This is a genomic window from Salipiger sp. CCB-MM3 (assembly GCF_001687105.1).
Lineage (GTDB): Bacteria > Pseudomonadota > Alphaproteobacteria > Rhodobacterales > Rhodobacteraceae > Salipiger.
Map to the genome: position 1 here is coordinate 2357384 of NZ_CP014595.1, position 227433 is coordinate 2584816.

The following is a 227433-nucleotide window of genomic DNA, read 5'->3' on the forward strand; positions in this document are numbered from 1 at the left end:
GCCGCCGCCATGGTGCGCAGCATGGAAAAGGACGAGCCGCCGCCGGTGTCGGTGGCGAGCCCGACGCGCATCCCGGCCTTGGTCAGCCCGTCCATGTCGAATAGCCCCGAGCCGATGAAGGTGTTCGAGGTCGGGCAATGCACCAGCGCCGCGTTCACCTCTTGCAGCCGCGCATGTTCGCGCGGCTCCAGATGGATGGCGTGGCCGTAAAGACCGCGCTCCCCCAGCAGCCCGTAGGCCTCGTAGGTGTCGAGATAATCGCGCGCCTGCGGATAGAGCGATTTGACCCAGGCGATCTCATCGGTCTGCTCGGACAGATGGGTCTGCATCAGCACCTCGGGGTGTTCCGCCCAGAGCGCGCCGAGCGCCTGCAGCTGCTCGGGCGTGGAAGTGGGCGAGAAGCGCGGGGTGATCACATATTCGGCGCGTCCCTTGCCGTGCCAGCGCTCCAGCAGCGCCTTGCTGTCGTCATAGGCCGATTGCGCGCTGTCGCGCAGGAACTCGGGGGCGGTGTCGCGGTCCATGCAGGTCTTGCCTGCGAAGACCCGCATGCCGCGCGCCTCGGCGGCGGCGAACAGCGCCTCGACCGAGGCGGGATGGATCGTGCAGTAGGAGCAGACCGAGGTGGTGCCATGCGCGAGCAGAAGGTCGAGATAGCGCCCGGCGATCTCATCGGCATAGGCGCGGTCGGCAAAGCGCGCCTCGGTGGGGAAGGTGTAATGGTTCAGCCAGTCGATCAGCCGCTTGCCCCAGCTGGCGATCATCGGGGTCTGCGGGTAATGCGCGTGGGCATCGACAAATCCCGGCACGATCAGCGCCTTGCCATGATCTACCACCTGCGCCGCCGGATGCGCCGCGCGCAGCGCCTCGGCGCTGCCGATCTCGCGAATCACGCCGCCCTCGATCAGCAGCGCCCCGGCGCTGTCATGGCGGGCCGCAGCGGGGCCTTCGCTGAAAGGCGAGGCGGTGAAGCTCAGGGTTTGACCAAGATGAAGCGTGCTTGCCATGCGGATCCTCGTGGATAGGGCCGCCCTAGGATGCGGAGGGCCGGGGTCAAGCGCAATGCGCCTCTGTTGCTCGTTCCCGCAATCCCCTAGAGTCTGCGCGAACGGCATTCAATGGGGCAGGGCATGACCGAAGAGACCGGAAACCCGGCGGCGGAAGAGACCCAGGACGACGACACCAACCCGCTTGAGCGCAAGGTGGTGTCCTCGATCCTCTACGCGGTGGACGTGGGCGACCGCGCGCAGCTCGTCGAGCTGATGGAGCCCTTGCACCCGGCTGACATCGCCGACCTTCTCGAACAGATCAACGCCTTCGACCGGCTGCGGCTGATCAAGCTCTACGACAAGGAGTTCGACGGCGACATCCTGTCGGAGCTTGACGAGTCGATCCGCGAAGAGGTGATCCGCGCGCTGAAGCCGGAGGTTCTGGCCGAGGCCGTGCGCGAGCTGGACAGCGACGATGTGGTCGACCTGCTCGAGGATCTCGAGGAAGACCAGCAGGCGGCGATCCTTGACGTGCTCGAGGACAGCGACCGGATCGCGGTCGAGAAATCGCTGACCTACCCGGAGTATTCCGCGGGCCGCCTGATGCAGCGCGAAGTGGTCATGGCGCCCGAATACTGGAACGTCGGCGAGGCCATCGATTACCTGCGCAGCACCGAGGATCTGCCCGAGCAGTTCTATCACATCATCTTGGTCGATCCGAAGCTGCGCCCGGTGGGCAATGTCACCTTGGGCAAGCTGATGGCCTCGCGCCGCGAGGTGCTGCTGAAGTCGCTGGTGGAAGAGACCTTCAACGTGATCCCGGTGACCCGCCCCGAGGCCGAGGTCGCCTATATGTTCAACCAGTACCACCTGATCTCGGCGCCGGTGGTCGACGAGAACGAGCGGCTGGTGGGTGTCATCACCATCGACGACGCGATGACCGTGCTCGACGAAGAGCACGAAGAAGACATCCTGCGCCTCGCCGGTGTCGGTGACGACAGCCATATCTCCGACAGCGTGCTGGAAACCACGCGCCAGCGCCTGCCGTGGCTTGGGGTGAACCTGCTGACCGCGGTTCTGGCCTCGCTGGTGATCGCGCAGTTCGAAGAGACGATCGGCGCGCTGGTGGCGCTGGCGGTGCTGATGCCCATCGTGGCCTCCATGGGCGGCAACGCGGGCACCCAGTCGCTGACCGTTGCGGTGCGGGCGCTGGCGACGCGCGATCTGACCAGTTCCAACGTCTGGCGGGTTATCCGCCGGGAACTGATGGTCGGGCTGATCAATGGCGCGAGCTTTGCCGTGGTCATGGGGCTGCTGGAATACGTCTGGTTCGGCAGTCACATGCTGGCGCTGGTGATCGCCGCGGCGATGGTGATCAACCTCGTGGTGGCGGGGCTCGCGGGCATCGCGGTGCCGGTGGTGCTCGATAAATTCAAGATCGACCCGGCGCTGGCCTCGGGCACATTCGTCACCACGGTGACCGATGTGGTGGGCTTCTTCGCCTTCCTCGGACTGGCGCAGGCGGTGCTGCTGTGAGCACGGCGGGCTCTCTTGCCGAGGCCAAACGCGCGGCGCGGGCCGCCGCCAGCGCCCGCCGCAAGGCCGCCCATGCCGCCGACAGCGGCGCCGGGGCAGGGCAACTGAGCTCGGTTCTGGCGGGCTACCGCGGCGTGCCGCTGGCAGGCTACATGCCGATCCGCTCCGAGATCGACCCGATCCCGGCGATGGCCGAGGCGGCGGCGCATGGGCCCGTGGCGATCCCGGTGATCGACGATCTGCACCAGCCGCTGCGCTTTGCCCGCTGGGAACCCGAGATGGCGCTGGTCGAGGGTCGTTTCGGCGCCGCGATCCCCGAGAGCCCCGAGTTCATCACGCCCGAGATCCTCATCGTGCCGCTGCTGGCCTTCACCCGCGCGGGCCACCGGCTGGGCTATGGCGGCGGCTTTTATGACCGCACGCTGGCGCTGCTGCGCGCCGCGCGCCCGACCTTCGCGCTTGGCTTTGCCTATGCCGAGCAGGAGGCCGAGGACATCCCGCTCGAGCCCACCGACGCGCCGCTCGACATGATCGTCACCCCGATGGAGGTGATCACGCCGCGATCAGCCTGAGCGCGGAGTGGCGACCTCGAGTTCACGGCTGCGCCGTGAGCGCCTGCGGCGCGCGTATTTTTAAAGAGAAGAAGGTAGGACGGTTGCGCCCTGCCTTCTTCTCTTTCCAAATACGCCGGGGGTGAGCCCGAAGGGCGAGGGGGCAGCGCCCCCTCTTGCGCCTGTTCAGAGCGCGCGCCAGCCGATATCGCGGCGGCAGAAGCCCTCGGGCCAGTTGACCGCATCCACCAGCGCATAGGCGCGGGCCTGCGCCTCGGCCAGCGTCGTACCACGCGCGGTGGCGTTGAGCACACGCCCGCCGGTGGCGACAATCGCGCCCTCCTTCTCGGCGGTGCCCGCGTGGAACATCTGGGTAAAGCTGTCCTCGGTGAGCCCTTCGAGCCCGCCGATCACCGTGCCCTTCTTGTAGCTGCCGGGATAGCCCTCGGCGGCCATCACCACGGTCATCGCGTGGTCTTGGGCCCAGGTCACCTGCGCGTCGGCCAGACGGCCCTCGGCGCAGGCATGGATCAGGTCGAGCGCCTGCGCGCCAAGCCGCATCATCAGCACCTGACATTCGGGATCGCCAAAGCGCACGTTGTATTCCACCAGCCGCGGCTGACCGTTCTCGATCATCAGCCCGACGTAGAGCACGCCTTGATACGGCGTGCCGCGGCGGGCCATCTCGGCCATGGTCGGCTTGACGATCTCGTCGAGCGCCTTTTGCGCCACCGCGTCGGACAGCACCGGAGCGGGGGAATAAGCCCCCATGCCGCCGGTGTTGGGGCCGGTGTCGCCTTCGCCGACGCGCTTGTGATCCTGCGCAGTGCCGATGGGCAGCACGTCGGTGCCATCGACCAGCACGAAGTAAGACGCTTCCTCGCCGGTCATGAACTCTTCGATCACCACCTCGGCGCCCGCACCTCCAAAGGCGCCGCCGAACATGTCGTCGATGGCCTCTTCGGCTTGCGCGACGGTCTCGGCGATGATCACGCCTTTACCTGCGGCCAGCCCGTCAGCCTTGACCACGATCGGCGCGCCCTCGGCCCGCACATGCGCCTTGGCGCTTTCCGCGTCGGTGAAGTGACCATAGCCCGCGGTGGGCGCTTTAGCGGCGTCGCAGATCTCCTTGGTGAAGCTCTTCGACGCCTCGAGCCGTGCGGCGGCCTGACTGGGGCCGAAAACCAGCAGACCGGCGTCGCGCAGCCGGTCGGCGACGCCAGCGGCCAGCGGTGCTTCGGGGCCGATGATCACCAGATCGATGGCATTGTCGCCCGCAAACTCGGCCACCGCGCCGCCGTCCTCGATGTCGAGCGTGGCGCATTCGGCGATCTGCGCGATCCCGGCGTTGCCCGGCGCGACGATCAGCTTGTCGCACTTGGGGTTCTGCATGACCGCCCAGGCCAGGGCATGTTCGCGACCGCCGCCGCCGAGGATGAGGATATTCATGAGCACCGCTCTGCTGTTTGAGGATCGCGGCTGTCCTAGCGGGGGCTGGGGGTTCTGGCAAGACGTGAGGGCAGGCTCGCGCGGTGATCCCCCTTGCGATGATCCCCCTACGTTGATCCCCGTCACTCCGGTGGCACTCCGCAGGTGCTAGCTTGCCTTTCCATCACGGCAGTCGGAGGTGGCGATCATGCGCAGGCTGGCAAAACATCGGTGGATCGTGGCGCTTGCGCTCGGGGTGTCCGCGCTGCTGCCCATCACGCTCTGGGCCGAGCCCATGCCCTGCCCAGATGCCGGTTTCAGGGTTGAGGCCGAAACTGCGGCCACGCGCGCGCTGCTCTGCGAGGCCGCCGTCGCGGCGCGAGAGCAGCTTGGTATTTGCGGACTGAGGCAGTCCCGGCCCATCGATCTCGTCACGGCCCCCACGCTCGAGCATGAGATCGGGCGCTGCCTTGCCTCCTACGATTGCACGCTGGAGCGCATTCGGATCATCGAGCCGGACCTCTTGCGCGCGAACCTGCTGCCGGATGATCCCTATGCCGGGCTGCCCGACGATGTGATCTTCCGCTCACTGCTGACCCATGAGCTGGCCCATGCGCTGGTCGAGCAGCACACCTCAGGGCGCAAGATCGCGCTGGTCGATCACGAATATATCGCCAATGCGCTGGAGCTGATGGCGCTGCCGCCGGAGCATCGCGCAACGCTGCTGAACGCTGCGGGGCTCACGCCGCCGGTGTCTGCGGGCGTCATCGACATCCTGATCTACGGGCTGGCGCCCCGCCGCTTCGCCGCCGCTGCGTACCTCTATCTTGAAGAGCACGGCTGCGAGACCGTCCGAGCGATCCTCGATGGCAGCGCCTCCTTCGACCGTGGTGAGCCCTAGTCCCTCGCGCGCCGCCCCGCCTCGCACCGTGCTTCGGGCAGCGGCTTTCCCTCGGCGGCGCGCGCCGTTACTCTGCGCCCAAGACGAGCAGGACGAGCAGCATGGATCTTTTCGAGGACGACAGCCCCGCGGGCACCCCGGGGGGTGACGGCGAGGGCAATACGCCGGAATTCACCGTTTCCGAGCTTTCGGGGGCGGTCAAACGGGTGATCGAGGGCGAGTTCGGCTTCGTCCGGGTGCGCGGCGAGCTGGGGCGAATCTCGCGCCCGCGCTCGGGGCATCTCTACCTCGATCTCAAGGACGACAAGTCGGTGATCTCGGGGATCGTCTGGCGCGGCGTCGCGAGCAAGCTCGACATGCAGCCCGAGGAAGGCATGGAGGTCATCGCCACTGGGCGGCTGACCACTTACCCCGGGCAGTCGCGCTATCAGATCATCATCGAGGACATGCGGCCTGCCGGGCTCGGCGCGCTGATGGCCATGCTGGAAAAGCGCAAGGCGCAGCTGCAAGCCGAAGGGCTCTTTGCCCCCGAGCGCAAGCGCCCGCTGCCCTTCCTGCCCGAGATCATCGGTGTGGTGACCTCGCCCTCCGGGGCGGTGATCCGCGACATCCTGCACCGCCTGCGCGAGCGTTTCCCGCGCAAGGTGCTGATCTGGCCGGTCGCGGTGCAGGGCAAAAACTGCGCGCCGGAGGTGGCCCGCGCCATCGAGGGCTTCAACAAGCTTACCCCCGGCGGCGCGCTGCCGCGGCCCGACCTGCTGATCGTGGCGCGTGGGGGCGGCTCGGTCGAGGACCTTTGGGGCTTCAACGAAGAGATCGTGGCCCGCGCCGCCGCCGCCTCGCAGATCCCGCTGATCTCCGCCGTGGGGCATGAGACCGACACCACGCTGATCGATTTCGTCTCGGACAAGCGCGCACCCACCCCCACCGCCGCCGCCGAGATCGCCGTGCCGGTGCGGATGGACCTGCTGGCCCGTGCCGCCGAGGCGCAGCTGCGGCTGACCCGGGCGCAAACCCACCGGCTCGAGGTGCGCGGCCAGCGGCTGCGCGATCTGGCGCGCGGCCTGCCACGCCCCGAGATGCTGCTCGATCAGCCGCGCCAGAGGCTCGATCTGCTGGCCGACCGGCTGCCGCAGGCGCTGATCCGCGGCGTCGACCGGCGCCGTCTGGCGCTGTCGCAACCAGCCGGGGCGCTGCGCCCCGGGCTGCTCACGCGGATGATGGCGACACGGGCCGAGGCGCTGGGGCGCCGCGCCGACCGGCTGTCGCTCCGTCCCATCCAGCGCGAGATCGCCCTCGGTGGCGACCGGCTGAAGGCTCTGGGCAAGCGGCTCGAAGATGCCGGTGCGCGCCGGGTCGAGGAGCCGCGGGCCAAGCTCGACGGGCTGGAGCGGCTGCTGCAGACCCTGAGCTACAAGGGCACGCTGGCGCGCGGCTACGCGGTGGTGCGCGGCGAGGGCGGGCAGGTTCTGACAACCTCCGCCGCCGCCAAAGAAGCCGCCGGGCTGGAGATCGAATTTGCCGACGGGCGAATGAAGATCGGCGGCGGCGCGGCGACGCCAACCAAGGCCAAGAAAGCCGCGCAGAAGAAACCGGAGCAGGGCAGCCTGTTCTGAGGGCGTCAGGGGGCGCTGCCCCCTCGCCCTTCGGGCTCACCCCCGGCGTATTTTCAAAGAGAAGAAGCGGCGGAGGTCAGGCGCCGACTTCGGGGCCGAGGCAGAGCATCGGCTCGTCGTTCTGCTGCGCCTCGTAGAGCACCGTGTTCCCGGGGTCGTTCTCGAACACCGCGCGCAGCCCGCTGCCTTCTCGGTAGAAGCTCCAGCATTGCGGCATGGGCGCGTCCTCATAGACGAAGCAGATCATCTGCCCCTCTTGATACCAGCTGCCGTCCTTGCACTGACCGTCGATAAAGGACCAGCGCACCTGCCTGTCCGGCAGATATTCCTCGACCCCATAGGCCGTTCCGCCGCGCCCGAAGTAGAGCGTCTTGCCGGTGACATAGGCTTCGAACTCGGCGCCGGTCATCGGTTGGGCGGCGGCGAGCGGGCTGGCCAGTAGGGCGAGGAGGCATGCGAGGCGGATCATGTCAGCAGCCTGCCAGAGCGCGGCGGGCGGGGGAAGGGCGGGCGGCCGGTTCGGCTGTCCGCTGCCGAGGGTCGCGTGGGCGGCGGATTGCGAGGATGCGGCGTTGAAAGTTGGGAATGTGTCAGGTATTGGCCGTTTTGGTGGAGAAATTTCGCCACGGTGATCGCTTTAGGCCAAGTCATCGGCGGGCCTAGCGGTTCTTGTAGACCGCGCAGATACATCCCGATTGCCTCAGTTTTGCGCAAAGCTGCTGCGCCTCACCGCGTCCGTTGCGCCCAAGGCGGGCCATCCAATAGCCGCCGCGGGGGCTGGCGCGGCTTTTCTGCCAGATCATTTCCGGTGTCTCTCCGCCCACCGCTGCGGCGCAGGATTTGGCGCGGCGGTTGAACTGCGAGAGCGCGCGGTCCTGCGTGGTGCCGAAGGCCATCTGCACGCCCCAAGGATGCAGCAGGGGTTTCGCCTCGGGGTATTTGGTCAGCTTGCGATGGCGGGCCAGCTCGAAGCAGGCCTGCTGGAAGGGCATGTCGCCCTGCAGGCGGAAGTCGTGATCCTCGGGCGGCGTGTCGCGCCATGTCTCGGCTGCGAGCCCGGTGATGATGGCGACATAGTTGATCGTCTCGAGCGCCAGCCCGCCGGTGCGGGCGATCAGCCCGTCGGCCCGCGCCTCGCCGCCATTATAGGCCACCGCCGCGAGCCCCTGATTGCCGTAGTGCCGGGCCAGCTCGCCAAGGTATTGCGCGGAATATTCCAGCGCTTCGGCGGGGTTATAGGGGTCCTTGAGGCCGCGCAGCTTGGCAGTGGAGGGGATGAACTGTGCGATGCCCTGCGCGTTCGCCGGGCTGAGCGCATGCGGGTCGAACCGGCTTTCCTGCCACAGCAGCCGCGCGAAGAACCCCGGCGACAGGCCGTTGCGGCGGGCGAAATGCTCGATCGCCTGGCAGGTGTCATAGGCCGTGTGCGAGGGCCTTATGCATTGCACCGGCCCGAAGGCCCCAGCCGAGCAGAGCGTGCCGGGTTCGGGCTGCCCGCGTTCGGCCCGCAGCGGCGCTGCGGCAAGGCAAAGCAGGAGAAGAAGCAGGGCGCGCCACATGGCCCCATCAACGCTGCGGGCGCGGCAAAGGTCAACTCACACTTTTATCCCGGCGCGGCGCGTATTAGGTGAAGGAAAAGGCAGCGAGAGGTCCAGCCATGTCCTTCTTCGGCAAGCTCAAGAACAAGCTTTTCAAATCCTCCTCGAAACTCGAGGAAGGGCTGGACGCGATCGTCCAAGAGGGGGGCTCGGAAGACGCCCCCGAAACGCCCGAAACCCCGGAAACGCCGGTCGTCCCCGAGACGCCCGCGCCGACCCCGCCATCGCCGGGCCCGGATGTGCCGCCGCCGGTGCCCGAGACGCCGCCCGCGCCCGCGCCGGAAACCCCGCCCGCACCGCAGGAGGTGCCGCCCGCGCCCGAGCCCGAGGCGCCGCCGCCCGCCGATCCGCAGCCGGAGCCGCTGCCGGAACCTGCGCCGGAACCCACGCCTGCGCCGACACCTGTGCCCGAGACCCCCAAGGCGCCGCCGCCTGCCGACCCGCAGCCCGCGCCGCAAGAGGCCCCCGTTGTGCCGCCCGCCGACCCAGCTCCGGGGCCGGTGCCGCTGGAGGTGCCCGCGCCGCTGCAGGACCCCGAGGTGCCGCAGGCGCGCGGCGGTGGCCTGATCGGGCGGCTCTTCGGCAAGGGCACACCGGCGCAGCCGGTGGTGCGCCGGGCGCTTGATGATGAGATGCTCGAAAGCCTCGAGGAACTGCTCATCGCGTCTGACATGGGTGTGGACACCGCGCTGCGGGTGACCGCGAATATCGCCGAGGGGCGCTATGGCAAACGTGTCTCGACGCAGGAGATCAAGGAGCTGCTCTCTGCCGAGGTCGCGCGGATCATGGAGCCGGTGGCCAAGCCGCTGCCGCTTTACGCAAAGACGCCGCAGGTGGTGCTGGTGGTGGGCGTCAACGGCTCGGGCAAGACCACGACCATCGGCAAGCTCGCCAGCCAGTTCCGCGCCGCCGGCAAATCGGTGGTGATCGCTGCGGGCGATACCTTCCGTGCTGCGGCGGTCGAGCAGCTGCAGGTCTGGGGTGATCGCGCCGGGGTGCCGGTGCTGACCGCGCCCGAGGGCTCGGACCCGGCCAGCCTTGCCTTCGATGCGATGACCAAGGCGCAGGCCGAGGGGGCCGATTTGCTGATGATCGACACCGCGGGCCGCCTGCAGAACCGCGCGGACCTGATGGAGGAACTGGCCAAGATCGTCCGGGTGATCCGCAAGAAAGACCCCGATGCGCCGCACAACACGCTGCTGGTGCTGGATGCCACCACCGGGCAGAACGCGCTGCGGCAGGTGGAGATCTTCCAGCAGGTGGCGGATGTGTCGGGTCTGGTGATGACCAAGCTCGACGGCACCGCGCGCGGCGGTGTGCTGGTGGCGCTGGCCGACAAATTCGGCCTGCCGATCCACGCCATCGGCGTCGGCGAGCAGATCGATGACCTGCAGCCCTTCGATCCCGAGGAGTTCGCCGCGGCGCTCACCGGGCTCGCGAGGGACTAAGCGTCAGGCGCGGGCGGGGATCACTCCTCGCCCCAGCCCATGCGGTTTTCGACCAGCCGCAGCAGCGTCAGCACCGTCACCACGATCACTGTCGTCATCGCGGCGAGCGGCATCTGACCGGCACCGCAGCCCAGCCCGACCGCACCCGCCAGCCACAGCGAAGCGCCGGTGGTGATGTTGCGCACCTTGCCGCCCGAGGTGAAGATCAGCCCGGCGGCGAGAAAGGCAACGCCCGCGGTCACCGCCTCGATCATCCGCAGCGGATCGTTGCGCTGCTCGGAGGAGCCGCCGAAATCCATCGCTGCCAGCTCGCGCCCCAGCAGTACGAAAAGGCAGGCGGCCACCGACACGAGGATATGGGTGCGCAGCCCCGCCGGTTTCTCGCGCCGCTCGCGTTCTAGCCCGATGCAGCCCGCCAGAACCACCGCCGCCATCAGCCGCGCAAAGGCTGCCGGGGCAGGGACCGCCGAGAAGGTGTGCCGGAATTCATTCAGGATTTCTTCGATCATGACGCCTCCTCCGCAGGTGGGGGATCAACGTCCTGTGCATCGGGGCGGTTCCGCCATTGAGAAGGCGGCACAGGGGCGCTATCTCTGCTGACGCACAAGGAGACCCGCATGGCCACCAAACAGATCAATCCCTTCCTCAAGACGGTGCTCGAGTTCGGGCCGGTGCTGGCCTTTTTCGTGGCCTACCTGCTGCTGAAGGACAACAGCTACCTCATCGGCGGGCGCGAGTATCAGGGCTTTGTGGTGGTCACCGCAGGGTTCATTCCGCTGATGCTGATCTGCACCGGGCTGCTGTGGAAGCTCACCGGGCATCTGTCGGCGATGCAGGTGGTTACGGCGGTGCTGATCGTGGTCTTTGGCGGCCTGTCGGTCTGGCTCAATGATGAGCGCTTCTTCAAGATGAAGCCGACGCTGATCTATCTGCTCTTCGGCTCTGCGCTGCTGATCGGCATCCTGCGCGGCGAGAGCTATCTGCGCAAGGTGATGGAGGGGCTGATGCCGCTGCAGGAAGAGGGCTGGATGATCCTCACCAAACGCATCTGCGCGTTCTTCTTCGGCCTCGCGCTGCTCAACGAGATCGTCTGGCGCACGATGAGCACCGAGAACTGGGTCTACTTCAAGACGTTCGGACTGACGGCGGCGGTCTTTGCCTTCTTCATGACCCAAGGCGGGCTGTTCAAGCGCTACGCGCTGGAGGCAGACAAGGACTGAGCGCGCTTCGTAGGCTGCGCAACGGATAGAGTGCCCGGAACCTCTGGTTCCGGGTATTTTTATTGCGCGGCCAAAAGGGCCCGCGGCAACTGGCTGACCTTGGGGCATAATTCGGGGCGGGTTTCCTTGAAAACAGGGGTTTTGCGCTCGGGGGTGTGGCGCGGTATGCGCTAAACGCATAGCGGGGCTGACAAAATCACTCAGGGACTCGGGTTACACCCGCGGTCTGATTGCGTTAACCGATCCCATCCCGGAACAAAGCTGTTCCAGACGCAATGAAAGACGAAATAAAATGTCCCTCTCAGACGCAGCCTATGATGCGCCGCGCGCCGGGGCCACGCCGGCGCTGAACTCCCCGGCCAAGGTCCTGACGGCGAGCCTCGTCGGCACCACCATCGAATTCTTTGACTTCTACGTCTATGCGACCGCCGCCGTGCTGGTCTTCCCGACGCTGTTCTTCCCCAACAGCGATCCGATGACCGCGCTGCTGGCAAGCTTCGCCACCTTCTCCATCGCCTTCTTCGCACGTCCCTTCGGCGCGCTGGTCTTCGGCCACTTCGGCGATCGCATCGGCCGCAAGGCGACGCTGGTTGCGGCGCTGCTGACCATGGGCATCTCGACCGTGGTGATCGGCTTCCTGCCGAGCTACGAGAGCATCGGCGTGATCGCGCCCCTGCTGCTGGCGCTCTGCCGCTTCGGTCAGGGCTTCGGCCTTGGCGGCGAATGGGGCGGCGCGGTGCTGATGGCCACCGAGAACGCGCCCGAGGGCAAGAAGAACTGGTACGGCATGTTCCCGCAGCTTGGCGCGCCGCTGGGCCTGTTCCTGTCGTCGGGCCTGTTTTGGATCCTGCTGCACTTCATGAGCGAAGAGGCGCTGCTGAGCTGGGGCTGGCGGATTCCCTTCATCTCGTCGCTGCTGCTGATCGCCGTCGGCCTGTGGGTGCGCCTGTCGATCACCGAGACGCCGGACTTCCAGAAGGCCATCGACAATGAAGAGCGCGTTGCCGTGCCCGCGGTCGAGCTGTTCAAGAACCACAAGGTCTCGATCCTGCTCGGCACTTTCGTGGCGCTGGCGACCTTCGTGCTGTTCTACATCTGCACGGCGTATCTGCTGAGCTACAACGTCAAGGTTGTGAAGATCCCCTTCACCGACGCGCTGGCGATCCAGATCTGGGGCTCGGTTGTCTTCGGTGCCTTCATCCCGCTGGCCGGCAAGCTGGCCGAGCGCTTTGGCCGCCGTCAGATCCTGACGCTGACCACCGTGCTGATCGGCGTGTTCAGCTTCCTCGTGCCGGTGCTGATGGTCGAGAACGAGATGCGCATCATGGGCTTTGTGACGCTGGGCATGGCGCTGATGGGGATGACCTACGGCCTGATCGGCACCGCGCTGGCGGCCCCGTTCCCGACCCGCGTGCGCTACACCGGCTCGTCGATCACCTTCAACTTCGCGGGTATCTTTGGCGCCTCGCTCGCGCCCTATATCGCGACTTGGCTGCAGAGCAACTACGGCCTCGCCTACGTGGGCTACTATGTGCTCTTCGCCGCCGCCGTGACGCTGCTGTGCATCTTCGCCAGCGGCAAGGGCAAGGTCTGAGCCAGATCGCCTTACGGATTGGAAAAGGGCGCCGGTCTTCCGGCGCCCTTTTTCGTTGGGAGGCCACCCGCCCGGTTCGAGTCGCGTGCCGTGGAACTAAAAAGGGGCGCAGCCTGACCGGCCGCGCCCCTTCATTGTTCTTCAAATACGCCCCTTCTGGCGCAGCCTCAGTCCTCGCGCGGCGGCTCCGCCTCCGGGTCTTCCTTGCCGACGCCCTTGAAGACGAACTTGAAGGGCAGCATCCACAGGAACCCGAGGAAGACGTAGACCAGAAACTCCACCCAGATCGGCGGGCGGCCAAGCGCGTTGACCACGCTCACCGCCGCGACGATGTAGAGCGGCAGGCCCACCAGCAGGATCACCAGCGACCAGCGGCGGCGGGATTTGTAGCTGAGGGCCATGCCGCGCTCAGTCCGCGAAAGGGTCGGTGACGAGGATGGTGTCGTCGCGCTCGGGCGAGGTCGACAGCAGCGCCACCGGGCAGCCGATCAGCTCTTCGATGCGGCGCACGTATTTCACCGCCGCGCCGGGCAGATCGTTCCAGCTGCGCGCGCCTTCGGTCGACTCGGACCAGCCTTCCATCTCTTCGTAGATCGGCTTGCAGCGCAGCTGTTCTTCGGTCGCGATGGGCAGGTGGTCGAGCACTTCGCCGTCAAGCTCGTAGCCGGTGCAGATCTTGATGTTCTCGAAACCATCGAGCACGTCGAGCTTGGTCAGCGAGATGCCGTTGACGCCCGAGGTTACGCAGGTTTGGCGCACCAGCACCGCGTCGAACCAGCCACAGCGACGCTTGCGGCCGGTCACCGTGCCGAACTCGCGACCACGGGTGCCGAGACGGTTGCCGTCCTCGTCATCAAGTTCGGTCGGGAAGGGGCCTTCGCCGACGCGGGTGGTGTAGGCCTTCACGATGCCCAGCACGAAGTCGATCGAGCCCGGCCCGATGCCGGTGCCGGTGGCGGCCTGCCCGGCGATCACATTCGAGGAGGTCACGAAGGGGTAGGTGCCGAAGTCGATGTCCAGCAGCGCGCCCTGTGCGCCTTCGAAGAGGATGCGCTTGCCCGAGCGGCGCTGCTCGTTGAGCACTTTCCAAACGGGGCCCGCATATTCGAGGATCTGCGGCGCGATCTCTTTCAGCTGAGCGATCAGACCGTCGCGGTCCACCGGCTCGAGGCCGAGGCCCCGGCGCAGCGCATCATGGTGCTGCAGCGCGCGGTCGACGCGGTGTTCCAGCGTCGCGGGATCGGCGAGATCGGCGACGCGCACCGAGCGGCGGCCCACCTTGTCTTCATAGGCCGGGCCGATGCCGCGACCGGTGGTGCCGATCTTGGTGCCCTTCGTGGCCGCTTCCTCGCGGGCACGGTCGAGCTCGCCGTGGATCGGCAGGATCAGCGGCGTGTTCTCGGCGATCATCAGCGTCTCGGGGCTGATCTCGACGCCCTGCTCGCGGATCGTCGCGATCTCTTTCACCAGGTGCCACGGGTCGAGCACCACGCCATTGCCGATCACCGACAGCTTGCCGCCGCGCACCACACCGGAGGGCAGGGCGTTCAGCTTGAACACCTTGCCGTCGATGACGAGCGTATGGCCTGCATTGTGGCCCCCTTGGAAGCGCGCGACCACGTCGGCCCGCTCCGAGAGCCAGTCCACGATCTTGCCCTTGCCTTCGTCGCCCCACTGGGCGCCCACGACGACCACGTTAGCCATTGCTCACCTGTCCTTTTGCCGGCGGTTCAAACGGGCTCCGTATAGATCCACGGGGCCGCGGGGGGAACCATCAAATTGGCGGTTGCGGCGGGTGGCGGAAAGAATCCGTGGGGAACTTTGATTGTGAGGGCGCGAGAGGGGGCGCTGCCCCCTCTTGGCCTGCGGCCAATTCACCCCCGGCGTATTTTGAAAGAGAAGAAGCGGGGGGTGGTTTTTGGGGGTTAGTAGGGGGGCGGCTCTTCGCGGTCTGCCTCGGCGTTCTCGGCGGCCCAAGCGCCGGCAGCCTCGACCGCCACGGGCGAACTGGTCGGCAGCACGTTGAGATAGCTCTCGGCCTCTTCTATTGGCAGAGGCGCGCGCTGTGTCATGCGATAAAGCGCGTAGAGGGCCATCGCCACGAAGGTCGCGCTGAGCACCAGCCAGAAGGCGGCGGGGCCCGCCGCCTGCATCGCCCAGCCGGTGACCAGAGGGCCCGCGATGGCGCCGAGCCCGAAGGTGAAGACCAGCCCGCCCGAGGCGGCGGGCATGTCTTCGGCCGACAGCGCGTCATTGGTGAAGGCAAGCAGCAGCGCATAGAGCGGCGTGGTGACGCCGCCCGCGAGGAAGGCCGCAGCGAGCAGCGCGCGAAGGTCGCCGCCGGTGACCCATCCCAGCGCGCAGGCCGCAGCGCCGAGTACGGAGGTGCCGAAGATCAGCTTGCGCCGGTCCATCAGGTCCGACAGCCAGCCGATCGGATATTGCAGCACCAGCGCGCCGGCAAAGAGCATGGCCACGAAGAGCGCGATCTGCCCGGCGCCGAGCCCGATCTGCGTGCCGAAGACCGCGCCCATGCCCGATTGCGTCGCATAGACGCTGCCGAGCAGGAATATCCCCACCGTGCCGAGCGGCGAGCCTTTGAAGAGCGCGCGCAGCGGCATGGGCCGGGCGACCTCGACCGCGGGCACCGGGGTGACCGACAGCAGAATCGGCGCGAAAGAGACCGACACGAGGATCGAGGCTCCGATGAACAGCGCCGAGGTGCCCGCATCGCCCAGCGACAGCAGCCCCTGCGCGCCGATAATGCCGAGGGTCTGCGCGATCATATAGGCCGAGAGCACCTTGCCGCGGGTCTCGTTGGTTGCGGCGTGGTTGAGCCAGCTTTCGGCGGTGACATAGACGCCGGACATGCAAAAGCCGATGAGCACCCGCAGCAGCGTCCAAGCCCAGGGCTCGGCGATCAGCGGGAGGGCAATAAGCCCCGCCGACATGAAGCTGCCAAGCGCGGCGAAGACCCGCACATGGCCGACCCGCCGAATGAGATCCGGCGTCACCCGCGCGCCGGACAGGAAGCCGATGAAATAGCCGGATGTGACGACCGCAAGCTCGGTGGCCGAAAACCCCTCGATCCCGCCGCGCAGGCCGATGAGGGTGAAATGCATGCCATTGCCCAACATGATGAGCACGATCCCGAGCAGAAGTGCCCAGACGCTGGCCAAGACGTTAATCATGTAGTCTGCTCCGGACCCGGGGCGCCTAGGCCTCCGGGATCCGAGTGTTGCGCATCCTTAGGCGGCGCGTCACGCCTGCCGCGTCATGTCATGGACGATTTGCGACAGGTGTGCGGCGCCGCGCATGGCAGCATTCAGGGCAGCAGGTGCAGCCAGGCCCAGGTGGTGATGATGCACATACCAGTGGCGAGCAGCACCGAGGAGGCGGCGACGCGTTTGGCCCGTCCGTAGAGATTGGCGAAGACATAGGCATTGACGCCCGGTGCCACGGAGGCGGTGACCACAGCCGAACGGAAGGCGTCGGTGGGCAGCGCGAAGGCGGTGCCGAGGCTGTAGGTGATCAGCGGGTGCAGCCCGAGCGAGAGCGCGCAGACAAAGAGAATGGTGCGCAGATCGCCTTCGGGGCGGTAGCGGAAGAGCACGCCGCCAAGCGCGAAGAGCGCGCAGGGCAGGGCGGTGCGGGTGAGCAGTGCCAGCGCCTCGGTCACCGGATGCGGCAGCTCGACGTTCAGCAGGTTGAAGAGAATGCCGATGGTGATGCCGATGACCATCGGCGTGCGAAACAGCGAGCGGGTGATGGTGATCGGCAGCCGCCGCAGTTCGGTGCCGCGGGCGCGGGCGATCTCCATCGCGGTGATGCCGATGGCGTAGCAGAGCGGCGAGTGCATGGCGATGATCGCATAGTTGCCGTTCAGCGCGTCCTCGCCATAGGCCTGCTCGGTGATCGGCAGGCCGATCAGCAGCGAATTCGAGAAGAGCCCGCAGAAGCCGATGACCACGCTGTCCTCCCAGTCGCGCCCGAAGATGAAGCGCGCGCCGAGGAGCGCCACGAAAAAGCAGGTGATTGCCCCGGCGTAGAAGGAAAACAGCAGATCGAAGCGGAAATATTCGCCAAGGTCGAGCTGCCACATGGCGCGGAACAGCAGGCAGGGCACGGCGATGGTCTGGGTGAAGCCCATGAGCCCGTCGATGGCATTGTCGGTCAGCAGCTTGCGCCAACTGGCGAGATAGCCCGCGCCGATGACGATGAAGACGGGGAGGATGACGTCGAGAAGGGCCTGCATGGGAGAGGAGCTTTCAGGGCATGCGCCGGGCGGCGCATGGCCTCCGGCGGGCGTATTTGGGGAACAATGAAAGGGCTTTGGGGGGCGTGCCGCTCGGCAGGTCTGCGCAGCGCTTCTCCTCAGAGCGCATAGCGCAGCACCATGCCGTCATAGGCGGGGTTGATGTGGTCCGGGGTCTCGGCCTTGAGCGTGGCATAGTCGAGATCGATGTGCATATTGGTCAGCACCGCCGCGCGCGGCTGTGCGCGGGCGATCCATTCCAGCGCCAAATCGAGATGGGCGTGGGTCGGATGCGGCTTGCGGCGCAGCGCGTCGATGATGAAGCATTCAAGATCGGACAGATGCGCCCAGGCCTCTTCGGGGAGGCGCACCACATCCGGCACATAGGCCAGATCGGCGATGCGGAAGCCGAGCGCGTCGATGCTGCCGTGGTCCACTTCAATCGGGGTCAGCTCGATCGGCCCGCCAGCGCCGTCGATGGCGAAGGGGCCGGTGATCGTGTGCAGATCGAAGATCGGCGGGTAGGGGCTGCCTTCGGGTTGCACGAAGGCATAACCGAAGCGCGAGATCAGCTCGTTCTGCGTGGCGCCATCGGCCCAGACCGGCAGCCGGTCGCCGCGGTTGAAGACGATCTGCCGCAGATCGTCGAGCCCATTGGTGTGATCGGCGTGGGAATGCGTCCAGACCGCCGCGTCGAGATGACCGATGCCCGCGTCGAGCAATTGCGCGCGCATGTCGGGCGAAGTGTCGATCAGCACGCGGGTCGTGCCCTCGGGCCCGTCGCGCTCGACCAGCAGCGAGCAGCGGCGGCGGGTGTTCTTGGGGTTTGTGGGGTCGCAGTCGCCCCAATTGCCGCCAAGCCGCGGCACGCCGCCCGACGAGCCGCAGCCGAGAATGGTGAAACGCAGCTCGCCGCTCATGCAGCGCTCCAGCTTGCGGCCTTGGCGAAGAGGCGCTCGAAGTTGGCCTCGGTCGCGGCGGCGAACTCGTCATAGCTGAGCCCGAAGGTTTCGGCGCCGATCTTGGCGGTGTGCACGCTGTAGCCCGGCTCGTTGCGCTTGCCGCGGTAGGGCGGCGGCGCGAGATAGGGGCTGTCGGTCTCGACGAGGATGCGCTCGAGCGGGGCGCTGGCGAAAATCTCGCGCAGGTCCTTGGACTTGGGGAAGGCGGCGATGCCGGACATCGACAGGTAAAAGCCGCAGTCCAGCGCCGCGCGCGCCAGATCCGCCGAGGAGCTGAAGCAATGCATCACGCAGGCGTAGGGCTTGGCGCGGTAGGCTTCGGTGAGGATGCGGGCCATGTCGTCATCGGCGGCGCGGGCGTGGATGATCAGCGGCAGGCCGGTTTCCTGCGCCGCGTCGATATGCACCTTGAGCGAGGTCTTCTGCACCTCTGCGCTGTCGGCGGTGTAGTGATAGTCGAGCCCGGTCTCGCCGATGCCCACGAACTTCGGATGCTGCGCCAGCGCCACCAGCTCGTCGACGGTGGCCATGGGCTCTTCGGCGGCGCTCATCGGGTGGGTGCCCGCGGCGTAGAACACCGGATCATTGGCCTCTGCGATCGCGCGCACCTGCGGCTCGTTGCGCAGGCGGGTGCAGATGGTGACCATGCGATGCACGCCTGCCTCGAGCGCGCGGGCGATGATCTCGGGGCGTTCCTCGTCGAAGTCGGGGAAGTCGAGATGGCAGTGGCTGTCGGTAATACGGGGGGTTGTCATACGTCACGTCCTTTGCGCGCAGGTATCAGCCATGCGCCGGGCCGGGTCAAGGCGGGGCGGCGGCCTCGCGCCCGCGCATGCGGCACGCGGCGAGGGAGCGGGCAATTGCGCTGCAAAGCGCGGCACTTCGTGGGGTGGACTGACGGGCCGCTTATCGGCTGCGCAGCAGGCCCCGGCGCGCCAGAAGGCTGCGCAGCGCCATCGCCAGCGCCGCGGCGGTCAGCACCCCAATAGCGTCCGCGGCCCAGTCGCCAAGCTCTGCGTCGCGCCCGACATAGGCCTGCACCACTTCGATCAGGCCGCCAAAGGCGATCGTGGCGGGGGCGAGCCACCACAGCCAGCGCGGGCGCAGCAGCGCGACCGGGGCGACGATGGCGCCAAAGCCGAGCGCGTGCTGCATCTTGTCGCCAAGCAGCGCATCCCCCGGCACCAGCTGCGGGCCGACGGTCAGAGCGGTGACGGTGAGGGCAAGCAGCGCGAAGAGCGCCGCGGTGGCGAGAGATGTGCGGTCCATGAGATCCCAAGATCACGTTCCGGGGCGAAATTCCAGAATGCGGCAGGGGGTGGCGGCACACGTTTGCGTCACGTGCTGCGCCAGAGGCAGATGCCGCGCGGGATGGCATGGGACGGGATGGGATGGGCGGCATGGGAAACCATGGGACGGGGTGTGGGTCAAACTGGGATCGCGAGTCACGTGACCTGTGGTCCTGGGGGCTCAATCGCCGATTCATGGGGAAAGCGGCGCCGATTCAGGGCTTGATGCGATCACGTGGACATGGGAAATGCTCACGAGATCGCGATTCCGGCCATGGTTGGGAAATTTTTTTTGGGATTTTGTGGGGAATTTTTACTCACAGCCGCGTGACTATATTTAGCGTTGAGCTGGTTCCCGCTTACCACATGTTCGTGAAAACTGACCTAACGTCGCCCAAGATGTAGTTTTGCACAGGCTGTGTGGACAACATGAAGGGGGTGTAGGCCGTAAATTCCTATTGCTTCCCATGCTTTCCCATGACATACCTTTAACCACGACGAAGGGACGGGATTAAGGGGCACCAAACGACCCCAGCAGAACATCCCAGAATAATAAAACGAGCAGGTTCATACAGGCACCCGCCCTTCGTCCACATGAAGAATCCAGCGCGTGAGCGAGCAGACATCCCCCCAGGTGGCACGCGCAGCTGGACTAGCCCGGAAAACGGGTCAAGGCGGCGGGTTGATCAGTGGCAGCAGATCAGCCCGCCGTATTTCGTTTCGGGGATTTGAGAGTAGGGACAGTGGGCCGCAGGCTTAGGTTCAGAGGCGAGAGCCGCAACAAGGTGGATGGCAAGGGTCGCGTGTCGATTCCGGCCTCTTTCCGCCGTGTGCTCGAAGCCGGTGATCCGGACTGGACCGAAGGACTCAACCCGAACTTCGTGATCGTCTACGGCGATCACCGCCGCAAATACCTTGAATGCTACACGATCGAGGAGATGGAGGCCGTCGAGGACCGCATCTCGGACATGAAGCGCGGCTCGCAGAAGCGCCGCCTTCTGGAGCGTCTCTTCTCGACCCAATCCGTCACCACCAGCGTTGATGAAACCGGGCGCATCGTGCTTCCGGCCAAACTGCGTGCTAAGATCGGTCTCGAAGACTGGGCCTATTTCGCCTCCAACGTCGACACCTTCCAGATTTGGAAGCCCGAGACCTTCGAAGAGGATGAACTGGCCGGAACCGAGGAATTCCTCGACGAGATGCCTGCGGACTTCGATCCGCTGCAGCTGCTCGACGAAGACGACGAAGCCGAGGAGGCCTGACCCATGGCGGCGCCCAAAGACCCCAACGCCGCTCCGCATGTACCCGTCCTGCTGCGGCCCCTGATCGAGGCGGTTGCGCCGGTGCGGGGCACTTGGGTTGACGGCACCTTCGGGGCAGGGGGCTATGCGCGGGGCCTGCTCGAAGCGGGCGCCGACAAGGTGATCGGCATCGACCGCGATCCGCTGGCGCATCAGATGGCCGCCGAATGGATCGGCCAGTACGAGGGCCGGCTGGAGCTGGTCGAAGACAATTTCGCCAATATGGATGCCCATGCGCAGAACGTCGATGGCGTGGTGCTGGACCTGGGCGTGTCGTCCATGCAGCTGGACCGTGCCGAGCGCGGCTTTTCCTTCCAGAAGGACGGGCCGCTCGACATGCGTATGGAGCAGGCGGGAGAGACCGCAGCCGATCTGGTGAAGCGGCTCGACGAGACCACGCTGGCGGACGTGCTTTACACCTTCGGCGAAGAGCGCGCGTCGCGCCGCATCGCCAAGGCCATCGTGCGCGAGCGCGCGGTCGAGCCGATCGAGACCACCGCGCGCCTGTCGTCCATCGTCGAGGCCTGCCTGCCGCGCCCCAAGCCCGGCCAGTCGCATCCTGCGACCCGCTCGTTTCAGGCGCTGCGCATTGCGGTCAACGATGAGTATGGCGCGCTGTGGCGCGGGCTGATGGCCGCCGAGCGCGCGCTGAAGCCCGGCGGCTTTCTGGCCGTCGTCACCTTCCATTCCGTCGAAGACCGCATGGTCAAACGCTTCCTGCAGGCACGCGCGGGCCGTCTCAATTCGGTCAGCCGCTACGAGCCGCAGGTCGAGGCCGAGGCGCCGCGCTTCGAACTGGTGACCCGCAAGGCCGTGGGGCCGGACGACGAAGAGCTTGCGGTCAACCCGCGCTCGCGTTCGGCGCGGCTGCGGGTGGGGCGGCGGACCGAGGCCGCGGCCGGAGATATCGAGTCTGGGGTGCTCTCCATGCCCCAGTTGAGAGGAAAGAGCTGATGCGCACGCTTCTCTATGTGACCACCTTTATGGCGGTGATCGGTCTGGCCTTCTGGGCCTATCACGAGAACTACAAGACGCAGGCCTCGCTGGACAACGTGCGCCAGCTGCAGCGCGACATTGGCGACGCCCGCGCGCGGCTGTCGATCCTGCGCGCCGAATGGGCCTATCTCAACCGTCCCGACCGGCTGCGCGACCTTGCCGATCTGAACTTCGAGCGGCTGGGCCTGCTGCCGATGCGCCCCGAGCAGTTCGGGCGCATTGATCAGGTGAATTACCCCGATAATCGCGCGCTGGTGTTCAACGACCTTGTGGACGTGACCAGCGCAGGTGCTGCCTCGGGGGCCTCGCGATGAACGGGCGCATCCCGCTTCGGCCTCTGGCCCGCGTTCTGGATGCGCGGCGTCGCGGTGAGAACCCGGATGCGATCGAGCGCGAGAACCTGCGGATCCGCCACGAGCAGATGCGCGACAAGGCGCGCGTGCGCGCCGAGGGCCGTCTTCTGGTGCTCGGGCTGGTGTTCTTCTGCGCCTTCGTGGTGATCGGCTTGCGCATGGGCATGCTGGCGCAATCCGAAGCCGAGGAGCCGCGGGCGCAGCTTCCGGGGTCCTCGATCATTGCCTCGCGCGCCGATATCGTCGACCGGCAGGGCCGGGTGCTGGCGACCAATATGGAAACCCATTCGCTCTACGCCCACCCGCATCAGATGATCGAGCCGCTGCGCGCCGCCGATGAGTTGATGAAGATCTTCCCCGATCTGAACCACGAGCGGCTGGTGAAGGATTTCACCAACGGCAAGCGCAAGTTCATGTGGGTGAAGAAGAAAATCAGCCCCGAGCAGATGCAGGCGGTGCATGACATCGGCGAGCCGGGCCTGCTGTTCGGCCCGCGCGAGATGCGGCTTTATCCCAATGGCAAGCTGGCCTCGCACATTCTAGGCGGTGCCAGCTTTGGCCGTGAGGGCGTGGCTTCGGCAGAGGTGATCGGCACCGCCGGGATCGAGCGCTTCTTTGATGACGAGCTGCGCGATCCGGCCCGCGGCGGCGCACCGCTGGAGCTGTCGATTGATCTGACCGTGCAGGCAGCGACCGAGCGGGTGCTGTCCTCGGGCATGAAGCTGATGAACGCCAAGGGCGCGGCCTCGGTGCTGCTCGACGTGCACACCGGCGAGATCATCGCCATGGCCTCGCTGCCCGATTTCGATCCCAACGACCGTCCGCGCCCGCCGGTGTCGGGCAGCCCCGCCGACAGCCCGCTGTTCAACCACGCGGTTCAGGGCGTCTACGAGCTTGGCTCGACCTTCAAAATCTTTGCCGCCGCGCAGGCGCTTGATCTGGGGCTGGTGAAGCCCGACACGGTGATCGACACCTCGCCGCCGATGAAGGTCAGCGGTTTCCGCATCGGCGAGTTCGAGGGCCACAACTACGGCAAGCAGACCGTCGAAGGCATCATTCAGCACAGTTCCAACCGCGGCACCGGCAAGATCGCGCTGGCGATCGGCCCCGAGCGGCAGCAGGACTTCCTGAAGCGTATGGGGTTCTTCGAACCCACCGGCGTTGAACTGACCGAAGCGTCGGGCGGCAAACCGCTGCTGCCGGCGCGTTGGACCGAACTGAGCACGGTGACGATCTCTTATGGTCACGGTCTCTCGGCCTCGCCGCTGCACCTTGCGGCGGGTTATGCCGCCATCGCCAACGGCGGTCATAAGATCAGCCCGACGCTGCTCAAGCAGGACGGGCCGCATTATGGCCCGCAGGTGATGTCCGAGAAGGTGGCCAATGAGGCCGCGCATATGCTGCGCCTCGTGGTGACCGACGGCACCGCCAGCTTTGCCGATGTGCCGGGCTACAAGGTCGCGGGCAAGACCGGCACCGCCGACAAGCCCAAGGAACGCGGCGGCGGCTATTACAAGGACAAGGTGATCGCCACCTTCAGCTCGATCTTCCCCGCCGACGATCCCAAATACGCGCTGGTGGTGACGCTCGACGAGCCGGTCGAGACCTCGGGCAGCCGTCCGCGCCGTTCGGCGGGCTGGACCGCTGTGCCGGTGGCCGCCGAGATGATCGGCAGGATCGCGCCGCTTCTGGGCTTGCGTCCGGAATACGATGTGCCAGAAGAGGAGGAGGTGACGCTGGTTCGGAACTGACCGGGCCGCGCGCCTCTGGCCGGGTTCTGGCCATGCGTATTTTAAGAACGATGAAAGGGCCGTCATGAGCACCGTCTCTGAGGGAGGCAAGAGCCTCGGCGAGCTGGGGCTGACCGCACGCGGCGGTCGCGATGCAGAGGTGACGGGGGTCTCGGTCGACAGCCGGGACGTGCAGCCGGGGCATCTGTTTGCCGCATTGCCGGGCACCAAGGTGCACGGCGCGACGTTCATTCCCACCGCTCTGGCGCAGGGCGCCGCCGCCATTCTCACCGATGCCGAAGGCGCGGCGCTGGCCGCCGCGGCGCTGGCCGAAAGCGATGCCGCGCTGGTGATCGCCGCCGATCCGCGGCAGGCGCTCTCCTACGCTGCGGCGCTGTGGTTCGGCGCGCAGCCGCAGGTGATGGCCGCTGTCACCGGCACCAATGGCAAGACCTCGGTCGCGACCTTCCTGCGCCACATCTGGCAGGATCTCGGCTATCGCGCCATCAACCTCGGCACCACCGGCGTCGAGGGCGACTGGCAGGCGCCGCTCAAGCACACCACGCCCGAGCCGATCACCCTGCACCGCGCCCTGTCCGAAGCGGCGGCGGCGGGGGTCGATCATTGCGCCATGGAGGCCTCGAGCCACGGGCTCGATCAGCGCCGCCTCGACGGTGTGCAACTGGCGGCGGCGGGGTTCACCAATTTCACGCAGGATCACCTCGATTACCACGCGGATTTCGAAGAGTATTTCGCCGCCAAAGCGGGGCTTTTCGCGCGGGTTCTGCCGGATGACGGCATCGCGGTGATCAATATCGACGACCCGCGCGGCGTCGACATGATGGCCATCGCCCGCGCGCGGGGGCAAGAGGTCATTTCGGTTGGCGCGGCGGAAGGCTGCGATCTGCGCATCCTCGGCCAGCGGTTCCATGCCACCGGGCAGGACCTGCGGCTCGACTGGCGCGGCGCGGTGCAGCAGCTGCGGCTGGGGCTCATCGGCGGTTTTCAGGGGCAGAACGCGGCGCTGGCCGCCGGTCTGGCGCTGGCCTGCGGTGCCGAGGCCGAACGGGTCTTTCCGGCGCTGGAACGGCTGGAGACCGTGCGCGGGCGCATGCAGCTTGCCGCGACGCGTGACAATGGCGCGGCGGTCTATGTGGATTTCGCCCATACGCCCGATGCGGTCTCGACCGCGCTGCAGGCGCTGCGTCCGCATGTGATGGGGCGGCTGGTCGCCATCGTCGGCGCGGGCGGCGACCGCGATCCGGGCAAACGCCCGCTGATGGGCGCCGCGGCGCATGAGTTTGCCGACATGGTGATCGTTTCGGACGACAACCCGCGCAGCGAGGACCCGGCGGCGATCCGCGCCGAGGTGCTGGACGGCGCGCCGGGCGCGCTGGAGGTCGGCGACCGCGCCGAGGCGATCCTGCGCGGCGTCGATGCGCTGGGGCCGGGGGACGCGCTGATGATCCTCGGCAAGGGCCATGAGACCGGGCAGATCGTCGGCGACACGATCTATCCTTTCGACGACGTGGAACAGGCAAGCGTGGCGGTGAACGCGCTGGACGGGAGAGGGCTGTGACGCTTTGGACGGCTGAAGAGGCCGCCGCCGCAACCGGCGGGCGGGCCATTGGCAACTGGAGCGTCAACGGCGTTTCGATCGACACCCGCACGCTGGAGAAGGGCGATCTCTTTGTCGCCCTGACCGCGGCGCGTGACGCGCATGACTTCGTGGCGCAGGCGCTGGAGAAAGGCGCGGGGGCCGCGCTCGTCAGCCGCATCCCCGAGGGCGTGCCCGCGGATGCGCCGTTGTTGATCGTCGATGACGTGCTGCCGGGGCTCGAGGCTTTGGGGCGCGCCGCGCGGGCCCGGACACGGGCGCAGGTGGTGGCGGTGACCGGCTCGGTGGGCAAGACCTCGACAAAGGAGATGCTGCGCACCGTGCTGGGCGCGCAGGGCACGGTCCATGCCGCCGAGAAAAGCTACAACAACCATTGGGGCGTGCCGCTGACGCTGGCGCGGATGCCCAAGGACGTGGATTTTGCCGTGATCGAGATCGGCATGAACCACCCCGGCGAGATCGCGCCGCTGAGCCGCATGGCGCGGCCGCATGTGGCGATGATCACCATCGTTGCGCCCGCGCATCTGGCTGCCTTCGAGAACCTCGAGGGCATCGCGCGCGAGAAGGCGGCGATCTTCGAGGGGCTGGAGCCCGGCGGCAGCGCCGTGGTCAACGGCGATCTCGAGGTCTCGCCGCTGCTGGTGAAACTGGCCGAGGCCAGGGCGGCGCATGTGATCACCTTCGGCGAGGCGGCGGGCAATCACCACCGCGTCGAAGAGGTCACCGTGGGCGATGCCACCACCGTGGCGCAGGGTCGCGCGTGGCGCACGCATGTGCTCTATAAGGTCGGGGTGCCGGGGCGGCATTTCGCGGTCAACGGCATGGGCGTTCTGGCCGTGGTGCATGCCATGGGGCTCGACCGGGCGCTGGCGGTCACCGCGCTGGGGCAGTGGGAGGCTGGCGCGGGACGGGGCCTGCGCGAGGTGATCACCCTCGATCCGGTGGAGACGCAGCTGACGCTGGAACTGATCGACGACGCCTATAACGCCAACCCCGCCTCGCTGGGCGCCTCGCTGGAGGTTCTGGCGGGCGCAAAGCCCAAGGACGGCGTGGGGCGCGTCGCGCATGGGCGGCGCATCGCCTATCTCGGCGATATGAAAGAGCTGGGCGCGCAGGAGCATGAGTTGCACCGCGCTCTGGCGGAACATCCTTCGATGGGCTGCATCGACCTCGTGCATTGCGTCGGGCCGCTGATGCGCGATCTTTGGCTGGCGCTGCCCGAGCACAAGCGCGGCCATTGGGCCGAGACCAGCACCGCCATGGCCGAGCGGGTGCGCCATGATCTCGACGCCGGCGATGTTGTGCTGGTGAAGGGCTCGCTCTCCATGGCGCTGGCGCGCGTGGTTGACGCGATCCGCAAAATGGGTCATGCGCCCGCCACTAGCTGACAAGAAGGACCGGGGCTCATGCTCTATTGGCTGACTGGATTGAGTGACGGCGGCGATGTCTTCAACCTCTTCCGCTACATCACTTTCCGGGCGGGCGGGGCGTTTCTGACCGCGCTGATCTTCGGGTTCCTCTTCGGTCGGCCGCTGATCGACGTGCTGCGCAAGCGGCAGGGCAAGGGCCAGCCGATCCGCACCGACGGGCCCGAGGGGCATTTCGTCAAGGCGGGCACGCCGACCATGGGCGGGCTGCTGATCGTCGGCGCGCTGCTGACCTCGACGCTGCTTTGGGCGCGGCTCGACAATGGCTTTGTCTGGATGGTGCTCTTTGTCACCATGGGCTACGCCGCGATCGGCTTTGCCGACGATTATGCCAAGGTGAAAAAGCAGAACACCGATGGCGTGTCGGGCAAGGTGCGGTTGGCCATCGGCTTTGGCATTGCGGCGGTGGCGGCGGCCTGGGCGGCATGGCTGCATCCGGCCGATTTGACAGGCCAGTTGGCCTTCCCGGTGTTCAAGAACGCGCTGCTCGATCTTGGCTGGCTGTTCGTGCCCTTCGCGATGATCGTCATTGTCGGGGCCGCCAATGCGGTGAACCTGACCGACGGTCTTGACGGGCTTGCCATCATGCCGGTGATGATTGCCGGCGGCACGCTGGGCATCATCGCCTATGCGGTGGGCCGGACCGACTTCACCGAATATCTCGACGTGCACTATGTGCCCGGCACCGGCGAGATCCTGATCTTCACCGCCGCGCTGATCGGCGGCGGGCTCGGCTTTTTGTGGTACAATGCGCCGCCCGCAGCGGTCTTCATGGGCGACACCGGCTCGCTGGCTCTGGGCGGCGGGCTTGGTGCCATTGCCGTGGCCACCAAGCACGAGATCGTGCTGGCCATCGTCGGCGGTCTTTTCGTGGTCGAGGCGCTCTCGGTGATCATCCAGGTGCTCTACTTCAAGCGCACCGGCAAGCGGGTGTTCCTGATGGCGCCAATCCACCACCACTACGAGAAGAAGGGCTGGGCCGAGCCGCAGATCGTCATCCGCTTCTGGATCATCTCGCTCATACTCGCGCTGATCGGGCTGGCGACGCTGAAGCTGCGCTGAGGCGGGGCAGGGGGCAACGTCCTTCCAAGGACGTTGCAAATCTCTTGCAAGAGATTTGTCCCGCACCGCCTGCTCTGGTGCGCGCCGCGCCGATGCGCTAGCCGTGAGGCATGAGCATTTGCAGGCATGGGGACAATGGCATGATTCCGGTATCTGGCTTCGAGGAGCGCTGCGTTGCGGTGCTGGGTCTGGGGCGTTCGGGCCTGTCGGCGGCGCGCGCCCTGCGCGAAGGCGGCGCCTCGGTGCTGGTCTGGGACGACAATGCCACCGCGCGCGAAACCGCCGAGGCGGAAGGTTTCGAGAGCCGCGATCTGGCAAAGCAGGGCGGGTTCGACGGTGTCGACTGGCTGGTGGTCTCGCCCGGCATTCCGCATCTCTACCCCGAGCCTAACGCGGTGATCGCCGCCGCATGGGCAGCAGGCGTGCCGGTCGACAATGACATCGGGCTGTTCTTCCGCTCGCTCTCGGCCGCGGGCTCGGACTGGGACATGTACGACAGCCCGCCGCGGGTGATCGCGGTCACCGGCTCGAACGGCAAGTCCACCACCTCGGCGCTGATCCACCACATCCTGCAAAGCGCCGGGCGCGAGAGCCAGCTGGCGGGCAACATCGGGCGCGGCGTTCTGGACATCGACCCGCCGGGCGATGGCGGCGTGGTGGTGCTGGAGCTGTCGAGCTATCAGACCGACCTTGCGCGCGCACTGACGCCGGATGTGGCGGTGTTCACCAATCTCTCGCCCGACCACCTCGACCGCCACGGCGGCATGGGCGGCTATTTCGCCGCCAAGCGCCGGCTCTTCGCCGAAGGTGGCCCGGATCGCTGCGTGATCGGCGTCGACGAGGCCGAGGGGCAGTATCTGGCCAACCAGCTTTCCGAGGGGCCGACCGACGACCGGGTGATCCGGGTCTCGTCTGGGTCCAAGCTCTCGGGGCCGGGCTGGGTGGTCTATGCCCGCAAAGGCTTCCTCACCGAGTGGCGTAAGGGCCGTCAGGTGGCCTCGATCGATTTGCGTGCGGTGAAGGGGCTGCCGGGGGCGCACAACCACCAGAACGCCTGCGCGGCCTATGCCGCCGTGCGCGCGCTCGGCGTGGCGCCGCGGCAGGTCGAGGCGGCCTTCCACAGCTTCGAGGGGCTGCCGCATCGCAGCCAGATCATCGCCGAGGCGGGCGGGGTCACCTATGTCAACGACAGCAAGGCGACCAACGTCGACGCAGCGGTCAAGGCGCTGCTGGCGTTCCAGAACATCCGCTGGATCTGCGGCGGGCTGATGAAGGAGGGCGGTCTTTCGGGGCTGGCGCCGGGGCTGGCCCATGTGACCAAAGCCTATGTTATCGGTCGCGAGGCGGCGAATTTCGCGCTGGGTCTGCCGGGGATCGAGGCCGAGATCTGCACCGATATGGCGACCGCCGTGGCCCGCGCCCGTGCCGAGGCGCAGCCCGGCGAGGTGGTGCTGCTGGCGCCTGCGGCAGCCAGTTTCGACCAATACGACAGTTTCGAAAAGCGCGGCGAGGATTTCGCCGCGCGGGTGCGCGCCGCGCTCTGAGGCTTTGCCTGAGTCTGAGCCTTCGCCCTGACGACCCGCCCGGCGCGGGCCGCTCAGGGCTGGCGCATCTCGCGCAGCAGCCCGTCAGCCAGCGCCTGCGGGTGCACCACGCCAAGCTGCGCGGGGATCTTCGGCAGGCGAAGGATACGCGAGATGGCAAAACGGTGCGCGCCGCCGCTGGCGCGCAGCAGCGTGCCGTCGCGCCCCACGTGCACCAGGATGCCGCCATGTTCGCGCCGGAAGTATTCGGGCAGTTCGGTGCGCGCCAGCAGGCGGCCTCGGCGGCGGGTTTCCTCGAACACCTGATCGAGCCGCTCGTAGCGCGCCACGAGGTCCTCTTCGGTGGCGCATTCATCCGGCACGCCGCCCTGATTGATCTCGTCGAGCAGCTTCTGGAACAGCGGCGTGTCGCGCCACGGCGTGCCGCCCTCGAAATGCATGCGGCAGCTGATCAGCTTGATGTGATCCTCGACCGGGCGGCGCTTGAGATCCCAGTCGCCGGGGACGACCATGCCGCTCTGGCGGCGGCGCATCTTCGGCGAGCCGGTGTAGAGGTGGTTGACGGTCATCGGATCGACGTGGATCAGCTCGTCCGACATCGGTGCCTCGGCGCCATAGCGCCAGCGGTTCATCAGGTCGCGGACAAACTTGCGCGGCACCTGCGCGTGCAGGTCACGCAGCCAGTTTGTGGGATAGAGCGTGGGATGGTCCGCGAAAGCCATGGTGTCGTCCAATGTGAAGATCGGATGACAAAATGTAACGGCGCGATGACGAATTCAAGGCCCGGCGTCAGCCAGCGGCGATGGATTGCCCGGCGGCTGCGCCCGAGGCCCAGGCCCATTGGAAGTTGTACCCGCCGAGCCAGCCGGTGACATCCACCGCCTCGCCGATGAAATAGAGGCCCGCTTGGGTTTTCGAGCCCATGCTGCGGCTGTCGAGCCCATCGGTATCGACCCCGCCCAGCGTGACCTCGGCGGTGCGCCAGCCTTCCGAACCGGAGGGGCGCAGAACCCATGCCTGTAGCGCCTCGGCCAGCGCCGCGGCACGCTTATCGGAGAGGTCGGCGAGATTGCCGGAAAGGTCGAGGTGATCCGCAAGATGGCCGACCAGCCGTTCGGGCAGGATTTGCCGCATCTCGGTGGTCAGCGCGCGCTTGCCCGCGCCCTTGCGCGCGGCGCGCAGATGCGCGGCGGGATCGAGGGCAGGGGAGAGATTGACGGTGATCTCCTCACCCTCGTGCCAATAGCTCGACGCTTGCAGGATCGACGGCCCCGACAGGCCGCGATGGGTAAAGAGCAGCGCCTCGTCGAAGCTGGTGCCGCCCGCCGTGACCCGCGCGGGCAGCGCGACGCCGGCAAGATCGGCAAAGCGTCCTTCGGGGAAGGTCAGCGGCACGAGGCCGGGGCGGGGCGCGATCAGCGCGTGGCCGAACTGGCGGGCAATGTCATAGGCGAGCCCCGTCGCGCCCATCTTGGGGATCGACCGCCCGCCGGTGGCCACCACGAGGTTCCTTGCCCGGATCACCGTCTCACGCCCCTCGCGCTCGACCCGGGCGGTGTAGAGGCCATCGGCATGGGTCAGATCCCGCAGCGAAGTCTGCAGCCACAGCTCGGCGCCCGCGGCCTCCATCTCGCGCAGCAGCATGGCGACGATCTGCGTCCCCTTGCCGTCGCAGAAAAGCTGCCCGAGGGTCTTTTCATGCCATGCGATGCCGTGGCGCGAGACCAGTTCGATGAAATCCCACTGGCTGTAGCGTGCCAGTGCGGATTTGCAGAAATGCGGGTTCTGCGACAGGAAGCGCGAGGGCTCGGTGCCGAGGTTGGTGAAATTGCAGCGCCCGCCGCCTGAAATGCGGATCTTCTCGCCAGGCGCGCGCGCGTGATCAATGACCAGCGTGCCCGGCCCCGCGTGGGCGGCACACATCATGCCAGCCGCGCCGGCGCCGAGAATGAGCGTGTTGATCTCCATGCCGCCCTGAAACACCGGATCGCGCCGCGCTGCAAGAGCGGGCAGGGGGCCGATGCAGAGCACAGGAGGGCCGCCGCGTACTTCCCAAACGGCACGGCAGGTGCTAGCCTCTCGCTCAAGATCCGGGAAAACCCGGACGATCAGGCAAATTGAGCGGTATTCCCATGACGGAAATGGTCTACGGCGCGGTCTCCGTGCGCGATGGCGAACCTGTCCTGCCCAAATGGTGGCGGACGGTGGACAGATGGTCGCTGTCCTGCATTCTTATGCTTTTCGGGGTCGGCATCCTGCTGGGCCTTGCGGCGTCGCCGCCGCTGGCCGAGCGCAACGGCTTTGCGCCCTTCCATTACGTGCAGCGGCAGGCGCTGTTCGGCGGGCTGGCGCTGACGGCGATGTTCCTCACGTCAATGATGACGCCGGTGATGGTGCGCCGCGCGGCGGTGATCGGCTTTCTTTTCGCCTTCGCCTCGCTGCTGGCGCTGCCGTTCCTCGGCACCGACTTCGGCAAGGGCGCGGTGCGCTGGTACTCGCTGGGCTTTGCCAGCGTGCAGCCGTCGGAATTCCTCAAGCCCGCCTTCGTGATCGTCGCCGCATGGCTGATGGCCGCAAGCCAGGAGATCGGCGGGCCTCCGGGCAAACTGTGGTCCTTCGGCCTGATGTGCGCGATCGTCATCACCTTGGCATTGCAGCCCGATTTCGGTCAGGCCTGCCTCATCCTCTTTTCCTGGGGCGTGATGTGGTTCGTCGGCGGCGCGCCGATGTTCCTGCTGGTCTGCCTTGCCGGGCTGGTGGTTCTGGGCGGCACCTTCGCCTATAACAACTCCGAGCACTTCGCGCGGCGCATCGACGGCTTCCTGACGCCGGATGTCGATCCCAACACCCAGCTTGGCTATGCCACCAACGCCATCCGCGAGGGCGGGTTTTTCGGCGTCGGCGTGGGCGAGGGGCAGGTGAAATGGTCGCTGCCCGATGCGCATACCGACTTCATCATCGCGGTTGCGGCCGAGGAATACGGGCTGGTGCTGGTGATGGTGATCATCGCGCTTTACGCCACTGTGGTGGTGCGCTCGATGACCCGGCTGATGCGTGAGCGCGACCCCTTCATCCGGCTCGCCGGGACCGGGCTTGCCGCCATCTTCGGCGTGCAGGCGATGATCAACATGGGCGTCGCGGTGCGCTTGCTGCCCGCCAAGGGCATGACGCTGCCCTTCGTCAGCTACGGCGGCTCGTCGCTGATCGCGGGCGGCATCGCCGTGGGCATGTTGCTGGCCTTCACCCGCTCGCGTCCGCAGGGCGAGATCGGCGAGATCCTGCGTGCGCGCATGCGCTGAGCCATAGCGCGGGCTGCGGTGCTTTCCCGCCGCGGCCCGCTGCGATAAACGGGCGCGAAATCGTGGTGCCGCGCCCGAGTCAGAGTATCGGTCAAGTGCGGTGGTGAAGCAGAGGCAGCGGGGCGTCAGACCCCGCAGAGAGGTCGAGTATATGGCGGAACAAAGCAGGCGCCCCCTTCTGGTCATCGCGGCCGGCGGCACGGGCGGGCATATGTTCCCCGCACAGGCGCTGGCCGAGATCATGCTGCGGCGTGGCTGGCGGGTGAAGCTCTCGACCGACGCGCGCGGCGCGCGCTACACCGGCGGCTTCCCCCATTCCACGGAAATCGAAGAGGTCAGTTCGGCCACTTTCGCGCGCGGCGGGATGATGTCGAAGATCACCGTGCCACTGAAGGTCGGCCGGGGCATCCTGTCGATGGCGCGCCGGTTCCGCCGTGACCGCCCCAATGTGGTGGTGGGCTTTGGCGGCTACCCGTCGATCCCGGCGCTTGGCGCGGCGCGGCTGCTGAAGCTGCCCTCGATGATCCATGAACAGAACGGCGTGCTCGGCCGGGTGAACGAGATCTTCGCCAAGAAGGTCAACGCGGTGGCCTGCGGCACATGGCCGACCAAGCTGCCCGAAGGGGTCGAGGGCATTCCCGTCGGCAACCCGGTGCGCAGCGCCGTGCGCGAGCGGGCGGCGGCGGGCTATATCCCGCCGGGCGATTACCCGATGTCGCTGCTGGTGATTGGCGGCTCGCAGGGCGCGCGCATCCTGTCGGATGTGGTGCCCCCGGCGATCGAGCGGCTGCCGATGGAGATCCTGCGGCACCTGCGGGTCAGCCATCAGGCGCGCGACGAAGATGGTGAGCGCGTCGCCAAATTCTACTACGAGCACGGCATCGACGCCGATGTGCAGCCCTTCTTCACCGATGTTCCGACGCGCATGTCCGAGGCGCAGCTGGTGATCTCGCGCTCGGGCGCCTCGTCGGTGGCGGATATCTCGGTGATCGGGCGGCCCTCGATCCTGATCCCCTACGCGGTGGCGGCGGGCGATCACCAGACAGTCAATGCGCAGGGGCTGGTGGATGCCGGTGCGGCGATCCGCATCCCGGAAAGCAAGCTCTCGGTCGAGGCGATGACCGAGGCGATGGCGGCGGTGCTGGCCAATGGCGAGGGCGCGGCGCAGATGGCCCGGGCGGCGCTGTCGGTCTCGCATCCTGATGCGGCGCTTGGTCTTGCGCAGATGGTTGAAGAACTTGCCGGTTTCGGAACAACCGACGAGTCCGAGCATTATGAAGAAGAACAATACCAAGAACAGGCGGGACAGCAGGAGGCCGGGCCAAGATGAAAGATGAAAGACTTCCCGAAGGAGGCGTGGCCATGAGCCCTGCAACCAAACTTCCGGGCGACGTTGGCCCGATCCATTTCGTCGGCATTGGCGGCATCGGCATGTCCGGCATCGCCGAGGTGCTGCTCAACCACGGCTACGCGGTGCAAGGCTCTGACCTCAAGTGCAGCAAGATCACCGAGCGGCTGGTCAATCTGGGTGCCGTGATCTTCGAGGGTCAGCGCGCCGAGAACCTCGAGAACGCCGAGGTGGTGGTGATCTCTTCGGCGATCAAGCCGGGCAACCCCGAGCTTGACGAGGCACGGCGCCGCGGTCTGCCGGTGGTGCGCCGGGCCGAGATGCTGGCCGAGCTGATGCGCCTCAAGTCCAACATCGCGGTCGCCGGCACGCACGGCAAGACCACGACCACGACCATGGTCGCCACGCTGCTTGATGCGGGCGGGCTCGACCCGACGGTGATCAACGGCGGCATCATCCACGCCTATGGCTCGAACGCGCGTGTGGGGCTGGGTGAGTGGATGGTGGTCGAGGCCGACGAGAGCGACGGCACCTTCAACCGTCTGCCCGCGACCATCGCCATCGTCACCAACATCGACCCCGAGCACATGGAGCACTGGGGCTCGATCGAGAAGCTGCGCGACGGCTTTTACCAGTTCGTGTCGAACATCCCCTTCTACGGTCTGGCGGTGTGCTGCACCGACCACCCCGAGGTGCAGGCACTGGTGGGCCGGGTGAGCGACCGCCGCGTGACCACCTACGGCTTCAACGCGCAGGCCGATGTGCGGGCGATCAACCTGCGCTATGAAAAGGGCGTGGCGCATTTCGATGTCGCCTTCCAGGTCGAAGACATGGTGATCGAGGGCTGCACCCTGCCGATGCCGGGTGATCACAACGTCTCGAACGCGCTGTCGGCTGTGGCCATCGCCCGCCATCTGGGCATGACCGCTGATGAGATCCGTGCCGCGCTGGCGGGCTTCGGCGGTGTGAACCGCCGCTTCACCCGTGTCGGCGAAGTGAATGGTGTGACGATCATCGACGATTACGGCCACCACCCGGTGGAGATCGCCGCGGTGCTGAAAGCCGCGCGGCAGGCCTCGGAGGGCCGGGTCATCGCCGTACACCAGCCGCACCGCTACTCGCGCCTGCATTCGCTGTTCGACGATTTCTGCACCTGCTTCAACGAGGCCGATGTGGTGGCCATTGCCGAGGTCTATGGCGCGGGCGAGGACCCGATCGAGGGTGCGACCCGCGACGATCTGGTCGCCGGGCTGATCCGCCACGGCCACCGTCATGCGCGCGCGATCATCAGCGAGGATGACCTCGAACGGCTGGTGCGCGAGCAGGCGCGTCCGGGCGACATGGTTGTCTGCCTCGGCGCGGGCACGATCTCGACGTGGGCCAACAACCTGCCGGCACGGCTGGAGAAATGAGCAGGGCGCGCCCGTGACGTTGCTCTGGGCCATCGCGGGCGTGATCGTCTTGCTGGCGGCGGTGGCGGTGCTGGGGATCCTGCGCCGCCTCGTCTTTTTCTTTGCGCTGGCGTTCTTCGGGCTGCTGGCGCTGCAGATCCACCATGACCCCTCGGGCAGCGCGGCGCTTATCGCCAGCACCGGCGGAGGGCTGCTGGTGGCATGGCCGGTGCGGCGGTTCCTGATGGGGATGCTGGTCTGAGGTGAGGCGGGCGAGCGCTGGCCCGTGGGGTGGCGCTGCTGCGTTTGTTGAGCGCGCTTTCTGCTGGCCAAGTCCGACGAATAGTGGAGCGCCGCGCCAGATGGCCAAAGCGCCAGCCCGCCGGGACGGGCCAGCGCTCGCCCGGCGGCTTCGCCTTGACTCCGGGCGGCCACCAACCTCGCGGGTGGCTTGCGACCCACCGGAACCTGCGCCACTCTGGTCCGAGCTGCCGGAGATGCCGCATGACCCCATCGCTCTTTCTTGCCTGCCTCTGGCTGGTGCTGGCCAATGTGCTGGCGATGATCCCCTCGCGCGACAACCACTGGACCCGCGCCTATGCGCTGATCGCGCTTGGGCTGCCTCTGCTCGGCTGGGTGTGGTGGCAGAACGGGGTGTGGGTGGCGCTGCTGGTGCTGCTTGCGGGGGCCAGCGTGCTGCGCTGGCCGGTGCTCTATCTCTGGCGCTGGCTGCGTGGGCGCATCGCCTGAGCCGCACGGGCTCTTTACCCTTGCGGCGGAACAGGTCAGAACGCTGCGCATGATTGATCAGCTTCCCCCCGTTCGCGGTCGCCTGACGACAGGCCGCCCGCTGTCCGAACTCACTTGGCTGCGCGTCGGCGGGCCTGCCGAGGTTCTGTTCCAGCCCGCCGATCTGGAGGACCTGCAGCAGTTCCTTGCGGCGCTGCCTGCGGATGTGCCGGTGTTCCCGATGGGCGTCGGCTCGAACCTCATCGTGCGCGATGGCGGCCTGCGCGGCGTGGTGATCCGGCTCGGACGCGGCTTCAACGGCACCGAGATCGAGGGCACGCGCGTCACCTCCGGCGCGGCCGCGCTGGATGCGCAGGTGGCCAAGCGTGCGGCGGCGGCGGGTGTCGATCTGACCTTCCTGCGCACCATCCCCGGCTCGATCGGCGGCGCGGTGCGGATGAACGCGGGCTGCTACGGCACCTATGTGGCCGACCATCTGGTGGAGATCAAAGCTGTGCTGCGCGACGGCACGCTGGTGACGATTCCCGCCGCCGATCTGCGGCTGGAGTACCGCCAGTCGCAGCTGCCCGAGGGCGCGGTTGTGGTCGAGGCGGTGTTCGAAGGCGTGGCCGGTGAGCCTGATGAGTTGATGGCGCGCATGGAGGCGCAGGTCAAAAAGCGCGACGAGACCCAGCCCACCAAGGATCGCACCGCCGGCTCAACCTTCCGCAATCCGGCGGGCTTCAGCTCCACCGGCAAGGCCGATGACACCCATGATCTCAAGGCGTGGAAGGTGATCGACGAGGCCGGGATGCGCGGGGCGACGCGGGGCGGGGCGCAGATGAGCCCCATGCATTCCAACTTCCTTGTGAACACCGGCGAGGCAAGCGCCGCGGATCTTGAGGGTCTGGGTGAGGAAGTTCGAAAAAGGGTTTTCCAACACAGTGGTTTGCAGCTACAGTGGGAAATCATGCGGGTCGGCGATCCGCTGGAAAACGAGGGCGGCTAACGCCCCGGCACCCGTTCCCGGATCGGCGCAAAGCCCATCCATATAAGGCAGGCGGGATGCATTGAACGAGGCGGCAGTCTTCCCCGGAAATACAGGGTCGCACGCCGTGGTGAATCCGACTCGCGGGCCGAATTGAGCGGTGCGCGAGATGCTCGACCGGGGCGAACCCCGGCGACACACATGACGGGGCGCAAAAGCCCCGCACAACGAGGCAGTTTTGGGGATGTCGAGCAGGGCAGCTCCCAAAGTGGCGGTATTGATGGGCGGACCCTCGGCTGAACGCGAGGTGTCGCTGAGTTCCGGTCAGGAATGCGCCGCCGCTTTGCGGGACGAGGGATTTGACGTGATCGAGATCGACGCGGGGCCTGATCTGGCCGCGCGGCTGAAGGATCTGTCTCCCGACGTCGTCTTCAACGCACTTCACGGTCGCTGGGGCGAGGATGGATGCGTGCAGGGCATGCTGGAGTGGCTCCGCATCCCCTATACGCACTCTGGTGTGCTGTCTTCCGCGCTGGCGATGGACAAGGACCGCTCCAAGCAGGTCTATCGCGCCGCCGGTCTGCCGGTGGTCGAAAGCGTGCTGGCGGATAAGGCCGAGGTTTGCGCCCGTCACGTGATGGCACCGCCCTATGTGGTGAAGCCCTACAACGAGGGCAGCTCGGTCGGCGTCTATCTGGTGATGGACGGGGCCAATACGCCGCCGCAGCTGTCCGAAGAGATGCCGCAGACGGTGATGGTCGAGACCTATGCGCCGGGCCGCGAGCTGACCACCACGGTGCTGGGCGATCAGGCGCTGACCGTCACCGACATCATCACTGACGGCTGGTACGACTACGACGCCAAGTACAAAGCGGGCGGCTCGCGCCACGAGGTGCCCGCCAACGTGCCGCAGGAGATCTTTGATGCCTGCCTCGATTATGCGGTGCGCGCGCATAAGGCGCTTGGCTGCCGCGGCCTCAGCCGCACCGATTTCCGCTGGGACGAGAGCCGCGGCCTTGATGGGCTGGTGCTGCTCGAGACCAACACCCAGCCGGGCATGACGCCCACCTCGCTGGCGCCCGAACAGGCGCAGGCGTCGGGCATGTCCTTCGGCGCGCTCTGCCGCTGGATGGTGGAGGACGCCTCATGCGACAGGTAGGGGCCGCCCCGGCGCGGATGCCGCGCCCGCAGAAGTCTCGCCCGCAGCAGGTGCATCGTTCGGACCCGGCGCCGTCGCGGCTGAAGTACCGGCTTGAGCGGTTGATGCTGACGCCGCTCTTTCGCTTCACGCTGCACATCGGCATGCCGTTCCTGATCGGCGTTGGCGGGGCGGCGGCGTATTTCTCTGTCGACAGCAACCGCGAGGCCTTTGTCGGTGCCATCATGTCGGTGCGCGACCAGATCGAGGCACGGCCCGAGTTCCGTGTGAACCTCATGGCGATCGACGGGGCCAGCGACGGCGTTGCGGCGGATGTGCGCGAAATTCTGTCGCTCGACTTCCCGCTCAGCTCCTTCGATCTCGACCTCGACCAGATGCGCGAGATCATCACCGGCCTCGATGCGGTGAAATCCGCGAGCCTGCGGATCACGCAGGGCGGGGTGCTCGAGGTGAATGTGGTCGAGCGTGTGCCGGTGGTGCTGTGGCGCGGGCTGCGCGGGCTGGAACTGCTCGACGAGGGCGGCGCGCTGGTGGGACCTGCCGGGCGCCGTGCGAGCCACGCCGATCTTCCGGTGATCGCTGGCACGGGCGCCGAAGCGCATGTGCCCGAGGCGCTGGACCTCTTTGCCGCCGCCGCACCGCTGGCCGGGCGGCTGCGCGGCCTCGAGCGGGTCGGGCTGCGGCGCTGGGATCTTGTTCTGGATAAGGGGCAGCGCGTTCTGCTGCCCGAAGAAGGCGCCGTTCAGGCGCTCGAAAGAGCCATGGCGATGGACGGCGCCGTGGACATGCTGTCGCGCGATATCGCGGCGGTCGATCTGCGCCTCGCGCAGCGTCCGACGCTGCGGCTGAACCATAGCGCGGCGGAAGAATACTGGCGGATCAAGTCCATCGAGACTGGGGAAAAACGATAATGTTCGAGCTATACGAGTCCCAGCGCGCGATGCGCAACATGCGCAAGGCAGCGATGCAGCGCGGCGTGGTGGCGGTTCTGGACGTGGGCAGCTCGAAGATCGCCTGCCTTGTGCTGCGGTTCGACGGCAGCGATCAGGGCGAAGACAGCGGCGTCGGCTCGCTGGCGGGGCAGGCCGGCTTCCGGGTGATCGGCGCAGCCACCACCCGCTCGCGCGGGGTGCGCTTCGGCGAGATCGCGGCGATGAACGAGACCGAGCGCGCGATCCGCACCGCGGTGCAGGCGGCGCAGAAGATGGCGGGCATCCGGGTCGATCACGTGATCGCCTGTTTCTCGGGCGCCGAGCCGCGCAGCTACGGTCTCGACGGGCATGTGAGCGTTGATGGCAACACGGTGACCGAGCAGGACGTGGCGCGGGTGCTCTCGGCCTGCGACGTGCCCGAGGTTGGGCATGGCCGCGAGGTGATGCACGCGCAGCCGGTGAACTTCGCGCTCGACCATCGCTCGGGGCTGAGCGATCCGCGCGGGCAGATCGGTCGCGAACTGACCTGCGACATGCACATGCTGACGGTCAACGCGCAGGCGATCCAGAACCTCGCGCATTGCGTCAAACGCTGCGACCTGGAACTCGCGGGCATCGCCAGCTCGGCCTATGTGTCGGGCGTGGCGGCGCTGGTGGAGGACGAGCAAGAGCTTGGTGCGGCCTGTATCGACATGGGGGGCGGCGCCACTGGCGTGTCGATCTTCATGAAGAAGCACATGATCTACGGCGATGCGGTGCCCATGGGCGGCGATCACGTCACCGGCGACATCTCCATGGGGCTGCAGATCCCCATGGCCATGGCCGAGCGGATCAAGACCTTCTACGGCGGCGTGCATGCCACCGGGATGGATGATCGCGAGATGATCGAGATCTCGGGCGATACCGGCGATTGGCACCATGACCGGCGGCAGGTGAGCCGCGCCGAACTGATCGGCATCATGCGCCCGCGCGTCGAGGAGATCCTCGAAGAAGTGCGCGCCTGTCTCGATGCGGCGGGCTTCGAGCATCTGCCCAGCCAGCAGATCGTGCTGACCGGCGCTGCGAGCCAGATCCCCGGCCTTGATGGGCTGGCGAGCCGCATCCTTGGCAGTCAGGTCCGGCTGGGCCGCCCGATGCGTGTGCACGGCCTGCCGCAGGCCGCCACCGGACCGGGCTTTGCCTCGGCGGTGGGGATGTGCCTCTTTGCTGCGCATCCGCAGGACGAATGGTGGGACTTCGAGATCCCGGTCGAGCGTTACCCGGCCCGTTCGCTGATGCGCGCGGTGAAGTGGTTCCGCGAGAACTGGTAAGAGAGCGGGGCAGGGCGGCTCGCGGGCCGCTCAAACCCTCGCGAGATTGCGGTTTTCTTGCGGTGTTCACGCAATATTCCCGGTGACGCCAATTCGGGCCGATGCTAATTTGAAGACATGATCCGCACGGAAGATGCGGGCAGGGGACGTCGAGCAGGCTTCCCAAGACACCGGAAAAGATTCGCCGTTACTGGCCCATGGGGCAGTGGCTCTTTTCTACGTGTTGTGTTGTTGCTGATGCTTTCTGCAAAATTTGGTGCGTTGGGCGAAATCTCGCGCGCATAGTCAATCCTATAGCCATATTTCGTGGTAGATCTGTGTTTTTTACGTGACCCAGCCCTAGGATCTCGGTAAGAATTATCCCCAAGGCGCAGGACAGGCGCGAACCAAGTCATAAAACGACAGGCGGAACATCACATGGCACTCAATCTCTCGATGCCCGGTCAGGAAGAGCTGAAGCCCCGGATCACCGTATTCGGCGTCGGCGGAGCCGGTGGCAACGCAGTCAACAACATGATCACCAAGCAACTCGAAGGCGTGGACTTCGTGGTTGCCAACACCGACGCTCAGGCGCTGCAGCAGAGCATGGCGACCGCCAAGGTCCAACTCGGTGTGAAAGTGACCGAAGGCCTCGGCGCGGGCGCACGCCCCTCGGTCGGCTCGGCCGCAGCCGAGGAGAGTATCGAGCAGATCGTCGATCACCTCGCAGGCGCGCATATGTGCTTCATCACCGCCGGCATGGGCGGCGGCACCGGCACCGGCGCAGCACCGATCATCGCGCAGGCCGCGCGTGAACTGGGTGTGCTGACCGTCGGCGTCGTGACCAAGCCCTTCCAGTTCGAAGGCGCAAAGCGCATGCGTCAGGCGGAAGAGGGCGTCGAAACGCTGCAGAAGATGGTCGACACGCTGATCATCATCCCCAACCAGAACCTGTTCCGCCTCGCCAACGAGAAGACCACCTTCACCGAGGCGTTCAGCCTTGCTGACGACGTGCTCTATCAGGGCGTGAAGGGTGTGACCGACCTGATGGTCCGTCCGGGCCTGATCAACCTCGACTTCGCCGACGTTCGCGCCGTGATGGACGAAATGGGCAAGGCGATGATGGGCACCGGCGAGGCCGACGGCGAAGATCGCTCGATCCAGGCGGCCGAGAAGGCAATCGCCAACCCGCTGCTCGACGAGATCAGCCTCAAGGGCGCCAAGGGCGTGCTCATCAACATCACCGGTGGCCACGACCTCACCCTGTTCGAACTCGACGAAGCGGCCAACCGCATCCGCGAGGAAGTGGACGCAGACGCCAACATCATCGTCGGCTCGACGCTGGATGACACGATGGAAGGCCGTATGCGCGTCTCCGTCGTCGCCACCGGCATCGACGCCTCGGCCGTGCAGCACGATATCCCGGTGCCGCGCCGCACCCTCGCGCAGCCGCTGGCCAACACCGAAGAGCAGGCCCCGGCAGCAGAGGCGGCACCGGCTTCGGTCCAGCCCGCAGCGCAGCAGCCCGCCGCAATGGTGGCACAGGCCGCTCCGACCGATCCGCAGGCACAGCAGTACGAAGAAGACGAGCCCTCGCTCTTCGGTGAGATGCCCGCCGCGCAGCAGACCTATCAGGAAGAGGATGTGGTCGAGACCGATGACGGTCTGCCGCCGCCCGCTTACCGTCCGCAGGCCGCGCAACCGCAGCCGCAGCCCAGCACGCTGGAAGCCGCGCCCGAGAGCTTTGTCGCGCCGCGCGCACCGCAGCCCGGTCAGCCTTCGGCGGACACGATGAAGCGCCTGCACGCTGCTGCCGCTCGCAACAACCGTCCGGGCCAGCCCGCCGCTCCGGCGCGTCCGCAGCAGCCCCAGCAGGCTCCGCAGCGCGCCGCCGAGCCCGAGCGTCCCCGCTTTGGGATCAACTCGCTGATCAACCGGATGACCGGCCACGGCCACGAGCAGCAGCCGCAGCAGGGCGCACCCAAAGCCGCCGCACCGGCTGCGCCCCAGCCGCAACCGCAGGCTCGCCGCCAGCCGCCGATGCAGGCGCAGCGTCCGGCCCCCGCTCCGGCGCCCGAAGAGGCCCCCGAGCAGGACCGGATTGAAATCCCGGCCTTCCTGCGGCGCCAGGCAAACTGATAAATTCAGCCCGCGCCCCCTCGCGCGGGCTGACATTTTAAGGCAAGGCACGTCGAAAATCCCTCTCGTAAGAGAGGGTTTTTTGATTTTAAATCAGTAGGTTGCCGAAACATATCCACAGCTGGGCGTGCATCCGCGCATTAGGAAACCCGCATGTTTCACTTCGTTGCAATACTTGATTTGAGAACGTGAGCGCTGGTGAGTATCTCCGTTTGCAACAAAGGCGCGCGCCAGTGGGGAGGGGCGCTCCAACCAAAGGTGACCAAAGTGCAAACGACGATCCGCAGTGCAGTGAGCTTCCAGGGCGTGGGCCTTCATTCCGGCGCGCCTGTCCGGATGACCATTCGCCCGGCTTCTGCCGAGCACGGCATCTGGTTCAAACGCACCGACATCCTTCTGGGCGACGCGCTCGTTCCGGCCCGCTATGACGCGGTCGAGATCTCGCCGCTCTGCACCCTGATCAAAAACCGCGCCGGTGTCTCTGTCTCGACCATCGAGCACGTGATGGCGGCGCTGGCTGGCTGCGGCATCCACAACGCGCTGATCGAGATCGACGGCCCCGAAGTGCCGATCCTCGACGGGTCCGCCGCGCCTTTCGTCCGCGAGATTCTTGCCCGCGGCGTGCGCGAACTGCGCGCCCCTGTGCGCGCCATCGAAATCCTGACCCCCGTCGAAGTGCAGACCGCTGCCGGCTGGGCCCGCCTGTCCCCGGCGCAGGGCACCACGATGGAGTTTCACATCGACTTCGCCGATGCGGCGATCGGCACGCAGGACAAGGTGATCAACCTGGCCAACGGCTCCTTCGTGCGCGAGCTCTGCGACAGCCGCACCTTCTGCCGTCAGTCCGACGTCGAGGCGATGCAGGCCAATGGCAAGGCGCTCGGCGGCACCTATGAGAACGCGGTCGTCGTCGATGGCGACAAGATCCTGTCGCCGGGTGGCCTGCGCCATGCCGACGAGGCGGTGCGCCACAAGATGCTGGACGCGCTTGGCGATCTTTATACCGCGGGCGTGCCGATTCTTGGCCATTACACCGGCTTCAAGGCGGGTCACGCGATCACCAACAAACTGCTGCACGCGCTCTTCGCCACGCCCGACGCATTCCGCATGACGGTCTGCGATTCGCGCATGGCCGCGCGGCTGCCCGGCGCCGGTGTCGAGCGCGACGAAATCCCCGCGGTTGCCTGACGGCGGCGCCGTGCTCAAATCGGCGTTAAGGCGTTTTGCCCCGGATTTTTCTGTGCTAGGACCGTGCCATGGCCCCGAAGCGGGCTCTGCAATGAATGTGAGGTAAGTCGGGCATGGCAGGCGGCAGATCGCGAAATGCGGTGATCGGAGCGGCTTTCTCCGCGATTCTCCTGGTCGGATGTTCGGCCCAGGAACAGCCCGGAATGGGTCCGGGCGGCGTCCCGATGGAGAACTTCACCGCCGAACAGATCTTCGAGCGTGGCGAATACGAAATGGACCGCAGCGACGCAGAGCGCGCGGCTTATTATTTCGGTGAAATCGAGCGTCTCTATCCTTATTCGGACTGGGCCAAGCGCGCCCTGATCATGCAGGCCTACGCCTATCACCGGGCCAAGGACTATGAGAACTCGCGCTCTTCGGCGCAGCGCTACATCGACTTCTATCCCAGCGACGAAGATGCCGCCTATGCGCAGTATCTGCTGGCGCTCTCCTATTACGACCAGATCGAGGAAGTGGGCCGCGACCAGGGGCTGACGTTCCAGGCGCTGCAGTCGCTGCGCACGGTGATCGAACGCTATCCCGATACGGAATACGCGCGCTCCTCGATCCTCAAGTTCGACCTCGCCTTCGACCACCTCGCGGCGAAGGAAATGGAAATCGGGCGCTACTATCTCAAGCGTGAGAACTATGGCGCCGCGATCAGCCGTTTCCGTGTCGTGGTCGAGGATTTCCAGACCACCACCCATACCGCCGAGGCGCTGCACCGGCTGGTCGAGGCCTATCTGTCGCTGGGGCTGACGCAAGAAGCCCAGAGCGCCGGCGCGATCCTTGGTTACAACTACCGTGGAACGCCGTGGTACGAGGACAGCTACAAGCTGCTCACCGGGCGCGGGCTGGAACTGGAAGCGGCGGGCGACAGCTGGCTGGCACAGGTCTATCGTCAGATGGTCAAAGGGCAGTGGCTCTGAGGCTGTGGCTTTGGGGCTGCTAGCCCCTAGGGAGGACGGCGCGCCCGTCTGAATGGATGCTCCGAGCGCTTGAAATCCGCGATCTGCTCATCATCGACCGGCTGGACCTGAGCTTCCAGCCAGGGCTCAACGTGCTGACCGGCGAGACCGGTGCGGGCAAGTCGATCCTGCTCGACAGCCTTGGCTTTGTGCTGGGCTGGCGCGGGCGGGCCGAACTTGTGCGGGCAGGGGCCCAGCAGGGCGAGGTGACGGCGGTTTTCGAGCTGGCCGAAGGCCATGCCGCGCGGGGCGTTCTGGAAGAGGCCGGGCTGCCGGTCTCGGGCGAGTTGATTCTGCGCCGGGTGAACACCGCCGACGGACGCAAGACCGGCTGGGTCAACGACCGCCGTGCCAGCGGCGAGGTGCTGCGGCGCCTGTCCGAGACGCTGGTCGAACTGCACGGCCAGCATGATGACCGCGGGCTGCTCAACCCGTCGGGTCATCGCGATATTCTCGACAGCTATGCCGGGATCGGCGCTGAACTGGGGGCCGCCCGCGCCGCGTGGATCGCGCAGCGGACCGCACGCAAGGCGCTGAGCGATGCCGAGACCGCGCTCGAGGCGGTGCGCGCCGAGGAGGATTTCCTGCGCCACGCCACCGAGGAGTTGGACAAGCTGGCCCCCGAGGTCGGCGAAGAGGCCGAGCTCGACAGCCGCCGCCGCATGATGCAGGGCGCCGAGCGGGTGCGGGCCGATATTTCCCGCGCCAGTCAGGCGCTTGGCTATGAGGGTGCCGAGGGCGCCATGTCCGATGCGCTGCGCTGGCTGGAGGGTGCCTCGGAAGGTGCCGAGGGGCGGCTCGACGGCGCGATCGCCGCGCTGACCCGCGCCATGGCCGAGCTTGACGAGGCCTCGGGCGAGGTGGCCAGCACGCTCGACGCGCTGGAATTCGACCCGCGCACGCTGGAGGACACCGAAGAGCGGCTCTTTGCCATCCGCGGGCTCGCGCGCAAGCATCAGGTGCTGCCGGACGAGCTTGCCGGTCTGCGCGAGACGCTCTCGGCGCGGCTCTCGGCGCTCGACCATTCCGCCGAGGAACTGGACGCGCTGAACGCCGAAGTTCGCCGGACGGAAAACGCCTATGACGCCGCCGCCACCGCGCTGAGCGAGGCGCGCAGCGCCGCCGCCGCGCGGCTCGACAAGGCCGTCGCCACGGAACTGGCACCGCTGAAGATGGAACGCGCGGTGTTCCGGACTGAGGTCACCCGCGCGCCCGAAGGCCCCGAGGGCCGCGACGCTGTCGCCTTCACTGTCGCCACCAACCCCGGCGCGCCCTCCGGCCCGCTGAACAAGATCGCCTCTGGCGGCGAGCTGTCGCGGTTCCTGCTGGCGCTGAAAGTCTGCCTGTCGCAAGAGCAGGGCGGCGACGTGACGATGATCTTTGACGAGATCGACCGCGGCGTCGGCGGCGCCACCGCCGACGCGGTGGGCCGCCGCCTCGCGTCGCTCGCCGCCGAGGGGCAGGTGCTCGTCGTCACCCATTCGCCGCAGGTCGCCGCGCTTGGCGCGCATCACTGGCGCGTGGCCAAGCGGGTGGAGAATGACATCACCCTGTCGTCGGTCACAGCTTTGGCGGCGGATGAGCGCGAGGATGAGATCGCCCGGATGCTTTCTGGCGACACGGTCACCCCAGAGGCGCGGGCGGCAGCGCGGGCGCTGCTGATCGGCTGAGGCGCGCGCGGCGCTGCCGGATTTTGCGTATTTTTGAAGAGAAGAAGCAGGGGCCCGGCGCCTTTGCCCGTCTCTTTGCGCGCAGCTAGGTCCTTCTTCTCTTTCCAAATACGCACGGCGGAGCGCTGCCACGCGCGATGCGCCGGGGCAGGGCGCCGTGCCAAAGGAAAGGCCCGCCCGGGGATACCGGACGGGCCTTCTTATTGTCGTGTCGCCTGAGCTCAGCCCAGCTCGGCGAGGCGCGCCATGGCTTCTTTCAGCTTGGCCTCTTCCTCTTCGCGGGCGGCGAGGTTGTCGCGGGTTTCCTGCACCACCTCTTCCGGCGCGCTTTCGGCGAACTTGGGGTTCTTCAGACGGCCGCGCAGGCCTCCAAGCTCCTTGCCGAGCTTCTGCAGCGCCTTCTCGAGGCGGGCCTTTTCTTCGGCCACGTCGATGATCCCCGCCAGAGGAAGACCAAAAGTGCCGCCGCTGAGCGCCAGTGCCGCCGTGCCCTTGGGCATCTCGTCCACTTCGGTCAGCCCTTCGATGCGCGCGTAGCGCTTCACGAAGGCCTCGTTGGTCTCATAGGCGGCCTTGGCGTCGGGCGTCATGCCCTTGACCACGCAGGGCACATAGAGGCCGGCGGGCACATGCATCTGCGCGCGCGCCGAGCGGATCGCCTCGATCATCCGGATCACCCAGTTGAGCTCGGCGTCGGCCTGCGCGTCCACCATCTCGGCGGCGCTATACGCGGGCCAGTCGGCGTGGATCAGCATTTTCGGCCGGTCGCGCTGCGCCCAGAGCTCTTCGGTGATGAAGGGCATGATCGGGTGCAGCAGGATCAGGCATTGGTCGAAGGCCCAGGCGTAGGTGGCGCGGGTCTCGGCCTTGGCGGCCTCGTCCTCGCCCTGGAACACCGGCTTGGTGAACTCGAGATACCAGTCGCAGAAGGTGCCCCAGACAAAGCCATAGAGCGCCTGCGCCGCGTCGTTGAACCGGTAGTCGGCCAGGGCCGCGTCCACCGTTTCGCGGGTCTTGGCGATCTCGCCCTTGATCCAGCGGTTGAGCGGCAGCGTGGTGTCGGGGATGGCGTCGGAATGCGCCAGGTCGAACACGCCGTTCATCTGCGCAAAGGAGGCGGCGTTCCACAGCTTGGTGCCGAAGTTGCGGTAGCCGGCGATGCGCTGCTTGTCGAGCTTCAGCACGCCGCCGAGCGAGGCCATCGCGGCATTGGTGAAGCGCAGCGCGTCGGCGCCGAACTCGTCGATGATCTCCAGCGGGTCGACGACATTGCCCAGCGACTTGGACATCTTCTTGCCCTTGGCGTCGCGCACCAGGCCGTGCAGGTAGACGTCGTGGAAGGGGATCTCGTCGACCACGGCGAGCTGCATCATCATCATCCGGGCGACCCAGAAGAACAGGATGTCCTGACCGGTGACCAGCACCGAGGTTGGGAAGTACTTGCCCAGCTCCGGCGTCTGCTCGGGCCAGCCGAGCGTGCCGATCGGCCACAGACCCGAGGAGAACCACGTATCCAGAACGTCGGGATCGCGGAACACCGGGATCGCCTGCGGGCGGCGGCGCTGGTCGACGCCGGTGAAATCGGTGCCCTGCTGCAGCAGCGCGGCGAGATGGTCCTCGGCGGCGGCGGCATCCTCGACGATCAGGAACTCGGCGTCCTCGCCGAAGACCGCCTTCATCTGCTCGATCGCCTCATCTTCCGAGGCGGCGCAGAACGAGCGCCATTCGTCGCCCATGCCCGGCGTGTGCCAGACCGGGATCTGGTGGCCCCACCACAGTTGGCGCGAGATGCACCAGGGCTCGATGTTTTCCAGCCAGTGGTAATAGGTCTTCTCGCCGCTCTCGGGCATGATCCGCACGCGGCCCTCGCGCACGGCGTCGAGCGCCGGGCCGACGATCTGCGCGGTGTCGACGAACCACTGGTCGGTGAGCATCGGCTCGATCACCACTTTCGAGCGGTCGCCGAAGGGCTGCATGATCGGCTTGGCCTCGACCAGCGGCACCCATTGCTCGGGCTCGTCCAGCGCCTCGCCGCCTTCCTCGGGGGCGGGCGGTGCCTTGGCCGCCGCCGCGCCGAGCCGCGGGTCGGTGGCCTCGGTCATCACCGCAAGACCTTCTTCGGTGATCTCGGCGATCACCGCCTCACGGGCGGCGAAACGGTCGAGGCCGCGCAGGTGATCGGGCACGAGGTTGAGCTTGTCGACCTCATGCTCGTCGAGCGTCAGCTCGCCGCGGGCGACCTGCTGGGCGATCTCGGCGGCTTCGGCGTAGGGGTGGCCGTCCTCGCGCATGGTCGCGCGGGTGTCCATCAGGCGATAGCAGGGGATGCCACCGCGCTTGGCCACGCCGTAGTCGTTGAAGTCATGCGCGCCAGTGATCTTCACCGCGCCCGAGCCGAAACTTGCATCGGGGTATTCGTCGGTGATGATCGGGATCAGGCGGCGGTGCTCTTTCGGCCCCACGGGGATTTCGCAGAGCTTGCCGACGATCGGCGCATAGCGCTCATCCGAAGGGTGCACCGCGACCGCGCCGTCGCCCAGCATGGTCTCGGGGCGGGTGGTGGCGATGGAGATATAGTCACGCTCTTCGGTGAAGAGCACGTTCCCGTCCTCATCCTTCTCGACGTAGGTGTAGGTCTCGCCGCCCGCCAGCGGGTATTTGAAGTGCCACATGTGGCCGGGCACTTCGATGTTCTCGACCTCGAGGTCGGAAATCGCGGTCTCGAAATGCGGGTCCCAGTTCACCAGCCGCTTGCCGCGGTAGATCAGGCCCTTTTCGTACATGTCGACGAAGACCTTGATCACCGCGTCATGGAAATTGCCGTCCTCGCCCGCCGGGGCGCCCTCGGCGCCGGACATGGTGAAGGCGTTGCGCGACCAGTCGCAGGAAGCGCCGAGGCGCTTGAGCTGATTGATGATCGTGCCGCCGGACTGCTGCTTCCACTGCCAGACCTTCTCGAGGAAGGCCTCGCGGCCCATCTCGCGGCGGGTGGCGTTGTTCTTGTCCTTGGCCAGTTCGCGCTCGACAACCATCTGCGTGGCGATGCCCGCGTGGTCCTGCCCCGGCTGCCAAAGCGTGTCGAAGCCGCGCATCCGGTGCCAGCGCACGAGGATGTCCTGCAGCGTGTTGTTGAACGCGTGGCCCATGTGCAGCGAGCCGGTCACATTGGGCGGCGGGATCATGATGCTGAAGCTCTCGTCGCGCGAGGCGTTGGCCCCGGCCTTGAAGGCTCCGCTGCTTTCCCATGCGTCGTAGATGCGCGCCTCGGCCTCGGCCGCGTTGAAGGTCTTTTCCATCGCCATGGCTGCGTTCCCATGCCTGCTTGTGCTGTTGTCCCGACCCTCCTACCCAAAGCCTTGGGAAAGGGAAAGCGCCCCGTGGCCTTGAGTGGCCCCGAGTGGCCTTGGACGTGCCTTCGCGGGGGAAGCGCAGGGTGTGCGGGCGCGCCCTCAGCCGGCGGCGGCGGCGACCTCGGGGGCCACATGCCACGCCGCCGCACCGGGGGTGCAGAAGTCAGGCAGCGCGCCGGCCCCGTCCTCACGCAGCAGCGCCTCGAGGAGCGGGTAGAGCTGTCCGCGGGCCTTGAGGGTCGCGGCGACGTTGTGGTTGTCCGACGGCACGGTGAAGCGGCGGATGTTCGGCGCTTTCGGGAAACGCTCGGCATGGGCCAGTTCGACCGGCAGGTCGGGGAAGATCAGCTCGTAGCGGCAAGCGCTGTCGAAGCTGCCCATCAAGGACGGTTGGCGCCACGTGCTGATCTGCTCGGAATAGCGAGTCCAGCGGGTGTCGAACGGCGCGATCTCGGGGTGGACCGAATATTGCGGTGCCAGGGCGATACAGCGCGCGGCCCCCAGCGGACGCGACATCTGCGCGGCCAAAAAGCCGCCCATGCTCAGCCCCAGCGTCGACACCTTGCGTCCTGCGCGATGCGGCGCGGTGAGCCGGGCCAGAAGCTCGGGGTCGAGCGCATTGCCCCAGCTGCGGGTCTTGTCGAAGACGAAAAGCTGCGAACCCCAACCACCGGAGGACAGCTTGCGGAACTCCTCGCTCTGCTGGTCGATGCCGCCAAGCCCATGGCCAACGCCCACGAAGGTCACAAGGCACTGCGGCCCGCTGCCTTCGATGCCACTGAGCTTCATCGTCGCGTCCTCGTAGAGCACGGGGATCGCCGGATGATCGAGGATCGAGCCAGTCACCGGCAGCGCGCTTTGCTTTGTCTCTGCGGCGGCTTCGGCGGCAGCGGGCTTGGCTGCGGGCACGGCTGCCTTAACGGCCACCCCTTCTTGCTGCGCCTCGCGCTGCAGGTCCTCGAACCAGCCCTGATCCTCTTCATACCCAAGCTGCTTCAGCACATCGTGCAGCACCGGAAAGCGGGTGAACTGGTCGATGATACGGGCGCGATGCTCGGGCTTGGCCCATTTGCGCTGGCGTTCGGTATCGACCTCGCGCACGCCGTTGAGCGCGCGCTGCAGGCGCTGGGGAATCTCGGCCTTGTGAAAATCGCTGAAGCGCCCCTCGAAGGTCAGCCCCAAACCCTCGGCCAGCATCTGCTGCACGGCCTCGGGATCGCGCACGAGATCTTCGTATTTCAAAAAGAAGATGCCCTGCGGGAAAAGGCCCGATCCGCTGACGCGCATAGAGGCCTCATGCACCGGCAGAAAGCCGGGCGCGGTGAAGGCGGGCACGCGTCCTTCGGGAACGAACCAGCAGTTGTCCGCAGCGACGAAGTAATCATCCGGGACCGAGCGGTGGCGGCTTGTCAGAATGTCGCGCGGATCGCGCAGCATGCAGATCAGGTCGATCCGCTTGCGGCCCTGATTGGCCTGAAACAGCTTTGGAAGATCGAAGATGTCGAAGGGGCGCTTGGTGCATTGATTGCCGGGCAGCTGGATCACGCTGGCGGCAGGCACCTCGCGGTCGAACATCCCATAGCCCTGCAGCGTATTGCGCAGCATGTTGTAGAACAGGGTGCTGCCCGAGCGTCCCTGTCCTGCGATCACAATATGCCTGTCCATGCTGCGCCCCCGTGTGCTGCGGTATCTGCCTGGCTCGATGGCCTCGGGTCTTTGGTCCCGTCTTGGGATCGAGATTGAAGCGGGGGGTTACAGCTTTGTTAAACCGGCTGCGAAATCCGCTGGGAGAGCGTGCAAGCCGTTCCGGATGCAGCGCAAAATTTACAGCTGAAAAAAGAAAAACGGCGGTCTCAGGGAGGAGGAGAGAGACCGCCGTTTCCGTGTCACGAAAGCCCGAGGAGGAGGAGAAGAAGGGCTTCCGATCTGAGCGGACCCGCTAGGGTCCTATGGGGTGCGACGATCTCAGGGAGGAGGAGAGAGATCGCCGCTGCATCAAAGTCCCAGGAAGGAGGAGAGGGACTCCGAAGCTTCTGGACCGCATGCGGCCCTTTATGAGGTGCGGCGGTCTCAGGGAGGAGGAGAGAGACCGCCGCTGTATCGTTGCCCCAGGGAGGAGGAGAGGGGCTCCGAATAGGGTGGGCGCTGAGGCCCGGAAACTGGTGCGGCGGTCTCAGGGAGGAGGAGAGAGACCGCCGCGGTATCGTTGCCCCAGGGAGGAGGAGAGGGGCTCCGAATAGGTTGGGCGCTGGGGCCCGGAAACTGGTGCGGCGATCTCAGGGAGGAGGAGAGAGATCGCCGCTGTATCGATGCCCCAGGGAGGAGGAGAGGGGCTGTCGATGTCTGGGGCCGGGCTTTCGTCCGGTATCCCGTATCTTTGTGGCGGTGACCTCAGGGAGGAGGAGAGAGGTCACCGCCGTAACGAACCGGCTCAGGGAGGAGGAGAGAGCCGGGACGTGTTCGAATTCTTACGCCTCGTAGGCGGCCTGATACGCGATCCGGCGGATCATCGAGCGGTGCAGCCCGAGATCGCTCAGTTCACGGTTGCTCAGCGAAGCCAGCTCGCTGAAGGTCTGCTTGTACAGGCGGCGGCGAGCGAGGGCGGTGCGGAGCGTGTCGAGGAGACCGCCGGTGCGGCCTTCGATGCGGGTGGTGTCGGTTGCGAATGCCATGTGCGTCTGTGCCCGTCTGGCTGAATGGTTGCGTCTGTCGTTTCTTGCCCCAATAGATGTGCCAATTGCTGCGGCTGCACAATCCCGCCCCGGTTCAATGCCGCTATGCGCAAAATGCATGGTGAAAACCACTTTGGAATGCGCATCTTCGCGGGGGAGTGCATAGAAATTAGGCGAGAAATGGACGCGCCTTGCGCGGAGCGCAAGATGACGAAAGGTCACCATGCGCTGAGGGAAAGGAAGTAACTATGACCCAATTGTCCGACGCTACCATGGCGTTGCTGAAAAGCTTCGATCTGCCCGGTGGCGGCAACCTCGTATCGCGGGACATGATTCGAGCGCTCAGCGTCGACGGCGGCCATGTGCGCTTTGTCATCGAAGCGCCAAGCGCCGAGATCGCCCGCCAGATGGAAGGCTTCCGCGCGGTGGTCGAGGCGCAGGTGGCGCAATTGCCGGGGGCGGTCTCGGCGGCGGTGGTGCTCTCAGCCCCGACGCAGGCGCCGAAAGCGCCCTCGCTGAAAATGGGTGGCCACGCCAAACCGCAGGAGGGGCGCATGGCGCCGCCGGGGGTGAAAAAGCTGATCGCCATCGGCTCGGGCAAGGGCGGCGTGGGCAAATCCACCGTCTCGTCGAACCTCGCCGTGGCGCTGGCGCGCGCGGGCAAGAAGGTCGGCCTGCTGGATGCCGACATCCACGGCCCGTCGCAGCCGCGCATGTTCGGTGTCAGCAAACGCCCGGCCTCGCCCGATGGCAAGACGATCATCCCGCTCGAGGCGCATGGCGTCACGCTCATGTCGATCGGCGTGATGCTGCCCGAAGACAAGGCGGTGGTCTGGCGCGGCCCGATGCTGATGGGCGCGCTGCAGCAGATGCTGATGCAGGTGGAGTGGGGCACGCTCGATGTGCTGCTCATCGACCTGCCGCCGGGCACCGGGGATGTGCAGCTCTCGCTGGGGCAGAAGTCGGAAGTGGATGGCGCCATCGTCGTCTCCACCCCGCAGGATGTGGCGCTGATCGACGCGAAGAAGGCGCTCGAAGCGTTCGCCACGCTCAATGTGCCGGTGCTGGGGATGATCGAGAATATGTCGGTTTTCGTCTGCCCTGACTGCGGGCGCGAGAGCCATATCTTCGGCCAGGGCGGCGTCGCCGCGGAAGCGGCGCGGCTCAATCTGCCGGTGCTGGCGCAGCTGCCCATCGACCTCGACACCCGCCTAGCGGGCGATAGCGGCGCGCCGGTGGCACTGGGCGAGGGCGTGATGGCGCGGGCCTATGCCAAACTGGCGCAGGATCTGATCGACGCGGGCCAAGTCTGAGCCCCGGTCCCGCTGCGGTCCCAAGCGCGGGGCGGCCCCAAACCGCGCCTTCTTCTCTTTGAAAATACGCCGGGGGAGTCGCGGCGCAGCCGCGGCGGGGGCAGCGCCCCCTCCTTACCGGCCTCTCAGCCTGCCTTGCGCATCTGCAGCAGCAGGTCAAGCACCAGCGCCGCGGGATCGACGTTCACCGCGCGGGCGTGGCGGGCGCGTTCTCCGGCGTCCTGCGCCAGCTGCGCCCAGGCTCGCCCGGCGCCCGGATGCGGGGCGAGGCGCCGCAGCACCTCGGCCTCATTCGGCGCCGCCTCGGCGCGCGGCGGCATCCCGGTGACACCCACACGGGCGAGCCGCGCCATCAGCCGGTCGGTCAGCGTCAGCATCAGATCGAGCCGCGCCTCGCGGCCCTTGCCCGCGGTGCTTTCACCAAGCGCGATGGCGCGCGGGCGGTCGAGCCGGGGCAGGGTGCCCGCCAGCGACACCAGATCGGAATAGAGCTTCAGCCCGTCGAGGTTCAGCAGCCGCAGCGCCTCGCCCACCGAGCCCGCTGACAGTTCCGCCAGCGCCTCGGCTTCCTGCGGTGCCACCTGCGCCCCGGCCTGTTCGAGCGCGCGGGCCATATCCTCGGGGCCCAGCGGCGCGAGCCGCAGCTCGCGGCAGCGCGAGCGGATCGTCGGCAGCAGGCGCGAGGGCTGGTGGCTGATCATCAGCAGCACCGTATTGGCCGGCGGCTCTTCCAGCAGCTTGAGGATCGCGTTGGCGGCGTTGGGGTTCATCTCGTCGGCGCTGTCGATGATCACCACCCGGCGCCCGCCATCGGCAGAGGAGAGCGAGAAGAAGCGCTTCAGCGCGCGCACCTCTTCGACGGTGATGATGCTGCGCAGCTTCTTGGTCTTGCTGTCCCAGCTGCGGCGCAGCAGGTGCAGGCGCGGCTCCGACAGCGCGTGGACGCGGTGCGCCACCGGGTGCTCTGGGTCGATCAGCAGATCACGCGGCGGTGGCGGCGCGCCGAAGAGCCCGTCCTCCTCCTGCTCGGGCGTCGCCAGCAGAAAGCGCGCGATGGTCCATGCCAGCGTCGCCTTGCCAAGCCCGCGCGGCCCGGTGATCAGCCAGCCATGGTGCAGCCGGCCCGAGGTGAATGCGGTCAGAAAATCCGCCTGCGCGCGATCCTGTCCGAACAGGCGGAAGGTCTCGCGCGGGTGCGGCGCGCCCTCGACGCGATCCGCCTCGGGGATATCCTCCTCGGCGCTCATGCGGAAGTGGAGAGATAGGGCTCGAGGCGCGCGCGGATGTCGGCGGCAACATTCTCCTGCGCCCGGTTGCCGTCGATGACGATGAAGCGCTCGGGAAACTCTTTGGCCAATGCCAGATAGCCTGCGCGCATACGCTCCTGCAGTTCGACGCCGAAATCCTCGAAGCGTTCCTCTTCGGTGGCGCGAGCCTTGGCGCGGGCGAGCCCGGCGGCGGGATCCATGTCGATCAGGAAGGTAAGATCGGGCTCGGTGCCGATCATCAACTCGTGCAGCGCGTCCACCTTGCTGCGCAGATCGCCGCGCGACAGGCCCTGATACATCCGGCTGCTGTCGGCGAAACGGTCGCAGATCACCAGCTTGCCCGCCGCTAGCGCGGGGCGGATCAGACGCTCCAGATGGTCGCGGCGCGCGGCGGTGAAAAGCAGCAGCTCGGTCTCTGCGGACCAGCGGTCGGGGTCGCCCTGCAGCACCAGCGCGCGGATCTCTTCGGCACCGGGCGAGCCGCCGGGCTCGCGGGTGAGAACCGCCTCGCGGCCAGCACCAAGAAGCGCGGCATGTAAAAGCCGCGCCTGCGTGGATTTGCCCGAGCCGTCGATGCCCTCGAAGCTGATGAAGAGGCCGGACCTTGCGGTCTCGGCACCATTGCTGCCGGTCACATCGCCTCCGCGGTGGTGGCGGGGGCCTGCAGACGCCCGATCAGATTGGTGCTGACCACCATCATGCGTTTGACGAAGCCGCCCGAGGGCACGTCTTCGGCAGCAAACAGCGGCACCCGGTGCTCGGGCAGACCTTCGGGCGTGATGATCAGCTCGGCCAGCTGCTGGCCCGCGGTGATCGGCGCCTGCAGCGGACCAGTATAGACCACCTCGGCGCCAAGCTCGGTGCCCGGGGTCACGGGGATCAGCATTTCGATGTCGTCACGCGCCACCAGCCCGACGCTTTCCTGCGCGCCAAGGAAGACGTCGGCGCGGGCCACTTCCTTGCCCTTCTCGATCAGTTTTCGCTCGGCGAACTGGCGAAAGGCCCAGTTGACGATCGACTCGCTCTCTTCGGCGCGGGCGCGCTCGCTGTCGAGCCCGGCAATGGCAAAGATCACCCGGCGGTCGCCCTGTTTGGCCGAGCCGACGAGGCCATAGCCCGCTTCTTGCGTGTGGCCGGTCTTGAGACCATCGGCGCCGATGTCGAGGCGCAGCAGCGGGTTGCGGTTGTGCACGTTCTGCGGCGCGCGGCCATCGAACTCGAAACGCCGCTCTGCGAAGATCGGGTAGAATTCGGGGAAGTCCTCGATGATGTGCCGCGCCAGCAGCACCAGATCGCGCATCGACATGACGTGACCGTCGGCGGGCCAGCCCGAGGCGTTGGCGAAATGCGAGCTGGTCATGCCCAGCTGTTGCGCGCGGCGGGTCATCAGATCGGCGAAACCGGCCTCGGTGCCATTGGGCGAGAGTGCCTCGGCGATCACCGCGCAGGCGTCATTGCCTGACAGCACGATGATGCCGCGCAGCAGGTCCTCGACCTTCACCCGGTCGGTGGTGTCGAGGAACATGGTCGAGCCGCCATAGGACATGGCATGCGACGATACCGGCAGGGTCTCGTCGAGCTTGAGCCGCCCGTCGCGGATCGCCTCGAAAGCCATATAGAGCGTCATGAGCTTGGACATCGAAGCCGGGGGCACCGATTTGTCCGCATCCTTGGCCATCAGCACGGTGCCGGTGGTGTAATCCAGCACAAAGGCGGTGCGGGCGCTGGTGTCAAACGCCTGCGCGCTGGTGGCGAGCAGCGCCGCCGTGGCGGCCCCGGCCAGCAGGCGACGCAGGGAAAGGCTCGAAAGGGGGCTCGTCGGGCGGCGCATGGGCGGCTCCTGTGCTTTGGCTCCGGTCTGGTCGTCGGATCGTCTGGTCAGTTCTTCACGGCGTAGGCATCCGAGAAACCGGTGCCCTTGATCTTGGTCAGCAGCGCCTCAAGCTCGGCCTTGTCCTGCGCCGGGCCAACCAGCACGCGCCAGAAGGTCTTGCCCGAGCTGCTCTGCTTCTTGACCGTCGGCACCATGCCCGCCTGACGCATCGCGGTGGCGGTGTTCTCGGCGTTTTGCTCGATGCTGAAGATGCCGATCTGCACATAGGGCCGCGACAGCGAGGAGGCGGGCTTTGGCGCGGGCGCGGGTGCCGGGCTCGCGGCCTCGGTCGGAGCGGCGGTGGCGGCAGGGGCGGCGGCAGGGGCTGCGGCTGGCGCGGAGGCGGGCGCCGCCTCGATGGCTGCAGCGGCACCTGCGGTCACCGGATCAAGCGTGGTTTCCTCGACCTCGGGCGTTTCCGACAGCGTGCTCGCTTCGACGCCGGCGGGGCCGGTGCCTTCCTCGGGCTGGGCGGGGCCTTCTTCGCGGCGCAGCGCCACGACGTTGAGGTTCACCGGCTCGCCCGCCAGCATGCCGATGGCGGCGGCGGCGTCGGACGACACCTGCAGGCGCGGGCCGGGGCTCATGCGTTCACGGCGGAACAGCGCCCCGATGACGAACTGGCCGTTGCTTTCGTTGCGAATGATCACCCGCTCGGGCTCGGTGACATCGGGATGCGCGACCCAGACACCGCCCAGCGAGGGGCGACCGTCCCAAAGGCCGGCCTCGGTGGTCTGAAAGACCTCGGGTGCCTCAATGTCACGCTCGACCGTGGCGGATGTGCCAGAGGCTTCGGCGCCGGTGCCGCCCTCGGACTTGAGGAAGCCGGGCATCTGCGCGTCGCTGCAGGCGCTCAGGGCGACCGTGCCGAGCAGGGCCGCAAGGCTTGCCCAGCCCGTGCCCCGGCTTGCACGCGATGTCGCGCCCGCTTTCGCCGGTTTCATGCTGCCACGATTTTTGATGCCGGTATTTATGCTGCCGGTGTTCCAACCCGCGGCCATCGGCCGCGCTGCATTGGCCTTACTCATAGGTGCCCCCTGTCGTCCCGCCTGTGTCGTCCGCCTGGCCGGTGGCGTCTGTCGCGCCTTGCCGGTGTCCCGTCGCCGGATGTCCCTTCGATATGCCGGAGGCCGTTCGATCACCGCCGCAAAGGCCCGGAGGGCGTCTGCCTTCGTGCCCGGAAAGGGCGGCTCGGGCGCAGCGGAGGCGAACCGGGCCATCCCGGTTTTCGCCGGATCGTAACGGGTGGCTGTGATCAAGAAAAGCCTTCAAAGCCGTGATCGGCGGATTTTCCCGGAAAGCCTGTTCTAGAATCGCGCAAGGCACGCTAGGTCGGTCGGACCGGAGGTTTGGCAGAGTGGTCGAATGCGGCGGTCTTGAAAACCGTTGGGCGTGAGAGCGTCCCCAGGGTTCGAATCCCTGAGCCTCCGCCATTTCATAATTTCGATCAGTTTAGCATGCTTACCCATGGTGGCGTTTTCTCTTTATTTTACTGGCGATTTTTGACGCGAAGCCTTGCTCTCGGTTTTCCTCGATGGCGCAGGTTTGCGTTCACTGTGTGGTATGAATCGTGGTACAAGTTCGCATGGCTCTGTCAGGCAAACTCACAAAGAAGCTGGTCGAGAATCTCGGACCTGGGCGTCACGGCGACGGCAACGGCCTCTACCTGGTTGTCGATCCTTCGGGCGCGCGGCGCTGGATCGTGCGCGTGGTCGTCAAAGGGCAGAAGAACAGGAAGGGCGGGCCCCTTCGCACCGATTTCGGCTTGGGCAGTGCTGAGCTCGTGCCGCTGCACCAGGCGCGAGAGCGTGCGCTCGAATATCGACGGATGGCGAAGCAGGGGGTGAACCCGCGCTTCAATGCGCGAAAGGAAGCGCCAACCTTTGAAGAGGTCGCGCAACAGGTTCATATCGAGCGCATGCCCACCTGGAAGAACGCCAAGCATGGCCAGCAATGGATCAACACCTTGCGCGTCTATGCCTTCCCCAAGATCGGGCGCATACCGATCGACCTTATAGGTCAGCCAGAAGTGATGATGTGTCTTGGACCGATCTGGACCGAGAAGCACGAGACCGCGACGCGACTGGCTCAGCGGATCAAGATCGTTCTGGACGTGGCACGCTCCAAGGGCTTCCGCACCGGCGAGAACCCGGTCACCGCGATCAAGGAGTCGCTTGCCCTCCCGAGGGTCAAGGCCAAACCCAAGCATCACGTTGCAATGCGATGGCAAGACGTCCCTAGCTTCTTTGCCGGACTGCGAGAACGTAACGCGATGGCGGCCAAGGCGCTGATGTTTACTTGCCTGTCCGCTGCACGAACCGGCGAAGTGCTGGGCATGCGCTGGGCGGAGGTCGATACTGAGAGCCAACTGTGGGTCTGCCCAGCCGAACGCATGAAGGGCGGTGAGGAGCATCGTGTCCCTCTGACAGACGAGATGCTTTCGATCATCGAACCTCTCCGAGCGATGCGGTCGGAATACGTGTTTGAAGGGCAGAAGCGGCACCGTCCGTTGTCGAACATGGCGATGCTGATGCTGCTCCGCCGCATGGGTGCGGAAGGCGTGACCGTACATGGCTTTCGGTCGACATTCCGGGACTGGGCAGCGGAAGTTGCCAATGTCCCTCGTGAAGTCGCCGAGAAGAGCCTGGCCCACACCGTTGGAAGTGATGTCGAGCGCGCCTACGCACGCTCTGACCTGCTTGAGAAGCGGCGCGCGCTGATGCGTGACTGGTCTCAATACGTGGCATCAAGTCGCGTGCAGGAGCCGGAATAGTGTTCAAAGTCTCTATCAACGAGGTGGACGGCCTCTACTTGGAGCTATTCCGAATAGCGTTGAGCGCCGAGGATAATGAGGCCAGGGTTGAAGCTCTGCGTTACGTCAAGCACGTGGTAGTCGCAGAGAGGTTGAAGGTCCTCGCGGAGAGCGAAGGACCTGGCTGGGCCAGTGAACCTGACAACCAGTCGCTCGTGACGTGGTCGGCTCAGACGGCGGCTGAACGAGATGACGCCATATATGAGTTTTCTCGCGTCTCCCGGACCTATGAGGATCGAAACGAACGACGCCTGAACATCGCGGAGCACGCCGGAAAACTGGTCTACCTTTCGATCCTGGAGGGAAAGCGACAGGGCGTTCAGACACCAACCGGCATTCTTCACCAAGTCACATTGGCGGGCAAGCAACACGGGATTAGGGGCGCGAAGGACAAGGACACGGTCCGCAGAAGTTGGGGGGCATACCGCGGCATCGTCCATCTCGGGATGGCGATGGATTTCTGTGCAGATCAGCCGGTCCAACCTGAAGAAGTGCTTTTCTTTGCAGAACGCATACGTCGCGTCCTCTCAGGGTCCTGTCCGAAAGGCACCTCTGAGCCCTATGTTCCGCCAGAGGCGCAAATTTCTTTTGCTTATGAATCAGGTATTTGGGGTCCCCGATTCAGAAATCGGGGACTGCCGTACTCCGTAGGAGATTGAGCACCTTCCGCTGCAATTCAATGCAGCGAAAGGTATGCAATCTTGCCCAAACTCTTCGAAGACGATCGCAACTACCTGCTCGGCGATCCCGAGCTCGAGATCATCGGCGATCGCGAGAAACTCGCCCAGTGGCGTCACAAGATGAAAGGCCCGGCGTTCTACCGGTTGGGCCGCAAGATCATCTACCGCGGCTCCGACCTGAACGCCTGGGTCGCGGCGAACCGCGTCGATCCGTCGAAGAACGCGTAGGGCCGAACGATGTCGAAAAAGACGCGCGAGCCCCGCGGGGCCCTCGACCTGTTTTCCGCCGCCGGACTGTCGGATCATGCCCTTCCCGCGGTCGGCAACCTGAAGTGCGCGGCTCCGGCCGCTAAGCCCGCTCGCAAGCCCAAGAAGAAAGCCATCTCTCCCATTTCCGTGGAGGGGGCGCAGAACGAGCGCTACTTGCGGGACTCGGCGGTGGCTCAGCGCTACGGAGTATCCCGCCAGACGGTGTGGCGCTGGGCGGCGCAGGGCGCGCTGCCGGAACCGATCAAGCTCTCGGAAGGTGTCACGCGCTGGCGCGTGTCCGACCTCCTCGCCCACGAGGCCTCTCTGCCGAAGAGCGCGAAGGCAAAGGTGGTTCGCTCGCGCCGCATGAAAACCACCAGGGAAGGGGGGCAGTCGTGAGCCGGTCCTACCGCAATATCCGACTGCACGAGGCGATGGTCTATTCCGTCGCAGATTCTCAGTCAGTCTTTGGCGTGCACCGCAATACCATTTCGAACTGGGTCCGCGACGGTCTGAAACCCTCGGATGACTCTCTTCCGCAACTTTTCCGGGGCGTCGAGCTCAAGCGCTTCCATGCTGAACGGGCGGCGCGCACCCGGCGCAACCTGCGGCTGGGCGAGTTCAAATGCGTCGCGTGCGGCAACGCGATCTTCCCTGAGCTCACCACGCTCGCGCTCACGCGCCAGGAAGGTCGTGCGACGCATGCGCATGCGACGTGCTGCGACTGCGGCGCAGTTCTGCTCAAGCTACTGGGTGCGACAGAGTGCGACAAAGTCCAGGAGTGCCTCGATACCAACACGCCGCTGGCGCTCATAGACGAAAGCAAAGTGACGCCTCCGGCTGGTATTGGGAAGGATGCGGGGTCTCAGGGAGTGGAATGGTTCACTGCCAACGACCGGGTGATCTACGACTGGCAAGCTTTCGCGGGAAAATACAGCCCGAAGACCGTACAGGCGCATCTGGTCAGCATCCGGGATTTCGAGGTGTTTCTGAAAGGCGTGCACTTCAGCAAGGTGAAGCCCAAGGATGCCGGGCAATATCGCGATCGCCTGGTTCGCTTGCTGAGCCAGTCGAAAGAACAGGGCGGCCTCAGCAGCTCCACAGTTCGTCACCGGGCTTCCCACCTCAAGGCCTTTTTCGAATGGCTTCGCGGGCAGGAAGGATACCGCCGCTTGAGCGCCAGCATCCCGGACTATTTCGCCCTGCCTCGCAGCGCTTCGACGACGCAGGCAAAGGAACGGCCCAAGGAATACCCGACGCTCGATGAGGCGTGGCGCATGGTCGATCTGATGCCGAAGAAGAGTGTCATCCAGCGCCGGGATCGCGCGATGGTAGCGTTTGCATTCATCTCGGGTTTCCGGGCCGCTACGCTCACCGCCCTCCGCATCAAGCACGTCGACTTTGACCGCCTGTCGGTTCTGCAGGATGCGAGGGAAGTTCCCGCCAAGAACGGCAAGACCTATCGCGCCAAGTGGTTCCCGCGGACCGAAGCATTTCAGGAGGTCTTCTTGTCTTGGGTTCAGGAGCTGAAAGACTTTAAGTTCCAAACGCAGGATGCCTTGTTCCCGGACGGCAAGAATCTCGTGGCGCGTACGCTAGGCGCTGTCCCGATAGAGCCCCTGGCTTCAAGCAAGCCCTTGCAGGACGCGTTTGGCAAAGCGTCCGAGCGTATCGGCAAAGCCTATACGCCACACTCGGCGCGGCACGCGCTGAAAGCGCTGGGCGCCCAGATGTGCCGGTCACACGAGCAGCGTAAAGCCTGGTCGATGAACCTTGGTCATTCGGACGAGCAGATCACGGAAAAGCACTACGCGAAAATGACCCAGTCTCGCAGCAGCGAGATCATCGAGGCCCTGAGTTCCGATCTGGTTTTCACTGAAGAGGAAAACGAGATGATCATCGACTATTATCAGCAGCGTTTCCATCGCGGCACACATGAGTATCTTGTCGCAAAAAGCCTCGCGGAAAAGCGCGATAAGGCGCGAGGGGACTTCGATGTTCTCGAATAGTGCGCAGGCCGTTCGCGGCCTGCGCTCCTGCCTAGTTCCCTAGTATTCGCCACCCGGCAGGAGATTCCCAGTTAGCCTCCTGCGCGCCTCGGTTGTTTGAGCGAAGGTCCGAGAGGCATCAATGCCGGGCCTTAATGCCGTTCGCTGCGGGTGCGGCAGGAGGTTCTGCGTATGTCGGCGATGCGCAGGGAGCGGACTTTGCCCCGCTCGGTATACGCCCCGAAAGCTGCCTTTGAAGCGGAACGCGTCGGTCGGTCTATCCGAGACCAAGGCTGACAGCGCCCCATCCCGCGCTCACCTGTCGGTCCTTGAATATGTCAGAACCTGCCGGGATACATTCCCATCATGCTCTGGACGTCAGCGTCACTGGAAAAAGCGTCTGGGTTACGGGACATCATTTCCCAAATGAATTCCCGCCGGGCCCGCGCGTCATCGGGCGACGTCCTCTCCACGCGGGTGCGGCGGGTGAAGCCGCGCCCGCGCTCGACGAGGCCGAGGGCCAATTGAAGCAACAGAACGGTGCGGTTGGTGGTCACGAATGCGCTCATCTCTCTGGTCTTTCCTGATCCCGCTAAGATGCTCCCAAGGTAGCGAATGCGCGATTTTCCCGGTATCGACTGCCGCGATGTGCTATTCTACAGTAATGAAGAGCCAATTCAGAAACTGGTCAGAAATCAGAGTGTTTCTTGCCGTCGTGCGCGCTGGCTCCACTCTGGCGGCTTCACGCCAGCTTGGTTTAGCCCAGCCAACCGTTGCGCGCCGCATTGAGGCGCTCGAGCATGAGCTTGGTCTGACCCTCTTCGAACGAGACACGCGCGGATTCCGTCCGACAGAAATGGCGCAAGCACTCCTGCTGACAGCCGAAGAGATCGAAGCGGCGACAACCCGCTTCGTCCAGATAGCCGAAGGGCTGCGCACCACTCGTCCGATTCGGATCACGGCCTACTCGGGCAATTTCTCGGCTAGGGTCGTGGCGATCTTCAGTGAATTCTCACTCCTCCGCCCCGATATCAGTTTCGAGTTCTTGCCCAGCGTCGAAGTCTTGGATCTTGCAGCTGGCGAAGCGGATATCGCATTGAGACTGACCAGAAGTCAGCCTGACCCCGAACTGATCTGCCGCAAGATTAGTACGGCATGGTTTGCCTTATACGGCTCACGCTCCTACGCTGAGAAATACGGGTTGCCCGCCTCGACTGAAGATCTGCTCAACCACACGTTCGTGAGTTTTCAGCGTGAAGGTGTGTCGTCAGCGTACAATGATTGGCTCATTGGGCATGTCGCACCAGATCGCATTAGGCAAATTTATTCCGAAATAGATTTGATGCATGCTGCAATCCGTTCTGGCAACGGCCTCGGCATCATGAACGTTAAACTTGCCGAAAGCGATGATACACTCATCCAATGCTTCGCGCCGCTGGAGGAGATGACGTCTGAGCATCTAATGCTGATCGCGCCCGTAGCGTATCGGCGCCCAGAAGTCAGGGCCTTCGCGAAGTACTTCGCGCCCCGCTATGCCTCCGTCTTCAGGTAGAGCCCCAATTGATTAAAATGGCGCATTCAGGCGGTCAATCGCGCCGATTGCATCTTCGTTTGCACGCCGGCCGTATGTGAATTTCTCCCGACTGATCGCTTTCCGCCCACACTGGCCGACCAAGCAGGTATCGACGGAGTTCTCACTTGCGCGTCCGTCCTTGAGCCGCCCGATGCTAAGCTCGCACCCGCCGCGAATGTTCGGAAGCCGCCCTTCGTGTTGGCGCCACGCATCATGCAGCGCTGTGTATGTCTAGCAACTGTCTGCTGACTTCGGTCATCCGGGTCGTGTCCAGAAAGCCGGCAGCGGCCGCTCAGCGCAGGAAGCGGACGAACAGCGCACTTCCCTAGTAGGGTAAGTGCGGCGCAGGAAGCGAACCGCTGGCGCACCACACTTATCAGGGCAGGTATGATACCCTGTTGACCAGCGATAGGGGATCAAGCAATCGGCACCATTAGCTCCTTCAGCTAATCCGGTTCCCGCGAAGATCGCTTCGCATGGATCATCTGGTGGCGGGCTCGATCACGAACGGGAGTATTTTGCGGAGGGCCAAACCAGGTCAGACCGATGGTGCTTCGCTGGACATTTGAACCTATTCAAACGGGAAACCCGTTTGCCTCAATTCTTTGCGCATTTCGTGTCTTAGCCGACTTGTGGCCCAATCACTACCCTTGTAAGGTGACCAATATAGGAACCCACTCACCCTTAGTTTCTCCATCCCTTCTTCGGACATTTCCTTTCGAGATATTTTATGTCTTCCAAATTGCCTCATTTCGTCTACGAGACAGGAGTACTCACTCTCTAGATCACTCCCAAGTTTCGTGTCCTTACTTCCTAATGTGGGAGTATACTGGTCATCCGTAGGGAGATAGTCTATCGCTGAAATATTCGCGCGCGCCATAGAGAGACCGCGGGTGCTATTGGCGAGAAAAATGGATAAATCTGATCCAGCCATCTGAGAAATCTCCGCACCATCAATCACAGCTCCAGTAAGGTCAGCACGGAGGAAGGAGCAGTAGTTTAATAGACTTCCGTGAAACCAAGAGCCAACAAGTTTTGCGTCTCTGAAGTTAGCACATTCTAGGCGGCTAAGGGAAAAAATAGCGCCAGTGAAGTCGCCATCACAGAAGCGAGCGCCGGACAGGTCAACGCTCTGAAGGTCAAGTCGATACTTCTTGGCGTGCTCGAGAGATATACGCCTAGAAGATCTCCGAGCGATAACGTCAATAGCGGCCTGGATGTCCGTGCGGACGAAAGGAAGTTTGCTTATTTTCTCGCTCGAAACAAGGTCTTTGACCGGTGCGTTCTCTCGGATGTAGGCGGTCAAGATCTCCATAATCTGTATGTGGTCGCGCTCGCTATCTTGGGAAATTCTCTCCAATGCATAGATAGCGCCAGTCCTAACCTCGATATTAGGCAGTGTTTCGGCAAAAACGGCCCAATCGCCAACGTCGGCGATTGCCTCATCGTCGCCAGGCTCGACCTCTCTTCCTTGCCACTCAATGACCGTCCGCACATTTTCCCAGGTCTTAACCTTGATGTGTAAACCATCGAAAACCTCGTCTTCATCTACATCATTTCCATGAAGCCAGGTTTCGTCGCGGTATCGCTTTATTTCACGGCTGCGGGGAGGCAGCTCGAATTCGGATGGTTTTTCGACCAGATGGACGACCTCGTGAGATTTCCCGGTGTAGATCTTCACCGGGCGACCGATCTTGTTGGTGGCTCGCTCGGAACCTAAGCCGGCCACGGCCTTGTTGATCTGATCCGTGATGTGGCTCTGTTCTGCTGTGTCGGCCTGCTTCTGCGCCACTGTGGCACGCCAGACGACGAAGGGCGCGCCGAATATGGCGACGAGGACAAGCCCAACATTCCTGATCGCTTCGGCATCAGCGCCGAACTTTAGCACAATAGCTAGAGATTGGGCCAAGATAGCAGCGACACCAACCGTTGCCGAGATGATCAGGAGGGCGAGGAAAACTCCTACTAGCGCTCCGAGCCAGGGTGCCTTGGAAAAATCCGGTTGGCGCCGAAGACCTACCCACTCTAGAAACTTTGCACCACTGCCGTTCTTCAAGACCGCACCCATCCCAGAATTTTGGTGAGACACTGCCATGAGGTTCTGGGAATGCCAACGTATCAAAGTTATAAGCGCTCTAGTGTTCGCCGCACGACAGAAGGTTCCCAGTCTGCCTCTGGTTCGCTCTCGGTCGTACGATCTAAAGTTCAATTTTCAGCCGTTGGCTGCGAAAGCAGCATAAACCGCCCTCATGGGCGGCGAAGCGCAGCAAACTTATAGACAACGTAGGGTCTCTGGCCGGGGGGAAAGCGCAGGCTGCCGCCGACCGGCTCGCTGCCAAGTGGATTAATGGTGAGGATTGTCGTCAATCGTCACACCAGCCCTTTGTGACATTATCTCGTAATACTAGCTCGAGGAGCATAGCCGATCACGCCTGATAAGCCAATGCAAAGAGACTTCGCCATCAGATCGCTGGAAAGGTATGATTTATCATATTCAGAGGAAGAAAATCAATTCTCTTTCCAATTAATTTCCACCAGTTTTCTTCACCTCACTCTTCAGTAATTCCCATTCGCGCTTTAAGATTCCCTGACACACAGTCACGAATTTGTCGCTTGCCGCATCCTTTTCCTCTGGATTGAGTTTTCTTAGGAATTCGTACATAGCCGACTTTAGGTCGTTGAAATCAGGATCTGCGGGATTCATTAGTAATTCGACCTTTGTTCCGGCCCTGTGCCAATTCTGCCTTTCTGTATCACTCATGTTGGGCATGCCAGCGTGCGACTGAAATACTGCCATCTCATCTCGAAGATTGTTAATCCAAGCCTGCCGCATTTCAGCAATCTTAAGTGAGTGAGATGAGCGAAGCTGCCGCTTAAAATTCCAAATCTGGACAGAAATGGTAACCCCAACCCCCAATAAGGCAACGCAAGAAACAATGAGCGGAATTGCCCATGACCAATTAGGTGATTCCATAAGGAATTAACTCCATATATATCCTGATCTCCCGGATTTACACTCAAGAAGGTCCGTAATTATTTACCCGGGGGTATTTTAATTATTAACGCCAGGCCTTGATCTTTATGCCGGATGGAACATCAGCAGCCCTGCGGAACACTTCAACCCTCGGTATGCATCTTTGGACTCTAAGTTTTCTGTTGTCTAGGAGCGGCCGAGCTCATTGGCATCATAAGACCCTGTGCTGCGGCTTGTTTGGCCGGCCGCAAAGGGCTGGGAGCTGATAAATGCTGTCGCAGCATGAGCGCGAGCAAGTCCGGACGCTCTGGGGTCCAGGCCATTTTACCGCGTCGCTGCGGGATGCGGGATCAGTGTCCGACACCAAGCGTCCATCAGGTATCTTCTGTCAGGTGGCGAACACTGGAGTGTGCTCCGCGCGCTGTCCGTTGAACTCTACTTTTGCGGACATCAGGCGTTTGGCTCTGATATGTGTCCGTTTGGGTTGGTATCTTCAAACGGACGGGCCTATAAAGAGACATAAGCTATTCGGACATTTTGGAGCGAAAGATGACGCCTACCACAAAGACAGTCCTTTATGTTCGGGTCTCGACCGCCGGGCAGACGAGCGCCCACCAGCTCACGCAGGCCCGCGCCGCAGGGTTTGATATCGAAGACGAGCACGTGATCACCGACCACGGCATCTCGGGTGTGAAGACGATCCTCAAAGAGCGAGATCAGGGGAGGCGTCTCTTCGACCTCCTCCAGGCGGGCGATACTCTTCTCGTCAGATGGGTGGACCGCCTTGGCCGCAACTATCGCGATGTGAAGCAGGTCATCGAACATTTCAATGCAAAGGGTGTGACCGTTAAAACGGTCATCAATAATATGATCTTCGAAGCCGACTACAAGCTGGCCGACCCCACCCTCAAGGCTGCGCGTGATGCCATTCTAGCCTTCATGGCCGCGCTGGCCGAAGCCGACAATAAGGCCAAGTCCGAAGCTCGGCAGGCGGGCATCGATCACGCCAAAGCGTCTCCAGAGGCCAAGCGGAAATACCGCGGCAAGCCACCCTCCTTCGATCGTGCGACTCTCGATGTTGTTCAAGCTATGCTGAGTCAAAACAAGACGATCAGCGAGATTGCCCGCGAGGCGGGCATTTCCCGCCAAACAGTTCACCGTATCCAAGACGAACCGCAGTGGGCCGACGCAGCCCTTGTCCGGTGGGACATGTGAGTTGCCTGCCTCAGCACTAGAAGCGAACTTCCCCCAGTTTAGAGCTGCGGGGGCCGGAGCCTAGCGGGCCCGAACGATGCGGCCTTTAAGTTTAGCGGTGAGCTCTTCCCGGTTTGCAGCCGAGTGCAGCGCTCGATGGCAGTTTGGACAAATCGCAGCGCAGTTATCGACGGTGTCCGGACCGCCATCGACCAAGGGAAGGATGTGGTGTGTTTCCAGATACGGCGTGCCATCGGCCCTCTGGAAGGGCGCATCAGATTCACAGAGTTCGCAGGCGCCATTTGCGCGCCTCTGGGTATAGGCGACCACCCGAGGATCGCGGACGAAGACTGTCGCGGCAGCGAGTTTCTTGGTCGGGGTGAGATTGCCTGCCGGTGGCGTGCTGAGCAGTTCGGGCTCTTCGAGGATGGCGGCGGCTTTCTTGGCAAGCTCGCCTCGATCCTCTGTAGGGGCGGCCAGCTCCAGTTTGGCAAGCCGGCTACGGGCGATTTCGACAACCTCTGGCGCAAAGCGTTCGGGGTAGTCGACAACTATCTGCTCATAGCTTTCAGCGTAGGGTGCAGAGGAGACTTCATCAAAGCCGCTTGCCTGACTCTTCACACGCTGCTCGATGACGTGGAGTGCACCGTGCTTTCGTATCTGCCCTGGCTCGCGACCGAGGCCTGCGAAGCGGCCACTGCCGCGCTTGACTTCCTGCCAATCGACAAGCGCGTTGGCCATCCTGTTTTTCACGGGGTCTTCGCTGGCGAGGAGCTCACGAAGAACCTCGGAATGGGGGGGCGGCCGCTTAACGACTGGCACTTCTCCACCAGAAGCGAGGAATTGAGCAATATTCTGGCGGATTGCCCGAGCCTGAACCATGAGGTCAACGTCAGGGAGCGTGAAGGCTTCGAGTTCGATGTCTCTAGACTTCGAACGGCCAAGTCCGACGCCAGCGTAGGCATCATCGTATTTCCGAAACTCCATGAGCTTCATGTAAACGCCGTTTGGGTTTCGGAACGTGCTGTTCCCTTCAAGCCCCTGCATGGTGGCTGCAGCGCGGATGTTGTTTGAGAGCTCAATCAGTGCGCGAGTAGCCTTCCCGGGAATCCGTGGAGCATGTTGGCGATAGAACTCGGCTGCAAGTATGAGTTCATCGCGGGTCCAATCAGGATTTCTAGTGGGCGGTGGGTCGACAACGACACTGAATCCCAAGTTCTCCAGAACATGCACGGTCTGTTTCAGTCCGCCGGAAAATGCGGCCGCGACGAGGGGCTCGAAGTCCTTTCCGAGGTGGCCGTGAGCTGCGCCTACGATTGCCTTTGAATCATAGGAGCGCCCATCTTTTAGTATGTGGTAAGTCCGCGAAGCCTGGAAACCATACTTATCAAGGAATCGGGTCTTTCCGAGCTGATCGTACTCGTCACATGCGAGCAGGACAGACTGCGCTGTGATGTCAGAGAGTGCCATTTCAGATGCCTTGGATAGATACTTCAGATGCCATTGGTAGTTTAAGTGAGCTTCGGGGCTGTTGTCAGTGGCGCGCCTATTCTTTTGCCGCTGCAGCGATCTTTTTGTTGGTACTCTTGTTCAGCTGGAAGGACGTTCCAGGTCCATCTGGACCGGCGGTCGCAAATGCGCTGGGGCCCAAGAGAGCGGCGAGCGCATTGCAGGTCTGGAAGCATGGAGGCTCGAGACGCCGTTTGTGGCGCAAGATTCACATTGGCGTCAATGAGCGGACGCTGGCGATTCGAGCTATCGAGATCACCGCCAGCAATGACGGAGACACGCCCATCCTTCCCGAGCCACTCAGCCAGGTCCCAACTGATGTGGAGATCGGCTCGGTCGCCGCAGACTTGGTTTATGACACGCGCGGCTGTGCAGCACGGCCAGGCGGTACCAGGCGGCTCATGAAGCACGGATCACAGAGTGGTAGCAAATGAGGTATGTTGATTCTCTTGCGAGAAGTTAGTTTTAAAAAACAAACAACTAAGTATATTTTTAGGATGACTGAGCCTCCGCCATCAAATGCATCAAGGCGCTATTTCGCGTGATTTTCGAGAAAATCGCGACCGGCGGCGCACTCAGCCTCATATGAATGCTCATGAAAACTGCGCGACAAGGTCGCTCGCAGATCGCCTGTATCCTGACGCGCTTGGGAGGATTTGGTGAACACCTGCGAAGGGCGTAGGTTTTCTATCCCAAAAAGCCGCGGCTCCCCGTGCAAGAGCTTTCCGAGCGACCCTTTGGCAGGGGAGGCGTGTGCCCTGTCACGGGTTTGTCCCACTCCTTTGACCTGCGGGCTGCCGCGAATGCAGGTATCCCCAGAAACGGAATGTTTCCGAAAAAACTGAAGGGATTTGCGAGGCCGTCGCCTTTTTGGTCTTCACCCCGACACAGTTCCGCCATGGGTGAGCCCTCTCATCCCTCAAGAGAAGTTGATTTGTCTTGATTTTTCGAGGGGGGACCAAATGGCCAGAAGCATTTCCTTTGTCGTCGAGGGTGACGTCGACACGCTGATCACAATCACCGAACAACCGGATGGCACGCTGAAATTTGAGCTGGAAGCGCTCGGGTCAGGCTTGCTGGGGGATCTCCGCGGCCTGTTCTTCGATCTCGCAGACCCGGTCGACGGCAGCCCGCTCGATTTGTCCACGCTGACCGTCGCGGAGGAGACCCTTCTTGAGGGCGAGATCCAAGACCCTGCCCAGCTGGTCTCGGCGACCGCTTTCTCGGAGGCAGGCGTCGATACGCTCGGCCGCGACGCCAACATTAAGGGCAAGGTTGCCAACGCCTATGGGCGCTATGATGCGGGGATCGCCTTCGGCACGCCCGGCAAGGGCAAGGATGACATCCAGTCTGTGAGCTTCACTCTGTCGAGCACGGATGGTCCGCTGTCGCTGGATATGCTCGACCTCACCGATTTCGGGCTCCGCTACACGTCGGTGGGCACGCCCGGCGGTCCGAGGAACGGATCGGCGAAGATCGGCGACATCTCCAGCGGCGTGGCACGCAATGATGCCTTCGAGGTTGACGAAAACAGCGACGGCAGTGTCGATTTGCTGGCCAATGACACCAACGGTGTGCAGGCCGACGGGACGCGCAAGACGGTGATCTCGGTCACCGACGCGCTTGGCGCGCTGACCGCGACGGCCTCTGGGTTTGCGCGCACTGTGGTGATCGATGGCCTTGAACTGGGCACGCTGTCGGTCAGTGGCGATGGCTTTGCCAGCTTCATCGCGGATGGGGCGGATGTGGACAAGCTTGGTCACGACGCGATCAAGACGCTGACCTTCACCTACGAGACCGAGGGAACCGACGGCAGTCTCGCCACGGCTGACGTGACGCTGACGGTAGATGGGCAGAACGACCAGCCGATCGCGCAGGACCTCTCGTTTATGGTGGGTGAGGATGATGCAAGCAGCCCGTTCATACCGTCGTTGAGCGGGGACGGTATCACCGAGGCCTTTGTCGCGAGCGACATCGATATCGGCGACACCCTTTCCTACGAAATCATCTCGGCCCCGGTAGATGCCCTTGGTCACCAGTACGGCGAGGTGATCAACAATGGCGACGGCACCTTCACCTTCAATCCGCTGGACAACTTCCAGTTCCTTGAGGAGGGGGAGACCCGCACGGTCACCTTCCAATATGTGGCGCGCGACGACAGCGGTGTCGGCACCGCACCCACGGGGACCGAGGAAAGCGACACCTCGGTGCCCAAGACCGTGAGCGTGACGGTCCTTGGTGCCTATGATGCGCCCACAGAGACGGCCGAAGACCTGCTCTTTGTCACCGAGAACCAGAGCATGTTCGGCACCGGATCGGCCATCGTCTTCGACGACCCGCTGCCGTTCCTGGGGTTCGACGAATACGCCAGCCTCAACGCGACGATCATAAATGGCGCGACCTTCTCGGGCGGTGTGCTCGAGGGCATTCTCGGCGGGATCGAGGCGGTGGCGCAGGTGTTTGCCGACATCGGCTGCGGCATCGTCAACTTCTTCGGCGGAGATTGCGACGTCGATGTCGAACTTCCCGATTCCATATCGACACCCAGCCTTGGCACCACCGGCTACATCGACGCTAAGGTCGGTCTGCAGCCCTACTTCGAGCTGACCACCGGCGATGTCGATGCTTCGGTGCCGGTCTCGGTGGTCTTCACAGCTCCCTATCAGGTTGAAGAGTCGGAGACCTTCACCATCGGCTCGGCCTATTCGGTGGATGGGGCAGAGTTCCAGACCATGAGCCCCAACGTCAGCTTCGGGCTCGACTTCGTCTTCGACATCGCGGCCAGTCTGGGCATCGAGATCGGCGCTTCGACCTTCGGCGCGGCGCAGTTGATCAACCTCTTCTCCTTCGACACGGCGGATATTGCGGGCTTCACGGGCAAGCTCGGCGAGCCCGGGTTCAACATCTTCGACTTCGACGCAGCCGATGATCTGGAGGCCACGATCCCGCTGCCCGCAGGCAGCGAGCTCAGCGTGAACTTCCCGGTGATCGAAACCGACAGCACCGACGCGCCCAATTCTTCCCAGGAGGTGCTGACCAGTTCGGGCGAGGATGACATTGCCGTGCTCGATATCGACGTCGACGGTCTGGTCTCCGCGCTGCCCTATGTGCCGCCCTTCGGCGATGAAGACTCCGTCGGCCTTACGATCGACATCGCCGGAGCCTCGGTGAACCTTCTGTCCTTCGAATGGGCTTGGGACATCATCGCGGTGAACCTGATCAACACGCTCAAGGTGGTGCAGGACTTCACCATGACCATCGACGAGCTGCCGCTTCTTGCCACCTTCGAGGATGGGTCGGTGATCGATGGCCTGAAGGTTGGAGACGATCTGACGGTCGTCGCGCCGGACGAGTTTGTCTTTGATCCCGAGGTGGACGGAGACGCTGACGGGCTCGTGGATTTCGACATCGACATTGATATGGGCGCGATCTTCGACAACCTCTCGACCCTCGGCTTCGATATGGAGCTGTTCGTCGGCCTGCTGCGGTTCACCGGCGGGATCACCTCGGACTTCTTCTCGGACTCCACCTTCAGCCTGTTCCCGGGCGGAGAGCCGGGCACCGACGACGACTTTGCCTGGAGCGAGACCTTCAACCTTGTCGAGGATTACACGCTGGCGACGCTCTTCGACGACGACTTCGCGCTTGAAGGCTTCGAAGGCAATGCAATGACCTCGGATACCGTGCAGGGCGCTTACGACATCGCGTAGCAGGAAGCGGCGTGAGCGCTCCGGCGCGCGCGGCCCGAGGCATCGGGCGGAGGGCTTTGAGATCGGGGCCTCCGGATTATCAGACCAACGAGGCGCGGGCCCACCCCGCGCCTCGTCGTCTTCCAGTCCGGCGACGGCAGCCAGGTCGGGAGTAGCACGACCCGAGCAGGTGGATGCAGGTCGGCGTGGCGCGGCGGGCTGGCGGCAGGGCGCAGGTCGCGGACCTATGAAACATTGATTAAGCGTGACGAGAACGGCCTTTGGCGTCGCGGTGTTTGGATCGCCTTAGACCCGTCGCGCATGTCGCAGGAAGCCAACCTGATGCTCATCCCAAAGGCGGGTTGTCCGCGTTGCTCTCGAAAATCTTACCAAATTGATCTGGAACAAGGTTGCTTTTTAATTCCGAGGAATTCTATCAGAAAGTAGCCACACCTTCGAGGTCACGCCATGGACTCCAGACTGCTTGATGCAACCGACCGATCCGTCTCGCTGGGCGAGGCGAGGCGGGGGTACAGGGGGCGCGTGGTCTGCCTGCTTCCGACAACCGGCACTGGTCGGCTCGCGCCCGACGAGATGGAGCGGCGTTTAATCGAGATGGGCTTTATCGAGGGTGTCGAAGTTTCGGTGATCCACGAAGGCCCGTTTGGCCGCGACCCGATCGCCGTTCGGGTCGGCGCGGCAACTGTGGCGCTGCGCCGTCGTGACGCCATGGCGATCCTCACGGAATAAAAAGACAATGTCCCAGCTTCCGACTTCGGCGGGTGAGCGGCTCACCCGCATCGCCCTCATTGGCGCGCCCAATTGCGGCAAAACCTCACTGTTCAACGCGATGACCGGCGCGAACCAGCGGGTGGGCAACTATTCGGGTGTCACCGTCGAGCGCAAGATCGGCATGGCGCAGACGCCGCAGGGCGAGACGCTGCGGATCACCGATCTGCCCGGTACCTACAGCCTGCGCGCCCGCAGCCCCGACGAGGCGGTGACGCGTGACATCGTTCTGGGCACGCGGGTGGATGCCGAGCCGATTGACCTGCTGCTCGTGGTGGTCGATGCGACCCATATGCGTCCGGGCCTGCGGCTGTCGCAGGAACTGCGCCACTGTGGCCTGCCGCTGCTGGTGGTGGTCAACATGATCGACATCGCCCGTCATCGCGGCATCGACATTGATCTCGAGCGCCTCTCTGCCGAACTTGATCTGCCGGTGGTGGCCTCCACCGCCGTGCGCCGGGCAGGGATGCAGGCGCTCTGGGGGAAGCTCGACGCGATGATCGGCAGCGGGTTGCCGGACCGCCAGACCGCGGTCTGGACCGAGCCCACGGCGGCCGATCTTCGCGCGGCGCTGCGCGAGGCTGACCGGATCATCGACCATAGCGTCACCACGCCCGAGCGCCACCGCAGCCTCTCCGAGCGGATCGATGCGGCGCTGCTGAACCCTCTGGCCGGGCCTCTGATCCTGCTGCTGATCATGTTCGCCATGTTTCAGGCGGTCTTTGCCGGTGCCGCGCCGCTGATGGACGGGATATCCGCGCTGATCGAGGGTGTCGCCGCTGCGGTCTCGGCACTTCTGCCGGAAGGGCTGCTGCGCGGGCTCATCGTCGACGGGGTGATCGCTGGCGTGGGCAGTGTGGTGGTGTTCCTGCCGCAGATCCTGATCCTCTTTGCCTTCATCCTGATCCTCGAGGATCTGGGCTATATGGCGCGCGCCGCCTTTCTGATGGACCGGATCATGGGCCATGCGGGCCTGCACGGGCGGGCCTTTATTCCGCTGCTGTCGAGCTTTGCCTGTGCCATTCCCGGCATCATGTCCGCGCGGGTGATCGATGACGAGAAGGACCGGCTGACCACCATCCTCATCGCGCCGCTAATGACCTGCTCTGCGCGTATCCCGGTCTATACGCTGCTGATCGGCGCCTTCGTGCCAGCACGCAGCATCGGGCCCGGGATCAACTTGCAGGGACTGGTGATGTTCGGGCTGTTCGCGGCAGGCGTGGTCAGCGCGTTGCTGGTGGCGCTGGTCGGACATCTGCTGTTCCGCCGCCATGAGATCGCCGCCCCGCTGATGCTGGATCTGCCCGACTACAAGGTGCCGCAGCTGCGCGGCGTGGTGTTGGGGCTCTGGCAGCGCGCGCGGGCATTCCTGCGCCGGGCGGGGACCATCATCTTCACCGCAAGCATCGTCGTCTGGGTGCTCTCGACCTTTCCCTATCCGCCGGAGGGCGCAGCCGAGCCCGCGATCAACTACAGTTTCGCGGCAATGATCGGCCATCTGCTGCACCCGGCGCTGGCACCTCTGGGCTTCACTTGGGAGATCTGCGTCGCCCTAGTGCCGGGGATGGCGGCGCGCGAAGTGGCCGTGGCGGGCCTCTCGACGGTCTACGCGGTATCGGGCGGAGAGGGGGCGCTGGCCTCGGCGCTGGCCGCGCAGTGGAGCCTTGCCACCGGGGTCTCGCTGATCGTGTGGTACATTTTCGCCCCGCAGTGTCTGTCCACGCTGGCGGTGATCCGGCGCGAGACCGGCAGCGCGCGCTGGATGTGGGTCTCCATCGGCTACATGTTCGGACTGGCCTATGCGGCCAGCTTCATCGCCTATCACGCGGTGGCGGCACTCACTGGCTGAGCATGGCCCGGCGGCGCGGATTGCAGGGCGCCGCGCCGCTGTCCAGCACCTCGCCGTCGGGCGCATCCTCGTACCACCAGCGGACGCCGTTGGTGCCGAGCTCCAGCCGCAGCAGCCCGATATGGCCGAAGATGGCCGCAGCGGTGGTCGGCTTCGGCGCCGAGGCCGCCGAGATCTCGCCGCCGGTGCCGATGGTGAAGCCGATCGTGCCGTTTTCGGGATCGGCGCCGCCGCCGGGGGCCAGCGGGACCGTGCGTTCGTAGAAATGATTGTGCCCGTTCAGCACCAGCGTGGCCCCGGCGGATGCCAGCCGGTCAAACAGCGCCACGGCGCTATCGCGGTCGTGGCGCCGCTTTAGGGAATAGGCGGGCTTGTGGAAGAAGGCCAGAATACAGGCCTCGGGCGCATCTTTGAGCGTGGTGTCGAGCCATTGCGCCTGCTCTGAGTTGGGCGCAGCGCTGACCTCGCTGTTGAGCGAGAGGATCAGCCAGTTGCCTTCGCGCGCGGCATAATATCCCCGGTCACCCGGTCCGGCGCGATCCCCCCAATACCGAAAGTACCCGAAGGCATCGGGAGAGTTGTACTCGTGGTTGCCCGGCGTCGGCAGCGTCCGCGCGTGCAAGCCTGACCAGAGCGGATCGAAACACTCCTCGAATTCCACCGGCTTGCCTGAACTGTAGACGAGATCGCCAAGCGCCAGGATCGGGGCATCGGGCGAGCGGCGTGCAAGCGCGACGGTGTCCGCCGCGAGAGATGCCGTCGGATCGAAGGGCGAGGCGAGCCCGATGAGATCGGCGGTCACCGGCACCGCCGAGGCAAGACCGGGGCGCTCGGGGCAATTGGCGATGTCGCCGAACGCCAGAAGCGTGAGGGCGCCGGTGTCGGGATCGACCGCTTTCTCGATCGTTTGCTGCTGCGGGCTTAGGGTCTGCAGGCTGGCCTGCTGCTGTGCCGGGGCGGCATTTGCGCCGCTCAGCAGAAACCCTGCGTAGCCAATCCAGTCGCCTTCGAGCGTCGCCACCAGCGCCATAGGAAGCAAGAGCGCCGCGACCCAGCCGATTTTTCTCATGTCATTCGTCCCATTCGATCACCCGCCCGGCTTCTCCGCGCGGGGATCACTTACGCGCGGATTTTGAGGGAAGCCAAATTACGGATAATCAATGTTTGGGTCAGGCCCCGGTCGGACATGTGCTTCAGTCAGAGAGCGCCGCCGCGTCGCGGGCACCACCCACCCGCCCGACGCCCTTGCGCGCAATGACGCCTGACAGCGCAGTTCGGGGGCGCTATGACGGATGCGAACCGCGACGGCCTGCCAAGGTGTAAAGGAAGGACGCGACATTCATGCATATCCTCGTAATAGAGGACGATCCGACCACCGGTGATTATGTGGCCACCGGGCTGCGCAGCGAAGGGCATGTGGTGGATCTGGTGCCCGACGGTCGCGACGGGCTGGTACAGGCCATGGCAGGCAGCTACGACGTGATGGTGCTCGACCGGATGGTGCCCGGGGTCGATGGGATGTCGATACTGCGCACGCTGCGGGCTTCGCGCAACCCGGTGCCGGTGCTGCTGCTGACCTCGCTCGACGGGGTCGAGGATCGGATCGGCGGGCTCAACGCCGGGGCTGACGACTATCTGGTGAAGCCCTTCGCGTTCGGCGAACTTTCGGCCCGGCTCAACGCGCTCAGCCGCAGGCCGCCACCCTCGGACGAACCGACGGTGCTGCGGGCGCGCGATCTCGAGATGAACCTGCTATCGCGGCGGGTCACCCGCGCTGGGCAGGAGATCGAACTGCAGCCCCGCGAGTTCGCGCTCCTCGAGCATCTTCTGCGTCGCAAGGGGCGGGTTCAGACCCGCACCATGCTGCTCGAGTCGGTCTGGGATATCCATTTCGATCCGCAGACGAATGTTGTCGAAAGCCACATGAGCCGCCTGCGCGGCAAGGTCGACAAACCCTTCGACTGTGCGCTGATCGAAACTCTGCGCGGCTCGGGCTACCGGATCGCCGAATGATCCGCCCGCGCTCAACGCCGCTGCGTCTCACCGCCGCGCTGATCGTGGTCTTTACCGGGTTCCTCGCCGTCGGTCTGGGCACCGCCTATCTTGTCATGCGCCAGACGCTCAGTGCTGATATCGCAGCGCGGGCGGATCAGATCATCGCCGAGCTTCGCAGCATTCCCGAGACCGAAGAACGCGCCGAGCGGGCGGCAGAGATCGCCGGGTCCGCCGATCCGCGTATGATGATGCTTCATGCCAGAATCGACGGCCAGCAGATCGGCCCGCTCTCTCTGACCGGCCTTGCCGATGGTGTGGTCTACGGCGATGAGATCGGTTTTCCGCCGGCCTCCGAGCATGGTTATCTCGCCCGATCCGCGGGTCTTGGCGCGGGCAGGGTGACGGTGCTTGTCGGGCGGCGCAGCCTTGGTGAGCTTAACGAGACCTTCCTCGCGATCCTTGGCTTCAGCTTTCTGCCGGCGCTGCTGCTGACCAGCGCCATCGGGTGGGTCGCGGTGCGGCGCACGGGCGCGCGGGTCGAGACGATCCGCGGCACGCTGCAGGCGCTCACTGAGGGCCATCTGAGCGCGCGGGTCGGCGCGCCGCATCCGGACACCGACCTTGGCGACATCTCGCGCGATCTCGATCGCATGGCCGCCGCGCAGGAGGCGGCGACCGAGGCGCTGCGGCAGATCGGCTCGGACATCGCGCATGACCTCAAGACCCCGATCCAACGCGTCGCGGTGCGGCTCGAGCGGCTGGCGCAGGCCGATCTGGACGAGGCGGTGCGCGACGAGTTGGGGGCCGTTCAGGCCGAAACCCGGCAGATCATCGGCACATTCCAGTCGCTGCTGCAAATCGCGCAGTTGGAAGGCGGGCAGGGGCGCGACAGTTTCGGCCCCGTCGACCTTGGGCAGTTGGCGCGCGACATGGCGGAGATCTACGAACCCGCTGTCGAAGAGAATGGCGGAACGCTTTTCTGCCGGGTGGAGGCGCCGCTGCCGGTCACCGGCGACCGGCATCTGCTGTCGCGGCTCATCGCCAATCTCGTCGAGAACGCACTGCGCCATGCGCCGGGCGGGCCGATCTGCTTGACGCTGAACGGGTCCACGCTCCGGGTTGCGGATGCCGGGCCCGGCATCCCCGCCGATCGGCGCGAGGATGTGCTGCGCCGGCTCGTGCGGCTGGAGGCGAGCCGCAGCACGCCGGGCTCGGGGCTTGGTCTTGCGATGGTCAAGGCGATTGCCGATCTGCATGGCGCGCTGCTCGATCTCGGCGACGCCGGGCCGGGGCTGATCGTCTCGGTCTCCTTTCCCGCCGGGGATGGGCAGCCTGCCGCGAAGATTGGGAAACCGTAATCTTTCGAACAGGTGGCGCGAAGCTTCACCCGCCACCCATGCTCTCAAGTGCTCAACCTCACACAGAGAGTCCCGCCATGCCCGAAACCACCCGCCACACCCGTCTGACCCGTCTGCTGCACGGGCTTCTCGCGCTTGCCGTCGTTGTGCAACTGGCCTCGTCGCTGGGGATGATCCCAGATCGCCCGGACCGCCCCGGCAACCTGCTCTTCGAGGTGCACGAGAGCATCGGCATCGCTTCCATGGCGCTGGTGCTGGCGTTCTGGCTGTGGTCGCTGTCGCGGCGCCACGGCACGCAGCTGGGTGCGTTGTTCCCGTGGCTATCTGCATTGCGGCTGCGCGCGCTCAAGGCCGACATTCTGCGCCACATCACCGCGCTGCGCCATCTGCGGATGCCTGCGCATCAGGCCGATGCGCCATTGGCCTCTGCGGTCCATGGGCTCGGGCTCTGCCTCGTGACCCTCATGGCGGGCACCGGTACGCTCTACCTGCTCTCGGGCGCGAGCAGCCCGCGCGAGGCCGGACTGACGATGGAAGTGCATGAGGCCCTCGGCTCCGTGGTGTGGGTCTATCTTGTCGGTCATGGCGGGATGGGGGTGCTCCAGCACCTCGGCACCGAATTCGATCTGCGCAGCATGTGGTCGCTGCGCCCCAAGACTCAAAAGGACTGACGCGGGGCAGGGCCGCCACAAGGCCGTGCCCTCACGCGATCGTGGTCGGTTTGAGGGCTGAACCCACCCGGATGGCTTTGGGACAGGCGGTTTCCGGGGTAGTCTGAGGGTCTGCGGCGCGCTGCGCCGCAGACCCTCAGCAAGACCCACAGCACGCCTGTCAGGAGGGCCTCTCATGACCAATGTTCTGTTCCACCGCCGCAGCCTGCTTGCCGCCGGAGTTGCCTTGCTTGCCACCGGAGCTTCGGGGCTGCGCGTTCCGGCGCGCGCGCAGAGTCTTGCGCCGACGCGCTCGATGCGCGGCGGGTCCAACAACTACCGACCCGGCGCGCCGCTGGTTGCGCGGATCGGCGGCGGTGGATTCTGGATGTCGGGAACGGTGCGCCGTTCCGGAGATGGGGCGCCGCTCGCCGGACAGAGGATCCAGATCTGGGCACATACCACCGAAGGGCACGAGCGCGACCCGCAGAGCCACGGCGCAACGCTGACCGATGACAACGGCGTCTTCCGGCTCGAGATGCCGCAGATCGTCCCGGCCTTCGGGCAGCCGCATGGCCATCTCGCCTATGATAGCGCTGCCTTTGAGACGGTCTTTCTGCGCCCGGTGATGGGAAGCTCCCGCGACAGCAGTCTCGAGGCGCACTTCGTTCTTCAGCCGGTCTGAGCGCGTGCATCTTGCAAGACGTCGACGCGCAGGCAGGGTTTTGATCTGGTCGTCGCTTGCGCTGGCGATCGGCATCCCTGTGGCCGCTGCGGCGGTGAGCCCGCTGCTGGCGTGGCGCCAGCCGGTCTATATCGCCAGCGGTTTTGCCGGGATCATCGCCTTGGGGCTGCTGCTGCTCCAGCCGCTGCTGGCCATCGGGGCGCTGCCCGGACTGCAGGGTGGACGCGGGCGGCGTGTGCATCGCTGGATCGGCGCCGCTCTGGTGATCTTCGTGGTCCTGCATGTGGCCGGGCTGTGGCTGACCAGCCCGCCGGATGTGATCGACGCGCTGCTCTTCGTCTCGCCAACGCCGTTCTCGGCGTGGGGCGTGATCGCCATGTGGGGGGTGATCCTGTCGGGGCTTCTCGCGCTGCGGCGTCGGCGTGGGCGGCGCTGGCGCCTCTTCCATCGGGGTCTTGGCGCAGTGGTCGTCGGTTGCAGTGTGATCCATGCGCTGCTGATCGAGGGAACGATGGAGCCGCTGTCGAAGGCGCTGCTGTGCGGGTTGGTCCTGTTGGCCACGCTCGCAGCGGTCCTGCGCCCGCGTCTTGTCCGCGCGGGGCGCCGCCGCGCCTCTGGTGCGGGTTAGGGCTGGGACAGGTTAGGGACGGGCGGCGGCGCCGATCCGGGCCATTTCCTCGGCCAGAGCCTGACGCACGCGGGCGATGCGCGGCACCTGCCGCAGCGCTTCGGGCACCACCAGCCAGACCGGCAGCGCGGGCAGGCGGAGGAACTCGGCGATCCGTTCGACTCTTGGATCAGCATCCGCGATCACGCGTTGAAAGCCGCCCACGCCGCAGCCTGCACAGACCAGCGCCCAATTGACCAGCTGATCCTCGCAGCGCAGCGGAAAGGTCTCGCGGCTGGCAGTCCAGCCGTTCTCGGCCATCAGTCTTTGCATGATGTCAGACCGTCCGTAGCCCACGAAATCCATCGCCTTCAGCGCCTCCAGAGTCTCGGGACGCCCGGCGCGGTCGAGGTAGCTGCGCGCCGCGTAGAGCCCCAAGGGCAGATCCGCCACCTTCTGCGCCGAGAGATCGCCGCGCTCCGGTCGGAACATGCGCAGCGCGATGTCGGCCTCGCGGTGCAACAGGTTTTCGGGCAGGTCAGAGGCGACGAGGTCGATGCGGATGCCCGGCTCTTCTCTGCGCAGCCGTGCAAGAAGTTGCGGCAGATGCCAATGCGCCACCACTCGCGCGGCGGTGAGGCGCACGGTGCCTTCGAGCCGCGCGCTCGCCCCGGCGGCGGTCAGCGAGATGCGGGCTGCGGCATCCTCCATCTGCTGTGCGTGCGCCAGCAACTGGTGGCCCATCGGTGTGAGGGTTTGCCCCTCGGGGCGGCGGGTGAAGAGGGGCTGCTCCAGAGCCTCTTCCAACGCGCGCATGTGCCGACCCAACGTGGGCTGGCTGATGCCGCTGCTTCGCGCGGCCGCCGACAGCGAACCGGAGCTGGCGACGCGGACGAAGCTTTGCAGAAGGGACCAGTCGAGTTGCCGAACATCCATTCATTCATGAATGGGCAGCTTGCAATTTTTCGCAATCCCCATGCGATAACTTCCGTGGGAGGATGGCCCCGCAAGCACAGGAGGCATCATGTCACGTAGCGTTCTCATCCTTGGTGCGTCGGGCCATTCCGGCAGCGCTTTCGCCTGCGCCTTTGCCGAAGACGGTTGGGACGTGCGGCGCTACCGCCGTGGCGACGACCCGGCCCGCGCGGCGCAGGGCGCAGATCTGATCGTCAATGCCATGAACCCGCCGGACTACCACGACTGGGCGCGGCAAATCCCCGCGATCACCGAGCTTACCATGACGGCGGCACGGGCCAGCGGCGCGCGGGTGCTCATTCCCGGAAACGTCTACGTCTTTGGCCAAGAACCCGCGCCTTGGTCCGCCGAGACCCCGCACCACCCCTGCAGCCGCAAGGGGCGGATACGCTCCGAAATGGAAGCGGCGTGGCGGGCCTCCGGGCTTCCGGTGACCATTCTGCGGGCGGGGGATTTCATCGACGGCGCAAAGCCGGGGCTGATGATGGGGCGGGTGATGCTGAAACATCTCGGGCAGGGAAAGATCACAGCCCTCGGGCCGCCCGACGTGCGGCGCGCCTACGCTTATCTTCCCGATGTCGCCCGCGCCGCGGTGGCGCTGTCACGCAAGGACGACCTGCCGCGTTTTGCCGACATCCCGTTTCCGGGGCACAGCTTCAGCCTGACCGAGATGGCCTCCGAGATCACCCGGCAGACTGGCCGGGACCTGCGCATCACCCGCTTTCCATGGTGGACGCTGCGCATGGCCTCCCCAGTCTGGGAGCTTGCGCGGGAGCTATATGAGATGCGCTATCTCTTCGCACATCCCCATTGGCTGGATGGCGCGGCGTTTGACGCGGCGGTGCCGGAGTTCGTCAAGACACCCTTCAGCGAGGTTGTCGCCTCCCATCTACCGGGCAGGTCCTGAGTAGGGCCGCGCCGCCGGGGGGATGGCGGCGCGCAGGGCGGGGTCAGGCCTTGCCGCGCAGCATCTCTTCGACCAGCCGCTGCACCTGCAGCGCTTCGCGCGGGGTGGCGAGCCGGTGCGGCTTGCCCGCGACGCAGAGCAGCAGATCGTCAAGCTGCGCCCGCAGCGCCACGGCGCGCGGATCGGCTGGGGCAGGCGCGACCGGGGTGAAGCCCGCGCCGGTGGAGACGGCTTCATCCGAGAAGTTCGAGACGCGATGGCTGGCCGCGCTGCCCTTCACGGTGAATTCCTGCCGGTCCTCCTGCGCGCCGCCGACGCTGGCGAGGATCGAGACGGGTAGCCCGGCGGCGTTTTCCAGACGCGCAAGCAGCGCGGTCTCGCAGAGCGCGGGATCGGCGGGGTAGGAGGGCCGCGCCCAGACCACCGACAGCGGGCCGAGGATGCGCTGGCTGAAGAACAGGAAATGCGACAGCACCTCGCGGGTCATGCCGCCCTCGTCGCGGAACCGCAGCCAGTCCGCCGCCGTCTGCCACGCGCGCGGCCAAGCGGCATAGGTGACCACCATGTCGACGCCCACCAGATCGCCGATCTTGCCCGCCTGCGCGGCGGCAGAGATATTGGCCAGAGCCTCGCCTGCGGCCTGCGTGAAGTTCACCGCGGCGGGCACCCCGCTGGCCTCGAGCTTGGCGACGAGAACCTCGCTGGTGGCCACATCGACACCCAGCGGCTTTTCAAGAAACACCGCCTGTCCCGCATCGGCGGCGGCCAGCGCGTAGGCCATGCGCGGCACCGGCGGGCATGCGAGATAGACCAGATCGGCGCCCGCCATGGCCTCTTCGGCGGTCGCTGCAACGGTGACATCGGGGGCCATCTGCCGCGCCGCGTTACTGGCCTCGGCGGAGGGATCCCACATGGCGCTGACGGTATAGCCCTCGTGCAGCTGCATATGCTCGAGCATGCGCCGCCCCATGATCCCGAGGCCGATGATCGCCGTTTTAACTGCCATGGTGCTGTCCTTCTTCTGCGCGTGGCTGCCGTGCCGGTCCACCTTGGGCGGCGGCGTCTCTACCTCGCACGGGGATGCGGGCATGGGTAGGGGAGATCGGCGCATGACCAAGCGTCCGCCGCTCTGGCGACAGGACACAAGTCATGGCCTCGGAACGAGATTTCAGGGCTGCGGGTCGTCCTCCGCCGCGTCGTCTGCATGGGTGTATTTGCGCCCGAAGGCGGTCAGCGCGCCGCGCAGACCGCGGCCCGCACGGGAGGTTTCCTGGAGGACGCCGCTGGTCTTGCCCTCGATGCGCAGGCGGTTGCGCTGGGTGTCGAGCGCCGGGCCGAGCAGGCTTTCGATGCGGGCGCGCAGCCGGTCGACGTTCCAGTCGGGTTCAGTGAGCACCACGGGGATGGTGTTGGCGGTGACGCGGGCGTCGGCGATGTCGGATTGCACCGCCATAACCACCTCTGTCACGCGCTCCATCGCCTGATCGTCCAGATGCCCCTCGGGCACGGGCCAGACGCTGAGCAGTTCATCGACGCAGGAGATCGCCACGACCACCGGGGGCATGCGCCGCCGCGGATCGCCGGAGACAAGCGCGCGCAACTCGGCGATGGTGGCGCGGTCGATCTCGCGCGCGGGGCGGTTGGCGCGCACGGTCCAGATGATCAGATCGGCGCGTGCCAGTTCCGCGGCGACCTTGCTGGCCAGCTTGGCGGACCCGTCGAGGCCGGGCATGTCGAGCAGCATGGTCTCGACCCCGTCGAATTCGGTGGGGTAGGTGCGGGCCTCGTCGGTGGTGGGGATCACATCGACCTCGGCCAGATCGCTGCCCATGAGCGCGTTGATCAGGCTCGACTTGCCCGCGCTGATCTGACCGGCGACGGCGACGCGCAGCGGCATGTCGCTGGCGGCGAGGCGGGCGCGGTCAAGCTCGCTGGAGGCAAGCCCCAGATCGAGCAGTTCGGAATCCGAGAACTTGAGCCGCCCGGAGTAGAGTTCCACCGCCGCCGCCGCGACTTCTTCGAGCAGCAAAGCCTGCAGGATCGCGGTGCCCTCGCTGGTGACAAAGGACGAATGCCCCTCTGCGATGACCCCCTCGATCTCGCGCAGGATGGCGGTGGGCAGGGATTTGACCGCGCGGATCACCCGCCACGCGTTCCAGCCGTGTTTCTTCACCTTCAGCGCCACATCGCGCCGGTCCCACAGCCAAAGCAGCGTGCCGACCGAGATGCTGTCGGAGAAGGGCACCTTGTCGCGGATGTCGGACCGCAACCGTACCGCCACCCGGTCGATCAGCAAAAGCGCCTCGGGGACGGTGAAATCGAGCACGCCGCGCTCGCCCTTGCCCGAGGCGGCGGCGACGCGCTCGACCACCTCCTGCGCGATCGGCTGCAGATCGGCCCATGGCAGGGCGGCAGAGGTCTTTTCGGCGATAAAGCCCTGCGCGGCTTTGAAGGCGGTGATCTCGCGCTCGCTCCATGACGGGTCGATCCTTGCATGCAGTTGATCGGGGCGGGGCGTGTCCTCGGCGCCCTTGGAGCGCAGCCAGATGCGGATCAGTCGGATCGCGGCCACCAGCCCGCCCAGAGAGATCGAGGCGACGATAAACTCGATCAGCCAGCCGTGCTCGATCATCCACGCAAAGCCCGCGATCATCGCGGCGACGAAGGGCAGGGCCAGCGCCGCGACGGCGAGGAACCGGTCCCAGCGCAGCAGGACAGGGCGCAGGCGCTCAGTCAGCTTCATCCGAAGACCTCTTGAACGCGCGCTGGTAGACCTTGCGCAGTTCTTCCTCGCTCGGCGGGCTGTCCTGCGCGGTGCGGTAGAGAAAATAGGCCGCCGCCCGGCCTAGCGCGTAGGTGGTGGCAAAGCTGATCGCCCCGGCGGTGGCGGCACCGACGGTCTGGCCGTAGACCGGGATCAGTTTCGCGAGTTCGCGCAGTCCGAAATTGGCGGCATAGCGCGCGCCAACGCTCAGTCCCATGGTGCTGAGGAAGGCGGCACCAATCTTGCGGTCCCATTTCACCCCATAGCGCAGGCCCAGCTCGTGCAGCATCTTCATCTGCGTGACCGGCACCGCCACCATGCCCACAACCGGCGCGATGTCGCTGGTCAGCGCGACGCCCGCGTAGGAGAGCACGCAGCGCTTGTGCTTCTGGAACTCCAACTGCTCAGCATCGCTGGCGCGGGTCTTTTCCAGCAGCAGTCCGGCGGCGGGCAGCGCGTCGAGCAGATGATGCCGCAGCGCGTCGAGCCCGACGGTGTCGGTGGTCTCATTGGGGGCCAGCGACAAGCTCACACGTGGCAACTCGCGCCGGGCGGCGCGGGTCATCTGTGCGGCGATGGTGCGCTCGGCGCGCTCGCACGCCTCTGGGTCGGGGATAAGGTCCTTGCCGGTCAGCACGAGGATGGCGCGCATGTCTTTGTCGTGCGCAGCGATGTCGCCCAGAGCATCGGCCACCACGCCCTGCACCGGATCATCGAGCCGGCACAGCACCAGCAGCACGTGGCTGCGATTGCGGCAGGCCGCCAGATCGTCGGCGGGATCATAGCCCGCCTCGCCAAGACCGCGGGTGTCCAGAAACCGCACCAGAGGCTCTTCGGGCGGGAAGTCATAGCTGTGCGCAGAGCGCGTACAGGGCTGGAAGCCATTGCCGATCTCGGCGTCCGATTGCTCGGTCAGGGCGCGCACCAGCGAGGATTTCCCGGCGGCGGTCTTGCCCAGCAGCCAGACCACGGGAAGCACGCGGTCTTTGCTCTGGTCTTTGGTCTGGCCTGTCGAGCGCCTGAGTATCTTGTTCAGCATCTTCCGTCCGTTCCGCGGCTCACCCGTTCCGCCTGCAAAAGCAGGTTCCGCCAAAACGCCGCGCGGTTCAACATGACGCTGCGGTGGCGGCCCCTTCTCCAAGGCGCACTGGGCGTGCGGCTTATGCCTTTGGCGGGGCGGGGCCCTTTCTCCCTCCCTCCAAGATAGGTCGCGCGCGGCGCAGGCAAATTCCGCGTCGCTGCCCGGCAGACAGGGCGGGCAGCCCCGTAACCCTGCGGCAGCCACGCGCAGGACCCCCAAGAAACTCTTGAGACGATTGGATTCGCGGGTAATTCTACTCATGGGAGAACGAGGGAGGAACTCTATGAAACTCAGAGCCGCGACGCTGGCGCTGCTGGCCAGTGCGTCCTATTGCTACGCCGATCAGACCGCCGAGGAGTGCAGCGCCCTGCGCGACACGGTATTTCCGGGCGGGTATGTCACCTCGGCGCGGGTGCAAAGCCCGGAGGGGCTGCCGCAATACTGCGAGGTGCGCGCCACCGCGCTGCCCGCGATCTCGATCGAGGTGCGGCTGCCGCTCTCGGGCTGGAACGGCAAGTTCTATCAGGCCGGCTGCGGCGGGTTCTGCGGCATCCTGGGCCGCGCCGATGGCGGCGAGTCCTGGGTCAACGCCATGCGTCCGGGGCTCGAGCGCGGCTATGCCACCGCCACCTCCGACAGCGGCCATTTCGCGCTGTCGGTCACCGAGGCGACATGGGCGCAGGACAACCCGAATGCCGAACGCGACTGGGGCTGGCGCTCGATCGGCGAGACCAACCGCGTGGCGCAGGTGATGATCGATGCCTTCTATGGCGCCCCTTCGACGCAGGCCATCTTCCAAGGGTGTTCCACCGGCGGTCGCATGGCGCATGTGGCGGCGCAGCGCTATCCCGAGATGTTCGACGGCATCATCTCGGGCGCTCCGGCGATGGATTACACTGGGCTGGTGGGCACGGCGATGTCATGGGTGCTGCAAGCCAATACCGCGGCGGGCGGCAGCCAGATCCTCGGGCCCGACGAGGCCGCGAAGATCGGCGAGGCGGTGCTGCAGCAATGCGACGAGACCGATGGTGCCGAGGATGGGCTGATCGCCGATCCGCGGGCCTGCGAGGTGGATTATTCCGGCCTTGGCCTTACCGAGCCGCAGCTTGAGACGCTGGCGAAATGGCGGCAGGGGCCGCGCGATGCGGCGGGTGAGCAGCTTTATCCCGGCGGCATTCCCGAAGGCTCCGAGCCGTTCTGGTGGCTCTGGCTCACCGGCAACGCAGAGGGGGCGGGCAAGCTGGTCTCTGGCTTTGCGGGCGGTTTCACCCGGCATATGGCCTTTGCCGACGATCCTGGCACGGAGTATTCGCCGCTCGAGTTCGATTTCGAGGCGGACCCGCTGCGCATGACCGACGCCGCGGCCGTCTACAATGGCGACAGCCCCGATCTGTCGGCCTTCCGCGAGGCAGGCGGCAAGATGATTGTGTATCACGGCTGGGCCGACGCCATCGTGACGCCTTACAAGACTGTCGAATGGTATGAGGCGGCTTCCAAAGCGGCGGGCGGCGAGGCGACGCTGGCCGAGAGCGTGAAGCTCTTCATGGTGCCGGGGCTCGACCATTGCGGCATTCTGCCGGGACCGGACGGGCTGAACTGGTCCTCGCTCGACCCGATGTCGCCGCTTGAGGCGTGGCTGAATGACGGCACTGCGCCCAATACGATCATGGCGCCGAAAGTCGAGTAAGCCCTTGTGCCGCTCGCCGTGGCCCTTTGGTCTTGGCGGGCGGGTTGTTTTCCCGGTACTGGCGCCATGATCGTATCGGGCGCCGGGTGGGGTCAGTCTGCGCAGCCTTGCGCCGGTGCGACGGGCAGGGCGCAGGCCTTGGTGTCGCCGCCACAGCAGTCTTCGAGCAGGAACTGCACCAGCGCATCCACCGCACCAAAGTTCGGCGCGTAGAGGATTTCCTTCTGCCGCCGCGTGGCGGTGACCAGCCCCGCCCGTTTCAGGATCGAGAGATGCCCTGAGAGGGTCGAGGGCTTGGCCTCCAGCCGCCGCGCGATCTCCAGCGCGGGCACGCCCTCTGGCCCTTCGCGAACCAGCAGCCGGAACACCGCGAGGCGGGTTTCATGGGCAAGTGCGGCAAATGCGTCGATGGCGGAGTCTTGTTTCATATTTCGTCAATGCCCGAAATGACGAAGCTTGACAAGCGGCAGACGGCTCCGTACCCCAAGAGTCAATTCGGATTTTCCCGAAATGACGATTGGCACCTTGGCTGGAGACCAACGAGACATGACCGACACCGCAGCCCCCGCCCATGAACCGATGGGCCGTTTCGAACGCCTGCTGACCCTTTGGGTGGCGCTGGCTATGGTGGCGGGCATCGTCATCGGGCTGCTCGCGCCGGGCCTGGTGCAGGCCATCGCCGCCGCCGAGGTCGCCTCGATCAACCTCGTCGTCGCGGTGCTGATCTGGGCGATGGTCTATCCGATGATGGTGGGCGTGGACTTCGGCGCCGTCGCGGGGGTGGCGCGCCAGCCGAAGGGGCTGCTGGTGACGCTGGTGGTGAACTGGCTGATCAAGCCTTTCACCATGGCGCTGCTGGCGGTGCTGTTCTTCGAGCATGTCTTCGCGCCGTGGATCGCCCCCGAGGACGCCGCGCAATATATCGCCGGGCTTATCCTGCTGGGGGCGGCCCCTTGCACGGCAATGGTCTTTGTCTGGTCGCAGCTGACGCGCGGCGATGCCACCTACACGCTGGTGCAGGTCTCGGTGAACGATCTGATCATGGTGGTGGCCTTTGCGCCCATCGTCGCCTTCCTGCTCGGTGTGACCGAGATCGCCGTGCCGTGGAGCACGCTGGTGCTGGCCACGGTGCTCTATGTGGTGCTGCCCTTGCTGGCCGGGCTCGCGACGCGGAAACTGCTGGGCTCGCAGGAGGCGATCGACGCGTTCAGCGCGAAGATCAAACCGCTGTCGATGATCGGCCTGATCGCCACGGTCGCGATCCTCTTTGGCCTGCAGGGCGAGGTGATCCTCGCCAAGCCGCTGGTGATCGCGCTCATCGCCGTACCGATCCTGATCCAGAGCTACGGCATCTTCGCACTGGCCTATGGCGCGGCCTATGCGTTGAAGGTGCCGCACCGCATCGCCGCGCCCTGCGCGATGATCGGCACCTCGAACTTCTTCGAACTCGCGGTGGCCGTGGCGATCAGCCTCTTCGGCCTCAACTCCGGCGCGGCGCTTGCCACCGTGGTCGGCGTGCTGGTCGAAGTGCCGGTGATGCTTTCGCTGGTGGCATTCGCCAACCGCACCCGCGCGCGTTTCCCGAGCGCGCAATGACGATGACCAAGGATTCAGACATGGCCGACATGCCCAATATTTCCCAAGAGTGCTTCCGCCCGGTCGACCCGGCGGCGCTGTTCCCCGCCACGCGCAGCACGCATAAGCCGCGCATCCTCATCCTCTACGGCTCGCTGCGCGAGCGCAGCTTCTCACGCTTCGCGGCGGAAGAGGCGGGGCGGCTGCTGGAGGCGTTCGGCGCCGAGGTGCGCATCTTCGATCCACGCGATCTGCCGCAGACCGACACTACCGGGCCCGATCACCCCAAGGTGGCCGAGCTGCGCGATCTGGTCACCTGGTGCGAGGGCATGGTCTGGTCCTCGCCCGAGCGGCACGGCTCGATGACCTCGATCATGAAGGCGCAGATCGACTGGATTCCGCTCTCGCTCGGCTCGGTGCGCCCGACGCAGGGCAAGACGCTGGCGGTGATGCAGGTCTGCGGCGGCTCGCAATCGTTCAACACCGTCAACCAGTTGCGCATCCTCGGGCGCTGGATGCGGCTGCTGACCATCCCCAACCAATCCTCGGTCGCCAAGGCATGGGACGAGTTCGATGAGGCGGGGCGGATGAAACCTGCGCCCTATTACAACCGCATCGTCGACGTGATGGAGGAGCTGGTGAAGTTCACCCTGCTGACCCGCGACATCAAGGAGCATCTCGTCGACCGCTATTCGGAACGGGTGGAGAGCCATGCCGAGCTGTCGGCGCGGGTGAACCAGTCCAAGGCCGCCTCGGAATGACCCGTCGCGCCGGGCGCTCTAGCCTATGACACATCCGCAGGGAGGGGCTTTCGCGGGTGGACGTCTCGCGGGCGGATTGGCCCGTGTCGGCGGCGGCATTGACCGGGCGTGGCGGGCCGTGGGGCTCGACCCCCACGGTTTCGCGCAGCGACAGCCGGAGCGGGCGGAACGGCTGGCGATCTGGCTTCTGGGGGTCGGCGCCACCGTGGGGTATGGCGCGCTCTATTACATCTTCGCCGCTCTGCTGCTCAGTTGGGAGAGCGTGCAGCCGTGGGGTACCGAGGTCGGCAAGGGCTGGCTCACGCTCGCCTTCATGTGCGCGACGCTGACCGGTGCCGCCGTCTCGCCCTTCGCCGGGCGGATGGTGGACCGGGGCCGGGGGCGCTGGCTGCTGAGCGTTGGCATGGCGCTGGGGGCGCTGTCGCTGCTGCTGCTGGCCTCGGCGCAAAGCTATTGGATGTTCCTGCTGGCATGGCTCGGCCTTGGCATCGCCGAGGGCTGCTGCCTTTACGAGCCGTGTTTTTCCTTCGTCACTCGCACCACCCATGACCGCGCGCGGGCCAACATCACCCGCATCACGCTGGTGGCGGGCTTTGCCTCGACGCTGGCCTATCCCTCGGGCGCCTTTCTGGCCGAAGCCTTGGGCTGGCGCGGCGCGGTGCTGTGCTTTGCCGGGGCGGTGGTTCTGATCGGGCTGCCCGCGATGTTCGCGGGTGCGACGATGCTGGAATGCTGCCCCGAGGACAGCCACACGCCCGAGCGCCGGGCCGAAGACCGCGCGGCCTTTGTCGCGGCCCGTGCGCGCCCGGAATTCTGGCTGATCCTTGTCGCCTTCTCGCTGATCGGGCTCGCCTATGCGCTGGTGCTGACCCATATCATGCCGATCCTCACAGACCGCGGGCTGAGCCTTGGTCAGGCGGTTCTCGCGGCGTCGATGTTCGGGCCGATGCAGGTTGCCGGGCGCTTGGCGATGATGCTGGCGGGCCACCGGGCGTCGGGGCTGAAGGTGGCGGCGACCTCCTTTGGCGGCATCCTCTGTGCCATCGCGGTGCTGCTGTTCATCGTGCCCGCGGCGCCCTTGGCGGGGTTTGCCTTCGCGCTGCTTTTTGGCGCCAGCTTTGGCCTTGTCAGCATTCTCAAGCCGGTGGTCATGGCCGAAGTGCTGGGCCGCCGCGCCTTCGGCATGATCGCGGGGTTCATGGCGGTGCCGTTCCTGATCGTCGCCTCGGTGGCACCGCAGGCGGGGGCGCTGCTGTGGCGTGTCGGCGGCTACGATCTGGCGCTTGGGGTGGCGCTGGTGGCGGCGCTGCTGGCGCTTTTGGTGCTGTTGGTCCTGATCCGGCGGTTGCGGCGCGGCTGGTGAGGCCTGTCAGGCCGCCAGTTCGCGCCCCAAAAAGTCCAGAAGCTCTTGCACCCGGCGCGCGCCATTGCCGCGCTGGGGCGAGACCGCGTAAAGGTTGGTCGCCTCGTCGGTGAACTCCTCCAATGCGGTCTCCAGCCGTCCGGCGGCCAGATCGTCGGCAATGTCAAAGCTGGATTTGTTGACCACCCCGGCACCTGCCACCGCCCATTCGCGTAGGGTCTGACCATCGTTCACCTGCCGGTTGCCCATGATCCGAACGCGGAACCGGCTGCCATTCTCGCGAAAGCCCCAATAGGCCTGCAGCCCGGTCGGCCCGCCCAGCACAAGGCAATTGTGCTGTGCCAATTCGCGCGGGTGGCTGGGTTTGCCGTGGCGGCGCCAGTACTCGGGCGCGGCGCAGACGCATTTGCGCCCGCGCAGCAGCAGCCTTGCGCGCAGGTCAGAGTCCTGCAGCGGGCCGGTGCGGATGCCGATGTCGAACCCGCCTTCGACAAGATCGACCACCTGATCGCTGAGCAGCATCTGGATCGTCAGCCCCGGATGCAGCCGCATGAACCGGTCGACCAGTGGCGCCACCCGCTGCCGGCCGAAGTCATTGGTGGCGGTGAGCCGTATCTCTCCCGAGAGCGGCCCCTTGTCGGAAAACCCGGTCATCACATCATCGACGTCCGACAGGATACGGCGGCATTCCCCCAAGAACCGCTCGCCCTCGGGGGTGAGCGAAAGCTGCCGCGTGGTGCGCAGCATCAGCTGGGTGCCGAACATATCCTCGAGCTGCTTGAGCCCATGGGTCACCGTCGACGGCGCGACCCCCCAGGCGCGCGCCACGGCAGAGAGGTTTCCGGCTTCGGCGATCGCCATGAAGAGCCGCATTTGGCGCAGCGTGTCCATTGTTCGATTTCCTCGAAAAGAGCTTTGGATGAAATGGCCATTTCATCCCTCAGTCGAATTCTATCTCTTGCAGAGCGGGTGACCAGACCCGCAAGCACAGAAGTTTCAGGAGGCTCCATGCCGCAACACCACGCGCTTGTCGCCGGCGGACTCGGCGTGATCGGACGCAATCTCGTGACCCATCTGGCCGACGAGCTTGGCTGGCAGGTCACCGCGATTTCGCGCCGGACGCCGGATTTCGACACCGCCGCCCGCTATGTCTCGACCGATCTGCGCGACGCCGAGGCAAGCCGCGCCGCGCTCGCCGAGGCGGGCCCGTTCACCCATGTCTTCTACGCCGCCTATCAAGAGCATGACGACCCCGCCGAGCAGGTGAGCGCCAACCTCGAGATGCTGCGCAACTGCGTCAGCGCGGCGGCGGAGGTCTCGCCCGAGTTGCAACGGGTGCTGCTCTTTGAGGGGGCGAAATACTATGGCGCGCATCTTGGCGCGTTTCCCACTCCGGCGCATGAGGACGACCCGCGCGTCATGCCGCCGATGTTCTACTACGATCAGGAGGACTGGCTCACCGCCTACGCCGAGGGCAAGCCTTGGGAGTATGTGGTGATGCGCCCCGACGTGGTCTGCGGCTTCGCGATCGGCAACCCGATGAACCTTGCGATGGTGATCGCGGTCTATGCCGCCATCTGCAAGGAGTTGGGGATGCCGCTGCGCTTTCCCGGCTCGACCACATGCTATGGCAAACTGGCGCAGCTCACCGATGCGGCGCAATTGGCCGAAGGCTCTGCATGGGCCGCGACCGAGGCACCGGCGGGCACGGCCTACAATCTCACCAACGGCGACATCTTCCGCTGGCGCCACCTGTGGAAGCGCGTCGCCGCGCATCTGGATATGGACCCCGCCGAGCCGATGCCGATCTCGCTCAGCGAGATGATGGCCGACAAGGGCCCGCTGTGGGAGGAAATGCAGGCCAAATACGGCCTCCTCGACGTGCCCTTCGAAAAGATCGCCGCATGGGGCTTTGGGGACTTCATCTTCAACTGCGATTGGGACGTGATCTCCTCCACCACACGCATTCGTCAGGCCGGTTTCGGAACCGTCGTGGACAGTGAGGAGATGGTTCTGAGACTGATTGACGAATTCAAAGAACGAAAGGTAATCCCATGACCGACAAGAAAAATTTCCGCGGTGTCGAGCACATTGGCATCACCGTTCCGGCCTATGAGAACGCCGTCGCTTTCTTCGAGAAGGTCTTTGGCGCCGAGGTGCTCTACTCGTTGGTGACCAAATCCGGTGATCCGCTCACCGCCGAAGAGATCGGGTCCAAGAACGGCTTGCTGAAAGGCACCGCGATCGTGGCCGTCTCGATGCTGCGCTTTCACAATGGCCCCAACCTCGAGATCTTCGAGATCGACCGCCCGCGCGGTGAGGGCAAGGCCAGCATCTCGGACCTCGGCATCAGCCACTTCAGCGTCACCGTCGAGGACGTCGAACAGGCCGCGCGTGATTTCGCCGCTGCCGGAGGCCAGATGCTGGAGGGGCCTTATGACCTTGGCGGTCAGGAAGAGGGGCCCGGCAATCGCGGCGTCTTCGGTCTCACGCCTTGGGGTCTGCTGATCGAGTTCGAACAGCTGCCCGCGCCGATGCACTATGATGGCTCGCCGGACGCCAAGCGCTGGCTGCCCGAGCCGCTGCACAGCAAAGAGGAGGCCTGAGATGAGCCTCAACGACAAAACCGTTCTGGTGCTCGGCGGCTCGTCGGGCATCGGGTTCGGCGTCGCGAAGGCGGCGCAGGAGGCGGGCGCCAAGGTGACCATCGCCTCGCGCAGCCAAGAGAAGATCGACGCGGCGCTGGACCGGCTCGCGGCAGGCGCGGCGGGTGTGACGCTCGACACCGGCGATGCCGAGGCGCTGGAGCGGTTCTTCGGCAAGAACGGGCCTTATGACCACATCTTCTGCTCTGCCTCCTCGACCAAGGTCGCGGCGGTGCGTGAGCTGCCGCTGGAGGACGCATATGCCTCGTTCAACTCGAAGTTCTGGGGCGCGTACCGGTTGGCGCGCGCGGCGAAGATCCGTGACGGCGGCTCACTGACCTTCACCTCGGGCTTTCTGTCGGTCCGGCCCAAACCCGGGGCCGCGATCCAAGGCGCGATCAACGCCGCGCTCGAAGGTTTGGCGCGCGGGCTGGCGCTGGAACTGGCACCGGTGCGGGTCAACTGCGTCTCGCCCGGCCTGATCAAGACCGAGATGTACGACACGCTCGAAGGCGACGGGCGCAAGGCGATGTTCGACGGCGCGGCCGAGAAGCTGCCGGTGGGGCAGGTGGGTCTGCCCGAGCATATCGCCGTGCAGGCGCTCGCCTTCATGCAGAACCCCTATATGACCGGCTCCACCGTCTTTGTCGAAGGCGGCGGCGCGCTGGTCTGACAGATCAAAGGAGACACGACATGCAAAAGAAATCCCTTGGCAGCACCGGCTTCGATATCTCGCCCATCGTCTTCGGCGGCAACGTGCTGGGCTGGACCACCGATGAGGCAGAGAGCTTTCGCGTGCTCGACGCTTTCATCGACCACGGCTTCGACACGATCGACACCGCCGACGTCTATTCGGCTTGGGTCGATGGTCACACCGGCGGCGAGTCCGAGACCGTGCTGGGCAAATGGTTCGCCGCGCGCCCCGGCATGCGCGACAAGGTGAAGATCTTCACCAAGGTCGGCTCCGATATGGGCGGCGAGGGCGAGAAGGGCCTTGGCGAGGCGTGGATCCTCAAGGCCGTGGACCGCTCTCTGGAGCGCATGCAGATCGAGACGATCGACCTTTACTTCTCGCATTGGCCCGACCCTGAAACGCCGCATGAGGTGACGCTGGGCGCCTATGACACGCTGCTGAAGTCCGGCAAGATCCGCGCCATTGGTGCCTCGAACTACGATGCCAAGCTGCTCGGCGATGCGCTGGCGGCCTCGAAGGACAAGGGGCTGCCCGCCTATCAGGTGATCCAGCCCGAATATAACCTCTTCGACCGCGGCGCCTTCGAGGGGCCATTGCAGACGCTCTGCACCGAGAACGACATCGGCGTGGTCACCTACTTCAGCCTCGCCGCCGGGTTCCTCAGCGGCAAATACCGCTCGGAGGCCGACCTCAAGGGCCGCCAGCGCGCCGGAATGGTCGAGAAATACCTCACCGAGCGCGGCATGAAGCTGCTGGACGTGCTCGAAGATGTGGCCAGCGCGCATGGCGCCAAGCCTGCCGAAGTGGCGCTGGCATGGCTCATCCACCGCGAGGGCGTCACCGCGCCGATCGCCAGCGCGACCAGCGTCACGCAGGTCGAAAGCTTCGCCAAGGCGGCCTCGCTGAAGCTGTCGGAGGAGGACATGGCGCGGCTCACCGCGGCCTGAGCTTCAGCAATCTGCGCTGCCCCCTGATGCCTTCGTCTAGACGAAAATATCCCGGGGGAGCCCGCCACAGGCGGTCGGGGGCAGCGCCCCCAAACGGCCTTCCGCCGCGGTCCGCTCAGCGGGCCGCGGCACAGACGTTTCAGCAATTCTCGCCGATGAGAATCTCGAACGGCAGCGAGGTCTGCACTTCCGCGCCCGACTTGCCGCCTTCGAGCAGGCGCACCATCGCGTGTACCGCCTCGCGGGCGATGGCCTCGCCGGGGTGCGACAGGATCATGTCGATCCGTCCCGAAACCAGCGCCGAGCGGGTGCGCTCGGTGAGTTCCGTGCCGATCAGCAGCGGCGGGCGATCATGGCTGCGCAGCGCCTCTGCCGCCCCTTCAAGCCCGCCCCCGGCCAGCATGATGGCGGCAAGATCGGGATGCTCGTGCAGCAGCGCCGTCACCACCTGCTGCGCGCGCGCATCGCTTTCGTCGGTGCTGGGCGCTTCGAGGATGCTCAGGCCCGAGCCGGTCGCGCCTTGGATGAAGGCGCGGAAACTGGCGGCATGGGATTGCTGGCACAGATAGCGCGGGTTGCCGGTCATCAGCGCGACCTTGCCGCCCTGCGGGCAGAAGCGCTGCACGAACCAGCCCGCCGAGCGCCCGAGTTGCCAGTCGTTGGACCCGACAAAGCCGCGGCGGTGCTTGGACGAGATATCCGACAGCATCGCCACCACGGGGATGCCGCGCGCGTGGAGTTCCTCGACGGCCATATTGACCTGTGGATGGTCGATGCAGACGGCGGCGATGGCGTCGCATTTCTCGCCGAGCGCCAGCAGCGCCTCGGCGGTGCGTTCAGGGCAGGGGCCCGAGATATGCGAGAAGATCGCGCGGCCCTGCACGCTGGTCAGCCCGGCGATCTCGCGGCTGATCTGCTGGCTCATCAACTCATAGTAAAGCCGCGAGCGGTCGTTGAGCAGAAAGCCGAAGCTGCGGGCGGGCGCTTCGATGCCACGGCGGCTGCGGATCGAGCCGACGGCGTGAAAGCCGATGCGCTCTGCGGTGGCCAGCACATGTTCGACGGTGGCGGGCTTTACCTTGCCGCGTCCGCTGAGGATGCGGTCGATGGTGGAGACGCTGACATGCGCCTCGCGGGCAAGGTCGGAAATGGTGAGTCGCATGGACGGGGCGGCCTTTTGCGCAAACGATAGCAGGATCCCCTCCCTCGCGTCACCTTCTAGGGCAGGCATGGTGGGCATTGCAATCCCGTCGTGCTGCTGAGGGAATGACCCTCATGGTGACGTGATCTTTCTTTCATTTCGACGCGCCATGAGGGAAAGCCGGATCCGCGGCACACCTTTGCATACGGCTCTCTTGTGGCGCGCGCCGCGACCACATACCGCAGGGGCAGCCCCCGGCGGCGGCGGATTCCTCCCATATCCGATGTGCGCCGCCGGGAGTTTCACCCCGCGCGTTCCGGCCCCGGCGCGCCCGGCGACCTCCCATGGGGCCACGGCCACCCTTGTGGCCGGTCCAAGCCAGATATGTTGCCGCCGTCCGATCCAGTCGTAGCGGGCCGCCTTGCCTCGCCTGCGCGTGGCGGGTCTTTCCGGCCTTCTTCGTCCGGCCCGGACATCGGTACACAGCCAAGAGGTGTTCCGTATGAACCGAAGAGAAGCGCTGTTCTCGCTCGGCTCGATGGCCGCCGCAGGGGGGCTCGCCTCCCGCGCCGGTGCTGTCGAACTGCGTGGCGTGCCCAAGCCCACCGAGATGTCCGCCGACCACCTGCCGACCCCCGCCCGCACCGGCGGCGGTTTCCGGGTGCTGACCGAAGAGACCGACCAGAAGACCGTCAAGGCCGTCTTCGATCGTCTGATCCCCGCGGATGACTTCGGTCCCTCCGCCTCCGAAGCGGGGTGCCTCGAGTTCCTCGACGACCAGCTTTCCGGCGACTACGGCGCGGGCAAAGCGCTCTACCTGCAGACGCCGCTGCGTCCCGAGATCGAAGAAGAGATCATGGGCTCGCCGCAGTTCCTCGCCACCCCGCGCGAGCGCTACGAGACCGGCCTCAAGGCGCTCGAAGCCTATGCGCAGGAGAACGACCAAGCGGCGTTCCACGCGCTCTCGCCTGACCGGATCGACGAGATCCTGACCGGGCTGGAAGCGGGCGAGATCAGCCTTGGCGACGATGTCGACGGGCAGGCCTTTTTCGAGCTGATGCTGCAGAACGCGCGTGAAGGCTATCTGGCCGACCCGCTCTATGGCGGCAACCGCGACATGGCGGGCTGGAAGATGATCGGCTTCCCGGGCGCGCGCTACGACTACCGGCCCTATGTGGATCGGCGCAACGAGGACCTGGGCCTGACGCCCGTCAGCCTCATCCCGAACGACTAAGGCCAAGGAGACACCAACAATGGCAAATGAACGTCCCAAGGCCGACGTGGTGATCGTCGGTCTCGGCTGGGCCGGATCGGTCATGGCCGAAGAGCTGACCCGCGCGGGCCTCAACGTGGTCGCCATCGAGCGCGGCGCATGGCGCGACACGTCGACCGACTTCCCCCCCGCCGTCGACCCCGACGAGCTGCGCTGGCACACCCGCCGCGAGCTGCTGCAGCCGATGAGCGTGGAAACCACCACCTTCCGCAACAAGACCGGCCAGCAGGCCGCCCCGGTGCGTAACTGGAACGCCTTCCAGTTCGGCTGGAACGTCGGCGGCGCTGGCACCCACTGGGCCGGCATGTCCTGGCGCTTCCTGCCCTGGGATTTCGAGGTCGCGACGCAGACCGCCGAACGCTACGGCCAAGAGCGCCTCGATGGGCTGATGGGCGAGGGGCTGCAGCTGCAGGACTGGGGGGTCACCTACGAAGAGATGGCGCCCTATTACGATCGCTTCGAGCGCATCGCCGGTACCTCGGGCAAGGCGGGCAACCTCAACGGTGAGAAGATCAAGGGCGGCAACGTCTTTGAGGGCCCGCGCGAGCGCGAGTACCCGACGCCGCAACTCAAGGACACCAACTGGATGTCCATGTACCGCGACACCACCGAGGGCATGGGCTACAACCCGTTCACCATCCCGGCGGGCAACATCAGCCAAGCCTATGTGAACCCGCTGGGCGTCACCATGGGGCCGTGCACCTATTGCGGCTTCTGCGACTTCCACGGCTGCGGCAACTTCTCCAAGTCGAGCCCGCAGGCCTGTATCCTGCCCGCTCTGATGCGCCGCCCGAACTTCACCGTGCTGACCGAGACCGAAGTGCTGCACGCGGTGAAGCACGAAGACGGCAAGACGGTGAAGGGCGTGAAGTTCATCACCCGCGAGGGCGAGGAAGGCTTCCAGCCCGCCGATGTGGTCTGCATCACCGCCTATCAGATGGACAACGTGCGCCTGATGCTGCTGTCGGGCATCGGCCAGCAATACGATCCGAGCACCGAGCGCGGCACCATCGGCCGTAACTACAGCTACCAGACCTGTTCGTCGGTCACCGGCTTCTTCTCGGGGGCCAAGATGAACCCGTTCATCGGCGGCGGCGCGCTCGGCGTGCAGATCGACGATTTCAACGGCGACAACTTCGACCACAGCGATCTCGACTTCATCGGCGGCGCTGGGATCATGGGCTATTCGACCAACGGTCGTCCGATCGCCAACATGAACGCCATCCGTCCGGGCAACAAGCGCTGGGGCTCGCAGTGGAAAGAGGCCTATGCCCGTGACTATCAGGAGGTGGCCAACATCTTCTGTCAGGGCACCTCGATGCCGACGCGCGACGCCTACCTGTCGCTCGATCCGACCTACAAGGACCGCCATGGCCAGCCGCTGCTGCGCCTGACCTTCGACTGGAACCGCAACGACAAGTCGATGATCGACTACACGACGCAGAAAGCCATCGAGATCATGCGCGAGGCGGGCGGCGAGGACATCATGGTCGACAATCAGACCGAAGCCTCGTGGAACCCCTACAAGCAGCACAGCTCGCACACGATCGGCGGTCTGGTGATGGGCTCGAACCCCGCCACCTCGGCGCTGAACCCGTATCTGCAGAGCTGGGATTGCCACAACGTGTTCTCGGTCGGCGCTTCTGCCTTCCCGAACAACGGCGGCTACAACCCGACGCTCACCGTGGGTGCGCTCGCGGTCCGCGCGGCGCGCGCGATCCACGAGACCTACATCAACAACCCCGGCCCGCTGGTGGAGGCATAACCCATGGCAAAATGGATCAAGATCGCAGGCGGCGTTGTCGTCGTCGCGGCCATCGGCGCCGGTGGTTGGGCCTGGAGCTCGCTGAACACCTCGCGCTCCAATGTGGCCGACGACAGCGTCACGCTGGCCGAGTTCACCTCTGACGATGCCGAGGCCATCGAGCGTGGCGAGTATGTCATGCGGATGGGCGACTGCGCGGCCTGCCACACCCGCGAAGACGGCGAGTTCGCAGGCGGCTATCAGATCGCGACGCCCTTCGGCACTCTGGTCTCTTCGAACATCACCCCCGATGCCGAGACCGGCATCGGCGGGATGACCGAGAAGGACTTCTTCAACGCGATCCGTCAGGGCATCGGCCAGCATGGCATGCTCTACCCGGCGATGCCCTACACGGCCTACGCCAAGTTCACCGACGAAGACATGCATGACCTTTGGGCCTATATGTCGACGGTGGAGCCGATCTCGAACGACATCGACGAGAACGGCGGCATGCCGTTCCCGTTCAACATCCGTCTCGCCATGGCGGGCTGGGACATGCTGTTCTTCGACAACGAGGGCTTCGAGCCGGTCGCGTCCGAGAGCGATGATTGGAACCGCGGCAAATACATCGTCGACGGCGGTGGCCACTGCGCCGCCTGCCACAGCCCGCGCAACGCGCTGGGTGCCGAGGTGGCCAGCGCCTATCTGCAAGGTGGCAACATCGGCGATTGGTACGCGCCCGACCTGACCCAGAACCCGCATGTGGGTCTGGGCGGCAGCTCGGCCGAGGACATCGCGTCCTATCTCAAGACCGGCTCGGACGGCGTTGCCGTGGCGGCTGGCCCGATGGCCGAGGCGGTGGAGCACTCGCTGCAGTATCTGACCGACGAGGACGCGCTGGCGGTGGGCACCTATCTCACCGCGCTTCCGGCCTCCGACACGCCGGCTCCGGCGGCGGCAAGCCTTGGCGACGCCGATACCGCGCGGCTGGCGGATGTCTATGAGGTGAACTGCTCGGCCTGCCACGGTCTGCAGGGTGAGGGCATCAAGGGCATGGTTCCGGCCTTCGATGGCAACCACGGCCTGCTGACCGACCCCACCAACATGATCCACGTGATGCTGAAGGGCGCCCGCGCGGCGCACAGCCACACGGCCGAGACGGCGGCGGGCATGCCCTCTTTCGCTTGGAAGATGGACGACGAGGACATCGCCGAAATCCTCACCTATGTGCGCAACAGCTGGGGCAACGCCGGCGAAGCGGTCTCCGCGGGCAAGGTCGGCGAAATGCGCGAGCAGCTTGGCGCGCGCGAGCCGCTGTCGAACCCCGGTTCGTAATCGGTTGATCGGTTGAGACGCGAAGGGCCGCCCTGATGGGGCGGCCCTTTTTCGTTGTGGACCTTAGGCCCGGACCCTCAGGCCGGGGCGAGGTGGCGCGCGGCCACTGACCTGCAACCCCACCAAAGATGCGCGAATAAGCCCAGATCGCCGGGTGTCTCAGAAACGGCGGCGCGGTTGGGGGTGCCCGGTCAGCGCCTCCCAGAAGGCATCGGCGCGCTTTTCGAAGGTGGCGGCATCGCGGGCGTCGCTCTGGTAGAAGGCGCCCTGCGCCACGCCCGGAGCGTATTCCTGTTCGACCCAGCCGCGTGGATCGTCATGCGGGAATTTATAGCCCACATGGCCAAGGCTCTCGGCGCCTTTGTAATGCGCGTCGCGCAGATAGAGCGGCACCGCAGCGGGCGGCGCGCTGGTGACATGGCCGAGCGCTGCGCCGATGCCGCGCGTCACTGAACCCGATTTCGGCGCGCGCGCCACATGCAGCGCAGCATGGGCGAGGATAAGCTGGCACTCGGGATAGCCGATTTTCTCGACCGCCTGCGCGGCGGCCACGGCGGTCTGTAGCGCGGTGTTGTCGGCAAGGCCTACGTCCTCAGAGGCGTGGATCATGATCCGCCGAGCGATGTAGCGCGGGTCTTCGCCGCCATGGATCAGCCGCGCCAGCCAATAGAGCGTCGCGTCGGGGTCCGAGCCGCGCATGGATTTCACGAATGCCGACACCACATCGTAATGCTGATCGCCCGAGCGGTCGTGGTTGATCGCCGCCGCCTCATAAGCCTCGGCGATCATCTCGTCGCTGATGGTGACCGCGCCGTCATGTCCGACAGCCAAGCTTTCGAGCGTGGTCAGCGCGCGCCGTGCGTCACCCCCCGAGCGCCCGGCGATGAGCCGCCGCTGCTCGGGCCGCAGACTGACCTTGATGCCCTGCGCCGCCAGATGGTCGACGCCGCGCTGTACGACCTTTTCCATCTCTTCGATGCTCAGCGGTTCGAGCTTGAGGATGGTCGAGCGCGAGACCAGCGCGGGCGGCAGCGCGTGGTAAGGATTGCCGGTGGTGGCACCGACGAAATCGGCGGTGCCTTCCTCGCAGATCGACAGCAGGTCGTCGGCCTGCGTGGCCGAGAAGCGGTGCACCTCATCGACGAAGATCAGCAGCGGGCGGATGCGTGCCTCATCGGCGATCTTGCGCAACTCTTTCACCCCGTCGCGGGTGGCGTGCAGCGGGCGGAATTCTTTGCCCAGCATATTGCCCACCGCGCGGGCGATGGTGGTCTTGCCGATGCCCGGCGGGCCGTAGAGGATCAGGCTGCCGAGCGCGTTCGCTGCGATCCGGCGGCGCAGGATCGAGCCCGGTTTGACCAGCTTGGGCTGGCCGATGATGTCGTCCAGCGTCTCGGGGCGCAGCGCAGCGGCCAGCGGGGTGCGGCCAAGCCGGGGGCCGGTGTCGAAAAGATCGCTCATGCTCAGGCCTCATCTGCGGGCATTGCTTGATGCGCTAGCAGATCGAGCCGGGGCGGGCAAATGCGGGCTGATCGGCATATCAATCTTGGTTGTAGCCTCTGTCCTTCGCGCGCCGACCTGCTAGACATTTCCGCAACTTGGCGTGCGCGCAGCGGTACGCCCTTTCTCGACGCCCATCCAAGGAGTGCCCGATGACCGATTATGTCTTTGCCCCGCAAGAAACCCCCAGTGTTGCCGTTGCAGGCAGCGAGGCGCGCTTTCCGCTGCGCCGCATCTTCTGTGTCGGGCGCAACTACGCCGAGCACGCGCGGGAAATGGGCCATGATCCCGACCGCGAGCCGCCGTTCTTCTTCGACAAGCCGATCGACACGATCGCCGAGGCGGGGGACGCCATTCCCTATCCGCCCGCGACCGCCGATCTGCACCACGAGGGCGAGTTGGTCGTCGCGCTGGGGCAGGGCGGTGTCGATATCCCCGAGGACAAGGCGCTGGAGTGTGTCTGGGGCTATGCCGCCGGCATCGACCTGACGCGCCGCGACGTGCAGGCCGAGGCCAAGAAGAAGGGCCGCCCGTGGACCATGGCCAAAGGGTTCGACTATGCCGCCGTCTGCGGTCCGGTGCACCCGGTGGCGCAGGTCGGCCATCTGGACAAGGGCAGGCTGCGGCTGGTGGTGAACGGCGAAGAGCGGCAGGACGGCGATATGGCGCAGATGATCTGGTCGGTGCCCGAGGTGATCTCTTACCTCTCGGGGCTGGTCGAACTGAAGGCGGGGGATCTCATCTACACCGGCACACCCGCCGGGGTCAGCGCGCTCGAGCGTGGCGATACCTGTGTGGTCGAGATCGAAGGCCTGGCGCCGCTGGAGATCAGCATCGGCTGAGCCGAGCCTCGCAGACCCGAAACGGCAAAGCGCCAGCCCGAAGGGCTGGCGCTTTTGTTTTGGTCTCTCTGCCCGCGGGCCGTGTCAGCGTCTGCGGAATTCCGTCCAGATGAACAGTGCCCAGGCGGCGATCATCATCAGGGCCAGCCCGGCCCATGTGAGCGCGTAGCTCAGATGCGCATTGCGGAAGCTGACGACCGTCTGCCCGCCGCGCGGCCATGCCTGCGCGTCATCGCCCATGTCCTGATCGACGAAATAGGGCGCGGCCTTCTCGAAGCCTTTGGCCGAGGTGATCGAGCCGATGTCGCGGCGGTACCATTGGCCGTTCTGCGGATCATTGTCGCGCGAGAAGAGCCAGCCCTCGCTTTCCGAGATGCGCAGCAGGCCGGTGACCGTCTGTTCGCCCTCGGGCGCGTCGCGCGTGGCGGGGTCTTTCAGCCGCTCCGGCACCAGCCCGCGGTTGACCATCACCACGGTGCCGTCGTCGCGGCGCAGCGGGGTCAGGATCCAATAGCCGGGGCCGAAGTCGGCGGGGGTGTAAATCTGTACTTCCTCGTCGTTGAGGAAGGTGCCGCTCAGAGAGACATGCCGGTATTCGGCGCTCTCGGCGGTGATCCCGGCCCAGTCGTCCGGGCCGGGGGCGGGGACGGGCGCGGCATGGACGCGCGCCTCGACCCTCTCGATAAGGGCGACCTTCCAGTGCAGGCGCTGAACCTGCCAGATCGCCAGTGAGGTGAAACCGACGAGAGCCGCCAGCGCCACCAGCGTGACCGCAATGATGAGCGGCCAGCGGCGGCGCTGCGCGCCGGGCTTATGCGCCGCCGCCGCGCCCATCAGTTGTGCTCCGCGCCGTGCTCGCCGGACATGCTTGCGCCCGGCGTGGCTTCGGAATCCATCACCATGTTGCCTTCGCTCATCGGCATCATGTTGGCGTTCATGTTGTGCATGACCCAGAGCGAGCCTGCCAGAACGATGCCCACGATCACCACCGCGAGGATGGTGGCCGACATGGTCCAGCCGCCTTCATTGTCGCTCTTGAGGTGCAGGAAATACACCAGGTGAACGATGATCTGGATCGCGCCCAGACCCATGATGATGCCGATCAGCCAGGTCCGCGACATGTCGCTTTCCATCATGACCAGCGCGAAGGGGATGACGCTGAGGATCACCGCGAGGGCGAAACCGGTCATCAGCGTGCCCATGGTGCCGTGCGATGCTTCGGAATGTGCGCTCATCAGATCAACCTCACCAGATAGACGAAGGAGAACACCCCGATCCAAACCAGATCGAGGAAGTGCCAGAACATGCTCAGCGTCGAGAGGCGCTGCATGTTGGCCGGGATCATGCCCTTCATGCGGATCTGGGCGATCAGCACGCAGAGCCAGATCAGGCCTGCGGTCACGTGCAGACCGTGGGTGCCGACCAGCAGGAAGAAGGCCGACAGGAAGCCCGAACGATCAGGACCCGCGCCGATGTGGATCAGGTGATGGAATTCGTAGACTTCCATCCCGATGAAGCCGAGGCCCAGCACGCCGGTGATCACCAGCCACAGGGTGGTGGCGTCCATGTCGTGCTTTTCCGCCTTCAGCATGGCAACGCCGAAGGTGACCGAGGAGAACAGCAGCAGCGCCGTCTCGATGGCCACGAAGCCCGGCTCGAACAGGTCTTTCGGACCCGGACCACCGGCAAAGTTGTTGCCCAGCACCGCATAGGTCGCGAAGAGCGATGCGAAGATGATGCAGTCGCTCATCAGGTAGATCCAGAACCCGATGGGCGTGGGGCTCTCGTGGTGATGATCGGGGTGGTGGTCGGGGCCCGCAGGCCCCTCCACTCGTCCGGTCAGCGGAGTGTCAAGCATGGTCATGCTGCACCTCCCTTCGCTTCTTTCTCAGCGACGGTTGCCGCCGGGATCCAGTGATCCTGATTGTAGTTGAAGGTATGCGCGATGGTGGTCGCGATCATGCCGATGAACGAGATCGCGGCGAGCCACCAGATGTACCAGATCATCGCGAAACCGAAGACCAGAGCCATGGCGGCGACGATGACGCCGGTGGCCGTGTTATTCGGCATGTGGATGTCGTGGTAGTTGGTGGACCACTTGAAGCCGTCCTGCTTCATCTTCCAGAAGGCGTCGCGGCCGGTGACCACCACGTCCTGCGGGAAGTTGTAGTTTGCGGGCGGCGACTGGGTTGCCCAGTCGAGGGTGCGCGCATCCCACGGGTCGTTGCCGCAGGCCAGTTCCTTGCGCCGCATGATCGACACGGCGAAGTTGATGAAGCCGCAGGCGATACCGATGGCGATCAGCACCGCGCCGAAGGCGGCGACGATGAAGTAGATCTGCCACGCCTGGTCCATGTAGCTCTGCAGACGGCGGGTCACGCCCATCAGGCCGAGCGCATAGAGCGGCATGAAGGCGAAGTAGAAGCCGATGCACCAGAACCAGAAGGTGCGGCGTCCCCATTTGTCGTCCAGCTTGAAGCCGAAGGCCTTGGGCCACCAGAAGGTGACGGCGGCATAGACCCCGAACACCACGCCGCCGATGATGACGTTGTGGAAGTGGGCGATGAGGAACAGCGTGTTGTGCAGCTGGAAGTCGACCGGCGGAACCGCCAGCAGAACACCGGTCATGCCGCCGATGGCGAAGGTCACGATGAAGCCAGTGGTCCAGAGCATCGGCACTTCGAAGCGCACGCGGCCCTTGTACATGGTGAACAGCCAGTTGAAGACCTTAACCCCGGTGGGCACCGCGATGATCATCGTGGTGATGCCGAAGAAGGTGTTCACATTGGCGCCGGAGCCCATGGTGAAGAAGTGGTGCAGCCACACGACGAAGGACAGCACCATGATGCAGGCGGTGGCCCAGACCATGGTCTTGTAGCCAAAGAGCGGCTTGCCCGAGAAGGTCTGCACGATTTCCGAGAACACGCCGAAGATCGGCAGGATCAGGATGTAAACCTCGGGGTGACCCCAGATCCAGATCAGGTTCACATACATCATGGCGTTGCCGCCAAGATCGTTGGTGAAGAAGTGGAAGCCAAGGTAACGGTCGAGGGTCAGCATGGTCAGCGTGGCGGTCAGCACGGGGAAGGCTGCCACGATGAGCACGTTGGTGCAGAGCGCGGTCCAGGTGAAGACCGGCATGTCGAAGAGCTTCATGCCCTTGGCGCGCATCTTGAAGATGGTTGCCAGCAGGTTCACGCCCGAAAGCGTCGTGCCCACACCGGCGATCTGCAGCGCCCAGAGGTAGTAGTCCACGCCCGGCCCTGTGGAGAAGGCCGATCCCGACAGCGGCGGGAAGGCCAGCCAGCCGACACGTGCGAACTCACCGATGAAGAGCGAGATGTTCACCAGCAGCGCGCCAGCCACTGTCATCCAGAACGAGAAGTTGTTCAGGAAGGGGAAGGCCACGTCGCGGGCACCGATCTGCGTCGGCATGACGTAGTTCATGATGCCGGTGATGAAGGCCATCGCCACGAAGAAGATCATGATCACGCCGTGGGCGGTGAAGACCTGATCGTAGTGGTGCGGGGGCAGGTAGCCCTCGGCGCCGCCAGCCGCCATGGCCTGCTGAGCGCGCATCATCAGCGCGTCGGCAAAGCCGCGGATGAACATGATGAAGCCAAGCACCATGTACATGATGCCGATCTTCTTGTGGTCGACGCTGGTGATCCAGTCACGCCAGAGCGGACCCCAGAGCTTGAAGTAGGTCATCAGGACCAGCGCGACGAGGCCGCCCAGAACGATGGCCGAGAAGGTGCCGACAAGGATCGGCTCGTGGTACGGAATCCAGTCGAGAGTCAGCCGGCCGAAAATCGGCGACCAGGTCTCGGGGGCTTGGACATGTGCTTCAGTTGCCATGCTGCGCCTCTCCCTCGTGGGTGTTCATCGACAGCTTGTCGCTGTCATCGTGAGTGTCGTGCGCCGGTGCGGCAGGCTCGGACGGCGTGCCGATCAGGTTGCCGAAACCATCGACTGCACGCTGATCGTCGTACTGATACTTGTGCTTGTCGCCGATGCCAGCGAGGCCGCCGCCACCCTGTTCGTCCTGCATCATCATCTGGTCCATGCAGACCTTGCCTTGCTCGACGCAGAGGCCGCGGATGCGGTCGAAGAGACCGTCGTCGACAGCGCTGTAGTACTGCACGTCAGCATCCATCGTCGGCTTTTCGAGCTCGAGGTAGGCGTTGCGGGTCAGCGCGTCATCCGATGCGCGGGCTTTCTCGACCCACTGGTCGAAGTCCGCATCGCTCATCGCCTCGGTGTCGAAGTGCATTTCGGCAAAGCCCGGGCCGTTGTAGTGCGCGGCCTGACCGAAGAAGGTGCCTTCTTCGTCTGCGATGAGGTGCAGCTTCGTCTCCATGCCGGCCATGGTGTAGATCATGCCGCCGAGCGCGGGGACCGAGAAGGTGGTCATCACGGTCGAGGAGGTCAGGCGCAGGTTCAGCGGACGACCGGCGGGAACCGCCAGTTCGTTCACCGAGGCGACGCCCAGCTCGGGGTAGATGAACAGCCATTTCCAGTCGAGGGACACGACCTCAACTTCGAGCGGCTCACCGATCTCGGTGCCGATCTCCGTCGCTTCGAGCGGACGGTACGGGTCGAGACGGTGGGTGTAGATGTAGGTGTAGACGCCAAGGATGGCGACGATGATGATCGGCACGCCCCACAGCACATACTCCAGACGGGTGGAGTGCGACCAGTTGGGGGCGTAGTCGGATTGATCGGGGCGGTCCGCGCGGTAGCGCAGCGGGAACCAGATGGCCATGAAAATGACCGGGATGATCACGATCAGCATGAGCAGGGTCGAAATGACCAGCAGATCACGCTGCTCGGCGGCCACCCAGCCCGACGGTGCAAGCACGTCGTACTGGCATGCCGACAGGCTCGCGACCGCTCCCAGCAGGATCGGAATTTTGAACGATAGTCTCAAGTCAGCCTCGCAAGTCTTTCCGGGCTGACGGAGTGAGAGGAGGAGGCCAGCCCGGGAGAAGAGTTCGGGCGCACTCAGCACGGGCGCGTCCGGTAAAGGTGGCACGCGCGTAGAATGCTGCGGGCGCGAACCGAATAGGTCATTCCGTCGCACATATTTGCCGATCAGCTATCCGTGACGGAACGTGCGGCGCGGCGACTCGTTCACCGCGCGCGCTGGAAATAGACCGGGAAAGTGCGTACTTTCTAGCGAAAACATGCGGAAAGCCGCACGATTTTCTCGCGGCTGCAGCATCGCAGAACCGGCAATTCCTTGCCGTGATCTGCAGCTTGCGAAGTTTCCGCCGGTAAAACTGACACAAAAAATTGAACAAGTCCCACCGCGACTTGCATGGTTTCGGCGGCGAAAGATGCGCAAATGGGCTGCGGGTTCCCGCAAGTGTCATGGCCGTACTGGCAAAGATTCGCCGGCGCTTGGCTGCCCTTTGGGAATGGTCTAAGCCAGCCTCAAGCGGACCGCAGCAGCAGGGCCGCATGACACAGACCCATGCCCACAGGAGCGCCTGCCTTGTCCGAAGCCCCCCAGATCACCGCCTTTGCCGCCGCACTGCAGCAATCTCACGCCTCCGGGCAGCGGTTCGTGCCCGAGACCGGCATGGCGCTGCCGCGTGACCGCGCCGAATGTCTTGCCGTGCAGCAGGCCGTCTCCGAAGCGCGCGGCGCGGTCGCGGGGTTCAAAGTCGGGGCTGGGAAGGGCGCGCTTGCGCCTACCGTGGCACCTATCGCGGCAGCCGATGTGGTGGCCAGCGGCGGGGTGGCGAAGACCCGTGATCAGCTGGGCATCGAGCTGGAAGTGGGCTTCGAGCTTCTCAAGCCGCTGCCCGCCGTAGGCCTGCCCGAGCCGGTGCAAGAGTATTTCGCGCCGCGCGTGGTGATCGAACTGGTGGACACCCGCCTTGAGGGCGACGCGGCCTCCGATCCGGCGCTGAAGTTGGCGGATATGCAGATCAACGCGGGCATGGTGCTCGGTCCGCGGGTCGCAGATTGGGACGGCAGCGATTTTGGCACCGTGGCGGCGTGGTGCGATGCGGGCGAGACGCGCCTGCTGGACGGCGAGGCGACGGTGCCCGGAGGCTCGGCGCTGGCCAACCTCGGGCTGCTCTGCGAGGTGCTGGGCGATCACTGCGGCGGCCTGCAGCCGGGGCAGGTGGTGATCACCGGCTCGCTCTGCGGGCTGCCCTATTTCCCCGCCGGGACCGAGGTGTCGGGCCGTATCGAGGGGCTGGGCGAGGTTTCCGTAACGCTGACCTGAACAGGCCACGCGCCCAAGGCGACACCGAAAAAGGCCCGGCGATTGCCGGGCCTTTTGCTTTGGGTGGGGCTGGGATCAGCGCAGGTAGGTCATCGGATCGACGCTGTCGAACCCCTTGCGAACCTCGAAGTGCAGGAAGGCCGGATCGGCGGCGCGGACCGAGCCGATGGTCTGGCCACGGCTCACCGCATCGCCTTTCTTGACCTGCAGCCCGTCGAGATGGGTGTAGATCGACAGCAGCTCGTCGGCGTGACGAATGACCACGATCTGAACGTTCTCGGTGTTGCGGGTGATCGCCGCGACGGTGCCGCTGGCCGCGGCCTTCACCGCGCTGCCTGCGGGGGCCGAGATGTCGATCCCCTCGTTCTTGCCCTTCGAATACTCGCGCACGATCGAGCCGTTCACCGGCATCGCCATCACCGCGTTGGAATTGGTTGCGGCGGCTTGCCCGATGTCGGCGACCGGCTTGGCGGGGGTGCTTGCGGCGCTGGCGGTCTGCACCGCGCGCGACGGCTCGTCCTGCGGCAGCGGCTGGCTGGCAGAGGGCGGCTGCGGCGTCGGCGAGCCGCTCCCCGGCGAGACGGTCACGCGCTCGGCGCGGGTGCCCTGTTCCTCGACCACGGGGATCAGCAGGTACTGGCCTTCGCGCAGAGTGAAATTGGCGTCGAGCCCGTTCCATTCGCCCAGCGACTTCGGCGTCACGCCGTAGAGACGGGCGATGGTATAGGCGGTCTCGCCGCGCTGCACCTTGTGGCGGATCGGCTCGGTGCCGGTGGCTGCGGTGCTGCCGGTGGGCGCGGGGGCCAGCGTCGAGGAGGTGACGGTGGCGGCGCGCGACGGCGTCGTGGTGGGGGCGCTGTCGATGGCGTTTCCGGCCAGAGTGGCGATATCGACGTTGCCGCCGGTGGGCTCGGCCACGCGGCGCGGCAGGGCGAGCACCTCACCGTCGCGCAGCACGTCGTCCGCCTGCATGCCGTTGTAGCGCGCAAGCTCGCCCGCGGGCAGGCCGACGCGGCTGGCGATGGCGGCGACACTGTCGCCGCGGCGGGCCACGGCCACCTGATAGTTGGGGTAGGAGATCACGCCGCGGGCGTCGGGCGCGGGGCGGTCGGCGGTGCTGGCGGCGAGCGCCGCCTGCGAGGTGTCCACCGTGCCACCCATGCGGCCGCGCATGTCATAGTCGAGCGGACCCGAGCAGGCCGCCAGCAGGGCGGCTGCGGCCAGCGGCCCGGCGATGCGGGCGGCGGAATTGCGGAGGCTGTCGTCCATCTGTCTCGATCCTCAACTGCGCCCCTTGTCCCGGGGCGTCTCGTAAATCTGCTTGGGGTGGCGGTCAGCTCTCTCTGGCCAGACCTTCCACCAGCGGCACGAAGCGCACGGGGCGCAGCTCGTCATAGTCAAAGCCCTGTTCCGTGCGCGTCACCCGGATGAGGTGTTGCACGGTGTCGGACTGCCCCACGGGCAAGACCATGATACCGCCAATCCGCAGCTGGGCCAAGAGCGGGCCGGGAGGGTCCTCGGCGGCGGCGGTCACCAGAATGCGATCAAAGGGCGCTTGGTCCTGCAGGCCAAAGCTGCCGTCGGCGGTGAAGGCGGTGATGTTCGACAGATCGAGCGCGTCAAAGACCTTGCGCGCCTCGACCACCAACCTGCGATGGCGGTCCACGGTATAGACGCGCCGGGCCAGCTGGCTGAGGATCGCGGCCTGATAGCCAGAGCCGGTCCCCACTTCGAGCACCTTGTCGCGGTTCGACACGTTCAGCGCCTGGGTCATCAGTCCGACGACCGAGGGCTGCGAGATGGTCTGCCCGCAAGGAATGGGCAGCGGCATGTCCTCATAGGCGCGGTCGGTGAAATAGCCCTTCACGAAGAGCCCGCGGTCGATCTTTTCCATCGCCTCGAGCACGAGGCTGTCGGTGACCCCGCGCGAGCGCAGGGCAAAGAGGAGCTGCATCTTGGCTTCTGCGTCGAAACTCATGCGAAGGCAGCCTCCAGCCCCGCAAGTGCGTCATGGGCGGTGAGGTCGGCGCGCATGGGCGTGACCGAGATATAGCTTTCGAGGTTGGCGGCTGCATCGGTGCCCGCGGGTGCGGGCTGGCGCTGGTCGCCGCCCCGTATCCACAGGAAGCGCCGCCCCGAAGGCGACATATGCGGCTCTACCGCGTAATTGGTGCCAGCCCGGCGGCCCTGCGGCACGACGCGGGTGCCCAGCACTTCACCGGCGGGGCAGGGCGGGAAGTTGACGTTCCAGAACAGCCGGTAGTCGCCATCGGATTTGGTGCCCGAGGCAAGGATGCGGCGGACCACCTCGGCGCCATGGGTGGCTGCGCCTTCGAAGGGATTTTCCAGCTCGCGGGTCCGCGGCCCGAGGTATTGCGACAGGGCGATCGACGGCAGCCCCTGCAGTGCGCCTTCCATGGCGCCACCCAGAGTGCCGGAATAGAGCGCGTTCTCTGCCGAGTTGTTGCCGCGGTTGACCCCCGAAAGCACCAGATCGGGCGGGCAGTCCTTCATCACGTCATGCAGACCGGCAAGCACGCAGTCGGCAGGGCTGCCCTCGGCGGCCCAGCTGCGCGGACCCATCTGCGCGATCATCATCGGATGGGTGTAGCTGATGCAATGGGCGACGCCCGACTGCTCGAAGGCCGGGGCGACGGTCCAGACCTCGCCCTCGGGCCCGGCAACCTCTTCGGCGATAGCTTGCAGAACGGCGAGGCCCGGAGCGTTGATGCCGTCGTCATTGGTGATGAGAATGCGCATGGATTGGGTCCCTGTTATGGGACTTGCATAGGGAATGGCCTGCGGCGGGGCAAGGCGCAGCGCAGCCGCAAAGCGGCGCTGATGCGATCCGGTCTCAGGTGTGTCTCAGAAGTAGCGACGCGCGCCTCTTGGCAAGGCAATGGGCGCAGGGCCGAGCGGCGCTGTGGAAGCGCCCGCTTAGGCCACTGGTCTCAGCTTTGGCGGCTTAAAGAATGCCCAGTTCCGACAGCAGCCGCGCCGCTTCGGCATAGGGAGAGGCTAGCGCGTCCTTGTCCTCGCCGGGGTGGAAGCGCATGCGGGTGGTGGTGTTCATCGGCAGTGGCTGCACGATATCCACCTTCGGGCCGATCTTGGCGCTTTCCGCCTGCCAGCTGCGGGCCAGCGCAATCTGCGCGCCTTTGGTGGTGCCGTAAGAGCCGTAGAACTTCTCGCCCGCGTGGTCGTCTGCGAAGAACACCGCGCGTCCCGCCTCGCCCAGCAGCGGCGCCACGAAGGGGATCAGCACGCCGGTCGCCGTGAGGTTGGTGGCGATGGATTTTTCCAGATCCTTGGCGTCGAGATGGCTGGCCGGGGTCAGCGGCGCCGCGTGAACGGCGGTGTGCAGCCAAAGCGCCGCGCCGCCCCAGCGGTCCCAGATCGAGCGACACAGCTGCGCCATGGCGTCGGTCTTGGTGATGTCCATCGGCGCCAGCGTGGCAGCGCCGCCGCGGGCCTTGATCCGGTCATCAAGATCTTCGAGCCCGCCGATCGTACGACCGACAGCGACCACGTGGTAGGCGGGTGCAAGGGCTTCGGCGAGGGCAAAACCCAGCCCGCGCGAGGCACCGGTGACAAGGGCGATCTGTTCACTCATGCCCGTTCTTTCTCCGCGCGGCGCGGGAATGTCAATTGCCGCGCGAGGTCATGCGGTTGCCCGCAAGCCGCCGCAAGCCCATGGCGGTCAGGGGATCTCGAGCCACTGCGCGGCACCGCCGCTGGAGAGGGCGATGCGGTCCGCGTCGATGGCGACCACTTTCTGGCGACCAATGCGCGAGCCGACACCTACGATCACCACCCGCCCGCTGGCGAGGCGCACCAAGGCACGGGGCGCACGTCCGGCGCTGCGCACGCCGAGAAGGGCAAGGCCACGTGGCAGCGGCGCCTTGGTCGTCGCGTTGGACGCGACATTGGCTGGGGTGGAATTTGCCATGGCCTTCTCTCCTCTTTGAACTGCGGGGGATGCAGCCAATTAAAGAAGCTCGGCGGGCATAAAAAGGGGGACGTGTGGTCACGTCCCCGTGGGGTGCTTGTCACGTCGCGTCATATGCGGAAAACGGCTGGCGCCCCGGCGAAAGGGCGCGCAGCCGGCGCGTCATTCCGCCGCGGTCTTGAGCTTGAAGCCCTTCTCGATCATGTCCGCGGGCTCGACCGGGTATTCGCCCGAGAAGCAAGCGTCGCAATACTGCGGGCACTTGTTGTTGCGGCCTTCCTCGCTGGCACCGACGGCGCGGTAAAGACCATCGAGCGAGATGAACTTGAGGCTGTCGACGCCCAGATGCTCGCGCATCTCTTCTTCCGACATGGTGGCGGCCAGCAGCTTTTCGCGCTGCGGCGTGTCCACGCCATAGAAGCAGGGCCACGCGGTGGGCGGCGAGGCGATGCGGAAGTGCACCTCGGCGGCGCCCGCATCAAGGATCATCTCCTTGATCTTGCGCGAGGTGGTGCCGCGCACCACCGAGTCGTCGACAAGGATCACCCGCTTGCCCTGAATGAGCGCGCGGTTGACGTTGAGCTTCAGGCGCACGCCCATGTTGCGGATCTGCTCGGTCGGTTCGATGAAGGTCCGGCCCATGTACTGGTTGCGGATGATCCCCATGCCGTAGGGGATGCCGCTCTCATGGGCAAAGCCGATCGCCGCCGGGGTGCCGCTGTCGGGCACCGGGCAGACGAGGTCCGCCTCGACCGGCGCTTCGCGGGCAAGCTCCACACCGATCTGGCGGCGGGTCTCATAGACCGAGCGGCCACCGATGATCGAGTCGGGGCGCGAGAAATACACATGCTCGAAGATGCAGAACTTCGAGGGCTGCGGGCGGAACGGACGGCGGCTTTCGACCTTGCCACCCGAGATCACGACCATCTCGCCGGGTTCGATCTCACGCACGTACTCGGCGCCGATGATGTCGAGCGCGCAGGTCTCGGAGCTGAGCACATAGCCATCGTCGCCGACCTTGCCGAGCACCAGCGGGCGCACGCCCAGCGGGTCGCGCACACCGATCAGCTTGGTGCGGGTCATGGCGACCACCGAGAAGGCACCCTCGACGCGGCGCAGCGCGTCTTCCATCCGGGCCGGGATGTCGCGTTGCAGCGAGCGCGCCATCAGGTGGATGATGCATTCGCTGTCCGACGAGCTTTGGAAGATCGAGCCGCGCTCGATCAACTCGCGGCGCAGCGCGTCGGCATTGGTGATGTTGCCGTTGTGGGCGATGGCGGCACCGCCCATCGAGAACTCACCAAAGAACGGCTGAACGTCGCGGATCGCTGCGCCTTTCGAGCCGGCGGTCGAGTAACGGACGTGGCCGATGGCAAGCTGACCGGGCAGCGTTTCCATCAGCGAGGCACGGGTGAAGTTGTCACGCACGTAGCCGAAGCGGCGGGCCGAGTTGAACCCGTGTTCGGGGGCGTAAGAGACGATCCCGCCGGCTTCCTGTCCCCGGTGCTGCAGCGCGTGCAGGCCGAGGGCGACGAAGTTCGCCGCGTCGGTGACCCCGTTGACCCCGAACACGCCGCACTCTTCGTGCAGCTTGTCGGCATCGACGGCGTCGAAATCAAAGGGATGAGCGGGGGGCATCTGGCGATCGGACAAGGGCAGCTCCGAATCCAATTAGGCTGGGGACAGCCCCCTCATACTGGCATGAAGGGCCTGTGTCACGGAAGCTTCGCATATGCACGCCGCGCCGCGGCAAGGCAAGGGCTGCGCTAACACTTGTGCGCGACTGCGTGATCGTAGCGTCAAGCGTGCCCCTTTCGCCACGCACGCCGTCAAGCAGGCGTCAGGGCGGGTGTCGGGGCAGGCCGCCGCGCAAGAAAAAGCCACGCCCGAAAGCGCGGCCATGTTCGTCATGTGGTCGTGTAGGCCTGATCCCAGCGCTGCCCCGCGAAGGGCCCGCGGCTCAGGCGTCGCTGCCTGCCGGTGCTTCGCAGATGCCCACCAGCTGCTCATACTGCAGGGTGATCCAACCAAGCGCCGCCTCGGGGTTCTGCTCTTCGATACGGTCGGTGAACTGCGAGAAGACCGCTGCCGAGCGCGAGTCGTCGACCATCGGGATGTCCTGCGAGGTGATCACCGTGTCGTAGACGAAGAAGGCGATCGCCACGAGCAGCACGCCGCGCGCCACGCCGAAGAGAAAGCCGAGCCCCTGATCCAGCCCGCCGAGCGCCGAGCGCTGCACGAGGCTCGAGAACACCGGGGTGAAGAGCGAGACGATCACCAGCGCCAGCGCAAAGACCGCCGCAAAGGCCGCGATGATCGAAAGCTCGCAGCTGTCTGCGAGGAAATCGCCCAGAACCGGGATTTCCTTGACCAGCGGCTGCACCTGCGGTGCGAAGATGAAGGCAAGGATCGCCGCGACGATCCAGCCGAGGATCGCCAGTGCCTCACGCACCAGCCCGCGCGAGTAGGCGAGCAGTGCCGACAGCACGATGACGAGCGCGACCACCCCGTCGATGATAGTGAATCCGTCCATGCGCCTCGCGCCCCTCGTCTTGTAATATCTGATCGGTGCCGCGCCTTATCCGGCGCCGAACACCTCTCCCACCAGCGTGACCAGATCGGGCATCTGACTGAGCGACATGCCGCTCTTGCCCGTGGCCTTTCCGCCTTTTGGCAGGATCGCGTTGGAAAAACCAAGTTTTTGCGCCTCTTTCAACCTGTTTTCGGTCTGGCCGACCGGGCGCAGCGCGCCAGAGAGGCTGATTTCCCCGAAAACAACGGTTTCCGGGGGCACCGCAATATCCTCGCGGGCGGAAAGCAGCGCGGCCGCAACGGCGAGATCCGCCGCCGGCTCGTTGATCTTCATGCCGCCCGCGACGTTGAGATAAACGTCGAGCCCGGCAAAGGGGATGCCGCAGCGCGCTTCGAGCACCGCTAGGATCATCGCCAGCCGCCCGCCGTCCCAGCCGACCACCGAGCGCCGCGGCTGCGATTGCGGGGTGGGGGCGACCAGTGCCTGAAACTCCACCAGCACCGGGCGGGTGCCTTCGATGCCGGAAAACACCACCGAGCCGGGGGCCGGGGTGCCGCGCTCCGAAAGGAACAGCGCCGAGGGGTTGAGCACCTCGGCAAGCCCGCCGCCGGTCATCTCGAAGACGCCGATCTCATCCGCCGGGCCGAAACGGTTCTTCACCGAGCGCAGGATGCGGAACTGGTGGCCACGCTCGCCTTCGAAATAGAGCACCGTGTCGACCATATGCTCGACCACCCGCGGCCCGGCGATCTGCCCGTCCTTGGTGACATGGCCGACCATGATCACCGAGGTGCCGTGGCGCTTGGCGAAGGTGGTCAGCTCATGGGCGGCGGCGCGCACCTGCGCCACCGAACCGGGCGCCGATGCGACATTGTCCACCCACATGGTCTGGATCGAGTCGACGATCACCAGCCCGGGCTTTTCCGCCTCCAGCGTGGTGAGAATGTCGCGCAGGTTGGTCTCGGCAGCCAATTGCACCGGCGCTTCGGCGAGCCCCAGACGCTGGGCGCGCATACGCACCTGCGCGCGCGCCTCTTCGCCCGAGGCGTAGATCACTTTTTGCCCGGCGCGCGAGAAGGCCGCGGCCGCTTGCAGCAGCAGGGTGGATTTGCCGATGCCCGGATCGCCGCCCACCAGAATGGCCGAGCCCGGCACCAGCCCGCCGCCCAGCACCCGGTCAAGCTCGTCGATCTTTGAGGCGGTGCGCGGCGGCGCGGCCTCGGTGGTGGCGAGATCCGAGAGGGCCACCTTGCGGCCCCGCGTTGCGCCAAGCGCCTTGCCCGAGGGGCCCTGCGACAGCGGCACCTCTTCGGTGATGGTGTTCCATTCTCCGCAGGCATCGCACCGCCCCGACCATTTCGAGGTGATGTTGCCGCAGGACTGACAGACGAAATTCGGGGATGCTTTGGCCATGCGCGGTTTCTGCCCGCTTGCCGCGCCCTGCGCAAGCGCTGGCATGTGGGGCCAAGATCTTCTTCTCTTTGAAAATAGGCCGGGGGTGAATGCGGCGCAGCCGCAGAGGGGGCAGCGCCCCCGTTTTTATTCGCGACTTTGAAGTGAGGGGTCATGGTCCGGCGGGGGCATCGCCCCCACCGCCACAGATCATTCCGCTGCGCGCGGCAGGGTCACGACGCGATCGGGCTGCGGCGCCTCGATCTCTTCGGGCGCAGGGCCGTCAAGGCTGACGGTCGCTTCAGGCAGGATCTCAGGCAGGATGTCCTCAAGCTCGTCCACCAGCCGCGCCAGCTGCGCCTGCGCGATCGACTCGTCCATCTCCAACCGGTCGTGCCAGCGCCGAATCTCGACGGCAGCGGCCTTGGCCTTCTCGATGCGCTGGTTGAAATCCTCGACCTCCTGCTGCCGCGCGATGAGAAAGTCCTTCGCGCGCTCGACGTTACGGTCGGAATAGGTGCGGGCAAGATCGCGCGAGACATGGCTCATCTGCGCCGCCACTTCGAGCACGGAAGGCTCGAGCTCAGCCAGATCGGGGTGATCGCGCAGATAGGCGATGCGCTCCCGCACCGAATCGAATTCGGATTGAAGCTTGAACGCCCCCTCGCGGTCGGCGCGATGCGACATCGTATAGGCGCGGGCGATATCGCGCATGCCGATCTGAAACGATCGGTGCGAACGCTCCAGCGCCATCACATGCGCCGCGTTGGGCAAAAAGGACATCAGGACGAGGGCAATACCAGCAAGAGTGCATTGGACCCAGAGCCCCGCGTTCTCAACCGGTTGACCGCCGAGACTGAGATCGATCTCAAGCCAGGGCGCGAGCCCGGCCAGAGCGGCACCTGTCCAGATGAGTAGAGCAAGACCGACAACACCTACAGTGATGAATGCCAGCCTTTGCAGGATGTAGTGCAGGGCAAGACCTGCGTCGCGAAGTTGGGACACCATGCGGGGACTCCCAAGAAAAAGCCAAAGAATGAACCGTTTGTGATTAGAATAGGTCGAGTGTACCGAAAGGAGAGAAAAAAGTTAACTTTAATGAGATGTCGGGGTTCAGGGCGAACAATCCAAGTGGCAGAATTGCAATTGTTCCCAAAAAACTTTGCTGTTCAGGCCTCTAAAAGGCATGTTTCATGCAGTTCTTGCGAAGAAATTTAGCCTGAGTTTTTTTCTCGGATTGAATGCGAAAAATTTTCAGATTTTCTCACTCGGCGGCGTGTGAAGGCGCTTCGAGGAGCCTTTTGCGGCTCTCGCAGAGCCCGACCAGCAGCGACGCGAGGACACAGAATGTGAAGAGATAGAGGCCCCAGCCGGTCTCGATCCGTCCCACGCCCATGCCCTTGATCAGCGTCACATAGACCGCCACCAGAAAGATGTCGGCCATCGCCAGCTTGCCCAAAGCGTTGATCAGCGGCAGATGCTTTCGGGGCAGGTGGCCGAATTGGATTAGCGCGAGGCCGCCCAGTTTCAGCATCGGCGCGACCAGCGCAAAGACCACCACCACCAGCGCAAGAAAGATGTCGCTGCGCCGGAGCACCGCGATGCCAGACAGCACGCTGATTTCCGACAGGCTGAAGAGCGGCAGCAGCCCGGCGCGCATCAGCGGCGCGGTCCAAGCGATGGGGTAAAGCACGAAGAGCGCGAGATTGGCGTATTTCAGCATGGGCAACCGAGGGCTACGGGAAGACAGGGAAGACAGGGGGGGCGCTGCCCCCTCTGCGGCTGCGCCGCATTCACCCCCGGCGTATTTGGAAAGAGAAGAAGGCGAGGAGGCGCGGCTCAGATGTAATGGGTGGCGAGCCAGAGGCCAAGGAGGGCGAGGACCAGCAGCAGGTGCAAAGCATCGATCCAGCGCCAGCGGCGGCCGCCGAGAAAGGCGCTGAGCGCGAGCGGGGCCGAGGCGATCAGCAGGGCGGGCAGCCCCTGACTGAGGGCCAGCGCGTGCGACAGCGGCGGGTAGAGCGGATTTTGCGTGAGTTGCAGCGCCGGCGCGAGACCGGCGTAAAGCACCAGCGCAGCCATCAGCAGCGAGGGCAGGGCCGCAAGCTGCGCCGGGCCGCGGGCCACCAGCGCGCGCAGCAGCGACAGAAGCGCCAGAACCGCAGGATAGCCAAAGCTCTTCAGCAGGATGAAAGAGAGCAGCAGCGGCGTGGGTTCGAAAAGGCTCATCGCACGGCCTCAATGGGGCCGTCGGCGCGGCCATGGATGAATTGCTGCAGGTAAGGGTCTGTGGCACCGTCCATCTCGCCGACCGGCCCGCTCCAGTGGATCGTGCCCGCATGCAGCATGGCGACCTGATCGGCGATGGCGCGCACCGAGCTCATGTCATGGGTGATGGTCAGCGCGGTGGCGCCCATCTCGGTGACGATCTCGCGGATCAACGCGTTGATCACCCCGGCCATGATCGGGTCGAGACCGGTGGTCGGCTCGTCGAAAAAGATGATCTCGGGGTCGGCGGCGATGGCGCGCGCGAGGCCGACGCGCTTTTGCATGCCGCCCGACAGTTCGGCGGGCAGGCGGTCGGCGACTTCGGGGCCGAGGCCGACCCGGGCGAGCTTGGCGATGGCGATCTCGCGCGCCTCACGGCGCGGGCGGCGCTGCGGGCCGCGGAGCAGGCGGAAGGCGACGTTCTGCCAGACCGGCAGCGAGTCGAAGAGCGCGGCGCCCTGAAACAGCATCCCGAAGCGCGGCATCAGCGCGTCGCGGGCACCGCGAGTTCCTTGGGTGACATCCTGCCCGTCCACCTCGATGCGCCCGCTGTCGGAGGTGGTGAGGCCGAGGATGCATTTGAGCAGCACGGACTTGCCGGTGCCCGAGCCGCCGATGATCACCATCGAGCTTCCCTTGGGCACAGCGAGGTCGACGCCGCGCAGCACGGGCGTTCCGTCAAAGCTCTTGTGCAGGTTCTGAAGACTGATCATGCCGAGAAGAACACCCCCGTGAGCAAAAAGTTCGCCGCGAGAATGAGGATTGCCGCCGCTTCGACCGAGGATTTGGTGGCGCGCCCGACGCCCTGCGCGCCGCGGCCCGAATGCATGCCGTAATAGCACCCCAGCAGCGCGGCGATGCCGCCAAAGGCCGCGCCCTTGGCAAGCGAGGAGAACACATCCAGCGGCTCGAGGAAATCGAGCGTGTTCTTGAGGTAGGCCACCGGGGTAAAGCCGAGCGAGCTTGTGGCCACCGCGTAGCCGCCGGCGATGCCGATGACATCGCCCACCGCGACCAGCAGCGGCACGGTCAGCAGCGCCGCCAGCAGGCGCGGCGCGACGAGGTATTTCATCGGATCGGTGGAGAGCGTGACCAGCGCGTCGATCTGCTCGGTGACTTTCATCGTGGCGATCTCGGCGGCGATCGAAGAGGTCACGCGGGCGGCGATCATCAGCCCGACCAGCACCGGGCCGAGTTCGCGCACCATGCCGATGGCGACGATCTGCGGCACCACCGCCTCGGCGTTGAAACGCGCACCGCCGGAGTAAATCTGTAGCGCCAGCGCGCCGCCGGTGAAGATCGCCGTCATGCCCACCACGGGCAGCGACAGCCAGCCGATGTGCAGCAGGGCCTGCAGAACCTCGCGGCCATAGAACGGCGGGCGCAGAATATGGCTGAGCGCCGATAGACCAAAGAGCGTCAGCCGCCCGGCAGAGGCCAGGCCGCGCAGCACCGCGCGCCCAAGCGCGCCGAGCGCAGCGATCACCGGCGCGGCGATGGCGGCGCCAAGGCTCATCCGCCGCGGTAGACCCGCGCGTAGCGGTTGCCGAGCGAGGTGAGGATCTCGTAGCCGATGGTGTCGATATGGCGCGCCAGATGGTCGACGGTCTGATGCGGGCCGAGCAGTTCCAGCGTTTCCGGCACCTGCTCGACGGCGGTCACATCGACGGTGATCAGGTCCATAGAGATGCGGCCCAGCAGCTTGCAGCGGGTCTCGCCAGCCCAGAGGTAGGTCTTGGGCGCAAGCGCGCGGATCAGGCCGTCGGCGTAACCGGCAGAGATCGTCGCGACCTTCATCGGCGAGCGCGCCACAAAGGCGTTGCCATAGCCCACCGACTCGCCGGTCTGCACCTCGCGGGTTTGGATCACCGGGATGTGCAGCGCGGCGACACGATGCGCCTCTTTGAAGGGCAGGCCGCCATAGAGCCCGATGCCGGGGCGGGTGACGTCGAAATGATAATCCTTGCCCAGCAGGATGCCGCCCGTGGCCGACAGCGAGCGCGGCGCGTCCAGCCCCTCGGTCATTTCACGGAAGTTGCGCAGCTGATGGGCGTTCATCCCGTGGTTCGGCTCGTCGGCGCAGGCCAGATGCGACATGATCAGCCGCGGCTTTTGCTTCATCGCCGTGTCACGCAGGGCCAGCCACTCGTCGGCCTCGAGCCCCAGCCGGTTCATGCCGCTGTCAAGCTGGACGCCGAAGGGATGGCCGGGAAGGCTTTCGGCGTGGCGCAGCATCTGCTCGATGGAGTTGATCATCGGGGTCAGCGCCGCGTCGCGGATGAGCGCCGCATCGCCCGCCATATGGCCGCCGAAGACGTTGATCTCGGGACCCTGGCCAAGTGCCTTGCGCAGGTCCGCGCCTTCCTCGCAGGTGGCGACGAAGAACCGCCGCGCGCCTTCGCGCGCCAGCATCGGCGCGACGCGATCAGCGCCGAGACCGTAGGAGTTTGCCTTGACCACGGCGCCGGTCTCGCAATCGGAGAGGGCGTCGAGGGTGCGCCAGTTGGCGCGGATCGCATCGAGATCGATGGTGAGCTGTGCCTGTGCCATGGCGCGTTGATTGCCGCGCGGGCAGGGGGCGTCAAGAGGGAAAGCGCCGAAGTCGGGCGCGAGGTGGTCCTGCTGTGGGGGCAGGGCCTCTGGCGCGGGCAGGCGGGGGGCTGGCGCGGGGGGCAGGCAGGCGGGGCGGGCCGGAGAGTGGGCGTGGCGAGCCAAGGCCCTGCGGGGGTTTCACACCCCCGCACCCCCGTGGGATATTTTTGCCAAGAGGAAGAGGCGGCCCTTAGAAGTTGTCGCCTTCGCCGTTCTGCCAAGGACGCACGAGGTTGCCGAAGCGGGTGAATCGGCCCTCGAAGCTCAGCTCGACGGTGCCAATCGGGCCGTGACGCTGCTTGCCGATGATCACCTCGGCCTTGCCGTGCAGGCGCTCCATGCGTTCCTGCCAGGCGGCCATTTCGTCGAGCCGGTCGTCCGAGGGTTTTTCGCGCTCCACGTAATATTCCTCGCGGAACACGAACATCACCACGTCGGCGTCCTGTTCGATCGAGCCCGATTCCCGCAGGTCCGACAGCTGCGGGCGTTTGTCGTCGCGGCTTTCCACCTGACGCGAGAGCTGTGACAGGGCGATCACCGGGATGTTGAGCTCCTTGGCGATGGCCTTGAGGCCCATCGAAATCTCGGCGATCTCGTTGACGCGGTTCTCGGCGGTGCCGCGCACCAGCTGCAGGTAGTCGACCATCAGCACGTCGAGACCATGGGTTCGCTTCAGGCGCCGCGCACGGGCGGCAAGCTGGGCGATCGGGATGGCCGGCGTGTCGTCGATGAACAGCGGGCAGGCCTCGAGGCTCTTTGCCGCGTCGACGAAGCGGCGGAACTCGGTCTCGGTCATGTCGCCGCGGCGGATCTGCTCGGAGGGCACTTCTGCGGCTTCCGAGAGGATACGCGCGGCCAGCTGCTCGGCGCTCATTTCGAGCGAGTAGAAGCCGACAACGCCGCCCTCTATCGCGCCTTCGGTGCCGTCGGGGCGGGTGCCCTTCTTGTAGGCCTTGGCGATGTTGAAGGCGATGTTGGTGGCCAGCGAGGTCTTACCCATCGAGGGGCGCCCGGCGAGGATCAGAAGGTCCGACGGGTGCAGGCCGCCGAGTTTTTTGTCCATGTCGATAAGACCGGTGGAGACGCCAGCCAGCCCGCCCTCGCGCTGATAGGCGGCGTTGGCGACGTTTACCGCATCGGTCACGGCGCGCAGGAACGACTGGAAGCCGCCCTCGGTCTGGCCCTGTTCGGCCAGCTTGTAGAGCGCCTGCTCGGCCTGCACGATCTGTTCGCGCGGCTCGGATTTCACGTCGACCTTGGTGGCGCGGGCCGAGATATCGCGGCCCAATCCGATGAGATCGCGGCGCACCGCCAGATCGTAGATCATCTGCGCGTAGTCGCGCACGGCAAAGCTCGAGACCGCGGCGCCAGCGAGGCGGGCCAGATAGGCCGGACCGCCCAGTTCCTTGAGGCCCTCGTCGTCTTCCATAAACGCCTTCAGCGTCACCGGGGACGCGAGGTTGTTCTTGGCGATCCGCGCTGCGGCGATCTCGAAGATACGGCGGTGCACCGGGTCGTAGAAATGCTGCGGGCCGAGGATGGCCGCGACCCGGTCGTAGACATCGTTGTTGGTCAGGATCGCGCCCAGCAGTTGCTGCTCGGCCTCGATCGAATGCGGCATCGTGTCAGCCTGCTCGACCTCGACGCCCGTGGCGTTGAATACGCTGTGATCGTTCATGCCTGTCCCCTTGGCCCATGTCGCCATGGTCCGACGTCTTTTTGTCCCTTTGATGTCCCGCTGGCTCCCCCGAGTCCCGCAGGTTCAAGCGTCATAGCGCGCCGCGGGTCGCGGACCAATCTGGAAATCTCTGTGGACTATTTCGGGATAACCGGAAATGGGCCCGGCGCCCGGTTCTGCTCGTGAAGATATCGTAGCAGGATCGCGGGGTTTCGCAACATTTGGTGCGATGTGCCGGGCGAAGAGGCTGGCCCTTCGCCCGAAGAAAATGCGCTTATGCGCCGTTTTCCGCCTGCCATTTGCGCGGGTCTTCGAGGAAGGCCTCGACCGCCGCCAGCGTCGCGGGCTCGAAGCCGCCGCGCTCCTTGGCCTCGGCCAGCACATCGTGCCAGGTGCAGAGGTAGTGCAGGTCGACCCCGTGATCGCCGAGCGTCTTCGTGGTCTCGGGGAAGATGCCGTAGTAGAAGATCACCGCGGTATGGGCGCAGGTGGCGCCGGTCTCGCGGATCGCGTCGACGAAGCTGAGCTTGGAGCCGCCGTCGGTGGTCAGATCCTCGACCAGCAGCACGCGCTGGCCCTCGGTCATCTTGCCTTCGATGCGGGCGTTGCGGCCATAGCCTTTGGGCTTCTTGCGCACATAGGTCATCGGCAGCGCCATGCGCTCGGCCACCAGTGCGGCGAAGGGGATGCCCGCGGTCTCGCCGCCGGCGATGTTGTCGAAGGCCTCGAAGCCGGCGTTGCGCATGACGGTGACGGTCAGGAAATCCATCAGCGTCGAGCGGATGCGCGGGTGCGAGATCGGCGTCCGGCAGTCGATGTAGACGGGCGAGGGCAGTCCCGAGGCCAGCTTGAAGGGCGCGTCGCCCATGAAATGCACCGCGCCAATCTCCCAGAGCATCCGGGCCGTCAGCCGGGCCATTTCTTCTTGCGAGGGATAGGACGAGGGGATCATGGGGCAGCTCCTTTGAAAACCGCGCCCGCCTTAGCGCGAAATTTCGGGGTCGGGAAGGGCGCAGAGCGCTCAACCCAGCGTTTTCATCTTTCCCGAATACTCCGGGGGTGCGGGGGCAGCGCCCCCCGTCGTGCACAGCACGACAAACCAGAAGTGAGTGCGGGGGCAGCGCCCCCGCTGGCCTTAGTCCTCGACCCGCCAGTGCAGCGGCATGCCGGGATCAAAGACGGTCACCGGCCCGGCACCGGTCTCGATCTTGCCGGGGTATGTGACGGGCGCGCCCTTGGTCAGGGTCACGACCTCTTCGCTCACCGGCAGGCGGTAGAAGGCCGGGCCATTGCGCGAGGCGAAGGCCTCGAGCTTGTCCAGCGCGCCGTCCTGTTCAAAGACCTCGGCGAGGATCGACAGCGTATTGGTGGCGGTGAAGCAACCCGCGCAGCCACAGGCGCTTTCCTTGGCCGGATCAGCATGGGGCGCGCTGTCGGTGCCGAGGAAGAAGCTGGCATCCCCGGAGGTCGCGGCGTCGCGCAGGGCCAGCCGGTGCTCTTCGCGCTTGGCGACGGGCAGGCAGTAGTAATGCGGCTTGATGCCACCAACGAGGATGTGGTTGCGGTTGATCACCAGATGGTGCGTGGTGATCGTCGCGCCCAGATCGTCGCCATCGGCGCGGGCGTAATCGACGCCCTGCTTGGTGGTGATATGCTCCATGACCACGCGCAGACCGGGCGTGCTGCGGCGGATCGGATCGAGCACGCGGTCGATGAACACCGCCTCGCGGTCAAAGATGTCGATGTCGTTGTCCACCACTTCGCCGTGCACGCAAAGCGGGATGCCGCGCTCGGCCATCAGCTCGAGCACCGGGCGGACCTTGTCGAAATCGCGCACGCCCGAGGCAGAGTTGGTGGTGGCGCCTGCGGGGTAGAGTTTCAGCGCGGTGATCAGCCCGCTCTCATGCGCCGCCGCCACATCCGCCGGATCGGTGGTCTCCGTGAGGTAAAGCGTCATCAGCGGGGTGAAATCGCTGCCTTCGGGCAGGGCCTTGAGGATGCGCTCGCGGTAGGCGGCGGCGTCATCTCCGGTCACCACCGGCGGCACGAGGTTGGGCATGATGATCGCCCGGCCGAAGTGGCGGGCGGATTCGGGGGCGATGCCGGCCAGCATCTCGCCATCGCGGAGGTGCAGGTGCCAGTCGTCGGGGCGGCGGATCGTGATCTGGGTCATGCGCGCGGAGTACCACGGCGCCGCGGTCTGGGCCAGATACCTTGCGCGGCCTTGCCAGTGCTTTGTGACACACCGAGTGCCTGAGAGAGTGCCTGGCGGAGCGGCAGGAGGGGGCGCTGCCCCCGTCCGCTGTCGCGGACTCCCCCGGCGTATTTTTAAAGAGAAGAAGCAGGGGTCAGTGCAGGGGCCTTCTTCTCTTTCCAAATACGCATGGCGCGCCATGGCGGCCGGGCGGGGCGGCACCGGGTGGGGCGCCGCGCCGGGTTTTCAAAGGTCTTCAGTTTTTTGTGGCGGTGAGTGCCACATCGACCGCGACCTCGAAGCTCAGCTGGTCGGGGTCGTTCATGCTGCCGCCGATCTCATAGTTGCGGCGGTCGAGCGTGGTGCTGCCCTGCATTGTGGCCGTGCCATTCTCCAGCGTCAGATCGAAGGGCAGGGTGACCGGCACCTCAGCGCCTTTGAGCGTCAGAGTGCCCTGGGCCTCATAGCCGCTGTCTGCGCGCAGGATATCGGCGGTGAAAGTGGCGGTGGGGTAGTCTTCGGCGTTGAAGAAATCCGCGCCCAGAGCCTGTTTGCTGACCGAGCCGAGGGTTAGCGTCGGGATGGCGATCTGCACGGTGACCTCGCCTGCCTTGCCCGGGGTCTCGCGCGGTTCGAAGGCGATCTCTGCGGTCCAATCGGCAAAGCTGCCCTCGATCTTCTTGCCCATCTGCACAAGGCTGATGGCAAGCGTGCCCTCGGTGACCTGCCAGTCGGACTGGGCCTCGGCCAGTTGCGGCGCGGCGGAGGTCTCTTCGGTGCTGAACATGCCAGCCGCCGCGCCGCCGCCGATCACCGCCACCCAAGCGGCGAGGGCGAGGGCCACCGGGCGCAGCACCACATGCGACGCGCCATGGCTGCCGCCCTCGGCGCCGCGCAGCATGCGCGCCAGCGTGCCGTCACGGTCGATCACCGCGTGTTTCAGCGCCCCGGCCACATGCAGCGCCAGCGCCGCGACCAGCAGCCATTGCGCCAGAAAGTGCACCGAGGCGGCGGTTTCGGCGACGCTGTCGGAGTTTGGCACGAAGGGCAGGTCCTGACCGAAGGGCCAGAGGATCGGTGCGAAGCCTTCGGTAGCGGCATGTTCGATCCAGCCCGACAGCGGCACGATCACCAGCGTCGAGTAAAGCAGCCAGTGCACGCTTTCTGCCGCCAGCACTTCGGCGCGGCGCTCGGGGTGCAGCGGCGCGGGTTTGGTCTGGGTCAGCGCCCAGAGGATGCGGAAGAGCGCGATGAAGAACAGCGCGACGCCGATGGTCTTATGCGCCGAGAAGAGCTGCGCTTTCACGGCGAGTTGCGCCTCAGTCTCCCACGGCGCGAAATGGGCGATCCAGCCCAGCGGGATCATGATCAGGATGCCGAGCGCGGTCAGCCAGTGCAGACTGCGCGTGACGGCGCCATAGGCGGTCTTGGTGTTGGCGAGGGACATCAGGGTCTCCGGGGCTCGGGAAGCGGGTTTGGGGCTCGGGAAGCGGCTTTCCGGAAGATCGGCGATGCCGCGGCGCAGCGCAATTTGCACGGATGCACAGATCCCGTGCGCGCCGTTCGTTCAAGCCTCGTAGCTGTAGCCGAGCGCCGCCTCCAGCGGCAGATCAAGGCGGCTGCGCAGGAAGGCGAGGTCCGCCTCGGACAGATGCGCCGGGGTCTGCGGTCGCGGCTCTTCCACGGCGGGCAGGAAGCGGCTGCCGAGGCGTTTGTGCACCGGGCGGAACGGCCCCTCGGGCGCGGGCAGGCCGAGGCTGCCCCGCAGCGCCGTCAGGAAATCTTCGGGCGCGGCCTGCACCGCCTCCAGACGGCAAAAGAGCAGCGCGCCGCCGCGGTTGAAGAAGCTCAGCAGCCCCTGCAGCTTTGCGCGGCGCAGGGCGAAAAGATCGGGGAAAGGGGCGCCGGTGAGCGGGTGGCGGTCATGTTGCAACGGCTGACCCACGCCCCCCAGCGCCGCGACTTGCGGGAAATAGCGGGGCCGGTCGGCGATGGTGGCCCATTCGGCGCGCAGAAAATCAGATAACGGCAGGCGCTGCATCTGCGCCGGGCAATGCCACGGGCGCGCATGCATCGAGCGCGCCCAATCGGCGGCATTGCGCGTCACGCACAGGATCAGCGTGTCCTGCGGGATGGCGGTCATCTGCGGGAAGCCGTGCTTCCAGCCCAGATCCTCTGTCGGGGTAAGAGGCGTGTTGCGACCGATCAGTCGTTTGAGGAAGTTGGTGCCGGAACTGCGCTCGCCAAACACCTGATAGCGGGTGATCGCGGGAGAGCGGGGGATGCCGGGCGTCTGCGGCGCGGGCAGATGGAACTGCCAGCCGGTGCTGCGGAACTCCTGCGTGATCATCTGGGCCTCGTGCTTTGCATGGCACGATAACGGCGGCGCGGTCGATTGGCGATTCTCTTTTTACCACAAGGCGCTATGCTCGGGCTTTACAGGGGCCGCCGGGGCGGCAAAGCGAGGAGACTGACATGCAGACCGTGGCCGCCGCTGTCACCATGGTGCGCGACGATAGCTTCTTTCTGGAGGCGTGGCTGCGCCATTACGGGCGTCTTTTGGGGCGTGAGAACTGCTATATCGTCAACCACGGGCGCAGCGCCGAACTGGCGGAGCTGGCGCAGGGCTGCAACCTCATCGGCATTCCCGGCGATCCGCATCCGAACTTTGACATGAAGCGCTGGCGGCTGCTCAACGGTCTGGTGAACGGGCTGCGCAGCTACTACCGGCATGTGATCGTCGGCGATGTGGACGAGTTGGTGGTGCTGGACCCGGCAGAGGGCAATCTGTTGGATTTCCTCGCGCAGCAGCCCATCCGCCGGGTGCTGACACCGGTCGGGCTGGAGGTGGTGCACCGGATCGACCGTGAACCGGCCGAGCTGACGGACAGCATCCTTGGCCCGCGCCGCCATGTGCGGCTAGCGCCGCATTATTCCAAGCCCTGCGTGCTGTCGCTGGGCACGAAGGTCGCGCGGGGCGGACACTACACGCAGGCGTCGAAACTGTTCACGCCGGAGCCGCTTTATCTTTTCCACCTAAAGTACTGCGATTTCGCGCAATATGTGGCGGCCATGGACCGGCGCAACGCGGTGACAGAGGCTGTCGGCGTCGGGGTCAAACAGGCGGCAATCGGGCGGCATTGGTTTGCCGAGGCGCGGGGCGAGGATCGGGCGCTGTTCGAAGGATTTGCCGAGCTGCCGATGCAAGAGGGGTTCGACTTAGCTCAGGTTCGGCGGCGCATGCATCGCAGTTGGGCGCCGCGCGGCGAGACTGGCTATTGGCAGTTCGACCGACCCGAGGACGCGCGGCAGTATTGTCTGCCCGACAGGTTCTTCGGCCTGTTCTGAGCCGCGCTCTGAGGGGTTCGTTAAATAGGGCGTGAGCGGTGGTCTTATCCGGCTGGTCTACTCCGGGTAGTATTCTTCGGGCCGGGGTCCCCCGGCGCGGTGGATCAGTTGCCCAGCGAGCTGAGGAACGTGGTGCCGCTGATCTCGAGGCCCGCCGGGCCGCGCACCGAGTTACCGGCGGCGAGCATCACATTGCGGGAGTTCTCATCAAGCAGGCCAAGGCCGGTTTCATAGACTTCGGCAGGCACTTGCGTCAGGACCACGGCGGCGACGATCCCGGTGACGAGGCTGAGCGAGTTGCCGCGCTCCCCGGCGCGACGACCGACGCAGCGCAGCAGGTGCATGACCGCGACCACGCCGGAGACGGCGAGCAGCGCTGCGAGCATTCCAAAGACGTAGACGTGATATTCCTGCGGCAGGCTGCCCTCGGCGAGGCTGGCTGCGATCTGGCCTTGGTTGCGGGCGACGGCGATGACGATCCCGGCCCAGACGAATCCGACGAGACCTGAAAGGATCGGGCGCTTGGCGGCGCGCGCGGTGCCGGCGGCGGTGGCCTGATGCCCGAGGCGGGCGAATTTCGGATCGACGCGCTTTACGCGGGCGTCGAAGTCGGCGTGGGTCATCTTGCGGATGGCGTAGGCTCTCATCAATTCCCAGCTCCTTCTGCCAGATTCGTGCCGGCTTTCTGCCGACCGGGGCGGTCGTGACGCTCCCGTTAGAATCGACGGTAGGAATGGATTGTGGCGAAATGTGGCGGCGAATATGGCTCGGGCTGGATATCTTCTTGGCGAAAATGGCGATCCGTTCGCGCCGCTCACCTATCCCTTCGGATGGGTGCGTCAGAGAGCCGTAAAAATAAGGGCTTTGAGATGTGTCGCCTGTCTGACAAGACGTCACTAAAATTCTTGCAAACACGGGGGTTGGCGGGGCGAAAATTCGTCGCCCCGCCGAAAATATTACCTAAATCTTAAGCAGCATTGGCCATCGCATCGAGGATCCGGGCCCAGCTGCGAATCCCTTTGTGGAAGGATTCGAGGTCGTATTTCTCGTTCGGCGAGTGCAGCTGGTCGTCGTCCTTGCCCCAGCCCACAAGCATCGCATCCATGTCGAGGATGTTCTGGAAGTAGCCAGCGATCGGGATCGAGCCGCCGCAGCCCGCATAGGCCGCCGGATCGTCCCATTCGTCGCCGAGCGCTTTGCGCGCCGCCTCAAACCCGGGGTGGGTGGTGTTCATCTCGGACGCGGGCGAGCAGCTGTGGTCCTTCCATTCGACCGAGCAGTCGGACGGCACCTGCGCCTCGACCCAGGCGCGGAAGTTCTTGCGGATCGCCTGCGGGTCCTGCGTGCCGACGAGGCGGAAGCTGATCTTGGCCGAGGCTTCGGCGGGCAGCACGGTCTTGAAACCAGCGCCGGTGTAGCCGCCCCAGATGCCGTTGATCTCGGCGGTGGGGCGCGACCAGATCATCTCGATCGGCAGGTGATCCTTCTCGCCCGCAGGCTGCGACAGGCCGACGCCGCCAAGGAAGGCCGCATCGTCGAAGTTCAGCGATTTCCACTGATCGAGGATCTCGGGCGGCAGGTCGGGCACGCCTTCATAGATCTCGGGCACCTGAATCGTGCCGTTCTCATCGAAGAGCCCGCCGAGGATCTTGGTCAGCACGCGGATCGGGTTCATCGCGACGCCGCCATACATGCCCGAGTGCAGATCCTTGTCGGCGGCCTTGATGGTCAGCTCTTCGCCCAGCAGCCCGCGCAGGCGGGTGATGATCGCCGGGGTCTTGGACTGGAACAGCCCGGTGTCGCAGATCAGCGCGATCTCGGCTTTCAGCTCTTCGGCGTTCTCCTTCATGAAGGGGATCAGCGAGGGCGAGCCGCTCTCTTCCTCGCCTTCAAAGAAGAAGGTGATCTTGCAGGGCAGGGTGCCATGCACCGTTTTCCATGCGCGGCAGGCCTCGATGAAGGTCATCAGCTGGCCCTTGTCGTCCGACGAGCCGCGGCCGCGGATGACTTTGCCCTTGGGCGTTTCCTCGATGGCCGGATCGAAGGGGTCGCGGTTCCAAAGGTTCAGCGGATCGACCGGCTGCACATCATAGTGGCCGTAGAACAGCACGTGCGGGCCCGGTCCGTCCACATGGCCCACAACCATCGGATGGCCGGGGGTGGGGCGCTTGCTGGCTTCGATGCCGATGCTGGCGAGATCGGCGACCAGCCAGTCCGCGGCCTTGTCGCAGGCGTCCTTATACTCGGGGTCGGTCGAGATCGAGGGGATTCGCAGCAGGTCCAGCAGACGATCGAGCGAGGCCGGAAGGTCGTTGTCGATTTTGCTGAGCACAGTGTCGAGAGACACGTTTTCTTGAGCCATGGGGCGCTCCTTCTTGAGAGTTGCGCGGAGCCTACCACCCGGCCCGGCACTGTCCAGAGCGCGCAGGCGGGAGGGTTTTCACGCCTCCGAGCGCAGAACGGGCGTTGAAAGCAGGGGGCAGTTGCGGGATTTCATGTGCCGCTGCGGGCGTTTCGCCGTGGGTGCGCTCGGGTCACAGGCTGCGCTGATGCGCGTCACGCGAACAGTATGGGAAACCCGACCTTGAAACATTACTCCGAAAGTCTTGATTCAAATCAAGGGCGCGACGCTTAGTCTCGTTCTAAAGCGTGGACATGGAACGCCGTGATCGGTATCCAATCCAAACCGTGAATGTGGCCCTGAGACCACATGGGCGCCGCGACAAACGCGGCCAACAATAGATGAAGGAAGGAGATACCGGTGGACTACACCGCGAAGCTCGACGAAGCCCTTGACCGCCTGCATGCCGAGGGCCGCTATCGCACCTTCATCGACATCGAACGCAAGAACGGCCGTTTCCCCCACGCGACGTGGCGCAAAGCGGACGGCAGCGAGATGCCGATCACCGTGTGGTGCGGGAATGATTACCTCGGGATGGGGCAGCACCCGGTTGTGCTGGCCGCGATGCACGAAGCCATCGACGCCACCGGCGCCGGGTCTGGCGGCACGCGCAACATCTCTGGCACCACGGTCTATCACAAGCGGCTCGAGGCTGAACTGGCCGACCTGCACCAGAAGGAGGCCGCGCTGGTCTTCTCCTCGGCCTATATCGCCAATGACGCGACGCTCTCGACGCTGCCGAAACTGTTCCCCGGCCTGATCATCTATTCGGACGAGTTGAACCACGCCTCGATGATCGAGGGCATCAAGCGCAACGGCGGTGCCAAGCGCATCTTCCGGCACAATGACGTGCAGCACCTGCGCGAGCTGATGGAAGCGGACGATCCCGCCGCGCCGAAGCTGATCGCCTTTGAATCGGTCTACTCGATGGACGGCGACTTTGGCCCGATCGAGGCGCTTTGCGATCTCGCCGACGAGTTCGGCGCGCTGACCTATCTCGACGAGGTGCACGCGGTGGGCATGTATGGCCCGCGCGGCGGCGGTGTCGCCGAGCGCGACAACCTGCTGCACCGGCTCGACATCATCAACGGCACGCTGGGCAAGGCCTTTGGCGTCTTCGGCGGCTATATCGCGGCCTCGGCGAAGATGTGTGACGCGGTGCGCTCCTACGCGCCGGGCTTTATCTTCACCACCTCGATCCCGCCTGCTGTGGCGGCAGGGGCGGCGGCGTCCATCGCGCATCTCAAGCAGGATCAGGAGTTGCGCGAGCGGCACCAGACCCAAGCGAAGATCCTCAAGCTGCGGCTCAAGGGACTTGGCATGCCGATCATCGATCACGGCTCGCACATCGTGCCGGTGATCGTCGGCAACCCGGTGCACACCAAGAAGCTGTCGGACATGCTGCTTGACGGTTTTGGCATCTATGTGCAGCCGATCAACTTCCCGACCGTGCCGCGCGGCACCGAGCGCCTGCGCTTCACCCCGTCGCCGGTGCATGGTCCCGACGAGATGGACAAGCTGGTGCGCGCCATGGACGAGCTTTGGTCGCATTGCGCGCTCAACCGTCAGGAACTCAGCGCCTGAGCGCGATCGCGTTCGGCACTAACTCAACCAATGCGGTCCCTGCGGTTTCCTAAATCGCGGGGACTTGTTTTGTTCCGGCGTTGCCACAAGTTGATTGTGGAAAACCCGCGCAGCCTGCGCAGATCAACGCCGATGTAACCCTGAAATTCTGTCATTTTAGTTGTTCTGTGCTAACCTACCATCAATAAAGGCCGCGACCCGAATCGCGAGCCCGTGATTTGGCAGGCGCAGTCTGGGACGGTGGAGCACAAGGCGGAACGCATGATAGGGCGTAATTCCCCTCGTATGTCTGATGAACAGCTCGACGCGGAGACAACTCCGCGGGGCTTCGATGATTTTACGTTGCAACTTGGTGATGTGATGCGCGGCGAACGCGCGACGATGGGCAAATCCCTGCTCGACGTGCAGCGGGAATTGCGCATCAAAGCCAGTTACATCGCCGCCATCGAGAACTGCGATCCCTCGGCATTTGACACGCCCGGCTTCATCGCTGGCTACGTGCGCTCCTACGCCCGTTACCTGAATATGGACCCGGACGAATGCTATCGCCTCTTCTGCGAAGAGAGCGGTTTTGCCGTCGCGCATGGCATGTCCGAAAAGGCCTCGACGATCCGCAAGGGGCAGGGCGATCTACCCGCGCCGATGGCCCGTGACATCTTTGAACAGCCGCGCATGCCCTTCGTGCCTGCGGGTGACAGCTTTTTCTCGCGGATCGAGCCGGGCGCCATCGGCTCGCTGCTGGTGCTTGTCGCCCTGCTGGGCGGGATCGGCTATGGCGGCTTTGCGGTGCTGCGCGAAGTGCAGCGCGTGCAGGTTGCGCCGGTGGATCAGACCCCGCTGGTGCTGAGCGATCTCGACCCGGTGCAGGGTGCCGAGGAAATCACCGAAGACGCGGGCGGCGAAGACGTCGCCAGCGCCGAGGGGGCAGGGCCTTTCTCGCCGCCGTCGAATGAGGCGCTGGACCGGCTCTACCGGCCCAAGGCGCTGGACGTTCCGGTTCTGGTGGCCCGCGATGCGCCGATCTCCTCGCTCGATCCGTCGACCGTGGGCGCCTTCGCGCAGGCCGCGCGCAACCAGTTGCCGCAGGTCGATACCAATCCCGCCGATGCGGCGCTGCAGGTGGCCGGTCTCGCTGGCCCGGCGGCGCAGCCCGGCGCCACTGCGCTGCCGCGCACCGTGCTGGACAGCAAGAGCGTGACGCTGCTTGCCGTGCGTCCCGCGTGGGTGCGCGTGCGTGGCGACAGCGGCAACGTTCTTTACGAGCGGGTGATGGAGCCCGGAGACACTTGGACCGTGCCCGAGGGCCAGCAGAGCGCCAAGCTCACCGTTGGCGAGTCGGGCGCGCTCTATCTGGCGACCAATGGTCAGACCCTCGGCCCACTTGGACCGAAGGGGCAGGTGACCCGCGATGTGGAACTGGTGCCCGAAGTGGTGAGCGCCGCCTATCAGCCTGCTGAACCGCAGCAGGATGGCGATCTGCAGCGCGTGCTTGCCAAGCTGAACGAAAGCATCATGCCCGCCGCCGCGCCGCAGGTTCAGCTTGCGCAGGCCGGTGCCGAGGTCGCAACGCAGCCCGGCGCTCCGAAGGTGCTTCAGGACAGCGCGCCCGGTGTGACGATGATCGCCGTGCGCCCGGCATGGGTGCGTGTGCGCGCCGCCGATGGCTCTGTGATCTTCGAGAAGACCATGCGCGCCGGGGACACTTGGACCGCGCCTGCCACGCAGGACCCTGCCAGCCTGCGCGTCGGCGAGTCGGGGGCTGTCTACTTCGCGGTCAACGGCCAGACCTACGGCCCGGTCGGCGCCAGCGGCACGGTCACCAAGAACCTGCAGCTTTCGGTCGATAACCTGACCCGCGCCTATAAGGTGGCCGACATCAGCCGCGACGCCGATCTCGAGCGGGTGGTGGCCGAGCTTTCCAGCGACGTGCGGGCCGACTGAGCGCATCCGGCCCGCCACACGCTCACGCCATCGCGATCCTTTCCCTTGCGGACGAGGCGGGGCCCCTCTGGTTTCATGACGCCGCGGGGGCTATGTTGCATGTGAGTATTAATGACTGCCCTCAGGAGGGTCCTTCCGCATGAGCCACAACCCGATCCGCCCATGGCGCAGCATCGAGCGTCGCAAATCCCGGCAGATCATGGTGGGCAACGTGCCGGTGGGCGGGGATGCCCCGATCTCGGTGCAGACCATGACCAACACCGTCACCACCGACGTCAAGGCGACTATTGAACAGGTGCAGCGCGCCGCAGAGGCGGGTGCCGACATCGTTCGCGTCTCGGTGCCCGATGAGGCCAGCTCGAAGGCGCTGAAAGAGATCGTACGCGAAAGCCCGGTGCCGATCGTCGCCGACATCCATTTCCACTACAAGCGCGGCATCGAAAGCGCCGAAGCTGGCGCCGCCTGCCTGCGCATCAACCCCGGCAACATCGGCAGCCCCGAGCGCGTGCGCGAAGTGATCGCTGCCGCGCGCGACCACGGCTGCTCTATGCGCATCGGGGTGAACGGCGGATCGCTCGAAAAGCATCTGCTCGAAAAATACGGCGAGCCGTGCCCCGAGGCGATGGTTGAATCCGCGCTCGATCACATCCGCATTCTGGAAGACAACGACTTCCACGAATTCAAGATCAGCGTGAAAGCCTCGGACGTGTTCCTGTCGTCCGCCGCCTACATGGGGCTGGCGGAAGCCACCGACAAACCCATCCACCTTGGTATCACCGAGGCGGGCGGGCTGACCTCGGGCACCATCAAAAGCGCCATCGGCCTTGGCCAGCTGCTGTGGATGGGCATCGGCGACACGGTCCGCGTCTCGCTCTCGGCCGATCCGGTCGAAGAGGTGAAGGTTGGCTATGAGATCCTCAAGTCCCTCGGCCTGCGCCACCGCGGCGTGAACATCATTTCCTGCCCGTCCTGCGCGCGTCAGGGCTTTGACGTGATCAAGACGGTGGAAACGCTCGAAGAGCGGCTGGAGCACATCAAGACCCCGATGAGCCTGTCGATCATCGGCTGCGTGGTGAACGGACCGGGCGAGGCGCTGATGACCGACGTCGGCTTTACCGGCGGCGGTGCGGGTTCAGGCATGGTCTATCTGGCGGGCAAGGCCAGCCACAAGATGTCCAACGAGCAGATGATCGACCACATCGTCGAAGAGGTCGAGAAGAAGGCCGCCCAGATCGAGGCCGACGAGGCCGCCAAAGCGCAGGCTGCGGAGTAGTCTCGTGCAGCGGGCGAGTGCACTCGAAGGGGTCATCCCGCCCGCCGGTCAGCTGTTGGATTTCACCGCGTTGCGCAGCCTCGAGGGGCTGCGGCGCGCGCAAGGGCTGCTCAGCGTCGCGCTGATCAGCCTCGCCTCTCTGGCGATCTGGGCCTTCATGGATGTGCCGATGATGCTGCCGTGGCTGGCGGGCATGATCCTGATCTTTGGCCTGCATTTCCTCGCCGTGACCACGCTTCCAGACACCGGCTATCGCCTGCGGCTGCTGCTGCCGGTGCTGACGCTGGTCCTTTCGGGGCTGAGCTATATCGCCGGGGGCATGATCCTGTGGATGCAGGGCGAGCCTGCGCTGTCGATCCTGTCGCTGATGTTCGTCTTCGTCGCGCTGCTGAACACGCTGTCTTACCGCGTGCACCTGCGGCTTTTGCTGGTGCTGGATCTGTCGCTGATGGCGGTGGGTATCCTTGCGCGGGCGGGCTGGCTTTGGCACGTCGATCCCGGCACCCCCGACACGGTGCTGATCAGCGCGGCCTTGGTGATCTGCTATGTCTACTTCTGCCGCGTCGCATGGAGCGCGCTGCGCACCCGAGAGGCGCTGGAGATTGCCGCAGGCGAGGCGCTGGCCAAGGCGCGGGGCCGGGCGCTGGAACAACTGACCGGCGGCGTTGCGCATGATTTCAACAACCTGCTGACCGCCGTTCTGGGCAATCTGGAGCTGGCGCGGCTGACCGGCAGCGCGGCAGAGCGTGATGAGTTGCTGGATGAGGCCGAGCGCGCGGCGCGGCGCGGGGCCGATCTGACCGGGCAGTTGCTGGCGACGGCCAGCCGTGCGCCGCTCAGCCCGCTGGCGGTGCTTCCGGCCAGTCAGGCGCGCGAGGTGCAGCGCCGCGCCCTTGCGGTGCTGGGGCCGGGCCACAGGCTGACGCTGAGCGTCGCGCCCGATCTGCCCGATGTGCATGTGGACGCGCCGCGGCTGCAGGCCTGCCTTCTGGAACTGGTCAAGAACGCCTGTGACGCGATGCCGACGGGTGGCACGCTCGAATTGGCGGTTCTGCGGCGCGGACGGTCCGTCTGCTTTGAACTGAGCGACAGTGGCCCCGGCATTGCCGCCGATCTGATGCCGCTGGTCTGCGAGCCGTATTTCACCACCAAGCCGGTGGGGCAGGGATCGGGTCTGGGTCTGGCGATGCTGCGCGGATTTGCAGAGCAGTCGGGCGGCAGCTTCGAGCTCGCGTCCGGGCGCGGTGGTCGCGGCACCTGCGCAAGGCTCTGTCTGCCGGTGCGGAGCGTGGAGGCTGACGCAGGTGCCGCGGCGGAAAGGACGCCGCAGGCCGAACGTGGGGTGCGGTCGGCGACCGGGGTCGCCGACGCGGCAGAGTAGGGCTCAGCCCTCGCTGCGGATCTGATCGACGATCTGGCGCATCCCGTCGATCGGCACATAGCCGCGCAGCATCTGGTCGCCAAACACGAAGGTCGGCGTGCCGCTGATCTGCAGGCGCTGCGCCAACTCGTGGGTTTCCTTGATGCGGCGGTCCACCTCAGGATCGCTCATCTTGGCAAGAATGGCCTCACCATCCAGCCCAAGCGTGTCCGCCAGTTTCGACAGCACCGGCTCACTCGGCTCCTGCTTGAGCGAGATCAGCGCGTCATGCATTTGCTTGTAGGCGTCCGGCCCCTCGACCAGCATGGTGGCCAGCGCAAAGCGCGACGAGGTCACGCTGTCCTGCCCGAGGATCGGGAATTCCTTGATGACGATGCGGATGTTGCCATCGCTTTCCACCAGCTGCTCGACCTCGGGGAAGGCCTTGCGGCAATAGCCGCAGCGGTAGTCGGAAAACTCCACGATGGTCACGTCGCCGTCGGGGTTGCCGCCCACCCAGCTGTAGCCGTCATCGAAGAGCGCGCCAGCGTTGGCGGCGACGAGGTCTTCGTCGGCGGCGGCCTGTTGCTGCTGCTGCTTGGCTTCGAGCGCGCTCACCGCCTCCATGATCACTTCGGGGTTGTCGAGCAGATACTCCCGCACCTCGGCGCGGAAGGCCTCGCGCTGCTCGGGGCTGAGGTTCTCGAGATCAAAGCTCTGGGCCGCCACGGGCTGCGCCATGAGCCCGGTGGCCACGGCCAGCGAGGCGGCGGCGCGGCGAAAGGCGGTGCGTCGGGTCGAAAGGGATTGCATCTTGTCTCCGTCGGTCAATTGCGCCCGCAGGGGGCGGTGTCAGCGTTTCCTTGCGGCGCGCTCGGATGCGTCTAGCACATCCTGCGCCCGGCGCCACGGGGCCGAGCCGCGTGGCAGTAAATCCAATGCACGTTTTGCGTGAATGGCGGCGTCTTCCATCCGGTTCTGCAGCGCGTAGCGCTGCGCCGTGGCCTCCGAGGCCATGCCGGTGTTGCCGGCGCGGGCGTAGGCCACCGAGATGTCGCGCAGGATGCGCGGATCGGCCCAGTCGCGACCGCGCGCCGCTTCCAATGTCTGCAGCGCCGGGGCGTATTGGTTTGACGCCAGCTGCGCCAGCTGCGCCCGGCCCAACCCGCCAAGGACCTGCGCGTTGCGCGGGGCCAAGCGCCGGGCCTGCTCGCCGACGCGGGCGGCCTCTTCGGGGCGGCGCGATTCCAGCAGGATCTGGCCCTTCAGGTCGCGATAGAAGGGATCATTGGGGCGCAGCGCGATGGCGCCGTCGATCGCCCGCAAGGCGCCGCCGAGATCGGACTGGCGGTGGCGGGCGACCGCCTCGCGCATCAGCGCGATGTCTTGGCTGCCGCTGCGGTCCAGCCGGTCCAGCGTCCAGCCCGGCGCGCGCAGGAAGGCGGTGAGCTTGCCGCGCGCCCGCAGGAACCAATATTGCGCGGCGGGATCATCGGCTTCGGCCATCTTAGCGCCCGCAACCAGCGCCTCGAGGCTGCGGAAACGGTCGCGGGTCAGCGGATGGCTTTGCATATAGGGATCCTGCCGCCCGACGTTCAGCGCCTCTTGCCCGAGGAACAGCTCCTGCGCCTGCAGCGCGCCGCGCGGGTCGATCCCGGCGGTGACCAGCGTGCGCACCGAGGCGATATCGGCCGAGCTTTCCTCGGCGCGGGTATGGCCGAGGAAACTGCGCAGCGCCGAGCTTTGCGCGCCGATCAGCAGCCCGGCCGCGGCGTCGGCACTGCCCGAGGCGGCACCTGCGGCGACCGCCAGCACCATGCCCAGACCGGCGGCGTTGCGCGCCGCCCGTATATTGCCGAGCCGCCGGGTGATGTGCCCACCGGTGATATGCGCGGCCTCATGCGCCAGCACCGCCTGCAGCGCCTTGGCGCTTGGCAGTTTCATCAGCAGGCCGGAATTCACGAAGATATGGCTGGGGTCGGCGACGAAAGCGTTCAGCCGGTCGTCCTGCACGACCATCACCTGCACCTGTCCCGGGCTCAGCCCGGCGGCGCGCAGCACCGGAGCGCTCAGCTGGGTCAGTGCGTGTTCGATGTCGGCGTCGCGCAAAAGCGTGGCGGAACGCGCAGAGGGCGCCACCAGCAGCAGGGCCAGGGCGCAGAGCGTTGCAACCAAGCGCAGCGTGGCGCGCGGCATTGACCCTCCCTTTGAAGCTTCGTACTCCGCCCGGAGGCGTCGTGCCGGGTCACCATGGGAGAGAGACATGCGAAACTCAAGCCGCGGGGCAGTTGATCCCTTCATCGTGATGGATGTGATGGAGCAGGCCCGCGCCGCCGAGGCGGCAGGCCGCCACATCATCCATATGGAAGTGGGCCAGCCCAGCTCGCCCGCGCCCGAGGCGGCCCGCAAGGCGCTGGCCGACGCGATGGAGAGCGATGCCCTCGGCTACACCGTGGCGCTTGGCATTCCCGAACTGCGGGCGCGCATCGCGCGGCTTTACGGCGAATGGTATGACGTCGATCTGAACCCCGAGCGGGTGGTGGTCACGCCGGGCTCTTCGGGGGGCTTCATCCTTGCCTTCTCGGCGCTCTTCGACGCGGGCGACCGGGTGGCACTGGGGGCGCCGGGCTATCCATCCTACCGGCAGATCCTCAAGGCGCTGGACCTGCGCCCGGTCGAAGTGCAGACCTCCGCCGAGAACCGCTATCAGCTGACCCCGCAGGACCTAGCCGGGGTGGGCTATGAGGGCGCCATGGTCGCCTCGCCCAGCAACCCCACGGGCACCATGCTGGGCAAGCCCGAACTGGCGGAGTTGGTCGAGGCGGTGCAGGCGCGCGGCGCGTCGTTCCTGTCGGACGAGATTTACCACGGCATCGACTACGACAAGAAGCCGGTGACGGCGCTGCAGGTCTCCGACGATGTCTGCGTGATCAACTCCTTCTCGAAGTATTTCTCGATGACCGGCTGGCGGGTCGGCTGGCTGGTGGTCCCCGAGGCGCAGGTGCGTCAGTTCGAGCGGCTGGCGCAGAATCTTTTCATCTGCGCGCCCAACGCCTCGCAGGTCGCCGCACTTGCCGCGATGGACGCGACCGAGGAACTGCAGGCCAACCTTGCGGTCTACGCCAAGAACCGCGCGCTGATGATGGAGGGGCTGCCCAAGGCGGGCTTTGATCGGATCGCGCCGCCCGATGGCGCCTTCTACGTCTATGCCGACGTCAGCCATCTGACGAGCGACAGCCGCGCCTTTGCTGCCGAGATCCTCGAGAAGGTCGGTGTCGCGGTAACGCCGGGCCTCGATTTCGATCCGGCGCGCGGGGCGGGGACGCTGCGCTTTTCCTATGCGCGCGGCACGGCAGAGATCGAAGAGGGGCTGGCGCGGCTCAAGACCTTCATGGCAAGCCGAGGCTGAGCCGCACCAGCCCCGCCGCGCCGCAATGTGATCATCGCACCCGCCGCGAAGCTGGTGCGAATCCGGGCCGGGACTGCTAGGCTCTAGCCCAACCACAAAAAGACAGACAGGCGGATGAGCAGTATTTTCCGGATCATCGCGGCGGGCGTGTTCTGCGCCATGCTTGGCACCACGCCCGGCCAAAACGGCGCGCAGGCGCAGAGCGCCGGGCTTGGCGGGCAGGCGCGTCTGCTGGACGGCGGCGCCGAGGATCATGGCCGCAGCGGTGCCGAACTGACCCTCGATCTGAGTCAGGGCGTGCCGTGGCGGGCCTTCACGCTGACCGATCCGGCGCGGCTGGTGCTGGATTTCCGCGAGGTCGACTGGACCGGCGCGGATGCGGCGGCGATGGACCGCGCCGAGGCGGTAAGCGCGCTGCGCATGGGGCCGTTCCGCTCGGGCTGGTCGCGGCTGGTGGCCGAGCTGTCGCAGCCGATGATCATCGACAAGGCAGGGATGAAGGTCTCGGAAGAGACCGGGGCCGCGACGCTGCGCCTGACGCTGGCCAGGGCGAGCGCCGCCGAGATGGCCGCGCACTCCGGCGTGCCGCGCGATCCGCGCTGGGACCTGCCGCCAGCCAAGGCCAAGGCCGCGCCGCTGCGCAACCCGGGCGCGCCGCTGCGCATCGTCCTCGATCCGGGGCACGGCGGCATTGATCCGGGCGCGCAGCGCGACGGGCACGCCGAGGCCAACCTCATGCTGACCTTCGCGCGCGATCTGCGCGACGTGCTGCGCCGGGCGGGCTATGAGGTGCTGATGACCCGCGATGCGGATGTCTTTGTTTCGCTCGAAGGGCGGGTGGCGCTGGCGCATGACGCACGCGCCGATCTCTTCATCTCGCTGCATGCCGACGCCATCGAGCAGGGCATCGCCCATGGCGCCACGGTCTACACGCTGGCCGAGGATGCCTCGGATGCCGCCTCCGCCGCGCTGGCCGAGCGCCACGACCGCGACGACATTCTTGCCGGGCTCGACCTTTCGGGTTCCGACGACCGGGTCGCCAATGTGCTGATGGATCTGGCGCGGCTCGACAATGCGCCCCGCGGCAAGGCGCTGGCACGGCAACTGGTGTCGGGCATCCGCAACGCGGTGGGGCAGGTGCACAAACGCCCGCTGCGGCAGGCGGGCTTCTCGGTGCTCAAGGCCGCCGATATCCCCTCGGTGCTGATCGAAGTGGGGTTCCTGTCGACCGCCGAAGACCTAAATCATCTGCAGGATCCGGCATGGCGCGCGGGCATGGCGGCGGGGATCCGCGACGGGATCGACGCATGGGCGATCGAAGACGAAGCCTTGGCGCGCCTGCGGCGGCAATAGGCGGCGGTATTAGGACGGCATGAGGCGATGCGACTGGGCGCGTGAACGGCGCGCTCCGGCATGAGACCGCCGTTCCGGGCTGCCCTCTGGCAGCCTTGTGTTTTGACCTGAGCCCGCGCGTTGTATAATGGGGCTGCAATCCAAAGGGGCATTGCTTGTGACCAGGTTCATTCTCTCGTTCTTCGGGGCCATCTTCAGCGTCATTACTCTGGGAGTTATGGCGGTCGCGCTGTCTATCGGCGCGGTCTTCTGGATCTATGGCCGCGACCTGCCAAGCCATGAAAGCCTTGCGCAATACACGCCGCCGACGATCTCGCGCATCTACTCGCAAGAAGGTCAGATCATTGACGAGTTTGCGCAGGAGCGGCGCCTCTTCACCCCGGCCGACCAGATCCCCGATCTCGTCAAGGAAGCTTTCATCTCCGCCGAGGATAAGAACTTCTACGAGCACCACGGCTATGACGTGCGCGGCATCGCCGCCGCCGCCTTCGACGCGGTGCGCACTCGTGGCCGCGATGTCCGCGGCGCGTCGACCATCACCCAGCAGGTGATGAAGAACTTCCTGCTCTCTGGCGACCGCAAGATCGAGCGCAAGATCAAGGAGATCATCCTAGCCTCGCGCCTCGAAGAGACGCTGAGCAAGGACAAGATCCTCGAGCTTTATCTCAACGAGATTTTCCTCGGTCAAAACTCCTATGGCGTGACCGCTGCGGCGCAGACCTATTTCAACAAGAGCCTTTCCGAGCTTGCCCCGCATGAGGCGGCGATGCTCGCCTCGATGCCGAAAGCGCCGTCGGACTTTCACCCGGTGCGCAACAAGCAGCGCCTGCTCGACCGCCGCAACTACGTGCTGCGCGAGATGCGCGAGAACGGCTATATCGACACGGCCACCTATGAGACCGAGGTCAGCCAGCCGCTGCGCTCGGTGCAGAACGGCGATTTCGAGCCCTATCAGAAGTCGCTGCCGCCGCGTGATTATTTCACCGACGAGATCCGCCGCCAGCTGACCACCGAGTTCGGCGAGGGCGAGTTCTTCTCGGGCGGCCTGTCGGTGCGCGCGACGCTCGACCCCGAGATGCAGGTGGAGGCGGCGCAGTCGCTGCGCATCGCACTCGAGGATTATGACCGCAGCTTGGGCCGCTGGCGCGGCTCCGGCAAGACCATCCCCGAAGAGAGCCTCGGCTCGGAAGAGGACTGGCGCGCGGCGCTGGCGTCGGTGCCGATTGCGCGCGACATCGACCTCGAAAGCCAGTGGCTGCCGGCGGTGGTGCTGGAGGTGGGCGACAGCCAGATGCGCCTTGGCATCGAGGACACACCGGACACGGCGGAGCGCCCCTCGGTGGTGCCGCGCGAAGACATCTCTTGGATCCGCGGCAGCTTTGCCGACAATTTCAAGCGCGGCGACGTGGTACATGTGCGCGCCATGGTCACCGATCAGGATGGCTCGTTCATCCGCTGGACGCTGCGGCAGGTGCCGCGCGTGCAGGGCGCCTTCATGGCGATGGACGTGAACACTGGCCGGGTGATCGCCATGCAGGGTGGCTTCAGCTACCAGAACTCGGTGTTCAACCGCGCCACGCAGGCGCTGCGCCAGCCCGGTTCCAGCTTCAAGCCCTTCGTCTACGCCGCGGCGCTGGACTCGGGGTTCTCGCCCTCCACGGTGATCATCGACGCCCCGATCGAGATCGACACGCCGCAGGGCGTCTGGCGGCCGAAGAATGCGTCGAACACCTACTACGGCCCGACGCCGCTGCGCACCGGCATCGAGCAGTCGCGGAACCTGATGACCATCCGTCTCGCACAAGAGATCGGCATGGACACAGTGGGGCGCTACGCCGAGAAGTTCGGGGTCTATGACCACATGGGCCGGGTGCTGGCCAACGCGCTCGGGGCGGATGAGACCACGCTCTACAAGATGATCTCGGCCTATGCGATGTTCGCCAACGGCGGCGAGCGGGTCGAGCCGACGCTGGTTGACCGGGTGCAGGACCGTTATGGCCGGACGGTCTACAACCATGAGTATCAAAAAGGCAACGAGCGCAGCTGCCTCGATTGCGCCGATCCGAACCTGCCGCCGGGCCGTGGCCCGGACATCCGCAACAACCGCGACCGGATCATGGATGCGGTCACCGCATATCAGCTCACCTCGATGATGCAGGGTGTGGTGCAGCGCGGCACCGCCTCGCGCACGGTGAACCTGCCGGTGCCCACCGCGGGCAAGACCGGCACCACCAACGATGCCAAGGACGTGTGGATGCTCGGCTTCACCTCGAACATCGTGGCGGGCTGTTACATCGGCTATGACACGCCGCGCCCGCTGGGTCGGGGCGCCTCGGGCGGCGGCATGTGCGGGCCGGTGTTCAACCGTTTCATGCTCAAGGCGGTCGAGAAATACGGCGGCGGCCAGTTCAAAGTGCCGCCCGCCTGTAACTTCCTCAACATGGACCGTTTCACCGGCGCGCGTCTGGGGCCGGATGCTTCGGGGCCGAACGTGGTGGCCGAATGTTTCCGCTCGGGCGAAGAGCCGCTCTTTGGCATCCAGCTCGACGGCGGCTGGGCGATGTCGGGCAATTTCGACATGATCCAGCCCGACGGCTCGACCCGCCCGCGCGAGGTCACCACCTCCACCGGGCGCAAGGCGACGGTGGGCCCGAAGGCCTCCTTCGGCACGCTCAGCTCCGGCGGCCTCTACTGAACGGCGCTACGGTTTAACGGGATCGATAAGGCGGAGGGGAAACCCTCCGCCTTTTTTCCGAAGGCTCTGCCGATGGCGGGGCGTGGAGGGGCGCTGCCCCTCTTGGCCTGCGGCCAATTCACCCCGGCGTATTTTCAAAGAGAAGAAGGGACCAGGCGCGGCTTTAGGAGACAGGGTCTTCTTCTTTTTCCAAATACGCATCTTCTGCAGTGCCGACTATGCAGCGCCGGGAGAGGGCAGGACGCGCACGAAAAAGGGGCGGGAGGCTCGTGCCTCCCGCCCCGATAGCGGACCCTGCTGGCGCGCCGCTCAGCGGCCGCGGATGCGTGGGTCGAGCGCGTCGCGTAGGCCGTCGCCGAGGTAGTTCACCCCCAGCACGGTCAGCGAGATGGCGATGCCGGGCAGGATCACCCGCTCGGGGAAGTCTTCCATCCGCGCCACCGCGTCAGCCAGCATCTTGCCCCAGGTCGGGAAGTCCGACGGAAAGCCCACGCCGAGGAACGACAGGGCGCTCTCGGTGATGATCGCCGTGGCGAGGCCCAGCGTCGCCGAGACCATGATCGGCGAGAGCACGTTCGGCAGCAGGTGGCGCTTGATGATCTGGAACGGCTTGGTGCCGATCGAGCGCGCCGCGAGCACGAACTCGCGCTCTTTCAGCGCCAGCACGTCGCCGCGCACGATGCGTGCCGTGGGCATCCACGAGGTGATGCCGACAACGGTGACGATGAGGATGAACATGCCACCCTCGGGGCCGAAGTTGGCGCGCAACGGCTGGCGGAACAGCGTCACGGCCACCAGCAGCAGTGGCAGGATCGGCAGCGACAGGAACAGGTCCGTCAGGCGCATCAGCGGGCCGTCGAGCTTGCGGAAATAGCCCGCCAGCACGCCGACGCCCGCGCCGATCACCAGCGACAGGATCATCGCCGCCCAGCCCACGGCCATCGAGGCGCGCCCGCCCGCGATCAGCTGCGAGAGGTTGTCACGGCCCAGCTGGTCGCTGCCCAGCGGATGCGCCCAGCTGGTCTTGGCGGTGCTGTCCCAGAGTGCGGTGTAGACCGGGCGCATGTCCTTGGCGCGGATGTCCAGCGCCTGCGGATCGAGCGTCCACAGATAGGGGCCGATCAGTACACCCAAGGTGATGAAGATCAGGAAGAACCCCCCGATCATCGCGCCCTTGTGCTTGCGGAACTGGCTCCAGACGTCCTTCCACTTCGAACGCGGCGGCTTGTCCGGACCCTTGTCGCGCAGGGCCTCGATCGGGGCGGGGGATGCGGGAACGGGCTCAGTCATAGCGGATCCTCGGGTCGAGAAGGCCATAGAGGATGTCGGCGATCAGGTTGAAGGCCACGATCAGCACGGCAAAGATGAAGGTCAGCGTCATCACCATCGGCAGGTCATTGGCGAAGAGCGCGGTGATCAGAAGCTGGCCGATGCCGTTCACCTTGAAGACGTTCTCGGTGATGATCGCGCCGCCGAAGATCGCCGGGACGCCAAGCGCGATCACGGTGATCACCGGGATCATCGAGTTGCGCAGCACGTGGATCATCACCACCACGGCCTCGGACAGGCCCTTGGCGCGGGCGGTGCGCACATAGTCCTGATTGAGATTGTCGAGCATCGAGGCGCGCATGTAGCGCGACAGCTGCGCGGTGGTCTGCAGCGCCAGCACCATCACCGGCATGATCATCTGCAGAAGCTGGAACTTGAAGCTTTCCCAGTCATTCACCACGTGGGTGGTGTCGTAGATCGACGGGAACCAGCCAAGGTAGACCGAAAAGATCACGATCAGCAGCGGCCCGGTGAAGAACGGCGGGATCGAGAAGCCGACCATGGTGATGAACGTCCCGGCTTGGTCAAAGACCGAATACTGCCGGTAGGCCGAGTAGATGCCGATCGGCAGGGCGATCAGCACGCCCACGACATAGCTCAGGCCAACGACCCAGAGCGTCTGCGGGATACGCTGCAGCACGATGTCCATCACCGGCGAGCGGGTCTGCCAGGAGATCACCCGCAGCTCACCCTGATAGAGATGCGTGTCGGGCAGCCATCCAAGCAGCCAAGTGTCGCGGGTCAGCCAGTCGATAAAGATTTTCGGCTCGGTCCAGAACACCTGCACCAGCCATTTCCAGTATTGCACCAGCGCCGGCTCGCCGACGCCAAGCGCCTCGCGCATCTTCTGCTTCACCTCGGGCGGCACCGTCAGCGGCACCTGCGCCATGGGATCGCCCGGCGCAAGCTGCAGCAGCATGAAGATCACGAAGCTGATGAACAGCAGCGTCGGGACCGAAAGGACGAGGCGTCGGATCGCATAGGTCAGCATGTGCGGACCTCGCGGGCGAGGCGGCGGGCGCGTCCTTGCTGCGAATGCAGCGCGCGCGTCCGGCACCGGTCATGGATGCGGGCTGTGTGCGTCATGAATTCCGTGTCTTTGTTGTGGGGCCCGTGCGGCGGAACCGGCTGTCGCCGTGAGGCGGCAGCGGCCGCGTCAGTGAACCGGGGCAGGGTGCCGGGGTTCGGGTTCCGGAGAGGTGAGGTCACGGGCAGACCTTCCGAAAAAGGGCACGTCCCCGCGCCGGGCGGGGACGTGCGTGTCAGGGGATCAGCCTTCGGTGCGATACCAGTCGGCGGCGTTCCAGAGCTCGCTGTCCCAGGTGTTCAGGATGACACCGCCCAGCGTGTTGGAATGCGCCGACACGCGGCCACGGTCGACCAGCGGAACGATGGTCATCGTCTCTTTGGTGATGATGTCGTTCAGCTTCTTGGCCAGTTCGCCGCGCTTTTCCAGCTCGCCGGTCTGCGCCAGCTCGTCGAGCAGAGCATCATACTCTTCGTTGCAGAAGCGGTTGATGTTCTCACCCTGCCACTGCGAGGACGGCTTGGGCTCGTTGCCGCAGCGGTACATCTGCAGATAAGACTGTGGGTCGGTGCCGTCGAAGTTGTTCGCGTACATTTCGACGTCGGCATAGAACTTCTGGAAGGTGTCGGGCGAGCCCGGGTCACCGCCGAAGAACACCGAAGCGTCGACGTTGCGCAGTTCGGTTTCGACACCGATCTGGCGCCACCAATCCTTGATCAGGGCCTGGAAGTCCTGACGCACGGCGTTGGTCGAGGTCTGGTAAAGCAGGCTCAGCTTCTCGCCGTCCTTCTCACGCACACCGTCGCCATCGCTGTCGGTCCAGCCCGCTTCTTCGAGCAGCGCCTTGGCGCCTTCGAGGTCCTGGGTCAGACATTCGGTGTTGTCCGAGGCGTAAAGCTCGGGCGCGGGCACGAGGTTACAGGTGGCGCGGCCAGCCTGACCATAGCCGATCTCGGTCAGCAGGTTGCGGTCGATGGCCATCGAGAGCGCCTTGCGGACTTTGAAGTCGGACAGGATCGGGTGCGGATGCGCGACGGTGGCGCGCTCGCCCTCGGGCAGGTCCGGCGACGGGTCGGTCATGTTCATCTCGAGACGTTCGACCAGGGTGCCGAAAGCAGAGACGGGGGTGCCAGCGCCGCCTTCAGCCATGGAGGCGAGGACGTCGGGGGCCAGCTGCAGGTTCCACGCGTAGTCGAACTCGCCGGTCTGCAGAACCGCGCGGGCCGCCGATTCCGCATCGCCGCCGCCCTTCAGCGTGACGGTGGCGAAAGCGGGCTTCGCGGGGTCACGGTAGTTGGGGTTTGCAGACAGCGAGATCACGTCGTTCGGCTTGAACTCGTCGACCACGAAGGGGCCGGTGCCGATCGGATTGAAGTTGGCCTCGGTGCAGGTCGAGGCTGCCGCGCCCACGCAGTTCTCGAACTGCGCCTTTTGCAGGATCGGGGACTGGCCGCCCATGAAGGGGCCGTAGGGGTTCGGCATGGCTTTGTCGAAGCTTACCACCACGGTCAGATCGTCAGGGGTGTCGATCGAAGTGATGTGGTCGAACTTCGCCAGCTGCGCGCAGCCGCCTTCGGGGTTCATGCAGTAGTCTGCGGTGAATTTCACGTCAGCCGAGGTCACCGGCGAGCCGTCGGACCACAGCAGGCCCTCTTTCAGCTTCCAGGTGATCGACTTCAGGTCTTCCGCCACGCCGCCGTTTTCGACGGTGGGAATCTCTTCAGCCAGGAACGGGACCAGCGCGCCGGTCTCGGTGTAGCGGCCCAGCGGCTCGAGCACGAGCGACGAGGCTTCGATGTCCTTCGTGCCGCTCGACAGGTAGGGCGTCATGATCGACGGCGCCTGCCAATAGATGATGTTCACATGCCCGTCGGAGCCGCGCTCCGCCATTGCGGCGGGGGCCAGAGCAAAGCTGGCGGCAGCCCCGAGCAGGAGGGTCTTGAGTTTCATAGGTCACTCCCTGTTATCGACCTAAGACCATGTTGGCCTTTCATCGACCGTTTGGTCTCTTCTTTGTATCAGCGGGAAAACCGTGAAACGCCGGACCCTTGGTCTCGGCGCTTGCACTCGTCTCATCCCGCTTGGGCCTCATCGAAACAGAACGCGCGCAAAATGCAAGCATTGCCTTGGGGTCAGGTGGGCCTTGGGTTTGACACTTTGACAAAGGTGCCTTTAGCGTTTGCACGGACCCATACGGAGAGGCCCTGATGCTGGACACCCCCATTGCGCGGATCGAACGCCTGCGCGTTGAATTCGAGACAAAAGACGGCCCGGTGGCCGGTGTCGAAGACGTAAGCTTCGAGATCAATGCGGGCGAAACCGTTTGCGTCGTTGGGGAATCTGGCTCGGGTAAGTCGGTCAGTTCGCTGTCTCTGATGCGGCTGATCGAGTTCGGCGGCGGCGAGATTGCCAACGGGCGCCTAATTTTTGATCGCAAGGACGGCGGCGAGACCGATCTCGCCAAGGCCAGCCAAGATGTGATGCGCGACATCCGCGGCAATGAGATCGGCATGATCTTCCAAGAGCCGATGACCGCGCTGAACCCGGTGTTCACCGTGGGACGTCAGCTGACCGAGGGGCTGCGCGTTCACCGTGGGCTGAGCAAGGATGAGGCCGAGGCGCGGGCGCTGGAACTGCTCAAGCAGGTGCGCATTCCCGAGCCCGAGCGGCGGCTGAAGCAATACCCGCACGAGCTGTCGGGCGGGATGCGGCAGCGTGTGGTGATCGCCATGGCGCTGGCCTGCAAGCCGCGCCTGCTGATCGCCGACGAGCCGACCACGGCGCTCGACGTGACCATTCAGGCCGAGATCCTCGCCCTGATGGACCGCCTCAAGCGCGAGACCGGCACGGCGGTGATGTTCATCACCCACGACATGGCGGTGGTGGCGCAGATGGCCGACCGCGTGGTGGTCATGTTCCGCGGCAACAAGGTGGAAGAGGGCACCGTCGAGGAGATCTTCGAGCGGCCCCAGCACCCCTATACGCAGGCGCTGCTGGCGGCGGTGCCGAAGCTGGGCGAGATGCGCGGCAAGGCGTTGCCCGAGCCGATGAAGCTGCTGGGTCGCGAGCAGGGCGAGATCAAACCGATCCCCGGCACCGACACGCCGCTGCTGGAAGTTGAGGGGCTGACCACGCGCTTTCCGGTGAAGGGCGGTTTCTTCCGCCAGACGGTGGCGAATGTGCATGCGGTCGAGGACGTCAGCTTCACCGTGAATAAGGGCCAGACGCTGAGCCTTGTGGGGGAATCAGGCTGCGGCAAGTCAACCTGCGGCCGTTCGATCCTGCGTCTGGTGGAACCCGACAAGGGCCGCATCGTGCTCGACGGTGTCGACGTGATGGGGCTGGGGCCGAACATGCTGCGCGACGCGCGGCGCGAGATGCAGATGATCTTTCAGGATCCCTTCGCCTCGCTGAACCCCCAGATGAACCTTGCCGACCAAGTCGCTGAACCGATGCGCAATTACGGCTCTCACAAGGGCAAGGAGATGATGGACCGCGTGGCCATGCTGTTTGACCGTGTGGAATTGCCGCGCAGCTTCATGCGCCGCTTCCCGCATGAGCTTTCGGGTGGTCAACGACAGCGGATCGCCATTGCGCGTGCGCTGGCGCTCAACCCCAAGCTGATCGTGGCGGACGAGGCCGTGTCGGCGCTCGACGTGTCGGTGCAGGCGCAGGTGGTCAATCTGATGATGGAACTGCAGGCCGAGCTTGGACTGTCCTATCTTTTCATCAGTCACGACATGGCGGTGGTCGAACGGGTCAGCCACAAAGTCGGGGTGATGTACCTTGGCCGGATCGTCGAAATCGGCCCCCGCGCGGCGGTTTTCGAGAACCCGCAGCACCCCTATACCAAGGCGCTGATGTCGGCGGTTCCGATCGCCGATCCGCGCCGCCGGAAGTCGGAAAAAGACCTCAATTTCAAGCCCATTCCCTCGCCCATTCACCCGGTTGGATACGAGCCCGAGACAAACGTGTATCAGCAGGTTGGGCACGATCATTTCGTGCTCACCTCTGCCAGCGGCTACTAAGGGTTGTGGCGACCCATACGGCGCTTCTCTGCCTAAAAGGAGAAAATTAGGGCTTGGAGGTGGATCTGTCGGCGTGTGATGATTATGCACGATCGGAACGAAGCACAGACACGAATCTGTGCCGGGCCCGAGAGCAGAAGGCAGAGACCAAGCGTGCAGACAGACGTCGCCAGCGGCAACACCGAAGGTGTCGGAACGACACTGAAACCCTTCCAGTTCCGGGGGCGGTTCCTGACCGCACTGGCGTTGCGCCTGAGCACGGCGCCGGACGCCCGGTTCTACGAGATGCTGGCGGACCGGCTGGAGAAGACACCGAACTTCTTCACCGACGCGCCGGTGATCATCGACCTTGAACAATCGCAGGCTGAGGTGAGCGCCGAGGCGCTGACCGAGCTTGTCGCCGACCTGCGCCGCCGTGACCTCGCGGTCTTTGGTATTCAGGGCGGCGGCGAGACCCTGAAAGAGGCGGCCGCGGGGCTGGGGCTGATCACCGTGACCGGCGGGCGCGATGCGCCGCTGCGCGGGGCGCTGCCCAGTTCCGAGCAGAAACGCCCGCAGCGGGTCATCCCCGAGCGCGCGCGCCCCGAGCCGACCCCGGCACCGGAAGCGGCCCCCGAGCCGCAGCCCGCGCCGGAGCCGGTGCGCATGGCGCCGGAGAATAAGATCGTCACCATGCCGGTGCGCTCTGGCCAGACGGTGATCGCCGACAAGGGCGATCTGACGGTCGTGGGTCCGGTGAGTTCCGGCGCCGAGCTTTTCGCCGCCGGAAACATCCACGTCTATGGCCGCATGCGCGGTCGCGCCTTTGCGGGCATCGACGGGGACGAGAATGCCCGCATCTTCTGCCAGTCTCTCGATGCCGAGCTTCTGGCGATCGCCGGTCTTTACCGGACATCCGACAGCCTTGGCGCCGACGTGCGTCACAAGATGGTGCAGATTTACCTCGAGGACGAGCGGCTGATCGTTTCGCCGTTCGCCTGACCTCGACATTTAGACAGGAGCCGCCAGTGAGCAAAGTAATCGTTGTGACCTCGGGCAAGGGTGGCGTGGGCAAGACCACGTCCTCGGCTGCCATCAGCGCCGGTCTCGCGTCGCGCGGGCACCGTACCGTCGTGATCGACTTCGACGTGGGTCTGCGCAACCTCGACATGATCATGGGCTGCGAACGCCGCGTGGTGTTCGACTTCATCAACGTGATCCAGGGCGACGCCAAGCTGAACCAGGCGCTGATCCGCGACCGCCGGCTCGACAATCTCTACGTGCTGCCGACCTCGCAGACCCGCGACAAGGACGCGCTGACCCAAGAGGGCGTCGAGAAGGTGCTGAACGAGCTTCGCGAAGAGTTCGACTACATCATCTGCGACAGCCCGGCGGGCATCGAGCGCGGCGCGCAGCTGGCCATGTACTACGCCGACGAGGCGGTGGTGGTGACCAACCCCGAGGTCTCCTCGGTGCGCGACAGTGACCGGATGCTGGGCCTGCTGAGCTCGAAGACCGCCCGCGCCGAGCGCGGCGAGGAAGAGCAGATCAAGAGCCACCTGCTGCTTACCCGCTTCGACCCGAAACGCTCGGGCGAGGGCGAGATGATGTCGGTGGAGGACGTGCTGGAGATCCTCGCGATTCCGCTTCTGGGTGTGATCCCCGAAAGCCCCGCGGTGCTGCGCGCCTCGAACGTCGGTGTGCCGGTGACGCTGAACGAAAAATCCCGCGCCGCCACCGCCTATGAGGAAGCCGTCGCGCGCCTCTGCGGTGAAGAGGTGGAGATGAAGATCGAAGGGGAGAAGGTTCCCAGCTTCATGTCGCGGCTCTTTGGGAGGAGCGCATGAAGGTTTTCGGCTTTACCTTCAACCGCAAGCCCAAGTCGTCGGCACAGGCCAAGGAGCGGCTGCAGATCCTTCTCGCGCATGAGCGCGGGTCGGGTCCGAAGGCCGAATTCCTGCCGCTGCTGCAGCGCGACATCCTCGAGGCGATCAAGCGCTATGTCGAGGTGAGCGACGACGCGGTCGGGATTCGCATGGATTCCGTCGGCGACGTCTCGAGCCTCGAGATCAACATCGAACTTCCTGCGCAGGAAAAGAAAAAGGTCGCGGCAAAGGGCTGAGCCCTTTGCCGTTTGGCACGCTCGCGGCACCGGTCTTTAGGGACATGGCCCGCGCGGCTAAGGGGGCGCTGCCCCCGTCCGCCAAGGCGGACTCCCCCGGGATATTTTCATCTAGACGAAGCGGCGGGCGTTTGGGCCTTGCTCCGCTCCGCGCTTTTCTGTAGCCGGGCGCCTTTCCACCGCGGAGGTTGTCATGGACAGTGCAGCATTTGCGTCGGGCGACGTTCTGGCGATCGACTTCGGAACCTCCAACTCGGCGGCAGCGATCATCGAGCAGGGCGCGGTGCGCCGCCTGCAGATCGAGGCTGGCAGCGAGACCCTGCCCACCGCCGTGTTCTTTCCCGCAGACGGCGGCATGCTGATCGGCGCGGCGGCCTCCGAGGCGCTGATCGCTGGCGACGAAGGGCGCTATATGCGGGCGCTCAAGAGCGTGCTGGGCACGGCGCTTTTCCACGAAAAACGGCTGATCGGCGGCAAGCGGCGCACGCTGGCCGAGATCGTCACCGCCTTCTTGAAGGAAGTGAAGACGCGCGCCGAGGCCGAGGCCGGGCGGCGCTTCGACCGGGCGCTCTCGGGCCGGCCGGTGCATTTCCATTCCGCAGATCCCGAGCGCGATGCGCGCGCCGAGGAAGACCTGCGCGGCTGCTACAAGGCGGCGGGTTTCAAGCACGTGGAGATGATGTTCGAGCCCGAGGCGGCGGCGCTGGCCAGCGCGGTGGCCGAGGGCACCACCGGCACCGGGCTGATCGTCGACATCGGCGGCGGCACCTCGGATTTCACCCTCTTCCGCAGCGAGGGGACCGGCATCGCGATCACCGCCAGCCACGGCATCCGGCTGGGCGGCACGGATTTCGACCACGCGGTCTCGATGCGCCATGCCATGCCGCTGCTGGGGCTGGGCGGGCGGTTGCGGCGCGACTTCGGCGGCGGGCTGCTGCCGGTGCCCAATGCGCTTTACGTCGACCTCTCCACATGGGCCAAGATCGCCTTTCTCTACAACCGCGACACCGAGCGGGCGGTGGAGGATCTGCTGCGCCATGCGGAGGCGCCCGAGCAGATGCAGCGCCTGAAGACGGTGATCGAGGACGAGCTGGGCCATGAGCTGGCCTTCGCGGTGGAGCGCGGCAAGATCGACGCCAACAGCGGCGCGGGGGCAGAGATCGACATGGGGATGATTGCGCCGGGTCTGGCGGCGCGGGTCACGCCCGGCACGCTCAATGCGGCTCTATCGGACATGCGCGAGGCGCTGCGCATGGCGATCTATGAGACGCTCATGCTGGCGCAGATCTCGCCCGCGCAGGTGGACAGCGTGGTGCTGGTCGGCGGCTCGAGCCTGATGGCGCTGGTGCGCGATGAGGCGCGGGGCGTCTGCCCGGGCGCGGCGCAGCGCCGATCCGAGGCGTTCACGGCGGTGGTCGACGGGCTGGCATGGGCTGCGGCGGGCCGGGGCGTCGCCCGCGCCTGAGGTTGCGCTGAAATAGGGCGCTTTGCGCAGCGCTTGGCTGGCGTGAGGCTGCGAATGCGCCCCGGCCCCCTTGTGGCTGGCGCGCAGGCGGGATTAGGTCGGCACCGAAGACAGACCAAGGACGCCCCATGACCACCCGCCTTTCGCCGCGCGAGCTGCTGGAAAAGCTCGTCTCCTTTCCCACCGTCAGCACCGGCAGCAACCTCGATCTGATCGGCTGGACCGAAGACTATCTGGCCAGCCATGGCATCGACAGCCACCGCCACGCCAAACCCTCCGAGCCCGAGCTGAAGGCGGCGCTTTTCGCCCATGTGGGGCCGGAGACCGAGGGCGGCGTGGTGCTGTCGGGCCATACCGACGTGGTGCCGGTCGAGGGGCAGGCTTGGGACAGCGACCCTTGGGTGCTGACCGAGCGCGAGGGGCGGCTCTACGGGCGCGGCGCCACCGATATGAAGGCTTTTGACGCGCTGGCGATCTGGGCGCTGGTCGAGGCCAAGCATCGGGGCGTGAGCCGGCCGCTGCAACTGGCGTTCAGCTATGACGAAGAGATCGGCTGCGAGGGGGCGATCGATCTGGTCGCTGCGATGCAGGGTGTCGTGCCAAAAGCCTCTGCCGTGATCGTCGGCGAGCCGACCATGCTGAAGCCTGTCACCGGCCACAAGGGCGGGCGCAGCTTCGAGATCCATGTGCATGGGGTCGAGGTGCACAGCTCGATCCTCGAGACCGGCGTGTCGGCGATCATGTGGGGTGCCAAGCTGATCGAGTGGTGCAACGAGGTGAACGCCGAATGTGCCGCCGCCGAGCCGGGCCCGGTGGCGCAGCTGTTCACTCCGCCGCACACCAATGTGCATGTGGGGCAAATCCGTGGCGGCACGGCGCAGAACATCACCGCCAAGGACTGCTGGTTCCCGCTTGGCTTCCGCGTGGTGCCGGGCGAGGACCCCGAATATTGGACCGGCCGCATGATGGACAAGGTCGCCGAGCTGACCGCACAGATGCAGGCGGTGCGGCCCGAGGCGTGGATCGAGGTCAAGGATGCCTTCAACCTGCCGCCCTTCGCGCCGACCGACGACAACCGCGCCGAGGAGCTGGTGCGGCAGATCACCGGAGACAACGCCAAGCGCCACGTCAGCTATGGCACCGAAGCGAGCCATTTCCAGAACGGCGGCTATGATGTGGTGGTCTGCGGGCCGGGCGACATCGGCATCGCGCATCAGCCCAATGAATCCATCGCCGTCTCGCAGCTGCAGGCGGGGCAGGCCTTCATGGAGAAACTTCTGGAGCGACTGGCATGAGCGTGGTGTTTCCCTTCCGCGACGAGGGCCCGGTCGAGCATCAGGGCGCGCTGCCCGAGGCGGCTGATCTGGTGGTCATCGGCGGCGGCGTCATCGGCACCTGCACGGCGCTCTTTGCCAACCGCGCCGGGCTGAAGGTTGTGCTGCTGGAAAAGGGCCGCATTGCCGCCGAGCAAAGCTCGCGCAACTGGGGCTGGATCCGCGTGCAGGGCCGGGACATGGCCGAGATCCCCGTGGCGCTCGAGGCGCAGCAACTCTGGCAGGAGCTCGACACTCTCTGCGAAGGACGGCTGGGGACGCGCACCGTGGGGGTGGGGTATCTCGCCAAGAGCGCATCCGAGATGGAGGCCTTTGCCAGCTGGCTCGAAGAGGCGAGGCCCTTGGGGGTCAGCTCCGAGCTGCTGGATGCCGAGGCCACCAAAGCGCAGCTTGGCGCGACCAACAGCCCTTGGGTCGGCATGCTGCACACGCCCACCGACATGAAGGGCGAGCCGTGGCAGGCGGTGCCGGAACTGGCGCGGCTGGCGGCCTCCGAAGGGGTGATCGTGCGTGAGCGCTGCGCCGTGCGCGGGCTCGAGCGCAGCGCAGGCCGGGTGAGCGGCGTGGTGACCGAGGCGGGCACCATCCGCTGCGAGCGGGCGGTGCTGTCGGGCGGGGCGTGGTCGGGGCTGTTCCTCAAGCGGCATGGCGTCACCATCCCGCAGCTGTCGGTGCGCTCCACCGCCATGGCCACCGCGCCGCTGCCGCAACTGGTCAACAAGGCGGCGGTGGATGATGTGCTGGCCTTCCGCCCGCGCGCCGATGGGGGCTACACGCTGGCGCCTTCGGCCTTCTCCGAGCTCTTTCTCGGCCCCGATGCCGTGCGTCACGCGCGGCCCTATCTGACGCTGGCCCGGCAGGGCAGTTTCGACGTGCATTTCCGTACCAAGGCGCCCGCAGGCTATCCCGACGCCTGGGGCACGCCGCGGAGCTGGCGCGACGATGAAGAGACCCCATTCGAGCGGATGCGCATCCTCTCGCCCGCGCCCAACGCCGGCAAGGTCGCCTCCACCCGCGCGCAGTTCGCGCAGCATTTCCCCGAGATGGGCGAAGTGCCGCTGCAGGCAAGCTGGGCGGGGATGATCGACGTGATGCCGGATGTGGTGCCGGTGGTGGATCACGTGGCGCAGATCCCGGGGCTGATCGTGGCGACGGGCATGTGCGGGCATGGCTTCGGCATCGGGCCGGGCTTTGGCCGCGTGGTCGCGGATATGGCGCAGGGCAGGGACCCGGGGCACGACCTCACACGCTTCCGCCTGTCGCGCTTTTCCGATGGCAGCAAACTGGTGCCCGGGCCGAACCTCTGAGGAAGGGCGTCCGGGGAGCGGGGCGCGTGTCTCGCTTCCTGAGAGGGCAGCGAGCGGCTGTCTTCCCTCGGGTCATACTCCGCCGGAGCTTGCCACTGTCATGGCAGGGTGGCAGGCTCCGCGGCAAATATGATCAAACAACAGGGACCCATCCCCATGCCCGTCAAGAACCGCTTTGCAGAGCTGCAGTCCGAGATCACCGAATGGCGCCGCGATCTGCATGAGAACCCCGAGCTGCTGTTCGACACGCATCGCACCTCGGCGCTGGTGGCCGAAAAGCTGCAGGCCTTTGGCTGCGACGAGGTGGTCACCGGCATCGGGCGCACCGGCGTCGTGGGCGTGATCAAGGGCAAGGCGAGCGGTTCGGGCAAGGTCATTGGCCTGCGCGCCGATATGGATGCGCTGCCGATCCTTGAGGACACCGGGCTCGATTATGCCTCCAAGACCCCCGGCGCGATGCATGCCTGCGGTCATGACGGGCACACGGCCATGCTGCTGGGGGCGGCGAAATACCTCGCCGAGACGCGCAATTTCGACGGCACCGTGGTGGTGATCTTCCAGCCCGCCGAAGAGGGCGGCGGCGGCGGCAAGGAGATGTGCGACGACGGCATGATGGCGCGCTGGGGCATTCAGGAAGTCTATGGCATGCACAATTGGCCCGGCGTGCCGGTGGGCCAGTTCGCCATCCGTCCCGGCGCCTTCTTCGCCGCGACCGACATTTTCGAGGTGACCGTTGAAGGCAAGGGCGGCCATGCCGCCAAGCCGCATGAGACCATCGACCCCACCGTCGCCTCGGCGCAGATCGTCACCGCGCTGCAGACGATTGCCAGCCGCAACGCCGACCCGGTGAGCCAGATCGTCGTCTCGGTGACCAGCTTCGAGACCTCGTCGACCGCCTTCAACGTGATCCCGCAGCGGGTCACGCTGCGCGGCACCGTGCGCACGTTGGCGCCACAGAACCGCGATCTGGCCGAGACTCGGATTAACGACATCTGCACCGGCATGGCGGCGGCGCTCGGCTGCGTGGCAGAAGTGGACTACACGCGCAACTACCCGGTGATGGTCAACTCCGAGGAGCAGACCGAGTTTGCCGCCGATGTGGCCCGCGCCGTCTCCGGCGATTGCGCCGATGCGCCGCTCGTGATGGGCGGGGAGGATTTCGCCTTCATGCTCGAAGAGCGCCCCGGCGCCTATATCCTCGTCGGCAATGGCGACACGGCCGCGGTGCACCACCCGCAGTACAACTTCAACGACGAGGCCATCCCGGCGGGCTGCTCGTGGTGGGCCGAGATCGTCGAGCGCCGCATGCCGGCGGCTTGAGCTGACTGGGGCGGGAGGGGGCGCTGCCCCCTCGCCGCTGCGCGGCTCACCCCCGGCGTATTTTCAAAGAGAAGAAGCGGGGTCGTGCGGGTGCCCGGGCGGGCGCTGGCGCGGACCTCTGGCGCGCGGGGTAACGGGGCGAGACGACAGGCATATTTTGATGCCGGCAGATTTTGGCTCTGGCAGATTTGCGATTGCGGAGGCTTCCGCTTTGTTCTAAGACCCGCCGCAGGCACCCGTAGCTCAGCTGGATAGAGCGCTGCCCTCCGAAGGCAGAGGCCATAGGTTCGAATCCTATCGGGTGCGCCACTCCTCTCTCAGACCATTGTTTTTTGCGACTAGGACGGCTTGCGCGGCTTGGCCTGCGTTGTGCCTTGCGCTTTGACGGGGTGTCCGCCTTGGGACGACATGAAAAAGCCGCGCTGTTTTCAGCGCGGCTTTTCCAACTCTTGTGGCGCGGTCAAGCTCAGGCGGTGCCGCCCTCTGCCGCGTCTTCCATGCGGACGCGGAAGGGCTGGGTCTCGCCCTGTTTCGACTCGCCCAGATAGATGGTCTGATGCGGAAAGGGGATCTCGATGCCGCGGGCGTCGAACACCTCTTTCAGCACGCCGTTATAGGCCCGGCCCACGCCCCATTGCGTGCCCGGCACGCATTTGATCCGCGCGCGCACGACCACGGCGCTGTCGCCGAAGGCGTTGATGCCGAACCACTCCAGATCGCCCATGATCGACTTGGCCTGCTCGGGATCGCCGCGCAGCTGCTCGAACCCGTCGAGCATGGCCTGTTTCACCTCTTCGATGTTCTCGCGGTAGGCAACGCCCATGTCGCAGACGAAATAGCCGAACTCGCGTACGTAGTTGGTGACCATATCGACCGAGGAGAAGGGGATGACGTGGAAGGCCCCGGTGACGTCGCGCAGGCTGACCGACCGGATTGTCAGACGCTCGACCACGCCGGTTGTGCCGCCCACGGTGACCACATCGCCGACGTTCATCGCATTCTCGAACTGGATGAAGATGCCGGTGATGATGTCCTGCACCATCTTCTGCGCGCCAAAACCGATGGCAAGGCCGAGCACCCCGGCGGAGGCCAGCAGCGGCGCGATGTCGAGCCCGACCTCCGACAGCACGAACATCAGCGTGATGACGATCAGCGCGATGGTCGCGGCGTTGCGCAGCAGGGTCAGCAGCGTGCGCTCGCGCGCGGTGGCGACCGAGCCGAACTCGGGGTTGAGCCGGTAGTCGACCCAGGACGTTAGCGCCACCCAGACCGTGAAGGACACCAGCAGCACCGCGGCGACCGAGAACAGAGTCGAGGTCAGTTGCAGGCCGATCTGGCTGGCCAGCCAGCCGCGCAGATCGATAAGGCTGATCGCATTGAGCGCGAAAACCACCACCAGCACGAAGATCACCAGCCGCAGCACGAAGAGCGTCTTTGGCACGAAGGTGTTCAGACGTTTCTCCAAAAGCGGCAGCCGCGCGGTGACGGTCTCGGGCAGTTGCACGCCGCGCACCATCACGCGGGTCAGCACGCCCGAAAGCACCATGCCGAGCAGTGCCACCAGCAGAACTTGGCCGGAGTTCAGCAGCGAGCGGAAGGCCGCGTCGCCGGGTTGCACCAGCACCAGCACCAACATGGTCAGCAGGTAGAGCAGGGCGGGCCAATGCCAGTGCTGCACAAGAAACGCAAAGGCGCCGCGCTTCTTTTTCGGCTCCGGCGTGCTGTCGGCCATGGGAAACTCTTCGGGCGCGGCGGAGGTCGGGGCCTCGGCGGCCTCGGCCTCTTCGGCGAGACGCATTTCTTGCGCGTGCTCGGCCTCGGACTGCCCGCCTCGTTCCAGCCAGTCGGCCACGGCACGGCGGTTGCGCAGCACCAGCCAGATCGCCAGCCCGACGACGATCAGCGCGATTAGCGCCGAAGTGGCGCGTCCTGCGGAGACCGAGACATTGGCGTTGATGATCGGCACGATCAGCAGCTGGCCGTAGCCCACCAGCCCGACCATCAAGTTGAGGCGGCTGGCGAGATATTTCGCCGCCACGTCAGACACCGGCAGTGGGCGCAGGTTGCGGGCCGAGGGCGAGAGCGCCAGGCGGACCACGACTTTCGACAGTTCGACCAGCAGGAAGGCGTTGAGATAGAGCGTCTGGCGGATGCCGATCTGTCCGAAGTTGCCAAGCAGCAGCGTGGCGATCAGATAGCCGACGGCCCATGCGATGATCACGATCGCCGCGTCGATCAGCGCCGAGGCGACGAACAGCATCGCGGTGCGCAGCGCGCCGGCTTCGCGCGCCGAGGCGCCCATACGTGCGTAGAGCGCCTTGCCCATGCGGCGCAGCACCAGAAACACCGCGACCGTGGCGACGATGATCAGCGCCAGCTCTTTCAGCGCCTCGAGCAGCACGCCCGCTTCGCTGCCGTCGAGCCCTTCGAAGACGCGCGGCGCGCGGGTGAGCTGCGTCCAGCCCACTTCGGCCTGCGCGGCGACGCCTTCGGCAGCCTCTTGGGTGATCAGCGCGATGCGGCGGCTGAACGACAGGCTTTCGGCGGGGGCGGCCTCGTCGCCGGCCAAGGTTTCGACGATCTGGTCGCCGGCGCTCTGGTCGCTTTCGGTCTGCGCCGCGCGCAACTCGGCGATCAGCGCGTCGCGGCTCTGGTCGTCTTCGATCACTTCGAGCAGAAGGTCGAGCTTGCTGGGCTGTGCGGAGGCGTCAGAGGAGGCTGTTTCAGAAGCGTCTGCGCCGGAACTCTGGGCCTGGTCTTGGGCCTGGGCCACTGTCGGGGAGACGGCGCTGAACGCCGAGGCGGCTAGGATCAGCAAGGCTGCGATCCCGGATCTTAGTACTGTCATGTCACCACGTTCGGTTACCAAAATTCACTGCGGCGTCCCTGCGTCAATCGGGCGGGAATGAACACCGCCGCTGGGTCACGCCGTCGTGAGCGCGGGGAGGAGGAGGGCTGCCTGTGCTCGTTGCCAGCTAGCCCGGCGCGGCGCGATGGCCAGCGGGGGCATCGTGCAAATACGCCGTTGAAAAAAATGTCATCTCCGGGGAACCGGACGGCTGCGGCTGGCGTTAGGGACAGTGGCCGCCAATAAAGATATAAGCAGGGACAGGGCAGACAGGGTGAAAGACCTTCTCGACGATCCGGATGTGATCCGGGACAGCAACCTCAGGGATGCGCTTCGTAGTGCGACCTCTGCCCCGCACGCCCGTCTTGATGGACAGCTTGCCGGGCTCGACCTGACCGACCCTCGGGCGCGCCGTGACTTCTGCGATGTGCAGAGGCGCGGCTTTTCGCGTTTGGGCGAAGCGTGCCACTGGCACGCCGCCGAAGCCAGCGATGCGCTGATCGCGACCTTGCGCGCGCTTGACGTGGATCTTGGCCGACCGCTGGAGCGATCCGGACCGGGCAGGGATCTGCCGTTGCATTCCGACGCGGTGGCCTATCTGCTGCTCGGCTCGCAGCTCGGCGCGGCGATGCTCCGCCGCTCGATGCCGGAGCCGCCCGAGCGCGGTTATTTCGCGCTCCCGCCCGCGCGCGGCGCATGGCGCGCCCTCTGCCAGCGGCTTTCAGCCCAACCTGCCCGCTGCCCCGAAGCGCAGCGCGTGCTGCGCGACGCCATCCGCGCCTTTTCCATTTTCGAATACGAGGCGCGCGCCGTGCTGACCGCGCCCACCGCCGGAGCAACATGAACGATTCCTTCATCTCGACCGACACGCCCGTCGATCTGACCAATTGCGATCGCGAGCCCATCCACCTTCTGGGCAATGTGCAGTCATTTGCTGCGCTGATCGCCATCTCTGCCGACTGGATCGTGCAGCATGTCTCGGACAATACCGGCGCATTGCTTGGCCTTGAGGCAGAGAGCCTGCCCGGCGTCAGCCTTACCGAGAAACTTCCGCGCGACACGGTGACCAAGCTGCGCGAAAAGCTTGGCGGCACCAGCCACGACAACGCGGTAGCGCGCATCTTCTCTATGGATGTTTTCGAAGACGGGCGACTGTTCGACGTCAGCGCGCATCAATCCGGGCCGAGCTTTATCTTCGAGTTCGAACCCAAGGTGCGCGACGCCGAGGAGGACGAACTGGCCCTTGTCACGCCGATGCTGCGCCGGGTTTCGGCGCAGAAGGATCTGGTCAGCGCCTCCGAGGAAGCGGCGCAGCAGTTGCGCGCCCTGACCGGCTTTGACCGGGTGATGGTCTATCAGTTCGGCCCCGAGGGCGACGGAACGGTGATCGCCGAGGCCAAGGACGGCGCGGACGCCGAAACCTATATGGGGCTGCATTTCCCCGCCTCCGACATCCCGCGTCAGGCGCGGGCACTTTATAAGCGCAGCCTGCTGCGGCTGATCGCCGACGTGGATGACGAGGTCTCGCCCATTGTCCCGCAGCAAAGCCCCGAGGGGCGACCGCTTGATCTGTCGCTTTCGATGTCACGGGCGGTGTCGCCGATCCATCTAGAGTATCTGCGCAACATGAAGGTGCGCGCCTCGATGTCGGTGTCGATCATCATTCGCGGCGAGCTTTGGGGGCTTTTCGCCTGCCATCACCGCGCGCCGCTGCATGTCGACTACGAGCGCCGCACGGCGGTGGAGCTTCTGGCGCAGTTCTTCGCCTATGAGCTGGAGCGGCAGGAAGCCAAGGCGACCAGCGACACGGTGGGGCGGGCGCAACGCCTGCATGACCGGCTGATGATGCAGGTCAGCTCGGGCGAGGGGCTTGCGCACAGCTTCCCGAACATTGCGCGAGAGATCGGCAAGGTGATCCCTTTCGACGGCATCGCGCTTTATTCCGACGGTGATTATTCGACGCAGGGGTCCGCCCCGTCGAAAGAGCAGTTCCAGACCATCGCGCGGTTTCTCAACACCGCTGCGGCCAGCCGGGTCTATGCGACCGACTGCCTGTCGGCGCGGCTGAAGTCTATGGACAGCCTGCTGCCCGATTGCGCCGGTATCCTTGCCATTCCAGTCTCGCGCACGCCGCGCGATTACATCGTGCTGTTCCGCTCCGAGGTGATGCGGCAGGTCAAATGGGCGGGCAATCCCAACAAGCCGGTCGAGGTCGGCCCGATGGGCGCGCGGCTGACCCCGCGCAAGAGCTTCGAGACGTGGAAGCAGGATGTGGCGGGTCGGTCCGAGACTTGGTCGCAGACCGCGCTGAAGGCCGCCGAGGCGATCCGCGTGACGCTGCTTGAGGTGGTGCTGAAGCTGTCGGACGAGGTCAACGCCGAGCGCAAGCGCGCACAGGACCAGCAGGAACTGCTGATCGCCGAGCTCAATCACCGGGTGCGCAACGTGCTGGGGCTGATCCGCTCGCTGGTCGGCCAGTCGCGACGTTCGGCGCAGACCATCGAAGAGTTCACCGCCGCTGTCGACGGGCGTATCCACGCGCTGGCGCAGGCGCATGATCAGTTGACCTCGACCGAATGGCATCCGGTGGCTTTGCGCGAGCTGCTGAAGGTCGAACTGGGGGCCTATATCGCGGGCGAAGAGCACCGCGTGACGATCACCGGAAAGCCGGTGCTGCTGGCGCCCGAGGCGTTCTCGACCATGGCGCTCGTTCTGCATGAGCTTGTCACCAACTCGGTCAAATACGGTGCTCTTTCGGTGCCGGCGGGCCGTGTGGATGTGGCGCTCGAGCGGCTGCCCGACGGGCTGCAGCGCATCGCTTGGACCGAGACCGGCGGCCCTGCCGTGCGGGCGCCCGAACGGCGGGGTTTTGGCACCACGATCATCGAGAAATCCATTCCCTTCGAGCTCAAGGGCAAGGCCGAGGTGCATTTCGAGGTGACCGGCCTGCGCGCCGAGTTTCTGCTGCCAGAACGCTATGTCACCGAGGCGCCTGATCCGGCCCCCATCGAGGCGGCGGCGGCACCGGAGGCCCCTGCGGTCAGCGAAGACGGCATCTCGGGCGTGGCGCTGGTGGTCGAGGACAATATGATCATCGCCATGGACGCCGCCGATATTCTGTCGGACCTCGGAGCCGAGACGGTGCACACCGCCTCTTCGGTGGCCGAGGCCATGCGCATCATCGACGCGCATCCGGTGCAGGTGGCGGTGCTCGACGTGAACCTCGGGTCGGAAACCAGCCTGCCGGTGGCCGAGATGCTGGCGGCGCGCGGTGTGCCCTTCGTGCTGGCCAGCGGCTATGCCGGGCAGTCGGATTGGCTGTCGCGCTTCCCCAAAGCACCGATGACCAGCAAGCCCTTCACCATTGAGACGCTGACCAAGGCGGTGGCGCGGCTGGCCAAGTGAGCTTGGTCGCGGGGCGCGGATAGGTCTGGTCTCAAAAAGGTAAGTTAAAGCTGCGAGGGCAGGGATAGGTCAGGCCAAAAAGGTCAGGCCGCCTTGCCCTCGTTCTTTTTGTCGCTGCCGATCTGCGCGCGCATGCTGTCCACCGCGGCGGCGGCTTTCTCCCCGGCGTCCGTCAGCGCGTCGGCCAGCGTCTCCGCCCGCTCGGGATCGACGCCACGGCGCAGGATGTTGGCGGCGCTGGTGGTCACGGCGGTGAGATTGCTCAGCGTGTGGAAAAGCTCGCTTAGCGAGGTCAGCATGCCCCGGTCTTCGAAGGTCTGCTCGCTGCGGTTGCCGCCCGGGGCTTGGCCGACCATCAGCGACGACAGCGCCAGAACGCGGCTGACCTTGCCGTCCTGCCAGTCGAGCGGGACGATCTCGACCTCCCAGATGCTTTCGCCCGTCGTCGGCCCGCTGAACGCGCCGATGAAGCTTGCGGGCTTGCCGTCGAAGGCGCTGCGCACGGTGGCCTCGGCCTTGTCGCGCTCGGCGCCATCCCAGAAGGTCGTCCAGACCTGACCGCAGATCGTCTCTGCATCGACGTTCAGCAATTCGAGCCCACGCTTGTTGATCGCCAAGACCTTACCGTCACTGTCGAGGATCTTGGCGCAGACGGTGCAGCGCTGCGCGAGATAGCCCATGGCTGTGGACAGGGCAGAGGCTTCGAGGCTGCTGTCGGCGAGAATCATTTCCAAAGGTCCGGGAGTGGAGAGGGTTAGCCGTTTACCGATAGTAAACATAGCCGCTGCCATAGCAGTCTCGCAACACTTGTCCCGTAGTGACTGAGCATTTTTTCGGCAAACGGGATATTGCACGAAAGTTACCAGCTGTGGCCTGAAAAGGGTGAGGGGATCAGTGAAAGTCCCTGCTGGGAAAGAGCTTTTTCGCTTGATCCCGCGGGTGCCTCGCACTGCCGCCGACCGGCCTGCGCGTCTCATCGGCGCGCCCGTCGTTGGTTTCTATGGTGGCTCCGATGGGGATCGGCCCGCCCAGTTCCGACAGCAGAGGCGACAGGTCCTCGACGTGTTCGGCGATCAGATGCGTGACCACGCCCTCGCGCTCGAGCCGGCCAGTGACGCGCAGCAGGCGGCCCGCGATCACCGCCTTGCGGAAGGTCTCGTAGATCTTCGTCCAGACCACCACATTTGCGGTGCCGGTCTCATCCTCCAGCGTCAGAAAGATCACCCCCGAGGCGGTGCCGGGGCGCTGGCGGGTGATCACCAGCCCGGTGGCGGTGATGCGCTGGCGGTGTGGCACGCTGCCGAAGCGTTCATGCGGCAGGCTTTCCGGCAGCCGCGGGCGCAAAAGCTCCATCGGGTGGGCGCGCAAGCTCAGGCGCAGCGAGAGGTAATCCTCGACCACCTCCTGTCCCAGCGTCATGGCGGGCAGCACCACATCGGGCTCGGCGGCGCCTTCGCCATCCTCGCCAAAGAGCGGCAGGGGTTTGGGTGCGCGCAGCGCCTTGGCGGCCCAGAGCGCATCGCGCCGGGTGAGGCCGATGGCGGCAAAGCCGTCGCCCTCGGCCAGCCGCTCCAGCGCCGCAGGCTTCACCCCGGCGCGGCGCCAGAGGCTTTCCACATCGGGATAGCCGTTGCCGCGCGCCGCGACGATCCACGCCGCATCCTCCTCGCGCAGCCCCTTGATCTGGCGAAACCCCAGCCGCAGGGCGAGGCTGCCATCGGGGCGCGGCTCGAGCGTGTTGTCCCAGTCGGAATGGTTCACCGACACCGGCCGCACCTCGACGCCATGCTCGCGCGCGTCGCGCACCAGCTGGGCAGGGGCATAGAACCCCATGGGCTGGGCGTTGAGCAGCGCGCAGGTGAAGATCGCCTGATGGTGCTTCTTCAGCCATGCCGAGATATAGACCAGCCGCGCGAAGCTGGCGGCATGGCTTTCGGGAAAGCCGTAGCTGCCGAAGCCCTCGATCTGAGTAAAGCAGCGCTCGGCGAAATCCCCGGCATAGCCGCGCGCCAGCATCCCGGAAACGAAGCGGTCGCGGAAGGCGCCGATGGTGCCCATGCGCTTGAAGGTGGCGAGGCTGCGGCGCAGCCGGTCGGCCTCGGCGGGGGTGAAACCGGCGGCGACCACGGCGATCTGCATCGCCTGCTCCTGAAACAGCGGCACGCCGTAGGTGCGGCCCAGCACCTCCATCATCGCCGGGCCAAGGTCTTCGACCGGCTCCTTGCCCTGACGGCGGTTGATGAAAGGATGCACCATGCCGCCCTGAATGGGGCCGGGGCGCACGATGGCGACCTCGCACACCAGATCGTAGAACCGTCGCGGCAGCATCCGCGGCAGGAAGTTCAGCTGCGCCCGGCTTTCCACCTGAAACACCCCGATGGCATCGGCGCGGCAGAGCATGTCATAGACCTTTGGATCTTCGGTGGGAACATTGGCCAGCGTCAGATGCTGGCCCCGGTGCTGCACCAGCAGGCCAAAGGCCTTGCGGATGCAGGTCAGCATCCCCAGCGCAAGGATATCGACCTTCAACAGCCCCAGCGCGTCGATGTCGTCCTTGTCCCATTCGATCACCGTGCGGTCGTCCATCGCCGCGTTCTCGATCGGGCACAGCTCGTCGAGCCGCCCGTGGGTGATGACGAAGCCGCCGACGTGCTGCGACAGATGCCGCGGAAAGCCGATGATCTCTTCGATCAGCTTGGCGGTCATCAGCACCCGGTCGTCGCTCGGGTCGATCCCGGCGTCACGCATGCGGTCCTCGTCGGGGGCGGAGGATGACCAGCCCCAGATCTGCCCGGCGAGCCGCGCGATCACGTCCTGGCTCAGCCCCATCACCTTGCCCACCTCGCGGATCGCCGCGCGCGAGCGGAAATGGATCACCGTGGCGGTGAGCCCGGCGCGCTCGCGCCCGTAGCGGTCATAGATCCACTGGATCACCTCCTCGCGGCGCTCATGCTCGAAATCCACGTCGATGTCGGGCGGCTCGCCGCGTTCCTTCGAGATGAAGCGCTCGAAGATCAGCGTGATGCTCTCGGGCGGCACCTCGGTGACGCCAAGCAGGTAGCACACCACAGAGTTCGCCGCCGAGCCGCGCCCCTGACACAGGATGCCGCGCGAACGGGCAAAGGCGACGATGTCATGCACGGTCAGGAAATAGGGCGCATAGCCCATCTCGCCGATCAGCCGCAGTTCCTTTTCCACCCGGTGCACGATCTTCGGCGGCGGCCCTGCGGGGTAGCGCCAGTGCAGCCCCTCGCGCGAGAGCCGCTCCAGCCGGTCCTGCGCGGGCTCGCCGTTCTGCGCCTCGTCCGGGTATTGATAGCGCAGCTCGTCGAGGCGGAAGGCGCAGCGATCGGCGATCTCGGCGGTGCGGCGCAGGGCGGCGGGGTAGCGGTGGAAGAGCCGGGCCATCTCGGCGCCGGACTTCAGCCGCCGCTCGCCATTGGTCAGCCGCCGGGTGCCGATGTTGTCGATGGTGCAGCCCTCGCGCAGGCAGGTCAGCACATCGGCCAGCGGACGCCGGGCCGAGCGGTGCATCAGCACATCCCCCACCGCCACCAGCGGCAGGCCGGTCTGCTGCGACAGCCGGGCAAGATGGTCGAGCCGTATCTGGTCGCGCCCGTCATAGACCGGGGCTGCGCCGATATAGGCCCGGCCCGGGCAGCGCCGCAGCATCTCGCGCAGCTCAGGGTCAAGCTGCCGGCTGTCGGGCTCCAGCGGATCGGGCGGCAGGGCGATGAGGATCATCCCCTCGGATGCGGCGTGCAGATCGGCGCGGGTGAGATGGCACTCGCCTTTTTCGGCGCGGCGCTTGCCCAAGGACAGCAGCCGCGTCAGCCGCGCCCATGCGGCGACGTCGCAGGGCAGGGCGAGCCAGTCGAGCGCGCTGTCGGTCAGCACCAGCCGCGCGCCCGCGATGAGCCGGGGCAAGGGGCGCTCGGGGGGCAGCATCGGGGCCGGGCCGGGGGCGGTCTGCGCCACGCGCTGGCGGCTCGACGGGTCGGTCAGCGACTGCGAGCGGATCGCCGGGGCCTCGCGCGCTTCGGCCTGCGCCGCCTCCAGCGCCTCACCGCGCAGCCGCTCCAGCTCCTTCAGCGCCGAGAAGGCGCGCACCACCCCGGCCACCGAATTGCGGTCGGTGATGGCGATCGCCTCGAGCCCCAGCTCGGCGGCGCGGGTCACCAGCTCCTCGGGGTGCGAGGCGCCGGTGAGGAAGGTGAAATTGCTGGTCACGCACAGCTCGGCATAGGGGGTCATGGCGCGTCCCTCATGCGAATTCCCCCTGCACGAACCAGTCCTGCGCCCCGCCCGCGTCCCAGCCCGCCACCTGCGGCGTGTGAAAGAGCCACAGCCGCGGGCCCTCGCGCGTCTCGATGCGCCAGTAGTCGCGGATGCCGGAGCGCCATACGGGATCGTCGAACCACCATTCAGGGGCGATCCGCTCGGGCCCGGTGGCGCGCAGGGTGGAAAAGCGCATGTTGCGCCAGCGGAACTGCGCGGGCGGATGGCCGGGCTGCGCGCCGCGCGCGCCGGTGACCATCTCGGGCGGGAACAGCAGCAGCGGGCGCGGCGGGCCGCGCCGGGGCGGCGGCGCTTCGGCCTCGGAATAGGCGGCGGGGGCGAGCAGGAAGCTGCGCTCGGGGATGTCGCTCTGCGCGGGCAGCAGACGCTGCACCTGCTCAAAGCCCAGCCGGTTGCCGAGCCGCGAGATGAGATCGGCCAGCGCATCCTCGCTGCGCGGCTTCGGGCCGCCCAGAGTTTTTCCGGACCCAAGCTGTTCGGGCGGCAGCGGCTCGGTGACCTCGGCGCAGAGCCGCATGGCGTCGATGCCGAAACCGGCCTCCACCTCGCCCACGCCCCTTTCGAACAGCGCCGCGATGCGCGCGGGATCGCGCATCGGGCGGGCGAGGCCGACGCGGACCTGCGCGGTCTCGCGGTCGACGCGGTGCAGCTCCAGCAGCAGGCGGCGCGCGCCGTGCTGATGCGTGCCGAGCTTGTCGCAGAGCCGTTCCAGCAGGCGGGTCAGACCGGCCATCACATCCTCCTGCAGGCCGATGGGATCGGGCAGGGTCATGCGGACGCCGAAATGCGGCGGCTCGGGCGCGGCGTCCACCGGCTCGGAGCGGGTGCCGAGCGCCTGATCGAGTCGCATCACCAGCGCCGGGCCAAAGCGTTTGGCCAGCGGCGCGCGGGGCAGCGGGATGAGATCGGCGATGCGCCCGAGCCCGACGCGGGAAAGCGTCTCGGCGGTGTCATGGTCGATGCGCAGCGCCGAGACCGGCAGTTTGCCCAGCCCCTCGGCCAGCGCGCCCTCGGGGAGGATGCCGCCGCCGTGACGGGCGAGGGCGAAGGCCCCGCCGCGGCTGCCGGCGATGGCGCTTTGCGCCGCCAGCCCGATGCGCGCCAGCCGGCCATGCAGATCGGCGCGCAGCGCTGCCTCGCCGCCGAAGAGATGCGGCACGCCGGTGACATCGGCGATGAGCCCGTCACTGCCGTCCCGCGCCACCAGCGGCGCGTAGCGCCCGGCCCAGCGAAGCAGGCCCGAGAGCGCCGCCGCCTCGCGCCCCAGATCGGCGGGGCGGGTGGCCAGATCGGGGCAGAGCGCCCGCGCATCGGCCAGCGCCATGCCGCGCGCCAGCCCCTGCGCCTGCGCGCGCGGCGAGACGCAATGCAGATGATCGGCATTGCCCGACCGCAGGGTCAGGGCAAAGGGCCCCTCAACGGGCCGTCTGCGCAGGCTGATGTCGCTGGCCAGCCGCGGAAACCAGATGGAAAGCAGCCGTTTCGCCATGCCAGTCTACGGTCCAGAGTCTTAATGTTCCCTTTTTGTTCTTTATAAGTTCCCAGCCGTGCAGAGTCGAGTCCGCTGCTGGCGCGGGCAATTGTTCGCAGGCCCAGCGTGTCTCGGCGGCATTGCTGCCCTGACCGCTCTGGATCAGCATCAGCCCGGTGGTCTGCCCGGCCTCGGCGGCCAGTTGCAGGCGGCGCCCGGCCTTGAGCGACAGCACCTCCCCGGGCTCGGCCACCACCAGCCCCACGGCGGTGCAGCGCAGCGCCTCTTCGGCGGCCCAGAGCAGATCGGCCTCGCTGTGGGTGCGCACCAGATGCAGCCGCGCGCCAATGCCTTCGGGCAGGCCGCGCAGCAGCGGCAGTTGCGGCGCGTGCTGCGGGGTGATCCAGATCAGCGGCCCGGCGTGGCGGCTGGCCTGAAACAGCGCAAAGCCGCGCCGCGCACGCCCTTCGGCCTCATGCACCCGGGCGGGGCAAAGGGCGAGCGGATCGGCCTCGGCAAGAGGCGCGCTGGCGGGCAAGGGGCGCATGATTGGACCTGTGGCAGCAGAGTCGGTGTGCGGGATGTTCAGGAACATTGCCAGAACATCCGCGCCATGGGAAGCGTGCCGTAGTGCGTATTTAACAAAGAGAAGAAGGACCGGGCGCGTGTCATGTGCTTCTTCTCTTTGAAAATACGCCGGGGGTGAGGCGCGCAGCGACGAGGGGGCAGCGCCCCCTCCTGACACGCCAAGGCAAATTGGAGCGCATGGCAGCGGCGCGCCTTGGGCTTCCTCTTGGCAAAAATATTCCCGCCGGAGGCAGGATCGCGCCGCGATCCTCCAGCGACGTCCCGGTTCAGCCCCGGCTGTCGGGCAGCGAGATATTGGCCACCTGCTCGGCGATCGGATCGGTGCTCAGCGGGTGGGTCTCGGAGGCGTAATCATCATCGCCACGCATCGGCTCCCACCGACCGCGGCGGTAGATCTCCAGCGCCGAGAATTGCGCCTTGTAGCCCATCTTCGGCGAGCCGGGCACCCAGTAGCCCAAGTAGACATAGGGCAGCCCGGCCTCGCGCGCGATGTCGATGTGATCGAGGATCATCCAGGTGCCGAGCCCGGCCTTGGGCAGTTCGGGATCGTAGAAGGAATAGACCATCGACAGCCCGTCATCGAGCACGTCGGTCAGGCACACGGCGGCCAGATCGCCCCGATCGCCGTCGGTGTATTCCACCACCCGGCTGCGGATCGGGGTCTCTTCGATCATCGCGGCGAACTCGAAGATGTCCATGTCCGCCATGCCGCCATCGGCATGGCGCGCGTCGAGATAGCGGCGGAACAGCTCGAACTGGTCCTCGGTGGCCCAAGGGCTCGAGGCGCGGCGTTGCAGGAAGGCATTGCGCTTCAGCGAGCGGCGCTGGCTTTTCGACGGGGCGAAGCGCCGCACGTCGATCCGCGCCGAGAGACAGGCCGAGCACTCCGAGCAGGACGGGCGATAGAGCACATTCTGCGAGCGGCGGAAGCCCTGCTTCGAAAGACTGTCGTTGAGTTTCTCCGCGCTGTCGCCCTGCAGCGCGGTGAAGAGCTTGCGCTCCATCCGGCCCGGCAGATAGGGGCAGGGTTGCGGCGCCGTGACGTAAAATTGCGGCGCGAGGGGCAGCGAATGGCGCATTTCGAAACCGTCCGGGCTGGTTGAAAGGAAAACGTAACAACGAATTTCCCAGCCGCCAACCCCGCGTAACCCGACATATGCGCGTTTCACGATCTTGCTATCCGTAAAGCGCGGAAGATCGCCGGGCCCATTGCCACATGCGGGGCCGCCGGGGCCTCGCGCATCGCCGCATCCGGCACCCGTGCAAGACGGCGGACCAAGAGCAGGGCGAGGTCAGCTGGCGGGGATACGCAGCACCTGTCCGGGATAGATCTCGTCGGGGTCCGAGAGCATCGGCTTGTTGGCCTCGAAGATCTCGGCATAGCGCGCGCCGTCACCCAGCGTCTTCTCGGCGATCTTCCAAAGGCTGTCGCCGCTCTCGACCGTGTGGAAGTTGGGCGCTGGGCCCTCGGCCTCATCCTCTACCTCGGCCACGCCCTCGATATTGCCCACCGCGAGGATCATCTTCTCGCGGGTTTCCTGATCCTTCGGCTGGCCGGTGATCGTCACCTTCGCGGATCCCGGCTCGACCTTGATCGAGGTGCCGCTGGTGTCGAGGCCGAGATCGTCGAGTTCCTTGGCCAGCGCCGCCTCGGCGGGTGGGGTCTCGGGGGCGGCCTCGGCCTCGAGCTTCTTACCCTTGCCTTTGAGAAAACTGAAAAGTCCCATGGTCGGCATCTCCCGAAGAATGGCTTGAATTGAATGCGCGCAGTTTGGCGCAGCTTGAGCGGTCGGGCTACCGGAAGATGTCAGCTTTGGCGTGTGGTGCGCCGCCGCTTGGGAGGCGGGGCGGGGCGGGGAATGCTAGGCGTTGTTTAGAAAGGGAAAAACGTATGGGTAGGTGAGGTGGTCGGCCCCATGCCTTCGGCTCAATTCCGCGCAGCGAGGGCCGTTCAATGCAAACCGCCCTCGCACGGGTGGCGAGAGCGGTCACTGGCTCAGGAGGTGCCCGGCGTCACAGGACGCGGCGATTGAGCGCCCCGTCACATCGCGCGGCGGTTCAGCGCCACGGTACCAAGCGCGAGGTCGGTGAGGCCCTGACCGCGTTCGGTGGCCAGCATGCAGACGATCGAGACGATCTGCAGCGGCGCGATCGAGACCGAGACCGTATAGCCCAGCGTGTGCAGCAACGCCTGCGGCAGGCCGAAGCGCTGGCCCTGCCAGTCGCGGAATTCGATGGCCATCAGGCGCATGCCCCAGGTGGCCGAGCCATTGGCCAGCGTCGCGACGCGATAGCCGAAGCTGATCACCATCCAGATGGCGAAGAAGATGAACACGCCCAGAAAGGCGGTGAACAGCAGCGCGATGAAGACCAGCACGGCAACGATCATCGTATCTATGACCCAGGCCATGCCGCGCTTGAGCGCCACGCTTTCGTAAAAGGCGCGCTGGTGCACGGGGTCGGGAAGCTGCGAATAGGTCGCGTCGGAATACATCTGTCTCTCTCGCTCGGGGTTGCTGTCGCGGGCGCGGCTCAAAGGTGGGGATGGCGCCGGGCCATGTCCAGTCTGCCGTGTCCAGTCTATCGTTCTTGGCCCATGGCCCCCGGATCGGGGCCATGGAGCAGGGGTTGGGGAAGGGCGGCCCGCTATCAGGCCTCTTCGGTTTCGCCTTTTTCGCGCTCTTCGCGGGCGATGCGCGAGCGTTCGTCCATGAACTGGTCGAATTCGGCCTTGTCGCGGGCTTCGCGCAGACGCTGCAGGAAGTCCTCAAAGCTCTTCTGCTCGTCCTCGAGGCGGCGCAGCGTGTCGGCCTTATAGGCGTCGAAGGCGGCGTTGCCGCTGGGACGCATGGCGTTGAACCCGTGCTGGAAGGCGGTGTGACGCTCCGAGCGGCGGTGGCGGCAGGACTTTCCGAACATGCGTTTGCTCCAGATCATATAGGCAAGAAGGGCGAGGCCAATGGGCCAGAAAATCATGAAACCGAGGATCATGGCGACGATCCACGCGGGTTTGCCCCGCTGGTCGAGCCAGAACTCGGCACGTCTGAGCCAGCCGGGGTTGGCGGGCTGAGTGTAGTGCTGCGAGGCGGCGGTCATGGGTCGTTTCCTTTCGGTTCGGGTGATGTGAATGCTTTTCACATTACATCAGATCGGTATTCCCCCCGCCGCCTTCAAGGGGTGATGTGAAAGGTTTTTACATTTTTCGTGCGGGATGGTTTCGGCCGTAGGATTGTCCCGCTCAGGCCAAGGCGCGCGGCGTTGGGATCAGCCGAGACGCGCCGCCCACTCCGCAACCGCAGAGGCCGCGCTTTGCAGATTGTCCTCGTGATCCAGACCCGAGACCCGCTTGCGCGGTTTGAGATCGTGATCGCCGTCCTCCAACCAGTGCAGCGCGATCCGCTCAGACAGCTCGTAGCCAGCCACCTCTTCGCGCGTGCCGAAGGGGTCGCGGGTGCTCTGACAGATCAGCGTCGGCACCTGAAGCGCGGCCAGATGCTCGGTGCGCAGTTTCTCGGGCTTGCCGGTGGGGTGGAACGGGTACCCAAGACAGAGCAGCCCGGCGATACGTCCTGCAGCAAAGAGATCCTCCGCGATCAGGCTGGCGACCCGTCCGCCCATGGATTTGCCGCCGATGATCAACGGGCCGTCACAGGCCAGCGCCTGCACCGCCGCGCGATATTCCTCTTGCAGCAACTCGACCTTCGGCGGCGGGCGCTTCGATCCGCCCTCGCGCCGCTGCGCCATATAGGCGAACTCGAACCGCGCCACGCGCAGGCCCTGCGCGGCAAGCAGCGCTGCGATCCGCTCCATGAAGGGGCTGTCCATCGCCGCCCCGGCGCCATGGGCCAGCAGCACCGTCACCCGCGCCGCCGCGTCGCCGGTCATCACGAAATCCATGGCGCCGCTCACTCGGTAAACTGCGCGGGCACGGCGCCGGTCAGACCGGGCAGCACATGCGCGTCGATGGCAAAGAGGTGACGGGGCGTGCCCGCGGCGGCCCAGACCTGCGGGAACTCCAGCAGGCGCGGGTCGATCCACGCCCGGATCGGATTGAGATGCCCCACCGGCGAGACGCCCCCGATGGCAAAGCCGGTCTGGCCCCGGATCAACGCCGCGTCGGCCTTGCCCAGCGGCTCGCCCGCCACCTCCGAAGCTTTCTGCGCACAGACACGGTTGCTGCCCGCGGTGAGGAACAGCACCGCATCGCCGCTGTCCTCGGCGCGGAAGATGATCGACTTGGCGATCTGGTCGAGCGCGCAGCCCACGGCCTCGGCGGCCTCCTGCGCGGTGCGGGCCTGTTCCACCTCGACGATCTCCACCGGCAGCCCGGCGTCATCCAGCGCCGCGCGCACCCGTTTGAGGCTCTTGCTCATATCCGTCTCCTGTCTCTTCCGGCCAAGGGATAACGCCCGATGCGGCGGCGCGGCAAGCCGCTGATCGTCACTTGGGATTGCACAATGGCGCCACTCGTGGCCATCTGCCGCCATGAGTTTCGAAGCCGCCATCACCCGCCTGCCGCATCCTTTCGAGCCCGATCTCGGCGACGAGGCGCTGGCCGCCGCGCCTTGGGCCAAGGGCCAGATCGCCGAGTTGATCCGAGGCACCGGCGGCTCCAGCCCCTATCTCGGCGGGCTGATCCGCAAGGAAGCGGGTTGGCTGGAGGGGGCGCTCGACAATCCGCAGGACACGCTCGCGGCGCTCTGGTCGGATCTGCGCGGCCTCGAGGGCGATCCCGGCGTGCCGCTGCGACAGGCCAAACGCCGCGTTGCGCTGCTGTCGGGGCTGGCCGATCTCGGCGGGGTCTGGCCACTGGAGCAGGTCACCGGCACGCTCACCGATTTTGCCGATCTGGCGGTGCAGATCGCTCTGCGCGAGGCGATCGGGCGCGAGGTGAAACGCGGCAAGCTGCCGGGCGCGACCGAGGCCGACATCGCCACTGCGGGCGGCATGGTGGTCTTTGCCATGGGCAAGATGGGGGCGGGAGAGCTCAACTACAGCTCTGACATCGACCTCATCTGCCTCTTCGACGAAAGCCGCTACGGGCGCAACGATTACCACGAGGCGCGCGCCTCTTTCATCCGCGCCACCAAGCGCATGAGCGCCACGCTCAACGATCTCACCGGCGAGGGCTATGTCTTCCGCACCGATCTGCGGCTGCGCCCCGATCCCGCCGTCACCCCGGTGTGCATGGCGATGGAGGCTGCCGAGCGCTACTACGAAAGCCTTGGCCGCGCGTGGGAGCGCGCCGCATGGATCAAGGCGCGGCCCTGCGCGGGCGATCCTGAGGCGGGCGCGCGCTTCATCGACGCGCTGCGCCCCTTCGTGTGGCGCAAGCACCTCGATTTCGCCGCCATCAAAGACGCCCATGACATGCGCCTGCGCTACCGCGAGACCAAGGGGCTGACCGGGCCGATCACCCTGCCGGGCCACAACATGAAGCTGGGCCGTGGTGGCATCCGCGAGATCGAGTTCTTCACCCAGACCCGGCAGATCATCGCCGGGGGCCGCGATCCCGACCTGCGCGTGCGCGGCACGGTGCCGGGGCTGCGGGTGCTGGCCGAGAAGGGCTGGGTGCCGCCTGATGTGGCCGAAACCCTCACCGGCCACTACCGTGCGCACCGCGAGATCGAGCACCGCATCCAGATGGTGCAGGACGCCCAGACCCACGCGCTGCCCGGCAATGAAGAGGGCTTTGCCCGGCTCGCTGCGCTTGCGGGCCGGGACCTTGCGGAGCTGAAGGCCGACCTCAAGGCACGGCTCGAGGACGTGCACGAGCTGACCGAGGGGTTTTTCGCTCCCGAAAGCCGCAGCGAGCCGCAGGTGCCCTCGGCGCTGGAGCAAAGCCCGCTGGTGGCGCGCTGGCCGAGCTACCCGGCGCTGCGCTCGAGCCGGGCGGTGGAGATCTGGGGGCGGCTGCGCCCCGAGATCCTCAGCCGCCTCGGCCGGGCTGCCAAACCCGAAGAGGCGCTCACCGCCTTCGACGGCTTTCTTGCGGGGCTTCCGGCGGGGGTGCAGCTGTTCTCGCTGTTCGAGGCCAACCCGCAGCTTGTCGATCTGCTGGTGGATATCGTCTCGGTCTCGCCCGATCTGGCGCGGCACCTGTCGCGCAACGCGCAGGTCTTCGACGCGGTGATCGGTGGGGACTTCTTCGCGCCATGGCCCGGCGCCTCGGCCATGGCTGCCGATCTCGCTGCGCGGTTGGGGGCCGAAGATGACTACGAGCGCCGCCTCGATCTGGCGCGGCGCTGGCAGCGCGAGGGGCATTTCCGCATCGGCGTGCACCTGCTGCGCGGCCTGTCGGAGCCGCAGGAGGCGGGGCAGCATTACGCCGAACTGGCCGAGGCGGTGCTCGCCGCGCTCTTTCCCGTGGTGCAAGAGGAGTTCGCCCGCAAGCACGGGCCTGCGCCGGGGCGGGGCGCGGTGGTGGTGGGCATGGGCAGCCTCGGCGCGGGGCGGCTGCACGCGCGCTCGGATCTCGATCTCATCGTGATCTACGATGCAGATGGGGTAGAGGCCTCCGACGGGCCGCGCCCGCTGCCCGCGCGCACCTACTATGCGCGGCTGACGCAGGCGCTGATCACCGCCATGTCCGCGCCAATGGCCGAGGGCAAGCTCTATGAGATCGACATGCGCCTGCGCCCCTCGGGCAATCAGGGCCCGGTGGCGACCTCGCTCACCGCGTTTACAGAATATCAGCGCGAGAACGCATGGGTCTGGGAGCATCTGGCCCTGACCCGCGCGCGGGTGGTGGCCGGGCCGGACGATCTGGCTGCCGAGGTCGAGGCGCGGCGGCGCGAACTGCTGGCCGGCCCGCAAGAGCAGGCGCATGTGCTGGGCGAGCTGTCGAAGATGCGCGCGCGAATTGCCGCCGCCAAGGGCGGGGGCGATCCCTGGGATCCGAAGCTGGGGCAAGGGCGGATGCAGGATATCGAACTGGTGGGTCAGGCCGGGGCGCTGCTCTCGGGCAAGGCGCGGCGGCGCACCGCGCGTGGCCTCGCGGCAGCGGCGCAGGAGGGCTGGCTGACCCGCGAGGAGGCCGATCACCTCGCCGCCACCTACCGGCTGTGCTGGAGCCTGCAGATCGGCGCGCGGCTGATCACCGAAGGCGCGCTCGACCCAGAGGAGCTGGGCGTGGGCGGCTGCACCTTCCTCACCGGGCTGGCCGGGGTCGAGGGACCGGAGGCGCTGCGCGAGAAACTGGCGCAGATGTCGGGCCGCGCGGCGCAGATCATCACCGCCGCCCTGCCGGAGCCCGAGGCATGAAGGGCGACGCGCTCGACCCCAAGGCGCTGATCGCTGAGGCCTACCGCATCGAAGGCATCACCTCTGAAGAATGCCGCTCGATCTTCCTCGACTGGGCGCTGTCGCTGCCGGAAGGCGCGGATGTGCAGGCGGCGCTGTCGGGGCTGATCGCGCGCCATGGGGTGACCGGCCACCCGATGACGGCGGTGCTGAAGCAGGGGCTCGGCGAGGATAGGCCCCCCCGGCGGCGCGGTGGCCGCGCGGCACGGCGGCTCTGACACAGCAGGTCTGAAGAGCGCCTGCGGCGCGCGTATTTTCAAAGAGAAGAAGGCAGGACCGTCACGCCCTGCCTTCTTCGTCTTTTTCTTCTTCTCTTTCCAAATACGCCGGGGGTGAGCCCGAAGGGCGAGGGGGCTGCGCCCCCTCTGGCGCGATCAGCGCGGCAGCGCCGCGGCTTCCTTGGCGAGTGCCACGATGCCGTCCCAATCGCCCGCCTGCATGAGATCCTTGGGCGCGACCCACGACCCGCCGCAGCAAAGCACGTTCTTCAGCGACAGGTAATCGCCGACGTTCTTCATGCTGACGCCGCCGGTGGGGCAGAATTTGACCTGCGGGATCGGCGCGCCGATGGCCTTGAGCGCCGGGGCGCCGCCATTGGCTTCGGCGGGGAAGAATTTCTGCACGGTGTAGCCGCGCTCGAGCAGCGCCATCGCCTCGGAGGCGGTGGCGGCGCCGGGCAGCAGCGGCAGATCCGCCGCCTCGCAGGCGTCGAGGATCTTATCCGTCGCGCCCGGCGAGACGCCGAATTTCGCCCCGGCCTCGACCGCGGCTTTCACGTCCTCGGGGGTCAGCAGCGTGCCCGCGCCGACCACGCCGCCTTCGACCTTGGCCATCTCGCGGATCGCGTCGAGCGCCACCGGGGTGCGCAGCGTGACCTCGAGCACGGGCAGGCCGCCGGCCACCAGCGCCTCGGCCAGCGGGCGGGCATGGGCGACGTCGTCGATCACCAGCACCGGGATCACCGGGGCGAGCTTGCAGAGGGCTTCGTTGGAGCGGCTGGCGTCCTGGGGAGTCATGGGCGGGGCCTTTGTCTGGATGTCGGAAGGACCGGATCGGTCAGCTATTGAGTATTTTCAGAAAGATGAAAGGGCAAGGCCCGCGCATGTCCCGGGCAGGGTCAGACCACCACCGCCGCGCCGTTGGAGGCGAGGCCGACGTTCTGGCGGAAGGCCTCGAAGAGCTCGCGCCCGACGCCGTGGCCGTTGCCTGAGAGGTCCGCCGTGGCGCTCTCACGGTCCTCGAAGCCCTCGGTGAGACACTGCAGCGTACCGCTGCCCGCATCAAGCCGCACGATGTCGCCGTCGCGCAGCTTGGCGAGCGGGCCGCCGTCGGCCGCCTCGGGGCAGACGTGGATCGCCGAGGGCACCTTGCCCGACGCGCCGGACATGCGCCCGTCGGTGACCAGCGCCACCTTGAGACCGCGGTCCTGCAGCACCGCCAGCGTCGGCGTCAGGCTGTGCAACTCGGGCATGCCGTTCGACTTCGGCCCCTGGAAACGCACCACGACGATGGTGTCGGAGGTGAACTCGCCCGCCTTGAAGGCATCTTTCACCTGCGCCTGATCGTGGAAGATGCGCACCGGGGCCTCGACGACGTGATGCTCGGGTTTCACCGCCGAGATCTTCATGATGCCATGGCCGAGGTTGCCGATCATCTGCTTGAGCCCGCCGGTCTTTTGGAACGGATCCGAGGCGGGTCGGAGGATCTTGTCGTTCTGGCTGTCGCGCGGGGCGTCCTCGTAGACGATGGCGCCATCCTTGAGCTTGGGCTCTTGGGTGTAGAGGCTCATGCCGTCACCGGCGACGGTCTTGACGTCCTCATGCATGAGGCCCGCGTCCAGAAGCTCGCCGATCATATATTGCAGCCCGCCCGCGGCGTGGAAGTGGTTCACGTCCGCCAGCCCATTGGGGTAGACCTTGGCCATCAGCGGCACCGCCTGCGAGATCGCGTCGAAGTCCGACAGCTCCAGCGCCACGCCCGCGGCGCGCGCCATGGCCGGAAGGTGCAGCACGAGGTTGGTCGACCCGCCCGTGGCCATCAGCCCGACGATACCGTTGACGAAGGCCTTGGCGTCGAGCACATCGCAGACCGGGCGATACTCATTGCCGAGCGCAGTGATCGCCAGCGCCCGTTTCGCCCCGGCTTCGGTCAGCGCATCGCGCAGCGGCGTGTTCGGGTTGATGAAGGAACTGCCGGGCAGGTGCAGACCCATGAACTCCATCAGCATCTGGTTGGAGTTGGCGGTGCCATAGAACGTGCAGGTGCCGGGGCCGTGGTAGCTCTTCATCTCGGCTTCCATCAGCTTGTCGCGGCCAACCTCGCCGGTGGCGTACTGCTGGCGGACCTTGGCTTTCTCGTCGTTCGGCAGGCCGGAGGTCATCGGCCCGGCGGGCAGGAACAGGCCGGGGATATAGCCGAAGGTGGCGGCGGCGATGACGAGGCCGGGCACGATCTTGTCGCAGACGCCGAGGTAGACGGCGGCGTCATAGGTGTTGTGCGAGAGCGAAACGCCCGTGGCCAGCGCGATCACGTCGCGCGAGAAGAGCGAGAGCTCCATGCCCACTTGGCCTTGGGTGACGCCGTCGCACATGGCAGGCACCCCGCCCGCCACCTGCGCCGTGCTTCCGACCGAGCGCGCGGCGCTGCGCAGCAGTTCGGGGTAGCGCTCGTAGGGCTGGTGGGCCGAGAGCATGTCGTTATAGGCGGTGACGATGCCGAGGTTCGGAGCGCGGCCCGTCGCCAGCGCCTGCTGGTCCTGCCCGGTGGCGGCATAGGCGTGGGCCTGATTGCCGCAGGTGAGATGCGCGCGGCGCGGGCCTTCCTCGGCGGCGCGGCGCATACGGTCGAGATAGGTGCCGCGGAGTTTCTCCGAGCGGTCCTCGATGTCCTTGGTGACTTTGGCGATGGTGGCGTTGAGCGACATGAGAGGGAGCTCCTTTCGCTGTCCGGCTGGCCCAGCGTGGGCTGCCCGGTCTGGCGTCCTTGCCGTAGCATGTAGCCCGGTTAGCGCTATCAGTAAAGGTCGAAGAACCGCAGCGGGCTGCGGGCCAGGGCCTCCGCGCGAAATTGGGGCAGCGAGGCCGGGCGAGGGCTGATGTCTTTGGCGGGCGGGGAAAGACCGCGCGCCAGCGCGGGCCAGACCGCGAAGACGCTTCCCAAGTGCCGCCCGCGGCGCTAAAGGGGCGCCATGAGCACCCCTGATATTCCCATCGTCCGCCTCCTTCCCAAAACCAAGCCGCAGGCGCTGCGCCGTGGCTACCCTTGGGTCTATTCCAACGAGATGGTCCTCGACCGCCGCACCAAGAAGCTGCCGGCGGGCACCGTCGCCCTGCTTGAGGACAACGAGCGCAAGCCGCTGGGCCTTGTTGGGCTGACGCCGGATTCGAAGATCACCTGCCGGATGCTCGACCGCGATCCCGAGGCGGTGATCGACAAGGCATGGCTGGCGGCCAAGCTGACCCGCGCGCTGGAGCTGCGCACGCGGCTCTTCCCAGCGCCCTACTACCGGCTGGTGCATGCCGAGGCCGACGGGCTGCCCGGGGTGATCATCGACCGCTTCGGCGACACCGCGGTGATCCAGCCCAACGCCGCTTGGGCCGAGCTGCTGCTGCCGCAGCTGGCCGAGGCGCTGGCCGAGGTCACGGGGGTCAGGAATATCCTCAAGAACGCCGGGGGCCGCGGTCGCCAGCTTGAGGGCCTCGACGATCAGGACGCGGTGCTGCTGGGGCAGGCGCCCGAGGCGCCGCTGCCGGTGGAGATGAACGGGGCCACCTATATGGCCGACCTCACCGGCGGGCAGAAGACCGGGCTGTTCTACGACCAGCGCCCGAACCACGGCTTTGCGGCGCGACTGGCGAACGGGCAGAAGATGCTCGATGTCTTCTCCCATGTCGGGGGTTTCGCCTTGGCCGCGCTCGCGGGCGGCGCATCGAGCGCGCTGTCGGTGGACGGCTCGGCCTCGGCGCTGGCGCTGGCCGAGGAAGGCGCCAAGCGGATGGGCGCGGCGGAGCGCTTTGCCACCCGTCAGGGCGACGCCTTCGACACGCTCGAGGCGCTGGGACAGGAAGACGCGCGCTTTGGCCTCGTGGTCTGCGACCCGCCCGCCTTCGCCCCGGCCAAGCCCGCGCTGGAAGCGGGGCTGCGCGCCTATGAGAAGGTCGCGCGGCTGTCGGCGCCGCTGGTCGAGGAGGGCGGCTATCTGGTGCTCTGCTCGTGCAGCCATGCGGCGGACCTGTCGAGCTTCACCGGCGCCTGTCTGCGCGGCATCGGCCGGGCCGGGCGGCGCGCTCAGCTGCTGCACACCGGCTTTGCCGGGCCGGACCATCCGCTGCTGCCGCAGCTGGCGGAATCGGGCTATCTGAAGGCGCTGGTGTTCCGCCTGTGAGCCGGCCGGTGAAAGTCCTGCTCGACACCTGCGTCATCTACCCGACGGTGATGCGCGAGGTGCTGCTGGGCGTCGCCGCGCAAGGGCTCTTTCAGCCGCTTTGGTCGGCGCGCATCCTCGAGGAATGGGCGCTGGCCTCGCGCAAGCTGGGGCCGATGGGCGAGGTGCAGGCGCGCGGCGAGATCGCGCAGGTCCGGGCGGCTTGGCCGAATGCTGAGGTGCGCTATCAACCGTCCATGGAAGACCGGCTGTGGCTGCCCGATCCGGCGGATCTTCACGTGCTGGCGGCGGCGATTTCCGGCAGTGCGGACATCATCGTCACCGAGAACGCCAAGGATTTCCCGCGCGGCATCCTCGCCGAGGAGGGCCTCAGCCGGGTCGATGCCGACGGTTTTCTGCGCGGTATGTTCGAGGCCAATCCGGGCAAGGTGCGGGACGCCTGCGAGGGCGTTCTGGCCGAAGCGCGGCGGCTCTCGGGTGAAGACTGGACCATGCGCAGCCTGCTCAAGAAGGCCCGTCTGCCGCGGCTCGGCAAGGCGCTGGAGGCGGCGGGCTGAGCCGCCACGCTCCGTCGGGGTCAGTTTTCCGATTTCATTTCCGGCACGCTCGGCGTGTCTTCCTCGCGCTTGGCCATCGTCGCCCAGATGCGGTCGCGCGCCGGTTTCGGCAGCGGATCGCGCTGGTTCTGCAGATGGATATGCACCTTCGAGATGAAATAGGCCGAGACGGGCGCGGTCATGAAGAGAAACGCGATGATCAGCAGCTCGTGGTACGAGGGCGCGTCCGAGGCGAAAGCAAAGAGCACCGAGGCGAGCAGGATCGAGCCGACGCCAAGCGTCGAGGCCTTGGTGGGGGCATGCAGCCGCGCCATGGGGGCACGCAGCTTCAGCAGGCCCACCGAGCCCACCAGCGTGAACAGCCCGCCGATGACCAGTGCCGCGGCGATGGCGATGTCGATGTAGCCATGGGTCATTCGATGATGTCTCCCCTCAGCACGAAGCGCGCGACCGCCACCGTGGACACAAAGCCCACCATGGCGATGATCAGCGCCGCCTCGAAGTAAATCTGCGTGGCTCCGGCGATGCCGACAAGGATGATCAGCGCCACCGCGTTGATCGACAGCGTGTCGAGCGCAAGGATACGGTCGCCGATGTGCGGCCCCTTGATCAGGCGGATCATCGTCAGCAGCAGCGACAGGCTGACCGCGACGAAGGCGAAGATGAGCGCATAGGTGACGATCATTCGAAAATCTCCTTCAGGCGGCGTTCGTAGCGCTGCTTGATCTTGCGGGCGACCTTCTCGGGGTTGTCGGCGTGCAGCGCATGGACCAGCAGCGCGTGGCCCTCGTTCGACAGATCGACCGAGACGGTGCCCGGTGTCAGGGTGATCGTGCCCGCAAGGGCGGTGATCGCCTCGGGGGTGCGCACGTCGAGCGGGATGCTGATCCATTTCGAATGGATGTCGTCATTGCGCTTGAAGAGCACGATCATCGCCACGGTGATATTGGCGGTGATGATGTCCCACGCCACGATGAGGCCATAGGGGATGAGCTTCCACGGCCGTGTTACCTGCGGCCTGTCCGGCCAATAGGCCGCGGTGGCGAAGGGCAGCAGCACGCCAAGGATCACGCCGAAGACGAGGCTGTTGATCGACGGATCATTCGACAGAAACTGCCAGACGATCACCAGCGCCACCGACAGCAGCGGATGCGGGAAGAGCCTGCGGATGTAGCGGGTGGCCATCAGTGTCCTCCTTCCGTGCTTTGTGCATTGGCGTCCTCGCCGTGCAGCGCCTCGCCGTCATGCGGCGGGTCTTCGTGGGCTTCATCGGCGGGCAGGTGCTTGGCCTCATCCTCGCCGGTTTCCACATGGTCGTCGCCGTGCTCATCCCCGTGCTCATCTCCGTGCGCCTTGATCTCCTTGCCCGGCGTCTCGAGCACGGTGGAGATGTAGGGCTGCGGCGCAAAAAGCTGCTGCGCGGTGGCGTCGAGTTGCCGCGTCACCGGGCCGGAGAAGACGGTCAGCGCGACCAGCAGCGCCACCAGAAGGCCGATCGCGATCATCGGCAGCGGGTGATGGTCGTCGGCGGGGTCATGGACCTCGCGGGCGCCTTGTTCGTCCTCGGGATCATCGACGGTGCCGCAGTGTTCGACCGCCACCTGATGCGACTTCCAAAAGATCGTCGATCCCGCGCGCGAAAAGCCCACCACGGCGATCAGCGACGAGCCCAGCACCGCCGCCCAGACCCACCATGTCAGCGTGCCTTGCTGCGCGGCTTCGAGGATCAGCAGCTTGCCCAGAAAGCCCGACAGCGGCGGCAGGCCCGCCATCGCGATCGAGGCGATGAAGAACAGCCCGGCCACCAGCGCGCCGCCCGCCATGGGCAGGGTCTCTTCGATGGTGCCCGCGACGCTGCCGCGACGCTCGCGCACCACGTCGACGATCAGGAACAGCGCTGCCGTCGCCAGCGTCGAGTGCAGCGCGTAGTAAAGCGCGGCGGAAATCCCCTCGGGGGTGAACTGCGCCACCGAGGCCAGCAGCATGCCCATCGAGCCGACCACAGAGAAGGCTACCAGACGCCCGATCTCGCGCGTGCCCAGGACGCCGATCATGCCGATGACCAGCGTGATCAGCGCCAGCGGCAGCAGCCATTCCTCATGCGCGCCCTGCACCAGCGGCAGCGAGGGCGGGAAGACCAGCGTGTAAAAGCGGATGATGCTGTAGGCGCCGACCTTGGTCATAATCGCAAAGAGCGCGGCGACCGGGGCGGGGGCGTTGGCATAGCTCGACGGCAGCCAGAAGTGCAGCGGCAGCAGCGCCGCCTTCACCGCAAAGACCAGCAGCAGCAGCACCGCCGCGACGCGCAGCCCGGCGGAATTCTCGGGGTCCATCTGCTGCACGCGCAGCGCCAGATCGGCAAGGTTCAGCGTGCCCGCCTGCGAATAAAGCGTGCCGAGCGCGAAGAGAAACAGTGTCGAGCCCAAGAGGTTGTAGAGCATGTACTGCACGCCCGAGCGGGTGCGCGTGGCCCCGCCCGAGTGGATCATCAGGCCGTAAGAGGCGATCAGCAGCACTTCGAAGAAGACGAAGAGGTTGAAAGCGTCGCCGGTCAGGAACGCGCCCATGATCCCCATGATCTGGAACTGAAAGAGCGCGTGGAAATGCTGCCCGCGTTTGTCCCAGCCCGAGCCGATGGCATAGATCAGCACCGGCAGCGCCAGCACCGCGGTCAGCAGCACCATGGTCGTCGACAGCCGGTCGGCGACCAGCACGATGCCGAAGGGCGCCTGCCAATGACCCAGCTGGTAAAGCGTGATCGTGCCGTCCGAGGCCTGCATGTAGAGGCCGATGGAAATCGCCAGCAGCGCCACCAGCGAGCCCAGCGAGAACACCCGCTGCAGGCTGTCGTGGAAACGGGCGGCGAGGACGATGGTGGCAGCCATCATGGCCGGCAGCACCACGGGGGCGATGATCCAGTGCATCATGCGCGGGACTCCTTCTCGTCGGCCGGGCCTTCGGCTGGCTCATCTCCGGCGCGGCGTTCGCTGGCCAGAGCCTGCGCCTCGTCCACATGGTCGTCATCGGCGTTCAGGTAAGAGGCGAGGGCGATCATCACCACCACGGCGGTCATCCCGAAGGAGATCACGATGGCGGTCAGCACCAGCGCCTGCGGCAGCGGGTCGGTATAGCTTGTGGCATCGTCGCGCAGAATGGGGGGCTGGTTGATCACCAGCCGACCCGAGGCGAAGAGGAACATATTGACGGCATAGGTCAGCAGCGAGGTGCCAAGGATCACCGGGAAGGTGCGCTTGCGCATGACCAGATAGATCCCCGCGGCGGTGAGCACGCCAATGGCGGTTGCGATGAGGAACTCCATGGATCAGGCCTCTCCGGTTTCGGTGTCGCGCGACGGGTCGATGTCCATCGCGTGCTCGCTGGTCTCGGTATCGGCGCGGCGGGCGAGGCGCGAGAAGCTCTCGAGCGACAGCATCACGGCACCCACGACCGACAGGAACACACCCAGATCGAAGGCCATGGCGGAGGCCAACTCGAATTTCTCGAGCCCCGGCAGTTTCACGTAGCCGAAGGTCGAGGTCAGGAAGGGGCGGCTGAACAGCCACGCGCCGATCCCGGTCAACCCGGCGATCAGCACGCCCGCGCCGATCACCCCGTGATATGGGTAGCGCTGGCGGTCGTTGGCCCAGGAAAAGCCCGAGGCCATGTATTGCATCACCACCGCGATCGACACCACGAGGCCCGACACGAAGCCGCCGCCGGGCTCGTTATGGCCGCGCAGGAAGATGTAGATGCCGACCATCAGCAGCACCGGCAGCAGCAGGCGCGTGACCACCACCATGATCAGCGGGTGCGCGTCTCCGGCCTGTTTCTGGTCGGGCACGCGGTTGAGCAGGCGGGCACGGACGGGGCCGGACAGCAGCGCCTCGGTGACCGCGTAGATCACCAGCGCGGCAATCCCCAGCACGATGATCTCGCCGAAGGTATCAAAGCCCCGGAAGTCCACGAGGATCACGTTCACCACATTGGTGCCACCCCCGCCAGCGTAGGAATTCTCGAGCATGTAGTCCGAGATCGTGCCGAGCGAGAAATCGCGGCGCAGGATGGCATAGGTCAGCCCTGCGGTGCCAAGACCGGCGAGCACCGCCAGCGCACCGTCGCGGAGGCGGCGGGCCGAGGTGGATTCGATCGGTGTGGTGTTGGGCAGGAAGTTCAGCGCCAGCAGCAGCAGGATGATCGTCACCACCTCGACCGAGATCTGCGTCAGCGCAAGGTCCGGCGCCGAAAGGTAGTTGAAGGCGATCGACACCATGGTGCCGATCACACCCATCAGGATCAGCGCGACCAGACGGTTGCGGTGGAACAGCACGATCAGCGTGGTGGCGGTGAGGATGAGGATCCAGCCCGCCAGCGGCAGCGGCTGGATGGGCAGCATCTCGCGGGTGACCGGGCCGACGGATCCGGTGAACCACGCATGCGCGGCAGCGGCCAGCACGGTGACGGTGAAGATCGTCGCGTAGCGCGAGAAGCTGCCGTTGTGCATGCCCTGCGTCAGCCGCTCGGAGCCGCGCGCGCAGGCATCGACCAGCGCTTCGAAGATGCGCTTGGCCTCGGGGCGGGGCGCCGCGTCCCAGCCCTTCAGCAGCGGCGTGAAGAGCGCCAGCAGGATCAGGCCGCCGACCGTGGCGATCACCGACATGATCAGCGCCGGGGTGATCCCGTGCCACAGCGCCAGATGCGCGCCGGGCACTTCGCCCTCGGCGCCGATGACGGCTGCGGCCACGCGTTTCACCACAGGCTCGGCAAGGAAGGGCAGACAGCCCACGGAAACGACGATCAGGCCAAGAAACGCGGGCGGCCCCCACATGCCGAAATTCGGGTCATGCGGCTTGTGCGGATAGTCGTCGCGGGTCTTGCCAAGGAAGGCATGGGCGATGAAGCGGAAGCTGTAGGCGGCCGAGAAGATCGCCCCCAGCGTCGCCAGCACCGGCACCAACCAATGCGAGCCGAAAAGGACGGTGTGCGAGGCTTCTTCGAGGAACATTTCCTTCGACAAAAAGCCGTTGAACAGCGGAATGCCGGCCATGGCCAGCGCGCCGACGATCGCGATGGTCGCGGTCACGGGCATCAGGTGGCGCAGCCCGCCAAGACGTCGGATGTCGCGGGTGTGCGCCTCGTGATCGACGATGCCCGCCGTCATGAAGAGCGAGCATTTGAACGCCGCGTGGTTGAGGATGTGAAACACCGCCGCCATCGCGCCATAGGACGTGCCGGTGCCCAAAAGCATGGTGATCAGGCCAAGGTGCGAGACCGTCGAGAAAGCCAGCAGCGCCTTCAGGTCGTGCTTGAAGAGGCCGATGACGGCGCCCAGCACCATGGTCACCAGACCCGCCGTGGTGACGATCCAGAACCATTCGTCGCTGCCCGCCAGCGCGGGCCAGAGCCGGGCCATCAGGAAGATGCCCGCCTTCACCATCGTCGCCGAATGCAGATAGGACGACACCGGCGTCGGCGCGGCCATCGCGTGCGGCAGCCAGAAGTGGAAGGGGAATTGCGCCGACTTGGTGAAACAGCCCAGCAGGATCAGCAACAGCGCCGGAACGTAATAGGGCGAGGCTTGGATCACGTCGCGCCGCGCGAGGATCTCGGTGATCTCATAGGTGCCCGCCGCCGAGCCCAGAAGAAGCATGCCGCCGATCAGCGCCAGCCCGCCCATGCCGGTCACGGTCAGCGCCATACGCGCGCCCTGACGACCCTCGGGCAGATGTTTCCAAAAGCCGATCAGCAGGAAGGACGACAGCGAGGTCAGCTCCCAGAAGATCAGCAGCAGCAGGATGTTGTTCGACAGGACGATGCCCACCATCGCGCCCTGAAAGAGCAGCAGATAGGTGTAGAACTCGCCCATATTGTCATCGCGCGTCAGGTAGTAGCGGGCGTATATGATCACCAGCGCACCGATCCCGAGGATCAGCGCGGCAAACATCATGCCCAGCCCGTCAAGGAAGAGCGTCACGTTCAGGCCGATGGAGGGCATCCATGCGACCGAGGCGGTGACGGTCTCTCCGGCCCAGACGGCGGGCAGGTGGGTGATCAGGCCAAGCAGCGCTGCGAGGGTGACGAACAGGGTCGCCATTCCGCAGGCGCGCCGGCCCGCCTGAATCATCAAACCCGGAAGCAAGGCTCCGAGGAAGGGCAGGAGCGCGATGATAAATAGTGACATGAAACTCCCTGATCGTCGTTGGCGGCGTCGAGAGAAGGCAGCCGATTTCACACGGTATCACAACCCGAAAACGGCTACGCTGACGTGAATTTTAGTAAAGTTAGCCGAAATCTAACGGTAATGTCAGGATTAAAAATTCCACCGAACTATTGCGATTGTTACCCTCGGTTACTATGGCCATGAGGCCCGTGAGGACATGTGATGTTTCTGTGATACATCTTTTGGTTGCGCGGTCGGTGTGCGTATTTGACGCAGGGTTGCGGCGACCGACTCCGGTGGTGCTTTGCATGGAATTCTGCATTGCCGTGCGGCGGTTTGCGCGATCTCTCCCCCGTTAGCGCGTGGCAGGGCTGGCCGGGTGGCCCCTTCGCCTTGTGTGCCGCTCTAGGGGCTGCTACTTCGGCTTGTAAGCTCAATCCCCGATGCATTTCATCAGGAACAACGCGAGGCAGGCAGCAGTGGCGCAACCCCGTCTGGAGGTCCGAAATCTCGTCCGGCGTTTCGAGGGGCGCGCGGTTGTCGACGATGTCTCGCTCAGCATCGAGCCGGGTGATGTGACCTGCCTGCTCGGGCCATCGGGCTGCGGCAAATCGACGACGCTGCGGATGATCGCCGGGGTCGATATGCAGGACAGCGGCTCGATCCACGTCGACGGAACGCTTGTGTGCGACACGGTGTTTCGCATCCCGCCCGAACGCCGCGCCATCGGGCTGATGTTTCAGGATTTCGCGCTCTTCCCGCATCTGTCGGTGGGCGAGAATGTCGCCTTCGGCCTCAAGGGCTCCGCAAGCGCCAAGAAGGCGCGGGCGCTGGAACTTCTCGACCGGGTCGGCCTTGGGCATTTCATCGACGAATACCCGCACCAGCTTTCGGGCGGCGAGCAGCAGCGCGTGGCGCTGGCGCGCGCGCTGGCGCCCAGACCGCGCATCATGTTGATGGACGAGCCTTTCTCGGGCCTCGACAACCGCCTGCGCGACGGCGTCCGCGACGAGACGCTGGCGCTGCTGAAGGAAGAGGGTACCTCGGTTCTGCTGGTCACCCATGAGCCCGAAGAGGCCATGCGCATGGCCGATGAGATCGCCCTGATGCGCGGCGGCAAGATCGTCCAGCGCGGTGCGCCCTACAACATCTACAACGCTCCGGCGGACAAGGCGGCGGTGGCTTTCTTCAGCGATATCAACACGCTGAGCGGCAAAGTTCAGGGCGCGCTTGCGCAGACGCCCTTTGGCCCCTTCCTTGCGCCCGGCGTGCCCGATGGCGAGCAGGTGGACATCGTCTTCCGCCCGCAGCACGTGGGGATCGACTTTGACCGGGGCGGGCGCGGCCCGAACCCGACGCAGATGGCGGGCACCCCAGCGCGCGGCGTGGTCGAGCGCGCGCGCTTCATGGGCTCGGAAAGCCTTGTGGAGTTCCGCATGGATTTCGATGGCGGCATGATCAAGGCCACGGTGCCGAATGTCTTCCTGCCGAAACCCGGCACGCCGCTGTGGTTGACCGTGCGGCGCGACCGCTGCTTCGTCTTCCCCGCGACGGCCTGAGGCCGGATCAAAGCTCTTTAGGCCAGCGCGGCCAGCGACAGCAGCGATAGCGCGCTGGTCCAGATCGTCACCGCCGCGATGCGGTCGGTGCGCGTGCCATGCAGCAGCGCCAGCGCGAAGGCCATGGCACCCGAGGGTCCGGCGGCAAGCAGGGTGAACTGCGCCTGCCATTGTCCGGCGACGCCCATCAGCCACAGCGCCAGCGTCACCAGCAGCGGAAAGCCAAAGAGTTTCAGCGCCGCAAAGCTCACCACCACCGGCGAGGGCTTCAGGCTCTGTCCCGAGAGCAGCAGGCCGAGCGCGAAGAGCACCAGCGGCGCGGTGCCCGCCCCGGCAAAATCGCAGGCGGTGCGGATCGGTTCCGGCAGCGGCAGGCCCGAAAGGTTCACGGCGATGCCCAGCACGATAGAGATCAGCGTGGGATTGACCGACAGCCGCTTCAGCGCGGGCAGCGGTCCGGCCGAGGGGCGGGCGATCAGGTCGGAACTTATAATGAAGAAGGCAAAGGCGATCGCCGTGTCCCAAGCGACCACGGCAGTCACCGGCAGCGCGCCGCTTTCGCCGTAGATCAGCAGCGAGATCGGACGGATATAGAGCAGCGAGTTGACGAAGATCACCGTCATCGCCAGCAGCCACGCCTCGAGCGGCTCGCAGCGGAAAAGCCGCCGCGCCAGCGCGTAGCAGGCGGCGAAGGCTGCGGCCTCGCAGGCACCATAGGTGAGCAGGGCGCGCAGGTCGAAATCGGCGAAGGGCACGGTGGCGATCAGCGGAAAGATCAGCCCCGGTTGCAGCACCATCAGCGCGATGCGGTTCGCCGAGGCCGCGTCTTTCCGGGTGAAAATCTGCCGCCTGCCAAGGGCAAAGCCGAGCGCCAGCAGCGCAAAGACCGGCAGGATATCATGGGTGAGGACGGTGAGCATGGGGTTCCGGTCTTGGTATACCAAGGTTGGATCAGGCCCCGCGCGCCAGGTCAAGGTGCACTCAGGTCTGCAGTCAGTTCTGCGGAGCGCCCGGAAAATGCTTTGCCCGCAGGGCAGGCAGGTCCATGCGGCAGCGGCGCAGCAGCCCATGCTGGTCCAGCCGCGCGGTCAATTCGGGCGTGGCGGTGCAGACCTCATCATAGAAGGCGCGCAAAGCCTCCTCGCCGCCGGCCTCTTCGATCATCGCGAAAAGCTGGTGCAGGCTGATCGCCTCTGTCCCGCGCACCTGCGGTTTCAGCTCGGCCCGGTAGGAGCCGCGCGCCAGCCGAAAGCGGTAGGCCTCCAGAAAATGCGTCCAGTCGGCGGCGTGGAAGTGCCCCAGCTCGGTCTCGGGCAGGGGGCGCTCTCCGGAGTTCATCTGATCGCCGAGCAGGACGTTGTGGATGCGGATCTCCAGCCCCTCGGTGCCCGGGCGAAAGAACAGCTTTCCGGCAACATGGCTGAGGAAGCCGCCGGACAGATGCCGCCCCCATGTGGGAAAGCACGCCTCGGCGGCGCTCTGGCGGGCCTTCTGTTCGAGATGGAAGGCTTTGAACAGCGTCTCTGCTCCCTCATCTCCGGGCGCGGGGGACAGCGCCTCGACCGGACGGACGCGGGCGCAGAGGCAATCTTCGGGCAGGGCGGCAAGCTGATCGGCCAGCGGGCGCGCGGGCAGCAGAAATTCGTCCACATCCACATGCGCCAGCCAGTCGGTCTCGGGCTTGCGGTTACTCGCGTGCCGGGCGTTGCGGCACTGGCGGACCTGATGCTTGTCGGGGCGTTTGCCGCGCTTTTGCCACCACGCATCGTCGGTGGTGAAGACGCGCAGCTTGGGGTGGGATGAGAGCACCGCCTCGGCCTGCGGGTCCGGCGCGTCGAGGTAGATGTAAAGCCGGTGCGCGCCCTGCTCGAGATGCCACGCGGCAAATTCGAGAATGCGCGGCAGCGCGGCATTGGTGGTGGTGACCGTGCCCCAGCGGATCACGGCAGATCTCCGAACACGCGGGCGACTGCCGCATCGGGATCGAAGCTTTGCTCTATCAGCATGCCTTGCTGCGCGAGACGCGCCCGCAGATCCGGCGTGTCGGCGCAGACCTCGTCAAACAGCGCCCGCAGACCGGCCTCGCCCTCTTCGTCAAGCAGGTACTGGATCAGCTCGGCCTGACCCATCTCGGGCCGCTGCGAGCTGCGGCGGTAAGAGCCGAGGCTGCGGCGGAAGTCGAGATGCGCGCGGAAGCCCTGCCACGAGGGCGCGTGCAGATGCCCCAGCCAGACATCGCTCAGCCGGTGACGGTTGCTGGCTTCCTCGCCGCGGTACTTCAGCGTGTGAATGCCAAGCCGCGTGTCGTCGATCCCGGTGCGGGCAAAAACCTTGCCGGAACTGTGCGAGAGAAAGCCGCCGTAGAGATGCGCGCCGAAAGTGGGGTAGACGTCCTGCAGAACCGATTTCGGACGCCCGGCGTGCTTGTGGGTGGTTTTGAAGCGCTGCGGCAGACCTGTCTCGGGGGCCAGCGCCTCGGCAGGGGCGACGCGGGCAAAGGCGGCGCTCATCGGGACCTCGGCCAGAAGCTCGGGGATCGGGCGCTGCGACAGCAGGAATTCATCCACATCCACATGCGCCAGCCAGTGCAAGCCATGCCCCGCGCGCAGGCTTTGCGTGGCGTTATAGGCTTGGCGCAGCTGATGCGCCTCGGGGCGGGGACGGCCGGTCTGCGCCCAATAGGCGGTGTCGCACTGCACGATCCGCACCGAGGGGTGGCGGGTGAGAACGGCGGCGGTCTCTTCATCGGGCGCATCGAGATGGATGTGCAGCAGATGCGCCCCAAGCTCGATGTGATGCGCGGCAAAGCGGGCGATGTCGCGCAGCGGCGCGCGGATGGTCGAGGTCAGGCCCCAGCGCAGCGACTCGGGCGTCAGGTCGTGATGGCTTTGCGGCACCGGCGAGACATTGGCCGCGGCATTGCTTTTGGCGGGGGTGGCCTGCCGGCGCGTCTGCCGCTGCCGCATGGTGCGCAGGCGGCGAAACACCGTGCGCTCGTCGCAGATCAGAAGTTCCAGCAGATGGTGCGCAAGCGGGCGGATCACCGGATCACCCTCGGCCTCCATCCACAGCCGCCCGATCAGGTTCACATCCAGCCCGCCGCTGGGCAGCGAATAGCTGTCCATCTCCAGCGGCAGCGGGCTGCGCGCCTTACCGTCGAGCGCGAAGGGCCGGTCGGCGGCGAGCCCGGAATAGAGCCGCTCGGATTCATAGAGCTTCATGGTGCCGAAGAGCACGGTCAGCGCCAGCCCCACCGAGCGCTGCACGAGGCTGAGCCCATGATCGCCGAAGGTGGTGACCGAAGAGACCAGCCAGCGCGGATCGAGCTGCGCCAGCAGCGCCGCGCCCTCTTCGGCCCAGAGCCTCTGGAACAGCGCCGGGGCGTGCTCGGGGAAGCTGCGCTTGCGCAGGTGCGCGATGAGCAGCGCATTCAGGAACACCAACTCGGACCGGCCCGTCAGTTCCTTGCGCAGCGCGTGGCGCTTGCGGTGGTAGGACGAGCGGAAGGGCGGGGCTTCGTCAGGGTCGCCATCGGGATCGCCGATAATCCGATCCGCAAGCCCCGCTAGCGGCGTGTCATAGGGAGGCAGCGCCTCGCCGGGGGCATAGTCGATGGCATCGCGCCGGCCCTCCATCTGCGTGAGAATGGCCGCGATTCCGCCGGGATAGCTGGGGGTCTTGTCTGCGCTCATGGGCCGGAGACTGCCGCCAAGCGTGGACGCGCGCAATTGCCCGAGCAGCGGCGCGGCGCGCATGGCCCGCCCGCGTCGCCTTTCGGCCACGCTGGCGGCGGGGCCTCGGGCGGTCCGCCGCCTCACTCCCCTGCCGCCTCACTCCATGGCAAGGATCATGTTGCGCACCACCGGGTAGATCTCATTCTCCCACCTACGCCCGTTGAAGACGCCATAATGGCCGACATTGGCCTGCAGGTGGTGGCGCTTCAGATGCGGGCGTAGCGACGAACAGAGGTCATGCGCCGCCGAGGTCTGGCCGAGCCCGCAGATATCGTCGCGCCCGCCTTCGACGGTGAGCAGCGCGGTGTGGCGAATGGCAGCGGGGTTCACCTTGCGCCCGCGATAGGTGAACTCGCCCGTCGCCAGTTCGGCCTTCTTGAAGATGCGCTCGATGGTCTCGATGTAGAACTCCTCGGTCAGATCGAGCACGGCGAAATACTCGTCGTAGAACTCCTTCACCTTGCGCGCCTCTTCGGTCTCTCCGGCGGCGAGGTGATCGTAGAGCCGTTTGTGCTGCGCGCGGTGCCGCTCCATGTTCATCGACATGAAGGCGGTGAGTTGCACAAAGCCGGGATAGACCCGCCGACCGGCACCGGCATAGCGCAGCGGCACGGTGGCAATGACGTTGCGCTCGAACCAGTCGAGCGGCTTTTCATCGGCCAGCGCATTCACCATCGTGGGGCTTTCGCGCACATCCACCGGGCCCGCCATCAGCGTCATCGACAGCGGTGTCGCGGGGTTGCGATCCTCCGACATCACGGCGACCGCGGCCAGCGCCTGAACGCAGGGCTGGCAGACGCCAAGAATATGCGCGCCCGGCCCGATCTCTTCGAGAAAGCGGATCACATAGGCGACGTAATCCTCCACCCCGAAAGCGCCCGCCGATTTCGGCACATCGCGGGCGTTCTTCCAGTCGGTGATATAGACGTCATGGTCGCGCAGCAGCACTTTCACCGTGCCCGCCAGCAGCGTGGCGAAATGCCCCGAAAGCGGCGCGGTCACCAGCACCTTGGGGCGCGGCGTGTCGATCTCCTTGCGAAAATGCAGCAACTGGCCAAACGGCAGGTCGAGCGCCACTTCCTCGCGGACCGGCACGTCGCGGTTGCCATCGCGTACCGTGGTGATGCCGAAGGCCGGGCGCTCATGGCTGAGCCGGAACCGGCTGACCATCTCCAGCGCGGCGGCATTGTGCCGGGACAGCTGCGCGAAGGGCCCGGCAAGGCGCGGCATGAAAGTCAGCCCATGCAGCGCCGCCATGCGAAAAGGGGCGATAAAATCATCAAGTCCTTGGTAGCCTGCGTAGAGCACGTCGATTTCCCCTCGCTGCCTCGCGAAAACGCTAGCCAGGTCTGCGCGCACGATGCGACAAGAAACTGTGGTCTTGGCGCGAGTGACAGCGGGAGGAAGACGCATGGGGCAGGCAACGCTCACCATTTCATCGAAAAACTATTCCTCGTGGTCTTTGCGGGGCTGGCTGCTCTGCCGCATGGCCGGGCTGGAGTTCACCGAGGAGATGGTCGACACCACCGACGCCACCGCCCGGCAGGAGCTTTTGCTGCTCTCGCCCACGGTGCTGGTGCCTCGGCTGGTGCATGGCAAAGTGCAGGTCTGGGACACGCTGGCCATCGCTCAGTATCTCAACGAGATCCTGCCCGAGGCCGGGCTCTACCCCGATGACATCGTGGCGCGCTCGCATTGCCGGTCGATCTCTGGCGAGATGCATTCGGGCTTTTACAACCTGCGCTCGGCGCTGCCGATGAACCTCAAGGCGCGGCACCAGAGTTTCAAGATTTTCTCGGGCGCGCGGCCCGATGTCGAGCGGATCAAGGTGATCTGGCACGAGTGCCTCGACACCTACGGCGGGCCGTTCCTCTTTGGTGCGCGCCCCTCGGTCGCCGATGCCATGTACGCCCCGGTCTGCACGCGTTTCCGCACCTATTCGGTGGCGCTCGATCCGACGCTCGAGGCCTATGTCGAGACCATCCTGAACTGGGCGCCGATGCGCGAATGGACCGAAGGCGCGCTGGCCGAGCCCGACGAGATCGTCGAGCTTGAAGTGGAGTTTTAACGCGCCAGCTCGCGGGTGCCGCGGGCGATCCCTTCCAGCGTCATCGGCACCATGCGCTCCTCGAAAATCTCGCGGATCATCGCGATCGACTGGGTGTAGCGCCAGTGCTTCTCGGGCACCGGGTTGATCCACAGGTGATCGGGCCATTGCGCCCGGGCACGGCGGAGCCAGACCTCGCCCGCCTCCTTGTTCCAATGCTCATTGGCACCGCCCGGCACGGCGATCTCATAGGGGCTCATCGAAGCATCCCCGACGAAGATGCATTTATAGTCGGGCCCATAGGTGTTGAGCACCTCCCACGTCGGCAGTTGCGCGTCCCAGCGGCGGCGGTTGTCGCGCCAGACCCCTTCGTACAGGCAGTTGTGAAAATAGTAGTGCTCGAGGTGTTTGAACTCGGCCCGTGCCGCCGAGAACAGCTCTTCGACCACCTTCACATGCGGGTCCATCGAGCCGCCCGCGTCGAGAAACAGCAGCACCTTGACCGCATTGCGCCGATCGGGGCGGGTCTTCACGTCGAGATAGCCATGCTCGGCGGTGGCGCGGATCGTGCCGTCGAGGTCCAACTCATCCGCCGCCCCGTCGCGCGCCCAGGCCCGCAGCCGCTTCAGCGCGACCTTGATGTTGCGCGTGCCCAGTTCGACCTGATCGTCGAGGTTGCGGAACTCGCGCTTGTCCCAGACCTTCACCGCGCGCTGGTGGCGGCTTTGGTCCTGACCGATGCGCACGCCTTCGGGGTTGTAGCCATTGGCGCCAAAGGGCGACGTGCCCGCGGTGCCGATCCACTTGCTGCCGCCCTCGTGGCGCTTTTGCTGCTCGCGAAGGCGCTCCTTGAGCCCCTCCATCAGTTTCTCGAAGCCGCCCATCGCCTCGATCTCGGCCTTCTCTTCGGGCGACAGATGCTTTTCAGCCATCTTCTGCAGCCAGTCCGCGGGCAGCGCCACCGCCTCCAGAACCTGCTCGAAAGAGATCGCCTCGACGCCCTTGAAAGCCTCGGCAAAGGCGCGGTCGAACCGGTCGAGGTGGCGCTCGTCCTTCACCAGCGCGCAGCGCGCGAGGTAATAGAACCCCTCCACGTCATAGCGCGCCAGCCCGGCCTTCAGCGCCTCGAGAAAGCTCAGGAACTCACGCAGCGAGACCGGCACCTGCGCCTGTCTCAGGGTTTCGAAAAATCGCAGGAACATCCGCCACCTCCGGCCGCAATGATGCCGCGCCGAGCCAGCGCCCTCAACCCGGGTCTTCTTCTCTTTGAAAATACGCCGGGGGTGAATTCGCGCAGCGAAGAGGGGGCAGCGCCCCCTGAACCCGCAGGATCAGCTCAGAACGCCAGCTTCTCAACCGCGATGGTGACGATCAGCCCGACCAGCCCGAAGGCGATCGCATAGACCGCAACGAACTGCGCAATATCGGCCTTGTTGCCCTTGCGGCGCCGGGCGGTCAGCCCGCCGATGATGGCGCCCAGCAGGGCTCCGGCGATCACGATCATGCGCTGTCCTCAACTCCCGTTCATCGGATTGAGCGCTGCGATCTGTCGCAGCTTGGCCTGTGCCGCCCAATCCGGGCCGAAGCCGTAGCGCGCCCATCCCAGAGAGTCCAGCCGGACCTGCTCGGCTTCCGAGGCGCGCCCCGACATCTGCAGCGCCTCGGCGCGCAGCATCTTCAGCGTCGCCAGAAGCGCGGCGTTTTCATAGCGCGTGGCGGTCTCCTGCTGCGGCGTCACAAGCTCCAGCGTGCGCGCCGCATCGCCCGCCCGCAGCGCCAGCGCGCCAAGCTGCGCGTCCACATAGGCCTCGTGCAGACGCGCGCCGGGCAGGGCCGCGAAGACGCGGCGCGCGGCAACGAACTCGGCGCGCGCAGCCGCCGGCTCATCGCCCTGCAACAGCCGCCCCAGAACGAAATGCGCAAAGCCGAGCCGGTGGTCGCGCCAGCCTTCGCTTTGCGCGAGGCGCAGCGCGTCTTCGGCCGAGCCGCGGCGCTTCGGCATCGGCTCGCCAGTGCTCAGCGCGGTCTGGATCGCGTCGATCCAAGGCCGCGGGGTGGGCGCGAGATGCCGGTCGGGCAGGGACTCGCCGCGTGGATTGAGCCGGGCAAGGATCTCGGGCAACGCCTGCGCCACCTCGGCGCGGCTCATCCCCGAACGCAGCGCGGGGTCGTAAAAGACCCGCAGCACCAGCATGTCATAGCCGGAAAGCACCGTGTGCACATTGTCGTCGTTGAACACGCTGTCGCCCAGCCGGTAAAGATCGTTAAGCGGCCCCAGCGCCTGCGCGATCTCTTCGTGCAGGCAGTCGCGCAGCTCTTGCGGCGCGGCGTCGGCAGGCAGGAAGACGGCGGCGGTCTCGCGCTTCTGCACATCCACCCAGCTGGTGCTTCCGGCGCGGCGCGCGCGACGGTATTCGGCCAGTGAGTTGACGCCGGGGATGACGAAACAGGCAGCCTGCGGCAGTTCCTTGCGGATCGTCTCGCGCGAGACCGGAACGAGGGTGATATTGGCCTCGGTGGCCTTGGTCTCGGTGATGTCGATCCCGGCCTCTTCGCGCAGCCGCCGCAGCAGGCGCGCAAGGTCGGCGCTCAGGCTGGGCGGCGCATCTCCGGCCACGCGCAGGGTCACGGGCGTCTCGAAGCGGGTGAAGTTCGGCAGGCTCTTGCCCGATTCCAGCAAGAAGGCGAGGTCGAGCACGTCACGGGCGATCTGCGTGTTGGCGACCTGCGGTGGCTCGGGCTGCGGCGCGCCGAAACGTGCGGCGAGCGGTGGTTCGGCCAGCGGGGTTTCCGGCGCGGCAGTGCCACGCCGCGCGGTCTCGGGGCCGCTCGGCGCGCAGGAGCCGAGCAACAGCCCGAGGGTCAGCACGATGAGCCCGCGCCGCCACATCACTCAGGGCCGTTGATATTTGATAAAGGGCGTCTCGGTCCCGATCCGGTCATAAAGCTGCCGGGCGGTGTGGTTGAACTCCTGCGTCAGCCAGTAGACGGTTGGCGCGCCAGCGGCATCGGCGGCGGCATAGACCGCCTCGATCAGCGCCCGGCCCACGCCCTTGCCGCGCGCCTCGGGGGCGGCATAGAGGTCCTGCAGATAGCACACATTCTCGATGCGCCAGCAGTGGCGGTGGAAGAGGAAATGCACCAGCCCGATGAGCGCGCCCTCGCTCTCGGCCACAAGGCAGCTGAAATCCTGCGGATCGTCGCCCAGCAGACGCGCGAAGGTGGCGGCATAGACCTCTTCGGGCACCGAGGTCTCGTAGAAGGTGAGATAGCCGGTCCAGAGCGCGCGCCACGCGGCTTCGTCTTCGGCCCGAAGGGGCCGGATAATCACGCTGTCTTGGGACATGCTGCCTCTGCCTCGGTGGTCTTTTGTCGTTGTATCTTCGGGGCTTCGCGCCCTCTGCAGGCGCCAGTATAGCGCGGGGCGGCGCAAAGGTGTGCCTCAAAGCGCCCGGCGCCGCGAAAATGTGATTTCGCGGCGCCGGATCGGGTAAAATGACGTTGGGTCAGGGGCTTGGCCTGTGCAGTGATGCAACAGGCGGCTCGGGATCAGACCATCATTTCCTTGGTCGCCGAGAGGGTCACGCCCGGATAGTCGCGCTCGACCCGGTCGATGTCCCATTGCATGCGCGTCAGGTAGACGATGTCGCCGTCGTTGTCGTGGGCGATGTGCTGCTTGTTGGCGTTGGTGAATTTCTCCACCGCCGCCTTCTCGCCATGCACCCAGCGCGCCGAGGTGAACTGCGAGGGCTCGAAGCGCACCGGCAGCGAATATTCCTGCTCGATCCGCGCGCCCAGAACCTCGAACTGCAGCGCGCCGACGACGCCGACGATATAGCCCGAGCCGATCGACGGCTTGAAGATTTTCGCCGCGCCTTCCTCGGCAAACTGGAACAGCGCCTTTTCGAGGTGCTTGGCCTTCAGCGGATCGCCCGCCCGCACGCTCTGCAGCAGTTCCGGCGCGAACGACGGGATGCCGGTGACCTTCAGCGCCTCGCCCTCGGTCAGCGTGTCGCCGATGCGCAGCTGGCCGTGGTTGGGGATGCCGATGATGTCGCCCGCCCAGGCCTCTTCGGCAAGCTCGCGGTCGGCGGCAAGGAAGAGCACCGGGTTGGAGATCGCCATGGGCTTCTTGGTGCGCACATGGGTCAGCTTCATGCCACGCTCGAAATGCCCGGACGACAAGCGCACGAAGGCGACGCGGTCGCGGTGCTTGGGGTCCATATTGGCCTGCACCTTGAAGACGAACCCGGCGACCTTCTTCTCATCGGGGGCAATCTGCCGGGGCGCGGCGGAGGTCGGCTGCGGCTCGGGGGCCAGCTCGCCGATGCCATCCATCAGTTCCTTCACGCCGAAGGAGTTGATCGCAGAGCCGAACCAGATCGGCGTCATATGACCTTCGAGCACCGACTGCGGGTCGAGCGCGGGAAGAAGCTCGCGCGCCATTTCGATCTCTTCGCGCAGCTGCTCGAGCAGTTCGGCGGGGACGTGTTCGGCCAACTTCGGATCGTCGAGGCCGCTGATCTTGATCGATTCCGCCACGCGGTTGCGGTCGGCCCGGTCCATCAGTTCCAGCCGGTCGTGGATCATGTCGTAGCAGCCGAGGAAATCGCGCCCCATGCCGATCGGCCAGCTGGCAGGCGTCACGTCGATGGCGAGGTTTTCCTGAATTTCGTCGATGATCTCGAAGGTGTCGCGCGCCTCGCGGTCCATCTTGTTGCAGAAGGTCAGGATCGGCAGGTCGCGCAGGCGGCAAACTTCAAACAGCTTGCGGGTCTGGCTTTCCACACCTTTTGCGCCGTCGATCACCATGATCGCCGCATCCACCGCGGTCAGCGTGCGGTAGGTGTCTTCGGAGAAGTCCGAGTGGCCGGGCGTGTCGACGAGATTGTAGCGGAACTGCCCGTATTCGAACGACATCGCCGAGGCGGAAACCGAGATGCCGCGCTCCTGCTCCATCTTCATGAAGTCCGAGCGCGTGCGCCGCGCTTCACCCTTGGCGCGGACCTGTCCGGCCATCTGAATGGCCCCGCCGAAAAGCAGGAACTTTTCGGTCAGCGTGGTCTTGCCCGCATCCGGGTGCGAGATGATCGCGAAGGTGCGGCGCCGCGCGATCTCGGGCGGCAGGGTGGGGCGGTTCGAAGCGGTGTCCAGCATGAGCGCGCGTATAGGTCCGCGAGGTGCTTTTGTCTATGGGGAACCGCGCGCTGCGGCGCGGGGTTGAGCACGGGAAAGGAGACCTGCCATGACCCGCGACCACGGCCCCTCGATCAAGGACGATAAGCTCTACTCCGATCTGCGCGACGATGGCTATTCCAAGGAAAAAGCCGCGCGTATCGCCAACGCCAAGGCCAACCCCGACATGCACCCGTCGAAGAAGGGCGGCAAGGCGCCGCCCTATGAGGAGTGGACGAAAGACGCGCTTTACGAGCGCGCGCAAGAGATCGATATCGACGGTCGCTCGAAGATGACCAAGGATCAGTTGATCGACGCTTTGCGCGACCACTGAGCGCCGCGCGGGCGGCAACCTCGGGCCGGCGTATTTGGAAAGAGAAGAAGCCCTTTTCGTCTTCCTCTTGGCGGAAATATCCCGGGGGAGGCCGCGTCAGCGGGCGGGGGCAGAGCCCCCAATGGGACGCGCTGTCATTGTCGTGCCATTACCATCGTGGCTTGGGCTTTATCCCACCGACGAGCGTCGCAGCAAATCGGCGACGTCGGGCCGCTGCAGCATGACTTCCTGCACCTCGATCTCCGGCTGATCCGTGGCGCGGTGGCGCGGCAGCAGGGCAGCGAGCTGTTCGGAGAGTTCCGCGGGCAGCGCTGCGCGGGTGCGCGTGTCGACCAGCATGGATTCGGCGGCGATGCCCTCGGCATAGATGATCTGATGGTGATCGAAGAGCATCTGGTAATATTCCACGAAGCCGCCCTGCTGCTGCAGGATGCTCTCGCCGTTGAGCAGGTGGCGGGCGCGAACCAGAAGCTCGGCGCGTCCGGCGCCCAGCCGGTCGCGGCGCTGGTAGATGAACAGCCGGTGATCGGGGCTGACCAGCAGATCGCGCGCATTGTTGAGCGCCCCGGCGCGGATCAGGATCGGTGCGAAGGCGCCGCTGGCCCGCACCACCTGATGGCCGATCCAGCGGATTTCCTGCGGGCCGTCGTCGCGGGTCAGCACGCGGTCGCCCAGTTGCAGATCCTCGACGGGTCGCTGCACGCCCGAGGCCATGGTGATCAGCGTGCCGCGGGTGAACGAGACGCAGGCCGCTTGCGCGAATTTGGCCAAAGCATCCTGCGTCGACACGCCGACCAAAGCGTAATCCTTGCGCGGCTGCATCGGCGCGAGCGGCATGAGGTATAACTCGGTCACCAGACCTTCGGCATCGGTTTCGACCAGAACGATCGCTTCGATGATGGCGCCGTCGCCGCTCATGAACAGCAGGCAGCTGTCGAGATGTAGCTCTGCGCCTGCGGTGCCGGTCTCGCTGCCGGGCGCCACTTGGAAGGGCGACGCGGCGGCGGGCAGCAGCGACAGGCGGCAGGGGCGCGCCAAGGGCGAGAGCGCGTAGACATCGTCTGGCTGCAGATCGTCAGCAAAGCTCAGCCCGTCGCCGAGGTTGGCGCCGCTCACCACGCGCAGATGCGCGCCGCGATAGACGCTCACGCTGTGCAGTGCGCGGGTGGCTTCGGTCTGCAAAGGGGCTCTTGCCATCACTCGTCTCTACCGTTCATGCGCAGCAGGGTCTGCGCGCTCGTCTCTCCGGCCCGCTTGCCGATCTGCTTGCCGTTCGTGGTCCCAAAGGGCTGCGCGACCTGTCGCAAAGCCAGCGGCGTCGCGAAGCCAATGACCACGTAGCGCGCGGCGCAGGAATGGCCGAGCCTACACCCCATTGTATGCCAAGGGAATGTGTCATCATATGGCCCCGAGCCCGGCGTTTTGCCGGCAGACGACAAGAGGAGAAAGACATGGATCTCGGGATTTCGGGCAAGACGGCGCTGGTCTGCGCATCGTCCAAGGGGCTGGGACGCGGCTGCGCCGAGGCGCTGGCAGAGGCTGGCTGCAACCTCGTGATGAACGCGCGCGGCGCCGAAGCTCTGGAACAGGCGGCCGAGGAGATCCGCAGCACCTATGGTGTCGAGGTCGTCACGGCGGCTGCCGATATCGTCTCGGAAGACGGGCGCGCGCAGGTGCTGGAACTGGCGCGCGGCGCCGACATCCTTGTGACCAACGCCGGCGGTCCGCCCCCGGGTATCTGGAGCGACTGGGATCGCAGCGATTTCCTCAAGGCGCTGGACGGCAATATGCTGACCCCGATCGCGCTGATGCAGGCGCTGCTGCCGGGGATGATGGAGCGCGGCTGGGGCCGGGTGGTCAACATCACCTCGCGCTCGGTGAAAGCGCCGATCCTGCAGCTGGGTCTGTCGAACTCGGCGCGGGCGGGTCTGACAGGCTTTGTCGCGGGCACCTCGCGGCAGGTGGCCGAGAAGGGCGTGACCATCAACAACCTGCTGCCGGGGGTGCATGAGACCGCGCGCATCGTGCAGATGGACACGCATGACGCCGAGCGCACAGGACGCCCGATCGCCGAGATCAGCGCCGAGCGCGCGTCGGGCATTCCGACCCGCGAATACGGGCAGGCGGCGGATTTCGGCAAGATGTGCGCCTATCTGTGTTCGGTGCACGCGCGCTTCATCGTCGGGCAGAACATCGTTCTGGACGGCGGCGAGACGCTGGCGACGATCTGAGCCGATGGCACGGGGACCGGACGGGCAGGGCGGGGGCGCGGGCTACTCGCTCGCCGATCAACTGTTCAACCGCGGCACGCTTGGCGTTCTGGCGCAGGAATATTCCGTCCTGCCGGGGTTCGCGCCCGACCGGTTCATCGAGACCGCTTTGCCGCGTTTCGAGGGGCTGGGCGTGCATGCGCGGCTGGAGGTGATCGCCGAGGCGCTGGCCGAGCAGCTTGCTTCGGATTTCCCCGAAATGGTGGATCAGGTGGAGGCGGCGCTGCCGTCGCCGCTTGACCCCAGCTTGCGCGACGATGACTTCGGGCGGTTCATCCACGCGGTGCCCGGGGTTCTGGCCATGCGTCACGGGATGGACCACCCGGAGCGCGCCCTCGATCTGCTGCACGCGGCCACGCAGCGGTTTTCCATGGAATACGCCATTCGCCCGTTCCTCAACCGCTGGCCCGATCAGGTGCTGGCGCGGCTCGACGCTTGGGTGGAGGACCCGCATTACCATGTGCGGCGGCTGGTCTCGGAAGGGACACGGCCCAAGCTGCCTTGGGGGATGGGCATCTCGCTCGACCCACTGCTGCCGCTGCGCTTTCTCGATGCGCTGCATGGGGATGAGACGCGCTTTGTCACGCGCTCTGTTGCCAATCACCTCAACGACCTGTCGAAGATTGCGCCCGATGCGGTGCTTGGGCGGCTCGAGGACTGGCAGTCCGGCGCGCGGCAGGACGCCAAGGAGTTGGACTGGATGACCCGCCACGCGCTGCGCACGGCGGTGAAGCGGGGTGAGCCACGGGCGCTGGCGCTGCTTGGCTATCGCGCGGACCTGCCGGTGCGCGCGCAGCTGAGCCTCGATCCGCCAAGCCTGCCCATCGGCGAGACGCTGGAGATTGTCGCAGAGATCGAGGCGCCGGAGGGTGGCGCCGTGATGGTGGATTACCGCCTGCGCTTCCACCGCCCGAAGGGCAGCGCCGAAAAGGTGTTCAAGCTCAGATCGGTGCAGCTGAAGCCGGGGCAGAGGCTGCGGCTGGTGAAACGGCACCGCATGAAAGGCGATGCGACCACCTTCCGGCTGCACCCCGGCCCGCATGCGGTGATCCTGCAGGTGAACGGGCGCGACGTGGCGGAGGCCGCCTTCGATCTGCGCGAGGCTTAGGGCGCTTCATTCCGCTTCATTCCATTGGGGACACGAAGGACGCTATGGCGCTCAATGAGTGCGCGCCGGCCCGGCGGTGCGGGTTGGCGCCATGCGCGGGGTAAGCGGAAGCGACGTCAGCGTCAGCCGTTACGAGCCGGAATAGCCTGAGGTGCTGATGATGCCTGTGGGAACGCCGGTGTCGAGCATCGCGGCGCAGCCGGAGTGGGCATCTTGGAAGCCGATCACCGAGGCATTGAGCAAAAGATGCCAGCTGGCGTGATAGCCATAGGCCTGCGCGCGTGAATAGGCGCAGCCGTCGGAGGTGATGAAATAACGGCCCTGATAATCGAGCGGGGGCACATCGTCGCCCGCATGGGCGGTTTGTATGCCAAGCAGGCTGAGCGCGAGGGCGCCATAGACAAAGTATTTTCCAGAATGCGAAAGCGCCCCGGGCCTTCGGCGCGGGGTGGTGTGGTCGGTCTTTCGGGGGGCAAAGCGGATCATGCAAGGCTCCATGGTTGAGGTGACAGGGGTTGAGGTGACAGGGCCTAGGGTGCGCTGCAAATCTGAACTGCACCTCAAAATTTAGGATTTTAGAAATCTTTGGGCGCGGCGCGCTGGGCACCGCTTGCGGCAAAGGCAGGGAGTTGCGCAGCATAGGGTGGTATCGGGGAGGCGCGCGCCAAACCGCTTGGCAAATCCTGCGCTTTGGGGCAGAGGGAAGCACATGAGCCAGACCTCCTTTACCCTGTCCGGGCGGGACGGAGCAGCGCGCACCGGGGTGATCTCTACCCCGCGCGGCGAGATCCGCACCCCCGCCTTCATGCCCGTCGGCACCGCTGCCACCGTCAAGGCGATGCTGCCCGAAAGCGTGCGCGCCACCGGCGCCGATATCCTGCTGGGCAATACCTATCACCTGATGCTGCGCCCCGGTGCCGAGCGCGTTGCGCGCCTTGGCGGGCTGCACAAGTTCATGAACTGGGAGCGCCCCATTCTGACGGACTCGGGCGGCTTTCAGGTGATGAGCCTTGCCGGGCTGCGCAAGCTCACCGAGGAGGGGGTCACGTTCAAGAGCCATATCGACGGCTCGAAGCACATGCTCTCGCCGGAAAGCTCGATGGAGATTCAGCGGCTGCTCGGCTCGGACATCGTGATGTGTTTCGACGAATGCCCGGCGCTGCCCGCCGACCGCAAGCGGATCGAAGAAAGCATGCGCCTGTCCATGCGGTGGGCGCAGCGCTCGCGCGATGCCTTCGGCGACCGGCCGGGGCATATGCTGTTCGGCATCCAGCAGGGCGGGCTCGAAGAAGACCTGCGCGGTGAGAGCGCCGAGGCGCTGAAATCCATCGGCTTTGACGGCTATGCCGTGGGCGGGCTCGCCGTGGGCGAGGGGCAGGAGGCGATGTTCAAAGTGCTCGACTTCGCCCCCGGCCAGCTGCCCGAGGACAAGCCGCGCTATCTGATGGGGGTGGGCAAGCCCGACGATATCGTTGGTGCGGTGAAGCGCGGCATCGACATGATGGACTGCGTGCTGCCCTCGCGCTCGGGTCGGACCGGGCAGGCGTGGACGCGCCGCGGCATGGTCAACATCAAGAACGCCCGCCATCAGGACGACCCGCGCCCGCTCGACGAGCATTGCAGCTGTCCGGCCTGCCGCAGCTACTCGCGCGCCTATCTGCACCATGTCTACCGCGCGGGCGAGATGATCTCGGGGATGCTGCTGACGTGGCACAACCTGCACTATTATCAGGAACTGATGCAGGGCCTGCGGGACGCGATCGCCAGCGGCACTTTCGCCGCCTTCGAGGAAGAGTTCCACGCCCAGCGGGCCGAAGGGGACATCCCGTCGCTCTGAGGCAGGTCAGTTACGGCTTTTGGTAAGCGCGATGACAAGCAGCCAGAGCGCGCTCAGACCGGCGAAGCTGGTGACGAAGAGCGCCTGATAGCCCGCGTCGGTGGTGGGGCCGACCCATGAGGTGAGCGCCGCTGCAATGAGCGCGAGGAAGAGATAGGGCAGGGCCGCGCTCAGCAGATCAGGCATCTTGCTGCCATCCGGACATGAGCGCGGCGCGCAGGGCTGACAGCAGCTCTGCGCCTTGCGTGTCGGCCCATGTCCTCAGCCGCAGACGGGCGTAGGCCCAAAGGCCGAGGCGATCCTCCAGCACGTCGCCATAGCGTTCCTCATCTGCGATGTCGCGGTCCCACCGGGCAAACCGTGCCTGCGCCTCTTCGGGATCGTTCACGTTGGACAGATCGTCAAAGAGGATCGGTCGCCCCGGATCGGCAAAGCTCGCGCCGGGCTGCCATGCCATCAGGAAGGGGCCGCGCCGCGATGGGTTGAGCTGCCCGCTGTCCACCGCCGCCCCGATCGCCAGATCGGCGGTCTCGAAGCGATAGCGCTGCAGGGCGATGGCGCAGGTCTCGCCGGGAGGGGCTTGGCGCGCGCGCGCGGCGGCGGCAGAGCTTTGCATGGGCCAGACGGTGACCACGACACGTTCAGAGGAGGGCCGCTCGGGCTGGGTGTCCGCAGGGGCGCTTAGGGACGCGACGAAGGCACGACAGATCATCGCGGCGCGCGCGGCTTCGGGGTCGCTGCTGCCTCTTGGGAACTGCGGCCCGCGGGCAAATGCGATCACCCCAAAGGCCCCGAAATCGCCCGGAGAAAGATCGCCGGGCCCTGCAAGCAGCCGCGCCGAGCCATGATAGAGCGCGCGCCCGGTCTGCCTTTCGAGGCTGCTGGGCGAAAAGGCCGGGGCAGAGCCACCCGGCGGCCCAGTGGTTGAGAGTTTCGACGAGGCACTCCGAAGCGGCGCATAGGCCGCGTCCGGCAGGCTGGCAAAAAGCACAATGAGCAAAACGGCGGGCAAAATATGGTGCATGACGCGGCTGATAGATCAAAAATCCTGGGTGAAATAGTTGCGTATTAATATACCTATGATTGTATCACGAAGGCCGGACCATGTGAACGGCCAGTGACTTGCAGCGCGGCGGCAGCCATTGAAACGTTCGGCACATCGCCAGTCATGCGTTCCGTGCAATTGTGCACATCGCTTTGCGCGCTTGCCGCAGCGCGGCGCGCGCTTATCTCTCGTTTCCCATGCCGGCCACCCTGGTCGGCAAGACACTGGACCCAAGCAAGGGAGAGACTTCATGACCGAGGCGCTCTTTACCCCGTTCACCGCAGGTGCCATCGAGATGGCCAACCGCGTGGTGATGGCCCCGCTCACCCGCAGCCGTGCCGACAATGACACCGCCGAAGTCGGCGACCTGCACGTGGAATACTACCGCCAGCGCGCTGGCGCAGGGCTGATCATCACCGAAGCCTCGCAGATCTCGGCGCAGGGCAAAGGCTATATCAAGACCCCGGGCATCTATTCCGAAGGCCAAGTGGCCGCGTGGAAGAAGGTGACCGATGCGGTGCACGCCGAAGGCGGCAAGATCGTCATCCAGCTGTGGCACGTGGGCCGCATCAGCCACACGTCTATTCAGCCGGACGGGCAGGCCCCGGTCGCGCCCTCGGCGATCCCGGCAGGCGCCAAGACCTTCACGGTCGATGGCCCGGCGGAAACCTCCACGCCGCGCGCGCTGGAGACCGAAGAGCTGGCCGGCATCGTCGCCGACTACCGCCACGCCGCCCGCGCGGCGATCGAGGCTGGTTTTGACGGCGTCGAGGTGCATGGCGCCAATGGCTATCTGATCGACCAGTTCCTGAAGACCGGCGCCAACAAGCGCGAGGACCAATACGGCGGCTCGATCGAGAACCGCGCGCGTTTCCTCTTTGAGGTGCTGGATGCGGTCACCGACGAGATCGGCGCCGATCGCACCGGCCTGCGTCTGTCGCCCTTCTCGCCAGCCAATGGCATCGACGATGACGACCCGCAGCCGCTGTTCGAATATGTGGTGAAGAAGCTGAACGCCTATAACCTGTCGTATCTGCACGTGGTCGAAGGCGCCACCGGCGGCCCGCGCGAGCTGGCCGAGGGCGAAAGCCTCGAGGCGCTGCACAAGCTCTATGAGGGCGTCTGGATGGGCAACAACGGCTATGACCGCGAGATGGCCATCGAGGCCGTCAAGAGCGGCAAGGCGGATCTGGTGGCCTTTGGCCGTCCGTTCATCTCGAACCCCGATCTGGTGACGCGCCTGCAAAAGAACGCGCCGCTGAACGAGGGCGACCAGAACACCTTCTATGCGGGCGGGGAGGAAGGCTACACCGACTACCCCACCCTGAGCGACGCCGCCTGACCGGGCGGTGAAGAGGCGCGCCACGCGAGTGTTAACCCGTGTTGCCGTTAAGGCTGTTGCAAGGTTTTCGCGTGGCGCGCCTCTATTCTCTCGCCATAGGCGAATTGGCGGCTTGCGCCCGGCGCAGCGGAGCGTCACATTGGTGAGAACGGGTCCCGCGCGCTTGAAAAGTTAACGCCCGCGCCCCACCTGAATACTCCGACAGGGGACGGCAAGGGTCGCCGATATCCGGGGCCAGACCGTCCTGCCACTAGCAAGGAATGCGTATGCAACAGCCTCTCAACACATCCTATCCGGTGCTGCCGCTGCGGGACATTGTTGTGTTTCCGCATATGATCGTGCCGCTCTTCGTGGGGCGCGAAAAATCGGTGCACGCGCTGGAAGAGGTTATGGCCGACGACAAGCAGATCCTGCTTGCCGCCCAGATCGACCCGTCCGTGGACGATCCCGATTCCGACGGCATCTATCGCGCTGGCGTGCTGGCCAACGTGCTGCAGCTGCTCAAGCTGCCCGACGGCACCGTGAAGGTGCTGGTCGAGGGGCAGGCGCGCGTGAAGATCACCGAATATATCGACAATGACCGCTTCTTCGAAGCCAAGGCCGAGTATCTTTCCGAGATGCCGGGCGACACCGCCGCGATCACCGCGCTGGTGCGCACCGTCGGCGAAGAGTTCGAACGTTACGCCAAGGTCAAGAAGAACATCCCCGAAGAGGCGCTCTCGGCGGTGTCCGAAACCACCGATCCGGCCAAGCTGGCCGACCTCGTGGCGGGTCACCTCGGCATCGAGGTGGAACAGAAGCAGGAGCTTCTGGAAACGCTGCCCGTGAGCGAGCGCCTCGAGAAGGTCTATGGCCTGATGCAGGGTGAACTGTCGGTTCTGCAGGTCGAGAAGAAGATCAAGACCCGCGTCAAGAGCCAGATGGAGAAGACCCAGCGCGAGTACTATCTGAATGAGCAGATGAAGGCCATTCAGAAGGAACTTGGCGACGGCGAAGATGGCCAGAACGAGATCAATGAACTGGCCGAAAAGATCGAGGCCACCAAGCTCTCGAAAGAGGCCAAGGAAAAGGCCGAGGCCGAGCTCAAGAAGCTGCGCAATATGAGCCCGATGTCCGCCGAGGCGACGGTTGTGCGCAACTATCTCGACTGGATGCTGTCGATCCCGTGGGGCGTGAAAAGCCGCGTGAAGAAGGATCTGGGCCGTGCTCAGGAAATCCTCGATCACGATCACTATAGCCTCGAGAAGGTCAAGGAACGGATCGTCGAATATCTCGCGGTTCAGGCGCGCAGCCAGAAGCTGAAGGGCCCGATCCTCTGCCTCGTCGGCCCGCCGGGCGTGGGTAAGACCTCGCTGGGCAAGTCGATGGCCAAGGCCACTGGGCGCGAGTTCATCCGCATCTCGCTGGGCGGCGTGCGGGACGAGTCCGAGATCCGCGGCCACCGCCGGACCTATATCGGCTCAATGCCGGGTAAGATCATCCAGGCGCTGAAGAAGGCGAAAACCACCAACCCGCTCATCCTGCTCGACGAGATCGACAAGATGGGGCAGGACTTCCGTGGCGATCCCGCATCGGCAATGCTCGAGGTGCTCGATCCCGAACAGAACGGCACCTTCGTCGATCACTACCTTGAGGTGGAGTACGATCTGTCGAACGTAATGTTCGTGACGACCTCGAACTCGTACAACATGCCCGGCCCGCTGCTTGACCGGATGGAGATTATCCCGCTCTCGGGCTACACCGAGGACGAGAAGCTCGAGATCACCAAGCGTCACCTGCTCGACAAGCAGATCAAGGCGCATGGTCTGAAGAAGGGCGAGTTCACCATCACCGATGAGGCGCTCACCGACATTCTGCGCTATTACACGCGCGAGGCCGGTGTGCGGAACCTCGAGCGGGAAGTGGCCAAGATCGCGCGGAAAGCCGTGACCAAGATCGTCAAGGGCGAGACCAAACACGTCGAAGTCACGCGCGAAAATCTCGACGACTTCCTCGGCGTGAAGAAATACCGCTACGGTCTGGCCGAGGACGAGAACCAAGTGGGGGTCGTCACCGGGCTTGCGTATACGTCGGTCGGCGGCGATCTGCTGCAGATCGAAGCGCTGCGCCTGCCGGGCAAAGGCCGGATGAAAACCACCGGCAAGCTTGGCGACGTGATGAAGGAGTCGATCGAGGCCGCGTCGAGCTATGTGCGCTCGATCTCGCCGCAGATCGGGGTGAAACCGCCGAAGTTCGACAAGATGGACATCCACGTCCACGTGCCGGACGGCGCCACGCCCAAGGACGGCCCTTCGGCCGGTCTTGCGATGGTGACGGCGATTGTCTCGGTGCTGACCGGCCTGCCGGTGCGCAAGGACATCGCCATGACCGGCGAGGTCACCCTGCGCGGCAATGCGTCGGCCATCGGCGGGCTCAAGGAGAAACTGCTCGCGGCTCTGCGGGGGGGCATCAAGACGGTGTTCATTCCCGAAGAGAACGAGAAGGACCTCGCCGAGCTGCCTGACAACGTGAAGCAGGGGCTCGAGATCATCCCGGTCAAGCACGTCTCGGAAGTGCTCGAGATGGCGCTGATCGGCAAGCCCCAGCCCATCGAGTGGGACGAGGAGGCTGAAGAGGCCGCCGCCGCCCTGCGTGCGAAGGAAGAAAAAGCCACGGGCGCGACGGCGCATTAAGCTGCTGTCATCTAAAGCTTCAGGGGCGGGCCTTCGGGTCCGCCCCTACTTCATGAGGCCCCATCAATCCTCAAACGCCGCTTCGTCTAGAGAAAAATATCCCGGGGAGTCCGCGCAAGCGGACGGGGCAGAGCCCCAGTTTTTATCCCGGGCGCGGGCCGATGCAGTTGCCCTCACGTCGGGCGAAAAATTTGTGAATTTTTTGCTCTGATCCCTCTTGCGCCCCCCCGGTCCTATCAGTAAAAGCCCGCCTACCGGGTGATTAGCTCAGTGGTAGAGCGCTTCGTTCACATCGAAGATGTCAGGAGTTCAAATCTCTTATCACCCACCATTTTTTCTAAAGGCGCGCTGACCGGTTTCCCCGAGGCGCGCCTTTTTCCTTTCCAGATCAAGCCATCAGTCCCGATAGCGCAGCAGCCAGGCGTCCTGTGTTCAAGGAGTCGCGAAAGCCTCGCCATGCGTTTGCTCGCCCGCAGCCAAAGGCCAAACAGCCGCCCGTTTCGCCGATCTGGCACCGGATAGCTGGCCGCATTGCACCCCGTCGGACCGCCATGAAGGCAGTGGAGCGAGACCGCGCAGAAGGATCGACAGATTGACGAAGGATGAGGCTTGAAAGCCGCCGCAAGCTTGGCTAAACCGCCCCTCACGGGTGATTAGCTCAGTTGGTAGAGCGCTTCGTTTACACCGAAGATGTCGGGAGTTCGAGTCTCTCATCACCCACCATTTTCCCATACGATCAATGTTTTAAATGGTGCCCGAGTGGGGCTGGGGCTTCGCTTTGCCGCGGTTTTCCCGTCTTGGCGCATGTGATCCCGTTCAGCCGCGGCTTGGCTGTTCTCAAAGATTCGGCGCGCTGTGGCGCATGCGCTCTGGGATGCGCGCAGACCTCTTCAGGTGGGCGAAAATATCCCCATACGCCTGACAGGCGACCTCAACCGAAAGCGGAAATCTCACAGCGGCGTGCCAGTGACCGAGCGCCCGCGCGAGAGGTAGCCGCAAGCCTCGGCGATGCCGGCGCTGCAGGCGACGGTCAGCACCTCGGCCTCGCTTGGCTTACGCGCAGCGCAGGCCCCAAGCGCGAGAAGCGCGGCGCAGGCAAAGGCGGTGAAGATCGGTCGAACAGGGGTCATTGAGTGGTCCTCATACCGCGATGAAGCCTCAGTTCCCAGCCCGATGCAAGCGCTGCAGCAAAAGGGGCCGCGGCGATGCGCGGCCCCCGGCGTCGTTCAGTCGTTCAGTCGGTCACGCGATCAGCGATAGGACAGCGATCTGATCATCGCGGCTTTCTGAGCCTCGGGCTTGCTCGAGGCGATGATCGCCAGCGCGTCGCCAAAGTGCTGCGCCGACATGTTCTGCATCTCGGCATCGGTCAGGTAGCGCCCCACGCTGTTCAGCTGGTGGGTCGAATAGGTGCGCGGCACCGCGCCACTGGTTGCAAGATATTCGACGCGCGTCGTGGCCCGGCGGTCGGACTGGCTGTTCCGGGTCATGGTGAACGCGTCGAGGATTTCACTGCGGTCGAGCAGGCTGATCACCGAGTCGGGCACATATTGCGAGAGTTGGTCGATCAGGGAGTTCTGCGCGGCGGCAGGGCTGCCGCTGGCGAGCGCCAGCGTCATGGCGGAAACGGCTAGAAGGGACTTCATGGCTTTTCCTTTCGGGGTCTGAATTCGTCTCTGAAATAAGGAATTCAAACAACTCGGCCCGGAAATATCGGACCGTTTGGGGCATGGCGAAAAACTTGGGCGGGAGAGGCGAGAGGCCCGTCCGACGGAGGTTCGGCAGCCTATGGGGACGGGTGGCATGCCGAAGATGCCCCATGAATGTACTTAACATAAAACGGCGCGCGGCGGAAGGTGGCAGCCTGTGTCAATGCCGGAGAACCCTATAGGGGGGGAGGGGTTAAACCCCCAGCCAGCGCCGTCCTGCAAGCCGTCCGACAAAGCCGCAGAGCACAATCGCAAGACCGTACCAGAGCAGGAAGAAGGCGGCGCTGTCCTCGTCGCAATGCACCGCATAGACCGCCGCCGCAGCAGCGCCCGCGAACAGCCCGGCAAGCATACCGGTGCGCGCGGGCCGGGGGTCGATCCGGTGCCGCAGGCCGCGGAAAAGGGCGATGGCGATCGGCAGGGCGAGCGCCGGGATCGACAGCAGACATTGCCACAGCGACTGCCCCAGAACGTCACCGCCCGAGAGTGCCGACAGCAGCCAGCCCGCGACGCTGGCGGCGGCCAGCAGCCCCAGCGGCCAGAGCGGCACCTGCGCTTCGGGATCGCTGCCCCGCAGCACGGCCCAAGCAAGGCCCGCCAGCACCACCGGAAGCCCCTGTTTGACCAGCAGCGGCAGCATGAGCAGCACATCAGGCCATCCCGGACGCATGCCCCAGAACACCAGCATCAGCACTATGGAAATCGCGACGCCAAAGGCCATCCGCCAATGCAGGTTCGGGCGCTTTGCGGGCATATCGTCGGCGCTGAGCGCGGCGATCAGCTCATCGGTTTCCATTCTTCCTCCTTTCTGGCCGCGTCGGCCAGTCGTCGCAGCGCCCGGTGCAGCGCGACGCGCAGCGCGCCGGGGCTGAGATCGAAATCCTTCGACAGTGTCTCGGCGTCAACGCCATTCACTGCATGTTCACGCACCAGCGCCGCGTCGCGCGCGGGCAGCCGCGCCAGCGCCTGTTCCAGATGCAGCCCCGCCAGCGGATCGACCGCAGGGGCGTCGAGCCCCGGATGATCCTCGACCGGCTCATGCGGGGCCTTTGGGGTCTTGCGCAGCACGTCGATCGCCTTGTGCTTCACGATCACCCGCACCCAAGGCATCAGCGGCCGCGACGGGTCCCAGCTGCCGCGCTTGAGGTGGATCGACAAGAGCGCCTCCTGCACCACGTCCTCGGCCAGATGCGCGTGCTGGCCGCGCAGATCGCTGGCGGCCATGGCGCGCATGCGCGGCACCAGCCGCGCGAGGCAGGCGGCATAGGCCTTGCGGTCACCGCCGAGCGCGGCGCGCATCAGCGTCTCGATCTCTTCGTCCTGTCCGCGTGCGGGGGCTTTCATCGGCGTCCGGTCCGGTCCTGCTCTTCGGGCATCTGACTGCGCATACGGGCGCGCGAGGCGCCGCGTTACAGCGCCCACGGAATATTTCCAGACTATCACAGAAGCGCGAGCGCCGTAACAAATCCCCCCGCCATGCCGAAGACCCCGGTGCAGACGATGAAGTCTGCGAGCCAATTCTGGAGAGACTGACATGACCATTCACAGCAAACATCTCGCCCTCGCCGGTGCCGTCGCCGCCGGTCTCGCGCAAATGACCGGCGCCGCCCACGCCCAAGAGCAGGAGAAGTGCTACGGCGTCGCCATGGCGGGCGAGAACGGCTGCGCCGCGGGCCCCGGCACCACCTGCGCCGGCACCGCCTCGGTGGATTATCAGGGCAACGCTTGGACACTGGTGCCCGCCGGGACCTGCGCCGAGATCGAGCTGCCCGCCATGGCCGATGGCATGGCCCGTATGGGCTCGCTCGTGCCGCTGGAGCGCGACCTGCCGACGGGCTGATCGCCCCAGCGCGATGCGCGCGGCGGCCTGCTTCGGGTTGCCGCGCGCCCCTGTCCCCAAGCGCCTTGAGGGAGGCTCTGACAATGCACCCGACCCATCTGCCCAACACCGCTGGCATCGGCTTCAAATCCCAGCATTTCGACGATCTTGCCAGCCCCGGCGCGGTACGCTGGCTGGAGATCCACGCCGAGAATTACATGGTCGACGGCGGTCCGCGGCTCGCCATGCTGGACGATCTGCGCGCGCGCTTTCCGATCTCAGTGCATGGCGTCGGGCTGTCGATTGGCGGCGCCGAGCCGCTCGACCGCGCGCATCTGGCCCGGCTCCGCCGCCTGATCGACCGGGTCCGCCCGGCGCAGTTTTCCGAGCATCTCGCGTGGTCGACCCATGAGGGCACCTATTTCAGCGACCTGCTGCCGCTGCCCTATACCGAGGCCACGCTGGCCCGTGTTGCCGCGCATGTAGAGGAGGTGCAGCAAAGCCTCGGCCTGCGGATGCTGCTCGAGAACCCCTCGAGCTACGCGGTCTTTGCCGAGAGCACGATGAGCGAAACCGATTTCCTTGCGCAGGTGGCCCGGCGCACCGGCTGCGGGCTGCTGCTGGACATCAACAACGTCTTCATCTCCGCCAGCAACCTTGGCACCTCCGCTGCCGCCTATCTCGCCGATTATCCGGTCGAGGAGGTGGGCGAGATTCACCTTGGGGGCTACGCCGAAGAGGACGACGGGCAGGGCGCGCCGCTGCTCATCGACACCCATGGGGCGCCGGTGGCCGATCCGGTCTGGGCACTCTATGCGGATGTCATCGCCCGCATCGGCCCGCGCCCGACGCTGATCGAATGGGACAATGACGTGCCCGATTTCGCCACCCTCGAGACCGAGGCCGCGCGTGCATCGCAGGTCATGGCACGGCGGAGAGCGGCATGAGCGGGCCGGGCGCTTTCACGCAAACCTTTGCCAGCGCGCTTCTGTCGCCCGAGGCGCCGCGCCCGGCGGCGCTGCGCGATCCCTCGGGGGCGGCGGCCACGCGGCGCTATGACGTCTACCGTAACAACGTCAGCGTCGCGCTCACCGAGGCGCTGGCGGCGGCCTTTCCGGTGGTCGAGCGTCTGGTGGGCGAGGCATACTTTCGCGCCATGGCCCGCGCCTTCGCGCAAGCGCACCCGCCGCGCAGCCCGGTGATGGCGACCTATGGCGCAGAGCTTGCCGATTGGATCGCGGACTTCCCGCCGCTGGCCGCGCTCTCCTACCTCGCGGATGTGGCCCGCATCGAGCAGGCGCGCCGCGACGCCAGCCAATCTGCCGACGCCGCGCCGCTGGCGCCCGGCGTGCTGGCGGGCCTGCCACCCGAAGCTTTGGCGGCGCTCTGCCCGCGCCTTCACCCGGCGCTGCGGGTGCTGACCCTCGGCCCCTCGGCATTGGCAATCTGGGCGCGCAACGCGGCGCGGCCCGATCTGGCGCAAAGCCGCGCCAGAGAGGTTCTGGTCAGCCGCCCGCATCTCAAGGTGCTGACCCTTGCCGCACCAGAGGGGACAGCAGCCACGCTGCGCGCCCTTGCCCGCGGCACCCCGCTCGGCGCTGCGCTGCCCATCGGCGCAGATCACGCCGCCATCTTCGGATGCCTGTTCGAGGCCGGTGCCTTTGCCGCAGACGATGCCCTCACCCACGGAGACCCAGCCCCATGACCCATGTGCTCAGCCATACCGCCGCGCCGGACCTGAAGGCGCATCTACTGCGCGCCGAGGGCGCGCTTCTCGCCGCTGCGCCGGGGCTGCTTGGTCTTGCCGGGCGCGCGGTCTTTGCCGCCACGCTGGCGGGTTTCTTCTGGTCCTCGGCTCTGACCAAGATCGACGGCTTCGGACTCTCGCTCAACGGCTACGCGCAGATCTTTCCGCGCGCCATGGCGGCGGTGAATTATGACGCCAGCCAGCTTGGCCTCGCCGCGCATCTGGTGGTTGCCGCGGGCACCGCAGCGGAGCTTATCCTGCCGCTGCTGCTGATCCTTGGCCTTGCCACGCGGCTCGCCGCATTGGGCATGCTGGGCTTCGTGATTATCATGAGCCTCACCGACATCATCGGCCATGGCGTCGATGCCTCGGCCATCGGCGCGCTCTTCGACCGCCAGCCGGATGCGCCGATCCTCGATCAAAGGCTGCTCTGGGGCTTTCTGTTTACCACGCTCGCACTGACCGGAGGCGGGTGGCTGTCGCTCGACCGCTGGCTGCGCCGCCGCTGGCTGCGCGCGTGTTCCGGGCAGGGCGCGGCTTCAGCTTTCGACCGCCGTCCAACGCGCTTCCAGCGCCTCGAGCGCCGCAATCCGCTCGGAGGTCTTGGGGTGCGAGAGCAGCCACGCGGGCGTGCCGCGCCCGCCGCCGCCGCTCAGCGCTTCCAGCTTGGTGAAAAGCGACTTCTGCGGCCCGACGCCGATCCCGGCCTTGTGCAGCAGCGCGGCGGCATAGGCATCGGCCTCATATTCATCGCCGCGCGACAGCCGCGCCGCCAACAGCGAGGTGAGCGCATTGGCGATGAGCGGCCCGAGCCCGGGAATGAAGCGCGCAAAGACCATGACCAGCGCCGCGCGGATCGCGTTCTGGCCGGAAAAATCGATCATCCGCCGCCGCGAGTGCCCCAGCGCCACATGGCCCAGCTCATGCGCGATGACCGAGGCCAGTTCCTCGGCGCTCACCTCGCCCGCCTTGTAGCGATCATAGAAGCCGCGCGTGATGAAGATCCGCCCGTCCGGCGCCGCCAGCCCGTTGACCGGCGCGATCTCATAGATGTTCACACGGATCCGCGGCAGGTCGAGCGCCGCCGCCATCCGGTCGGTCAGCGCCTTGAGCTTCGGGTCGGCCAGTTCGGTCGAGCGGCCATCAAGCTCGCGCGCGGTGCGCCACGCCGAGAAGTGATAGGCGACGACGGCATAGGCGATGGCCAGCAGGATCGGCATGAACTTCAGCATGGGGCCAATATGGGGATGCGGGCAGGGCGCGCCAAGCCCTCATCGGGTGGGACTTGCGAGGCGGACAGATTGCGTATTTTGGGAACAATGAAAGTCTTCGCCGGCTGACAGCCCTTAGACTTCATTGTTCTTCAAATAGGCAAAGAAAAACGCCCCGGCCATGGAGAGGCCGGGACGTCGTAATCGCTTTCAAGCTGGCGCCGGGGATCACTCCTCGGATGCTTCTCCATCTGCCTCACCGGCCACCTCGTCCTCGTCGCCCTGATCGGCGATCCAGGCGACCGAGACCACGACCTCACCGGCGCGTGTGTTGAACACCTTCACGCCGCCGGCGTTGCGCGAGCGGAACGAGATGCCCTCGACCGGCACGCGGATCGACTGGCCAGTGGAGGTGGCGAGCATGATCTGATCGTCCATCTCGACCGGGAAGGAGGCCACGATCTCGCCGCCGCGCATGGATTTCTCCCATGCGGTGACGCCAAGCCCGCCGCGACCGCGCACCGGGTAGTCGTGGCTGGAGCTGAGCTTGCCGAGGCCCTTTGCGGTGATCGTCAGGATCAGGTTCTCGACTGCCGACATCTCGGCGTAGCGCTCGGCAGGCAGCAGGCTGTCGGCGTTGCCTTCCTCCTCTTCCGAAGCCTCGGCCTCATCGGCGATCCCGGCCATGGCCCGGCGCATCTTGAGGTAGGAAGCGCGCTCGTCCGAGGTCGCGTCGAAGTGCCGGATCACCGACATCGAGACCACTTCGTCACCATTGTTGAGCTTCACGCCGCGCACACCGGTGGAGTTGCGCGAGTTGAACACCCGCACGTCCGGCACCGGGAAGCGGATGGCGCGGCCCGAGTCGGTGACCAGCATCACGTCGTCGTCTTCCGAGCAGATGCGCGCGTTGATCAGGCGCATGTCCTCGCCGTCCTCGAACTTCATGGCGATCTTGCCGTTCGATTTGACGTTGGTGAAGTCAGACAGGCGGTTGCGGCGCACCGAGCCCTTGTTCGTGGCGAAGACGATCTGCAGATCGTCCCAGTCGTCCTCGGGGCGGTCCACCGGCATGATCGCCGCCACCGACACGCCCTGCGGGATCGGCAGGATGTTGACGATGGCCTTGCCCTTGGACGTGCGGCCCCCCTGCGGCAGGCGCCAGCATTTGAGCTTATAGGCCATGCCGTCGGTGGTGAAGAACAGCAGCTGCGTGTGGGTGTTGGCCACGAAGAGCTGGGTGACCACGTCGTCCTCTTTGAGGCCGCCGCCCGACAGTCCCTTGCCGCCGCGCTTCTGGGCGCGGAAATCGGCCAGCGGAGTACGCTTGATATAGCCCGACTGGGTGACCGTGACGACCATGTCCTCACGCTCAATCAGATCCTCGTCGTCCATGTCGCCGGCCCAGTCGACGATCTCGGTGCGGCGCGGCACGGCGAACTGGTCCCGGACCGCGATCATCTCGTTCGAGATGATCTCGAGGATGCGCTCGCGCGAGCCGAGGATCTCGAGGTATTCCTTGATCTTCCCGGCGAGATCTTCGAGCTCGTCGGTGACCTCTTTCACGCCCAGCTGGGTGAGGCGCTGCAGGCGCAGCTCGAGGATGGCGCGGGCCTGCGTTTCCGACAGGTTGTAGGTGCCATCCTCGTTCATCTTGTGGGTCGGATCGTCGATCAGACGGATGAACGGCGCGATCTCCTCGGCCGGCCAGCGGCGGGTCATCAGCTTTTCACGCGCTTCCGAAGCATCGGCCGAGGCGCGGATGGTCGCCACCACCTCGTCGACATTGGCCACCGCCACGGCAAGGCCGCAGAGGATATGCGAGCGTTCCCGCGCCTTGCGCAGCAGATAGGCGGTGCGGCGGGCGATCACGTCCTCGCGGAAGTCGAGGAAGGCGGTGAGGAAGGCGCGCAGGGTCAGCTGCTCGGGCTTGCCGCCGTTCAGCGCCAGCATGTTGCAGCCGAAGCTGACCTGCATCGGGGTGAAGCGGTAAAGCTGGTTGAGCACCACTTCGGCGGTGGCGTCCCGCTTCAGCTCGACCACCACGCGCACGCCGGAGCGGTCGCTCTCGTCCTGCACATGGGCGATGCCTTCGATCTTCTTCTCACGCACGCATTCGGCGATGCGCTCGATCATCGTCGCCTTGTTCACCTGATAGGGGATCTCGTCGATGACGATGGCGTAGCGGTCCCGGCGCAGCTCTTCGATGCGGGTCTTGGCGCGGATGATCACCGAGCCGCGGCCCTCGAGATAGGCCTTGCGCGCGCCGGAGCGCCCAAGGATCACGCCGCCCGTCGGGAAGTCGGGGGCGGGGATATAGTCAATGAGCTGCTCGGACGAGAGGTCCGGGTTCTCGATCAGCGCCAGCGTCGCGTCGATCACTTCGCCGAGGTTGTGCGGCGGGATGCGCGTCGCCATGCCCACGGCGATGCCCTCGGCGCCGTTGACCAGCACGTTGGGATAGCGCGCGGGCAACACCACCGGCTCGTTGCGCTCGTTGGCGTAGTTCGGAACGAAATCCACCGTGTCCTTCTCGATGTCCTCGAGCAGGGCTTCGGCGGTGCGGTCGAGACGCGCCTCGGTGTAACGGTAGGCCGCGGGCGGATCGCCGTCCATGGAGCCGAAGTTGCCCTGACCGTCGATCAGCGGCAGCGACATGGAGAAATCCTGCGCCATGCGGACCAGCGCGTCATAGACCGCCGAGTCGCCATGCGGGTGGTAGCGGCCCATCACGTCGCCGACGGCGGTCGCGCATTTGCGGTAGGACTTGGACTTGGTCTGCCCGTTCTCCCACAGCGTGTAGAGAATGCGCCGATGCACAGGTTTTAGGCCGTCGCGCAGATCGGGGATCGCGCGGCTGACGATGACGCTCATGGCGTAGTCGAGATAGCTCGACTTCATCTCGTCGATGATCGAGATCGCCGGCCCGTCGTAAGAGGAACGCTCGGGGCGCGGGGTTTCGTCTTCGTTTTCAGGGGTTTCCGGCGTGTCGTTCACGTTGCTCGCCCGTCCGTGATTTCTCTATATCTTGTTACAGCGAGTTATATCAGATGCTAGGTGTTGGGCGCAATGGCGCCGGGTTCCGATTTCTGGCAGCCACCGCGCATGGTGGCTAACATACTGTTTTCGTTGAAAACTAAGAATGCTCGCGGCACGCTTGTTACATGGTTGTCATGCGAGGTAAAGCCAATGGAGCAGAGCGCCACGGAACTGATGCTGAAGGGCTATGGGCTGACCACGGCCGAGCTTTTCTACCGGATGCCCGATTATCGCAACGTGCTGAACACATTTGTCTGGCAGGAGTATGATCTCGCGCCGGACCATCCGCGGCTCTTCAAGTTCATTGAGTTCTGGCAGGATGAGATCGAGGGGCCGCTGCATTCCGTGCGCTTCACCCACCGCAAGATGCTCTCGGGCGGCGAGTGGCGGCAGGTGGTGGGCGAGTTCCATTACCACTGACGCGGCGCTACCCGCGCGGCCGGATTATGCGTATTTTAAAAGAGAAGAAGGGCCCGGCATCGCGCGCGGGCCCTTCTTCTCTTTAGAAATACGCCGGGGGTGAATTCGCGCAGCGAAGAGGGGGCAGCGCCCCCTCATGCGGCCCGTTTCCGCTTTCGTATCAGGGAATGATACGGGTGTATTTCACGCCTTCCAGCGTCGCGCCGAGATGCAGGCCCGATTTGCCGAAGATCACCGCAATGATCGGGGCCAGCGAGGTGGTGGTCTCTGCCGCCAGCGTCTCGCCGCCCTCGGGGATGGCGTATTCGATGTTGGCGCCCGCGGCCCAGCCCGGCGAGCGGCGGAAGTTCATCAGCGATTCCTCGGTCATGAAGAACAGCACATGCGCATATTGCTGGGCGCCGATCTGCAGCCCGCCGGATCCCTTGACCACCGAGTAGTAATCCACCGTGGCGCCGTTCACCCGCAGCGCGCCGCGGCCATAGGCGCCGCCGAGCCCGAGACCGGCTTCGGTCACCAGCGGCATCACCAGCATGCCCGAGGATTTCGCCTGCAGGTTCCGTGTGCCGGGATATTGCGCGAACATCTGGCTCAGCGTCGCATCGACGCGCGCGTCGATGGTGGCCGCGCCGCTGCTGCCCACGCCATTGCCACAGGCGGCCAGAAGCCCCGTGGCGCCGAGCCCGATAAGGAGTCCCCGTCGAGTGTTGTTCATTCTGCTCGTTCCTCGTCGATCTACGGGCCGGCATGTCCCGGCCAAGCCTCACTGTCCGGCTGTCCCGCCGGTTGTCTGGCGCAAGTATAGGCAGGCCGCGCGGGCCTGTCACTAGATCATGCGCGGACGCGGCGGCAGCCCGCTAGCCGTTGAGCAAACGCGCGGCGGCGGGGGCGAAATAGGTCAGCACCCCGTCGCAGCCCGAGCGTTTGAAGGCGATCAGGCTCTCGAGCATGACCTTGTCGCGGTCGAGCCAGCCGTTCTCGAAGGCGCCGGCCAGCATCGCGTATTCGCCCGACACCTGATAGGCGAAGGTGGGGGCGCCGAACATGTCCTTGGCGCGGCGGCAGATGTCGAGATAGGGCATGCCGGGCTTGACCATGATCATATCGGCGCCTTCGAGCAGGTCGCGCTCGATCAGCCGCATCGCTTCGTCGGAATTGCCGGGCTGCATCTGATAGCTTTGCTTGTCACCCGCCAGCGCGCCCTTGAGCGCCCCCGAAGCGCCCACCGCGTCGCGGAAGGGCCCGTAGAAGCCCGAGGCATATTTCGCCGCATAGGTCAGCAGCAGCACGTTCTGGAAGCCCTCGCGTTCCAGCTCGGAACGGATCGCGCCGATGCGCCCGTCCATCATGTCCGACGGGCCGATGATATCGGCCCCGGCGCGGGCCTGGCTCAGCGCCTGTTTCACCAGCGCCTCGACGGTGCGGTCGTTGACGATCTCGCCATTCTCGATGAAGCCGTCATGGCCGGTGATATTGTAAGGATCGAGCGCCACATCGGTCATCACCGCGATATCCGGCACCGCGTCCTTGATGGCGCGGGTGGCGCGGTTCGACAGGTTCTCGGGGTTCCACGCCTCGGCGCAATCCTCGGTCTTCAGCGACGGATCGGTATAGGGAAAGAGGCAGATCGCCGGGATGCCGAGCGCATGCGCCTCGCGCGCCGCCTCGACCACCTTGTCCACCGACAGCCGGTTCACCCCGGGCATCGAGGCGATGGGCTCCGAAATGCCTTCGCCATCGCGCACGAAGACCGGCCAGATGAAATCGCCGGGCGTGAGCTGCGTCTGCTGGGTCAGGGCGCGGATCGCAGGGGATTTGCGCAACCGGCGCAGACGTGTGGCAGGAAAGGCGGCAATCACGGGTTTCATCGGGCGTGTCCTTCGTATCCCTTGTCAAGGTTTCCCTTGGGTGGCATGGAAAGACGCCTGTCACAAGGGCTGCCGCCCGGGCAGGGAACACCTCTGCGAGACCGGCGATGGCGCCGGGGCCCGCCCGCGCGCCGGGCTGGGGCGGCCTCGACCAAGGCCCCGCGGGCAAAAGGGAATGGGCCGCTGCGGCCCGGCTGAAAGAGTGGATACGCCGTGGACCTGACCGGCCTCGTCTCCGAAACCATCGACCTTCGGTCGTTTTCCAACCTGTGGTTCTGGATCGCGCTCGCCGTCACATGGTCGAGCACCAGCCATTGGGTGCTGGGCGTGCCCTTCGACATGGTGGGCCGGGCGCGCCGTCAGGGCGGGCAGGCGGCGCTGGACCTAGAAGACATGGTGCGCATCAACGTGAACCGGCGGCTCTTTATCATCGAGACGGCGGGGCTCTGGGTCGTCGGGCTTGGCGCGGCGGTGCTGACCATGCTGGCAAGCCTCG

At 65.9% G+C, this 227433-nt stretch carries 199 protein-coding genes, 4 tRNA genes and 2 pseudogenes (2 of these 205 only partly in view); 99 read left to right on the forward strand and 106 right to left on the reverse strand.

The window, feature by feature from the left end; translation table 11 throughout:
• Positions 1-1007, reverse strand: the 5' portion of a protein-coding gene (gene guaD / locus AYJ57_RS11425; protein ID WP_066105157.1) for a guanine deaminase. The gene continues 283 nt to the left of window position 1, outside the view; only the first 1007 of its 1290 coding nucleotides appear in the window; the start codon lies at positions 1005-1007; the stop codon falls past the left edge of the window.
• A gap of 123 nt (positions 1008-1130) precedes the next feature.
• Here guaD and mgtE point away from each other — a divergent pair, with 123 nt between their 5' ends.
• Entirely contained in the window at positions 1131-2525 is a 1395-nt protein-coding gene (gene mgtE / locus AYJ57_RS11430) for a magnesium transporter (protein ID WP_066107016.1), read from the forward strand.
• Positions 2522-3097 carry a 5-formyltetrahydrofolate cyclo-ligase gene (locus tag AYJ57_RS11435; protein WP_066105159.1) on the forward strand — a complete coding sequence of 192 codons (576 nt, stop codon included), beginning with the start codon at positions 2522-2524 and terminating at the stop codon, positions 3095-3097. Before mgtE ends, AYJ57_RS11435 begins: the two co-directional genes overlap by 4 nt.
• 165 nt (positions 3098-3262) lie before the next feature.
• Here AYJ57_RS11435 and purD read toward each other — a convergent pair whose 3' ends face one another.
• The gene (gene purD / locus AYJ57_RS11440) at positions 3263-4525 is read right to left on the reverse strand and encodes a phosphoribosylamine--glycine ligase (RefSeq protein ID WP_066105161.1); all 1263 of its coding nucleotides are present in this window, start codon (positions 4523-4525) and stop codon (positions 3263-3265) included.
• 187 nt (positions 4526-4712) lie between these two features.
• Here purD and AYJ57_RS11445 point away from each other — a divergent pair, with 187 nt between their 5' ends.
• Both AYJ57_RS11445 and xseA read left to right on the forward strand, forming a co-directional pair.
• A complete protein-coding gene (locus AYJ57_RS11445) occupies positions 4713-5405 on the forward strand; it encodes a DUF6639 family protein (RefSeq protein ID WP_157374063.1) in 693 nt (230 codons plus the stop codon).
• 101 nt (positions 5406-5506) lie between these two features.
• Positions 5507-7021 (forward strand): exodeoxyribonuclease VII large subunit, encoded by a 1515-nt coding sequence (gene xseA, locus AYJ57_RS11450; protein WP_066105167.1) that lies wholly within the window; start codon positions 5507-5509, stop codon positions 7019-7021.
• 76 nt (positions 7022-7097) lie between these two features.
• On the opposite strand, the gene AYJ57_RS11455 is transcribed toward xseA, so the two are convergent.
• On the reverse strand, positions 7098-7490 hold the full coding sequence (locus AYJ57_RS11455) for a hypothetical protein (protein ID WP_066105170.1): 393 nt from the start codon (positions 7488-7490) through the stop codon (positions 7098-7100).
• A 190-nt stretch (positions 7491-7680) separates the two neighbouring features.
• Complete coding sequence (locus AYJ57_RS11460) at positions 7681-8580, reverse strand: lytic transglycosylase domain-containing protein (RefSeq protein ID WP_066105173.1); 900 nt, start codon at positions 8578-8580, stop codon at positions 7681-7683.
• 98 nt (positions 8581-8678) lie between these two features.
• On the opposite strand from AYJ57_RS11460, the gene ftsY reads away from it, so the two are divergent.
• Complete coding sequence (gene ftsY, locus AYJ57_RS11465; protein WP_066105176.1) at positions 8679-10067, forward strand: signal recognition particle-docking protein FtsY; 1389 nt, start codon at positions 8679-8681, stop codon at positions 10065-10067.
• Positions 10068-10087: 20 nt separating this feature from the next.
• On the opposite strand, the gene AYJ57_RS11470 is transcribed toward ftsY, so the two are convergent.
• A complete protein-coding gene (locus AYJ57_RS11470; RefSeq protein ID WP_066105179.1) occupies positions 10088-10576 on the reverse strand; it encodes an MgtC/SapB family protein in 489 nt (162 codons plus the stop codon).
• 108 nt (positions 10577-10684) lie between these two features.
• On the opposite strand from AYJ57_RS11470, the gene AYJ57_RS11475 reads away from it, so the two are divergent.
• Positions 10685-11287, forward strand: a complete 603-nt coding sequence (locus AYJ57_RS11475; protein WP_066105185.1) for an inner membrane-spanning protein YciB — start codon at positions 10685-10687, stop codon at positions 11285-11287.
• Between the two features lie 292 nt (positions 11288-11579).
• On the forward strand, positions 11580-12881 hold the full coding sequence (locus AYJ57_RS11480) for an MFS transporter (protein WP_066105188.1): 1302 nt from the start codon (positions 11580-11582) through the stop codon (positions 12879-12881).
• A 167-nt stretch (positions 12882-13048) separates the two neighbouring features.
• Here the strand turns inward: AYJ57_RS11480 and AYJ57_RS11485 are convergent, their stop codons facing one another.
• From AYJ57_RS11485 to AYJ57_RS11515, 7 genes are all read right to left on the reverse strand, one after another.
• On the reverse strand, positions 13049-13282 hold the full coding sequence (locus AYJ57_RS11485) for a DUF2842 domain-containing protein (RefSeq protein WP_066105194.1): 234 nt from the start codon (positions 13280-13282) through the stop codon (positions 13049-13051).
• A gap of 7 nt (positions 13283-13289) precedes the next feature.
• Positions 13290-14585 (reverse strand): adenylosuccinate synthase, encoded by a 1296-nt coding sequence (locus AYJ57_RS11490; protein ID WP_066105197.1) that lies wholly within the window; start codon positions 14583-14585, stop codon positions 13290-13292.
• 221 nt (positions 14586-14806) lie between these two features.
• The gene (locus tag AYJ57_RS11495; RefSeq protein ID WP_066105201.1) at positions 14807-16072 is read right to left on the reverse strand and encodes an MFS transporter; all 1266 of its coding nucleotides are present in this window, start codon (positions 16070-16072) and stop codon (positions 14807-14809) included.
• Positions 16073-16206: 134 nt separating this feature from the next.
• Positions 16207-17136: an AEC family transporter gene (locus tag AYJ57_RS11500; protein ID WP_066105205.1), complete on the reverse strand. Its 930-nt coding sequence runs from the start codon at positions 17134-17136 to the stop codon at positions 16207-16209.
• Between the two features lie 119 nt (positions 17137-17255).
• Positions 17256-18056: an MBL fold metallo-hydrolase gene (locus tag AYJ57_RS11505; RefSeq protein ID WP_066105208.1), complete on the reverse strand. Its 801-nt coding sequence runs from the start codon at positions 18054-18056 to the stop codon at positions 17256-17258.
• On the reverse strand, positions 18053-18853 hold the full coding sequence (locus tag AYJ57_RS11510) for a TatD family hydrolase (RefSeq protein ID WP_066105211.1): 801 nt from the start codon (positions 18851-18853) through the stop codon (positions 18053-18055). The genes AYJ57_RS11505 and AYJ57_RS11510 overlap by 4 nt, the downstream gene beginning before the upstream one ends.
• Before the next feature lie 151 nt (positions 18854-19004).
• A complete protein-coding gene (locus tag AYJ57_RS11515; RefSeq protein ID WP_066105214.1) occupies positions 19005-19367 on the reverse strand; it encodes a teicoplanin resistance protein VanZ in 363 nt (120 codons plus the stop codon).
• Positions 19368-20130: 763 nt separating this feature from the next.
• Between AYJ57_RS11515 and mraZ the strand changes: the two genes are divergently transcribed.
• The 8 genes from mraZ to murD all read left to right on the forward strand — a co-directional run bounded on the left by mraZ (position 20131) and on the right by murD (position 29418).
• A complete protein-coding gene (gene mraZ, locus AYJ57_RS11520; RefSeq protein ID WP_066105217.1) occupies positions 20131-20649 on the forward strand; it encodes a division/cell wall cluster transcriptional repressor MraZ in 519 nt (172 codons plus the stop codon).
• A 3-nt stretch (positions 20650-20652) separates the two neighbouring features.
• On the forward strand, positions 20653-21642 hold the full coding sequence (rsmH, locus tag AYJ57_RS11525; RefSeq protein WP_066105220.1) for a 16S rRNA (cytosine(1402)-N(4))-methyltransferase RsmH: 990 nt from the start codon (positions 20653-20655) through the stop codon (positions 21640-21642).
• Positions 21642-21998 carry a cell division protein FtsL gene (gene ftsL / locus AYJ57_RS11530; protein ID WP_066105223.1) on the forward strand — a complete coding sequence of 119 codons (357 nt, stop codon included), beginning with the start codon at positions 21642-21644 and terminating at the stop codon, positions 21996-21998. Before rsmH ends, ftsL begins: the two co-directional genes overlap by 1 nt.
• The gene (locus tag AYJ57_RS11535) at positions 21995-23788 is read left to right on the forward strand and encodes a peptidoglycan D,D-transpeptidase FtsI family protein (protein WP_066105226.1); all 1794 of its coding nucleotides are present in this window, start codon (positions 21995-21997) and stop codon (positions 23786-23788) included. The genes ftsL and AYJ57_RS11535 overlap by 4 nt, the downstream gene beginning before the upstream one ends.
• Before the next feature lie 64 nt (positions 23789-23852).
• Positions 23853-25346: a UDP-N-acetylmuramoyl-L-alanyl-D-glutamate--2,6-diaminopimelate ligase gene (locus AYJ57_RS11540; RefSeq protein ID WP_066105229.1), complete on the forward strand. Its 1494-nt coding sequence runs from the start codon at positions 23853-23855 to the stop codon at positions 25344-25346.
• Entirely contained in the window at positions 25343-26773 is a 1431-nt protein-coding gene (locus tag AYJ57_RS11545; protein ID WP_066105231.1) for a UDP-N-acetylmuramoyl-tripeptide--D-alanyl-D-alanine ligase, read from the forward strand. Before AYJ57_RS11540 ends, AYJ57_RS11545 begins: the two co-directional genes overlap by 4 nt.
• Before the next feature lie 18 nt (positions 26774-26791).
• Positions 26792-27874, forward strand: coding sequence for a phospho-N-acetylmuramoyl-pentapeptide-transferase (gene mraY, locus AYJ57_RS11550; protein ID WP_066105234.1), 1083 nt, complete (start codon positions 26792-26794; stop codon positions 27872-27874).
• Between the two features lie 140 nt (positions 27875-28014).
• Positions 28015-29418 carry a UDP-N-acetylmuramoyl-L-alanine--D-glutamate ligase gene (gene murD / locus AYJ57_RS11555; protein WP_066105237.1) on the forward strand — a complete coding sequence of 468 codons (1404 nt, stop codon included), beginning with the start codon at positions 28015-28017 and terminating at the stop codon, positions 29416-29418.
• Between the two features lie 53 nt (positions 29419-29471).
• Here the strand turns inward: murD and AYJ57_RS11560 are convergent, their stop codons facing one another.
• A complete protein-coding gene (locus AYJ57_RS11560) occupies positions 29472-30140 on the reverse strand; it encodes a hypothetical protein (RefSeq protein ID WP_066105240.1) in 669 nt (222 codons plus the stop codon).
• Between the two features lie 67 nt (positions 30141-30207).
• Positions 30208-31386 (reverse strand): NAD(P)/FAD-dependent oxidoreductase, encoded by a 1179-nt coding sequence (locus AYJ57_RS11565; RefSeq protein ID WP_066107019.1) that lies wholly within the window; start codon positions 31384-31386, stop codon positions 30208-30210.
• A 164-nt stretch (positions 31387-31550) separates the two neighbouring features.
• Here AYJ57_RS11565 and ftsW point away from each other — a divergent pair, with 164 nt between their 5' ends.
• The 13 genes from ftsW to recN all read left to right on the forward strand — a co-directional run bounded on the left by ftsW (position 31551) and on the right by recN (position 46557).
• Positions 31551-32717: a putative lipid II flippase FtsW gene (gene ftsW / locus AYJ57_RS11570; RefSeq protein WP_066105244.1), complete on the forward strand. Its 1167-nt coding sequence runs from the start codon at positions 31551-31553 to the stop codon at positions 32715-32717.
• 151 nt (positions 32718-32868) lie between these two features.
• Complete coding sequence (locus AYJ57_RS11575; protein WP_083191226.1) at positions 32869-34047, forward strand: UDP-N-acetylglucosamine--N-acetylmuramyl-(pentapeptide) pyrophosphoryl-undecaprenol N-acetylglucosamine transferase; 1179 nt, start codon at positions 32869-32871, stop codon at positions 34045-34047.
• 32 nt (positions 34048-34079) lie between these two features.
• A complete protein-coding gene (gene murC / locus AYJ57_RS11580; protein WP_066105246.1) occupies positions 34080-35477 on the forward strand; it encodes a UDP-N-acetylmuramate--L-alanine ligase in 1398 nt (465 codons plus the stop codon).
• Positions 35478-35490: 13 nt separating this feature from the next.
• A complete protein-coding gene (locus AYJ57_RS11585) occupies positions 35491-35718 on the forward strand; it encodes a hypothetical protein (RefSeq protein WP_157374065.1) in 228 nt (75 codons plus the stop codon).
• A 242-nt stretch (positions 35719-35960) separates the two neighbouring features.
• A complete protein-coding gene (locus AYJ57_RS11590; protein WP_066105251.1) occupies positions 35961-36206 on the forward strand; it encodes a DUF2484 family protein in 246 nt (81 codons plus the stop codon).
• A 49-nt stretch (positions 36207-36255) separates the two neighbouring features.
• On the forward strand, positions 36256-37194 hold the full coding sequence (murB, locus tag AYJ57_RS11595) for a UDP-N-acetylmuramate dehydrogenase (RefSeq protein WP_066105255.1): 939 nt from the start codon (positions 36256-36258) through the stop codon (positions 37192-37194).
• 259 nt (positions 37195-37453) lie between these two features.
• The gene (locus AYJ57_RS11600; protein WP_442974572.1) at positions 37454-38332 is read left to right on the forward strand and encodes a D-alanine--D-alanine ligase; all 879 of its coding nucleotides are present in this window, start codon (positions 37454-37456) and stop codon (positions 38330-38332) included.
• Positions 38320-39243 (forward strand): cell division protein FtsQ/DivIB, encoded by a 924-nt coding sequence (locus AYJ57_RS11605; RefSeq protein WP_224899188.1) that lies wholly within the window; start codon positions 38320-38322, stop codon positions 39241-39243. Before AYJ57_RS11600 ends, AYJ57_RS11605 begins: the two co-directional genes overlap by 13 nt.
• Positions 39243-40574 (forward strand): cell division protein FtsA, encoded by a 1332-nt coding sequence (ftsA, locus tag AYJ57_RS11610; RefSeq protein ID WP_066105261.1) that lies wholly within the window; start codon positions 39243-39245, stop codon positions 40572-40574. Before AYJ57_RS11605 ends, ftsA begins: the two co-directional genes overlap by 1 nt.
• 417 nt (positions 40575-40991) lie before the next feature.
• Positions 40992-42692, forward strand: coding sequence for a cell division protein FtsZ (gene ftsZ / locus AYJ57_RS11615; protein WP_066105264.1), 1701 nt, complete (start codon positions 40992-40994; stop codon positions 42690-42692).
• Positions 42693-42959: 267 nt separating this feature from the next.
• Positions 42960-43880 carry a UDP-3-O-acyl-N-acetylglucosamine deacetylase gene (gene lpxC, locus AYJ57_RS11620; RefSeq protein WP_066107024.1) on the forward strand — a complete coding sequence of 307 codons (921 nt, stop codon included), beginning with the start codon at positions 42960-42962 and terminating at the stop codon, positions 43878-43880.
• 113 nt (positions 43881-43993) lie between these two features.
• Complete coding sequence (locus tag AYJ57_RS11625) at positions 43994-44848, forward strand: outer membrane protein assembly factor BamD (protein WP_066105267.1); 855 nt, start codon at positions 43994-43996, stop codon at positions 44846-44848.
• Positions 44849-44904: 56 nt separating this feature from the next.
• Complete coding sequence (gene recN, locus AYJ57_RS11630) at positions 44905-46557, forward strand: DNA repair protein RecN (RefSeq protein WP_066105269.1); 1653 nt, start codon at positions 44905-44907, stop codon at positions 46555-46557.
• A gap of 221 nt (positions 46558-46778) precedes the next feature.
• On the opposite strand, the gene AYJ57_RS11635 is transcribed toward recN, so the two are convergent.
• The 3 genes from AYJ57_RS11635 to AYJ57_RS11645 form a co-directional block, all read right to left on the reverse strand.
• Positions 46779-49859 carry a valine--tRNA ligase gene (locus tag AYJ57_RS11635; RefSeq protein WP_066105272.1) on the reverse strand — a complete coding sequence of 1027 codons (3081 nt, stop codon included), beginning with the start codon at positions 49857-49859 and terminating at the stop codon, positions 46779-46781.
• A gap of 147 nt (positions 49860-50006) precedes the next feature.
• Positions 50007-51572, reverse strand: coding sequence for a hypothetical protein (locus tag AYJ57_RS11640; RefSeq protein ID WP_066105275.1), 1566 nt, complete (start codon positions 51570-51572; stop codon positions 50007-50009).
• A gap of 803 nt (positions 51573-52375) precedes the next feature.
• Entirely contained in the window at positions 52376-52579 is a 204-nt protein-coding gene (locus AYJ57_RS11645; protein WP_066105278.1) for a DUF1127 domain-containing protein, read from the reverse strand.
• A gap of 248 nt (positions 52580-52827) precedes the next feature.
• On the opposite strand from AYJ57_RS11645, the gene AYJ57_RS11650 reads away from it, so the two are divergent.
• Positions 52828-53892: an Mrp/NBP35 family ATP-binding protein gene (locus AYJ57_RS11650; RefSeq protein ID WP_066105281.1), complete on the forward strand. Its 1065-nt coding sequence runs from the start codon at positions 52828-52830 to the stop codon at positions 53890-53892.
• Between the two features lie 125 nt (positions 53893-54017).
• On the opposite strand, the gene AYJ57_RS11655 is transcribed toward AYJ57_RS11650, so the two are convergent.
• From AYJ57_RS11655 to AYJ57_RS11670, 4 genes are read right to left on the reverse strand one after another with little or no spacing between them, the layout of a single operon-like run.
• Positions 54018-55139 carry a DNA polymerase III subunit delta' gene (locus AYJ57_RS11655; protein ID WP_066105285.1) on the reverse strand — a complete coding sequence of 374 codons (1122 nt, stop codon included), beginning with the start codon at positions 55137-55139 and terminating at the stop codon, positions 54018-54020.
• Positions 55136-55795, reverse strand: a complete 660-nt coding sequence (gene tmk, locus AYJ57_RS11660) for a dTMP kinase (protein ID WP_066105289.1) — start codon at positions 55793-55795, stop codon at positions 55136-55138. The genes AYJ57_RS11655 and tmk overlap by 4 nt, the downstream gene beginning before the upstream one ends.
• Positions 55792-56991 (reverse strand): D-alanyl-D-alanine carboxypeptidase family protein, encoded by a 1200-nt coding sequence (locus AYJ57_RS11665; protein WP_066105295.1) that lies wholly within the window; start codon positions 56989-56991, stop codon positions 55792-55794. Before AYJ57_RS11665 ends, tmk begins: the two co-directional genes overlap by 4 nt.
• A 47-nt stretch (positions 56992-57038) precedes the next feature.
• The gene (locus AYJ57_RS11670; protein ID WP_066107027.1) at positions 57039-57977 is read right to left on the reverse strand and encodes an SPOR domain-containing protein; all 939 of its coding nucleotides are present in this window, start codon (positions 57975-57977) and stop codon (positions 57039-57041) included.
• Positions 57978-58376: 399 nt separating this feature from the next.
• On the opposite strand from AYJ57_RS11670, the gene AYJ57_RS11675 reads away from it, so the two are divergent.
• The 6 genes from AYJ57_RS11675 to AYJ57_RS11700 all read left to right on the forward strand — a co-directional run bounded on the left by AYJ57_RS11675 (position 58377) and on the right by AYJ57_RS11700 (position 62783).
• Positions 58377-58466, forward strand: a tRNA-Ser gene (locus tag AYJ57_RS11675).
• Positions 58467-58618: 152 nt separating this feature from the next.
• On the forward strand, positions 58619-59806 hold the full coding sequence (locus AYJ57_RS11680; protein WP_066105298.1) for a tyrosine-type recombinase/integrase: 1188 nt from the start codon (positions 58619-58621) through the stop codon (positions 59804-59806).
• Complete coding sequence (locus AYJ57_RS11685) at positions 59806-60504, forward strand: hypothetical protein (protein ID WP_066105302.1); 699 nt, start codon at positions 59806-59808, stop codon at positions 60502-60504. The genes AYJ57_RS11680 and AYJ57_RS11685 overlap by 1 nt, the downstream gene beginning before the upstream one ends.
• Before the next feature lie 42 nt (positions 60505-60546).
• A complete protein-coding gene (locus tag AYJ57_RS11690) occupies positions 60547-60753 on the forward strand; it encodes a MerR family transcriptional regulator (protein WP_066105305.1) in 207 nt (68 codons plus the stop codon).
• A gap of 9 nt (positions 60754-60762) precedes the next feature.
• A complete protein-coding gene (locus tag AYJ57_RS25880; protein WP_157374068.1) occupies positions 60763-61173 on the forward strand; it encodes a helix-turn-helix transcriptional regulator in 411 nt (136 codons plus the stop codon).
• On the forward strand, positions 61170-62783 hold the full coding sequence (locus tag AYJ57_RS11700; protein WP_066105307.1) for a tyrosine-type recombinase/integrase: 1614 nt from the start codon (positions 61170-61172) through the stop codon (positions 62781-62783). The genes AYJ57_RS25880 and AYJ57_RS11700 overlap by 4 nt, the downstream gene beginning before the upstream one ends.
• 317 nt (positions 62784-63100) lie before the next feature.
• Here AYJ57_RS11700 and AYJ57_RS11705 read toward each other — a convergent pair whose 3' ends face one another.
• Positions 63101-63331 carry a hypothetical protein gene (locus tag AYJ57_RS11705; protein ID WP_066105310.1) on the reverse strand — a complete coding sequence of 77 codons (231 nt, stop codon included), beginning with the start codon at positions 63329-63331 and terminating at the stop codon, positions 63101-63103.
• A 131-nt stretch (positions 63332-63462) separates the two neighbouring features.
• Here AYJ57_RS11705 and AYJ57_RS11710 point away from each other — a divergent pair, with 131 nt between their 5' ends.
• The gene (locus AYJ57_RS11710; RefSeq protein WP_193789486.1) at positions 63463-64314 is read left to right on the forward strand and encodes a LysR family transcriptional regulator; all 852 of its coding nucleotides are present in this window, start codon (positions 63463-63465) and stop codon (positions 64312-64314) included.
• Positions 64315-64906: 592 nt separating this feature from the next.
• Here AYJ57_RS11710 and AYJ57_RS11715 read toward each other — a convergent pair.
• Positions 64907-66391 (reverse strand): pentapeptide repeat-containing protein, encoded by a 1485-nt coding sequence (locus AYJ57_RS11715; protein ID WP_157374071.1) that lies wholly within the window; start codon positions 66389-66391, stop codon positions 64907-64909.
• Between the two features lie 468 nt (positions 66392-66859).
• The gene (locus AYJ57_RS25885; protein WP_157374074.1) at positions 66860-67309 is read right to left on the reverse strand and encodes a hypothetical protein; all 450 of its coding nucleotides are present in this window, start codon (positions 67307-67309) and stop codon (positions 66860-66862) included.
• 549 nt (positions 67310-67858) lie between these two features.
• On the opposite strand from AYJ57_RS25885, the gene AYJ57_RS11720 reads away from it, so the two are divergent.
• Positions 67859-68524 carry a recombinase family protein gene (locus tag AYJ57_RS11720; protein ID WP_066105317.1) on the forward strand — a complete coding sequence of 222 codons (666 nt, stop codon included), beginning with the start codon at positions 67859-67861 and terminating at the stop codon, positions 68522-68524.
• 60 nt (positions 68525-68584) lie between these two features.
• Here the strand turns inward: AYJ57_RS11720 and AYJ57_RS25465 are convergent, their stop codons facing one another.
• Positions 68585-69973, reverse strand: a complete 1389-nt coding sequence (locus AYJ57_RS25465) for an HNH endonuclease (protein ID WP_083191230.1) — start codon at positions 69971-69973, stop codon at positions 68585-68587.
• A gap of 209 nt (positions 69974-70182) precedes the next feature.
• Here AYJ57_RS25465 and AYJ57_RS26615 point away from each other — a divergent pair.
• From AYJ57_RS26615 to feoB, 4 genes and pseudogenes are all read left to right on the forward strand, one after another.
• Positions 70183-70383 (forward strand): annotated as a pseudogene (locus AYJ57_RS26615) (transposase); the annotation flags it as partial.
• A 591-nt stretch (positions 70384-70974) separates the two neighbouring features.
• Positions 70975-73722, forward strand: a complete 2748-nt coding sequence (locus AYJ57_RS11735; RefSeq protein WP_066105327.1) for a VCBS domain-containing protein — start codon at positions 70975-70977, stop codon at positions 73720-73722.
• A gap of 447 nt (positions 73723-74169) precedes the next feature.
• Positions 74170-74451 carry a FeoA family protein gene (locus AYJ57_RS11740; protein ID WP_066105332.1) on the forward strand — a complete coding sequence of 94 codons (282 nt, stop codon included), beginning with the start codon at positions 74170-74172 and terminating at the stop codon, positions 74449-74451.
• A 7-nt stretch (positions 74452-74458) separates the two neighbouring features.
• Positions 74459-76339 carry a ferrous iron transporter B gene (gene feoB / locus AYJ57_RS11745; protein WP_066105335.1) on the forward strand — a complete coding sequence of 627 codons (1881 nt, stop codon included), beginning with the start codon at positions 74459-74461 and terminating at the stop codon, positions 76337-76339.
• On the opposite strand, the gene AYJ57_RS11750 is transcribed toward feoB, so the two are convergent.
• Entirely contained in the window at positions 76329-77408 is a 1080-nt protein-coding gene (locus AYJ57_RS11750; protein ID WP_066105341.1) for a metallophosphoesterase family protein, read from the reverse strand. The two genes, feoB and AYJ57_RS11750, sit on opposite strands and share 11 nt — an antisense overlap.
• A 272-nt stretch (positions 77409-77680) precedes the next feature.
• Here AYJ57_RS11750 and AYJ57_RS11755 point away from each other — a divergent pair, with 272 nt between their 5' ends.
• The 5 genes from AYJ57_RS11755 to AYJ57_RS11775 all read left to right on the forward strand — a co-directional run bounded on the left by AYJ57_RS11755 (position 77681) and on the right by AYJ57_RS11775 (position 81655).
• A complete protein-coding gene (locus AYJ57_RS11755) occupies positions 77681-78352 on the forward strand; it encodes a winged helix-turn-helix domain-containing protein (protein WP_066105344.1) in 672 nt (223 codons plus the stop codon).
• Positions 78349-79692 (forward strand): sensor histidine kinase, encoded by a 1344-nt coding sequence (locus AYJ57_RS11760; RefSeq protein WP_066105346.1) that lies wholly within the window; start codon positions 78349-78351, stop codon positions 79690-79692. Before AYJ57_RS11755 ends, AYJ57_RS11760 begins: the two co-directional genes overlap by 4 nt.
• Before the next feature lie 77 nt (positions 79693-79769).
• Positions 79770-80363 (forward strand): cytochrome b/b6 domain-containing protein, encoded by a 594-nt coding sequence (locus AYJ57_RS11765; RefSeq protein WP_066105349.1) that lies wholly within the window; start codon positions 79770-79772, stop codon positions 80361-80363.
• Between the two features lie 175 nt (positions 80364-80538).
• On the forward strand, positions 80539-81027 hold the full coding sequence (locus AYJ57_RS11770; RefSeq protein WP_066105352.1) for a twin-arginine translocation pathway signal: 489 nt from the start codon (positions 80539-80541) through the stop codon (positions 81025-81027).
• A gap of 40 nt (positions 81028-81067) precedes the next feature.
• Positions 81068-81655 (forward strand): ferric reductase-like transmembrane domain-containing protein, encoded by a 588-nt coding sequence (locus AYJ57_RS11775; protein WP_237220146.1) that lies wholly within the window; start codon positions 81068-81070, stop codon positions 81653-81655.
• Positions 81656-81667: 12 nt separating this feature from the next.
• Here the strand turns inward: AYJ57_RS11775 and AYJ57_RS11780 are convergent, their stop codons facing one another.
• Complete coding sequence (locus tag AYJ57_RS11780; RefSeq protein ID WP_066105358.1) at positions 81668-82570, reverse strand: LysR family transcriptional regulator; 903 nt, start codon at positions 82568-82570, stop codon at positions 81668-81670.
• 88 nt (positions 82571-82658) lie between these two features.
• On the opposite strand from AYJ57_RS11780, the gene AYJ57_RS11785 reads away from it, so the two are divergent.
• Positions 82659-83516 (forward strand): NmrA family NAD(P)-binding protein, encoded by an 858-nt coding sequence (locus AYJ57_RS11785; protein WP_066105361.1) that lies wholly within the window; start codon positions 82659-82661, stop codon positions 83514-83516.
• Between the two features lie 43 nt (positions 83517-83559).
• Here the strand turns inward: AYJ57_RS11785 and AYJ57_RS11790 are convergent, their stop codons facing one another.
• The 3 genes from AYJ57_RS11790 to AYJ57_RS11800 form a co-directional block, all read right to left on the reverse strand.
• Positions 83560-84522 (reverse strand): Gfo/Idh/MocA family protein, encoded by a 963-nt coding sequence (locus AYJ57_RS11790; RefSeq protein ID WP_066105363.1) that lies wholly within the window; start codon positions 84520-84522, stop codon positions 83560-83562.
• A 162-nt stretch (positions 84523-84684) separates the two neighbouring features.
• A complete protein-coding gene (locus AYJ57_RS26595; RefSeq protein WP_066105365.1) occupies positions 84685-86259 on the reverse strand; it encodes a GTPase family protein in 1575 nt (524 codons plus the stop codon).
• Positions 86246-87319: a YcjF family protein gene (locus AYJ57_RS11800; protein WP_066105367.1), complete on the reverse strand. Its 1074-nt coding sequence runs from the start codon at positions 87317-87319 to the stop codon at positions 86246-86248. Before AYJ57_RS11800 ends, AYJ57_RS26595 begins: the two co-directional genes overlap by 14 nt.
• A gap of 325 nt (positions 87320-87644) precedes the next feature.
• Between AYJ57_RS11800 and AYJ57_RS11805 the strand changes: the two genes are divergently transcribed.
• The gene (locus AYJ57_RS11805; RefSeq protein WP_066105369.1) at positions 87645-89048 is read left to right on the forward strand and encodes a tannase/feruloyl esterase family alpha/beta hydrolase; all 1404 of its coding nucleotides are present in this window, start codon (positions 87645-87647) and stop codon (positions 89046-89048) included.
• A gap of 92 nt (positions 89049-89140) precedes the next feature.
• Here the strand turns inward: AYJ57_RS11805 and AYJ57_RS11810 are convergent, their stop codons facing one another.
• Positions 89141-89476: an ArsR/SmtB family transcription factor gene (locus tag AYJ57_RS11810; RefSeq protein ID WP_066105372.1), complete on the reverse strand. Its 336-nt coding sequence runs from the start codon at positions 89474-89476 to the stop codon at positions 89141-89143.
• 118 nt (positions 89477-89594) lie between these two features.
• Between AYJ57_RS11810 and arsB the strand changes: the two genes are divergently transcribed.
• From arsB to AYJ57_RS11825, 3 genes are read left to right on the forward strand one after another with little or no spacing between them, the layout of a single operon-like run.
• Positions 89595-90644: an ACR3 family arsenite efflux transporter gene (gene arsB, locus AYJ57_RS11815; RefSeq protein WP_066105376.1), complete on the forward strand. Its 1050-nt coding sequence runs from the start codon at positions 89595-89597 to the stop codon at positions 90642-90644.
• A 20-nt stretch (positions 90645-90664) separates the two neighbouring features.
• Positions 90665-91384, forward strand: a complete 720-nt coding sequence (gene arsH, locus AYJ57_RS11820; RefSeq protein ID WP_066105378.1) for an arsenical resistance protein ArsH — start codon at positions 90665-90667, stop codon at positions 91382-91384.
• A gap of 25 nt (positions 91385-91409) precedes the next feature.
• Complete coding sequence (locus tag AYJ57_RS11825) at positions 91410-92747, forward strand: MFS transporter (RefSeq protein ID WP_083191233.1); 1338 nt, start codon at positions 91410-91412, stop codon at positions 92745-92747.
• A gap of 6 nt (positions 92748-92753) precedes the next feature.
• Here the strand turns inward: AYJ57_RS11825 and AYJ57_RS11830 are convergent, their stop codons facing one another.
• On the reverse strand, positions 92754-93638 hold the full coding sequence (locus tag AYJ57_RS11830; protein WP_066105383.1) for a LysR family transcriptional regulator: 885 nt from the start codon (positions 93636-93638) through the stop codon (positions 92754-92756).
• Positions 93639-93755: 117 nt separating this feature from the next.
• On the opposite strand from AYJ57_RS11830, the gene AYJ57_RS11835 reads away from it, so the two are divergent.
• The 4 genes from AYJ57_RS11835 to AYJ57_RS11850 are packed head-to-tail and all read left to right on the forward strand — an operon-like array spanning position 93756 to position 97033.
• Entirely contained in the window at positions 93756-94805 is a 1050-nt protein-coding gene (locus AYJ57_RS11835; protein WP_066105386.1) for an SDR family oxidoreductase, read from the forward strand.
• Complete coding sequence (locus tag AYJ57_RS11840) at positions 94802-95353, forward strand: VOC family protein (protein ID WP_066105388.1); 552 nt, start codon at positions 94802-94804, stop codon at positions 95351-95353. The genes AYJ57_RS11835 and AYJ57_RS11840 overlap by 4 nt, the downstream gene beginning before the upstream one ends.
• A 1-nt stretch (position 95354) precedes the next feature.
• The gene (locus AYJ57_RS11845; RefSeq protein ID WP_066105390.1) at positions 95355-96065 is read left to right on the forward strand and encodes an SDR family oxidoreductase; all 711 of its coding nucleotides are present in this window, start codon (positions 95355-95357) and stop codon (positions 96063-96065) included.
• Positions 96066-96085: 20 nt separating this feature from the next.
• On the forward strand, positions 96086-97033 hold the full coding sequence (locus tag AYJ57_RS11850) for an aldo/keto reductase (protein WP_066105392.1): 948 nt from the start codon (positions 96086-96088) through the stop codon (positions 97031-97033).
• A 139-nt stretch (positions 97034-97172) separates the two neighbouring features.
• Here the strand turns inward: AYJ57_RS11850 and AYJ57_RS11855 are convergent, their stop codons facing one another.
• The gene (locus AYJ57_RS11855; protein ID WP_066105395.1) at positions 97173-98195 is read right to left on the reverse strand and encodes a LacI family DNA-binding transcriptional regulator; all 1023 of its coding nucleotides are present in this window, start codon (positions 98193-98195) and stop codon (positions 97173-97175) included.
• Positions 98196-98676: 481 nt separating this feature from the next.
• Between AYJ57_RS11855 and AYJ57_RS11860 the strand changes: the two genes are divergently transcribed.
• From AYJ57_RS11860 to AYJ57_RS11870, 3 genes are read left to right on the forward strand one after another with little or no spacing between them, the layout of a single operon-like run.
• Positions 98677-99408: a gluconate 2-dehydrogenase subunit 3 family protein gene (locus tag AYJ57_RS11860; RefSeq protein WP_066105398.1), complete on the forward strand. Its 732-nt coding sequence runs from the start codon at positions 98677-98679 to the stop codon at positions 99406-99408.
• A gap of 19 nt (positions 99409-99427) precedes the next feature.
• The gene (locus AYJ57_RS11865; protein WP_066105401.1) at positions 99428-101212 is read left to right on the forward strand and encodes a GMC family oxidoreductase; all 1785 of its coding nucleotides are present in this window, start codon (positions 99428-99430) and stop codon (positions 101210-101212) included.
• Between the two features lie 3 nt (positions 101213-101215).
• Positions 101216-102526 (forward strand): c-type cytochrome, encoded by a 1311-nt coding sequence (locus tag AYJ57_RS11870; protein ID WP_066105404.1) that lies wholly within the window; start codon positions 101216-101218, stop codon positions 102524-102526.
• Positions 102527-102685: 159 nt separating this feature from the next.
• On the opposite strand, the gene AYJ57_RS11875 is transcribed toward AYJ57_RS11870, so the two are convergent.
• Positions 102686-103987: a replication-associated recombination protein A gene (locus tag AYJ57_RS11875; protein ID WP_066105407.1), complete on the reverse strand. Its 1302-nt coding sequence runs from the start codon at positions 103985-103987 to the stop codon at positions 102686-102688.
• Between the two features lie 191 nt (positions 103988-104178).
• On the opposite strand from AYJ57_RS11875, the gene AYJ57_RS11880 reads away from it, so the two are divergent.
• Positions 104179-104868 (forward strand): fumarylacetoacetate hydrolase family protein, encoded by a 690-nt coding sequence (locus AYJ57_RS11880; RefSeq protein ID WP_066105410.1) that lies wholly within the window; start codon positions 104179-104181, stop codon positions 104866-104868.
• Positions 104869-104952: 84 nt separating this feature from the next.
• Here the strand turns inward: AYJ57_RS11880 and AYJ57_RS11885 are convergent, their stop codons facing one another.
• Genes AYJ57_RS11885 through cyoA form a run of 5 tightly spaced genes read right to left on the reverse strand, consistent with a single transcriptional unit; the run spans position 104953 to position 109798 of the window.
• On the reverse strand, positions 104953-105702 hold the full coding sequence (locus tag AYJ57_RS11885; RefSeq protein WP_066105413.1) for an SURF1 family protein: 750 nt from the start codon (positions 105700-105702) through the stop codon (positions 104953-104955).
• On the reverse strand, positions 105702-106103 hold the full coding sequence (cyoD, locus tag AYJ57_RS11890; protein ID WP_066105417.1) for a cytochrome o ubiquinol oxidase subunit IV: 402 nt from the start codon (positions 106101-106103) through the stop codon (positions 105702-105704). Before cyoD ends, AYJ57_RS11885 begins: the two co-directional genes overlap by 1 nt.
• Positions 106103-106732 (reverse strand): cytochrome o ubiquinol oxidase subunit III, encoded by a 630-nt coding sequence (gene cyoC / locus AYJ57_RS11895; protein WP_412094002.1) that lies wholly within the window; start codon positions 106730-106732, stop codon positions 106103-106105. Before cyoC ends, cyoD begins: the two co-directional genes overlap by 1 nt.
• A complete protein-coding gene (gene cyoB, locus AYJ57_RS11900) occupies positions 106729-108726 on the reverse strand; it encodes a cytochrome o ubiquinol oxidase subunit I (RefSeq protein WP_066105419.1) in 1998 nt (665 codons plus the stop codon). Before cyoB ends, cyoC begins: the two co-directional genes overlap by 4 nt.
• Positions 108716-109798: a ubiquinol oxidase subunit II gene (gene cyoA, locus AYJ57_RS11905; protein WP_066105422.1), complete on the reverse strand. Its 1083-nt coding sequence runs from the start codon at positions 109796-109798 to the stop codon at positions 108716-108718. Before cyoA ends, cyoB begins: the two co-directional genes overlap by 11 nt.
• Positions 109799-110365: 567 nt before the next feature.
• Between cyoA and AYJ57_RS11910 the strand changes: the two genes are divergently transcribed.
• Positions 110366-111109: a hydratase gene (locus tag AYJ57_RS11910; protein ID WP_237220147.1), complete on the forward strand. Its 744-nt coding sequence runs from the start codon at positions 110366-110368 to the stop codon at positions 111107-111109.
• 75 nt (positions 111110-111184) lie between these two features.
• Here the strand turns inward: AYJ57_RS11910 and AYJ57_RS11915 are convergent, their stop codons facing one another.
• The 19 genes from AYJ57_RS11915 to AYJ57_RS12005 form a co-directional block, all read right to left on the reverse strand.
• Positions 111185-112378 (reverse strand): LysM peptidoglycan-binding domain-containing M23 family metallopeptidase, encoded by a 1194-nt coding sequence (locus AYJ57_RS11915; RefSeq protein ID WP_066105430.1) that lies wholly within the window; start codon positions 112376-112378, stop codon positions 111185-111187.
• Between the two features lie 64 nt (positions 112379-112442).
• The gene (locus AYJ57_RS11920) at positions 112443-113087 is read right to left on the reverse strand and encodes a protein-L-isoaspartate(D-aspartate) O-methyltransferase (RefSeq protein WP_066105432.1); all 645 of its coding nucleotides are present in this window, start codon (positions 113085-113087) and stop codon (positions 112443-112445) included.
• Entirely contained in the window at positions 113084-113869 is a 786-nt protein-coding gene (gene surE / locus AYJ57_RS11925) for a 5'/3'-nucleotidase SurE (RefSeq protein ID WP_066105435.1), read from the reverse strand. Before surE ends, AYJ57_RS11920 begins: the two co-directional genes overlap by 4 nt.
• Positions 113870-114074: 205 nt before the next feature.
• Positions 114075-114722 carry an SDR family NAD(P)-dependent oxidoreductase gene (locus AYJ57_RS11930; protein ID WP_066105438.1) on the reverse strand — a complete coding sequence of 216 codons (648 nt, stop codon included), beginning with the start codon at positions 114720-114722 and terminating at the stop codon, positions 114075-114077.
• A gap of 87 nt (positions 114723-114809) precedes the next feature.
• Positions 114810-115058, reverse strand: coding sequence for a hypothetical protein (locus tag AYJ57_RS11935; RefSeq protein WP_066105441.1), 249 nt, complete (start codon positions 115056-115058; stop codon positions 114810-114812).
• Between the two features lie 162 nt (positions 115059-115220).
• The gene (gene purF / locus AYJ57_RS11940) at positions 115221-116696 is read right to left on the reverse strand and encodes an amidophosphoribosyltransferase (RefSeq protein ID WP_066107035.1); all 1476 of its coding nucleotides are present in this window, start codon (positions 116694-116696) and stop codon (positions 115221-115223) included.
• Between the two features lie 322 nt (positions 116697-117018).
• Entirely contained in the window at positions 117019-117591 is a 573-nt protein-coding gene (locus tag AYJ57_RS11945; protein WP_066105444.1) for a CvpA family protein, read from the reverse strand.
• A 45-nt stretch (positions 117592-117636) separates the two neighbouring features.
• Positions 117637-119004, reverse strand: coding sequence for a DNA repair protein RadA (gene radA / locus AYJ57_RS11950; protein WP_066107038.1), 1368 nt, complete (start codon positions 119002-119004; stop codon positions 117637-117639).
• A 189-nt stretch (positions 119005-119193) separates the two neighbouring features.
• A complete protein-coding gene (locus tag AYJ57_RS11955) occupies positions 119194-119991 on the reverse strand; it encodes a DNA repair protein (RefSeq protein ID WP_066105446.1) in 798 nt (265 codons plus the stop codon).
• A 256-nt stretch (positions 119992-120247) separates the two neighbouring features.
• Entirely contained in the window at positions 120248-120706 is a 459-nt protein-coding gene (locus AYJ57_RS11960) for a paraquat-inducible protein A (RefSeq protein ID WP_066105449.1), read from the reverse strand.
• A gap of 116 nt (positions 120707-120822) precedes the next feature.
• Positions 120823-121212, reverse strand: a complete 390-nt coding sequence (locus AYJ57_RS11965) for a hypothetical protein (protein ID WP_066105452.1) — start codon at positions 121210-121212, stop codon at positions 120823-120825.
• Positions 121209-121964, reverse strand: a complete 756-nt coding sequence (locus AYJ57_RS11970; protein WP_066105455.1) for an ABC transporter ATP-binding protein — start codon at positions 121962-121964, stop codon at positions 121209-121211. Before AYJ57_RS11970 ends, AYJ57_RS11965 begins: the two co-directional genes overlap by 4 nt.
• On the reverse strand, positions 121961-122767 hold the full coding sequence (locus AYJ57_RS11975; RefSeq protein ID WP_066105458.1) for an MlaE family ABC transporter permease: 807 nt from the start codon (positions 122765-122767) through the stop codon (positions 121961-121963). The genes AYJ57_RS11970 and AYJ57_RS11975 overlap by 4 nt, the downstream gene beginning before the upstream one ends.
• Positions 122764-123801 carry an alanine racemase gene (gene alr / locus AYJ57_RS11980; protein ID WP_066105461.1) on the reverse strand — a complete coding sequence of 346 codons (1038 nt, stop codon included), beginning with the start codon at positions 123799-123801 and terminating at the stop codon, positions 122764-122766. The genes AYJ57_RS11975 and alr overlap by 4 nt, the downstream gene beginning before the upstream one ends.
• Positions 123802-124033: 232 nt before the next feature.
• Positions 124034-125521, reverse strand: coding sequence for a replicative DNA helicase (locus AYJ57_RS11985; protein WP_066107040.1), 1488 nt, complete (start codon positions 125519-125521; stop codon positions 124034-124036).
• A gap of 274 nt (positions 125522-125795) precedes the next feature.
• Positions 125796-126473 (reverse strand): orotate phosphoribosyltransferase, encoded by a 678-nt coding sequence (locus AYJ57_RS11990; RefSeq protein WP_066105464.1) that lies wholly within the window; start codon positions 126471-126473, stop codon positions 125796-125798.
• A gap of 183 nt (positions 126474-126656) precedes the next feature.
• A complete protein-coding gene (gene pyrC / locus AYJ57_RS11995) occupies positions 126657-127694 on the reverse strand; it encodes a dihydroorotase (RefSeq protein ID WP_066105467.1) in 1038 nt (345 codons plus the stop codon).
• Between the two features lie 277 nt (positions 127695-127971).
• Positions 127972-129162, reverse strand: coding sequence for a cytochrome b/b6 domain-containing protein (locus AYJ57_RS12000; protein WP_066105470.1), 1191 nt, complete (start codon positions 129160-129162; stop codon positions 127972-127974).
• A gap of 120 nt (positions 129163-129282) precedes the next feature.
• Positions 129283-130065, reverse strand: a complete 783-nt coding sequence (locus AYJ57_RS12005; RefSeq protein ID WP_066105473.1) for a hypothetical protein — start codon at positions 130063-130065, stop codon at positions 129283-129285.
• 125 nt (positions 130066-130190) lie between these two features.
• Between AYJ57_RS12005 and AYJ57_RS12010 the strand changes: the two genes are divergently transcribed.
• Positions 130191-131063 carry a glycosyltransferase family 2 protein gene (locus AYJ57_RS12010; protein WP_066105475.1) on the forward strand — a complete coding sequence of 291 codons (873 nt, stop codon included), beginning with the start codon at positions 130191-130193 and terminating at the stop codon, positions 131061-131063.
• A 104-nt stretch (positions 131064-131167) separates the two neighbouring features.
• Here the strand turns inward: AYJ57_RS12010 and AYJ57_RS12015 are convergent, their stop codons facing one another.
• Entirely contained in the window at positions 131168-131710 is a 543-nt protein-coding gene (locus tag AYJ57_RS12015; protein ID WP_066105480.1) for a hypothetical protein, read from the reverse strand.
• Between the two features lie 320 nt (positions 131711-132030).
• Positions 132031-133425, reverse strand: a complete 1395-nt coding sequence (locus AYJ57_RS12020) for a M20/M25/M40 family metallo-hydrolase (RefSeq protein ID WP_066105485.1) — start codon at positions 133423-133425, stop codon at positions 132031-132033.
• A 399-nt stretch (positions 133426-133824) separates the two neighbouring features.
• Between AYJ57_RS12020 and hemA the strand changes: the two genes are divergently transcribed.
• The 4 genes from hemA to AYJ57_RS12040 all read left to right on the forward strand — a co-directional run bounded on the left by hemA (position 133825) and on the right by AYJ57_RS12040 (position 139643).
• Positions 133825-135048, forward strand: a complete 1224-nt coding sequence (gene hemA / locus AYJ57_RS12025; protein ID WP_066105487.1) for a 5-aminolevulinate synthase — start codon at positions 133825-133827, stop codon at positions 135046-135048.
• Between the two features lie 285 nt (positions 135049-135333).
• Complete coding sequence (locus AYJ57_RS12030; RefSeq protein WP_237220148.1) at positions 135334-136989, forward strand: helix-turn-helix domain-containing protein; 1656 nt, start codon at positions 135334-135336, stop codon at positions 136987-136989.
• A 139-nt stretch (positions 136990-137128) separates the two neighbouring features.
• On the forward strand, positions 137129-138262 hold the full coding sequence (gene ispG, locus AYJ57_RS12035; RefSeq protein ID WP_066105492.1) for a flavodoxin-dependent (E)-4-hydroxy-3-methylbut-2-enyl-diphosphate synthase: 1134 nt from the start codon (positions 137129-137131) through the stop codon (positions 138260-138262).
• A gap of 4 nt (positions 138263-138266) precedes the next feature.
• Entirely contained in the window at positions 138267-139643 is a 1377-nt protein-coding gene (locus AYJ57_RS12040) for a sensor histidine kinase (protein WP_066105495.1), read from the forward strand.
• 3 nt (positions 139644-139646) lie between these two features.
• Here AYJ57_RS12040 and AYJ57_RS12045 read toward each other — a convergent pair whose 3' ends face one another.
• Positions 139647-140435 (reverse strand): DsbA family protein, encoded by a 789-nt coding sequence (locus AYJ57_RS12045; RefSeq protein ID WP_066107043.1) that lies wholly within the window; start codon positions 140433-140435, stop codon positions 139647-139649.
• A gap of 39 nt (positions 140436-140474) precedes the next feature.
• Positions 140475-141818 carry a M48 family metalloprotease gene (locus AYJ57_RS12050; RefSeq protein ID WP_066105498.1) on the reverse strand — a complete coding sequence of 448 codons (1344 nt, stop codon included), beginning with the start codon at positions 141816-141818 and terminating at the stop codon, positions 140475-140477.
• Between the two features lie 67 nt (positions 141819-141885).
• On the opposite strand from AYJ57_RS12050, the gene AYJ57_RS12055 reads away from it, so the two are divergent.
• The 3 genes from AYJ57_RS12055 (at position 141886) to AYJ57_RS12065 (ending at position 147079) form a co-directional block, all read left to right on the forward strand.
• Positions 141886-143031, forward strand: coding sequence for a pyridoxal phosphate-dependent aminotransferase (locus tag AYJ57_RS12055; RefSeq protein WP_066105501.1), 1146 nt, complete (start codon positions 141886-141888; stop codon positions 143029-143031).
• Between the two features lie 114 nt (positions 143032-143145).
• The gene (locus AYJ57_RS12060) at positions 143146-144384 is read left to right on the forward strand and encodes an N-acetylmuramoyl-L-alanine amidase (protein WP_066105504.1); all 1239 of its coding nucleotides are present in this window, start codon (positions 143146-143148) and stop codon (positions 144382-144384) included.
• 157 nt (positions 144385-144541) lie between these two features.
• On the forward strand, positions 144542-147079 hold the full coding sequence (locus tag AYJ57_RS12065; RefSeq protein ID WP_066105507.1) for a penicillin-binding protein 1A: 2538 nt from the start codon (positions 144542-144544) through the stop codon (positions 147077-147079).
• A gap of 309 nt (positions 147080-147388) precedes the next feature.
• On the opposite strand, the gene AYJ57_RS12070 is transcribed toward AYJ57_RS12065, so the two are convergent.
• The 3 genes from AYJ57_RS12070 to AYJ57_RS12080 form a co-directional block, all read right to left on the reverse strand.
• Entirely contained in the window at positions 147389-148369 is a 981-nt protein-coding gene (locus AYJ57_RS12070; RefSeq protein ID WP_066105510.1) for an ABC transporter permease, read from the reverse strand.
• Positions 148362-149399, reverse strand: a complete 1038-nt coding sequence (locus AYJ57_RS12075) for an ABC transporter permease (RefSeq protein ID WP_066105514.1) — start codon at positions 149397-149399, stop codon at positions 148362-148364. The genes AYJ57_RS12070 and AYJ57_RS12075 overlap by 8 nt, the downstream gene beginning before the upstream one ends.
• A 279-nt stretch (positions 149400-149678) precedes the next feature.
• Positions 149679-151385: a peptide ABC transporter substrate-binding protein gene (locus AYJ57_RS12080; RefSeq protein ID WP_066105517.1), complete on the reverse strand. Its 1707-nt coding sequence runs from the start codon at positions 151383-151385 to the stop codon at positions 149679-149681.
• A 257-nt stretch (positions 151386-151642) separates the two neighbouring features.
• Between AYJ57_RS12080 and AYJ57_RS12085 the strand changes: the two genes are divergently transcribed.
• The 9 genes from AYJ57_RS12085 (at position 151643) to AYJ57_RS12125 (ending at position 161299) form a co-directional block, all read left to right on the forward strand.
• A complete protein-coding gene (locus AYJ57_RS12085) occupies positions 151643-153463 on the forward strand; it encodes an ABC transporter ATP-binding protein (protein WP_066105520.1) in 1821 nt (606 codons plus the stop codon).
• A gap of 153 nt (positions 153464-153616) precedes the next feature.
• Complete coding sequence (minC, locus tag AYJ57_RS12090; protein WP_066105521.1) at positions 153617-154444, forward strand: septum site-determining protein MinC; 828 nt, start codon at positions 153617-153619, stop codon at positions 154442-154444.
• A gap of 26 nt (positions 154445-154470) precedes the next feature.
• Positions 154471-155289, forward strand: a complete 819-nt coding sequence (gene minD, locus AYJ57_RS12095; RefSeq protein WP_066105524.1) for a septum site-determining protein MinD — start codon at positions 154471-154473, stop codon at positions 155287-155289.
• Positions 155286-155564, forward strand: a complete 279-nt coding sequence (gene minE / locus AYJ57_RS12100; protein ID WP_066105526.1) for a cell division topological specificity factor MinE — start codon at positions 155286-155288, stop codon at positions 155562-155564. Before minD ends, minE begins: the two co-directional genes overlap by 4 nt.
• Before the next feature lie 193 nt (positions 155565-155757).
• Positions 155758-157029, forward strand: a complete 1272-nt coding sequence (locus tag AYJ57_RS12105; RefSeq protein WP_066105528.1) for an Hsp70 family protein — start codon at positions 155758-155760, stop codon at positions 157027-157029.
• Positions 157030-157157: 128 nt separating this feature from the next.
• Positions 157158-158324 carry an acetylornithine deacetylase gene (gene argE / locus AYJ57_RS12110; RefSeq protein ID WP_066105531.1) on the forward strand — a complete coding sequence of 389 codons (1167 nt, stop codon included), beginning with the start codon at positions 157158-157160 and terminating at the stop codon, positions 158322-158324.
• Complete coding sequence (locus AYJ57_RS12115) at positions 158321-159670, forward strand: NAD(P)/FAD-dependent oxidoreductase (RefSeq protein WP_066105534.1); 1350 nt, start codon at positions 158321-158323, stop codon at positions 159668-159670. Before argE ends, AYJ57_RS12115 begins: the two co-directional genes overlap by 4 nt.
• Before the next feature lie 156 nt (positions 159671-159826).
• On the forward strand, positions 159827-160990 hold the full coding sequence (locus tag AYJ57_RS12120) for a M20 aminoacylase family protein (protein ID WP_066105537.1): 1164 nt from the start codon (positions 159827-159829) through the stop codon (positions 160988-160990).
• A 232-nt stretch (positions 160991-161222) separates the two neighbouring features.
• Positions 161223-161299, forward strand: a tRNA-Arg gene (locus AYJ57_RS12125).
• Between the two features lie 157 nt (positions 161300-161456).
• On the opposite strand, the gene AYJ57_RS12130 is transcribed toward AYJ57_RS12125, so the two are convergent.
• Positions 161457-163838 carry a mechanosensitive ion channel domain-containing protein gene (locus AYJ57_RS12130; protein WP_066105540.1) on the reverse strand — a complete coding sequence of 794 codons (2382 nt, stop codon included), beginning with the start codon at positions 163836-163838 and terminating at the stop codon, positions 161457-161459.
• A gap of 274 nt (positions 163839-164112) precedes the next feature.
• Between AYJ57_RS12130 and AYJ57_RS12135 the strand changes: the two genes are divergently transcribed.
• Positions 164113-164682, forward strand: coding sequence for a hypothetical protein (locus AYJ57_RS12135; RefSeq protein ID WP_066105542.1), 570 nt, complete (start codon positions 164113-164115; stop codon positions 164680-164682).
• Positions 164679-167243, forward strand: a complete 2565-nt coding sequence (locus AYJ57_RS12140; protein ID WP_066105545.1) for an HWE histidine kinase domain-containing protein — start codon at positions 164679-164681, stop codon at positions 167241-167243. Before AYJ57_RS12135 ends, AYJ57_RS12140 begins: the two co-directional genes overlap by 4 nt.
• 83 nt (positions 167244-167326) lie before the next feature.
• On the opposite strand, the gene AYJ57_RS12145 is transcribed toward AYJ57_RS12140, so the two are convergent.
• From AYJ57_RS12145 to AYJ57_RS12190, 10 genes are all read right to left on the reverse strand, one after another.
• Positions 167327-167971 carry a PAS domain-containing protein gene (locus AYJ57_RS12145; protein WP_066105549.1) on the reverse strand — a complete coding sequence of 215 codons (645 nt, stop codon included), beginning with the start codon at positions 167969-167971 and terminating at the stop codon, positions 167327-167329.
• A gap of 163 nt (positions 167972-168134) precedes the next feature.
• Entirely contained in the window at positions 168135-171497 is a 3363-nt protein-coding gene (locus AYJ57_RS12150) for an error-prone DNA polymerase (protein WP_066105551.1), read from the reverse strand.
• 10 nt (positions 171498-171507) lie between these two features.
• Positions 171508-173031: a Y-family DNA polymerase gene (locus AYJ57_RS12155; protein WP_066105557.1), complete on the reverse strand. Its 1524-nt coding sequence runs from the start codon at positions 173029-173031 to the stop codon at positions 171508-171510.
• Positions 172958-173608, reverse strand: coding sequence for an ImuA family protein (locus tag AYJ57_RS12160; RefSeq protein ID WP_237220149.1), 651 nt, complete (start codon positions 173606-173608; stop codon positions 172958-172960). Before AYJ57_RS12160 ends, AYJ57_RS12155 begins: the two co-directional genes overlap by 74 nt.
• Positions 173609-173867: 259 nt before the next feature.
• A complete protein-coding gene (locus tag AYJ57_RS12165; RefSeq protein WP_066105560.1) occupies positions 173868-174680 on the reverse strand; it encodes an arginyltransferase in 813 nt (270 codons plus the stop codon).
• Between the two features lie 213 nt (positions 174681-174893).
• On the reverse strand, positions 174894-175328 hold the full coding sequence (gene lysM, locus AYJ57_RS12170) for a peptidoglycan-binding protein LysM (RefSeq protein ID WP_066105563.1): 435 nt from the start codon (positions 175326-175328) through the stop codon (positions 174894-174896).
• A gap of 314 nt (positions 175329-175642) precedes the next feature.
• Positions 175643-176095 (reverse strand): RDD family protein, encoded by a 453-nt coding sequence (locus tag AYJ57_RS12175; RefSeq protein ID WP_066105567.1) that lies wholly within the window; start codon positions 176093-176095, stop codon positions 175643-175645.
• 155 nt (positions 176096-176250) lie between these two features.
• Complete coding sequence (locus AYJ57_RS12180; protein WP_066105570.1) at positions 176251-176697, reverse strand: DUF2852 domain-containing protein; 447 nt, start codon at positions 176695-176697, stop codon at positions 176251-176253.
• A gap of 168 nt (positions 176698-176865) precedes the next feature.
• Positions 176866-177498 carry an alpha/beta family hydrolase gene (locus AYJ57_RS12185; RefSeq protein ID WP_066105572.1) on the reverse strand — a complete coding sequence of 211 codons (633 nt, stop codon included), beginning with the start codon at positions 177496-177498 and terminating at the stop codon, positions 176866-176868.
• An 8-nt stretch (positions 177499-177506) separates the two neighbouring features.
• Entirely contained in the window at positions 177507-177974 is a 468-nt protein-coding gene (locus AYJ57_RS12190) for a YbaK/EbsC family protein (protein WP_066105574.1), read from the reverse strand.
• 112 nt (positions 177975-178086) lie between these two features.
• Here AYJ57_RS12190 and AYJ57_RS12195 point away from each other — a divergent pair, with 112 nt between their 5' ends.
• Together AYJ57_RS12195 and AYJ57_RS12200 are read left to right on the forward strand one after the other, a co-directional pair.
• Positions 178087-180864, forward strand: coding sequence for a glutamine-synthetase adenylyltransferase (locus AYJ57_RS12195; protein WP_066105577.1), 2778 nt, complete (start codon positions 178087-178089; stop codon positions 180862-180864).
• Positions 180861-181121 carry a hypothetical protein gene (locus tag AYJ57_RS12200; protein WP_066105580.1) on the forward strand — a complete coding sequence of 87 codons (261 nt, stop codon included), beginning with the start codon at positions 180861-180863 and terminating at the stop codon, positions 181119-181121. Before AYJ57_RS12195 ends, AYJ57_RS12200 begins: the two co-directional genes overlap by 4 nt.
• Before the next feature lie 156 nt (positions 181122-181277).
• Here the strand turns inward: AYJ57_RS12200 and AYJ57_RS12205 are convergent, their stop codons facing one another.
• Both AYJ57_RS12205 and edd read right to left on the reverse strand, forming a co-directional pair.
• Complete coding sequence (locus AYJ57_RS12205) at positions 181278-181919, reverse strand: bifunctional 4-hydroxy-2-oxoglutarate aldolase/2-dehydro-3-deoxy-phosphogluconate aldolase (RefSeq protein ID WP_066105583.1); 642 nt, start codon at positions 181917-181919, stop codon at positions 181278-181280.
• A 101-nt stretch (positions 181920-182020) separates the two neighbouring features.
• Positions 182021-183826 carry a phosphogluconate dehydratase gene (gene edd / locus AYJ57_RS12210; RefSeq protein WP_066105586.1) on the reverse strand — a complete coding sequence of 602 codons (1806 nt, stop codon included), beginning with the start codon at positions 183824-183826 and terminating at the stop codon, positions 182021-182023.
• Between the two features lie 264 nt (positions 183827-184090).
• On the opposite strand from edd, the gene AYJ57_RS12215 reads away from it, so the two are divergent.
• Positions 184091-185287 carry an RSP_2647 family RNA methyltransferase gene (locus tag AYJ57_RS12215; RefSeq protein WP_066105589.1) on the forward strand — a complete coding sequence of 399 codons (1197 nt, stop codon included), beginning with the start codon at positions 184091-184093 and terminating at the stop codon, positions 185285-185287.
• 8 nt (positions 185288-185295) lie between these two features.
• Positions 185296-185844, forward strand: a complete 549-nt coding sequence (locus AYJ57_RS12220) for an RSP_2648 family PIN domain-containing protein (RefSeq protein ID WP_066107047.1) — start codon at positions 185296-185298, stop codon at positions 185842-185844.
• A 20-nt stretch (positions 185845-185864) separates the two neighbouring features.
• On the opposite strand, the gene AYJ57_RS12225 is transcribed toward AYJ57_RS12220, so the two are convergent.
• From AYJ57_RS12225 to AYJ57_RS12250, 6 genes are read right to left on the reverse strand one after another with little or no spacing between them, the layout of a single operon-like run.
• Positions 185865-186260: a Na+/H+ antiporter subunit G gene (locus tag AYJ57_RS12225; protein ID WP_066105592.1), complete on the reverse strand. Its 396-nt coding sequence runs from the start codon at positions 186258-186260 to the stop codon at positions 185865-185867.
• On the reverse strand, positions 186257-186529 hold the full coding sequence (locus AYJ57_RS12230; RefSeq protein WP_203595389.1) for a K+/H+ antiporter subunit F: 273 nt from the start codon (positions 186527-186529) through the stop codon (positions 186257-186259). The genes AYJ57_RS12225 and AYJ57_RS12230 overlap by 4 nt, the downstream gene beginning before the upstream one ends.
• Positions 186526-187029: a Na+/H+ antiporter subunit E gene (locus tag AYJ57_RS12235; RefSeq protein ID WP_066105595.1), complete on the reverse strand. Its 504-nt coding sequence runs from the start codon at positions 187027-187029 to the stop codon at positions 186526-186528. Before AYJ57_RS12235 ends, AYJ57_RS12230 begins: the two co-directional genes overlap by 4 nt.
• Complete coding sequence (locus tag AYJ57_RS12240) at positions 187029-188771, reverse strand: monovalent cation/H+ antiporter subunit D (RefSeq protein ID WP_066105597.1); 1743 nt, start codon at positions 188769-188771, stop codon at positions 187029-187031. Before AYJ57_RS12240 ends, AYJ57_RS12235 begins: the two co-directional genes overlap by 1 nt.
• A complete protein-coding gene (locus tag AYJ57_RS12245; protein WP_066105600.1) occupies positions 188768-189163 on the reverse strand; it encodes a Na+/H+ antiporter subunit C in 396 nt (131 codons plus the stop codon). The genes AYJ57_RS12240 and AYJ57_RS12245 overlap by 4 nt, the downstream gene beginning before the upstream one ends.
• Before the next feature lie 3 nt (positions 189164-189166).
• A complete protein-coding gene (locus AYJ57_RS12250; protein ID WP_066105603.1) occupies positions 189167-192022 on the reverse strand; it encodes a monovalent cation/H+ antiporter subunit A in 2856 nt (951 codons plus the stop codon).
• A 422-nt stretch (positions 192023-192444) separates the two neighbouring features.
• On the opposite strand from AYJ57_RS12250, the gene AYJ57_RS12255 reads away from it, so the two are divergent.
• Entirely contained in the window at positions 192445-193560 is a 1116-nt protein-coding gene (locus AYJ57_RS12255) for an ABC transporter ATP-binding protein (protein ID WP_066105606.1), read from the forward strand.
• Positions 193561-193577: 17 nt separating this feature from the next.
• Here AYJ57_RS12255 and AYJ57_RS12260 read toward each other — a convergent pair whose 3' ends face one another.
• The 4 genes from AYJ57_RS12260 to AYJ57_RS12275 all read right to left on the reverse strand — a co-directional run bounded on the left by AYJ57_RS12260 (position 193578) and on the right by AYJ57_RS12275 (position 198602).
• Positions 193578-194480: an AEC family transporter gene (locus AYJ57_RS12260; protein ID WP_066105608.1), complete on the reverse strand. Its 903-nt coding sequence runs from the start codon at positions 194478-194480 to the stop codon at positions 193578-193580.
• A 73-nt stretch (positions 194481-194553) separates the two neighbouring features.
• Positions 194554-195504, reverse strand: a complete 951-nt coding sequence (locus AYJ57_RS12265) for a glycosyltransferase family 2 protein (protein WP_066105611.1) — start codon at positions 195502-195504, stop codon at positions 194554-194556.
• Entirely contained in the window at positions 195501-197252 is a 1752-nt protein-coding gene (locus tag AYJ57_RS25475) for a glycosyltransferase family 2 protein (RefSeq protein WP_083191282.1), read from the reverse strand. Before AYJ57_RS25475 ends, AYJ57_RS12265 begins: the two co-directional genes overlap by 4 nt.
• Positions 197253-197390: 138 nt before the next feature.
• The gene (locus tag AYJ57_RS12275) at positions 197391-198602 is read right to left on the reverse strand and encodes a polyhydroxyalkanoate depolymerase (RefSeq protein ID WP_237220151.1); all 1212 of its coding nucleotides are present in this window, start codon (positions 198600-198602) and stop codon (positions 197391-197393) included.
• 103 nt (positions 198603-198705) lie between these two features.
• Between AYJ57_RS12275 and AYJ57_RS12280 the strand changes: the two genes are divergently transcribed.
• Positions 198706-199362 (forward strand): glutathione S-transferase family protein, encoded by a 657-nt coding sequence (locus AYJ57_RS12280; protein WP_066105617.1) that lies wholly within the window; start codon positions 198706-198708, stop codon positions 199360-199362.
• Here AYJ57_RS12280 and AYJ57_RS12285 read toward each other — a convergent pair.
• The 5 genes from AYJ57_RS12285 to AYJ57_RS12305 all read right to left on the reverse strand — a co-directional run bounded on the left by AYJ57_RS12285 (position 199359) and on the right by AYJ57_RS12305 (position 204498).
• A complete protein-coding gene (locus tag AYJ57_RS12285) occupies positions 199359-200543 on the reverse strand; it encodes a vWA domain-containing protein (protein ID WP_066105620.1) in 1185 nt (394 codons plus the stop codon). The genes AYJ57_RS12280 and AYJ57_RS12285 overlap by 4 nt on opposite strands.
• Before the next feature lie 134 nt (positions 200544-200677).
• The gene (locus tag AYJ57_RS12290; protein ID WP_066105624.1) at positions 200678-200845 is read right to left on the reverse strand and encodes an apolipoprotein acyltransferase; all 168 of its coding nucleotides are present in this window, start codon (positions 200843-200845) and stop codon (positions 200678-200680) included.
• Between the two features lie 9 nt (positions 200846-200854).
• Entirely contained in the window at positions 200855-202231 is a 1377-nt protein-coding gene (locus AYJ57_RS12295; protein ID WP_066105627.1) for a DUF2927 domain-containing protein, read from the reverse strand.
• Between the two features lie 3 nt (positions 202232-202234).
• Complete coding sequence (locus AYJ57_RS12300; RefSeq protein ID WP_066105630.1) at positions 202235-202687, reverse strand: GNAT family N-acetyltransferase; 453 nt, start codon at positions 202685-202687, stop codon at positions 202235-202237.
• A gap of 203 nt (positions 202688-202890) precedes the next feature.
• Positions 202891-204498 (reverse strand): peptide chain release factor 3, encoded by a 1608-nt coding sequence (locus AYJ57_RS12305; protein ID WP_066105632.1) that lies wholly within the window; start codon positions 204496-204498, stop codon positions 202891-202893.
• A gap of 88 nt (positions 204499-204586) precedes the next feature.
• Between AYJ57_RS12305 and AYJ57_RS12310 the strand changes: the two genes are divergently transcribed.
• Positions 204587-204850 (forward strand): DUF7218 family protein, encoded by a 264-nt coding sequence (locus tag AYJ57_RS12310; RefSeq protein ID WP_066105635.1) that lies wholly within the window; start codon positions 204587-204589, stop codon positions 204848-204850.
• Between the two features lie 168 nt (positions 204851-205018).
• On the opposite strand, the gene AYJ57_RS12315 is transcribed toward AYJ57_RS12310, so the two are convergent.
• Both AYJ57_RS12315 and AYJ57_RS12320 read right to left on the reverse strand, forming a co-directional pair.
• Positions 205019-206047, reverse strand: a complete 1029-nt coding sequence (locus tag AYJ57_RS12315) for a Hint domain-containing protein (RefSeq protein ID WP_157374077.1) — start codon at positions 206045-206047, stop codon at positions 205019-205021.
• Complete coding sequence (locus AYJ57_RS12320; protein ID WP_066105641.1) at positions 206047-206226, reverse strand: hypothetical protein; 180 nt, start codon at positions 206224-206226, stop codon at positions 206047-206049. The genes AYJ57_RS12315 and AYJ57_RS12320 overlap by 1 nt, the downstream gene beginning before the upstream one ends.
• Positions 206227-206301: 75 nt before the next feature.
• On the opposite strand from AYJ57_RS12320, the gene AYJ57_RS12325 reads away from it, so the two are divergent.
• Both AYJ57_RS12325 and AYJ57_RS12330 read left to right on the forward strand, forming a co-directional pair.
• Entirely contained in the window at positions 206302-207081 is a 780-nt protein-coding gene (locus AYJ57_RS12325; RefSeq protein ID WP_066105644.1) for an SDR family oxidoreductase, read from the forward strand.
• Between the two features lie 4 nt (positions 207082-207085).
• The gene (locus AYJ57_RS12330; protein WP_066105648.1) at positions 207086-208228 is read left to right on the forward strand and encodes a hypothetical protein; all 1143 of its coding nucleotides are present in this window, start codon (positions 207086-207088) and stop codon (positions 208226-208228) included.
• 129 nt (positions 208229-208357) lie between these two features.
• Here AYJ57_RS12330 and AYJ57_RS12335 read toward each other — a convergent pair whose 3' ends face one another.
• Positions 208358-208714: a hypothetical protein gene (locus AYJ57_RS12335; RefSeq protein ID WP_066105651.1), complete on the reverse strand. Its 357-nt coding sequence runs from the start codon at positions 208712-208714 to the stop codon at positions 208358-208360.
• Between the two features lie 223 nt (positions 208715-208937).
• Here AYJ57_RS12335 and tgt point away from each other — a divergent pair, with 223 nt between their 5' ends.
• Positions 208938-210065, forward strand: coding sequence for a tRNA guanosine(34) transglycosylase Tgt (tgt, locus tag AYJ57_RS12340; RefSeq protein WP_066105654.1), 1128 nt, complete (start codon positions 208938-208940; stop codon positions 210063-210065).
• A 6-nt stretch (positions 210066-210071) separates the two neighbouring features.
• Here the strand turns inward: tgt and AYJ57_RS12345 are convergent, their stop codons facing one another.
• Positions 210072-210251: a hypothetical protein gene (locus AYJ57_RS12345; protein ID WP_066105656.1), complete on the reverse strand. Its 180-nt coding sequence runs from the start codon at positions 210249-210251 to the stop codon at positions 210072-210074.
• Entirely contained in the window at positions 210244-211089 is an 846-nt protein-coding gene (locus AYJ57_RS12350) for a hypothetical protein (protein ID WP_066105659.1), read from the reverse strand. The genes AYJ57_RS12345 and AYJ57_RS12350 overlap by 8 nt, the downstream gene beginning before the upstream one ends.
• Positions 211090-211360: 271 nt before the next feature.
• On the opposite strand from AYJ57_RS12350, the gene AYJ57_RS12355 reads away from it, so the two are divergent.
• The 4 genes from AYJ57_RS12355 to AYJ57_RS12370 all read left to right on the forward strand — a co-directional run bounded on the left by AYJ57_RS12355 (position 211361) and on the right by AYJ57_RS12370 (position 215847).
• Entirely contained in the window at positions 211361-212452 is a 1092-nt protein-coding gene (locus tag AYJ57_RS12355) for an alkene reductase (protein WP_066105661.1), read from the forward strand.
• Between the two features lie 266 nt (positions 212453-212718).
• Complete coding sequence (lon, locus tag AYJ57_RS12360) at positions 212719-215124, forward strand: endopeptidase La (RefSeq protein ID WP_066105664.1); 2406 nt, start codon at positions 212719-212721, stop codon at positions 215122-215124.
• Positions 215125-215380: 256 nt separating this feature from the next.
• Positions 215381-215455 (forward strand) — tRNA-Val (locus AYJ57_RS12365).
• Between the two features lie 316 nt (positions 215456-215771).
• Positions 215772-215847, forward strand: a tRNA-Val gene (locus AYJ57_RS12370).
• A gap of 227 nt (positions 215848-216074) precedes the next feature.
• Here the strand turns inward: AYJ57_RS12370 and AYJ57_RS12375 are convergent.
• The 4 genes from AYJ57_RS12375 to AYJ57_RS12390 all read right to left on the reverse strand — a co-directional run bounded on the left by AYJ57_RS12375 (position 216075) and on the right by AYJ57_RS12390 (position 218177).
• Positions 216075-216254 carry a hypothetical protein gene (locus tag AYJ57_RS12375; RefSeq protein WP_066105667.1) on the reverse strand — a complete coding sequence of 60 codons (180 nt, stop codon included), beginning with the start codon at positions 216252-216254 and terminating at the stop codon, positions 216075-216077.
• 120 nt (positions 216255-216374) lie between these two features.
• Positions 216375-216770: a hypothetical protein gene (locus AYJ57_RS12380; RefSeq protein WP_157374080.1), complete on the reverse strand. Its 396-nt coding sequence runs from the start codon at positions 216768-216770 to the stop codon at positions 216375-216377.
• 256 nt (positions 216771-217026) lie between these two features.
• Complete coding sequence (locus AYJ57_RS12385; protein WP_066105671.1) at positions 217027-217629, reverse strand: NrsF family protein; 603 nt, start codon at positions 217627-217629, stop codon at positions 217027-217029.
• Positions 217611-218177 carry a sigma-70 family RNA polymerase sigma factor gene (locus tag AYJ57_RS12390; protein ID WP_193789487.1) on the reverse strand — a complete coding sequence of 189 codons (567 nt, stop codon included), beginning with the start codon at positions 218175-218177 and terminating at the stop codon, positions 217611-217613. Before AYJ57_RS12390 ends, AYJ57_RS12385 begins: the two co-directional genes overlap by 19 nt.
• A gap of 190 nt (positions 218178-218367) precedes the next feature.
• Here AYJ57_RS12390 and AYJ57_RS12395 point away from each other — a divergent pair, with 190 nt between their 5' ends.
• The 4 genes and pseudogenes from AYJ57_RS12395 to AYJ57_RS26620 all read left to right on the forward strand — a co-directional run.
• Positions 218368-218673, forward strand: coding sequence for a BufA1 family periplasmic bufferin-type metallophore (locus AYJ57_RS12395; protein ID WP_066105674.1), 306 nt, complete (start codon positions 218368-218370; stop codon positions 218671-218673).
• An 83-nt stretch (positions 218674-218756) separates the two neighbouring features.
• Positions 218757-219599: an MNIO family bufferin maturase gene (bufB, locus tag AYJ57_RS12400; RefSeq protein ID WP_066105677.1), complete on the forward strand. Its 843-nt coding sequence runs from the start codon at positions 218757-218759 to the stop codon at positions 219597-219599.
• Positions 219596-220357, forward strand: coding sequence for an HvfC/BufC N-terminal domain-containing protein (locus AYJ57_RS12405; RefSeq protein WP_066105680.1), 762 nt, complete (start codon positions 219596-219598; stop codon positions 220355-220357). Before bufB ends, AYJ57_RS12405 begins: the two co-directional genes overlap by 4 nt.
• A pseudogene (locus AYJ57_RS26620) lies at positions 220354-220668 on the forward strand (hypothetical protein); the annotation flags it as partial. The gene AYJ57_RS12405 and the pseudogene AYJ57_RS26620, both read left to right, overlap by 4 nt.
• Positions 220669-220938: 270 nt before the next feature.
• Here the strand turns inward: AYJ57_RS26620 and AYJ57_RS12415 are convergent.
• Complete coding sequence (locus AYJ57_RS12415; protein WP_066105687.1) at positions 220939-221631, reverse strand: M48 family metalloprotease; 693 nt, start codon at positions 221629-221631, stop codon at positions 220939-220941.
• A 207-nt stretch (positions 221632-221838) separates the two neighbouring features.
• A complete protein-coding gene (gene gyrA, locus AYJ57_RS12420; protein WP_066105690.1) occupies positions 221839-224607 on the reverse strand; it encodes a DNA gyrase subunit A in 2769 nt (922 codons plus the stop codon).
• A 192-nt stretch (positions 224608-224799) separates the two neighbouring features.
• Here gyrA and AYJ57_RS12425 point away from each other — a divergent pair, with 192 nt between their 5' ends.
• The gene (locus AYJ57_RS12425) at positions 224800-225069 is read left to right on the forward strand and encodes an usg protein (RefSeq protein WP_066105693.1); all 270 of its coding nucleotides are present in this window, start codon (positions 224800-224802) and stop codon (positions 225067-225069) included.
• 160 nt (positions 225070-225229) lie between these two features.
• Here AYJ57_RS12425 and AYJ57_RS12430 read toward each other — a convergent pair whose 3' ends face one another.
• Together AYJ57_RS12430 and hemB are read right to left on the reverse strand one after the other, a co-directional pair.
• On the reverse strand, positions 225230-225784 hold the full coding sequence (locus tag AYJ57_RS12430) for a YSC84-related protein (protein WP_066105696.1): 555 nt from the start codon (positions 225782-225784) through the stop codon (positions 225230-225232).
• Positions 225785-225926: 142 nt separating this feature from the next.
• Positions 225927-226937: a porphobilinogen synthase gene (gene hemB / locus AYJ57_RS12435; RefSeq protein ID WP_066105698.1), complete on the reverse strand. Its 1011-nt coding sequence runs from the start codon at positions 226935-226937 to the stop codon at positions 225927-225929.
• Positions 226938-227150: 213 nt separating this feature from the next.
• On the opposite strand from hemB, the gene AYJ57_RS12440 reads away from it, so the two are divergent.
• Positions 227151-227433: the 5' portion of a component of SufBCD complex gene (locus AYJ57_RS12440; protein WP_066105700.1), read on the forward strand. 242 nt of this gene lie beyond the right edge of the window; only the first 283 of its 525 coding nucleotides appear in the window; its start codon is at positions 227151-227153; its stop codon lies beyond the right edge, outside the window.

Bases quoted from the DNA above. Each gene is read 5' to 3' on its own strand.
- AYJ57_RS12115 (WP_066105534.1), top strand. From the start codon at position 158,321: ATGAGCGTGGTGTTTCCCTTCCGCGACGAGGGCCCGGTCGAGCATCAG.
- AYJ57_RS11560 (WP_066105240.1), bottom strand. From the start codon at position 30,140: ATGGCTTTCGCGGACCATCCCACGCTCTATCCCACAAACTGGCTGCGT.
- AYJ57_RS12120 (WP_066105537.1), top strand. From the start codon at position 159,827: ATGCCCGTCAAGAACCGCTTTGCAGAGCTGCAGTCCGAGATCACCGAA.
- AYJ57_RS25885 (WP_157374074.1), bottom strand. From the start codon at position 67,309: ATGGAATCACCTAATTGGTCATGGGCAATTCCGCTCATTGTTTCTTGC.
- AYJ57_RS11665 (WP_066105295.1), bottom strand. From the start codon at position 56,991: ATGCGCCGCCCGACGAGCCCCCTTTCGAGCCTTTCCCTGCGTCGCCTG.
- AYJ57_RS12060 (WP_066105504.1), top strand. From the start codon at position 143,146: ATGAGCAGTATTTTCCGGATCATCGCGGCGGGCGTGTTCTGCGCCATG.
- AYJ57_RS11605 (WP_224899188.1), top strand. From the start codon at position 38,320: ATGCGACAGGTAGGGGCCGCCCCGGCGCGGATGCCGCGCCCGCAGAAG.
- murD (WP_066105237.1), top strand. From the start codon at position 28,015: ATGATTCCGGTATCTGGCTTCGAGGAGCGCTGCGTTGCGGTGCTGGGT.
- AYJ57_RS12015 (WP_066105480.1), bottom strand. From the start codon at position 131,710: ATGAGAGCCTACGCCATCCGCAAGATGACCCACGCCGACTTCGACGCC.
- ftsW (WP_066105244.1), top strand. From the start codon at position 31,551: ATGACGGAAATGGTCTACGGCGCGGTCTCCGTGCGCGATGGCGAACCT.
- mgtE (WP_066107016.1), top strand. From the start codon at position 1,131: ATGACCGAAGAGACCGGAAACCCGGCGGCGGAAGAGACCCAGGACGAC.
- alr (WP_066105461.1), bottom strand. From the start codon at position 123,801: ATGGCACAGGCACAGCTCACCATCGATCTCGATGCGATCCGCGCCAAC.
- AYJ57_RS25465 (WP_083191230.1), bottom strand. From the start codon at position 69,973: ATGGCACTCTCTGACATCACAGCGCAGTCTGTCCTGCTCGCATGTGAC.
- AYJ57_RS12175 (WP_066105567.1), bottom strand. From the start codon at position 176,095: ATGTATTCCGACGCGACCTATTCGCAGCTTCCCGACCCCGTGCACCAG.
- AYJ57_RS12085 (WP_066105520.1), top strand. From the start codon at position 151,643: ATGCTGGACACCCCCATTGCGCGGATCGAACGCCTGCGCGTTGAATTC.
- AYJ57_RS11645 (WP_066105278.1), bottom strand. From the start codon at position 52,579: ATGGCATTCGCAACCGACACCACCCGCATCGAAGGCCGCACCGGCGGT.
- AYJ57_RS12350 (WP_066105659.1), bottom strand. From the start codon at position 211,089: ATGCACCATATTTTGCCCGCCGTTTTGCTCATTGTGCTTTTTGCCAGC.
- AYJ57_RS12355 (WP_066105661.1), top strand. From the start codon at position 211,361: ATGACCGAGGCGCTCTTTACCCCGTTCACCGCAGGTGCCATCGAGATG.
- AYJ57_RS12205 (WP_066105583.1), bottom strand. From the start codon at position 181,919: ATGACTCCCCAGGACGCCAGCCGCTCCAACGAAGCCCTCTGCAAGCTC.
- feoB (WP_066105335.1), top strand. From the start codon at position 74,459: ATGTCCCAGCTTCCGACTTCGGCGGGTGAGCGGCTCACCCGCATCGCC.
- AYJ57_RS12295 (WP_066105627.1), bottom strand. From the start codon at position 202,231: ATGTGGCGGCGCGGGCTCATCGTGCTGACCCTCGGGCTGTTGCTCGGC.
- AYJ57_RS12160 (WP_237220149.1), bottom strand. From the start codon at position 173,608: ATGTTCCTGAACATCCCGCACACCGACTCTGCTGCCACAGGTCCAATC.
- AYJ57_RS12075 (WP_066105514.1), bottom strand. From the start codon at position 149,399: ATGCTGACCTATGCGATCCGACGCCTCGTCCTTTCGGTCCCGACGCTG.
- AYJ57_RS11535 (WP_066105226.1), top strand. From the start codon at position 21,995: ATGAACGGGCGCATCCCGCTTCGGCCTCTGGCCCGCGTTCTGGATGCG.
- AYJ57_RS11975 (WP_066105458.1), bottom strand. From the start codon at position 122,767: ATGAGCCTTGGCGCCGCCATCGCCGCGCCGGTGATCGCTGCGCTCGGC.
- AYJ57_RS12300 (WP_066105630.1), bottom strand. From the start codon at position 202,687: ATGTCCCAAGACAGCGTGATTATCCGGCCCCTTCGGGCCGAAGACGAA.
- AYJ57_RS12250 (WP_066105603.1), bottom strand. From the start codon at position 192,022: ATGTCACTATTTATCATCGCGCTCCTGCCCTTCCTCGGAGCCTTGCTT.
- AYJ57_RS11805 (WP_066105369.1), top strand. From the start codon at position 87,645: ATGAAACTCAGAGCCGCGACGCTGGCGCTGCTGGCCAGTGCGTCCTAT.
- AYJ57_RS11590 (WP_066105251.1), top strand. From the start codon at position 35,961: ATGACCCCATCGCTCTTTCTTGCCTGCCTCTGGCTGGTGCTGGCCAAT.
- AYJ57_RS11885 (WP_066105413.1), bottom strand. From the start codon at position 105,702: ATGGGCGCGGCGGCGGCGCATAAGCCCGGCGCGCAGCGCCGCCGCTGG.
- ftsA (WP_066105261.1), top strand. From the start codon at position 39,243: ATGTTCGAGCTATACGAGTCCCAGCGCGCGATGCGCAACATGCGCAAG.
- AYJ57_RS11920 (WP_066105432.1), bottom strand. From the start codon at position 113,087: ATGAGTTTCGACGCAGAAGCCAAGATGCAGCTCCTCTTTGCCCTGCGC.
- AYJ57_RS11915 (WP_066105430.1), bottom strand. From the start codon at position 112,378: ATGGACGACAGCCTCCGCAATTCCGCCGCCCGCATCGCCGGGCCGCTG.
- AYJ57_RS12165 (WP_066105560.1), bottom strand. From the start codon at position 174,680: ATGCGCCATTCGCTGCCCCTCGCGCCGCAATTTTACGTCACGGCGCCG.
- AYJ57_RS12310 (WP_066105635.1), top strand. From the start codon at position 204,587: ATGACCCGCGACCACGGCCCCTCGATCAAGGACGATAAGCTCTACTCC.
- AYJ57_RS11870 (WP_066105404.1), top strand. From the start codon at position 101,216: ATGGCAAAATGGATCAAGATCGCAGGCGGCGTTGTCGTCGTCGCGGCC.
- AYJ57_RS12005 (WP_066105473.1), bottom strand. From the start codon at position 130,065: ATGATCACGCAGGAGTTCCGCAGCACCGGCTGGCAGTTCCATCTGCCC.
- AYJ57_RS11985 (WP_066107040.1), bottom strand. From the start codon at position 125,521: ATGAACGATCACAGCGTATTCAACGCCACGGGCGTCGAGGTCGAGCAG.
- cyoC (WP_412094002.1), bottom strand. From the start codon at position 106,732: ATGACCATGCTTGACACTCCGCTGACCGGACGAGTGGAGGGGCCTGCG.
- AYJ57_RS12235 (WP_066105595.1), bottom strand. From the start codon at position 187,029: ATGGCCACCCGCTACATCCGCAGGCTCTTCCCGCATCCGCTGCTGTCG.
- AYJ57_RS12130 (WP_066105540.1), bottom strand. From the start codon at position 163,838: ATGACAGTACTAAGATCCGGGATCGCAGCCTTGCTGATCCTAGCCGCC.
- AYJ57_RS11855 (WP_066105395.1), bottom strand. From the start codon at position 98,195: ATGCGACTCACCATTTCCGACCTTGCCCGCGAGGCGCATGTCAGCGTC.
- AYJ57_RS11575 (WP_083191226.1), top strand. From the start codon at position 32,869: ATGGCGGAACAAAGCAGGCGCCCCCTTCTGGTCATCGCGGCCGGCGGC.
- AYJ57_RS11515 (WP_066105214.1), bottom strand. From the start codon at position 19,367: ATGGACCGCACATCTCTCGCCACCGCGGCGCTCTTCGCGCTGCTTGCC.
- AYJ57_RS12285 (WP_066105620.1), bottom strand. From the start codon at position 200,543: ATGTTCCTGCGATTTTTCGAAACCCTGAGACAGGCGCAGGTGCCGGTC.
- AYJ57_RS11600 (WP_442974572.1), top strand. From the start codon at position 37,454: ATGGGCGGACCCTCGGCTGAACGCGAGGTGTCGCTGAGTTCCGGTCAG.
- AYJ57_RS12150 (WP_066105551.1), bottom strand. From the start codon at position 171,497: ATGACCCCCTATGCCGAGCTGTGCGTGACCAGCAATTTCACCTTCCTC.
- AYJ57_RS11760 (WP_066105346.1), top strand. From the start codon at position 78,349: ATGATCCGCCCGCGCTCAACGCCGCTGCGTCTCACCGCCGCGCTGATC.
- AYJ57_RS12325 (WP_066105644.1), top strand. From the start codon at position 206,302: ATGGATCTCGGGATTTCGGGCAAGACGGCGCTGGTCTGCGCATCGTCC.
- AYJ57_RS11770 (WP_066105352.1), top strand. From the start codon at position 80,539: ATGACCAATGTTCTGTTCCACCGCCGCAGCCTGCTTGCCGCCGGAGTT.
- AYJ57_RS11455 (WP_066105170.1), bottom strand. From the start codon at position 7,490: ATGATCCGCCTCGCATGCCTCCTCGCCCTACTGGCCAGCCCGCTCGCC.
- hemB (WP_066105698.1), bottom strand. From the start codon at position 226,937: ATGAAACCCGTGATTGCCGCCTTTCCTGCCACACGTCTGCGCCGGTTG.
- AYJ57_RS12240 (WP_066105597.1), bottom strand. From the start codon at position 188,771: ATGATGCACTGGATCATCGCCCCCGTGGTGCTGCCGGCCATGATGGCT.
- recN (WP_066105269.1), top strand. From the start codon at position 44,905: ATGCTCCGAGCGCTTGAAATCCGCGATCTGCTCATCATCGACCGGCTG.
- AYJ57_RS11810 (WP_066105372.1), bottom strand. From the start codon at position 89,476: ATGAAACAAGACTCCGCCATCGACGCATTTGCCGCACTTGCCCATGAA.
- AYJ57_RS11505 (WP_066105208.1), bottom strand. From the start codon at position 18,056: ATGAGCGGCGAGCTGCGTTTCACCATTCTCGGCTGCGGCTCGTCGGGC.
- AYJ57_RS25880 (WP_157374068.1), top strand. From the start codon at position 60,763: ATGTCGAAAAAGACGCGCGAGCCCCGCGGGGCCCTCGACCTGTTTTCC.
- cyoB (WP_066105419.1), bottom strand. From the start codon at position 108,726: ATGGCAACTGAAGCACATGTCCAAGCCCCCGAGACCTGGTCGCCGATT.
- AYJ57_RS12335 (WP_066105651.1), bottom strand. From the start codon at position 208,714: ATGATCCGCTTTGCCCCCCGAAAGACCGACCACACCACCCCGCGCCGA.
- AYJ57_RS12390 (WP_193789487.1), bottom strand. From the start codon at position 218,177: ATGAAAGCCCCCGCACGCGGACAGGACGAAGAGATCGAGACGCTGATG.
- AYJ57_RS12010 (WP_066105475.1), top strand. From the start codon at position 130,191: ATGCAGACCGTGGCCGCCGCTGTCACCATGGTGCGCGACGATAGCTTC.
- AYJ57_RS11960 (WP_066105449.1), bottom strand. From the start codon at position 120,706: ATGCTGAAATACGCCAATCTCGCGCTCTTCGTGCTTTACCCCATCGCT.
- AYJ57_RS11825 (WP_083191233.1), top strand. From the start codon at position 91,410: ATGACACATCCGCAGGGAGGGGCTTTCGCGGGTGGACGTCTCGCGGGC.
- AYJ57_RS11470 (WP_066105179.1), bottom strand. From the start codon at position 10,576: ATGATCGAAGAAATCCTGAATGAATTCCGGCACACCTTCTCGGCGGTC.
- AYJ57_RS12345 (WP_066105656.1), bottom strand. From the start codon at position 210,251: ATGCCTGATCTGCTGAGCGCGGCCCTGCCCTATCTCTTCCTCGCGCTC.
- pyrC (WP_066105467.1), bottom strand. From the start codon at position 127,694: ATGACCCAGATCACGATCCGCCGCCCCGACGACTGGCACCTGCACCTC.
- AYJ57_RS11865 (WP_066105401.1), top strand. From the start codon at position 99,428: ATGGCAAATGAACGTCCCAAGGCCGACGTGGTGATCGTCGGTCTCGGC.
- purF (WP_066107035.1), bottom strand. From the start codon at position 116,696: ATGCCCCCCGCTCATCCCTTTGATTTCGACGCCGTCGATGCCGACAAG.
- AYJ57_RS11845 (WP_066105390.1), top strand. From the start codon at position 95,355: ATGAGCCTCAACGACAAAACCGTTCTGGTGCTCGGCGGCTCGTCGGGC.
- AYJ57_RS12290 (WP_066105624.1), bottom strand. From the start codon at position 200,845: ATGATCGTGATCGCCGGAGCCCTGCTGGGCGCCATCATCGGCGGGCTG.
- AYJ57_RS11445 (WP_157374063.1), top strand. From the start codon at position 4,713: ATGCGCAGGCTGGCAAAACATCGGTGGATCGTGGCGCTTGCGCTCGGG.
- AYJ57_RS11930 (WP_066105438.1), bottom strand. From the start codon at position 114,722: ATGAGTGAACAGATCGCCCTTGTCACCGGTGCCTCGCGCGGGCTGGGT.
- AYJ57_RS11750 (WP_066105341.1), bottom strand. From the start codon at position 77,408: ATGAGAAAAATCGGCTGGGTCGCGGCGCTCTTGCTTCCTATGGCGCTG.
- murC (WP_066105246.1), top strand. From the start codon at position 34,080: ATGAGCCCTGCAACCAAACTTCCGGGCGACGTTGGCCCGATCCATTTC.
- AYJ57_RS11800 (WP_066105367.1), bottom strand. From the start codon at position 87,319: ATGCTGAACAAGATACTCAGGCGCTCGACAGGCCAGACCAAAGACCAG.
- AYJ57_RS12395 (WP_066105674.1), top strand. From the start codon at position 218,368: ATGACCATTCACAGCAAACATCTCGCCCTCGCCGGTGCCGTCGCCGCC.
- xseA (WP_066105167.1), top strand. From the start codon at position 5,507: ATGGATCTTTTCGAGGACGACAGCCCCGCGGGCACCCCGGGGGGTGAC.
- arsB (WP_066105376.1), top strand. From the start codon at position 89,595: ATGACCGACACCGCAGCCCCCGCCCATGAACCGATGGGCCGTTTCGAA.
- minE (WP_066105526.1), top strand. From the start codon at position 155,286: ATGAAGGTTTTCGGCTTTACCTTCAACCGCAAGCCCAAGTCGTCGGCA.
- AYJ57_RS12385 (WP_066105671.1), bottom strand. From the start codon at position 217,629: ATGGAAACCGATGAGCTGATCGCCGCGCTCAGCGCCGACGATATGCCC.
- AYJ57_RS12315 (WP_157374077.1), bottom strand. From the start codon at position 206,047: ATGGCAAGAGCCCCTTTGCAGACCGAAGCCACCCGCGCACTGCACAGC.
- tgt (WP_066105654.1), top strand. From the start codon at position 208,938: ATGAGCCAGACCTCCTTTACCCTGTCCGGGCGGGACGGAGCAGCGCGC.
- AYJ57_RS12185 (WP_066105572.1), bottom strand. From the start codon at position 177,498: ATGGATTTCGTGATGACCGGCGACGCGGCGGCGCGGGTGACGGTGCTG.
- AYJ57_RS12415 (WP_066105687.1), bottom strand. From the start codon at position 221,631: ATGCTGAAGTTCATGCCGATCCTGCTGGCCATCGCCTATGCCGTCGTC.
- arsH (WP_066105378.1), top strand. From the start codon at position 90,665: ATGGCCGACATGCCCAATATTTCCCAAGAGTGCTTCCGCCCGGTCGAC.
- AYJ57_RS12225 (WP_066105592.1), bottom strand. From the start codon at position 186,260: ATGACCCATGGCTACATCGACATCGCCATCGCCGCGGCACTGGTCATC.
- AYJ57_RS26595 (WP_066105365.1), bottom strand. From the start codon at position 86,259: ATGAAGCTGACTGAGCGCCTGCGCCCTGTCCTGCTGCGCTGGGACCGG.
- AYJ57_RS11460 (WP_066105173.1), bottom strand. From the start codon at position 8,580: ATGTGGCGCGCCCTGCTTCTTCTCCTGCTTTGCCTTGCCGCAGCGCCG.
- surE (WP_066105435.1), bottom strand. From the start codon at position 113,869: ATGCGCATTCTCATCACCAATGACGACGGCATCAACGCTCCGGGCCTC.
- AYJ57_RS12230 (WP_203595389.1), bottom strand. From the start codon at position 186,529: ATGATCGTCACCTATGCGCTCATCTTCGCCTTCGTCGCGGTCAGCCTG.
- AYJ57_RS12425 (WP_066105693.1), top strand. From the start codon at position 224,800: ATGGAGCAGAGCGCCACGGAACTGATGCTGAAGGGCTATGGGCTGACC.
- AYJ57_RS11990 (WP_066105464.1), bottom strand. From the start codon at position 126,473: ATGATCCCCTCGTCCTATCCCTCGCAAGAAGAAATGGCCCGGCTGACG.
- AYJ57_RS11835 (WP_066105386.1), top strand. From the start codon at position 93,756: ATGCCGCAACACCACGCGCTTGTCGCCGGCGGACTCGGCGTGATCGGA.
- AYJ57_RS12215 (WP_066105589.1), top strand. From the start codon at position 184,091: ATGAGCACCCCTGATATTCCCATCGTCCGCCTCCTTCCCAAAACCAAG.
- AYJ57_RS11755 (WP_066105344.1), top strand. From the start codon at position 77,681: ATGCATATCCTCGTAATAGAGGACGATCCGACCACCGGTGATTATGTG.
- AYJ57_RS12070 (WP_066105510.1), bottom strand. From the start codon at position 148,369: ATGACTGAGCCCGTTCCCGCATCCCCCGCCCCGATCGAGGCCCTGCGC.
- AYJ57_RS12375 (WP_066105667.1), bottom strand. From the start codon at position 216,254: ATGACCCCTGTTCGACCGATCTTCACCGCCTTTGCCTGCGCCGCGCTT.
- AYJ57_RS11965 (WP_066105452.1), bottom strand. From the start codon at position 121,212: ATGAGCCTTTTCGAACCCACGCCGCTGCTGCTCTCTTTCATCCTGCTG.
- AYJ57_RS11500 (WP_066105205.1), bottom strand. From the start codon at position 17,136: ATGCAGGCCCTTCTCGACGTCATCCTCCCCGTCTTCATCGTCATCGGC.
- AYJ57_RS11880 (WP_066105410.1), top strand. From the start codon at position 104,179: ATGACCGATTATGTCTTTGCCCCGCAAGAAACCCCCAGTGTTGCCGTT.
- AYJ57_RS12050 (WP_066105498.1), bottom strand. From the start codon at position 141,818: ATGCCGCGCGCCACGCTGCGCTTGGTTGCAACGCTCTGCGCCCTGGCC.
- AYJ57_RS11625 (WP_066105267.1), top strand. From the start codon at position 43,994: ATGGCAGGCGGCAGATCGCGAAATGCGGTGATCGGAGCGGCTTTCTCC.
- AYJ57_RS12045 (WP_066107043.1), bottom strand. From the start codon at position 140,435: ATGCAATCCCTTTCGACCCGACGCACCGCCTTTCGCCGCGCCGCCGCC.
- AYJ57_RS12405 (WP_066105680.1), top strand. From the start codon at position 219,596: ATGAGCGGGCCGGGCGCTTTCACGCAAACCTTTGCCAGCGCGCTTCTG.
- mraY (WP_066105234.1), top strand. From the start codon at position 26,792: ATGCTCTATTGGCTGACTGGATTGAGTGACGGCGGCGATGTCTTCAAC.
- lysM (WP_066105563.1), bottom strand. From the start codon at position 175,328: ATGGGACTTTTCAGTTTTCTCAAAGGCAAGGGTAAGAAGCTCGAGGCC.
- AYJ57_RS11640 (WP_066105275.1), bottom strand. From the start codon at position 51,572: ATGGACAGGCATATTGTGATCGCAGGACAGGGACGCTCGGGCAGCACC.
- AYJ57_RS11485 (WP_066105194.1), bottom strand. From the start codon at position 13,282: ATGGCCCTCAGCTACAAATCCCGCCGCCGCTGGTCGCTGGTGATCCTG.
- ftsY (WP_066105176.1), top strand. From the start codon at position 8,679: ATGTCCTTCTTCGGCAAGCTCAAGAACAAGCTTTTCAAATCCTCCTCG.
- AYJ57_RS11780 (WP_066105358.1), bottom strand. From the start codon at position 82,570: ATGGATGTTCGGCAACTCGACTGGTCCCTTCTGCAAAGCTTCGTCCGC.
- ftsL (WP_066105223.1), top strand. From the start codon at position 21,642: ATGCGCACGCTTCTCTATGTGACCACCTTTATGGCGGTGATCGGTCTG.
- AYJ57_RS11635 (WP_066105272.1), bottom strand. From the start codon at position 49,859: ATGGCGATGGAAAAGACCTTCAACGCGGCCGAGGCCGAGGCGCGCATC.
- bufB (WP_066105677.1), top strand. From the start codon at position 218,757: ATGCACCCGACCCATCTGCCCAACACCGCTGGCATCGGCTTCAAATCC.
- AYJ57_RS11680 (WP_066105298.1), top strand. From the start codon at position 58,619: ATGGCTCTGTCAGGCAAACTCACAAAGAAGCTGGTCGAGAATCTCGGA.
- AYJ57_RS12260 (WP_066105608.1), bottom strand. From the start codon at position 194,480: ATGCTCACCGTCCTCACCCATGATATCCTGCCGGTCTTTGCGCTGCTG.
- AYJ57_RS12080 (WP_066105517.1), bottom strand. From the start codon at position 151,385: ATGAAACTCAAGACCCTCCTGCTCGGGGCTGCCGCCAGCTTTGCTCTG.
- AYJ57_RS11705 (WP_066105310.1), bottom strand. From the start codon at position 63,331: ATGAGCGCATTCGTGACCACCAACCGCACCGTTCTGTTGCTTCAATTG.
- AYJ57_RS25475 (WP_083191282.1), bottom strand. From the start codon at position 197,252: ATGAGCGCAGACAAGACCCCCAGCTATCCCGGCGGAATCGCGGCCATT.
- AYJ57_RS12200 (WP_066105580.1), top strand. From the start codon at position 180,861: ATGAAGGGCGACGCGCTCGACCCCAAGGCGCTGATCGCTGAGGCCTAC.
- AYJ57_RS11830 (WP_066105383.1), bottom strand. From the start codon at position 93,638: ATGGACACGCTGCGCCAAATGCGGCTCTTCATGGCGATCGCCGAAGCC.
- AYJ57_RS12155 (WP_066105557.1), bottom strand. From the start codon at position 173,031: ATGGCGAAACGGCTGCTTTCCATCTGGTTTCCGCGGCTGGCCAGCGAC.
- AYJ57_RS11540 (WP_066105229.1), top strand. From the start codon at position 23,853: ATGAGCACCGTCTCTGAGGGAGGCAAGAGCCTCGGCGAGCTGGGGCTG.
- AYJ57_RS11765 (WP_066105349.1), top strand. From the start codon at position 79,770: ATGCCCGAAACCACCCGCCACACCCGTCTGACCCGTCTGCTGCACGGG.
- argE (WP_066105531.1), top strand. From the start codon at position 157,158: ATGACCACCCGCCTTTCGCCGCGCGAGCTGCTGGAAAAGCTCGTCTCC.
- AYJ57_RS11740 (WP_066105332.1), top strand. From the start codon at position 74,170: ATGGACTCCAGACTGCTTGATGCAACCGACCGATCCGTCTCGCTGGGC.
- AYJ57_RS12320 (WP_066105641.1), bottom strand. From the start codon at position 206,226: ATGGGGTGTAGGCTCGGCCATTCCTGCGCCGCGCGCTACGTGGTCATT.
- ispG (WP_066105492.1), top strand. From the start codon at position 137,129: ATGAGCCACAACCCGATCCGCCCATGGCGCAGCATCGAGCGTCGCAAA.
- AYJ57_RS11875 (WP_066105407.1), bottom strand. From the start codon at position 103,987: ATGAGCGATCTTTTCGACACCGGCCCCCGGCTTGGCCGCACCCCGCTG.
- AYJ57_RS12430 (WP_066105696.1), bottom strand. From the start codon at position 225,784: ATGAACAACACTCGACGGGGACTCCTTATCGGGCTCGGCGCCACGGGG.
- AYJ57_RS11720 (WP_066105317.1), top strand. From the start codon at position 67,859: ATGACGCCTACCACAAAGACAGTCCTTTATGTTCGGGTCTCGACCGCC.
- AYJ57_RS12140 (WP_066105545.1), top strand. From the start codon at position 164,679: ATGAACGATTCCTTCATCTCGACCGACACGCCCGTCGATCTGACCAAT.
- cyoD (WP_066105417.1), bottom strand. From the start codon at position 106,103: ATGAGCGCACATTCCGAAGCATCGCACGGCACCATGGGCACGCTGATG.
- AYJ57_RS11490 (WP_066105197.1), bottom strand. From the start codon at position 14,585: ATGGCTAACGTGGTCGTCGTGGGCGCCCAGTGGGGCGACGAAGGCAAG.
- AYJ57_RS11495 (WP_066105201.1), bottom strand. From the start codon at position 16,072: ATGATTAACGTCTTGGCCAGCGTCTGGGCACTTCTGCTCGGGATCGTG.
- AYJ57_RS11565 (WP_066107019.1), bottom strand. From the start codon at position 31,386: ATGGAGATCAACACGCTCATTCTCGGCGCCGGCGCGGCTGGCATGATG.
- AYJ57_RS11650 (WP_066105281.1), top strand. From the start codon at position 52,828: ATGACCCAATTGTCCGACGCTACCATGGCGTTGCTGAAAAGCTTCGAT.
- AYJ57_RS12030 (WP_237220148.1), top strand. From the start codon at position 135,334: ATGTCTGATGAACAGCTCGACGCGGAGACAACTCCGCGGGGCTTCGAT.
- edd (WP_066105586.1), bottom strand. From the start codon at position 183,826: ATGTCGCTCAACGCCACCATCGCCAAAGTCACCAAGGACATCGAGGAC.
- AYJ57_RS11945 (WP_066105444.1), bottom strand. From the start codon at position 117,591: ATGGACGGATTCACTATCATCGACGGGGTGGTCGCGCTCGTCATCGTG.
- AYJ57_RS11840 (WP_066105388.1), top strand. From the start codon at position 94,802: ATGACCGACAAGAAAAATTTCCGCGGTGTCGAGCACATTGGCATCACC.
- AYJ57_RS11655 (WP_066105285.1), bottom strand. From the start codon at position 55,139: ATGAGCGCCGAGGAGGATATCCCCGAGGCGGATCGCGTCGAGGGCGCG.
- AYJ57_RS11475 (WP_066105185.1), top strand. From the start codon at position 10,685: ATGGCCACCAAACAGATCAATCCCTTCCTCAAGACGGTGCTCGAGTTC.
- AYJ57_RS11480 (WP_066105188.1), top strand. From the start codon at position 11,580: ATGTCCCTCTCAGACGCAGCCTATGATGCGCCGCGCGCCGGGGCCACG.
- AYJ57_RS11735 (WP_066105327.1), top strand. From the start codon at position 70,975: ATGGCCAGAAGCATTTCCTTTGTCGTCGAGGGTGACGTCGACACGCTG.
- AYJ57_RS11970 (WP_066105455.1), bottom strand. From the start codon at position 121,964: ATGATCAGTCTTCAGAACCTGCACAAGAGCTTTGACGGAACGCCCGTG.
- AYJ57_RS11860 (WP_066105398.1), top strand. From the start codon at position 98,677: ATGAACCGAAGAGAAGCGCTGTTCTCGCTCGGCTCGATGGCCGCCGCA.
- AYJ57_RS11510 (WP_066105211.1), bottom strand. From the start codon at position 18,853: ATGACAACCCCCCGTATTACCGACAGCCACTGCCATCTCGACTTCCCC.
- AYJ57_RS12105 (WP_066105528.1), top strand. From the start codon at position 155,758: ATGGACAGTGCAGCATTTGCGTCGGGCGACGTTCTGGCGATCGACTTC.
- AYJ57_RS12280 (WP_066105617.1), top strand. From the start codon at position 198,706: ATGGGGCAGGCAACGCTCACCATTTCATCGAAAAACTATTCCTCGTGG.
- AYJ57_RS12190 (WP_066105574.1), bottom strand. From the start codon at position 177,974: ATGAGCAAGAGCCTCAAACGGGTGCGCGCGGCGCTGGATGACGCCGGG.
- ftsZ (WP_066105264.1), top strand. From the start codon at position 40,992: ATGGCACTCAATCTCTCGATGCCCGGTCAGGAAGAGCTGAAGCCCCGG.
- AYJ57_RS12020 (WP_066105485.1), bottom strand. From the start codon at position 133,425: ATGGCTCAAGAAAACGTGTCTCTCGACACTGTGCTCAGCAAAATCGAC.
- AYJ57_RS11850 (WP_066105392.1), top strand. From the start codon at position 96,086: ATGCAAAAGAAATCCCTTGGCAGCACCGGCTTCGATATCTCGCCCATC.
- AYJ57_RS12145 (WP_066105549.1), bottom strand. From the start codon at position 167,971: ATGATTCTCGCCGACAGCAGCCTCGAAGCCTCTGCCCTGTCCACAGCC.
- AYJ57_RS11935 (WP_066105441.1), bottom strand. From the start codon at position 115,058: ATGGCAAATTCCACCCCAGCCAATGTCGCGTCCAACGCGACGACCAAG.
- murB (WP_066105255.1), top strand. From the start codon at position 36,256: ATGATTGATCAGCTTCCCCCCGTTCGCGGTCGCCTGACGACAGGCCGC.
- AYJ57_RS12000 (WP_066105470.1), bottom strand. From the start codon at position 129,162: ATGTCCCTCGCCAACACCAAGACCGCCTATGGCGCCGTCACGCGCAGT.
- AYJ57_RS12380 (WP_157374080.1), bottom strand. From the start codon at position 216,770: ATGAAGTCCCTTCTAGCCGTTTCCGCCATGACGCTGGCGCTCGCCAGC.
- AYJ57_RS11790 (WP_066105363.1), bottom strand. From the start codon at position 84,522: ATGGCAGTTAAAACGGCGATCATCGGCCTCGGGATCATGGGGCGGCGC.
- AYJ57_RS11785 (WP_066105361.1), top strand. From the start codon at position 82,659: ATGTCACGTAGCGTTCTCATCCTTGGTGCGTCGGGCCATTCCGGCAGC.
- lon (WP_066105664.1), top strand. From the start codon at position 212,719: ATGCAACAGCCTCTCAACACATCCTATCCGGTGCTGCCGCTGCGGGAC.
- purD (WP_066105161.1), bottom strand. From the start codon at position 4,525: ATGAATATCCTCATCCTCGGCGGCGGCGGTCGCGAACATGCCCTGGCC.
- AYJ57_RS12330 (WP_066105648.1), top strand. From the start codon at position 207,086: ATGGCACGGGGACCGGACGGGCAGGGCGGGGGCGCGGGCTACTCGCTC.
- AYJ57_RS11670 (WP_066107027.1), bottom strand. From the start codon at position 57,977: ATGAAACCGGCGAAAGCGGGCGCGACATCGCGTGCAAGCCGGGGCACG.
- AYJ57_RS11955 (WP_066105446.1), bottom strand. From the start codon at position 119,991: ATGGTGTCCCAACTTCGCGACGCAGGTCTTGCCCTGCACTACATCCTG.
- AYJ57_RS12195 (WP_066105577.1), top strand. From the start codon at position 178,087: ATGAGTTTCGAAGCCGCCATCACCCGCCTGCCGCATCCTTTCGAGCCC.
- AYJ57_RS12055 (WP_066105501.1), top strand. From the start codon at position 141,886: ATGCGAAACTCAAGCCGCGGGGCAGTTGATCCCTTCATCGTGATGGAT.
- AYJ57_RS12305 (WP_066105632.1), bottom strand. From the start codon at position 204,498: ATGCTGGACACCGCTTCGAACCGCCCCACCCTGCCGCCCGAGATCGCG.
- radA (WP_066107038.1), bottom strand. From the start codon at position 119,004: ATGGCCAAAGCATCCCCGAATTTCGTCTGTCAGTCCTGCGGCAACATC.
- rsmH (WP_066105220.1), top strand. From the start codon at position 20,653: ATGGCGGCGCCCAAAGACCCCAACGCCGCTCCGCATGTACCCGTCCTG.
- AYJ57_RS12180 (WP_066105570.1), bottom strand. From the start codon at position 176,697: ATGACCGCCGCCTCGCAGCACTACACTCAGCCCGCCAACCCCGGCTGG.
- AYJ57_RS12255 (WP_066105606.1), top strand. From the start codon at position 192,445: ATGCATTTCATCAGGAACAACGCGAGGCAGGCAGCAGTGGCGCAACCC.
- AYJ57_RS12245 (WP_066105600.1), bottom strand. From the start codon at position 189,163: ATGGAGTTCCTCATCGCAACCGCCATTGGCGTGCTCACCGCCGCGGGG.